The organism is uncultured Tateyamaria sp., from assembly GCF_947503385.1.
GTDB lineage: Bacteria > Pseudomonadota > Alphaproteobacteria > Rhodobacterales > Rhodobacteraceae > Tateyamaria.
On sequence record NZ_CANNDO010000002.1, the window covers coordinates 559,446 to 779,366 of the forward strand.

239 protein-coding genes, 3 tRNA genes, 1 other RNA gene, 2 pseudogenes and 1 riboswitch (2 of these 246 running past the window's edge) are annotated in these 219,921 nt (G+C 62.6%); of the genes and pseudogenes, 124 read left to right on the forward strand and 121 right to left on the reverse strand.

The window, feature by feature from the left end; all coding sequences use genetic code 11:
- Positions 1–263, forward strand: partial view of an imidazole glycerol phosphate synthase subunit HisH gene (hisH, locus tag Q1A85_RS08780; RefSeq protein WP_299687378.1) — the end only. 379 nt of this gene lie to the left of the window's left edge; 263 of the gene's 642 nt are visible here — the last part of the coding sequence; the start codon falls outside the window, past its left edge; it ends in the stop codon at positions 261–263.
- A 339-nt stretch (positions 264–602) separates the two neighbouring features.
- Here hisH and Q1A85_RS08785 read toward each other — a convergent pair whose 3' ends face one another.
- A complete protein-coding gene (locus tag Q1A85_RS08785) occupies positions 603–911 on the reverse strand; it encodes a phosphoribosyl-ATP diphosphatase (RefSeq protein WP_299687379.1) in 309 nt (102 codons plus the stop codon).
- Complete coding sequence (gene hisF / locus Q1A85_RS08790) at positions 908–1,669, reverse strand: imidazole glycerol phosphate synthase subunit HisF (RefSeq protein WP_299687380.1); 762 nt, start codon at positions 1,667–1,669, stop codon at positions 908–910. Before hisF ends, Q1A85_RS08785 begins: the two co-directional genes overlap by 4 nt.
- Before the next feature lie 181 nt (positions 1,670–1,850).
- On the opposite strand from hisF, the gene Q1A85_RS08795 reads away from it, so the two are divergent.
- Entirely contained in the window at positions 1,851–2,303 is a 453-nt protein-coding gene (locus tag Q1A85_RS08795; protein ID WP_299687381.1) for a DUF302 domain-containing protein, read from the forward strand.
- Between the two features lie 28 nt (positions 2,304–2,331).
- Here Q1A85_RS08795 and hisA read toward each other — a convergent pair whose 3' ends face one another.
- Positions 2,332–3,051 (reverse strand): 1-(5-phosphoribosyl)-5-[(5-phosphoribosylamino)methylideneamino]imidazole-4-carboxamide isomerase, encoded by a 720-nt coding sequence (hisA, locus tag Q1A85_RS08800; protein ID WP_299687382.1) that lies wholly within the window; start codon positions 3,049–3,051, stop codon positions 2,332–2,334.
- 138 nt (positions 3,052–3,189) lie between these two features.
- Between hisA and Q1A85_RS08805 the strand changes: the two genes are divergently transcribed.
- Positions 3,190–3,576 carry a DUF2147 domain-containing protein gene (locus Q1A85_RS08805; RefSeq protein WP_299687383.1) on the forward strand — a complete coding sequence of 129 codons (387 nt, stop codon included), beginning with the start codon at positions 3,190–3,192 and terminating at the stop codon, positions 3,574–3,576.
- Between the two features lie 167 nt (positions 3,577–3,743).
- Positions 3,744–4,139 (forward strand): DUF2147 domain-containing protein, encoded by a 396-nt coding sequence (locus Q1A85_RS08810; RefSeq protein WP_299687384.1) that lies wholly within the window; start codon positions 3,744–3,746, stop codon positions 4,137–4,139.
- Here the strand turns inward: Q1A85_RS08810 and Q1A85_RS08815 are convergent.
- The 3 genes from Q1A85_RS08815 to rlmB form a co-directional block, all read right to left on the reverse strand.
- On the reverse strand, positions 4,136–4,609 hold the full coding sequence (locus Q1A85_RS08815; RefSeq protein ID WP_299687385.1) for a CoA-binding protein: 474 nt from the start codon (positions 4,607–4,609) through the stop codon (positions 4,136–4,138). The two genes, Q1A85_RS08810 and Q1A85_RS08815, sit on opposite strands and share 4 nt — an antisense overlap.
- Positions 4,610–4,806: 197 nt before the next feature.
- Positions 4,807–5,130, reverse strand: a complete 324-nt coding sequence (locus tag Q1A85_RS08820; RefSeq protein WP_299687386.1) for a hypothetical protein — start codon at positions 5,128–5,130, stop codon at positions 4,807–4,809.
- The gene (rlmB, locus tag Q1A85_RS08825) at positions 5,099–5,890 is read right to left on the reverse strand and encodes a 23S rRNA (guanosine(2251)-2'-O)-methyltransferase RlmB (RefSeq protein WP_299687387.1); all 792 of its coding nucleotides are present in this window, start codon (positions 5,888–5,890) and stop codon (positions 5,099–5,101) included. The genes Q1A85_RS08820 and rlmB overlap by 32 nt, the downstream gene beginning before the upstream one ends.
- Positions 5,891–5,992: 102 nt before the next feature.
- On the opposite strand from rlmB, the gene Q1A85_RS08830 reads away from it, so the two are divergent.
- From Q1A85_RS08830 to Q1A85_RS08895, 14 genes are all read left to right on the forward strand, one after another.
- Positions 5,993–6,076: transfer RNA gene (locus tag Q1A85_RS08830), tRNA-Tyr, on the forward strand.
- A gap of 106 nt (positions 6,077–6,182) precedes the next feature.
- On the forward strand, positions 6,183–6,860 hold the full coding sequence (locus Q1A85_RS08835) for a sulfotransferase (RefSeq protein ID WP_299687388.1): 678 nt from the start codon (positions 6,183–6,185) through the stop codon (positions 6,858–6,860).
- A 310-nt stretch (positions 6,861–7,170) separates the two neighbouring features.
- Positions 7,171–7,326 (forward strand): light-harvesting antenna LH1, beta subunit, encoded by a 156-nt coding sequence (gene pufB, locus Q1A85_RS08840; protein ID WP_299687389.1) that lies wholly within the window; start codon positions 7,171–7,173, stop codon positions 7,324–7,326.
- Positions 7,327–7,338: 12 nt separating this feature from the next.
- Complete coding sequence (locus tag Q1A85_RS08845) at positions 7,339–7,680, forward strand: light-harvesting protein (protein WP_299687390.1); 342 nt, start codon at positions 7,339–7,341, stop codon at positions 7,678–7,680.
- A gap of 92 nt (positions 7,681–7,772) precedes the next feature.
- The gene (locus tag Q1A85_RS08850; RefSeq protein ID WP_299687391.1) at positions 7,773–9,236 is read left to right on the forward strand and encodes a PucC family protein; all 1,464 of its coding nucleotides are present in this window, start codon (positions 7,773–7,775) and stop codon (positions 9,234–9,236) included.
- Complete coding sequence (locus tag Q1A85_RS08855; protein WP_299687392.1) at positions 9,233–9,916, forward strand: hypothetical protein; 684 nt, start codon at positions 9,233–9,235, stop codon at positions 9,914–9,916. The genes Q1A85_RS08850 and Q1A85_RS08855 overlap by 4 nt, the downstream gene beginning before the upstream one ends.
- 122 nt (positions 9,917–10,038) lie before the next feature.
- A complete protein-coding gene (locus Q1A85_RS08860) occupies positions 10,039–10,410 on the forward strand; it encodes a hypothetical protein (protein ID WP_299687393.1) in 372 nt (123 codons plus the stop codon).
- Positions 10,407–11,468 carry a Rieske 2Fe-2S domain-containing protein gene (locus Q1A85_RS08865; protein WP_299687394.1) on the forward strand — a complete coding sequence of 354 codons (1,062 nt, stop codon included), beginning with the start codon at positions 10,407–10,409 and terminating at the stop codon, positions 11,466–11,468. The genes Q1A85_RS08860 and Q1A85_RS08865 overlap by 4 nt, the downstream gene beginning before the upstream one ends.
- Positions 11,465–12,232: a hypothetical protein gene (locus tag Q1A85_RS08870; protein WP_299687395.1), complete on the forward strand. Its 768-nt coding sequence runs from the start codon at positions 11,465–11,467 to the stop codon at positions 12,230–12,232. The genes Q1A85_RS08865 and Q1A85_RS08870 overlap by 4 nt, the downstream gene beginning before the upstream one ends.
- Positions 12,229–12,492: a hypothetical protein gene (locus Q1A85_RS08875; RefSeq protein ID WP_299687396.1), complete on the forward strand. Its 264-nt coding sequence runs from the start codon at positions 12,229–12,231 to the stop codon at positions 12,490–12,492. The genes Q1A85_RS08870 and Q1A85_RS08875 overlap by 4 nt, the downstream gene beginning before the upstream one ends.
- An 88-nt stretch (positions 12,493–12,580) precedes the next feature.
- Positions 12,581–13,588, forward strand: coding sequence for a hypothetical protein (locus tag Q1A85_RS08880; RefSeq protein WP_299687397.1), 1,008 nt, complete (start codon positions 12,581–12,583; stop codon positions 13,586–13,588).
- A 136-nt stretch (positions 13,589–13,724) separates the two neighbouring features.
- Positions 13,725–14,153, forward strand: coding sequence for a hypothetical protein (locus Q1A85_RS08885; RefSeq protein WP_299687398.1), 429 nt, complete (start codon positions 13,725–13,727; stop codon positions 14,151–14,153).
- An 88-nt stretch (positions 14,154–14,241) separates the two neighbouring features.
- Positions 14,242–15,534, forward strand: a complete 1,293-nt coding sequence (locus tag Q1A85_RS08890; RefSeq protein ID WP_299687399.1) for an O-acetylhomoserine aminocarboxypropyltransferase/cysteine synthase family protein — start codon at positions 14,242–14,244, stop codon at positions 15,532–15,534.
- 155 nt (positions 15,535–15,689) lie between these two features.
- Positions 15,690–18,107: a hypothetical protein gene (locus Q1A85_RS08895; protein WP_299687400.1), complete on the forward strand. Its 2,418-nt coding sequence runs from the start codon at positions 15,690–15,692 to the stop codon at positions 18,105–18,107.
- Between the two features lie 11 nt (positions 18,108–18,118).
- Here Q1A85_RS08895 and hppD read toward each other — a convergent pair whose 3' ends face one another.
- A complete protein-coding gene (gene hppD / locus Q1A85_RS08900) occupies positions 18,119–19,213 on the reverse strand; it encodes a 4-hydroxyphenylpyruvate dioxygenase (RefSeq protein WP_299687401.1) in 1,095 nt (364 codons plus the stop codon).
- Between the two features lie 137 nt (positions 19,214–19,350).
- Here hppD and Q1A85_RS08905 point away from each other — a divergent pair, with 137 nt between their 5' ends.
- The gene (locus Q1A85_RS08905) at positions 19,351–19,806 is read left to right on the forward strand and encodes an Lrp/AsnC family transcriptional regulator (protein WP_299687402.1); all 456 of its coding nucleotides are present in this window, start codon (positions 19,351–19,353) and stop codon (positions 19,804–19,806) included.
- 17 nt (positions 19,807–19,823) lie between these two features.
- The gene (locus Q1A85_RS08910; RefSeq protein ID WP_299687403.1) at positions 19,824–21,710 is read left to right on the forward strand and encodes a monovalent cation:proton antiporter-2 (CPA2) family protein; all 1,887 of its coding nucleotides are present in this window, start codon (positions 19,824–19,826) and stop codon (positions 21,708–21,710) included.
- A 3-nt stretch (positions 21,711–21,713) separates the two neighbouring features.
- Here Q1A85_RS08910 and cobT read toward each other — a convergent pair whose 3' ends face one another.
- Entirely contained in the window at positions 21,714–22,721 is a 1,008-nt protein-coding gene (gene cobT, locus Q1A85_RS08915) for a nicotinate-nucleotide--dimethylbenzimidazole phosphoribosyltransferase (protein ID WP_299687404.1), read from the reverse strand.
- Positions 22,722–22,796: 75 nt separating this feature from the next.
- Between cobT and Q1A85_RS08920 the strand changes: the two genes are divergently transcribed.
- Positions 22,797–23,540 carry an adenosylcobinamide-GDP ribazoletransferase gene (locus Q1A85_RS08920; RefSeq protein WP_299687405.1) on the forward strand — a complete coding sequence of 248 codons (744 nt, stop codon included), beginning with the start codon at positions 22,797–22,799 and terminating at the stop codon, positions 23,538–23,540.
- Positions 23,541–23,599: 59 nt separating this feature from the next.
- Here the strand turns inward: Q1A85_RS08920 and Q1A85_RS08925 are convergent, their stop codons facing one another.
- From Q1A85_RS08925 to Q1A85_RS08945, 5 genes are all read right to left on the reverse strand, one after another.
- Positions 23,600–24,115: a CarD family transcriptional regulator gene (locus Q1A85_RS08925; RefSeq protein WP_299687406.1), complete on the reverse strand. Its 516-nt coding sequence runs from the start codon at positions 24,113–24,115 to the stop codon at positions 23,600–23,602.
- A gap of 309 nt (positions 24,116–24,424) precedes the next feature.
- The gene (fdxA, locus tag Q1A85_RS08930) at positions 24,425–24,760 is read right to left on the reverse strand and encodes a ferredoxin FdxA (RefSeq protein ID WP_299687407.1); all 336 of its coding nucleotides are present in this window, start codon (positions 24,758–24,760) and stop codon (positions 24,425–24,427) included.
- A gap of 51 nt (positions 24,761–24,811) precedes the next feature.
- Positions 24,812–25,198, reverse strand: coding sequence for an RNA-binding S4 domain-containing protein (locus Q1A85_RS08935; RefSeq protein WP_299687408.1), 387 nt, complete (start codon positions 25,196–25,198; stop codon positions 24,812–24,814).
- The gene (locus Q1A85_RS08940; RefSeq protein ID WP_299687409.1) at positions 25,199–28,081 is read right to left on the reverse strand and encodes a helicase-related protein; all 2,883 of its coding nucleotides are present in this window, start codon (positions 28,079–28,081) and stop codon (positions 25,199–25,201) included.
- A 21-nt stretch (positions 28,082–28,102) separates the two neighbouring features.
- Complete coding sequence (locus tag Q1A85_RS08945) at positions 28,103–28,660, reverse strand: tetratricopeptide repeat protein (protein ID WP_299687410.1); 558 nt, start codon at positions 28,658–28,660, stop codon at positions 28,103–28,105.
- A 74-nt stretch (positions 28,661–28,734) separates the two neighbouring features.
- On the opposite strand from Q1A85_RS08945, the gene Q1A85_RS08950 reads away from it, so the two are divergent.
- From Q1A85_RS08950 to Q1A85_RS08985, 8 genes are all read left to right on the forward strand, one after another.
- Positions 28,735–29,025, forward strand: coding sequence for an SCP2 sterol-binding domain-containing protein (locus Q1A85_RS08950; RefSeq protein WP_299687411.1), 291 nt, complete (start codon positions 28,735–28,737; stop codon positions 29,023–29,025).
- Positions 29,026–29,029: 4 nt separating this feature from the next.
- Entirely contained in the window at positions 29,030–29,971 is a 942-nt protein-coding gene (locus Q1A85_RS08955; protein WP_299687412.1) for an alpha/beta hydrolase, read from the forward strand.
- 28 nt (positions 29,972–29,999) lie between these two features.
- Entirely contained in the window at positions 30,000–30,995 is a 996-nt protein-coding gene (locus Q1A85_RS08960; protein ID WP_299687413.1) for a ligase-associated DNA damage response exonuclease, read from the forward strand.
- Complete coding sequence (locus tag Q1A85_RS08965) at positions 30,992–32,584, forward strand: ATP-dependent DNA ligase (protein WP_299687414.1); 1,593 nt, start codon at positions 30,992–30,994, stop codon at positions 32,582–32,584. The genes Q1A85_RS08960 and Q1A85_RS08965 overlap by 4 nt, the downstream gene beginning before the upstream one ends.
- A complete protein-coding gene (locus Q1A85_RS08970) occupies positions 32,577–33,440 on the forward strand; it encodes an amidohydrolase family protein (RefSeq protein ID WP_299687415.1) in 864 nt (287 codons plus the stop codon). The genes Q1A85_RS08965 and Q1A85_RS08970 overlap by 8 nt, the downstream gene beginning before the upstream one ends.
- Before the next feature lie 123 nt (positions 33,441–33,563).
- Positions 33,564–35,384, forward strand: a complete 1,821-nt coding sequence (locus Q1A85_RS08975) for a M3 family oligoendopeptidase (protein WP_299687416.1) — start codon at positions 33,564–33,566, stop codon at positions 35,382–35,384.
- Positions 35,385–35,518: 134 nt separating this feature from the next.
- A complete protein-coding gene (locus tag Q1A85_RS08980; RefSeq protein WP_299687418.1) occupies positions 35,519–36,586 on the forward strand; it encodes an AraC family transcriptional regulator in 1,068 nt (355 codons plus the stop codon).
- 78 nt (positions 36,587–36,664) lie between these two features.
- Positions 36,665–36,850 (forward strand): hypothetical protein, encoded by a 186-nt coding sequence (locus tag Q1A85_RS08985; protein ID WP_299687419.1) that lies wholly within the window; start codon positions 36,665–36,667, stop codon positions 36,848–36,850.
- Between the two features lie 38 nt (positions 36,851–36,888).
- Here the strand turns inward: Q1A85_RS08985 and Q1A85_RS08990 are convergent, their stop codons facing one another.
- The 3 genes from Q1A85_RS08990 to Q1A85_RS09000 all read right to left on the reverse strand — a co-directional run bounded on the left by Q1A85_RS08990 (position 36,889) and on the right by Q1A85_RS09000 (position 38,819).
- Positions 36,889–37,422: a contractile injection system tape measure protein gene (locus Q1A85_RS08990; protein ID WP_299687421.1), complete on the reverse strand. Its 534-nt coding sequence runs from the start codon at positions 37,420–37,422 to the stop codon at positions 36,889–36,891.
- A gap of 21 nt (positions 37,423–37,443) precedes the next feature.
- Complete coding sequence (locus Q1A85_RS08995) at positions 37,444–37,713, reverse strand: DksA/TraR family C4-type zinc finger protein (RefSeq protein ID WP_299687423.1); 270 nt, start codon at positions 37,711–37,713, stop codon at positions 37,444–37,446.
- Positions 37,714–37,853: 140 nt separating this feature from the next.
- Positions 37,854–38,819 (reverse strand): Gfo/Idh/MocA family oxidoreductase, encoded by a 966-nt coding sequence (locus Q1A85_RS09000; protein WP_299687425.1) that lies wholly within the window; start codon positions 38,817–38,819, stop codon positions 37,854–37,856.
- Positions 38,820–38,911: 92 nt separating this feature from the next.
- On the opposite strand from Q1A85_RS09000, the gene Q1A85_RS09005 reads away from it, so the two are divergent.
- The gene (locus Q1A85_RS09005) at positions 38,912–40,087 is read left to right on the forward strand and encodes a membrane dipeptidase (protein ID WP_299687428.1); all 1,176 of its coding nucleotides are present in this window, start codon (positions 38,912–38,914) and stop codon (positions 40,085–40,087) included.
- Here the strand turns inward: Q1A85_RS09005 and Q1A85_RS09010 are convergent.
- The 3 genes from Q1A85_RS09010 to Q1A85_RS09020 form a co-directional block, all read right to left on the reverse strand.
- Positions 40,084–41,001 (reverse strand): hypothetical protein, encoded by a 918-nt coding sequence (locus Q1A85_RS09010; protein WP_299687431.1) that lies wholly within the window; start codon positions 40,999–41,001, stop codon positions 40,084–40,086. The two genes, Q1A85_RS09005 and Q1A85_RS09010, sit on opposite strands and share 4 nt — an antisense overlap.
- Before the next feature lie 177 nt (positions 41,002–41,178).
- A complete protein-coding gene (rpoH, locus tag Q1A85_RS09015) occupies positions 41,179–42,075 on the reverse strand; it encodes an RNA polymerase sigma factor RpoH (protein WP_299687434.1) in 897 nt (298 codons plus the stop codon).
- Between the two features lie 238 nt (positions 42,076–42,313).
- Positions 42,314–43,342: an RluA family pseudouridine synthase gene (locus Q1A85_RS09020; protein WP_299687437.1), complete on the reverse strand. Its 1,029-nt coding sequence runs from the start codon at positions 43,340–43,342 to the stop codon at positions 42,314–42,316.
- Here Q1A85_RS09020 and Q1A85_RS09025 point away from each other — a divergent pair.
- Entirely contained in the window at positions 43,326–43,640 is a 315-nt protein-coding gene (locus Q1A85_RS09025; protein ID WP_299688570.1) for a DUF6476 family protein, read from the forward strand. The two genes, Q1A85_RS09020 and Q1A85_RS09025, sit on opposite strands and share 17 nt — an antisense overlap.
- A 123-nt stretch (positions 43,641–43,763) precedes the next feature.
- On the opposite strand, the gene Q1A85_RS09030 is transcribed toward Q1A85_RS09025, so the two are convergent.
- Positions 43,764–43,840, reverse strand: a tRNA-His gene (locus Q1A85_RS09030).
- Positions 43,841–43,884: 44 nt separating this feature from the next.
- Positions 43,885–44,475, reverse strand: coding sequence for a GNAT family N-acetyltransferase (locus tag Q1A85_RS09035; RefSeq protein WP_366140574.1), 591 nt, complete (start codon positions 44,473–44,475; stop codon positions 43,885–43,887).
- On the opposite strand from Q1A85_RS09035, the gene Q1A85_RS09040 reads away from it, so the two are divergent.
- Positions 44,450–44,638 carry a DUF6324 family protein gene (locus Q1A85_RS09040; RefSeq protein ID WP_299687443.1) on the forward strand — a complete coding sequence of 63 codons (189 nt, stop codon included), beginning with the start codon at positions 44,450–44,452 and terminating at the stop codon, positions 44,636–44,638. The two genes, Q1A85_RS09035 and Q1A85_RS09040, sit on opposite strands and share 26 nt — an antisense overlap.
- Here Q1A85_RS09040 and Q1A85_RS09045 read toward each other — a convergent pair.
- The 5 genes from Q1A85_RS09045 to Q1A85_RS09065 all read right to left on the reverse strand — a co-directional run bounded on the left by Q1A85_RS09045 (position 44,635) and on the right by Q1A85_RS09065 (position 48,251).
- Positions 44,635–45,345: an alpha/beta fold hydrolase gene (locus Q1A85_RS09045; protein ID WP_299687446.1), complete on the reverse strand. Its 711-nt coding sequence runs from the start codon at positions 45,343–45,345 to the stop codon at positions 44,635–44,637. The two genes, Q1A85_RS09040 and Q1A85_RS09045, sit on opposite strands and share 4 nt — an antisense overlap.
- Positions 45,346–45,464: 119 nt before the next feature.
- Entirely contained in the window at positions 45,465–46,079 is a 615-nt protein-coding gene (locus Q1A85_RS09050; RefSeq protein WP_299688573.1) for a hypothetical protein, read from the reverse strand.
- A 17-nt stretch (positions 46,080–46,096) separates the two neighbouring features.
- Entirely contained in the window at positions 46,097–46,525 is a 429-nt protein-coding gene (locus Q1A85_RS09055) for a VOC family protein (protein ID WP_299687449.1), read from the reverse strand.
- Complete coding sequence (locus Q1A85_RS09060; RefSeq protein ID WP_299687453.1) at positions 46,525–47,502, reverse strand: alpha/beta fold hydrolase; 978 nt, start codon at positions 47,500–47,502, stop codon at positions 46,525–46,527. The genes Q1A85_RS09055 and Q1A85_RS09060 overlap by 1 nt, the downstream gene beginning before the upstream one ends.
- Positions 47,499–48,251, reverse strand: a complete 753-nt coding sequence (locus tag Q1A85_RS09065; RefSeq protein WP_299687456.1) for an alpha/beta hydrolase — start codon at positions 48,249–48,251, stop codon at positions 47,499–47,501. Before Q1A85_RS09065 ends, Q1A85_RS09060 begins: the two co-directional genes overlap by 4 nt.
- Before the next feature lie 124 nt (positions 48,252–48,375).
- Here Q1A85_RS09065 and Q1A85_RS09070 point away from each other — a divergent pair, with 124 nt between their 5' ends.
- The 3 genes from Q1A85_RS09070 to Q1A85_RS09080 all read left to right on the forward strand — a co-directional run bounded on the left by Q1A85_RS09070 (position 48,376) and on the right by Q1A85_RS09080 (position 50,237).
- Positions 48,376–49,140, forward strand: a complete 765-nt coding sequence (locus tag Q1A85_RS09070; protein ID WP_299687459.1) for a metalloregulator ArsR/SmtB family transcription factor — start codon at positions 48,376–48,378, stop codon at positions 49,138–49,140.
- 3 nt (positions 49,141–49,143) lie between these two features.
- Positions 49,144–49,560 (forward strand): MAPEG family protein, encoded by a 417-nt coding sequence (locus tag Q1A85_RS09075; RefSeq protein ID WP_299687462.1) that lies wholly within the window; start codon positions 49,144–49,146, stop codon positions 49,558–49,560.
- Between the two features lie 212 nt (positions 49,561–49,772).
- The gene (locus tag Q1A85_RS09080; RefSeq protein ID WP_299687465.1) at positions 49,773–50,237 is read left to right on the forward strand and encodes a GNAT family N-acetyltransferase; all 465 of its coding nucleotides are present in this window, start codon (positions 49,773–49,775) and stop codon (positions 50,235–50,237) included.
- Here Q1A85_RS09080 and Q1A85_RS09085 read toward each other — a convergent pair.
- Positions 50,222–50,434 (reverse strand): hypothetical protein, encoded by a 213-nt coding sequence (locus Q1A85_RS09085; RefSeq protein ID WP_299687468.1) that lies wholly within the window; start codon positions 50,432–50,434, stop codon positions 50,222–50,224. The two genes, Q1A85_RS09080 and Q1A85_RS09085, sit on opposite strands and share 16 nt — an antisense overlap.
- 145 nt (positions 50,435–50,579) lie before the next feature.
- Here Q1A85_RS09085 and Q1A85_RS09090 point away from each other — a divergent pair, with 145 nt between their 5' ends.
- The 6 genes from Q1A85_RS09090 (at position 50,580) to Q1A85_RS09115 (ending at position 56,409) form a co-directional block, all read left to right on the forward strand.
- Entirely contained in the window at positions 50,580–51,641 is a 1,062-nt protein-coding gene (locus Q1A85_RS09090) for a DUF4105 domain-containing protein (protein WP_299687471.1), read from the forward strand.
- A gap of 102 nt (positions 51,642–51,743) precedes the next feature.
- Positions 51,744–53,690 carry a threonine--tRNA ligase gene (gene thrS, locus Q1A85_RS09095; RefSeq protein ID WP_299687473.1) on the forward strand — a complete coding sequence of 649 codons (1,947 nt, stop codon included), beginning with the start codon at positions 51,744–51,746 and terminating at the stop codon, positions 53,688–53,690.
- Between the two features lie 192 nt (positions 53,691–53,882).
- Positions 53,883–54,188, forward strand: a complete 306-nt coding sequence (locus Q1A85_RS09100; RefSeq protein WP_299687476.1) for a DUF2282 domain-containing protein — start codon at positions 53,883–53,885, stop codon at positions 54,186–54,188.
- Positions 54,189–54,261: 73 nt separating this feature from the next.
- Positions 54,262–55,122 carry a DUF692 domain-containing protein gene (locus Q1A85_RS09105; RefSeq protein WP_299687479.1) on the forward strand — a complete coding sequence of 287 codons (861 nt, stop codon included), beginning with the start codon at positions 54,262–54,264 and terminating at the stop codon, positions 55,120–55,122.
- A 3-nt stretch (positions 55,123–55,125) separates the two neighbouring features.
- Positions 55,126–55,884 carry a DNA-binding domain-containing protein gene (locus tag Q1A85_RS09110; protein WP_299687482.1) on the forward strand — a complete coding sequence of 253 codons (759 nt, stop codon included), beginning with the start codon at positions 55,126–55,128 and terminating at the stop codon, positions 55,882–55,884.
- Positions 55,885–55,887: 3 nt separating this feature from the next.
- The gene (locus Q1A85_RS09115; protein WP_299687484.1) at positions 55,888–56,409 is read left to right on the forward strand and encodes a DoxX family membrane protein; all 522 of its coding nucleotides are present in this window, start codon (positions 55,888–55,890) and stop codon (positions 56,407–56,409) included.
- On the opposite strand, the gene Q1A85_RS09120 is transcribed toward Q1A85_RS09115, so the two are convergent.
- Entirely contained in the window at positions 56,406–56,720 is a 315-nt protein-coding gene (locus Q1A85_RS09120) for an ArsC/Spx/MgsR family protein (protein ID WP_299687487.1), read from the reverse strand. The genes Q1A85_RS09115 and Q1A85_RS09120 overlap by 4 nt on opposite strands.
- Positions 56,721–56,907: 187 nt before the next feature.
- On the opposite strand from Q1A85_RS09120, the gene Q1A85_RS09125 reads away from it, so the two are divergent.
- A complete protein-coding gene (locus Q1A85_RS09125) occupies positions 56,908–57,114 on the forward strand; it encodes a cold-shock protein (RefSeq protein WP_299687490.1) in 207 nt (68 codons plus the stop codon).
- 43 nt (positions 57,115–57,157) lie between these two features.
- Here the strand turns inward: Q1A85_RS09125 and Q1A85_RS09130 are convergent, their stop codons facing one another.
- Complete coding sequence (locus tag Q1A85_RS09130; protein WP_299687493.1) at positions 57,158–57,448, reverse strand: hypothetical protein; 291 nt, start codon at positions 57,446–57,448, stop codon at positions 57,158–57,160.
- A gap of 176 nt (positions 57,449–57,624) precedes the next feature.
- Between Q1A85_RS09130 and Q1A85_RS09135 the strand changes: the two genes are divergently transcribed.
- A complete protein-coding gene (locus Q1A85_RS09135; protein WP_299687496.1) occupies positions 57,625–57,861 on the forward strand; it encodes a hypothetical protein in 237 nt (78 codons plus the stop codon).
- On the opposite strand, the gene Q1A85_RS09140 is transcribed toward Q1A85_RS09135, so the two are convergent.
- From Q1A85_RS09140 to thyX, 3 genes and pseudogenes are all read right to left on the reverse strand, one after another.
- Positions 57,858–58,178, reverse strand: coding sequence for a TraR/DksA C4-type zinc finger protein (locus tag Q1A85_RS09140; RefSeq protein WP_299687499.1), 321 nt, complete (start codon positions 58,176–58,178; stop codon positions 57,858–57,860). The genes Q1A85_RS09135 and Q1A85_RS09140 overlap by 4 nt on opposite strands.
- A gap of 291 nt (positions 58,179–58,469) precedes the next feature.
- Positions 58,470–58,970 carry a hypothetical protein gene (locus Q1A85_RS09145; RefSeq protein ID WP_299687502.1) on the reverse strand — a complete coding sequence of 167 codons (501 nt, stop codon included), beginning with the start codon at positions 58,968–58,970 and terminating at the stop codon, positions 58,470–58,472.
- Positions 58,971–58,980: 10 nt separating this feature from the next.
- Positions 58,981–59,880: pseudogene (gene thyX, locus Q1A85_RS09150) on the reverse strand (FAD-dependent thymidylate synthase); the annotation flags it as partial.
- 197 nt (positions 59,881–60,077) lie between these two features.
- Between thyX and Q1A85_RS09155 the strand changes: the two are divergent.
- The 5 genes from Q1A85_RS09155 (at position 60,078) to Q1A85_RS09175 (ending at position 64,461) form a co-directional block, all read left to right on the forward strand.
- On the forward strand, positions 60,078–61,067 hold the full coding sequence (locus Q1A85_RS09155; RefSeq protein ID WP_299687507.1) for a hypothetical protein: 990 nt from the start codon (positions 60,078–60,080) through the stop codon (positions 61,065–61,067).
- A gap of 20 nt (positions 61,068–61,087) precedes the next feature.
- The gene (locus Q1A85_RS09160; RefSeq protein WP_299687510.1) at positions 61,088–62,524 is read left to right on the forward strand and encodes a surface lipoprotein assembly modifier; all 1,437 of its coding nucleotides are present in this window, start codon (positions 61,088–61,090) and stop codon (positions 62,522–62,524) included.
- Positions 62,525–62,624: 100 nt separating this feature from the next.
- The gene (locus tag Q1A85_RS09165) at positions 62,625–63,053 is read left to right on the forward strand and encodes a VOC family protein (protein ID WP_299687513.1); all 429 of its coding nucleotides are present in this window, start codon (positions 62,625–62,627) and stop codon (positions 63,051–63,053) included.
- Positions 63,047–63,748, forward strand: coding sequence for a DUF1194 domain-containing protein (locus Q1A85_RS09170; protein WP_299688576.1), 702 nt, complete (start codon positions 63,047–63,049; stop codon positions 63,746–63,748). Before Q1A85_RS09165 ends, Q1A85_RS09170 begins: the two co-directional genes overlap by 7 nt.
- Positions 63,745–64,461, forward strand: coding sequence for a DUF1194 domain-containing protein (locus Q1A85_RS09175; protein ID WP_299687516.1), 717 nt, complete (start codon positions 63,745–63,747; stop codon positions 64,459–64,461). Before Q1A85_RS09170 ends, Q1A85_RS09175 begins: the two co-directional genes overlap by 4 nt.
- On the opposite strand, the gene Q1A85_RS09180 is transcribed toward Q1A85_RS09175, so the two are convergent.
- Together Q1A85_RS09180 and Q1A85_RS09185 are read right to left on the reverse strand one after the other, a co-directional pair.
- A complete protein-coding gene (locus Q1A85_RS09180; protein WP_299687519.1) occupies positions 64,447–65,373 on the reverse strand; it encodes a hypothetical protein in 927 nt (308 codons plus the stop codon). The genes Q1A85_RS09175 and Q1A85_RS09180 overlap by 15 nt on opposite strands.
- Positions 65,361–65,984 carry a DUF1007 family protein gene (locus Q1A85_RS09185; protein ID WP_299687522.1) on the reverse strand — a complete coding sequence of 208 codons (624 nt, stop codon included), beginning with the start codon at positions 65,982–65,984 and terminating at the stop codon, positions 65,361–65,363. The genes Q1A85_RS09180 and Q1A85_RS09185 overlap by 13 nt, the downstream gene beginning before the upstream one ends.
- Before the next feature lie 234 nt (positions 65,985–66,218).
- On the opposite strand from Q1A85_RS09185, the gene Q1A85_RS09190 reads away from it, so the two are divergent.
- From Q1A85_RS09190 to Q1A85_RS09220, 7 genes are all read left to right on the forward strand, one after another.
- Positions 66,219–67,520, forward strand: a complete 1,302-nt coding sequence (locus Q1A85_RS09190) for an alpha/beta fold hydrolase (RefSeq protein ID WP_299687524.1) — start codon at positions 66,219–66,221, stop codon at positions 67,518–67,520.
- On the forward strand, positions 67,520–68,383 hold the full coding sequence (locus tag Q1A85_RS09195) for an alpha/beta hydrolase (RefSeq protein ID WP_299687528.1): 864 nt from the start codon (positions 67,520–67,522) through the stop codon (positions 68,381–68,383). Before Q1A85_RS09190 ends, Q1A85_RS09195 begins: the two co-directional genes overlap by 1 nt.
- A gap of 59 nt (positions 68,384–68,442) precedes the next feature.
- Positions 68,443–69,105 carry a hypothetical protein gene (locus tag Q1A85_RS09200; protein ID WP_299687531.1) on the forward strand — a complete coding sequence of 221 codons (663 nt, stop codon included), beginning with the start codon at positions 68,443–68,445 and terminating at the stop codon, positions 69,103–69,105.
- A 67-nt stretch (positions 69,106–69,172) separates the two neighbouring features.
- Positions 69,173–71,128: a DNA topoisomerase IV subunit B gene (locus Q1A85_RS09205; RefSeq protein WP_299687533.1), complete on the forward strand. Its 1,956-nt coding sequence runs from the start codon at positions 69,173–69,175 to the stop codon at positions 71,126–71,128.
- 22 nt (positions 71,129–71,150) lie between these two features.
- The gene (locus tag Q1A85_RS09210; protein WP_299687536.1) at positions 71,151–71,810 is read left to right on the forward strand and encodes a hypothetical protein; all 660 of its coding nucleotides are present in this window, start codon (positions 71,151–71,153) and stop codon (positions 71,808–71,810) included.
- Positions 71,811–72,589: 779 nt separating this feature from the next.
- Positions 72,590–73,282, forward strand: coding sequence for a hypothetical protein (locus Q1A85_RS09215; protein ID WP_299687539.1), 693 nt, complete (start codon positions 72,590–72,592; stop codon positions 73,280–73,282).
- A gap of 19 nt (positions 73,283–73,301) precedes the next feature.
- Positions 73,302–73,736, forward strand: coding sequence for a DMT family transporter (locus Q1A85_RS09220; protein WP_299687542.1), 435 nt, complete (start codon positions 73,302–73,304; stop codon positions 73,734–73,736).
- On the opposite strand, the gene Q1A85_RS09225 is transcribed toward Q1A85_RS09220, so the two are convergent.
- The 7 genes from Q1A85_RS09225 to proS form a co-directional block, all read right to left on the reverse strand.
- Positions 73,733–74,716 (reverse strand): Ldh family oxidoreductase, encoded by a 984-nt coding sequence (locus Q1A85_RS09225; RefSeq protein WP_299687545.1) that lies wholly within the window; start codon positions 74,714–74,716, stop codon positions 73,733–73,735. The two genes, Q1A85_RS09220 and Q1A85_RS09225, sit on opposite strands and share 4 nt — an antisense overlap.
- Positions 74,717–74,796: 80 nt before the next feature.
- On the reverse strand, positions 74,797–76,398 hold the full coding sequence (locus tag Q1A85_RS09230; protein WP_299687548.1) for a calcium-binding protein: 1,602 nt from the start codon (positions 76,396–76,398) through the stop codon (positions 74,797–74,799).
- A 151-nt stretch (positions 76,399–76,549) separates the two neighbouring features.
- On the reverse strand, positions 76,550–77,233 hold the full coding sequence (locus tag Q1A85_RS09235; protein WP_299687551.1) for an ABC transporter ATP-binding protein: 684 nt from the start codon (positions 77,231–77,233) through the stop codon (positions 76,550–76,552).
- A complete protein-coding gene (locus tag Q1A85_RS09240; protein ID WP_299687554.1) occupies positions 77,226–78,512 on the reverse strand; it encodes an ABC transporter permease in 1,287 nt (428 codons plus the stop codon). The genes Q1A85_RS09235 and Q1A85_RS09240 overlap by 8 nt, the downstream gene beginning before the upstream one ends.
- Positions 78,513–78,569: 57 nt before the next feature.
- On the reverse strand, positions 78,570–79,067 hold the full coding sequence (locus tag Q1A85_RS09245; RefSeq protein ID WP_299687557.1) for a DUF2937 family protein: 498 nt from the start codon (positions 79,065–79,067) through the stop codon (positions 78,570–78,572).
- Entirely contained in the window at positions 79,064–80,014 is a 951-nt protein-coding gene (locus tag Q1A85_RS09250; protein ID WP_299687560.1) for a serine hydrolase, read from the reverse strand. The genes Q1A85_RS09245 and Q1A85_RS09250 overlap by 4 nt, the downstream gene beginning before the upstream one ends.
- A 4-nt stretch (positions 80,015–80,018) precedes the next feature.
- Complete coding sequence (proS, locus tag Q1A85_RS09255) at positions 80,019–81,416, reverse strand: proline--tRNA ligase (protein ID WP_299687563.1); 1,398 nt, start codon at positions 81,414–81,416, stop codon at positions 80,019–80,021.
- A gap of 215 nt (positions 81,417–81,631) precedes the next feature.
- Here proS and Q1A85_RS09260 point away from each other — a divergent pair, with 215 nt between their 5' ends.
- Genes Q1A85_RS09260 through Q1A85_RS09270 form a run of 3 tightly spaced genes read left to right on the forward strand, consistent with a single transcriptional unit; the run spans position 81,632 to position 85,618 of the window.
- Positions 81,632–82,720, forward strand: a complete 1,089-nt coding sequence (locus Q1A85_RS09260; RefSeq protein WP_299687566.1) for an AI-2E family transporter — start codon at positions 81,632–81,634, stop codon at positions 82,718–82,720.
- Positions 82,721–82,724: 4 nt separating this feature from the next.
- Positions 82,725–83,408 carry a chromosomal replication initiator DnaA gene (locus Q1A85_RS09265; RefSeq protein WP_299687569.1) on the forward strand — a complete coding sequence of 228 codons (684 nt, stop codon included), beginning with the start codon at positions 82,725–82,727 and terminating at the stop codon, positions 83,406–83,408.
- Between the two features lie 41 nt (positions 83,409–83,449).
- Entirely contained in the window at positions 83,450–85,618 is a 2,169-nt protein-coding gene (locus tag Q1A85_RS09270; protein WP_299687572.1) for an RNA degradosome polyphosphate kinase, read from the forward strand.
- 73 nt (positions 85,619–85,691) lie between these two features.
- Here the strand turns inward: Q1A85_RS09270 and Q1A85_RS09275 are convergent, their stop codons facing one another.
- From Q1A85_RS09275 to ftsW, 16 genes are all read right to left on the reverse strand, one after another.
- Complete coding sequence (locus tag Q1A85_RS09275) at positions 85,692–87,371, reverse strand: chloride channel protein (RefSeq protein ID WP_299687575.1); 1,680 nt, start codon at positions 87,369–87,371, stop codon at positions 85,692–85,694.
- A gap of 108 nt (positions 87,372–87,479) precedes the next feature.
- Positions 87,480–89,123 (reverse strand): DNA repair protein RecN, encoded by a 1,644-nt coding sequence (gene recN / locus Q1A85_RS09280; RefSeq protein ID WP_299687578.1) that lies wholly within the window; start codon positions 89,121–89,123, stop codon positions 87,480–87,482.
- Between the two features lie 51 nt (positions 89,124–89,174).
- Complete coding sequence (locus Q1A85_RS09285; RefSeq protein WP_299688579.1) at positions 89,175–90,008, reverse strand: outer membrane protein assembly factor BamD; 834 nt, start codon at positions 90,006–90,008, stop codon at positions 89,175–89,177.
- A 137-nt stretch (positions 90,009–90,145) separates the two neighbouring features.
- Entirely contained in the window at positions 90,146–91,066 is a 921-nt protein-coding gene (gene lpxC, locus Q1A85_RS09290; protein ID WP_299687581.1) for a UDP-3-O-acyl-N-acetylglucosamine deacetylase, read from the reverse strand.
- A gap of 194 nt (positions 91,067–91,260) precedes the next feature.
- Entirely contained in the window at positions 91,261–92,895 is a 1,635-nt protein-coding gene (gene ftsZ / locus Q1A85_RS09295; RefSeq protein ID WP_299687584.1) for a cell division protein FtsZ, read from the reverse strand.
- A 378-nt stretch (positions 92,896–93,273) separates the two neighbouring features.
- Positions 93,274–94,608, reverse strand: a complete 1,335-nt coding sequence (gene ftsA, locus Q1A85_RS09300) for a cell division protein FtsA (RefSeq protein ID WP_299687587.1) — start codon at positions 94,606–94,608, stop codon at positions 93,274–93,276.
- Positions 94,609–94,614: 6 nt separating this feature from the next.
- On the reverse strand, positions 94,615–95,418 hold the full coding sequence (locus Q1A85_RS09305; RefSeq protein WP_299687611.1) for a cell division protein FtsQ/DivIB: 804 nt from the start codon (positions 95,416–95,418) through the stop codon (positions 94,615–94,617).
- 47 nt (positions 95,419–95,465) lie between these two features.
- Positions 95,466–96,344, reverse strand: a complete 879-nt coding sequence (locus Q1A85_RS09310) for a D-alanine--D-alanine ligase (protein WP_299687614.1) — start codon at positions 96,342–96,344, stop codon at positions 95,466–95,468.
- A gap of 121 nt (positions 96,345–96,465) precedes the next feature.
- Complete coding sequence (murB, locus tag Q1A85_RS09315) at positions 96,466–97,389, reverse strand: UDP-N-acetylmuramate dehydrogenase (protein WP_299687616.1); 924 nt, start codon at positions 97,387–97,389, stop codon at positions 96,466–96,468.
- A gap of 31 nt (positions 97,390–97,420) precedes the next feature.
- Positions 97,421–97,720, reverse strand: a complete 300-nt coding sequence (locus tag Q1A85_RS09320) for a hypothetical protein (RefSeq protein WP_299687619.1) — start codon at positions 97,718–97,720, stop codon at positions 97,421–97,423.
- A complete protein-coding gene (locus tag Q1A85_RS09325; RefSeq protein WP_299687622.1) occupies positions 97,693–97,941 on the reverse strand; it encodes a DUF2484 family protein in 249 nt (82 codons plus the stop codon). Before Q1A85_RS09325 ends, Q1A85_RS09320 begins: the two co-directional genes overlap by 28 nt.
- Positions 97,938–98,198: a DUF2484 family protein gene (locus Q1A85_RS09330; protein ID WP_299687625.1), complete on the reverse strand. Its 261-nt coding sequence runs from the start codon at positions 98,196–98,198 to the stop codon at positions 97,938–97,940. The genes Q1A85_RS09325 and Q1A85_RS09330 overlap by 4 nt, the downstream gene beginning before the upstream one ends.
- Entirely contained in the window at positions 98,198–98,578 is a 381-nt protein-coding gene (locus tag Q1A85_RS09335) for a hypothetical protein (protein ID WP_299687628.1), read from the reverse strand. The genes Q1A85_RS09330 and Q1A85_RS09335 overlap by 1 nt, the downstream gene beginning before the upstream one ends.
- Positions 98,575–99,981, reverse strand: a complete 1,407-nt coding sequence (gene murC, locus Q1A85_RS09340; protein WP_299687631.1) for a UDP-N-acetylmuramate--L-alanine ligase — start codon at positions 99,979–99,981, stop codon at positions 98,575–98,577. Before murC ends, Q1A85_RS09335 begins: the two co-directional genes overlap by 4 nt.
- The gene (locus tag Q1A85_RS09345; RefSeq protein WP_299687634.1) at positions 99,978–101,075 is read right to left on the reverse strand and encodes a UDP-N-acetylglucosamine--N-acetylmuramyl-(pentapeptide) pyrophosphoryl-undecaprenol N-acetylglucosamine transferase; all 1,098 of its coding nucleotides are present in this window, start codon (positions 101,073–101,075) and stop codon (positions 99,978–99,980) included. Before Q1A85_RS09345 ends, murC begins: the two co-directional genes overlap by 4 nt.
- Complete coding sequence (ftsW, locus tag Q1A85_RS09350) at positions 101,072–102,235, reverse strand: putative lipid II flippase FtsW (protein ID WP_299687636.1); 1,164 nt, start codon at positions 102,233–102,235, stop codon at positions 101,072–101,074. The genes Q1A85_RS09345 and ftsW overlap by 4 nt, the downstream gene beginning before the upstream one ends.
- 226 nt (positions 102,236–102,461) lie before the next feature.
- On the opposite strand from ftsW, the gene Q1A85_RS09355 reads away from it, so the two are divergent.
- Both Q1A85_RS09355 and Q1A85_RS09360 read left to right on the forward strand, forming a co-directional pair.
- Positions 102,462–103,628 (forward strand): NAD(P)/FAD-dependent oxidoreductase, encoded by a 1,167-nt coding sequence (locus tag Q1A85_RS09355; protein WP_299687639.1) that lies wholly within the window; start codon positions 102,462–102,464, stop codon positions 103,626–103,628.
- 119 nt (positions 103,629–103,747) lie between these two features.
- A complete protein-coding gene (locus tag Q1A85_RS09360) occupies positions 103,748–105,298 on the forward strand; it encodes a Ppx/GppA family phosphatase (protein WP_299687642.1) in 1,551 nt (516 codons plus the stop codon).
- Between the two features lie 69 nt (positions 105,299–105,367).
- Here the strand turns inward: Q1A85_RS09360 and Q1A85_RS09365 are convergent, their stop codons facing one another.
- The 7 genes and pseudogenes from Q1A85_RS09365 to Q1A85_RS09400 form a co-directional block, all read right to left on the reverse strand.
- A complete protein-coding gene (locus tag Q1A85_RS09365) occupies positions 105,368–105,718 on the reverse strand; it encodes a hypothetical protein (protein ID WP_299687645.1) in 351 nt (116 codons plus the stop codon).
- A 17-nt stretch (positions 105,719–105,735) separates the two neighbouring features.
- Positions 105,736–106,740, reverse strand: a complete 1,005-nt coding sequence (locus Q1A85_RS09370) for an endonuclease/exonuclease/phosphatase family protein (RefSeq protein WP_299687648.1) — start codon at positions 106,738–106,740, stop codon at positions 105,736–105,738.
- Positions 106,740–107,420, reverse strand: coding sequence for a molecular chaperone DjiA (locus Q1A85_RS09375; RefSeq protein WP_299687651.1), 681 nt, complete (start codon positions 107,418–107,420; stop codon positions 106,740–106,742). Before Q1A85_RS09375 ends, Q1A85_RS09370 begins: the two co-directional genes overlap by 1 nt.
- A gap of 9 nt (positions 107,421–107,429) precedes the next feature.
- A complete protein-coding gene (locus Q1A85_RS09380; protein ID WP_299687653.1) occupies positions 107,430–107,930 on the reverse strand; it encodes a GNAT family N-acetyltransferase in 501 nt (166 codons plus the stop codon).
- Positions 107,915–108,555, reverse strand: a pseudogene (locus Q1A85_RS22970) (VOC family protein). The gene Q1A85_RS09380 and the pseudogene Q1A85_RS22970 overlap by 16 nt, the downstream one beginning before the upstream one ends.
- 399 nt (positions 108,556–108,954) lie before the next feature.
- The gene (gene scpA, locus Q1A85_RS09395; RefSeq protein WP_299687657.1) at positions 108,955–111,078 is read right to left on the reverse strand and encodes a methylmalonyl-CoA mutase; all 2,124 of its coding nucleotides are present in this window, start codon (positions 111,076–111,078) and stop codon (positions 108,955–108,957) included.
- On the reverse strand, positions 111,041–111,976 hold the full coding sequence (locus Q1A85_RS09400) for a hypothetical protein (RefSeq protein WP_299687660.1): 936 nt from the start codon (positions 111,974–111,976) through the stop codon (positions 111,041–111,043). Before Q1A85_RS09400 ends, scpA begins: the two co-directional genes overlap by 38 nt.
- Before the next feature lie 166 nt (positions 111,977–112,142).
- Between Q1A85_RS09400 and Q1A85_RS09405 the strand changes: the two genes are divergently transcribed.
- Complete coding sequence (locus Q1A85_RS09405) at positions 112,143–112,583, forward strand: DUF4174 domain-containing protein (protein WP_299687662.1); 441 nt, start codon at positions 112,143–112,145, stop codon at positions 112,581–112,583.
- A 157-nt stretch (positions 112,584–112,740) separates the two neighbouring features.
- Here Q1A85_RS09405 and Q1A85_RS09410 read toward each other — a convergent pair whose 3' ends face one another.
- From Q1A85_RS09410 to Q1A85_RS09460, 11 genes are all read right to left on the reverse strand, one after another.
- Positions 112,741–113,328 (reverse strand): hypothetical protein, encoded by a 588-nt coding sequence (locus Q1A85_RS09410; protein WP_299687664.1) that lies wholly within the window; start codon positions 113,326–113,328, stop codon positions 112,741–112,743.
- A complete protein-coding gene (locus tag Q1A85_RS09415) occupies positions 113,325–115,346 on the reverse strand; it encodes an acetyl/propionyl/methylcrotonyl-CoA carboxylase subunit alpha (RefSeq protein WP_299687667.1) in 2,022 nt (673 codons plus the stop codon). The genes Q1A85_RS09410 and Q1A85_RS09415 overlap by 4 nt, the downstream gene beginning before the upstream one ends.
- Positions 115,347–115,442: 96 nt before the next feature.
- Complete coding sequence (locus Q1A85_RS09420) at positions 115,443–115,646, reverse strand: hypothetical protein (RefSeq protein ID WP_299687669.1); 204 nt, start codon at positions 115,644–115,646, stop codon at positions 115,443–115,445.
- A 141-nt stretch (positions 115,647–115,787) separates the two neighbouring features.
- A complete protein-coding gene (locus Q1A85_RS09425) occupies positions 115,788–115,991 on the reverse strand; it encodes a hypothetical protein (RefSeq protein WP_299687671.1) in 204 nt (67 codons plus the stop codon).
- 340 nt (positions 115,992–116,331) lie between these two features.
- Complete coding sequence (locus tag Q1A85_RS09430) at positions 116,332–116,691, reverse strand: hypothetical protein (RefSeq protein WP_299687674.1); 360 nt, start codon at positions 116,689–116,691, stop codon at positions 116,332–116,334.
- Between the two features lie 60 nt (positions 116,692–116,751).
- The gene (locus Q1A85_RS09435) at positions 116,752–116,898 is read right to left on the reverse strand and encodes a hypothetical protein (protein ID WP_299687677.1); all 147 of its coding nucleotides are present in this window, start codon (positions 116,896–116,898) and stop codon (positions 116,752–116,754) included.
- Positions 116,899–117,070: 172 nt separating this feature from the next.
- A complete protein-coding gene (locus Q1A85_RS09440; protein WP_299687680.1) occupies positions 117,071–117,436 on the reverse strand; it encodes a DUF6497 family protein in 366 nt (121 codons plus the stop codon).
- Positions 117,437–117,705: 269 nt separating this feature from the next.
- Entirely contained in the window at positions 117,706–118,050 is a 345-nt protein-coding gene (locus tag Q1A85_RS09445) for a hypothetical protein (RefSeq protein ID WP_299687683.1), read from the reverse strand.
- A complete protein-coding gene (locus Q1A85_RS09450) occupies positions 118,047–118,442 on the reverse strand; it encodes a RidA family protein (RefSeq protein WP_299687686.1) in 396 nt (131 codons plus the stop codon). Before Q1A85_RS09450 ends, Q1A85_RS09445 begins: the two co-directional genes overlap by 4 nt.
- The gene (locus tag Q1A85_RS09455; protein ID WP_299687689.1) at positions 118,439–118,942 is read right to left on the reverse strand and encodes a hypothetical protein; all 504 of its coding nucleotides are present in this window, start codon (positions 118,940–118,942) and stop codon (positions 118,439–118,441) included. The genes Q1A85_RS09450 and Q1A85_RS09455 overlap by 4 nt, the downstream gene beginning before the upstream one ends.
- A gap of 12 nt (positions 118,943–118,954) precedes the next feature.
- On the reverse strand, positions 118,955–120,487 hold the full coding sequence (locus Q1A85_RS09460) for an acyl-CoA carboxylase subunit beta (protein WP_299687692.1): 1,533 nt from the start codon (positions 120,485–120,487) through the stop codon (positions 118,955–118,957).
- Between the two features lie 189 nt (positions 120,488–120,676).
- On the opposite strand from Q1A85_RS09460, the gene Q1A85_RS09465 reads away from it, so the two are divergent.
- Positions 120,677–121,894 (forward strand): multidrug effflux MFS transporter, encoded by a 1,218-nt coding sequence (locus Q1A85_RS09465; protein ID WP_299687695.1) that lies wholly within the window; start codon positions 120,677–120,679, stop codon positions 121,892–121,894.
- A gap of 65 nt (positions 121,895–121,959) precedes the next feature.
- Positions 121,960–123,354: a helix-turn-helix transcriptional regulator gene (locus tag Q1A85_RS09470; protein ID WP_299687698.1), complete on the forward strand. Its 1,395-nt coding sequence runs from the start codon at positions 121,960–121,962 to the stop codon at positions 123,352–123,354.
- Here Q1A85_RS09470 and Q1A85_RS09475 read toward each other — a convergent pair.
- The 9 genes from Q1A85_RS09475 to Q1A85_RS09515 all read right to left on the reverse strand — a co-directional run bounded on the left by Q1A85_RS09475 (position 123,351) and on the right by Q1A85_RS09515 (position 132,982).
- Positions 123,351–124,001, reverse strand: a complete 651-nt coding sequence (locus Q1A85_RS09475; RefSeq protein WP_299687700.1) for a thermonuclease family protein — start codon at positions 123,999–124,001, stop codon at positions 123,351–123,353. The genes Q1A85_RS09470 and Q1A85_RS09475 overlap by 4 nt on opposite strands.
- Positions 124,002–124,055: 54 nt before the next feature.
- A complete protein-coding gene (gene betA / locus Q1A85_RS09480; protein ID WP_299687702.1) occupies positions 124,056–125,705 on the reverse strand; it encodes a choline dehydrogenase in 1,650 nt (549 codons plus the stop codon).
- Positions 125,706–125,959: 254 nt separating this feature from the next.
- Positions 125,960–127,411 (reverse strand): betaine-aldehyde dehydrogenase, encoded by a 1,452-nt coding sequence (betB, locus tag Q1A85_RS09485; RefSeq protein WP_299687705.1) that lies wholly within the window; start codon positions 127,409–127,411, stop codon positions 125,960–125,962.
- A 54-nt stretch (positions 127,412–127,465) separates the two neighbouring features.
- Positions 127,466–128,644, reverse strand: coding sequence for a BCCT family transporter (locus Q1A85_RS09490; RefSeq protein ID WP_299687708.1), 1,179 nt, complete (start codon positions 128,642–128,644; stop codon positions 127,466–127,468).
- 90 nt (positions 128,645–128,734) lie between these two features.
- Complete coding sequence (betC, locus tag Q1A85_RS09495; protein WP_299687711.1) at positions 128,735–130,243, reverse strand: choline-sulfatase; 1,509 nt, start codon at positions 130,241–130,243, stop codon at positions 128,735–128,737.
- The gene (gene betI, locus Q1A85_RS09500) at positions 130,240–130,815 is read right to left on the reverse strand and encodes a transcriptional regulator BetI (RefSeq protein WP_299687714.1); all 576 of its coding nucleotides are present in this window, start codon (positions 130,813–130,815) and stop codon (positions 130,240–130,242) included. The genes betC and betI overlap by 4 nt, the downstream gene beginning before the upstream one ends.
- 251 nt (positions 130,816–131,066) lie before the next feature.
- Positions 131,067–131,237, reverse strand: coding sequence for a hypothetical protein (locus tag Q1A85_RS09505; RefSeq protein ID WP_299687717.1), 171 nt, complete (start codon positions 131,235–131,237; stop codon positions 131,067–131,069).
- A 208-nt stretch (positions 131,238–131,445) separates the two neighbouring features.
- Positions 131,446–132,348: a DMT family transporter gene (locus tag Q1A85_RS09510; protein ID WP_299687720.1), complete on the reverse strand. Its 903-nt coding sequence runs from the start codon at positions 132,346–132,348 to the stop codon at positions 131,446–131,448.
- A gap of 37 nt (positions 132,349–132,385) precedes the next feature.
- Positions 132,386–132,982 (reverse strand): LysE/ArgO family amino acid transporter, encoded by a 597-nt coding sequence (locus Q1A85_RS09515; RefSeq protein ID WP_299687722.1) that lies wholly within the window; start codon positions 132,980–132,982, stop codon positions 132,386–132,388.
- A gap of 266 nt (positions 132,983–133,248) precedes the next feature.
- Here Q1A85_RS09515 and Q1A85_RS09520 point away from each other — a divergent pair, with 266 nt between their 5' ends.
- Complete coding sequence (locus Q1A85_RS09520) at positions 133,249–133,485, forward strand: hypothetical protein (protein ID WP_299687724.1); 237 nt, start codon at positions 133,249–133,251, stop codon at positions 133,483–133,485.
- Positions 133,486–133,550: 65 nt separating this feature from the next.
- On the opposite strand, the gene Q1A85_RS09525 is transcribed toward Q1A85_RS09520, so the two are convergent.
- The 3 genes from Q1A85_RS09525 to Q1A85_RS09535 form a co-directional block, all read right to left on the reverse strand.
- A complete protein-coding gene (locus Q1A85_RS09525) occupies positions 133,551–135,797 on the reverse strand; it encodes a tetratricopeptide repeat protein (RefSeq protein ID WP_299687726.1) in 2,247 nt (748 codons plus the stop codon).
- A gap of 209 nt (positions 135,798–136,006) precedes the next feature.
- Positions 136,007–137,929 (reverse strand): PhoX family phosphatase, encoded by a 1,923-nt coding sequence (locus Q1A85_RS09530; RefSeq protein WP_299687728.1) that lies wholly within the window; start codon positions 137,927–137,929, stop codon positions 136,007–136,009.
- 113 nt (positions 137,930–138,042) lie between these two features.
- On the reverse strand, positions 138,043–138,789 hold the full coding sequence (locus Q1A85_RS09535) for a YebC/PmpR family DNA-binding transcriptional regulator (protein ID WP_299687731.1): 747 nt from the start codon (positions 138,787–138,789) through the stop codon (positions 138,043–138,045).
- A 154-nt stretch (positions 138,790–138,943) separates the two neighbouring features.
- On the opposite strand from Q1A85_RS09535, the gene Q1A85_RS09540 reads away from it, so the two are divergent.
- The 4 genes from Q1A85_RS09540 (at position 138,944) to Q1A85_RS09555 (ending at position 144,428) form a co-directional block, all read left to right on the forward strand.
- Complete coding sequence (locus Q1A85_RS09540; protein WP_299687733.1) at positions 138,944–139,882, forward strand: glutathione S-transferase C-terminal domain-containing protein; 939 nt, start codon at positions 138,944–138,946, stop codon at positions 139,880–139,882.
- Positions 139,883–140,000: 118 nt separating this feature from the next.
- Positions 140,001–141,773, forward strand: coding sequence for an SLC13 family permease (locus Q1A85_RS09545; RefSeq protein WP_299687736.1), 1,773 nt, complete (start codon positions 140,001–140,003; stop codon positions 141,771–141,773).
- A gap of 126 nt (positions 141,774–141,899) precedes the next feature.
- A complete protein-coding gene (locus Q1A85_RS09550) occupies positions 141,900–142,757 on the forward strand; it encodes a bile acid:sodium symporter family protein (protein ID WP_299687739.1) in 858 nt (285 codons plus the stop codon).
- 12 nt (positions 142,758–142,769) lie between these two features.
- Positions 142,770–144,428, forward strand: coding sequence for an FAD-binding dehydrogenase (locus tag Q1A85_RS09555; protein ID WP_299687742.1), 1,659 nt, complete (start codon positions 142,770–142,772; stop codon positions 144,426–144,428).
- A gap of 34 nt (positions 144,429–144,462) precedes the next feature.
- On the opposite strand, the gene Q1A85_RS09560 is transcribed toward Q1A85_RS09555, so the two are convergent.
- Positions 144,463–144,753, reverse strand: a complete 291-nt coding sequence (locus Q1A85_RS09560; protein WP_299687744.1) for a hypothetical protein — start codon at positions 144,751–144,753, stop codon at positions 144,463–144,465.
- A 222-nt stretch (positions 144,754–144,975) separates the two neighbouring features.
- Here Q1A85_RS09560 and phnC point away from each other — a divergent pair, with 222 nt between their 5' ends.
- The 12 genes from phnC to Q1A85_RS09620 all read left to right on the forward strand — a co-directional run bounded on the left by phnC (position 144,976) and on the right by Q1A85_RS09620 (position 154,094).
- Entirely contained in the window at positions 144,976–145,791 is an 816-nt protein-coding gene (phnC, locus tag Q1A85_RS09565) for a phosphonate ABC transporter ATP-binding protein (protein ID WP_299687747.1), read from the forward strand.
- A gap of 94 nt (positions 145,792–145,885) precedes the next feature.
- A complete protein-coding gene (phnD, locus tag Q1A85_RS09570; RefSeq protein WP_299687750.1) occupies positions 145,886–146,797 on the forward strand; it encodes a phosphonate ABC transporter substrate-binding protein in 912 nt (303 codons plus the stop codon).
- 67 nt (positions 146,798–146,864) lie between these two features.
- Complete coding sequence (phnE, locus tag Q1A85_RS09575; protein WP_299687753.1) at positions 146,865–147,740, forward strand: phosphonate ABC transporter, permease protein PhnE; 876 nt, start codon at positions 146,865–146,867, stop codon at positions 147,738–147,740.
- Complete coding sequence (gene phnE, locus Q1A85_RS09580; RefSeq protein ID WP_299687756.1) at positions 147,737–149,050, forward strand: phosphonate ABC transporter, permease protein PhnE; 1,314 nt, start codon at positions 147,737–147,739, stop codon at positions 149,048–149,050. The genes phnE (Q1A85_RS09575) and phnE (Q1A85_RS09580) overlap by 4 nt, the downstream gene beginning before the upstream one ends.
- On the forward strand, positions 149,050–149,667 hold the full coding sequence (locus Q1A85_RS09585) for a DapH/DapD/GlmU-related protein (protein ID WP_299687758.1): 618 nt from the start codon (positions 149,050–149,052) through the stop codon (positions 149,665–149,667). The genes phnE (Q1A85_RS09580) and Q1A85_RS09585 overlap by 1 nt, the downstream gene beginning before the upstream one ends.
- 311 nt (positions 149,668–149,978) lie before the next feature.
- Complete coding sequence (locus Q1A85_RS09590) at positions 149,979–150,995, forward strand: extracellular solute-binding protein (RefSeq protein WP_299687761.1); 1,017 nt, start codon at positions 149,979–149,981, stop codon at positions 150,993–150,995.
- Positions 150,996–151,171: 176 nt separating this feature from the next.
- Entirely contained in the window at positions 151,172–151,339 is a 168-nt protein-coding gene (locus Q1A85_RS09595; protein WP_299687764.1) for a hypothetical protein, read from the forward strand.
- The gene (locus Q1A85_RS09600; protein ID WP_299687767.1) at positions 151,336–151,509 is read left to right on the forward strand and encodes a hemin uptake protein HemP; all 174 of its coding nucleotides are present in this window, start codon (positions 151,336–151,338) and stop codon (positions 151,507–151,509) included. Before Q1A85_RS09595 ends, Q1A85_RS09600 begins: the two co-directional genes overlap by 4 nt.
- On the forward strand, positions 151,506–151,985 hold the full coding sequence (locus Q1A85_RS09605; RefSeq protein WP_299687770.1) for a hypothetical protein: 480 nt from the start codon (positions 151,506–151,508) through the stop codon (positions 151,983–151,985). Before Q1A85_RS09600 ends, Q1A85_RS09605 begins: the two co-directional genes overlap by 4 nt.
- 44 nt (positions 151,986–152,029) lie before the next feature.
- A complete protein-coding gene (locus tag Q1A85_RS09610; RefSeq protein WP_299687773.1) occupies positions 152,030–153,289 on the forward strand; it encodes an imelysin family protein in 1,260 nt (419 codons plus the stop codon).
- A gap of 146 nt (positions 153,290–153,435) precedes the next feature.
- Positions 153,436–153,693, forward strand: a complete 258-nt coding sequence (locus tag Q1A85_RS09615) for a DUF1289 domain-containing protein (RefSeq protein ID WP_299688585.1) — start codon at positions 153,436–153,438, stop codon at positions 153,691–153,693.
- Between the two features lie 149 nt (positions 153,694–153,842).
- A complete protein-coding gene (locus Q1A85_RS09620; RefSeq protein WP_299687776.1) occupies positions 153,843–154,094 on the forward strand; it encodes a hypothetical protein in 252 nt (83 codons plus the stop codon).
- Here the strand turns inward: Q1A85_RS09620 and Q1A85_RS09625 are convergent.
- Positions 154,091–154,561 carry a DNA starvation/stationary phase protection protein gene (locus Q1A85_RS09625; RefSeq protein WP_299687779.1) on the reverse strand — a complete coding sequence of 157 codons (471 nt, stop codon included), beginning with the start codon at positions 154,559–154,561 and terminating at the stop codon, positions 154,091–154,093. The two genes, Q1A85_RS09620 and Q1A85_RS09625, sit on opposite strands and share 4 nt — an antisense overlap.
- Before the next feature lie 108 nt (positions 154,562–154,669).
- Positions 154,670–155,092 (reverse strand): hypothetical protein, encoded by a 423-nt coding sequence (locus Q1A85_RS09630; protein ID WP_299687781.1) that lies wholly within the window; start codon positions 155,090–155,092, stop codon positions 154,670–154,672.
- A 73-nt stretch (positions 155,093–155,165) separates the two neighbouring features.
- Between Q1A85_RS09630 and Q1A85_RS09635 the strand changes: the two genes are divergently transcribed.
- Positions 155,166–156,689: a di-heme oxidoredictase family protein gene (locus Q1A85_RS09635; protein ID WP_299687784.1), complete on the forward strand. Its 1,524-nt coding sequence runs from the start codon at positions 155,166–155,168 to the stop codon at positions 156,687–156,689.
- 121 nt (positions 156,690–156,810) lie between these two features.
- Entirely contained in the window at positions 156,811–157,128 is a 318-nt protein-coding gene (locus tag Q1A85_RS09640) for an antibiotic biosynthesis monooxygenase (protein ID WP_299687787.1), read from the forward strand.
- A 308-nt stretch (positions 157,129–157,436) separates the two neighbouring features.
- Here the strand turns inward: Q1A85_RS09640 and phnF are convergent, their stop codons facing one another.
- Entirely contained in the window at positions 157,437–158,156 is a 720-nt protein-coding gene (gene phnF, locus Q1A85_RS09645; protein ID WP_299687789.1) for a phosphonate metabolism transcriptional regulator PhnF, read from the reverse strand.
- Positions 158,157–158,237: 81 nt separating this feature from the next.
- On the opposite strand from phnF, the gene phnG reads away from it, so the two are divergent.
- The 10 genes from phnG (at position 158,238) to Q1A85_RS09695 (ending at position 164,983) form a co-directional block, all read left to right on the forward strand.
- Entirely contained in the window at positions 158,238–158,693 is a 456-nt protein-coding gene (phnG, locus tag Q1A85_RS09650) for a phosphonate C-P lyase system protein PhnG (RefSeq protein WP_299687791.1), read from the forward strand.
- Positions 158,693–159,271, forward strand: a complete 579-nt coding sequence (phnH, locus tag Q1A85_RS09655) for a phosphonate C-P lyase system protein PhnH (protein WP_299687793.1) — start codon at positions 158,693–158,695, stop codon at positions 159,269–159,271. Before phnG ends, phnH begins: the two co-directional genes overlap by 1 nt.
- A complete protein-coding gene (locus tag Q1A85_RS09660) occupies positions 159,271–160,359 on the forward strand; it encodes a carbon-phosphorus lyase complex subunit PhnI (protein ID WP_299687796.1) in 1,089 nt (362 codons plus the stop codon). Before phnH ends, Q1A85_RS09660 begins: the two co-directional genes overlap by 1 nt.
- Positions 160,356–160,487 (forward strand): hypothetical protein, encoded by a 132-nt coding sequence (locus Q1A85_RS09665; RefSeq protein ID WP_299687799.1) that lies wholly within the window; start codon positions 160,356–160,358, stop codon positions 160,485–160,487. Before Q1A85_RS09660 ends, Q1A85_RS09665 begins: the two co-directional genes overlap by 4 nt.
- Positions 160,484–161,335: an alpha-D-ribose 1-methylphosphonate 5-phosphate C-P-lyase PhnJ gene (locus tag Q1A85_RS09670; RefSeq protein ID WP_299687803.1), complete on the forward strand. Its 852-nt coding sequence runs from the start codon at positions 160,484–160,486 to the stop codon at positions 161,333–161,335. Before Q1A85_RS09665 ends, Q1A85_RS09670 begins: the two co-directional genes overlap by 4 nt.
- On the forward strand, positions 161,332–161,724 hold the full coding sequence (locus Q1A85_RS09675) for a VOC family protein (RefSeq protein ID WP_299687806.1): 393 nt from the start codon (positions 161,332–161,334) through the stop codon (positions 161,722–161,724). The genes Q1A85_RS09670 and Q1A85_RS09675 overlap by 4 nt, the downstream gene beginning before the upstream one ends.
- Positions 161,711–162,496, forward strand: coding sequence for a phosphonate C-P lyase system protein PhnK (gene phnK, locus Q1A85_RS09680; protein WP_299687809.1), 786 nt, complete (start codon positions 161,711–161,713; stop codon positions 162,494–162,496). Before Q1A85_RS09675 ends, phnK begins: the two co-directional genes overlap by 14 nt.
- Before the next feature lie 3 nt (positions 162,497–162,499).
- The gene (phnL, locus tag Q1A85_RS09685) at positions 162,500–163,183 is read left to right on the forward strand and encodes a phosphonate C-P lyase system protein PhnL (RefSeq protein ID WP_299687812.1); all 684 of its coding nucleotides are present in this window, start codon (positions 162,500–162,502) and stop codon (positions 163,181–163,183) included.
- Positions 163,180–163,731 (forward strand): phosphonate metabolism protein/1,5-bisphosphokinase (PRPP-forming) PhnN, encoded by a 552-nt coding sequence (gene phnN / locus Q1A85_RS09690; RefSeq protein WP_299687815.1) that lies wholly within the window; start codon positions 163,180–163,182, stop codon positions 163,729–163,731. The genes phnL and phnN overlap by 4 nt, the downstream gene beginning before the upstream one ends.
- 64 nt (positions 163,732–163,795) lie before the next feature.
- A complete protein-coding gene (locus tag Q1A85_RS09695; RefSeq protein ID WP_299687818.1) occupies positions 163,796–164,983 on the forward strand; it encodes an alpha-D-ribose 1-methylphosphonate 5-triphosphate diphosphatase in 1,188 nt (395 codons plus the stop codon).
- Positions 164,984–165,095: 112 nt separating this feature from the next.
- On the opposite strand, the gene Q1A85_RS09700 is transcribed toward Q1A85_RS09695, so the two are convergent.
- Together Q1A85_RS09700 and ychF are read right to left on the reverse strand one after the other, a co-directional pair.
- Positions 165,096–165,185: transfer RNA gene (locus tag Q1A85_RS09700), tRNA-Ser, on the reverse strand.
- A gap of 414 nt (positions 165,186–165,599) precedes the next feature.
- The gene (gene ychF, locus Q1A85_RS09705; RefSeq protein ID WP_299688588.1) at positions 165,600–166,697 is read right to left on the reverse strand and encodes a redox-regulated ATPase YchF; all 1,098 of its coding nucleotides are present in this window, start codon (positions 166,695–166,697) and stop codon (positions 165,600–165,602) included.
- Between the two features lie 127 nt (positions 166,698–166,824).
- Here ychF and trpA point away from each other — a divergent pair, with 127 nt between their 5' ends.
- Positions 166,825–167,619, forward strand: coding sequence for a tryptophan synthase subunit alpha (gene trpA, locus Q1A85_RS09710; RefSeq protein ID WP_299687820.1), 795 nt, complete (start codon positions 166,825–166,827; stop codon positions 167,617–167,619).
- 183 nt (positions 167,620–167,802) lie between these two features.
- Positions 167,803–168,168 (forward strand): hypothetical protein, encoded by a 366-nt coding sequence (locus Q1A85_RS09715; protein ID WP_299687823.1) that lies wholly within the window; start codon positions 167,803–167,805, stop codon positions 168,166–168,168.
- On the opposite strand, the gene Q1A85_RS09720 is transcribed toward Q1A85_RS09715, so the two are convergent.
- From Q1A85_RS09720 to Q1A85_RS09730, 3 genes are all read right to left on the reverse strand, one after another.
- The gene (locus tag Q1A85_RS09720) at positions 168,151–168,792 is read right to left on the reverse strand and encodes a (d)CMP kinase (protein ID WP_299687826.1); all 642 of its coding nucleotides are present in this window, start codon (positions 168,790–168,792) and stop codon (positions 168,151–168,153) included. The two genes, Q1A85_RS09715 and Q1A85_RS09720, sit on opposite strands and share 18 nt — an antisense overlap.
- Positions 168,793–168,795: 3 nt before the next feature.
- On the reverse strand, positions 168,796–170,148 hold the full coding sequence (aroA, locus tag Q1A85_RS09725) for a 3-phosphoshikimate 1-carboxyvinyltransferase (protein ID WP_299687828.1): 1,353 nt from the start codon (positions 170,146–170,148) through the stop codon (positions 168,796–168,798).
- A gap of 66 nt (positions 170,149–170,214) precedes the next feature.
- The gene (locus Q1A85_RS09730; RefSeq protein WP_299687831.1) at positions 170,215–171,342 is read right to left on the reverse strand and encodes an aminotransferase class V-fold PLP-dependent enzyme; all 1,128 of its coding nucleotides are present in this window, start codon (positions 171,340–171,342) and stop codon (positions 170,215–170,217) included.
- Positions 171,343–171,588: 246 nt separating this feature from the next.
- Between Q1A85_RS09730 and Q1A85_RS09735 the strand changes: the two genes are divergently transcribed.
- Positions 171,589–172,578 (forward strand): hypothetical protein, encoded by a 990-nt coding sequence (locus tag Q1A85_RS09735; RefSeq protein WP_299687834.1) that lies wholly within the window; start codon positions 171,589–171,591, stop codon positions 172,576–172,578.
- 692 nt (positions 172,579–173,270) lie between these two features.
- Here Q1A85_RS09735 and Q1A85_RS09740 read toward each other — a convergent pair.
- From Q1A85_RS09740 to Q1A85_RS09750, 3 genes are all read right to left on the reverse strand, one after another.
- Entirely contained in the window at positions 173,271–173,978 is a 708-nt protein-coding gene (locus Q1A85_RS09740) for a GGDEF domain-containing protein (protein ID WP_299687836.1), read from the reverse strand.
- A gap of 85 nt (positions 173,979–174,063) precedes the next feature.
- Complete coding sequence (locus tag Q1A85_RS09745) at positions 174,064–174,531, reverse strand: Lrp/AsnC family transcriptional regulator (protein WP_299687839.1); 468 nt, start codon at positions 174,529–174,531, stop codon at positions 174,064–174,066.
- On the reverse strand, positions 174,528–174,983 hold the full coding sequence (locus Q1A85_RS09750) for an Lrp/AsnC family transcriptional regulator (protein ID WP_299687842.1): 456 nt from the start codon (positions 174,981–174,983) through the stop codon (positions 174,528–174,530). Before Q1A85_RS09750 ends, Q1A85_RS09745 begins: the two co-directional genes overlap by 4 nt.
- Positions 174,984–175,115: 132 nt before the next feature.
- Between Q1A85_RS09750 and ilvC the strand changes: the two genes are divergently transcribed.
- The 6 genes from ilvC (at position 175,116) to Q1A85_RS09780 (ending at position 182,413) form a co-directional block, all read left to right on the forward strand.
- Positions 175,116–176,138 (forward strand): ketol-acid reductoisomerase, encoded by a 1,023-nt coding sequence (gene ilvC / locus Q1A85_RS09755; protein WP_299687845.1) that lies wholly within the window; start codon positions 175,116–175,118, stop codon positions 176,136–176,138.
- 220 nt (positions 176,139–176,358) lie between these two features.
- Positions 176,359–176,775 (forward strand): VOC family protein, encoded by a 417-nt coding sequence (locus Q1A85_RS09760; protein WP_299687848.1) that lies wholly within the window; start codon positions 176,359–176,361, stop codon positions 176,773–176,775.
- Positions 176,776–176,858: 83 nt separating this feature from the next.
- Positions 176,859–176,943: riboswitch (glycine riboswitch) on the forward strand.
- Positions 176,944–177,104: 161 nt separating this feature from the next.
- Complete coding sequence (gene gcvT, locus Q1A85_RS09765; protein ID WP_299687851.1) at positions 177,105–178,229, forward strand: glycine cleavage system aminomethyltransferase GcvT; 1,125 nt, start codon at positions 177,105–177,107, stop codon at positions 178,227–178,229.
- A gap of 17 nt (positions 178,230–178,246) precedes the next feature.
- Positions 178,247–178,606, forward strand: coding sequence for a glycine cleavage system protein GcvH (gene gcvH, locus Q1A85_RS09770; RefSeq protein WP_299687854.1), 360 nt, complete (start codon positions 178,247–178,249; stop codon positions 178,604–178,606).
- Positions 178,607–178,616: 10 nt separating this feature from the next.
- Positions 178,617–181,454 (forward strand): aminomethyl-transferring glycine dehydrogenase, encoded by a 2,838-nt coding sequence (gene gcvP, locus Q1A85_RS09775; protein ID WP_299687857.1) that lies wholly within the window; start codon positions 178,617–178,619, stop codon positions 181,452–181,454.
- A 74-nt stretch (positions 181,455–181,528) separates the two neighbouring features.
- A complete protein-coding gene (locus tag Q1A85_RS09780) occupies positions 181,529–182,413 on the forward strand; it encodes a LysR substrate-binding domain-containing protein (RefSeq protein ID WP_299687860.1) in 885 nt (294 codons plus the stop codon).
- Here Q1A85_RS09780 and Q1A85_RS09785 read toward each other — a convergent pair.
- Entirely contained in the window at positions 182,403–183,359 is a 957-nt protein-coding gene (locus Q1A85_RS09785) for an alpha/beta hydrolase (RefSeq protein WP_299687863.1), read from the reverse strand. The genes Q1A85_RS09780 and Q1A85_RS09785 overlap by 11 nt on opposite strands.
- A 146-nt stretch (positions 183,360–183,505) precedes the next feature.
- Between Q1A85_RS09785 and Q1A85_RS09790 the strand changes: the two genes are divergently transcribed.
- From Q1A85_RS09790 to Q1A85_RS09815, 6 genes are all read left to right on the forward strand, one after another.
- Positions 183,506–184,468, forward strand: coding sequence for a tripartite tricarboxylate transporter substrate binding protein (locus tag Q1A85_RS09790; protein ID WP_299687866.1), 963 nt, complete (start codon positions 183,506–183,508; stop codon positions 184,466–184,468).
- 67 nt (positions 184,469–184,535) lie between these two features.
- A complete protein-coding gene (locus Q1A85_RS09795) occupies positions 184,536–186,041 on the forward strand; it encodes a tripartite tricarboxylate transporter permease (protein ID WP_299687869.1) in 1,506 nt (501 codons plus the stop codon).
- Entirely contained in the window at positions 186,034–186,465 is a 432-nt protein-coding gene (locus tag Q1A85_RS09800; RefSeq protein WP_299687871.1) for a tripartite tricarboxylate transporter TctB family protein, read from the forward strand. The genes Q1A85_RS09795 and Q1A85_RS09800 overlap by 8 nt, the downstream gene beginning before the upstream one ends.
- Before the next feature lie 7 nt (positions 186,466–186,472).
- Positions 186,473–187,870 carry a 3-isopropylmalate dehydratase large subunit gene (leuC, locus tag Q1A85_RS09805; RefSeq protein ID WP_299687874.1) on the forward strand — a complete coding sequence of 466 codons (1,398 nt, stop codon included), beginning with the start codon at positions 186,473–186,475 and terminating at the stop codon, positions 187,868–187,870.
- Positions 187,867–188,481 (forward strand): 3-isopropylmalate dehydratase small subunit, encoded by a 615-nt coding sequence (gene leuD, locus Q1A85_RS09810; protein ID WP_299687877.1) that lies wholly within the window; start codon positions 187,867–187,869, stop codon positions 188,479–188,481. Before leuC ends, leuD begins: the two co-directional genes overlap by 4 nt.
- A gap of 32 nt (positions 188,482–188,513) precedes the next feature.
- On the forward strand, positions 188,514–189,575 hold the full coding sequence (locus Q1A85_RS09815) for a tartrate dehydrogenase (RefSeq protein WP_299687880.1): 1,062 nt from the start codon (positions 188,514–188,516) through the stop codon (positions 189,573–189,575).
- A 169-nt stretch (positions 189,576–189,744) separates the two neighbouring features.
- On the opposite strand, the gene Q1A85_RS09820 is transcribed toward Q1A85_RS09815, so the two are convergent.
- From Q1A85_RS09820 to mgtE, 5 genes are all read right to left on the reverse strand, one after another.
- A complete protein-coding gene (locus tag Q1A85_RS09820; protein WP_299688591.1) occupies positions 189,745–191,523 on the reverse strand; it encodes an SLC13 family permease in 1,779 nt (592 codons plus the stop codon).
- Positions 191,524–191,548: 25 nt separating this feature from the next.
- Entirely contained in the window at positions 191,549–192,475 is a 927-nt protein-coding gene (locus tag Q1A85_RS09825; RefSeq protein WP_299687883.1) for a DMT family transporter, read from the reverse strand.
- The gene (locus Q1A85_RS09830; protein ID WP_299687886.1) at positions 192,472–193,278 is read right to left on the reverse strand and encodes a TIGR00282 family metallophosphoesterase; all 807 of its coding nucleotides are present in this window, start codon (positions 193,276–193,278) and stop codon (positions 192,472–192,474) included. Before Q1A85_RS09830 ends, Q1A85_RS09825 begins: the two co-directional genes overlap by 4 nt.
- 103 nt (positions 193,279–193,381) lie before the next feature.
- The gene (locus Q1A85_RS09835) at positions 193,382–193,936 is read right to left on the reverse strand and encodes a 5-formyltetrahydrofolate cyclo-ligase (protein WP_299687888.1); all 555 of its coding nucleotides are present in this window, start codon (positions 193,934–193,936) and stop codon (positions 193,382–193,384) included.
- A gap of 70 nt (positions 193,937–194,006) precedes the next feature.
- Positions 194,007–195,401 (reverse strand): magnesium transporter, encoded by a 1,395-nt coding sequence (gene mgtE, locus Q1A85_RS09840; protein WP_299687891.1) that lies wholly within the window; start codon positions 195,399–195,401, stop codon positions 194,007–194,009.
- Positions 195,402–195,523: 122 nt separating this feature from the next.
- Here mgtE and guaD point away from each other — a divergent pair, with 122 nt between their 5' ends.
- Positions 195,524–196,813, forward strand: a complete 1,290-nt coding sequence (gene guaD, locus Q1A85_RS09845) for a guanine deaminase (protein ID WP_299687894.1) — start codon at positions 195,524–195,526, stop codon at positions 196,811–196,813.
- A 41-nt stretch (positions 196,814–196,854) separates the two neighbouring features.
- Here guaD and Q1A85_RS09850 read toward each other — a convergent pair whose 3' ends face one another.
- From Q1A85_RS09850 to Q1A85_RS09865, 4 genes are all read right to left on the reverse strand, one after another.
- On the reverse strand, positions 196,855–198,201 hold the full coding sequence (locus Q1A85_RS09850; protein WP_299687897.1) for an 8-oxoguanine deaminase: 1,347 nt from the start codon (positions 198,199–198,201) through the stop codon (positions 196,855–196,857).
- Complete coding sequence (hisN, locus tag Q1A85_RS09855; protein WP_299687901.1) at positions 198,198–198,992, reverse strand: histidinol-phosphatase; 795 nt, start codon at positions 198,990–198,992, stop codon at positions 198,198–198,200. Before hisN ends, Q1A85_RS09850 begins: the two co-directional genes overlap by 4 nt.
- A gap of 53 nt (positions 198,993–199,045) precedes the next feature.
- Complete coding sequence (locus Q1A85_RS09860) at positions 199,046–199,420, reverse strand: helix-turn-helix transcriptional regulator (protein WP_299687904.1); 375 nt, start codon at positions 199,418–199,420, stop codon at positions 199,046–199,048.
- 446 nt (positions 199,421–199,866) lie between these two features.
- Entirely contained in the window at positions 199,867–200,742 is an 876-nt protein-coding gene (locus Q1A85_RS09865) for a LysR family transcriptional regulator (RefSeq protein WP_299687907.1), read from the reverse strand.
- A 126-nt stretch (positions 200,743–200,868) separates the two neighbouring features.
- Between Q1A85_RS09865 and Q1A85_RS09870 the strand changes: the two genes are divergently transcribed.
- The 4 genes from Q1A85_RS09870 to Q1A85_RS09885 all read left to right on the forward strand — a co-directional run bounded on the left by Q1A85_RS09870 (position 200,869) and on the right by Q1A85_RS09885 (position 202,578).
- Positions 200,869–201,084 carry a DUF1127 domain-containing protein gene (locus Q1A85_RS09870; RefSeq protein WP_299687910.1) on the forward strand — a complete coding sequence of 72 codons (216 nt, stop codon included), beginning with the start codon at positions 200,869–200,871 and terminating at the stop codon, positions 201,082–201,084.
- On the forward strand, positions 201,072–201,287 hold the full coding sequence (locus tag Q1A85_RS09875; RefSeq protein WP_299687913.1) for a hypothetical protein: 216 nt from the start codon (positions 201,072–201,074) through the stop codon (positions 201,285–201,287). Before Q1A85_RS09870 ends, Q1A85_RS09875 begins: the two co-directional genes overlap by 13 nt.
- Positions 201,280–202,053, forward strand: a complete 774-nt coding sequence (locus Q1A85_RS09880; protein WP_299687915.1) for a Bax inhibitor-1/YccA family protein — start codon at positions 201,280–201,282, stop codon at positions 202,051–202,053. The genes Q1A85_RS09875 and Q1A85_RS09880 overlap by 8 nt, the downstream gene beginning before the upstream one ends.
- A gap of 69 nt (positions 202,054–202,122) precedes the next feature.
- The gene (locus tag Q1A85_RS09885) at positions 202,123–202,578 is read left to right on the forward strand and encodes a cupin domain-containing protein (protein WP_299687918.1); all 456 of its coding nucleotides are present in this window, start codon (positions 202,123–202,125) and stop codon (positions 202,576–202,578) included.
- Between the two features lie 82 nt (positions 202,579–202,660).
- Here Q1A85_RS09885 and Q1A85_RS09890 read toward each other — a convergent pair whose 3' ends face one another.
- The 5 genes from Q1A85_RS09890 to Q1A85_RS09910 all read right to left on the reverse strand — a co-directional run bounded on the left by Q1A85_RS09890 (position 202,661) and on the right by Q1A85_RS09910 (position 204,419).
- Positions 202,661–203,134, reverse strand: coding sequence for a GNAT family N-acetyltransferase (locus Q1A85_RS09890; protein WP_299687920.1), 474 nt, complete (start codon positions 203,132–203,134; stop codon positions 202,661–202,663).
- The gene (locus Q1A85_RS09895; RefSeq protein WP_299687923.1) at positions 203,134–203,427 is read right to left on the reverse strand and encodes a hypothetical protein; all 294 of its coding nucleotides are present in this window, start codon (positions 203,425–203,427) and stop codon (positions 203,134–203,136) included. The genes Q1A85_RS09890 and Q1A85_RS09895 overlap by 1 nt, the downstream gene beginning before the upstream one ends.
- Before the next feature lie 77 nt (positions 203,428–203,504).
- Positions 203,505–203,672, reverse strand: coding sequence for a 50S ribosomal protein L33 (gene rpmG, locus Q1A85_RS09900; protein WP_011454349.1), 168 nt, complete (start codon positions 203,670–203,672; stop codon positions 203,505–203,507).
- Positions 203,673–203,818: 146 nt separating this feature from the next.
- Positions 203,819–204,235, reverse strand: coding sequence for an MAPEG family protein (locus tag Q1A85_RS09905; RefSeq protein ID WP_299687926.1), 417 nt, complete (start codon positions 204,233–204,235; stop codon positions 203,819–203,821).
- Complete coding sequence (locus Q1A85_RS09910; protein WP_299687929.1) at positions 204,222–204,419, reverse strand: hypothetical protein; 198 nt, start codon at positions 204,417–204,419, stop codon at positions 204,222–204,224. Before Q1A85_RS09910 ends, Q1A85_RS09905 begins: the two co-directional genes overlap by 14 nt.
- Before the next feature lie 89 nt (positions 204,420–204,508).
- Here Q1A85_RS09910 and Q1A85_RS09915 point away from each other — a divergent pair, with 89 nt between their 5' ends.
- Entirely contained in the window at positions 204,509–205,072 is a 564-nt protein-coding gene (locus Q1A85_RS09915) for a TetR/AcrR family transcriptional regulator (protein WP_299687932.1), read from the forward strand.
- Position 205,073: 1 nt separating this feature from the next.
- On the opposite strand, the gene rnpB is transcribed toward Q1A85_RS09915, so the two are convergent.
- From rnpB to Q1A85_RS09945, 6 genes are all read right to left on the reverse strand, one after another.
- An RNA gene (gene rnpB / locus Q1A85_RS09920) (RNase P RNA component class A) lies at positions 205,074–205,469 on the reverse strand.
- A 130-nt stretch (positions 205,470–205,599) separates the two neighbouring features.
- Positions 205,600–206,301 (reverse strand): N-acetylmuramoyl-L-alanine amidase, encoded by a 702-nt coding sequence (locus tag Q1A85_RS09925; protein ID WP_299687934.1) that lies wholly within the window; start codon positions 206,299–206,301, stop codon positions 205,600–205,602.
- Positions 206,262–207,095, reverse strand: a complete 834-nt coding sequence (locus Q1A85_RS09930) for a hypothetical protein (RefSeq protein WP_299687936.1) — start codon at positions 207,093–207,095, stop codon at positions 206,262–206,264. The genes Q1A85_RS09925 and Q1A85_RS09930 overlap by 40 nt, the downstream gene beginning before the upstream one ends.
- A gap of 38 nt (positions 207,096–207,133) precedes the next feature.
- Positions 207,134–208,612: an Asp-tRNA(Asn)/Glu-tRNA(Gln) amidotransferase subunit GatA gene (gene gatA, locus Q1A85_RS09935; protein WP_299687939.1), complete on the reverse strand. Its 1,479-nt coding sequence runs from the start codon at positions 208,610–208,612 to the stop codon at positions 207,134–207,136.
- Positions 208,609–208,896 (reverse strand): Asp-tRNA(Asn)/Glu-tRNA(Gln) amidotransferase subunit GatC, encoded by a 288-nt coding sequence (gene gatC, locus Q1A85_RS09940; RefSeq protein ID WP_299687941.1) that lies wholly within the window; start codon positions 208,894–208,896, stop codon positions 208,609–208,611. The genes gatA and gatC overlap by 4 nt, the downstream gene beginning before the upstream one ends.
- 32 nt (positions 208,897–208,928) lie before the next feature.
- A complete protein-coding gene (locus Q1A85_RS09945; RefSeq protein ID WP_299687944.1) occupies positions 208,929–209,585 on the reverse strand; it encodes a ceramidase domain-containing protein in 657 nt (218 codons plus the stop codon).
- A gap of 128 nt (positions 209,586–209,713) precedes the next feature.
- Between Q1A85_RS09945 and Q1A85_RS09950 the strand changes: the two genes are divergently transcribed.
- A complete protein-coding gene (locus Q1A85_RS09950; RefSeq protein WP_299687947.1) occupies positions 209,714–210,406 on the forward strand; it encodes a metal-dependent hydrolase in 693 nt (230 codons plus the stop codon).
- Between the two features lie 38 nt (positions 210,407–210,444).
- Here the strand turns inward: Q1A85_RS09950 and Q1A85_RS09955 are convergent, their stop codons facing one another.
- Entirely contained in the window at positions 210,445–210,894 is a 450-nt protein-coding gene (locus tag Q1A85_RS09955; protein ID WP_299687950.1) for a nucleoside deaminase, read from the reverse strand.
- A 52-nt stretch (positions 210,895–210,946) separates the two neighbouring features.
- Here Q1A85_RS09955 and Q1A85_RS09960 point away from each other — a divergent pair, with 52 nt between their 5' ends.
- The 10 genes from Q1A85_RS09960 to Q1A85_RS10005 all read left to right on the forward strand — a co-directional run.
- On the forward strand, positions 210,947–211,750 hold the full coding sequence (locus Q1A85_RS09960; protein ID WP_299687953.1) for a pseudouridine synthase: 804 nt from the start codon (positions 210,947–210,949) through the stop codon (positions 211,748–211,750).
- 45 nt (positions 211,751–211,795) lie between these two features.
- On the forward strand, positions 211,796–211,993 hold the full coding sequence (locus Q1A85_RS09965) for a hypothetical protein (RefSeq protein ID WP_299687956.1): 198 nt from the start codon (positions 211,796–211,798) through the stop codon (positions 211,991–211,993).
- Between the two features lie 3 nt (positions 211,994–211,996).
- Positions 211,997–212,860, forward strand: a complete 864-nt coding sequence (locus Q1A85_RS09970) for a 5-bromo-4-chloroindolyl phosphate hydrolysis family protein (RefSeq protein WP_299687958.1) — start codon at positions 211,997–211,999, stop codon at positions 212,858–212,860.
- A 116-nt stretch (positions 212,861–212,976) separates the two neighbouring features.
- Positions 212,977–213,795, forward strand: a complete 819-nt coding sequence (locus tag Q1A85_RS09975; protein WP_299687959.1) for a tellurium resistance protein TerC — start codon at positions 212,977–212,979, stop codon at positions 213,793–213,795.
- Positions 213,796–213,943: 148 nt separating this feature from the next.
- Entirely contained in the window at positions 213,944–214,840 is an 897-nt protein-coding gene (locus tag Q1A85_RS09980; RefSeq protein WP_299687961.1) for a 5-bromo-4-chloroindolyl phosphate hydrolysis family protein, read from the forward strand.
- A 15-nt stretch (positions 214,841–214,855) separates the two neighbouring features.
- Positions 214,856–216,061: a toxic anion resistance protein gene (locus Q1A85_RS09985; protein WP_299687964.1), complete on the forward strand. Its 1,206-nt coding sequence runs from the start codon at positions 214,856–214,858 to the stop codon at positions 216,059–216,061.
- A gap of 5 nt (positions 216,062–216,066) precedes the next feature.
- On the forward strand, positions 216,067–217,020 hold the full coding sequence (locus Q1A85_RS09990) for a DUF2927 domain-containing protein (RefSeq protein WP_299687966.1): 954 nt from the start codon (positions 216,067–216,069) through the stop codon (positions 217,018–217,020).
- 85 nt (positions 217,021–217,105) lie between these two features.
- Positions 217,106–218,311, forward strand: coding sequence for a Hint domain-containing protein (locus tag Q1A85_RS09995; RefSeq protein ID WP_299687969.1), 1,206 nt, complete (start codon positions 217,106–217,108; stop codon positions 218,309–218,311).
- A gap of 60 nt (positions 218,312–218,371) precedes the next feature.
- Positions 218,372–219,469: an SPFH domain-containing protein gene (locus Q1A85_RS10000; protein ID WP_299687971.1), complete on the forward strand. Its 1,098-nt coding sequence runs from the start codon at positions 218,372–218,374 to the stop codon at positions 219,467–219,469.
- A 108-nt stretch (positions 219,470–219,577) separates the two neighbouring features.
- Positions 219,578–219,921, forward strand: the 5' portion of a protein-coding gene (locus Q1A85_RS10005) for a helix-turn-helix transcriptional regulator (RefSeq protein WP_299687973.1). 13 nt of this gene lie beyond the right edge of the window; the window shows 344 of its 357 coding nt (coding positions 1–344); its start codon is at positions 219,578–219,580; the stop codon falls past the right edge of the window.

A 219,921-nucleotide genomic window follows, 5' to 3' on the forward strand; every position in this document is an offset into this window, starting at 1 on the left:
CGCATATGGGCTGGAACGATCTGGTGATTGAAACACCGCATCCGGTGTTTGAGGGCGTGGCATCAGGCGACCACACCTATTTCGTCCACTCCTACCAGTTCCACGTGACCAACCCGGCAGAGCGTTTGGCCCATGTCGATTACGCGGGCGATGTCACCGCCATTGTCGGGCGCGACACCATGCTGGGGATGCAGTTTCACCCGGAAAAGAGCCAGGACGTCGGCCTGCGCATGATCCGCAATTTCCTGACTTGGGCACCCTAAGCGGCATTGCGCCCCGTGCACACCACACCCGGCCCATGGGACTGCGCGGCAACGCCCACGCAAACCGGGGTTGCGACGGCACCCTGCGACGTATGACATAAGGCGCCGCCAAAATTTCGTCTGGCGGTGCTCTCGATCCCAATGCGTGCGCGCAATGGCCTCTTTTGTGGATCAGGCGTCAATAATCGGTGCATCCGGCAGGGCAAGCGTGACAGGTGGGCCCTGCCATAACACCATGACCCTGCACAGCGGCAAAATGGCCCTCTTTGTGCGACATCAGTGCGGCGCGCTTTGCATCCGCGCGCGACTGGACCTCGAAACCGTGCAAACCGACAATATTCAGCCGCGCGCGTTCTTTTCCGCAATGCCAGAGGTGCCCTGCCGCCGCGCCAGTTCAGTCAGAACATCGTCCAGGGGCACGTCCCGTGCAGCAAGCATCACCAGCAGGTGATAAAGAACGTCTGCGGCCTCCGATGTGAGGGCGACCTTGTCATCCCGGACGGCTTCTATGATCGCCTCGACCGCTTCTTCGCCAAACTTCTCGGCGCATTTTTCCGGGCCCTTGGCCAGCAATTTGGCGGTCCATGAACTGTCGGGGTCCGCCCCTTTGCGGGCAAGGATCGTGGCGTATAGGTCGTTGAGGGTCATGTCAGCCTCATCGGGATGCCCGCAGCGGCCATATGCGCCTTGGCCTCGGCGATGGTGAAATCACCAAAGTGAAAAATCGAAGCAGCCAGCACCGCTGATGCGCCGCCTTTGGTCACGCCATCGACGAGGTGATCCAGCGTGCCGACGCCACCCGATGCAATCACCGGAATGGGCACTGCGTCCGAAATGGCGCGCGTCAGTGGCAGGTTGAACCCCGCACGCGTGCCGTCGCGGTCCATGGAGGTCAGCAGGATCTCGCCCGCGCCTTTGGCGGCTGCGGTGCGCGCAAAGTCAACCGCGTCGATGCCCGTTGGCTTGCGCCCGCCATGCGTGAAAATCTCCCAACGGCCCGGCGCAACGGTCTTGGCGTCGATGGCGCAGACGATGCACTGACTGCCAAACTGATCCGCCGCGCGCGTCAACACATCAGGGTCTGCGACAGCGGCGGAGTTGAACGACACCTTGTCGGCTCCTGCCAAAAGCAGCGCGCGCACATCAGCAACCGTGCGCACACCGCCACCCACGGTCAGCGGGATAAAGCACTGCTCGGCTGTACGCTGCACCAGATCGAACATCGTGCCGCGGTTTTCATGGGTCGCATGAATGTCGAGAAAACACAGCTCGTCCGCGCCCGCGGCGTCATAGGCGCGCGCCGCCTCGACCGGATCGCCGGCGTCGATCAGATCAACAAAGTTGACGCCCTTGACCACGCGCCCATCGGCCACGTCGAGACAAGGGATGATACGGGTTTTCAACATGGGGGTGGGTGTAGTGCGCTTTGCACGCCGGGGAAAGGGGCTCTGCCCCTCGGCCTGCGGCCTCACCCCGGGATTTTTCGGGACAGAGACATGGGAGGACCGCCGCCTATCACGCAAAGGTGTGTGGGCCTTGGACCGGGCTCATGCAAAGTCGAACAGGTTACAAGACGGAGGACAGGATATGCGAATTGTATTTGGGTGGATTTTGATGATGGCAATGGCAGGCGCGGCGATGGCGGGTGACAACGGGATCATCCGCAAGCAGGCAGCCGGTGGCGTGGCCGAAACCGTGGACGCGCTGGCAAGCGCCATGGAAGGCGCCGGCATCACCGTCTTTGCGCGGGTGGATCATGGCGCTGGCGCGCAGTCCATCGGCGAAGATATCGGTGCCTCGCAGCTCTTGATCTTTGGCAACCCCAAGGTCGGCACGCCCGCCATGAAAGACGACCCGGTGGCGGGTCTGTTCCTGCCGCTCAAAGTGCTGGTGTTCGAAGATGGCACCGGCAAGACGATGATTGCCTACGAAGACCCCAAGGCAATGCTGGAGAAACTGGGCGGCGTGTCCGAAGACGCGGCCTATCTGAACGTGATGACGGGTGCGCTGGCCAAGTTCACGGACGGCGTGGCGCAGTAGCGGCGACGGGGTTTCACCCCGTCACCCCCTACCCTTTCAGAGCGGCCAGTGCCGCCGACAGATCAATGGCGCCATCATAAAGGGCACGGCCCGAGATCGCGCCCGCGATCACGCCTGTGGCCTTGAGGTTCGTCAGATCGTCCAACGACGATACACCACCGGATGCAATGACGGGGATGTCCACCGCGCGCGCCAGCGCCTCGGTGGCGGCCACGTTTGGCCCCCCCATAGCGCCGTCGCGGTTGATGTCGGTGTAAATGATGGCCGCCACGCCCGCATCCTCGAATGACTTGGCAAGATCGGTTGCGTCCACATCCGTCTCTTCGGCCCAGCCCTTGGTGGCCACGCGGCCCCCACGGGCATCAATGCCCACCGCCACATGTCCCGGGAAAGCCCGCGCCGCGTCGCGCACGAGGTCGGGGTTTTCAACCGCCACCGTGCCCAGGATCACACGGGCAAGGCCCTTGTCCAACCACGCCTCGATTGTGGCCATATCGCGGATACCACCCCCCAGTTGCGCAGGCACATCGCAAGCCGCAAGAATAGCCTCCACCGGAGCAGCGTTCACCGGCGTTCCGGCAAAGGCCCCGTTGAGATCGACCAGATGCAACCATTCGCATCCCGCCTCCACAAAGCTGCGCGCCTGCGCGGCGGGGTCGTCGTTGAACACCGTGGCGCTGTCCATCTCGCCATGGACAAGCCGCACGGCTGCACCGTCTTTGAGGTCGATGGCGGGATAGAGGATCATGGGCACGCGCCTTGTCAGGAATTGTCTCGGGCGGCACATGCCAGTCCGTCACGTCATTTGCAACGCGACCCAAGGTCATTCTTGCCATAACAGCCCGCCTTGCCCCAAGGTTTTGGCCATCATGCGGAGGAGACATACATGAAAACGCTTTTTGCAGCCACGGCGCTGGTACTTGCAGGCGCAGGTGCCGCCCTGGCCGCCGACCCCGTCGAGGGCGTCTGGAAAACCGAAGTCGACGATGGCGCGTACGCGCATATTGCGATGAAGACGTGCGGATCGGATATCTGCGGCACAATTGCAAAGGCATTTGATGCGTCAGGCCCCATCGCATCGGACAATGTCGGCAAGCGGATCGTTTGGGACATGACACCCGAAGGCAATGGCAAATACGGTTCAGGCAAAATCTGGCGTCCGTCCAATGACAAGGTCTATCGCTCAAAAATGACCATGAACGGCAATTCGCTCAAAGTGTCCGGCTGCATCGGCCCGATCTGCCTTGGTCAGACCTGGACCAAGGTCAAGTAATCAAGCCTGAGCGCTTTTCCGCGCAAGACCGGGCCCCTTTTGGTCATGGTCTTGCGCACGCATCTTGTTCTGCGCCGAACGGATGCAATATATCGTCCAGTCGTGCCAAGCTGGAACCGATTGTCGTCGGTTCGCGTTAGGCCCAGACACGACATGGGACGAGACTCATGAAACTTCATCACACACTTGCCGCACTGCTTGCCGGTGCACTGTCACTTGGAACATCTGCCGCTCTGGCGGCGGGTCCCGAAGGGATCTGGCGCACCGAGCCCGACCGAAAGGGTCAGGTGGCGCATGTCAAATCCACCCGGTGTGGATCAGGCTATTGCGGTACAATCGTCGAGGTGTTTGGCCCCTCCGGCGCGCCCGTCGCTGCGCCAACTGTGGGCAAGCGGGTGTTCTGGGATATGACCGGTTCAGGTTCTGTCTACGAAGGGCAGGCTTTTGTGCCCGCACACAACCGTACCTATGCGGGCAAAATGCAGGTGCAGGGCAACCGGATGAAAGTGTCGGGCTGCCTTGGCCCCGTCTGTCAAAGCCAGACGTGGAAGCGCGTCCGCTAGGGCAGCTTGGACGAGATCACGCCGGTTGCGAAACCGCCCATGCGCAATTCGCCAAACAGGCGCTGATATTCGATCTTGGGACAGCGGTTCTGAATGACCGTGACACCCGCCGCTTCGGCCTTGGCCGTGGCGGCGGCATGTTCCACCCCGATCTGCATCCAGATCGTTCTGAGCGCGGGCAACACTGCCAGTGCTTCGTCCACAATTTCCGGCACGGCATCGGACCGGCGAAAGATGTCGACCATGTCGACCTTTGCCGTGATATCCCCCAACCCGGCCACGATTTCGCGGCCCAGCAGGGTTTGTCCTGCGTAGACGGGGTTGACCGGATGGACTTCGAACCCTTTGAGCGACAGATAGCGCGCCACAAAATAGCTGGGCCGCACAGGGTTTGTGGACACACCCACCACCGCCACGGACTTTGTCCGCTTTAGAACATCACGCAAATGGGCATCGGAATATTGGGTCATGCGCCACCGCTACCGCAAAGCGCCGCCAGAAAAAAGCGCCCCGACCATCAAGGCGGGGCGCAAGGTACGGAACGAGGGACAGTGAATGTATCTGCGGGGGTTCCAGACCCGCAGCTCATGAAAGACAGATAAGCATGTCTGCCGCTCAATAAAGACCGTCTCGCAAATCTGTGAACGCAAGGTTAAGGCGCAGGCGATCAGTCGAGGATATCTTCGATGATGTCGAAGGCATCTTCGAAGATGTCGGCAAAGCGGCGCATCCTGTTTTTGCGCTTTTTGGGCTTTGGCCCCGATTTGACGCGGCCGCGCACAGCCGATGGGCGCACCAGTTCGCGGTCGCCCTGTTTCTTTTTGGGCAGCATCTTGAGGTCGTGCAGCGGAGCGCCACAGCTGGAACAGGCCAGTTCGTGCCGATCCCGCCCGGTCAAAACCAGTGCGGCGCGGGTCCCGCAATAACAGCAGGTGGCGATTTTGGTCGGATGCGCGATGTCAGCCTCCTTGGGGTCGTCTTGTGGTGGCATATAGGGCGACCGCCGCCGCATTTGAAACGTTGAGCGAGCCAAATCCGCCCGCTGCGTCGATGCGTACCAGCATATCGCAGGTCGCCTTGGTCTTGTCCCGCAGACCAGGGCCTTCGGCCCCCAGCACCAGCGCCACGGGGGCATCGCGCCGCCCGTCAAGCGCATCTTCCACACTGACCTCCGCCGTGCCGTCCAGCCCAAGGACCAGATACCCCATCCCTTGCAGAGCCACGATGGCATCTGCCAGATTGCGCACCCGCAAATAGGGTTGCCGTTCCAGCGCGCCCGACGCCGTTTTGGCCAGCGCGCCGGTCTCCGGGGCGGAATGGTGCCGAGTGCCGATCACGGCGGATGCCCCAAACACTTCGGCCGAGCGCAGGATCGCGCCCACATTGTGCGGGTCCGTCACCCGGTCGAGCAGGATCAGGCGCGGCACCTGCGCACCGATGGCCACATCGTCGAGGCTGCCCCAATCCAGCGGCCTCACCTCCAGCGCAGCACCCTGATGCACTGATCCCGGATCCAGCGGCGCAGGAAAGCGGCGCGGGTCAGCCATTTCCGGCTCCATCCCCGAGTGCGCCACCGCCTCTTCCAGCTTGCCCAACGCATTCAACGTCACAATCAGCCGCAATTTTTCGCGCTTGGGATTCATCAGCGCATCACGCACAGCGTGCAGACCAAAAAGCCAAACGGTCGTGGCCGCTTCGGCCTTTTTGGCCTGCTCTTTTGCGACCACCCATTTCGGCTTTTTCGTTGCCATGCCGTGCTGCCCCGCCCTGCCCATTTTCGCCCTTGACCCCTTGGGGGCCGCCCGGTAATCACGCGCTCACGCCAAACCGGGGTTTGCCCTTATTGGCGCAGTGGGCGACAGGCCGCAAGGTGTGGCAGGGGACTGTAACTCCCTCGCGGAGACGCACGCCTGGTTCGATTCCAGGGTCGCCCACCACTTCTTCCGCATAAACCTGGTTCTGCACCGCAGTTTCAATCGGCGTCGGCCATCGGTGTGTCCCGTCCGTGCGACCATTGGCATACCCGATTCTGGTCTCTTGCGTATGGACACGCGGCAACCGATGCTGCGCCCCACCCGCAAAGGCACCTGGCACAACATGAAGATTTTCAACCTCAGCCTTCCCAAGACCGGAACCACCTCATTCGGCGCGATGATGCGTGGGCTTGGACATCGGGTCTGTGATGGCAATTGGAAGGATCACAAGACCAACTTTCTGATGCTGGCGGCGCACAAGCAGGATTTCGACCTGATTGATCGTGTTGCGCATGGGTTCGACGTGTTCAGCGACGCACCATTTGGCGGGACGCAGTATTACCGTCAGGCGGCGCAAACCTTTCCCGACGCCCGATTCTTGTTGATCAAGCGCGATCCAGAGGCGTGGTGGACCTCCTTTTCAGGTATGCTGGACGCCGCTGCTGACCAGAACAACGCGCCAAAAGACGTTGAAAGCAAACTGAATATTGCCTTTGACAGTGGCAGGTACGGCTATCCACTTGTCGCCATGGACCTGTGCGCGGGCGACGCCACCAAAGCGGGCTTTTTGCGCGCAAAGGCAGCCTATGAGGCCGGGGTGGAGGCATTCTTTGCCGACAGTGACCGGTTTTGCGCGGGCACGATGGACGCGTTTTCCAGCGGTGCATTCAATGGATTTCTGGGCATGGACGATGCGGTGGATGTCCCGCGCCTCAACAGGGCAAAGCGCCCTGCGCAGAACCAGTGACCTGATCGCGGCCACGAACGCGTCGCGCGCGACAAACGCCGGTAAAATCTCAAGAGGTCAAAGCGTTAGCCAAAGCCTGCATTCTGAAACTGCCGCATTTGGCGGACGGAAACATGCGGAAAGCTGCACCGCTTGGGCCTGAATTTGCTGCGCAATAGTGCACAATCGGCAAGCGTAAAGGAAAATTTACATTTGCAATTGTACACTTTTCCTGACACCCTTGCGGGAACAGTGTGCGTCAAATTTCCATCGGACCCAGACGAGACGGCAATATTCGTCCTTGGTCCACGCCTATTACGGAGGATTCGACGTGGCGGATAATGAAGACAAGGTGTGGCCCACAGGGTTGACGCTTGAAGAAGCAGAAGAGGTGCACAGCTACCTCATCGACGGCACACGTGTGTTTGGCGCCATTGCGCTGCTGGCACATATTCTGGTGGCCGTTTCCACCCCCTGGCTCGGATAAAGGAGGCACGTCATGAACAATGCAAAGATGTGGCTCGTCGTGAAGCCGACCGTGGGTGTTCCACTGTTCCTGAGCGCTGTGGCCGTTGGGTCCTTTGCCGTCCACGTGGCTGTTCTGACAAACACGTCGTGGGTGTCGGACTTCCTCTCCGGACAGGAGCTGGGTGCCGGTGACGCCGAAGAGGCGGCGCTGCGCATGGAGCAGAAAAACCAGACCGCCAAGGCGGGGTATGTGATGCCCGGCACCAATGAGGTGACGATCATCATGTCCGACGGAACGCCGGTCAAGGCGATCCTCGCACCGCCAGAACAGCACGCCAGCGCCGAAACCGGTGCGGCGCTGATCACGCGCTAAATCATGACGGCCCGCAGGCATCCCCTGCGGGCCGTTTGCCTTTGGCAGCGGCTGCACGCCGCTCTCCCCCCTGCGAGCCTGCGACATTCACCATGACGGACTATCGCACCTTTGCCACACGCAAACTGGCGGCGCTGGCGCCGAAATACCTGCCTTTTGCCGATGTCGCCTCGGACGATGTGCCGCTGAGCCGCCTGATGCGGCTGTCGCTGTTTCAGGTGACCGTGGGCATGGCACTTGTGCTGCTGGCAGGCACATTGAACCGCGTGATGATCGTTGAATTGTCTGTCCCCGCCAGCCTCGTGGCCGGGATGCTGGCGCTGCCGCTGCTGTTTGCGCCCCTGCGCGCGCTGATCGGGTTCAAATCCGACACGCATGTGTCCGCGCTGGGATTGCGGCGCGCGCCCTACATCTGGAAGGGCACTCTGTATCAATTCGGCGGCTTTGCCATTATGCCTTTTGCGCTGCTGGTCCTGTCAGGCTACGGCGAGGCGATCGATGCGCCGCGCTGGATTGGCTATTCCTCCGCCGCGCTGTCATTCCTGCTGGTGGGTGCCGGGGTGCATATGGTGCAGACCGTTGGCCTTGCGCTGGCCACCGACCTTGTCGACGACGCCGACCAGCCAAAAGTGGTTGGCCTGATGTACGTGATGCTGCTGGTGGGCATGGTTGTCAGCGCGCTGGTGTTCGGCGCGCTTTTGACCCATTACACGCCCGGGCGGCTGATCCAGGTGATCCAGGGGGCCGCCGTCGTCACCGTGGCCCTGAACCTGACCGCGATGTGGAAACAAGAGGCGCGCAGCCGCGCCCGCGCCGCGCAGATGAAGGTCCAGACCAAGGAACAGTTTGCCGTCGCGTGGCAGGCGCTGATACGCATTCCGGGCACCAAGCGGCTGCTCGCCGTGATCGCTCTGGGCACCTTTGGGTTTGGCATGGCCGATGTCCTGCTGGAGCCCTATGGCGGGCAAGTGCTGGGCCTGACGGTCGCCAGCACGACCAAGCTGACGGCGCTGCTGGCTGCGGGCACGCTTGTGGGGTTTGGCATCGCCTCGCGGTGGCTGGGTCAGGGCGCGGACGCCGCCCGGTTTGCACGGCTGGGCGCGGTCGTTGGCCTGCCGGGCTTTGCCGCCATCATTCTGTCCGCACAGATGATCGGCAGCAGCACCGGCACGGCGCTGTTCCTGTTGGGCACGCTGGCCACGGGCCTTGGGGCGGGCCTGTTTGGCCACGCTACACTCACGGCTGTTATTCGCACCGCCCCCAAGAACCGCATTGGCATGGCACTGGGGGCATGGGGTGCCGTGCAGGCCACCGCCGCAGGCATCGGTATCGCGGCCGCCGGTATCCTGCGCGACGTGATCCTTGCCGCCACCGACAGCGCGACCACCGCCCCTGCCCTGCCCTATGTGGCGGTGTTTGCCGTCGAAATCACCATGCTGGCCCTTGCATGTCTTGTGCTGGGTCCGCTTGTCCGGGGTCGCCTGCGCGCGCGCGCTCCTGCTTCGACAGAGCCAGAGGCTCATACGACATATCCCAACCCGGTGGAGGTACCATGACCACGATTATCACCCGTCTCTTTGACGCGCACGCAGCAGCATCGCACGCCCGCGAGCGCATCATCTTTTGCGGCGTGCCCAGCCGTGCCGTCACCGTCATCGGCCCAGCCGAAGGCAATGACGCCCGCCCCCTGATGGAGGCGGCCCACGTGCACCCGGATGCGATGGACACCTACGCCACCGCCATCACATCCGGAAAATCCCTGCTGGTTGTGCGCACCACCTATCGCCCGCTCACCGCCGCAACCATGGTGCGCGACATGCTGGCCAAGATGGACACCGTGGACACCGGTGACGTGGTGGACGACTATTATATGACCGACACGCCGGAAAAGGCACCCAGCATCCTCGACGAACACCCCTTGTTCCTGACCCTGCGCCTCGACACTTCCGGCTATGACGGCGGGCGGCTTTCGGACGCGCTGGCCATGCGCATGGTGAGCCCGCGCAAGGAACGCAATTCGGCCAAGGGTCGGTCCGGCAAACGGTCCTCTGGGTTCTGGCCGATGCCGCTGGTGTCGCGCAAGGACCGCGGATCCTCCGTCATGCCGGGCGGACGCCATATGTCAGGCGGTTTCTGGCCGATGGGCCTGCTGTCCCGCGGCAACCGGTCAAACTCGTCCATTCGCGGCGGGGACAAGCCGTTTTCGCGGGCACTTGGCTGGCCAACCACCAGCTGATACGGCCCCAACCGATCACAATTTGCCAAACCGGCCCCCGTGGGCCGGTTTGTGACTTTGCGCCGGGCGGAACGCTTGTTACGGTCCGCGCGTAAAGACGTGGAAAGACAAAGAGGTGCCGCATGGACATCGCTCAGGCCATCGTTCTGGCCTTGCAAGTTTGGGGCATCATCGGCGCATTGGTTGCCGTCGCCTTTCTGACGGTTGGCATTGACCGGATCGACGAAGATGCGCAGGGGGCCTATGTCTTTCGCCCGCTGCTGATCCCCGGCATTCTGATGATCTGGCCGCTGGTGCTGTGGCGCTGGTGGCAGATCGAGGCGGAGGCCGCCCCATGGGCAGCCCGCTACCGCCCGGTGCGGTCCGCGCACGGGTTGGCGGCCATCGCGATGAGTGTTGCAATCGTTGCAATCGTCATCGCCGGTCTGTCCGTGCGGCAAACATGGCCCGCAGATGCAGCCCCCGTGCAACTGAGCGAGGGCAGCGGTCAATGAGTGTCAAATACATCCCCGTTCAGTGGAACCCGAACAAATGGGTCTATGACGCCATCATGCTTGCGGGTGTGGCCGCGTTCCTGTGGCTGTTCCTATACCGGACGCCCGAGACGCTGGGATATGACCCGGCCATCAACCCGCAAATCCACAACGCCCGCGCCTTTGGCGCCTGCGCCTTTGTCATGCTGACCGTGATCCTCTGCATCGGGCCGCTGGCGCGGCTGGACCGGCGATTTCTGCCGTTGCTCTACAACCGGCGGCATTTCGGGGTGATGACCGCCTTTGTGGCGCTGACGCACGCGGGCTACATCCTCAACTGGTATTTTGCCTTTTCCAGTTCGGACAAATTCGTGGGCCTGCTCTATGCCAATTCCAGCTTTGGGCAGGTGGCCGGATTTCCGTTCGAGGTGTTTGGCATCTTTGCCCTGCTCTGCCTGTTGATCCTCGCGGCCACAAGCCACGATTTCTGGCTTAAGTTCCTGACGCCCCCCGTCTGGAAACGGCTGCACTACCTGATTTACGCCGCCTATTTCTCGGTCGCGGCCCATGTCAGCCTTGGCATTCTTCAGGACCAGCAGAACCACCTGTTCACTGCGCTGTTCCTCATGGGGGCTGGCGCGGTTGTGGTGCTGCATCTCGCTGCGTGGCGCGCCGAAAGCGGTGCCAAAGCTGCTGCACATGACGGCAACTGGGTCCACGTGGCCGACGCGTCCGCCTTTCGCGAAGGGTTCGCCAAGATCACGCGCCTGCCCAATGGCGACCGGGTCGCAGTTTTCCTGATGGAGGGGCAATTGTCGGCCATCGCCAATGCCTGTGCGCACCAGAACGGCCCACTGGGCGAGGGCAAGATTATCGACTGCCTTGTCACCTGCCCGTGGCACGGGTTCCAATATGACGTGCGCACGGGCCGTTCGCCCGCGCCGTTCACTGAAAAAGTGCCGACCTACAACCTCCGCCTTGTGGGCAACACGGTCGAGGTCAACGCCGACGCCAATCCGCCGGGCACCTATGTCGAACCCGTGGCCTTGCCGCAAACAGGATCGGAGGTTCCGGCATGAGCGACAAACCGTTTTTCGTGGGCTACCTGCCCGCCCCCGGACCGCTGCGCGGGTTCCTGATCGCCGTGGCTGTGCTGTTGATCGGCGCAATGGCGGGCGCAGGCTATCTTATGGGGGCCGCACAGGACGATCCCGGCCCCGGTGCGTTCCGGTTTGACTATGGGCGTCAGACGGTGACGGGCGTGGTGGACATGGTCCCCTACCCGATCCTGCATGTGACCCAAGGCAACGACCGCATTGCCGTTGGCGACAGCTTTATGATGACCGCGGGCGGCAAATCGGGCGTGGATGGACGCGCCATGCCGCTCAACGGCCAGTTGGCGCAGGTGTCGGGCATCGTGCTGGAACGCGGCGACCTCTACATGATGCAGCTGCGCGGCGGGCGGAACGGGTTGCAGGCCACCGATGGCGAGGTGCCCGACATCCCCATAGAGCCGCAGGGGCGCTGGCAACTGACGGGTGAAATCTGCGACGGCAAATGTCTGGCCGGGGCGATGCGTCCGGGCCGCGGTCTAGCGCACAAGGCCTGCGCCAACCTGTGCCTGCTGGGCGACGTGCCTCCCATCTTTGTCTCGACCCAGCCAGTGATGGGCGAAGAATTCCTGCTGGTCACCGGCCCCGATGGCACCCGCCTGCCGCGCGACGCCTATGACTGGGTCGCGCAATTTGTCACCGCCGCCGGAAACATCACCCGGCGCGGCGATATCCTCGTCTGGGAGATCGAGCCCGACACCATCCGCCTTGCCGGGGAGGACGCAGAATGAAACGCATCCTGTGGCTTCTGATTGCGGCGCTGACCACGGCTGTCCTTTACTACGTGTCGCGGTTCTGGACGTTCCGCCTGTGGCCCCGCGACGGGCTTTTCGGGATCGAGGCGCTGCGCCCGCAGGGCGGGCTGGTGGCCCAGTGGTTGCGCGGCACCGATCTTGCCCCGTTTGAACTTCTGATCTGGGCCATTGGGGCATTCCTGCTGCTCACAGCGCTACAAAAGCTCTATGATCTGCTGAACAAACCACCCGAATAAGTGGTATTGACCGGGTTTGCCCCCTTTTGCGAAAGCGTACCTGTGCGTATACTGCCCGCAATCAAGAGCAGAAAACCCCGAGCAAATCATGCCACGCAAAGCCGCCAAAACCACGGCGCCCTTCAATATCGCCATTGTCGGCCAAAGGGGCCGCCTGTCCTTTGAGGCGATCCTGTTTGCCGCCTCACTGCGCGCCAAAAGCCCCGGATTTCAAGGCCACCTGTTGGTCGCCGAACCACAGCCGGGACCCAATTGGGAGGGCGATCCGCGCATCGCCCAAGAGGATGTGCGCCAGACGCTCACCGATCTGGGCGCGGAAATCGTGCCCTTTGAGACCCCGCATTTCGGCGCACATTACCCTTATGGCAACAAGATCGAGATGCTGGCCGCCCTGCCCAAGGGCGAGCCGTTCGTGTTCTTTGACACCGACACGCTGATCCTCGACGAAATCAGTACCCTGCCCTTTGATTTCAACACCCCATCCGCCTCAATGCGGCGCACCGGAACGTGGCCCGAGATCGAGCTTTATGGCCCCGGCTATACCGAGATATGGTCGTCGCTCTATGACAAGTTCGGCCTCGATTTTGCCAGCAGCATCGACCCCAACGAACCGGATGAATACTGGGGCCGATATCTCTATTTCAACGCGGGCTACTTCTTTGGCGCGTGCCCGCAGAAGTTCGGCAAACTGTTCACCGAATACGCGTTGGCCATCCGCGACGACCCGCCCCGCGCGCTGGTGTGCCAGTCTCTGGACCCATGGCTGGATCAGGTGGCGCTGCCACTGGTCATTCATGCGCTGGGGGGCAGCCGCAAAAGCGCCGTGCACGGGATGCTCGACGGTACGCATAGCTGCCATTACCGCATGTTCCCGCTGCTTTATGCCCGCGAAAGCGAGGCGGTGATTGCCACGCTCGAAGAGATCGCAGCCCCCAACAAGATCAAGAAGGTGCTGAAATCCTACGACCCGATCAAGCGGATGGTCTATCAGGGCCGCGGCGACAAGGTGCGCGCGCTGTTTGACCAAAATGACATGCCGCGCAAAGAACAGGCGATCCGCAATCGCATCAAATCCAACGGCTTTTGGATGCGCTGACGGGGCGACGCCACGTCACTTTGGGACGCGGGGCGATTCCGGCGCAAAACGGGTCGATTACAGACTTTGCGCGCGCAAAGTTCGTACTTACATAACACGTACACCACCCAAACATTGTCATCGTATGGAGGCAGAGATGTCACGCTCCATTACCACTGTTTTGTCGTGCCTTGCCGACGCCCTCATCGACGGTCGGCTGGATCACATCACGCGCTACTTCGCCTATCCCCTTCCGCTATATTGCAATGGTGAACTGATCGTGTTCGGCAGCCCCGACACGTTGAAAGAAGCCCTGTCGATGTACCGCGACGCCATTCTCGCCATCGGCACGGTCAAAATGCGTCCGCGCCTGGTGGCACAAGGCTTGCCCGTGCGCGGCTATTCCAGCGTTTGGATCGAATGGGACCATCTGGATGCCGCGGGCACGTGCCTGCGCACCAACCAAGTCCGCTATGCAACCTATCAGGGCGCGATGGATCTGCATCCGCGCATCGAAATCGTCGACTATACCGTGACGGCCTTTCCCGAGCTTTACGAATCCCTGCCCGCCGTTCGCACCGCCTGAGCAAAGCGCGCCCACGCTCTTGCCGCCCCCGTCGCCTTTGCCGTAGGTGTACGCCAACGCGTATTTCTGCACTGCAAAGGACATCTCCATGACCGACGGCCCCACCTACGGCTTTGACACGCTGCAAATCCACGCCGGCGCACGGCCCGACCCCGCCACGGGCGCGCGCCAAACGCCGATCTACCAATCCACCGCCTTTGTGTTCCGCGATGCCGAACACGCCGCCGCCCTCTTTAACCTGCAAGAGGTCGGCTACATCTACTCGCGCCTGACCAACCCCACCGTGGCCGTTCTGCAGGAACGTATCGCCACACTCGAAGGGGGCGTGGGCGCGGTCTGCTGTTCGTCCGGGCACGCGGCCCAGCTCATGGCGCTGTTCCCGCTGATGGCGCCGGGCCTGAACGTGGTGGTGTCCACCCGCCTTTATGGCGGCACGGTCACGCAGTTCAGCCAGACGATCAAACGGTTTGGTTGGGAGGCGACCTTTGTCGACTTTGACGACCTTGATGCCGTCAAGGCGGCCATCGACGACAACACCCGCGCGATCTTCTGCGAGGCGATTGCCAACCCCGGCGGCTATATCACCGACCTCGACGCGATTTCGGCCATTGCGGACGCCGCCGAAATCCCGCTGATCGTCGACAACACGTCGGCCACGCCCTACCTCTGCCGTCCCATCGAACACGGGGCCACGCTGGTGGTGCACTCGACGACCAAATACCTGACCGGCAACGGCACCGTCACCGGCGGCTGCGTCGTGGATTCCGGCAAATTCGACTGGTCCGCCAATGACAAGTTCCCGTCGCTCAGCGCGCCCGAACCGGCCTATCACGGGCTCAAGTTCCACGAGACCTTTGGACCGCTCGCCTTTACCTTCCACGGCATCGCCATCGGCCTGCGTGATCTGGGCATGACCATGAACCCACAGGCGGCCCATTACACGCTGATGGGCACCGAAACCCTGTCATTGCGCATGGACCGGCACGTGGAAAACGCGGTTAAAATCGCCCAGTGGCTCGAAAAGGACGACCGCGTCGATTACGTCACCTATGCGGGCCTCAAATCGTCGCCCTATTTCGACCGGGTCAAGACGATCTGCCCGCGCGGCGCGGGGGGCCTGTTCACCTTTGCGGTCAAAGGCGGTTATGACGCCTGCGTCAAGCTGGTGAACGCGCTTGAAATCTTTTCCCATGTGGCGAACCTGGGCGATGCGCGCTCGCTCATCATTCACTCGGCGTCGACCACGCACCGGCAGTTGACGGCAGAACAACAACGCGCAGCAGGTGCCGCACCAGAAGTCGTGCGCGTGTCCATCGGTATCGAAGACGCCGACGACCTGATTGCCGATCTCGATCAGGCCTTGTCCAAGGCGGTCAGCTAAACGATCGGACGGGCGCGCCGGACTGGCGCGCCCGATCCCACGACCGGTCCTTGCCGACGCTTGGCCTTTTACTTTTCTTAACGCCCGGACTGGACTATCTTGTGCCCAGGCAACACGCCGTACTGTGGTTAAAGAGAAGCTGACAAACCCCGGTCATGAAACCGAATTTTGCGCTTTCGCTGTCCTTCGAAGGGATCCGGCTGTTGCACCGTGCGGCAGGCGGCTGGCGCCGTGTGGGCGAAGTGCCGGTGACCAGCGCCGATCTCAACGGCGATCTGGAAGCGCTGCGCAAAGCTGCGGCCAAGCTGGACAGCGCTCCGCTGCGCACCAAGCTCATCATTCCCGACGACCAGATCAAATATCTGAGCATCGACACCGGCGAGGTCGACGCAGAGGCGCGGCGCGATGCGGCCCGTGCCGCGCTGGACGGGGCCACACCCTATTCCGTGGACACGCTTGTTTTTGACATCTGCGAAGAAGGCGGCACAACCCATGTGGCCGCTGTCGCCCGCGAAACTCTTGCCGAGGCCGAAGCCTTTGCCAGCGAACACCACTTCCACCCGGTCAGCTTTGTCGCCGCGCCCATGGATCAGGGGTTTCTGGGCGAGCCGTGGTTCGGAACGGCGGCACATGCGCGCGCGATCCTGCCCGCTGGCGACCCGGTTGTGGCCGATGGGGTGCGGGTCGTGGTCATCGGCGATGTCGAAGACGCGGCAGATGCTGCAGATGAGGCGGCAGACGACCCAGATGCCGATACGGACCAGCCCGAAGACGATACCCTGCCCGACGTTGCGTTGGCCGATGCCGACGATGCCACCCCCGGTCCCGCCCTGCGGTTCGAACCGGTGGACAGCGATCTGAACGACGACGATCTGGGCGATGAAGACGACGCAGAAGAGGCGACAACCCCGCCCACGCTCGGCTTTGCCAGCCGTCGCAACACGCCTGTTGCGCCCGCGCCGCTGGGCGGTGTGACACGCGACGCCTCGGACCTGACCACACCACCGGCGCGGGTGGCGCACTCCCCCGGCAAGGCACCGCTTGCACCGCCCGCCTCTTTCGCCGAAAGCCTGACCACCACGCCCGAATTTGCCGCGCGGACCGAAGAACCAGCGCCACCCCCACGCAGCGGCGGCGGGTTCCTGTCACGCCGCAGCGCCCCGGCGCAGGTGGCTGTCGCAGGTGCCCCCGGCGCGCAGGCCGAAGCGCAGCGCATGACGATTTTTGGCGCGCGTGACGGCAGCCAGACAGGTGGCAAGCCGCGGTTCTTGGGCCTGATCCTGACGGCGATCCTGATCCTGTTCCTTGCGGGGGTCGCTGCGCTCGCATCGGTCTACCTTGACGACCGTATCGCCGGTCTGTTCCAGCGCGACCGCACCCTCGCCTCGACCCTGCCCGACGATGCCGAGGCCACGCTGGCCGAAGATGTCGGCGCCACCACCCATGTCGAACCCGAGACCGACACCGCCGAAGGCATCGCGGTGGCGTCCTTGAACGAGGACCTCGCCGATGGTCTGTCCGAAGAGGATGCCGCGGTGCTTGATGCGCTGCGCGATCCGCTGCCCGCGCCGCAAGCGCCCGAAGAACTGGACGCCGCAGCACTTGAGGCGCGCTATGCTGTGACCGGTATCTGGCCCAAGGCACCGCAGGTGCCCGACGCCCCGCCGCTCATCCCGCTTGAGGATTTCTACCTGACGGGCATCGACCCGGTCAGCCCGGCGCTGGACGCGGTGGCCCTGCCCCGCGCCGACACGTTGCAGACCGACGCGGCATTGCCGGAGGTGTCCAACCCGGCCGCGCCCGGCACGAATTTTGCCCGCGACGACAACGGGTTCATCATCCCCACACCCGGTGGCACGCTAAGCCCGGATGGCTATACCGTCGTCCTTGGACCGCCGCCGCTGAAGCCACCGCTGACCCCCACCCGCTTTGCCGAGGATCCGACCACAGCCGACCCGAACAGCCTGCTGGCCGGTGTACGGCCACAGGCACGCCCCGGCGATCTGGTCGAACAGAATGAAAGGGCGACGTTGGGGGGGCTGCTGCGCACCGAACTGGCCACATACCGGCCGCGCCTGCGCCCGCTTGCCCCGCAAGAGTTGCTGGAGACACCAACACCTCAGACCGTGCCGGACGAGGCCATCGAAGAGGCCTTGACCGCCGCCGTGCTGCCACCGGTCGATCCGGTGCTGCGCCCCACGGTGCGCCCGCGCAATTTCGACCGGATCGTCACCCGCACACAGCGCCAGCAAAACCGCGGCTCGACCGTCAACACGGACACGCGCGTGGCCAGCGTCGCGCCGCGCACGGTCACACCGTCCATCCCCTCTTCTGCCTCGGTCACGCGCGAGGCAACGGTGCGCGATGCCATCAACCTGCGGCGCGTCAACCTGATCGGCGTCTATGGCACGCCATCGGACCGGCGCGCCCTCGTCCGTCTGGGCAATGGTCGCTATCAAAAGGTGCAGGTGGGTGACCGCTTTGACGGCGGTCGTGTGTCCGCAATCGGGGACAGCGAACTGCGCTACCAGAAAGGTGGGCGCAACCTCGTGCTCAAAATGCCCAGCGGATAGGCGGCGCCCGCCTATTCCGCCGCCAGTTCACCCGCGTTGATCTGCTCCTGCTCGATGCTCTCGAACAGCGCTTTGAAATTCCCCTCGCCAAAGCCGTCATCGCCCTTGCGCTGAATGAACTCAAAGAAGATCGGCCCGATCACGGTCTTTGAAAAGATCTGGAGCAGGATCTTGGTCTCGCCCCCGTCCACGACCCCTTCGCCGTCAATCAGGATGCCGTGCCGTTTCATCCGGTCCAGCGGCTCATCGTGGCCGGCAACGCGCGTTTTGGACAGGTCGTAATAGGTGTCGGGCGGGCCGGGCATGAATTTCAGCCCGTTTGCCGCAATCGCATCCGTGCTGTCATAGATGTCGTCGGACCCCACGGCGATGTGCTGAATGCCCTCGCCGTTGTACTTTTTCAGATAGGCCACGATCTGGCCCGTCTCTCCACGGTCTTCGTTGATCGGAATACGGATGCGCCCGCAGGGCGATGTCAGCGCCCGGCTGAACAGCCCGGTAAACTTGCCCTCGATATCGAAAAACCGGATTTCCTTGAAGTTGAACAAGTCCCCGTAGAACCGGAACCACGTGTCCATGTTCCCCTTGTGGACGTTGTGAGTCAGGTGATCGAGGTAAAAGAACCCGACGCCGCGCGGCTTGGACTGTGCCAGCCACTCGTATTCGCCGTTATAGGGCGAGGTGTCGTGATACTGATCCACGAAATAGATGAGGCTGCCGCCGATGCCATAAATCGCAGGCACGTCCAGCACCTTGCCGTCGCCCTCATAGGGCGTCGCCCCCAGCGCCACGGCACGTTCGAACGCGTGCTGCGCATCCGCGACGCGCCAGCCCATCGAGGGCGCACAGGGCCCATGATCTTCGACAAAGCGGGCGGCAAAACTGTCTGGATCGGCGTTCAGCACATAGGTGATATCGCCCTGCTGCCACAGTTCGATCTGCATCTGCTTGTGCCGTGCCACCAGCGCGTAGCCCATGCGCCGGAACACGGTCCGCAATTCTTCGGGATCGGGGCTGGCAAATTCGACAAACTCGAACCCGTCGGTTCCCGCCGGGTTGTCCGCGGTGATCTGCGATTTTGGTGCGTTGTGCGGAAACGGGCCCATCTGGTTTCTCCTTGTGCCTAAGCTTTGCGCATATATGCACCGCCGCACGCGCAATGTCCGCGCAAACACTTGACGCACCCGCCTGTAGCGCGCGACCTTTGCGCACGAAATGGCGAAACCACGCGAAAAGGACGCACATGCTTGATTCCACCGACGCGCGCCTGCTTGCCGCCCTCCAGACCAACGCCCAAGCCACCGCACAAGAGCTTAGCGACCAGTTGCACCTGTCGGCCAGTCAGGTGGGTCGCCGCCGTCAGCGCCTTGAGGCCGAAGGCTACATCCAAGGCTACCGTGCCCGGCTCGATGCCGCGCGGCTGGGCCTCAGCGTGCAGGGTTTTGTGCAGGTGCAACTGGGCGTCCATGGCACGGAACACGCCGCCAGCTTTGCCAAACTGGTGCACACAACGCCCCAAATCACCAGCGCGTGGACGATGACGGGCGATGCGGACTATCTGCTGCGCGTGTACTGTGCGGACTTGCCCGCACTCAACGTCCTGATACATGATGTGTTGTTGACGCATCCTGCGGTTGCGAAAGTGCACAGCCAGATCGTCATGGACCAGCTCAAGCAGGATGGTCCCCTGCCCACCTGACCCTCCGGGAGACACCCATGGAAGGCTTTCTCTACCAAGCCTCGATCTACCTTGCCGCCGCCGTCATCGCGGTGCCGATTGCCGCGCGGTTGGGATTGGGGTCTGTGTTGGGTTACCTCGCGGCGGGTATCATCATCGGCCCCGCATTGGGGCTTGTCGGGTCCGAGACAGAGGACTTGCAGCACTTTGCCGAATTTGGCGTGGTGATGATGCTGTTCCTGATCGGGCTCGAGCTTGAGCCGCGCGCACTTTGGGACATGCGGCACAAGTTGCTGGGGCTGGGCGGGTTGCAGATCGTGCTGTCGGCGCTGGCGCTCATGGGCATCGCAATGGCGTATAACCAACCATGGAGCGTGGCATTGGCCATTGGCCTCACGCTGGCGCTGTCTTCGACCGCGATCGTGCTGCAAACCCTGTCGGAAAAGGGGTTGATGCAGACAAGCGGCGGGCGATCGGTGTTTTCTGTTTTGCTGACGCAGGACATCGCGGTGATCCCGATCCTTGCGCTTTTGCCGCTGCTCGCCGTGTCTCTGCCCGTACAGATCAGCCCCGACGGCTCCATCGCGCGGGACAGCGATGCGCACGGTGATGGTCATGGCGGCGGGCACGGCATGGATATGAGCCTCGTAGACGGGCTGCCCGCATGGGGTGTGACCCTTGTCACCATCGCTGCTGTGGCGGCTGTGGTTCTTGCGGGCATCTTTCTGACGCGACCTGTGTTCCGGTTCATCCATGCCGCGCGCCTGCGCGAGATGTATACCGCGCTGGCGCTGTTGATCGTTGTGTCAATCTCGTTCCTGATGATGCTTGTGGGGCTGTCGCCCGCGCTTGGCGCTTTTATCGCCGGGGTGGTGCTGGCCAGTTCCGAATTCCGGCACGAACTGGAATCGGACCTTGAGCCGTTCAAGGGGCTGCTCTTGGGGCTGTTCTTCATCACCGTGGGGGCGGGCATCAACTTTGTCCGCCTGTTCGAAGACTGGCCCGCGCTGCTGTCCATGGCCATCCTCGTGATCGTGGTCAAAGGTCTGGTGCTGTATGGGCTTGCCGTCACCTTCAAGATCCGGGGCCGTGACCGGTGGCTCTTCACGCTGGGTCTGGCGCAGGCGGGCGAGTTCGGCTTTGTCCTTGTTGCCTTTTCCGTGGGTCAGGACGTGATCCCGCAGCGCATTGGTGAGACGCTGCTGCTGGTTGTCGCGCTGACCATGCTGATCACGCCGCTGCTCTTTATCCTGTACGAGGTGATCAACCGCCGCATGGGCGACATCATCCCCGAACAGGAAGCGGACGAGATCGACGAACAGGGCCCCGTCATCATCGCGGGGATCGGACGTTTTGGGCAGATCGTGAACAGGCTCGTGCAGGCGTCAGGCTTCAACACCGTTGTGCTCGACCACAATATGGAAACCATCGCGCTGATGCGCCGGTTTGGCTTCAAGGGGTTTCTGGGCGATCCCACCCGCCCCGATATTCTGCACGCCGCAGGCCTCGACAGCGCCTCGATCCTCGTGGTTGCACTGGACGACCCGGCGGCGGCCACGCGGCTCGTGGCCTATGCCCGCGCCGCACGGCCCGACCTACATATCATCGCGCGTGCCTATGACCGAACCCACGTCTACCGCCTGTACCAAGCAGGCGCAGACGACATCATCCGCGAGATGTTCGACAGTTCCCTGCGGGCAGGGCGCTACGCGCTCGAACATCTGGGGCTCAGCGATTACGAGGCGGCGGAAGCCGAAAAACTGTTCTATCACCACGACCGCGACGCCGTGCGGCAGCTTGCCGAACTGTGGGACCCGGATATCCCCGCCTACAAAAACGAAGCCTACGTGGCGCGCGCCAAGGCGCTGGAGAAAGAGCTGGAGTTCAACCTCGCCGCCCGCGCCGAAGAGCCAAAGCGCGCCTGATCCTCAACCGTCCGCCACACCCGCTTCGGCAAAGGTTGCCATGCCCGAATGACAGGCGATGGCGCCCTTGAGGACGCCAATGGCCAGCGCCGCGCCCGACCCTTCGCCCAGCCGCAGGCCCAGTGACAGCAGCGGCGCCTTGCCCAACGCGTCCAGCATCCGGCCATGCGCGCCCTCGGCACTCAGGTGGCCCGCGACGCAGTGATCCAGCGCGGCGGCCTCCGTTTTGGCCAGCGTGGCGGCTGCGGCGGTGCAGATGAACCCGTCCAGAATGACCGGGATGCGCAGCGACCGCGCCCGCGCAATGGCACCCGCCATCCCCGCCAACTCGCGCCCGCCAAGGCGGCGCAGCACATCCAGCCCGTCACCCGCATCCGCGTGGCGCGACAGCCCTGCGTCCACAATCGCTGTCTTCTGCGCCAGCGCATCGCCGACAACGCCGGTGCCCGCGCCCGTCCAATCCGCCGCCGCACCGCCAAACAGGCGCGCCGCAATGGCAGAGGCCGACGTCGTGTTGCCGATCCCCATCTCCCCCACCACAAGCAGATCAGACCCGGCATCCACCGCGTCCCACCCTGCCCGCAATGCCGCGACCACATCCGCGTCGGTCATCGCCGGACCTGCGGTGAAATCCGCCGTCGGGCGGTCAAGCTCCAGCGGGACAACGTCCATGCGCGCGCCAAAGGCCCCCGCCAACTGATTGATCGCAGCGCCACCAGCGGCAAAATTCGCGACCATCTGCACCGTCACCTCGGGCGGAAAGGCCGACACACCGCGCGCCGCAACCCCGTGATTGCCCGCGAACACGATCACCTGCGGTGCCTCTATCGCGGGGCGCGGCGTGCCGCGCCACCCGGCATACCACTGGGCCAGATCCTCCAGCCGACCCAGCGCGCCGGGGGGTTTGGTCAGCTGGCCATTGCGCTCTGCCGCGCCGGTCTGTGCTGCCGTGTCGGGGCCGGGCATGGCGGCTAGAAGGGCGCGCAATTCATCAAGCGTTTCAAAGGACATGGATCAGAACCTTCTTGCCTCAGGGTCCCCCGCTCATTACCCAAAGCGGACCGGCCCGCAAGACGGTTAAGGGACATGAGCGACAACAAATCCGACATCTTCTGGGATCTGCCTGCAGCCTTTGTGCTGCTCACCCGTCTGCCCCTGCCCGCCTTGCCCGATGCGGCCTTTGCCGGGGCCGCCCGCGCGGTCTGGGCCTATCCGGTGGTGGGGCTGGTGCTGGGCGGGGTCGCCGCCGCTTTGGGGGCCGGGCTGACCGCATTGGGCCTGCCCCCGCTGCTGGTCGCCGGAGGTGTGCTGGTGGCGCTGGTGATGCTGACCGGGGCCATGCACGAGGACGGGCTGGCCGACACCGCCGATGGGCTTTGGGGCGGCCTGACCCCCGCACGGCGGCTCGACATAATGAAAGACAGCCGCATCGGCACCTACGGCGTGTTGGCGCTGGTGCTGGCCATGGGCCTGCGCTGGCAGGGCTACGCGCTGGTCAGTTGGGCCGAACTGATCTGCGCGCTGGTGCTGTCACGGGCGGCAATGCCGCCCTTGATGCTCGCCCTGCCCCATGCGCGCGCGGACGGGCTGTCCAAAAGGGTTGGCAAGCCGGGGATGCCGCCTGTCGCGGCGGCGGGTGCCATTGCCGTGGTCGTGGCGCTGGTTCTGACGGGCGGCAGCGGCCTTGTTGCGCTGGCGCTTGCCGCGGGGACGGCCACCGGGATGGCGGCACTGGCCCGGCGCAAGATCGGCGGACAAACCGGCGATATCCTCGGGGCCACGCAGATGGTGGTCGAGATTGCGGTTCTGCTGACCTTCGTGGCGCTCTGAGCACGAAAAAGCCGCGCCCGAAGACCGGACGCGGCACCAAAATTTTCAGGCCCTTGCGCTTAGGCTGCGGCGGCGCGGCTCATCAGAACACCGCCGATTTCCTGCGCTGCGGCACCTTCGTCGCCACCGGATACGGCAGCCACTTCGCGTGTCAGACGCTCAAGGGCGGCTTCATAAAGCTGCCGCTCGGAATAGCTCTGCTCGCGCTGGTCGTCGGTGCGGTGCAGGTCGCGCACGACCTCCGCAATCGCGATCAGGTCGCCTGAGTTGATCTTTTGCTCGTATTCCTGCGCCCGGCGCGACCACATGGCCCGCTTGACCTTGGCCTTGCCCTTGAGCGTCTTCATCGCGTGGGCAATGACATCCGGGCTCGACAATGCGCGCATTCCGATCTCGGTTGCCTTGTTGGTGGGCACGCGCAGCGTCATCTTGTCCTTCTCGAACGAGATAACGAACAGCTCAAGCGAGATGCCGGCCACTTCCTGGCTTTCGATCGACACGATCTGGCCCACGCCATGGGCGGGGTAGACCACAAATTCGTTAGGGCGGAAGTCGAGCTTTTTCGTTTTTGTCATTCTTGATCCTCTTGCATGACGTCCGGAACGGGGTGCCTCTTGTGACAGTCAAAACCGCATCGGGCGGGGCAAGCATTGCCTCGTCTCGGTGCGGTTCGGGGTCATTTCGATACGCAAAAGGCGCTGGGGAGGCCTTTTGACAAGCAGTGTCCATATGTCAGTTATGAGACATACCATATCATAAAATCGGCCCCGCCGAAAGTTGACGCAGGGGAAGATTTTGAATTAGCAGGCGTTTTTAGGCCCTTAGAGCGGGTTTTTCGCGTCCCAAGTCGCTGCAACGCACCCCAGAGCGATTCGATTCGCGGCCTAGCCGCCTTCGCCGGGGGCCTCGGAAAACAGGTCCATCTTGCCCTCTTTGCCATCCATTTCGTCGGCGGTGGGCAGCGGGTCCTTCTTGGTGATGATGACCGGCCACATCTCGGAATACTTGCGGTTGAACTCGACCCATTTTTCCATGTCCGGTTCGGTGTCGGGGCGGATCGCGTCGGCAGGGCATTCGGGTTCACACACACCGCAGTCGATGCATTCATCAGGGTGGATCACCAGCATGTTCTCGCCTTCGTAAAAGCAATCCACCGGGCACACTTCGACGCAGTCGGTGTACTTGCAGGCGATGCAGCTGTCGTTGACGATATAGGTCATTCGGGCGGGATCCTCGGATATGTCAGAAGGTAGCTAGACCAGCGCGCGCGGTCATTCAAGATGGCGGGACCGGGAAAGGTCAGCCTGCCGCCGGTCCTTTTTGGTGGGGCGCCCTTTTCCCTCGTAGCCGGGGTTTTGCGGAACGGGCGTTTCGCGCGGCGGCGGTGGCGCGGAATGATCGGTATAGAGGGTCTGCGCCTCGGGCGCGGGGCCGCGCCGTGTGCCAAGCGCCGCAACCTCGATCACGCGGACATGTTCCCCAATGGCAAAGGTCAGCATGTCGCCCGGTGCGATGGTCGAGGACCGCTTGGTCACGCGGGTGCCGTTCACCCGCACGTCACCGGCCGCCACACGGGCTGCGGCCAAGGTGCGCGTCTTGAAGAACCGGGCGAACCACAGCCATTTGTCCAGCCGCAATTTCCCGGCGTCCTCAGACACTTACTTGTCGTCCTTCAATCCCATAAGTGCCGCGGCAAAGGGATTGTCAGGGTCGATCTGCTTTTCTTTCTTGGGCGGACGGGCCGAGAAATTCTGGGGTTTGTTGCCGCCCCCCTTGCCCTGCGGTTTGCCCTTGCCACGGGGTTTGCCGCCCTGTGGCGCGCCCTTGCCGCGCGGCTTGCCCTGCGGGCGGCGGTTGCCACCGGCATTGCGCGCCCAAGTGAAGGTGTAAAAGACCTCCATCTCCACTTCGGAGTCCGCCGCGTCGGGGGCGGTGCCGGGGGCGATCTCCGTCTCTGATTCTGCCGGGATGGCGGCGGCCACCTCCGGTGTCTCTGCGGCTTCGGTGATGATGGACGCCTGTCCGTCATCCGCGATGTCCGCGACACCCTCGGGCACGTCCGCCGGGGCGGACGCTTCCGGCGCTGCGGTGGCCGGGGCCGTGTCGCCCGCATCCATCACCGGCGTGTCCGCTTCGGGCTGGCCCGCCACAACGGCGTCGACCGCCTTGACCTTCTCGCGTTCGCCCTTGTCGGCCTTGTAGCCCAAGCCCTCCATCAGCCCCGCAAACTGCTCCAGCGTCATGCCCGTGATCGACAGCATGTCGGCCTTGGCCTCGAACCCGCCGCGCGAATCCTCGGCACGCAGCATATCGGCCAACCGCTCCAGCATATCGATCCGAATGGCCCGCTCGCCCGCGTTGCGGTAGCCCGCCATGGTGTCAGCCCCACGTGGCGCATCTGTCATCGCAGGGATCGTCACAAGGCCCGGCGGGGGCGATTCCGGGAACGTGTCGAGACCCTGTGCCAGCGACCACAGCACCAGCCGCAGCCGCGTCGGCGCAGGCTTTAGCAACAGGGGCATGAATATCGTGAACTGTCCGAACCGGATGCCGTGCTTGCGCAGCGCGCCGCGCGCATCCTGATCCAACGCCTTGACGTCATCGGCAACCGTACCGCGCGGCAGCACGCCCAGACCCTCGACCATCTGAAAGGCAAAACCCTTGGCCAGCCCGGTCAGCGCTTCGTCCTTTTGCAGGCCCAGCAGCGGCTCGAACAACGCGGCCACCTTGCGGTCAATGAAATGCTGCAACCGGCGCTGCACCTTTTGCGCAACCTCCGGCCCGGCCACGTCATCCACAAACACCTCGACCTGCGGGCGCAAAGGCTCTGTGCCCGCCACCAGCTTGCCCACCGCCGAGGTGCCCCACATCAGCCCCCCCTGTTCGGTGAAATCAATCTCGGTGTCCGGCGCGTTATAGAACCGGTCGGCGCGCAGATGGAAATGCGGCGCCAGCGCCTGCAAGGCCGCCGACTTGATCGTCTTGGCCTCTGCGGCGTCCGCGCCCTTGTCCTGGCTGAACCGGAACCCATCGAGACGGCCGACGAATTCGCCCTCAACCGTCACTTCACCTGCATCATTTACTTCGGCCACCATGGCCTCCTTCTGGCCCAGCCGGCGCAGCAATACGGATGTGCGCCGGTCTACAAATCTCTGCGTCAGTTTCGCGTGTAACGCGTCCGACAGTCGGTCTTCTACATGGCGGGTTGCGTCCCGCCAATGGCTTTCATCGTCCACCCAGCCCTTGCGCTGTGCGACATAGGTCCACGTGCGGATAAACGCCAACCGCTTGGAGATCGCGTCGATATCGCCATCGCTGCGGTCAATGCGGTTGATCTGGCGCCCCACCCAGTCATTCGGAATTGTGCCCCGTTCGTGCAAGTAACGAAAGATAACGTCCAACAGCGCAGAATGTTCCTGATGACTGATGCCCCGGAAATCGGGCACCCGGCATACGTCCCACAACAACCGCACCGAAGGGGCGTCCGTGCAGCGCGCGACGACCTCTGCCCCGTCCGCCAGCGATTTCAGCGCCATGACGTCATCTGCCTCACGGGCGCGCACCAACTCCTCGCGCGGGGGGGCGGCCTCCAGCGATGTGATCAGCGCGTCAATGGTGCCGAACCGCAAATCCGAATTGCGCCATTGCAGCTTTTTGAGCGGGGTAAAGCGGTGGTCCATGATGGCCTGCGCCACCCCGTCCTCCAGCGGGCGCACGTCGCCCGTCACGCCAAAGGTGCCGTCCTTTTGCCCGCGCCCCGCGCGACCGGCGATCTGCGCCAGTTCGTTCGGGGCCAGCGGACGCATCCGCCGCCCGTCAAACTTGGTCAGCGACGAAAACGCCACGTGATCAATATCAAGGTTCAGGCCCATGCCAATGGCGTCCGTCGCGACGAGGTAATCGACCTCGCCCTGCTGATACATCTCGACCTGTGCGTTGCGCGTGCGCGGCGACAGCGCGCCCATCACCACAGCAGCGCCCCCTTTCTGGCGGCGCAGCAATTCGGCAATGGCATAGACGTTATCGACCGAAAACCCGACGATGGCGCTGCGCGGGCGCATCCGGCTGATCTTTTTCTGGCCCGCATATAGCAGATGGCTCATGCGCTCTCGGCGCATATATTGCGCCTCCGGGATCAGCGCCGAGATCGGGCCGCGCATCGTGTCCGCGCCCAGAAACAACGTCTCGTGCAGGCCACGCGACCGCAGCAGGCGGTCGGTGAACACATGGCCGCGTTCGGGGTCCGCGCATAGCTGGATTTCGTCCACGGCGAGGAAATCGCATCCCATGCCCTCGGGCATCGCCTCGACCGTGCAGACCCAGTATTGCGTGCGCGGCGGTACAATCCGCTCCTCGCCGGTGACCAGCGCCACAACGGACGGACCGCGCAACGCGACGATCCGGTCATAGACCTCGCGCGCCAGCAGACGCAGCGGCAGGCCGATCACCCCTGTGCGGTGGCCCAGCATCCGGTCGATGGCATAGGTCGTCTTGCCCGTATTGGTGGGGCCCAGTACGGCCACCACCCTGCCCTGTGACATCGGCGCGTTCCTCTTTGGCGATCAGAGCTCGCGGCCAATCCCGCGCCGCTTGAGCTGGTCCAGCGCAGTGGTGGCGTTTTCGTGATGCGGATGCAAGTCCAGCACATGGCGAAACGCTTCTTCGGCGCGCGCATAATCTCCGAACTCCTGAAACATGACGCCCAGCCCGAACATGGCGTTGTAATTGTCGGGGTTCAGCGTCAGCGCTTTTTCCAGATCGGACAGGGCCGGACCATAGAGGTCTTTCATGTAATAGGCGGTGGCGCGTGCGTGCCAGCCTTCGGCAAAGTCCGGCGCATGGTCCGTGACAGCCGTCAGATGCGCGATGGCCGCATCCAGATCCTCGTCCTCCATCGCCTCGCGCCCCCGGCGCAACAGCAAATCGACAGTGGTCGAACCTGACAATTCCCACAAACGCTCTATCTCGCGCGTCAGACGGGTAGCCTCTGCCGGTTCCGCCGACTGCAAGGCCTGCAACATCTCGTCAAGCGATGATTGCGCAACCGCAGGTAAGGAATTCCCGACTGTGAGTAAAACTGCCGTGACGACAGGGTAGAGTTTGGAAAATCTGATGCCCATAAAGAGAAATGTAACAGGCCGGCTGGCAAATTCCACACGCCATTGGCCCCCAACCCGCAAAAAGGGCATCAAAGATGAGTGACACAGTGACCGAGGCCGTGGCCGTCCTGAACCAAAAGCTGGCAGATGCCAACTTTTCCGGCACCGCCAAGTTCGACATAGAAGGCGAGGGCGCAATCATGATGGACGCCAATGGCGCACGCGCAGGCGACGAACCCGCCGACGTCACGCTAAGCGCGGATGCAGACACGTTCCGGTCGATCCTCGAAGGCGACACCAACCCCACATCCGCCTTTATGACCGGCAAGCTGAAGGTCGACGGCGATATGGGCATGGCGATGAGCCTCGCGTCGGTCCTTGCTTGATCATATGACATTAAAGGCCGCCCCTCTTTTTACCGATTTCGGTGCGGGGCCCGCGGATGGGGCGGCTTACTGGCTTAAAACGTCAGACGGGGTGCGGATTCGCATCGGCGTCTGGCCTGCGTCCAAGGCTGTGGGCACGGTGCTGCTGTTCTGTGGCCGGACCGAATATGTCGAGAAATACGGCATCGCGGCGCATGAACTGGTGCAGCGCGGCTATACGACGGTGGTGGTGGACTGGCGCGGACAGGGGCTGGCCGACCGGCTCTTGGGCAATACCAGCATCGGCCATGTCGAGGATTTCGGCGATTATCAGAAAGATGTGGCGGCTGTCCTGAATGCGACGCGCACGCTGGACCTGCCCGAACCGCTGTATCTGCTGGGCCATTCCATGGGCGGCAGCATTGGCCTGCGCGCCCTGTACGAAGGGTTGCCCGTCGCGGCCGCAGCCTTCACCGGACCGATGTGGGGCATTGCGATGGCCGCGTATCTGCGTCCGGTCGCATGGAGCCTTGGCCGTGCCATGCCCGCCGCCGGGCTGGGCAACGTGCTGGCGCCGGGCACCAGCATGACCCATTACGTGCTCGCCTCCCCGTTCGAGGATAACACGCTGACCCGCGACCGGGAGATGTGGCAGATGATGCAGGACCAACTGCGCGCCCACCCGGAACTGGCCCTAGGCGGCCCCAGTGTGACGTGGCTGCGCAAGGCGCTTGACGACACCAACGCCCTGTCCCTACGGCCCTCGCCCGACCTGCCATGCGTCACCTTCATGGGCGACAATGAACGCATCGTCGATGTGGGCCGCGTCCACGCCCGCATGGCGCAATGGCCCAAGGGCACCCTGCACGTGATGCAAGACGCCGAACACGAGGTCATCATGGAAGACGCGGCCACCCGCACGTGGCTCTTTGACACCATGGTGCAGACCTTCGCAGAGGCTGGCTAAGCCCGCGCCCCATGCTACGTTAGGCGTCATGGGCGCGCTCACCTTCACCCCCTCCGGCATCTACTGCGCCGCGGGCGATTTCTATATCGACCCGTGGCGCCCCGTGGACCGCGCCCTGATCACCCATGGCCACGCCGATCACGCCCGGTCCGGCATGGGGTCCTACCTTGCCACGGACATCGCCGCCCCGGTCATGCGCCACCGCCTCGGCGACATCCCCATCGACGCCGTGCGCTATGGCGAGACCCGCCAGATCGGCGGCGCCACCGTGTCTTTTCACCCCGCAGGCCACGTGCCCGGCTCCGCCCAGATCCGGGTCGAGGTCGCAGGCGAGGTCTGGGTGGCCTCCGGCGACTACAAGGTGGTCGATGACGGCCTCTCCACCCCGTTTGAGCCGGTGCCTTGCCACCATTTCATCACCGAAAGCACCTTTGGCCTGCCCGTGTTCCGCTGGCAGCCACAGGACGTCATCGCGCGCGAGCTGAATGGCTGGTGGGCCGCCTGTGCCGCCGCGGGCAAAACCGCCTTTCTTGGCTGCTATGCCTTGGGCAAGGCCCAGCGCCTGCTCACACTCCTGAACCCCGATCAGGGGCCGATCCTCACCCACACCGCCATCGAGAACACCAACGCCGTGCTGCGCGGCCAAGGCCTCCGCTTGCCCGACACCGTGCCCGCAGGCCCGGACCTCACGCCCAAGGACCATCCGGGCGCCATCGTGCTTTGCCCTCCGTCGGCCATCGGTTCTGCATGGGCGCGCAAGTTCGGGGCACAGGAAACCGGCTTTGCCTCCGGCTGGATGGCCCTGCGCGGCATCCGCCGCCGCCGCGCGGGCGACCGCGGCTTTGTCATCTCGGACCATGCGGACTGGCCCGGCCTGCTGGACGCGATCAAGGCCACACAGGCTGAAAATATATACGTCACACATGGTTACACGGATATCTTCAGCCGTTACCTCAATGAAAACGGCTGGGCCGCCCAAGTGATCCCCACCGAATTCGGCAGCGAAGAGGAAGACGCGGCATGAACCGCTTTGCTACGCTGTTCAACGCCATCGACCAATCCACCAAAACCACGGTCAAGGTCGCCGCCCTCGCCGACTATTTCCGCGATGCACCGCAGGACGACCGCATCTGGACCATCGCCATCTTTTCTGGCCGCCGCCCCAAACGCGCCGTCACCACGACCAAACTGCGCGCATGGGCGGCAGAGCGTGCAGGCATCCCCCTGTGGCTGTTCGAAGAGGCCTACCCGATTGTCGGCGACCTCGCCGAAACCATCGCGCTGGTTCTGCCCGCGCCCGCCCAGAGCAGCGACCACAGCCTGTCATATTGGATCAACGCCCTGCGCGCCCTCACCGACAGCGACGAGGACGCCAAAAAGGCGTTTGTGCTTGACGCCTGGGACCAACTGCCACCGACCCAGCGTTTTCTCTTCAACAAGCTGCTCACAGGCGGCTTTCGTGTCGGCATCAGTCAAAAGCTGATGACCCGCGCGCTGGCCCGTGCCACCGACCGGGACGAGGCGGAGCTGGCCCACCGCCTGATGGGCGACTGGGACCCGGCCAGCATCACATGGGCCGCCCTGATCGAAGAGGACGACCCCGCCGACAACGCCTCGCGCCCCTACCCGTTCTACCTCGCCTACGCGCTCGAAGACGCGCCCGAAGCGCTTGGCGCGCCCAGTGATTGGCAAGCCGAATGGAAATGGGACGGCATCCGGGGCCAGCTTATCCTGCGCGGCGGCGCCCATTTTGTCTGGTCGCGCGGCGAGGAACTGATGACCCACCGGTTCCCCGAATTTGCCCGCGCGGTGGATTTTGTGCCCGACGGCACCGTGCTCGACGGCGAGATCCTCGCATGGGGACAGGACCAGCCGCAAAGCTTCAACGCCCTTCAGCCCCGCATCGGACGCAAAACCGTGCCGAAAAAGCTGCTGCAAGAGGCGCCGGTGATCCTGTACGCCTATGACCTGCTGGAATGGCAGGGGCAGGACCTGCGCGGCCAGCCTCTGTCGAACCGCCGCGCCCGGCTTGAAACGCTCTGTGCCGATCTGCCCCCGGATGCCCCGATCAAGCTGGCCCCCCTCGTCCCCTTCGACAGCTGGGACAAGCTGGCTAAGGTCCGCCAAACCGCCCGCGACGCGATGGCCGAAGGGTTGATGGTCAAACGCCGAGACAGCCTCTATGGCACAGGCCGCAAAAAGGGCGACTGGTGGAAATGGAAACTCGACCCGCTCACCATCGACGCGGTGATGATCTATGCGCAATCGGGCCATGGCCGCCGCGCCAACCTGTTTACCGATTTCACCTTCGCGGTGTGGAAGGGCAATGACCTCGTCCCCTTCACCAAGGCCTATTCCGGCCTCACGGACGATGAGTTTCGCAAGATCACCGCTTGGGTAAAAAAGAACACACTGCAACGCTTTGGCCCGGTGCGCTCCGTCACACCGCATCACGTGTTCGAAATCGCCTTTGAGGGCATTCAGGCCTCACCCCGGCACAAATCCGGCGTTGCCCTGCGCTTTCCCCGGATGAGCCGCTGGCGCCACGACAAACCGGTTCAGGAGGCCAACACCATGGACGACCTCAACGAGATGCTGCGCACCTATGGATAACGCAGCCGCACCTTTTGCACCCACACGCCCCCGAACGCCGCTGCCAACGGGGGCTTGGGATGCCCATGTCCACCTGCTGGGCGGCCCCGAACACCCGCTGTCGCCCACGCGGGCCGAAAACCCGCCGCCGGACATTGGCTTTGACGGCTGGATTGCGCTGTACCGCGACCATCTGGCGGCACTGGGCTGCACACATGGCCTGATTGTCCACTCGATCCTCTACGGCACCGACAACAGCGTGACGCTGGCAGCCCTCAAGGCGATGGGCACCGGGTTCCGGGGGGTGGGCCTGTTGCCGGACGGCGCCGCTGCCGCCGATGTCGCACGGTTTGCCGACGCAGGCATTGTCGCCATCCGCCTGAACTACGTGCATGGCGGCGTGCTCAGCTGGGCCGGTGCCAAGGCGCTGGCGCCCGTGCTCGCCCGGCACGACATGCATATCCAGATGCTGTTGCACGCGGACATACATATCGCCGAACTGGCGGACGATATCCGCGCCCTGCCGGTCCCACTTGTCATCGACCATTGCGGCTGGCCCACGTCGCTCAATCCGAACATTCCGGCAATCGACACGCTCTGCGCCCTGCTGGCCGAGGGTCACATCTATGTAAAACTGTCGGCCTCTTACCGCCTCACCCGCGACATCGCGCAAACCCAGCCGCTCATGCGCAAGCTCATCTCCGCCAACCCCGATCACATTCTCTGGGGGTCCGACTGGCCACATATCATGCTGAACAACGCCCATATGCCGCACGCAGCCCAACTCGCCGATATCGTCACCGAAATTGCCACCGACGCAGAACGGCAAAACATCTTCGTGACCAATCCCCAAAGGCTTTTCACTTCTTCTCTTTGAAAAATACTCCGGGGTCTGGGGCAGCGCCCCAGCCGGTCGCCGCATCCACATGCGGCGAAACCCTTGCCCCCACCGACGCCGCCCCATACCTATGCCCAAATGCGAAACCAAAGGTGCCCTCACATGTTCCAGCTCCCCTTCCCCGTCCGCGATGCCAATACCAGCGCCGGAGGAGAGCCGCTGGGCAACCTGCCCGAATGGAACCTTGATGACCTCTACACCGGGCAGGACGCGCCCGAACTGAAACGCGATCTCGACTGGCTCGAAACCGCCTGCCAGTCCTTCGCCACCGATTACGAGGGCAAGCTCGATACGCTGGACGCAGGCGGCCTGCTCACCTGCATCGAACGGCAGGAGCGCATCAACCAGATCGCAGGCCGCGTCATGTCCTATGCGGGCCTGCGCTATTACCAGCAGACCACCGACGCGGACCGGGCCAAATTCATGTCCGACGCGCAGGAAAAGATCACCAACTACACCACCCCGCTGGTCTTCTTCACCCTCGAACTCAACCGGCTCGAGGATGACCACCTCGACGGCCTGCTGGCCCAAAACGCCGATCTGGCCCGGTACAAGCCGATCTTTGACAAAATCCGCGCCATGAAACCCTACCAATTGTCGGACGAGCTGGAAAAATTCCTGCACGATCTGGGCGTGGTGGGGGACGCGTGGGAACGGCTCTTTGACGAGACCATCGCCGGCCTCACCTTCGACATCGAAGGCGACACTTTGGGCATCGAAGGCACGCTCAATTTCCTCACCGACCCCGACCGCGCCAAACGCGAAACCGCCGCCCGCGAACTGGCGCAGGTCTTTGGCGACAACGTCAAAACCTTTGCCCGCGTCCACAACACCCAAGCCAAGGAAAAGGAAATTCTCGACCGCTGGCGCGGGATGCCCACCGCCCAGACAGGCCGCCACCTGTCGAACCAAGTGGAACCGGAGGTGGTCGAGGCGCTGCGCAATGCCGTGGTCGCCGCCTACCCCAAGCTCAGCCACCGCTATTACGAGCTGAAACGCAAATGGCTCGGCCTCGACGTGATGCAGGTCTGGGACCGCAACGCGCCGCTCCCGCTCGAAGATCCGCGCATCGTGAACTGGGACGAGGCGCAAAAAACCGTCATGGACGCCTACACCGCCTTTGATGCGCGCATGGGCGAACTGGCCCACCCCTTCTTCACCAAGGGCTGGATTGATGCGGGCGTCAAGCCGGGCAAGGCCCCCGGCGCCTTTGCCCACCCCACGGTGACGGACGTGCACCCTTACGTCATGCTCAACTATCTGGGCAAACCGCGCGACGTGATGACGCTGGCGCATGAACTGGGCCATGGCGTGCACCAAGTGCTGGCCGCCGGTCAGGGCGAGATGCTGTCTTCCACCCCCCTGACCCTCGCCGAAACCGCCAGTGTATTTGGCGAAATGCTCACCTTCCGCAAAATGCTCGACGGGGCCGAAACACAAGATCAGCGCAAGGTCCTGCTCGCCGGCAAGGTCGAGGATATGATCAACACCGTCGTCCGCCAGATCGCCTTCTATGACTTTGAATGCAAACTGCACGAGGCCCGGCGCGGCGGTGAACTCACCCCCGAGGACATCAACGCCCTGTGGATGTCCGTGCAGGCGGAATCCCTCGGCCCCGCCTTCGCATTCATGGACGGGTACGAAACGTTCTGGGCCTACATCCCCCACTTTGTCCACTCGCCCTTCTACGTCTACGCCTACGCCTTTGGCGACGGGCTGGTGAACGCGCTCTACTCGGTCTATGCCGAAGGGGCCGACGGGTTCGAGGACAAGTATTTCGACATGCTCAAGGCTGGCGGCTCCAAACACCACAAGGAACTGCTCGCCCCCTTTGGCCTCGACGCCTCCGACCCCAAATTCTGGGACAAGGGCCTCAGCATGATCTCGGGCTTCATCGACGAACTTGAAGCGATGGAAGGCTGACACCCCGATCCGCCGCCAAAGACGCGCCGATTTCAGAAATCGGCGCGTCTTTTTGCAAAAATCGGTGCGCGTTGCAGGTGTCGGACGGTTAGGGTGTCATGGACCCCACCGCGATCAAGAGGGCCGCGATGCAAATGATCTATCTCGACCTTGCGCTGCGCGGCGGCGGCATCACATTGCTTGTGCTGCTTGCAACCCTGCTCTGGTGGGCCCCGATCGGGTGGGAGGGACGGCTGTCCATCACCGCCGTTGCCGCCACCAAATCCGCCTTTCTGATCACCACGGCGGCGCTGCCTCTGGACCTGCACCCGCTGGTGCTGGCCAACCTCACTTTGCTGACCAGCTTTACGCCCGCCGCGATCACGTGGCTGATCATTTCGATCTTTCTCGATCCCCCGTGGCGGCGCTGGCCGTGGATTGTGGCCGCGCTGGCCACCTCCGTGGTTTTTTACGCCAGCCAAGCACGCCCCGACACCTACCTGCTTTGCCTGCCCTTTGCCGTGGTGCTCTATGGTGCGCTGCTGGGGCTTGCGCTGTGGTCGGCGCGTGGCGATCTGGTGGAATGCCGCTGCCGGGCGCGGCCCGGATTTGCCGCCGCCATTGCCGGGCTGGCCCTGTTCCTGACCAGCGCGCAGATGACCGGGCTGATCGACGAGGGCTCCGTGCTGCTGGCTCTGCTCCAGTCGCTGTCGACCTTGGGCGTGACATTGGCCTTTGCCGCATGGCTGTTGCGCCCGGACGCAAACCGCTGGCCCGGCGAGACCGAGGCACCGGCCCTGTCCGCCCTGCCCCTGCCAGAGGACGTTCAGGACCCTGCCCTGATGACCCGCATTCAGTCTGCGATGGCCGCCGGGATCTGGCGCGAAGAGGGTCTGACCATCGGCGCATTGGCCAGCACACTGGCGGTGCCCGAACACCGCCTGCGCCGTGCAATCAACCGAGGGCTTGGGCACCGCAACTTCTCCAGCTTCATCAACCGCGCCCGGATCGAGGCGGCCTGCGCCACGCTTTCCGACCCCGCCCGCATGAATATGACCGTGCTTGAGATTGCCTATGATGTGGGCTTTGCCTCGGTCGGGCCGTTCAACCGGGCGTTCCGCGCCGAGATCGGGCACAGCCCCACCGAATATCGCCGCATCGCCCTGTCGGGCGACATCGCCGATTCCGCGAAAGTATCGCCGATCCCTGCAAACCTGCACTGATTTTCGAAACCGACGCGCATCGGGCGCTGAAACCGCTCAGATGACAGGCATCCCCGCCACGCCAAAGGAGATGCCAAAATGCGTGACCTTGCTCTTGCCCTTCTGATTGCCATTGCCAGCTACACCCCTGTGGCGGCGCAATCCATGCCAACCCTGCCCCCGGTGGTTTTTCCAACTGCGGGCACCTTTTGCGGCGTGATGACCCTGTGCCAGCCCAAGGCCACCGCGCCCAAGCCCGAACGGACCGTCACCATCCGCGACTAGGGACCATGGCACAGCGGCGGCGCGCATCACGCGCGCCGTCAGGCGCCGCGCCAATCGACGTGCAGGGGCCGGTCCATCCACGGCAGCGCAACAGTGGCAAGGCTCCACGGCAATTGCTGCAACAGCATGTCATAGGGGCCGCGGGCGACGCGCAAGGTAGCCGTGCCGGTCGTTGGCGCGTCCAGCAGCCACCCGTCCCTCCGGACAAAGCTTTGGCGCAACCCGTCCGCGCTGACATGTTCCATAGGTGGCCACGCCCGACAGACCTGTCGCAGCACTTCGTCACACAGCGCCGCTGCGTCCCGGCTCACCGGGATGGCGTCCGCTGCGGTGCGCAGCGGCACCCCGCACAAGGTGTTTTCCAACTCCATGACGCCCGATTTTGGGCTGCACCCTCCCAAGGCGATATGGTGCAGCAGGCTTGCACCGCGCAGCGCCGCCGCCGGGTTCTGAAAATCGCCGCTGCCGCGCAACAGGCCTGACCTCTGGAACAGCCGTGTCAGAAAAGGCCAGAACAGAACAAGCCCCGCCACATCGGTCACGCCGTTCTGTTGCAGGTCCTCACCGCGCATCGCTGGCCACTTTCCTGCCGCTCACTTCAACTGACTGTCTTTCGATCCGCGCCGGTTGATCCCGCCCCGCACCTTATACGCCGCGTCGCGTTCGGCCACGCAATCGACGCACAGTTTCACCCCCGGAACGGCCTGCCGTCGGGCCTCGGGGATCGGTTCTTCGCATTCCGCACAATGGGTCAGGCTCTCGCCCTGCGGCTGACGTCGCGCCTTCATCCGCGCCAACTCATCCGCGACCGACGCTTCGATCTGTTCGCTCACCGCCCCGTCTTTCGCCCATCCGCCAGCCATGATGCCTCTTTCGTCTCTGTCCCTAAAAAATCCCCCCCGGAGGGCCGGTTTGCCAAGGTGCAAACCTTAAGGAATTGTAAATTCGTCTCTGTAACCCATTGTTTTTTGGTGCCCGCCCCCCTGTCCCAGCGTGGGACAGCTCAGCGGCCCACCTCCAGAACCCGGTCGATCATTTCCTGCGTGCCGCGCGAAAATTCCAGCGAACAGGGATAGTCTACCCCCTCCCGCACCGACCTGCAAAATGCCTCCACCTGCAACTCATAATGCCGCGCGGCGGGAAAGCGGATCGTCTCCACCGCCAGCCCACCCCGATGCCATTCAATCCGCGCCTCCCCAAAGACCTGCGCATTGAACGGGGCCGTCAGGCGGATCACCCCCTCCTCCCCGTGAAAGCACATCTCCTGATAGGGATGCATCCGGATCGATACATAGGCGGAATAGGTCACGTCTCCAAACCGGGCCTGCACATCCGCAAAGGTGTCGTATCCGTCCTCCAGCATTACCCGCGCCGAGATGTCCGAGGCCTCCGTCCCCAGCACGTAGCGGGCCGAGCCGAACACATAGACCCCGATGTCCCGCAGCCCTCCACCCCCCGTTTCGGCGCGGTTGCGGATATTGCCCACATCCGCCCGGTTGTCGAAGGAAAAGGCTCCCGTCACGTGCCGCACCCGCCCGATGGCCCCGTCCGCCACCATCTGCCGCGCCTGCTGCCATTGCGGGTGATGGACGATCATGTAGGCTTCCGCCGCCAGCTTGCCTGATGCGTCCCGCGCCGCGATCAGTTGGTCGAATTCCTGCGCCTGCATCGTGATCGGCTTTTCGCACAGCACGTGCTTGCCTGCGGCCAGCGCTTTCACTGTCCACTCCACATGCATGTGATTGGGCATTGGGATGTAGACCGCGTCGATACGCGGGTCGTCCAGCAGCGCGTCATAACTGTCATGCACCGCAATCCCCGGACAGAACGCCGCAAAGGGGCCTGCCTTGGCCACGTCCCGCGTCGCAACCGCCGCCAGTTCCGCGCCGCGCGCCGCGTGGATTGCAGGCCCCATATGCTCGCGCGCAAATTTCGCCGCCCCCAAGATCCCCCATCTGACCGTTTCCATGCCCGCACCTTTCCTCATGTCATGCCGTCTCGTCAGGGTGGCGCGGGTGCGGTGCGATTGTCTAGGGTGCATCCAACATCGGAGAGGGCGCGATGCGGATTTTGAAACGTCTGGGGCTGGGTCTGCTGCTCCTTCTGATCGTCGGCACAATTGCCTTTCTTGCCATCGCGCCGGGATATGTCGAACGGTCGCGCAATGCGATCCTGCCCGGTGGCCCTTACCCCGTCTCTGACGCGTCCCAAGCGCTGCACGACACGCTGGTGGTGGGCGACTGGCACGCTGACAGCCTTTTGTGGCAGCGTAGCATCGCCAAACGCGGCGACCGGGGTCACGTGGACGTGCCCCGCCTGATCGAGGGCGGCGTGGCGCTACAGGTCTTTGCCGCCGTGACCAAATCGCCCGCCGGGCAGAACATCACTGCCAATTCCGCCGACGCCTTCGACAACATCACCCCGCTTGCTATTGGCCAGCTCTGGCCGCCGCGCACATGGACCTCGCTTAGCGAACGCGCGATCTACCAGGCCGAGCGGCTGCACCGCGTCGCGGCCCGCAGGCCGGATCATCTGACCGTGATCACGTCCCGCGCAGGCCTTGAGGCGCATGTTGAGGCGCGCGCGGCGGGCAGTGTTGCGGTGGGTGGGCTACTGGGGATCGAAGGGGCGCACGCGCTCGAAGGGGACATGGCCAATCTCGACCGGCTCGAAGCGGCGGGGCACCGCATCATCGGCCTGCACCACTTTTTCGACAACGCATTGGGCGGGTCGCTGCATGGCCTGAGCAATGCTGGCCTCACAGAGTTTGGCCGCTCCGTCGTGCGTGAGGTCGAGGCGCGCGGCATGGTCCTTGACCTTGCACATTCCAGCCCCGCCGTCGCCCGCGACGTGATCGCGATGACCGACATGCCCGTGATTGTCAGCCACACCGGCCTGCATGGGTTATGCCCGAACAAGCGTAATTACGAAGACGACCTGATGCGCGCCGTCGCCGCATCGGGCGGCGTGATTGGCATGGGGTTTTGGCGCACGGCACTGTACCGGGACACCACGCCGCAGACCATCGCCGCCACGATCCGGCAGGCGGTGGACACGGTTGGCGCCGATCACGTGTCGCTGGGGTCAGATTTTGACGGCTCCGTCGCCACCAGCTTTGACGCCACGGGCCTGCCTGCACTCACTCACGCGCTGCGCGATGCAGGGCTAGACGATGCGACTATTGCCAAGGTCATGGGCGCAAATATGGTGCGCGTGTTGCGCGCGCGGCTGGACTAAAGCCCGGTGCGGGCGCAAAACCGATCCACCAGATCAGGCGCGCTCACATCAAGGCATTGATCGCCAAAATACCACCACACGAACTTGTCATAGGCCCGCCGTTTCGGGGGGCGCTGCAATATGTTCCGCAAAGCGTCCGCGCTCTGCGCCACATCCGCCACATGGTGAAAATCAGCCCGCCCGCACAGGATCACCGGCTTGCGGTGCAAATAGGCTTCGACCCCCACAGCGGAGTTTATGGTGATCACCCGGTCCGCTGCTGCAATCAGATCGTGAATGTTTCCGTCGCTCACCTGCAGATGCGGAAAACGCGCCTGCATCTCGCGCAACCCTTCTGATGTTGCAGGATCACTGTCGCGCGGATGCGTTTTGACCATAACGGGGCCGTCCACCGCCGCACAGGTCGCAGACAGCATCTCCCACCGATCAAGGTAGCATGTCTCGCCCACCACCCGGTGCCCTTCGGATTGCAGAAACACTGCGGCGCGCACCGTACCCGGGTCCGTCACAGCCTCGGGCTGGTCATAGCGCGATGTCCGGCGGCCCACGATCCGTTGCCGCACGCGGCGAAAGAACGGTCGCGCCACCTCCGGATCGACATCGTCCGGCACAAACCGCTTGTCCGCAATCGACGAAAACGCCCGAATGCCCTGCGGGTCGAAATTCCAAAACGGATAGATATAGGCGACATCAGCATTCCGCGCGCGCGGATGGGCAAACCGGCCATGGTGGATCACATGGATCGCATGGTCCGCCTCCACTGTCTCGGGCAATGTCTCTCGGTCGAGAATGGCAACTTCAAACGGGATACCGCGCGCTTCGAGCCCTTCGGTCACGCGCAGGTAAAATCGGTGCAGTCCCGCACCGCCCAAGCTCAGCCACGATCGTGGTACGTGAAAAACAACCTCATGCATTCCGCGCACAGTACCTCCGCCCGCCACCGGACAAAAGCGTCCATCTGGCGCGCGACCGTCCCTGTCTCTGTCCAAAAAAATCCCCCCCGGAGGGCCGATTTGCCGTCAAGTCACCCCTGCAAATCAAAAGAGGCCCCGCCCGAAGGCAGAGCCCCTGTCATGTCGCATCGCCGGAGGTCACGCGGGGGCCAGCAACCCCTTGGCCTTGGCGATTTCACGCATCTTCTTTTGCAGCTTTTCGAACGCGCGCACCTCAATCTGGCGAATACGTTCGCGGCTGACGCCATATTCTCCCGACAGGTCTTCGAGCGTCACCGGTTGATCCGACAGACGGCGCTGAGTCAGGATGTCCTTTTCGCGTTCGTTAAGCACATCCAGCGCTTCGGCCAGCATCTCGCGGCGCACTTCCAATTCGTCGCGCGCCTCGTAGTCGGCGGCCTGATCGGCGTCTTCGTCCTCGAGCCAGTCCTGCCATTGCATCGTGCCTTCGCCTTCGGAACCGACGGTCGCGTTCAGCGATGCGTCCCCTCCAGACAGGCGGCGATTCATCGAAATAACCTCGGCCTCGGTCACGCCCAGATCGGTTGCGATCTGTTTGACGTTTTCGGGGCGCAGGTCACCCTCTTCCAACGCGCCGATCTTGGCCTTGGCCTTGCGCAGGTTGAAAAACAGCTTTTTCTGCGCCGACGTTGTGCCCAGCTTCACGAGACTCCAGGACCGCAGGATGTATTCCTGGATCGAGGCGCGAATCCACCACATTGCATAGGTCGCCAGACGGAACCCCTTTTCGGGATCAAACCGTTTCACGGCCTGCATCAGACCCACATTCGCCTCCGAGATCACCTCGGCCTGCGGCAGGCCATAGCCCCGGTAACCCATCGCGATCTTGGCCGCGAGGCGCAGGTGCGACGTGACCATCTTGTGGGCCGCGCCTGTGTCTTCTTTCTCGACCCAGGCCTTGGCCAGCATGTATTCTTCTTCCGGTTCCAACAGCGGGAACTTGCGGATCTCCTGCATATAGCGGTTCAGACCACCTTCGGGGGTGGGCGCTGGCAGATTTGCGTAATTGGCCATGATATCCCTCCTGGACTGCCCAATGTTTACGGGCTTAACATGCATATGGTGTCGGCAACGCCTCCCGACAAGAGGCAATGACCTGTTGCAGCCACATTACCAAACCGTTCGGTTCAGTTGCAGGGGCAATACTGTGTGCTCACGCGCATGTGCTGTGATGTTGCAAGAGGGTGAAATTTTCCTTTGGAACCGGTTGGTTCCGAAGGAAAATTGCCACAAAATGTTACAAAACCGGGCCTCAGCCCTGATCCAACGCCGCCAAAAGCTGTTGAAAATCATCCGGGAGTGCCGCTTCGAAGCGTAGTTTTTCGCCGCTTACCGGATGATCAAATCCAAGCACAGCCGCGTGCAGGGCCTGTCGCCGAAATCCTGCAACCGCGGTTAAGGCCGCGTCCGACAGGCAACCGCGCGCCAGTTTGCGCCGCCCGCCATAGACCGGGTCTCCGACTAGCCCATGTCCCGCATGGGCCATATGGACGCGGATCTGATGTGTGCGCCCCGTCTCCAGCCGGCATTCCACCTGCGCCAGCACCGGCGGCGTACCGTAGGACGCCAGCACACGGGCGCGGGTTACGGCGTGACGCCCACCCTCGAACAGCACGGCCTGTCGCTGACGGTCGGTCTTGTGGCGGGCGAGTTGGGTGGTGATCTTGAGCACATTGCCCGGCTCGAATGAGGTCCCCCGCACGCCACGCAGACGCGGATCACCCGCGTCCGGCACGCCATAGACCAGCGCGCGATAAGCGCGTTCTGCCGTATGTGCCGCGAATTGCGCGGCAAGCCCCTGATGGGCGGCGTCCGTCTTGGCCACAACCAGCAGACCGCTGGTGTCCTTGTCGATGCGGTGCACGATGCCGGGACGTTTCATACCGCCCACGCCGGACAGTGCATCGCCGAAATGGAACATCAGCGCGTTCACCAGCGTGCCCGACGGCGTGCCGGGGGCCGGATGCACCACCATACCCGCCGGTTTGTCGATCACGATCAGGTCGGCATCCTCGTGCACAACGACCAGCGGGATATCCTCGGGCTCCAGATGGCTGTCCTGCGCCTCGGCCACCGTGACCTCGATTACCGCCCCTTCGGCCACACGCGCCTTGGGGTTGGTCACAACCGTCCGGTCCACCTGCACGGCACCGTCCTCGATCAGCCGGGCCAACCGGGTCCGCGACAGCGTTGCCGCCTCTGGCACGTCGCGGGCAATGGCCTTATCAAGACGTGCAGGCGGTGCGGCGCCAATGACAAAGGATATGCGGTTGGACGACATTGAGACCCCTCCGGAACCGGCGAATCTGCGGTTCCTGCGCCGTTTGGTGACGGTTCTGACCGCCATCATGATTTGCGGCGTTGTAACGGTGGTGGGTTTGCTTGTCATCCGCCTGAATGCCGACCCTGCCCGCCTGCCCCTGCCTGACCGGATCACGCTGCCCGATGGCGTTGTGGCAACCGCGTTCACGGTGGGCCCGGACTGGTACGCGATCGTCACCCAAGACGACCAAATCCTGATCTACGATCAAGTGACCGGCACATTGCGCCAGACCATAATGATCGGCGACGAGCCATAGGCTCTGGCGTGCCGGACGAGGGTGATTGAGGATCAGCGTGCGAGCGTGGTCAGCACCGTTGGCGGACCGTTCTGGCGCACGGGCGGGTGCTGAAACAGGGCAACAGAAGGTTATTGTGAGGGGTGGTACCACCGCCCCGGCTCGAACGGGGGACCTCCTGATCCACAATCAGGCGCTCTAACCAACTGAGCTACGGCGGCACTGCGAGGTGAAATACTGCCACCCCGCACTGAATGCAAGAGGGTCAAAAGCGGTAAACCCAGGTCTGTTCCACCAAATCCTGCCCAAACGAATGCACCGGTTTCGACCCCACCATCTCCCAGCCGAACTTGGCATAAAGCGCGCAGGCCGCCGTGTGGCTTTGATGGGTCCAAAGCTGCATATTGCTGTAACCGGTGTCACGGGCAAACCCCATACACTGATGCAGCAGGCGCTGCCCAAGGCCTCGGCCCCGCGCCTCTGGCAGCAGAAGAAACAACCGCAGCTTGGCCGTGGTGTCATTCAGCCGGACGCAAAAGATGGAACCGAGGCGCGCACCGTCTGCTTCGGCGATCCAACCGCGTTCGCGTTCCGCATCGTGGCCTGCCACAAAATCCTCAAGAATGGTCCGTACCAGCGGTCCAAAGCTGTCATCGAAACCGTCATTCTGCGCGTAAAGCGTTGCATGTTGGTCCACCAACCAGTCGGTGTCGTCCGCCGTGAAGGGTCTAAGCGTGATCTCTTCCATACGCCCAACATGGCGGCCGCAACCTTGCCAAGCAAGCGCGCAACGGCTAGCACGCGGGCGCGACCAGACAGGGGACGGCACCATGGGCATCAACAACGAACGCGACATCGAGGCCAATCTTCAGATCGGGCCGACCGACAAGGGCATGGTGCGCATTTACATTGAGGCCAACGGTGCCGAAATCCCAATGGATTTCGATCCTGAGGAGGCTGATGAGATCGCGGACGAGATAAAAGCGGCGGCCAAGGCCGCACGCGCCGTCAGCGGCTAACGCAGGATCAGGGGCTGGCGCAGCCAGTCACGCAGGGCCTGCGTGGTTTCGTCCGGGGCCTCAAGCGTTGGCAAATGGCCCGCTGTTTCGATCACTTTCAACTCCGCACCGTGGATCAGTTCGGCCATAAAGGTATGCCGTTTGACCGGGCACAGCGCGTCATGCGCGCCGCACATGATGAGTGTTGGCACCTTGCATTTGCGCAAGGTGCCCTGCTGATCGCGGCGCCGTTGCAAGGCGCGGGACTGGCGAATGAACACCTCCGGCCCCAACGCGTGGGCCATGTCCATCACCAGATCGAGGATTTCATTCCGAAACGGTCCGGGCGCGAGGTAGTTGGGCTTCATCTCGTCGCGCATCACGTCTTCCATGCGCCCGGCACGCACCTTGACAATCTGCGGCTCGCGATCGGCGGCGACCTGCGGCGTTTCGGCCAGCGGATTGGTGTCCATAAGAGCCAGCCGTGAAATCCGGTCAGGCGCGCGGCGCAACAGTTCCATCGCGACAATGCCGCCCATGCTGAGCCCTGCCAGCGCAAACCGCCCCGGCAATTCGTCCAGCAGACCGCTGGCGATCTCTTCGATCCGCTCTCCGCGGGTAACCGGTGCGACCATAATGGCATGATCCGCCGACAATTCGGCAATTTGCGGTCCAAACAGCCGCGCGTCACACATCATACCTGGTAGAAAAACGACGGGCTCAGCCATGCTGTGCCTCTGGCCCCCGCCTCGTGCTTGCGCCCATTGCCTTGCCTGCTGTTTGATCCCCTCATGCTAGAATGGCCCCTCTGGCATCTGCCTGCAAGGGGCCGCAGTGCAATTGCGGTTTATGGGTATGCGATACCGCGCAGGGGTGGGAAATCGGCGTAGCGGCGACGGCGCTGCGCCAGCGGCTCGTCCGGCGCATCTCCGCGCCGCAACAGCAGTCCTTTGGGAGCGATGTAGCTGCCGATCATACGCTGAGGCTCGGGCCGCCAATCCAGGTTGAAAGCGCAGAGTTTGGGAAAGAACCACATCCCCGAATAAGGCAGATGGTCATGTACCCACCACGCCAGATCGCGCCAGTCGCGCCCCTGTTCATATTGGTCGGTAAACCAAGGAATGGCCAGCGACGTGCCCGCAACCGCAGTCTCTCCGGTGCCCCAATCCCAGATATGACATTCGATCGGGTTGTCGTTGCGCGCGCAGTTCAACCTGTTTTCGTTGCCATACTGGTTCAATTCGGGCGAGCGGTAGCCGGAGCGGATGGCAAGGCGGCCAAAAGTCTCTTCCAGCGGGTCCAGAAGCTCTGAACACAGCATTTGACCGTTTGCGATGGCCAGATCAGGGTCGCGCGGCAGGTTTTGGACGCGGTGAAAATTCCCGATCTCCGAATACAGAAAATCGCGCATGTAGAAGTGTTTTGACAGCCGCACGCGGCCCAGGGTCTCAAGGCTCCACATGCTGCCGGGACGGCGCATTACGCGGCCCCGTTCCATTGAAAGGCCCCGTCCGTGCCCAATGGCGAAAACGGGTTCCATGCGATTTCCCAGATATGTCCCTCTGGATCGGCAAAATATCCGTGATACCCGCCCCAAAACACATCTGCCGCGGGCTTGAGTATGCGCGCGCCCGCAGCTTTGGCACGGGCCAACAGCCCATCCACCTCTGCCTTGGACGGAACATTGTGGCCCAGCGTCATCGCGCCGCGCCCAAGGTCATCCACAGTCAGGCCAATATCATCTGCGAGGGCCGCAATCGGATAGAGACCAAGCGTCTGCCCCAGCAAATCAAAAGCGATCACCCCGTCAGGAGTGTCCACGCGCTGCCACCCCAGCGCCTCGTAGAACGTGGCCTGCGCATCCATGTCCTGCGTGCCCAATGTGATGAGCGAAACGCGTTGTTCCATCATTCAAGCCCTTTGATCCAGTCAACCATTCCCACCACTGCCGCGTCGGTTTGGCCGGGTGACAGGACATTGCCCGCGATCACATGCGATTGGTCGTCGTCCCCGGGGCCCATAACCGGATTCACCACCGTGCTTGGCCCACCCCACGCCGCGGCAATCTCTGCGGTTCGGCCGGGTTGCACAACTTCGTCCGCGGTGGCGAACCAAAACAGGGCAGGCAACGATTGTTCGGTGTGGTCCATGGCGTTCACCGCGTCGATCAGAGCCACCATCGGCATGACCGCCACGCTGTCATATTCGGTGGTCCAGTACGTCGCATGACCTTCGTTGCGCGGCTCGAAACTGCGCCGCGCACCGGCAAGCGGGGGCAGCCAGTGGCGCGCAGCGGGCCAGCTGAGCAGCGGCGCCAGCGGATTGTTCAGCCCATAATTCGGTGACACGAGGATCAGCCCGGCCACACCGTCCATCACCGCGCTGTCTGGTGCCAGCGCGGTTACCAACGTCCCGCCCGTCGACGTGGCCATGACTATTACCCTGTCGCCGGTGGCGCGGGCGGCATCCATACCTTCGGCCAGGTCGTTGACCCACCCCTGCACCGTGCCGTCGGCCAATGCATCGGGGCCGCGCCCGTGCCCCTGCAAACGGGTGAAGATGAGGTTGGCCCCAAGGGCCTCGGCCACGCGGTCCGGCACCGGGCGGATCTCCTCGGACGAGGCCGAGAACCCGTGTACGTACAGCACAGACCATTCGGTCCGCGCGCCGGTCTCATCCGCCCATACGATCCGCTTTTGCGTGCCGGGCACGATGTCATCAAACTGCGCCTCGCTCTGCGCAAAATGGGCATCGATGTCGGCACCAACAGCGTCGTGCGTGGGTGTGAGCGGCGCCGGCTCGTAGGGGCCAAACAGCCACAATCCGAGCCCCAGCACGATCAACACCAGCAGCGCACGACCCAGAAATTTGCCAAATGCCTTCATGTGGCGGCCTCCATCACGTCTTGAATTGCGTCCTCGATCACCCCAAGGCAGGGACCATCGGAAAACCGGTGATCGGCATCCTTGACCAAGGTCAGGCGCATGTCGGGGCTGTCGGCATGTTCCAGCAGGCGCACCGCCGTTTCCGTGCTGACCGCCGTGTCCGATGTGCCTTGCAAGCACCGCACCGGAAAGGGCAGCGGCAACGGCGTGCGCAGGACCAGTTGGTTGCGGCCATCTTCTATCAGGCGTTGCGAGATGATGTAGGGTTCCATGTAGTCAGACGGCATTTCGACCTGCCCGTCCCGCTTTAGCGCGGCTTTCTGGGCGTCGGTGAAATTGGCCCAATACCCATCCTCCGTAAAGTCGGGAGCCGCGGCGATAGTGACCAGACCGGCCACCCGCTCGGAATGTGCGCGGGCATATAGCAACGCCTGCCACCCGCCCATAGAACTGCCCACCACAATCAGCTTTCCTTCGGTCAAAGTCGCCAAGGCGGCCACCGTATCCTCGGCCCAGTCGCCGATGCACCCGTCCTCGAACCTGCCGGAGCTTTGGCCGTGGCCGGAATAATCAAAGCGCAAAAACGCCTGCCCGCGCGCGCGGCACCACGCCTCCAGATGGATCGCCTTTGTACCCTCCATGTCGGATTTGAGCCCGCCAAGGAACACAACACACGGACCGCTGCCCGCGCTTTGGTGATAGGCAAGCCGCCTGCCCTGCGCTGTGTCCAGATAGCTTGGCCCGCTCATGCCGTTCTCCCCCGTTTGGTTGGCGAGATCATTCACCGGGCGCGCAGCGCTGTCCATCCTGACGCGGGGTGATTTTATAAGTGACCATCTTGTCACGTGACTAAATAATCACCTATAAGATCCTATGGATTCGGTTTTCAAAGCCCTCGCAGATCCCACGCGCCGCACGCTGCTTGACCGTTTGCGCGACACGGACGGCCAGACCTTGCAACAATTGCAAGGTCAGCTCGACATGACGCGCTTTGGCGTGATGAAGCACCTTGGCGTGTTGGAAGAGGCGGGCCTTGTGACCACCAAAAAGGTGGGGCGCTTCAAGCATCACTACCTCAACGCCGTGCCCTTGCAGCAGGCGATCGACCGCTGGATCGAGCCTTTGCTCGTCAAACCGGCGGCCCGGGCAGTGCTTGATCTCAAATCTCAACTCGAAGGAGAGACCCGGATGTCAAAACCAGATTTTGTGATGGAAACCTATATCAAGACGACCCAGGACCGGTTGTGGGATGTGTTGATGGATGAAAAGGCGATTGCGCATTACCATTTCATCGCCAGCCACGGCACACGGAACGGCGATGCCGTGACCATGCATTTTGCCGACGGCGCGCCGATGTTGACCAACACATTGCTGTCTTCCGACCCAAAGAGCCGCATGGAATGGACGTTCGAGCCGCATTGGGACGGCGGCGCAAGCCCGACCAGCCGCGTTGTTTACCTGATGCGCCCGGAAAACGAATTTGTGCGGCTGACCATCGAACATTACGATCTTGGCGGCCCCGCCGTGCCGGGTGAAGGGGTGGCCGATGGCTGGGTCCGCTGGGCGTCTGGCCTCAAATCGTGGCTTGAGACGGGCGAAGACGCGCATATCGGTCCGATGGACCAGCAGGAGGGGTGAGTGATGCCTGCTGAACTGACCATCTTGGGCATCCTCGCCCTGTTTGCGGCGTCCTTGTGGATTCCCTACATCGTCGGGGTCAACACTGCCCCCAAAGGGTCCATTTCCCCGGACGCGCCCGATGGATTTGTCCGTCCCCCCGACCCCGGTTTCCAACGGGAATGGGTGCACCGGGCCTACCGCGCACATCTGAACCTGCTTGAGCAGTCGGTGCCCTTTGCCATTCTGGTTCTGTTGGTCGATCGGGTAGATGGGTTCACGGCATTGACGTTGTGGACGTCCATGGCCTTCTTGCTGCTGCGCGTGGCGCACGCCGTCGGCTACATCACCGGCACCGCTGGGTTTCCGGCGCGCCCGCTGATCTTTACGGCTGGTTGGGTGTGTTGCATTTTGATGGGCTTTGCCTTCTTCGCCGCCTGAGCGGGTGCGCGCGGGGTTGACCGCGCGCGCCTCTTCGGCCCATGGTCAAAGCATGACACGGCACACGGAATACACCTTTTATTGGTTTAGCGCGCAATCCTCGCGTGCTTTTGGTGTGTCCGGGTCCCAGCCCATCTAACCACATCAAGGCCGCGCTCCGAGCGGCCTCTCCTTGTTCCCCTCGGTTTGCGCGGGTGTTCAGGAGAATGACAATGACCCCAAAAATCCGACAAATGGCGCCGCGCGACACAGGCGCCGTGCTAGAGATGATCAGCGCGCTTGCCGCCTTCCATGAAGACGTGGCCCAGATTGACGAAGCGACGCTGACAATGATGACATTCGGCCCGCTCCCCTGCCTCAAGGTGCTGGTGGCCGAGGGTGAGGCGGGCCTTGTCGGCTATGCTGCGCTTATGCCGACGGCGCGGTTGCATTTCGGCAAATTCGGGTTGGAGATGCATCACCTGTTCGTCAAACCGCGCGTGCGCGGTTCGGGCGTCGGGCGTGCCTTGGTGGCAGCCTGCAAGGCCGAAGGTCTGCGGCGCGGCTGTCACTACATCAGCGTGGGCGCGCATCCCGACAACACGGCAGCGGGTGCGTTCTATGAAAAACGGGGGTTCGAACGGCACATGATGACGGCGCCGCGCTTTCGTATGGGCCTTGATCAGCCGCTGACGTAGGGCCCTTTGGCGGGACGGTAGAACGTCTTTTGATTGTGAAGCCGCCCTAGCAAATCGTGGATGTCACGGACCTTTTCTGTGGCGGGGCCCGCCTTGGCATCCGCCTGCGCCTTGGCAAGCTTTGACGCGCGCAGAGCTTCTTCGATCAGGTCGAGGTCTTCCACACTCAGTTCAAAGTTCTTGTTGTAGCCTGGCACAGCGCTTCCCCTTCAGGAACGAAAGTTTCCGATAGTGGATATCTACAACCCACATCACGCTTGTCCAGCCCGATTTGTCGATTTTTCACCCTCAGAAGTCGCTTTTTGCGTATGCAATGGTATGCGGCTGATGGCGCACCACTGCATGTGGTGGCATTCTGCCGACAAAGCGCCAAGTGAGGTAGTTGTGGTCAAAAAGGTCGTTTTCGGTGCGTTGGGCGCAGTATTTGGCCTGATCCTGTTGGCCTTTGCGGGTTGGGCGGGGCTTGCAATCTGGTATCGCCTGCCAGCGCCTGACACGGTGCGCATCGCCTTCGGCGCGGTCATTGTCCTGCTGGCTCTGGTGGCCGCGTTGGGCTGGTTCACCGCCAAACGTCGGGCGACGTTGGGCGTCTACGCCGTTGCGATGGCGGGTGTTCTGGGCTGGTGGTTCACCCTGCAACCGGAATCGTCGGCCAACTGGTCGCCCAGCGTCGCCCGACAGGTGACCGGCACGATCGACGGCGACATATTGCATCTCAGGAATGTGCGGGCGTTCCGCTGGCGGGGCGACACCGATGCGGAAGAGATGTGGGAGGACCGCACCTATGACCTGAACCAGTTAGAGGGCGTGGATTTCCTCATGTCGCACTGGGGCAATCCGGCGATCGGGCATTTCATGCTCAGCTTTGGATTTGCCGACGGGCGGTACTTGATGTGGTCGGTCGAGGTGCGGCGCAAGGTGGGTGGGCAATTCTCGGCGGTGGCAGATTTCTTTCGGTCCAACACATTGGTGATCGTTGCGGGCGATGAGCGCGACATCGCGGGCCTGCGGTCGAATATCTGGGAAAACGACGTTTACCTGTACCGCCTGCGCGCGCAGCCCGAGAACATCCGAAACCTGCTGAAAGCCTATGTCGAGGACGCCAACGCGCTGGCGACCGAGCCGCGGTTCTACAACTCGCTCACCTCGAACTGTTTTACTGTCGTGCTCAAGTTGATGCGGGCGGTCAATGTGAACACGCCGCTGGACTGGCGCGTGCTGGCCAACGGATATCTGCTGGACTACGCCTATGCGCTGGGTGCCGTGGACACGTCCGTGCCATTGGAGGAACTGCGCGCGCGGGGCCGCATCAACGAACGCGCGCTGGCCGATGGGCTGAGCCGCGATTTTTCGGCAGCCATCCGGGTGGGTGTGCCCATGCCACCACCCCTGCCCGCAAACTGAATCACGGCGTTGACTTGGCCCCGCGTTGCCGCCAAGTAGCGCACAGACAACACAACCCGCAATCGGGCGTTCCGTGGGCGCCAAACTGACGAGGATGCCGATATGGCCCAGATCTCTCTCACCTTTCCTGACGGCAATGCACGCGACTATGACGCGGGCGTGACCCCTGCGGCTGTTGCGGAAAGCATCTCCAAATCCTTGGGCAAAAAGGCGATCAGCGCGACCGTGGACGGCCAGCACTGGGACCTCGCATGGCCAATCGCGGCGGATGCCTCCATCGCCATCCACACCATGCAGGACGAAGAGCAGGCCAACGAGTTGGTGCGCCACGACCTTGCGCACATCATGGCGCGCGCCGTGCAGGAAATCTGGCCCGACACCAAGGTCACCATCGGCCCGGTGATCGAGAATGGCTGGTATTACGACTTTGACCGGGCAGAGCCGTTCACCCCCGAAGACCTTGGCGTCATCGAAAAGAAGATGAAGGAGATCATCAACAAGCGTGATCCCGTCCGCACCGAGGTGTGGGACCGGGACGTGGCGATCAAGTATTACGAAGACCGGAACGAACCCTACAAGGTCGAGCTGATCAACAGCATCCCCGGCGACGAGCCGCTGCGGATGTACTGGCACGGCGACTGGCAAGACCTGTGCCGTGGTCCGCATCTGCAACATACCGGCCAAGTGCCGGGCGACGCGTTCAAACTGATGTCCATCGCCGGGGCCTACTGGCGCGGCGACAGCAGCCGCGCGATGCTGCAACGCATCTACGGCGTGGCCTTCACCGGCAAAGAGAAACTGCGCGCGCATCTCAACATGCTCGAAGAGGCGGCCAAACGCGACCACCGCAAGCTGGGCCGCGAGATGGACCTGTTCCACATGCAGGAAGAGGCCCCCGGTCAGGTGTTCTGGCATCCCAACGGCTGGACCATCTACACCCAGTTGCAGGACTATATGCGGCGCAAGCAGCAGATGGGCGACTACGTAGAGGTAAACACTCCGCAGGTCGTGAACCGGCATCTGTGGGAAAAGTCCGGCCACTGGGAAAAATATCAGGAGAATATGTTCATCGTCGAAGTGGACGAGGACAATGCCCGCGAAAAGGCGATCAACGCGCTCAAGCCGATGAACTGCCCCTGCCACGTTGAAATCTTCAAGCATGGGCTGAAATCCTATCGCGATCTGCCCATGCGCATGGCGGAATTCGGGTCCTGTGCGCGGTACGAGCCGTCGGGCGCGCTGCACGGCATCATGCGGGTGCGTGGATTTGCGCAGGATGACGGGCACATCTTTGCCGAGGAATTCCAGATCGAAAGCGAATGCGCGATCTTCATCAAGTTCCTCACTGACATCTATCAGGACTTGGGCTTTGACAGCTTCAAGGTCAAATTCTCGGATCGGCCCGACACCCGCGCCGGATCGGATGAGGTGTGGGATAAGGCAGAAGACGCTTTGCTTTATGCAACGCGCGCTGCTGGGATCGAACCCGAGATGAACCCCGGAGAAGGGGCGTTTTACGGCCCCAAGCTGGAGTTTGTGCTGACCGACGCCATTGGGCGGGACTGGCAATGTGGCACCTTTCAGGTGGATTTCGTGCTGCCTGAACGTCTGGACGCCACGTATATTGGCCGCGACGGGGCCAAACACCGCCCCGTGATGCTGCACCGCGCGACGCTGGGATCGTTCGAGCGTTTTATCGGCATCCTGATCGAAGAACACGCAGGCAAGCTGCCGTTCTGGCTGGCCCCGCGGCAGGTGGTTGTCGCCTCCATCACGTCCGAGGCGGATCATTACGTGTCAGATGTGGTCGATGCGCTCAAGGCGGCGGGCGTGCGTGCCGAGGCCGACATGCGCAACGAAAAGATCAACTACAAGGTCCGCGAGCATTCGGTCGGCAAGGTCCCTGTCATCCTCGCCGTTGGTGGCCGTGAAGTCGAAGACCAGACAGTGTCGGTGCGGCGCTTGGGGGAAAAGCAGACGAGCGTGCAATCGTTGGCGGATGTTGTGGACGCGCTGCGCATTGAGGCGACCCCGCCCGATCTGCGCTGATCGCCGCAATTGCAACATTGCGCAGACCACGCTGCAACAATTGAGGCCGATCGGCCTCAATTTGCGCGCTTTGACTGACATTGTATAACTTGGCCGTGAGGCGCTGCCGCAAGGGTGGTGTTTGCCGTAACAGATGCCCTATCTCACCATCACACAGGATTTGTAACTGATATCGCAAAGGGACGATTGAAGATGTCGAAGACCATGAAAACTGTCGCTATCGTTGGTGCCGTTGCAGCTGCCGTTACCGCACATAGCACGACACCTGCCGAAGCCGCGTCCAAGGAGAAATGCTTTGGCATTTCGCTGGCGGGCGAAAACGACTGCGCCGCGGGCCCCGGCACCACCTGTGCAGGCACCTCGACCGTGGACTATCAGGGGAATGCGTGGACGCTTGTGGATGCAGGCACCTGCACCGAGATCGACCTGCCCGCGCTGGCCGACGGTACCCCGCGCGAGGGGTCGCTGACCGAGCTTGACCGCGACCTGCCCGCCTAAGGCACAAAAGATCCCGACGCGCCGGATTCCTTCTTGGGTCCGGCGCATCCAATCCCAACCGGAGAGCCATGCCATGCTGGACGCATCACACCGATCGCCAAGCCTGCCCAAGGCGCCGGGTGTGGGATACAAACCCCAGCATTTCGATGCGTTGCGCAGCGAGCCGGGTCCGGTGACGTGGCTGGAAATACACGCCGAGAATTACATGGGCGACGGTGGGCGACCACATGCACAGTTGCACGCGTTGCGTGCCGACTTTGCCATTTCGGTCCATGGCGTTGGGCTGTCGATTGGTGGCGAAGGCCGGTTGGACCCCGACCACCTCGCACGGTTGCAACGCCTTGTGGACTGGCTTGAACCCGCCAGCTTTTCCGAGCATCTGGCATGGTCCACCCATGGGGCCGAGTTTCTCGACGATCTGCTGCCCCTGCCCTATACCGATGCGACCCTGACGCGGGTGGCCGATCACATCGACGAGGTGCAAGACCTGCTGGGCCGCCAGATGCTGCTGGAAAACCCATCAAGCTACCTCGCCTTTGCGGAAAGCACGTGGTCCGAGACGGAGTTTCTGTCTGAACTGACCCGCCGCACCGGCTGTGGTCTGTTGCTGGATGTGAACAATGTCTTTATCTCGGCCACCAATCTTGGCGACACAGCGACCGGGTATCTGGATGCCTACCCGCTGCACGCAGTTGGCGAAATCCACGTCGGCGGACATGACGAAGACGCGGACGACCATGGTGCGCCGCTGCTGATCGACAGCCACGCGCACCCCGCGGCAGAGCCTGTGTGGACCCTGCTGGACTATGCCCTTCGGCGCACAGGGCCTGCGCCCGTGCTGGTCGAATGGGACAATGATGTGCCGGAATGGCCCGCATTGCGGGCCGAGGCGGACAGGGCCGCCAGCGCACTTGCCACCATCCCTGCGCACTGAACCATGGGCACCAGGCAATCACAGTTTCGGGCCGCCTTGCTGGATCCTGCCGCGCCCGTGCCGGACGGCCTCACTGATGGTGCCGGCGCCCCCACCGTCAAACGCTTTGACGTGTACCGCAACAATGTGACTGTCGCCCTGATCGACGCGCTGCGCACGGCATTCCCGGTTTTGCGCAAGCTGCTGGGGGACGCAAATTTTGACCCGCTTGCCCGGGTATACGCCCGGGCGCATCCGCCACGGTCTCCGCTGATGATGCATTACGGTCAGGACATGCCTGCCTTTTTGGACGGGTTCGCGCCGCTGAAGCATCTGGGCTATTTGCCGGACGTCGCGCGGTTGGAACTGGCCTTGCGCCGGTCCTACCATGCGGCGGACAGCGCCGCACTGGACGCGCAGGTCCTCGCCGCCTGCCCGCCCGAGACGCTAATGGGTTCGTGTCTGCAATTGGCCCCGGCTGTGCAGTTGATCCCGTCGCCATGGCCGCTCTTTGACATCTGGCGCTACAACACCGTCGCGGGCGCGCCCAAGCCTCAAGCCACCGCACAATCAGTGCTGATCACCCGCGCCGGGTTCGACCCCGAACCGCACGCCCTGACCGCCGCGCAATACGCGTGGCTTCACGCCTGCCAAACCGGTGCGAACCTCACAGAGGCGCAGGACAGCGCCAGCGCGACCGACCCCGCCTTTGACCTTGCCCCGCTGCTTGGCCTGCTGTTGCAGCACGGCGCGCTCACCACCCTCACCACGCCAAAGGACTGACCCATGACTGCCATTGCCCGCATTCGCTCCGCCCTGTTCGATCCCATGGACCGGGGCGACTGGCTGCTTCCGACCTTGGCACGCGTTACGTTCCTCGCTGTGTTTTTCTTTTACTTCCTCAATTCTGCCGGAACCAAAATCGACGGTGGTCTGTTCTCGCCCTCTGCCGGTGCCTTCGCCCAGATCTTTCCAAAAGCGGCCGAAGCTGTGCTCTATGATGTGACGCAACTGACCGGCTTTCAGCGGCTGGTGATCTTTGTCGGCACATTGGCGGAATATGTTCTGCCGGTTTTGATCGTCGTCGGACTGTTCACACGGCTGGCAGCGGCCGCCATGATTGGCTTTGTCATTGTGCAAACGGCGGTCGATGTCACCGGGCACGGGGTTGCTCTGGGCACATGGTTCAACAACGCGCCCGAGTTGATCGACCAGCGCACGCTCTGGGTCTTTCTGCTGCTCGTTCTGGTGATCAAGGGCGCAGGCCCGCTGGCGATCGACCGCGCCTTGGCGGCGAAAGCCGCCTAGACGCCTAAGGCAGCCTGCACATCCTTGGTCCAGCCAAGGTGCATCTCTGTGCCCGCCACGATCAGCGGGCGCTTCATCAACGTGGGATGCGCCGCCAGCAGCGCCTCCGGCGTGCCAGCCCGCTCCGTCTCACTCAAGCCGCGCCATGTGGTCGACCGTGTGTTGACAAGTGCATCGCCGAACCGAGCGCGCGCCGCCGCCATTACATCGTCTGGCACACCTTCGGCGCGCACATCCACAAACCGCGCCTCCGGCAGCGCCTTGATGGCCTTGCGGCACGTGTCACATGTCTTCAAACCATAGATTTCCATCGCACCCCTCCAATCGTGCCCAAATAATCATCTGAGCCCCCGATATAACAGCCTCGTACCTTGAAATTCGCCGCAAACGGGCAATCTGTTTGAGTAGCGGACGCCTGCTCTGCCTTTGGCGGGACATGCCGTGCGCATCCAAGTTCCCCGCGCGGGGAAGACTGAAAGGCAAAAGGAGGCACGGGTCATGCCAACTGGCACCGTGAAGTGGTTCAACACCACAAAAGGCTATGGGTTCATTGCGCCGGAAGACGGCGGCAAAGACATTTTTGTACATATTTCCGCAGTGGAACGGTCAGGACTGACCGGGCTTGCGGACAACCAGAAAGTCAGCTTTGAACTGCTGGAAGGCCGCGATGGCCGGCAGATGGCTGGCGATCTGAAACTGCTGTAAGCGTCAAGCGCGGCGTGTGGCGGCGCCGCGCTCACCCTCAGGATCAGTCGTAGCTGCACCCTTTGGTGCCAACAGGACAACTGTCCCGGCGCACAGCACGGATACGTTTGACGTGGCGCTTTTTCGCGACCCCGTGGGCCATGACCTGCTGATAGGTGTGCGCCTGATTTGGCACGCCGCAGCAGATTGTCCCGTCCATCGTCACCGGCTGCATACCCGCAGGGCAGTAGTTGGCGTGGCTTTTGTAGGCGTAGATTTTGGGGCCGGAATGACCGTCCGCAAGGACCGGAGTGGCCATCAACAGGGCCAGAGCTGTTGCACTGATAAAACGCATATTTTCCCTCGTTCGGTGGCTGGACCACGACATCTATGGTTGTGCGCCAAGTGTGCAGAGCCACGGGCGCTCTGTCCAGAAATTTTGTTAACCATGGCCTGCGGGCGCATCGTTAACCTTGTTCTGGCGGTTTTGTGTTTAGGCTGGAAACAGTTTTCGCCTTAATCTGGTGTCCCATGACCGAACTGCTCCGCCTCTTGTCCCTGTTTTACGCCTGCGATGTCGCGGCGGAAACGCGGTTTCCCACGCCGTCCGAATGGCAGCGCTGCATGGGGCACTACCATGCGGTCAAAGCGCACTTTGCCGAGGATCTGAGCGGCCCCGCCGCGCAGATTGAAGGGTATCGGCGCTGGAAGGCGTGGGAAGATGCGAACGCCGAATTGGTGGCCGAGTTGCGCGCGCGGGTTCGTTAACCGCGCGTACAGTCCAGACAGCGCGGTATGGTGAGGTCAGCAGCAAGACGTTTGGCCTCCACCTGCTCTCCGCAATCGGTGCAATAGCCGTAATTCCCATCATCCATGCGTTGGAGAGTGGCGTGAATACGCTCCCGTTCCGCCTGCCGTATCCGGGCCTGCGCCTGCGCCATCGCCTGATTTTGCAGCGCATCCATGCGAGACAGACGCCCGACGGCCTGTTGATCAAGCTCCACAGTCGCTTGCGCGTCCCGGCCCGCCGCGTCTTCGGCATCGAGGGCGGTCAGGCGGTCGAGGAGGGCTTGGCGGGGGTCCATGATTGGGCGAGGGTAGAAGGCGTCTTGGCTCTTGTGCAAGGCGCGCCTGTCACATGATTCATAGCCGCGACAGCGCCGGTTCACGGGCTGAGCCCCGGGGCATGTTTGAGCAGCGCGCGGAACTGTTCCAACAAACCGCTGCAACTTGAAGCAAAGGCTGCCAACGTTTCGGAAGCTACGACTCTGATTTACCGAGGCCCTGGACGCGGCTGTTCAGTATCTGGCCCTCTACGAGTTGGTACGTTCGGAGAAGGCGGCGGTGGAGGCGGCTCTCTATCACTGGAAGGCATTTTACGCTGACCCAATCAGGCTAATCCACGCAGGAATTTGGAACAGCCCCACAAAAAAGGCAAGCGTCAAGTAAACTGAGTTTCTTTTGATTACGGCTTCGTTTGTAGAAAAGTTGCATTTCAGCACTTCGGTCAACTCGTTTTCTATAATGGTAGTTAAATCATCTTCTTTTGACCGATGTTTCTGGGCATACAAAATGTAGTCGGCATTCAAATCAAATTGCACCTCGGATCGCCCAGATACAACAACCGCGGACAGAACAATAGATAGGGTCACAAAAAGAACGACCACTATAGCCTCAGCTTTGAAACTAAACAGATAATTTGCATCTATCAAAACAGTTGAGTTTGCGCTTAAGGCAATCGAAGAGAAAAACGTGGCAACGAGTCCAGTTAATGTTGCGGCAAACGACGCCTGATTTCTTATTGCGCGTAGGTCCTCTTTTTGGCTGCGCACTTGATTATAAGATAGTTCGAACGCACGCTTTGATAATTCACTCACCCAATCACTCCAAAACAGCCAAAAATTCCCGCCACTCCCCTTTACTCATCCCTGAGTTTTCCTGCGTGACTTTTTCACCTTTCAGCATCCGCTGGATGCACGTAATGGCTGTACCCGACAAATTGGCCCCGCCCATCCGGTAATCCTCGAACGCCTTATACGCCGCGGGGACCCAATCCTTGACCACCTCACAGATCGCGTCCGCATAGACGCGTATCTCATACTGCGCGTGGGCGTCCGCGCGCAGGCGCAAAAAGTGGAACAGGTTGTGCAGGTCTACTTTCCAGTACCATTGGGTGTAGATGTTGGCGGGCAGGTTCATGCGGGCAAGCTCGCGCGCGAGGCCCTGTTGGCCGTCTTGGGAAATCATCTCTTCGTAATGGTCGTAGGACCGCATGGCGTCATCGCGCAGGTAGCGCAGGACGCGCTCGGCCTCTTCCCCACTCAGCGCCTCGCCGCGCCCCTGATTGTTGACCACGGACTGAGCCGCCAGTGCGTCGGGTTCGGGGATGTAGAATTCGCGGTCGAGGATCGAATAGCGGGCGGAGTATTCGTTGACGTTGGCGGTGCGGTGGCGGATCCATTGGCGGGCGACAAAGACGGGCAGTTTGACGTGCAGCTTGATCTCGCACATCTCGAACGGGGTCGAGTGCCAGTGCCGCATGAGGTAGCGGATCAGCCCTTCGTCATTCTGCACCGATTTGGTGCCCCGGCCATAGCTGACCCGCGCCGCCTGACAGATAGCGGAATCGTCTCCCATATAGTCGATGACCCGGACAAATCCGTGATCGAGCACATCCATAGCCTTGTAAAGATGCGCCTCTATCCCCGGCACGGTCGCGCGGAGTGTTTGGGTGGGCGCGCTGCGGAGCTCGTCCACTTCGGCTTGCTGGTCGGGGGAAAGCGGCATGGCGCACCTCGTTTATCCACAGAATCTGTCAGACCCTCACTGTATCTCGTGGCTGCGGCTATGAGAACCACTAGATAGGGGGTGTTTTTTGGCAACGGGTGGGCGGTGCCAGCGCAGCGCTACGTTGACTTTTGCGTGTAAGTGACTGACTCTGCGACCAAAGAGGCAGAACATAGAACCGCAAAGGTTTGACAGGTATGAAACGAATAGCAGCAGTTTGCGTGCTCGCCATCGGCGTTGCGTCATGTGGTGATGGCAATCCCTTTACAGATACGGACACAGGTACAGGTGGCGGAACGGGCACGCCCACGCCGGCATCTGGCGTGCCGGAGAACATCCTTGGCGATCTGGAATCGATTTCGTTCAACGCCGCAGACAACACTTTGACGGTGACGGGACTGACGCAGGACGGCGTGCCGCTGGTCAACGATTACCGCGCGATTGCAACGACCTTTGCGCCGGGATTTGTGACCTTCACCGGGCAAAACGACCCGCTGGGGCGTCATGCGACGGCCTTTGTCGCCAGCCGCGATGGGCTGCAGGCGGGTGTCGTGATGACGGGACCGCAGTTCAACAAGTTCTTTGGCGGCACGTTCTTTGAGCGGACGGGTGGCTATACCGCGCCAGTGGCGCCGGAATCGCGGTTTGACGTGACCTATGTGGGCAATTACGCGGCGGGGCTGAATGGTGCCGGGCCGCGGACCGACCTGTTTCCCGTGACCGGCGGTGTTGATCCGGATGTGAACGGACCGGAACAGACTGCATTCATCCGCGGGCTGATGTTCGTGAACGTCGACCTGAACGACATGTCCGTCGAAGGTGAGATTTACGACCGTACGGCTGTCTTGCAAAGCCCGACAAATCCGAACGCCGCAGTCTTTGGCGACCTGCCCGACCTTGTGCTGGTCGATGGCGCGTTGACAGGCGACGGCACGTTCAGTGGCAACATCGAGATCGACGCAACGGATGTCACCAACCCCGGCACTCCGTCTGATCCGGTTGGCGTTGATATCGGCGACTTTGCCGGTGTGATCGGCGGCACGGACGGCGGGTCGATCGTGGGTGGCACACGGATCGAGGAGTTTACCGACGAACTCGACAGCGAGATCGAATTTGGTGTCTTTGTTCTGGATATCTGTACCACCGCCAGCACTGACCCGATCTGTGTGAACGCACTGCAACCCTGAGCCTTGGGGCGGAGCGTGGCATGAAACGCGCGCTGCGCGCAGCCCTACTGGTGCTTGGTGGCGGGTCTGTCGCTCTGGCGCAGGCTGCGGATGTCCCGTCGTCCCCACCACAGGCGGCACGCGCCGCCCCTGCGCAGACCCCTGAACAAGACAGCGGCACACTCACTCTGGACGAGGCGCGCCTGCTGGCGCGCCAAGCGCTTTATGCGGGCCGGTTCGAAGTGGCCCGACAACTTGCCATGGGCTTGCTCAAGGCTGATGCCGAAGACCCTTACGCCTATGGCGTACTCGCCGCTGCGCACAGCCGGCTAAACGATCCCAAACTTGCACGCGCCGCCGCGCGCCTGTCCTACAAATACTCCGACACCCCCGCCCAGAAGTTCGGTGCCGCCCGCACAGCGGCCAGCGTGGCCTTGCAGCATGAACGCCCGACACTCAGTCAGGCGTGGTTGCGCATTGCCGCCACGCATACCGAAACGGACAAGCAGGAGGCAGAGCTAAAGCGTGACTATGCCCGCGCCCGCGCCGCCAACCCGCTGTCATTCAACATCAGCCTTGGTGTTGCCCCGTCCGATAACGTGAACTCCGGTACCGACAACGTGCTGGAGGTGATCAACGGCGTGCCGACCCTTGGACGCTTTGGCAGTGCGACCCGCGCGCTGTCGGGGGTCGTGACCACATTTGACACAAGGCTGCGCTACAGGCTGCGCCGCGACGCCAACAGCGTCACCCACGCGAACGCGCGCCTCTATATTCGGCGCGTAGAGCTGTCCGAGAGCGCCGAGGCCGACGCACCAGGGGTCAATGGCAGCCTCTTTTCCTCTACCTTTGCCGAGGTGGGGGTGAACCACCGCTTTGCGCTGGGGGCCAAAGGCAACAGCGCTTCGGTGGGTTTTGCACTTGGGGCGAGTTGGTCCGGGGGCGAGCGGTCTTATGACTTCGCGAAACTGGAGTTGGGGCGCAGCCTGCGGTTGGGCGATGCCAACGGTCTGAGCTTTTCGGCGGTGGCCGAGACGCGCAAATCGGACATAAGCGCCACGCGCGACAGTGATGTCCTGACCCTGTCGGGCACCTTTCAACACAAACGCGGCAACGGTGACCGGGTGTCACTGGGTCTGACGGTGCAGGATGTGTCTGGCGCATTCGTCAATGCAGATTACCAGACCACCAGCGCGCGGCTGGCCTATACGTTTGGCAAAGCGCTGGGACCGGCGACGGTCACCGCAGGCATGACGGTCGGTCTGACCGATTACGACACCTACACGCTCTACAGCCCGGTTGCGGGCGGGCGCGAGGATGTCTCTTACTACGGTGATGTGTCGCTCTTTTTCAAAGACTATGACTATGCCGGGTTTGCCCCCACGGTGCGGGTGCGCAGCGGGCGGCGCACCTCCAACGTCAACCGGTTCGAGATCAGCGAAACGACCGTGACCCTTGGTTTGCAATCAAAGTTCTGAGAGCCGCGCGCACTCGGCGCTGGCCCTGCGCGGGCACCATGCTAGTCTTTGACACGCGCCTCCGGTTGGGGGGCACGACATGACTTGCAAGGAGCCCTTCATGGCAACGACCTATCTGCACACGATGGTGCGCGTCCTCGATCTGGATGCATCCATCGCGTTCTATAAACTGCTGGGCTTGGAAGAGACCCGCCGCCACGACAGTGAAGGCGGGCGGTTCACGCTCGTGTTCATGACGCCGCCGGGGCAGGAAAACGCCCATGTGGAACTGACCTATAACTGGGACGGCGATGATGGCTTGCCATCGGACAGCCGTCATTTCGGCCACCTCGCCTACCGCGTCGACAATATTTACGACATGTGCCAGCACCTGATGGACAATGGCGTGACGATCAACCGCCCGCCACGCGATGGGCACATGGCCTTTGTCCGGTCGCCCGACAACGTGTCGATCGAACTGCTCCAAGCTGGCGAAGACTTGCCCCCGGCGGAGCCGTGGGCAAGCATGGAAAACACGGGCCATTGGTAAGAGCGCTTGCCCTTCTGGCGGCGCTCGGTTGGGCGGGACCTGCGTCGGCGTGCCGGTTGGCCCTGCTTTTGGCGCTGGACGTGTCATCGTCTGTCGACGCCCGCGAGGATGAATTGCAGCGTGGCGGCCTTGTCGCCGCGCTGACCGCGCCCGAAGTCGTCTCTGCCTTTTTGTCCAATGACGAACCCGTCGCGCTGGCCGTATTCGAATGGTCCGGGCGCTACAATCAGGAGGTTGTGCTGGATTGGCTGACCGTTGATGATCCCGGCGATCTGGTGCGTGCCGCTGAAACCGTGGCCGCCAGCACCCGCTCGCACAATGAATTTCCCACCGCCATGGGCTATGCGCTGGGATTTGCATCCGAGATGTTCGCGCGCGCGCCCGCCTGCCGCGCCCAGACCATCGACATGGCCGGAGACGGGCAGAACAACGAAGGGTTTGGCCCCAGAATCGCCTATCGCGAGTTTCCATTGCGCGACGTGACCGTGAACGGGCTGGTGGTGAATGCGGCTGAATTCACCTCGGAAAGCCAGTTGATCCGATACTATGAGCGGCAGGTCCTCAAAGGTCCCACCGCGTTTCTCGAAGTGGCACAGGGGTTCGAGGATTACGAGCGCGCCATGCGCCGCAAGCTGGAACGCGAGGTCCTGCCTGCGCTGATTGGGCGGCTGGACACCGGGACCCGGGTGCAATGAAATTCGCGCTGGCCACTCTTCTGGCCCTGACGGTCAGTGCAGCAGAGGCAGGTTGCCGTCAGGCGCTGGCGCTGGGTCTGGATGTGTCAGGGTCGGTCGATGCGCGGGAATACAGGCTCCAGATCGACGGGTTGGCCGCAGCACTTGGTGCGCAACCGGTACATGACGCCCTGATGCAAATGCCGGGCACTCCGGTCGAACTGTTGATCTACGAATGGAGCGGGCCCGACAACCCCGCCGTGATCCTACCGTGGACCGCCATCACCAGCCCCACAGTTCTGGCCGCCGTGCAGGCGCAACTGCGCGCCACCGAACGCCGCACGGCGAGCCCCGGCACGGCGCTTGGCCTTGCCATGCGCGAGGGGCTGCGCCACCTGCAAGCCCGGCGCAATTGCTGGAAACGTACGCTGGATATCTCGGGCGACGGCAAGTCGAACCTCGGACCGCGCCCCCAGTTCGAGCGTGAGGCGTTCGCGACGACCGACATCGTGATCAACGCGCTTGTGATCGGTGCCGACAGCCCATCGATCGGTGATCTGAGGCAGGCGGAAGTGTCGGGGCTGAGCCGATATTTTCAGGCCGAAGTCATCTGGGGCGCAGGCAGCTTTGTCGAGACGGCGCTGGGGTTCGAGGACTACGCCGCCGCCATGGCGCGCAAGCTGGAACGCGAATTGGAAGCGGTGATTGTGGGCCGCGCGTCAGAGGAGCGGTAGGACCAGCGCCGTCGCCACCAGCGCAATCATTGCACCAGCCGCAATTTCCACCAGCGCCACAGCGCGCAAGGCCCCTGCCCCTTGCCAGTTGTCCAGCAGGCTTTGTCGCGCACCAACGGCGGCAATGGCCACCAAGACCGTCACGCTGGCGGTTCCCAACCCCATCACAAATGCGCCCGCCACACCCGCCCACGGGATGCCCAAGCCAAAACACAGGATCAGCAGGAACACCGCGCCCGTGCAGGGCCGGATCGCGATGGACCCGACAATGGCCACCGCGTCTTTCCAAGAGGTTATGTTTTCCACCTGTTGCGGCGTGGGCGCATGGGCATGGCCGCAGGTTTCGCAGGTGCCATCGCTGGCGTGGTCATGGTGGTGGTCATGGTGATGGTGATCGTGCGCATGGGCCTGTGCCCCACCGGTGCGCACCATGCGGCGCAGGCCGCGCACCAACAGCCACAGGCCCACCAGCGCAATGGCGATGTAGCTGGCCGGAGCCAGCACCACCTCGGCGGCATCGGTCATCTGCGCGCGGCTCCAGCCCAGCACCCATGCGCCGACGGCAACCAGCACCACAGCTGCCAGCGCTTGGGCCAGCGAGGACAGCAGCGCGAGACCCGACAGCCGCAACGCCGTCACCCGAGCCGCAGCGCCATAGCCGCCGATGACCAGCTTGCCGTGACCCGGCCCCGCCGCATGGAAAAACCCGTAGGCCGCGCAGAGGCCCATCAGCCCAAACCACGCACCCGGCTGGCCCGCCCGCACCGCGCGCAACCCTCCGGCCAGCGCGCGCTGTGCCTGTTCCTGTCCAGCGACGGCCCAGCGTGACACATCACCCATGCCACCAAAGCCGAACAACCAGACCAAGAGGCCTGCCAGCACGGCGCCAACGCCGAATTTCAGGACGTGCATGTAACGGTCACCGTGTCGGCAAAGGCCTCACCAACCTCTGGATAGCTGTCTTCGGCCTGCGCGGCGGGCGTGGCGTACAGCAACTCCTCGACCAGCGAATAAGCCGCGTCGAGGTCCGCAGGAACGACCTGCGCGGCACAGGGGCCTTCCACCTCGACCGCACCCACGAGGCTATAAGCGGTGTAAAAAGTGGGATCATACGCCTTGACCACCAGACCGTCAGCGGGGCCGGAGGCAGCGCGGAAATGGGTGGACGTGATCAGCCCACGCTCAACACGGACCCCCCGGCCCTGCGGTGGGCCAAGCGTCACGGTCGAGCCGTCACGGGTGGCGTGCGTGTCGCCCAGATAGCCTTCGATCCAGTTCATGTCGAACCCGTCGAGCCGCCGCAATTCATCGTCGCGCAACCGGCCATCGCCGTCATTGTCGAGCCCCATGTCCGACATCAGAAGCAGCGAATAGAAATCGTCATATGTCCAGCTGATCTCGACCCCTTCGAGGCGTCCCGCATTATCCACGACGACGCGGATTTTTGTGTCCACGAAAACGTGGGGATGCGCCGCGGCAAAGCCGGGCAACAGGGCGATAACAAGGGCGGACAAGAAACGCATGAACCAGATGTAGCGACGCGGCCTGCCCGGCTCAACCCCGCGCCGCTCACAGGCCCGGCACCGCCACGCTGTCGGGCCTGTCACCGCCTGCATTTCAGGCGCGATGCGCTCGCGTCGGGGATATGCGGACGGGGTGATGGATCACAGGTTGATTTCACGGTCCAGCCTGTCACAGTGCAACCTGTGGGTGGTATGTCGGTTGCCTTTTGCGAAAGCCCCGGAAAGGATCGGGACATGCCAGGACGGAATACTCAAATACCCGGAACGACAACGCTTTTGGCTGCGGCCTGCGTGGCAACAGGCAGTTTGGCCAATCCCATAGATACAATCCGCCCCGACGCGCCTGCGCTCGCGCCTTTTGGACCATACGCCATCGGCGTACGGACCGAAGCGATCACCCTACCGGACAGTATCGACGTTCTGAACATCGCGGGCGACAACGTGCCACGCTATGACCGCCCCCTGACGCTCGAAATCTGGTATCCGGCAGCCATTGGCACCGAACTGGGCAGCACGTACACTGCGACATTGCGCGACGGCGTGACCACAGTGCCTCTGACCGGTCGGGCCGCGCGCGACGCAGAGCCTGCGGCGGACGGGCAATTCCCCCTCGTGCTGATCAGTCACGGGTATCCCGGAAACCGCTACCTGATGAGCCATCTGGGCGAAAACCTCGCCTCCAAGGGCTATGTGGCCGTGGCCATCGACCATACCGACAGCACCTATTCGGATCAGGCGGCGTTTGGCGCAACGTTGTTGCACCGGCCAACGGATCAGGACCGCGTGCTGGACCATATGGCGGGCCTGAACGGTCCTCTGGGTGCGATTGTCGACGCGGACCGGACCGGGATCGTCGGCTTTTCCATGGGCGGCTACGGCGCGCTGATCTATGGTGGCGCGGGCGTGACACAAGCCGCCACCGAACTGAGCTGGGGCACACCAAACCGGCTGCTGGCCGCGCATCTTGCCGGGTCCGACAGGCACGAGGCGCTGATTGACGACCGGATCAAGGCCGTGATCGCCATTGGCCCATGGGGCTACAACGCTGGCATCTGGGACATGGACGGCATGGCGGGCCTGCGGGTGCCCACGCTGTTCATGGCAGGCAGCGCCGACGATGTGGCCGTATACGACGCTATCCGTGGCATGTTCGACGGTGCCATAGACACCGAACGGCACCTGCTGACCTTTGTTTACGCCAACCACAATGCCGCCGCCCCCATCCCCGCCCCGGAGGAAGCGTGGACACCTGCCCAAGGGTTGGATTTCGTGCCCTTCGACCATTACGCGGATCCGGTCTGGGACACGGTGCGGATGAACAACATCGCCCAGCATTTTGCGACGGCGTTCTTTGATCTGCACCTCAAGGCGGATGCGTCGCGGCGCGATTACCTCGACCTTGTGCCCCGGTCAGAGGACGGGATTGTGGCACTGGACGATGCCGGAAACCAGACCGAGGATCACACTTACTGGCTTGGCTTTGCCCCCCGCACGGCAGCGGGATTGCGGTTCGAAACCAAGCGTCCGGGCGAGTGATGCGTGTCACGACCGAAACCCTGAACGGTCAGACATTCACCGTGCGACGCTGGGGCGATCCGGAACTGCCCAAACTTTTGATGTTGCATGGCTTTCCAGAATACGGCGGAGCATGGGCTGAGGTGGCGGAACGGCTTTGTAACGGGTTTCATTGCATCGCACCGGATCAGCGTGGATATGGCGACAGCTATGCCCCGGCAGAAGTGGGCGATTATGCCCTATCGCATCTCGTACGCGATGCGGCAGCCTTGATCGGGGATGGGCCGGTGACGGTTCTGGGCCACGACTGGGGCGCATCCGTGGCCTACGGACTGGCGATGGCCCTGCCCGCGTCGGTGGCGCGGCTGATCGTCGTCAACGGTGTCCACCCGGTGCCCTTTCAGCGCGCGATGTGCGCAGGTAGAGCCCAATCTGAGGCTTCGCAATACATCAACGACCTGCGCGCCCCCGGATCACATGACAGACTGGCTGCGGACGATTTTGCCGGCCTGATGCGTCTGTTTTCGGCCAAAATGGACCTGAGCTGGCTGACCGGTGAAGCGCTTGCCGCGCAAAAGGCCGTCTGGCGGCAATCGGGCCTCGCAGGCATGATCCACTGGTATCGTGCCTCTCCCCTGATCGTCGCTGACCCCGGCGCGCCTCAGCCGATGCCCGCCCTGCCGTTGGACCGGCTGCGGGTGCAATGCCCGCACCTGCTGATCTGGGGGATGGACGACACCGCGCTTTTGCCCGTTTCACACGAAGGGCTCGAAGAATTCGCGTCCGACCTCACGCGGGTTGAAATCAACGATGCAGACCATTGGATCTGTCACCAGCAGCCCGACAAGGTCGCAACCGCAATTCTCGGTTGGCTTGACGCCTGACCCTTGGCAATCGCCCCGGCGCCCGCCATGCTGCGCCTCAAGGGTGACGGGGGCAGACCATGAGCCACAGATACGACATCATGCGTGCGGCCAAGATGATTGAGGCAGCCTATGTCGGCCCCACACACCGGTCACTGCGCCAACATCTGCACGCATCGCTCGACGACAATGATGTGCAGGCCCTGTATCTGCGGCAGGACATTCTGCTGATCCCGGGATCGAACTCCGTCGCGGACTATCTCAAATTCAACCTGCGTGTGCTCAATATTGGGGGCAAACGCTACCGGCTGAGCGACGATGACACCGAACAAGGCGCGTCCGGCACCATGTGGCATCAGGGATTTCTGCACTTTTCCAAGGTAATCTACGACTGGATCGAACGCGAAAACCTGCAACCCAAATACATCATCGGCCATTCGCTTGGGGCCGCGGCAACTCAGGTGCTGGTCCGCACTTACGGCGTGCCCGGCATCGCCTTTGCCGCCCCCCGTCCGCGCCGAAACCGTGGCGCGATCAAGCACAGCGAGCTGTGCCTGTGCCTCAACCGGGACGATGACCCGGTCTGCGACCTGCCCCTGAATTTTCACCACATGGGCAAAATTCACCGCGCGCGCGCCAGACGCTCTGCGTTTGGCCCCAGTCACAAGATGAAACACTACAGGCGGGTGGTGGACGAACAGCAAACCGGCGGCGTCCTGTTCAAGAAGTGGCCACCAGAGTGACCGCAGGCCTTCCCCGGCCCTGTCCGCTCTGGCATAGTGCGCTCCAACAACAAAAAGAGCAGCTGCCATGACCGACCTTCTGAGCGGGGCCAAAGGGGCCTCTGAATACGACGCCTCTTCGATTCAGGTGCTGGAGGACATGGAACACGTCCGCCTGCGCCCCGGCATGTATATCGGCGGCAAGGACGACCGCGCCCTGCACCACATGGTGGCCGAGATCATCGACAATTCCATGGACGAGGCCGTGGCCGGTCACGCCACGTGGATTGAGGTCGAGTTGCATGAAAACGGCCATGTTTCGGTGCGCGACAATGGCCGTGGCATCCCGGTGGGTCCGCACCCCAAGGATCCGGCGAAATCAGCACTTGAGATCATCTTTTGCACCCTGAATGCGGGCGGCAAGTTTTCCGGCGACAGCTACGAAACCTCTGGCGGTCTGCACGGCGTCGGTTCATCTGTGGTGAACGCCCTGTCTGACCATTTGCGCGTCGAAGTGGCCCGCAACCGCGAACTTTACGCGATGGAGTTCGCCCGCGGCGTGCCCCAGACCAAGCTGGAAAAGATCGGCGCCGCTCCGAACCGGCGCGGCACCGCTGTCACCTTTCACCCGGACGCAGACATCTTTGGGTCGCTGAAACTGAAACCCGCGCGCCTGTTCAAGATGGCGCGGTCCAAGGCCTACCTGTTCTCCGGCGTCGAAATCCGCTGGAAAACCTCCGTTGCTGACGGCGACACGCCGATGGAGGCCACGTTTCATTTTCCCGGCGGCCTGTCCGACTACCTGAACGAGACGCTGACAGGCGCGTCCACCTATGCCGACGCACCCTTTGCCGGGTCGGTGTCGTTCGAAAAATTCAACGCACCGGGCAAGGTCGAATGGGCGATCAACTGGACCCCGTCGCGCGACGGGTTCATCCAAAGCTATTGCAACACCGTCCCCACGCCCGAGGGCGGCACGCACGAAGCAGGCTTTTGGGCGGCGATCCTCAAGGGGATCAAGGCCTATGGTGAGCTTGCCAGCAACAAAAAGGCGGGCATGATCACCCGCGAAGACCTGACGACAGGTGCGGGCGCGCTGGTATCCTGTTTTATCCGCGAGCCTGAGTTCGTCGGCCAGACCAAGGATCGGCTCGCCACGGTCGACGCGCAGCGGATGGTGGAAAACTCGGTCCGCGACCACTTTGACAACTGGCTGGCGGCGGATACGAAATCGGCGGGTGCGATCCTCGATTTCCTTGTCCTGCGCGCCGAAGAGCGGATGCGCAGGCGGCAGGAAAAGGAAACCGCCCGCAAGTCCGCCACGAAAAAGCTGCGCCTGCCGGGCAAGCTGGTAGATTGTTCGGCCACGGCCCGCGATGGCACAGAGCTGTTCATCGTCGAGGGGGATTCCGCCGGCGGCTCGGCCAAGATGGCGCGGGACCGCAAGACCCAAGCCCTGCTGCCCCTGCGCGGCAAGATATTGAACGTGCTGGGGGCTGCGTCGTCAAAACTGGGTTCGAACGCCGAAATTTCCGACCTGACCCAAGCGCTGGGTGTGGGGCTGGGGTCCAAGTTCAACGTGGACGACCTGCGCTATGACAAGATCATCATTATGACGGATGCGGATGTGGACGGCGCGCATATCGCGGCGCTGCTGATGACGTTCTTCTACACCCAGATGCGCCCGATGATCGACGCGGGCCACCTCTATCTGGCCTGCCCGCCCCTGTTCCGTCTGACCCAAGGGGCCAAGCGCGTCTATTGCCTGGACGAGCGAGAGCGGGACGAGTGGCTGGAGAAAGGTCTGGGCGGCAAGGGCAAAATCGACGTGAGCCGCTTCAAGGGTCTGGGCGAGATGGACGCGAAGGATTTGAAAGAGACCACGATGATGCCCGAGACCCGCAAACTGATCCGCGTGTCGATTGACGAAGACGAGCCGGGGCAAACGGGCGATCTGGTGGAGCGTTTGATGGGCAAGAAGCCGGAGTTGCGCTTTCAGTACATCCAGGAGAATGCGCGGTTTGTGGAGGAGTTGGATGTTTGAATAACGAGATGGATTTTTTTCGGTGAAGCTCATTCTGACATACACAGGAGAACTCAAATCAAGGCGGAAAGACCCACAGCCGGGTAAACCAGACAGATTAGCGGATCATATCAACAGCATAAGGCGAGCATTCCATTCACAATTGAAGGAGCATTGGGCGCACAATCCTTTTCTGAGCACGCAGACATCTTCTCCGCTGCACTATAACTTAGATAGTGAGCTGTTCTCTGGCAGAGAGTATGGATCAACCGTCCCTCAAGGTCAGGTGCCTTGGATTGACTTAATACCGGAACTGCACAAAGCCGGAAACTTCCGCTTTCTTCCTCTTGTTAGAGATGGATGGGATCTCCAATGCGAATTAGACATTCTTTTTCTTAGAAAGAACCCTCCAGGCTCACTTGTTCAGGCGGGTGACATAGACAACAGAATAAAAACTCTTCTGGACGCTTTGAGGACACCCCACAGCCAAGAAGAAATTGGGTCTCAGCTTCTGCCGGAAATGGATGAAGTACCCTTCTATACGCTGCTCGAAGATGATCAGCTAATAAGTCGCCTCAATGTGGATACTGGCAGGCTACTAGAAACAGAGGGAAGTGAAGACAAAAACAGTTGGTCAAAGCTCGTTGTTCAGGCGAAGTTAAAGCCGACGCGGTCAACTTTGACCAATTTGTCATTTGTTTAGTTAAATGCATAGCAAACGAGGAGCTCAGTGTTGCGTGTTCGGCCAACAGTTCATGCTCTCCGTAGCGGCCAAGTACATCTTCTCCCACAGCAAACATTCAGACGTAACTCTGTCGCCGTGCCAGTGGGGACGCCCTGCGACGGGCGGGCCTGCAGTTTGATTCCGCCCAAGGTGCTTTAGAATCGCGCTGCGCTGACCCTCTCGCGCATCGCTGCGCGATACGCTGCCGGGTTTTGCGTCGGATTGGCGCGCGCATAAACAGACGGAGACCGAAGCCTCCGTTCACAGTCATCACTGCCCGACGCCTCACACATGCCGAGTACAGCTCGAGCCTGTGCCGTTTTGATTAACCGGGACTTAACGAAATGAGGCCGTTTTAAGGCAATTTCAACACGTACCGTCAGTACATGTTGGGCGGCCCCGGCATGTCGGGGATTGATGCTTCGAGGCTGCCTGACCTACCCCATGGGACGTCCAGAACCCTTGGGGTCAGGTGTTCTGCGGCTTAAACCGCCGCGCCGACCACCGCCCAAAGGCTCATCATGGCGGCGAAACCAAAAACCGTGGGAATGATGACTTTTTCCATTTTATCGTTCCTTTCCGGGCAGAGCCGTTCGGCCCTGCGGTGCTTTCCGCGACATCAGTGCCGCGGTGGTATAGATCTGGGCATGATCCGTTGACACAAACAGAGGTGGTTTCATCACCCCTGTGCGAGCGGCTGTAACGTGCCACTCGTAAACCCCTTGCGCCGCTTCGCTATCTGAGGCCCTATCTGCGCTATGTTCTGGCGCGCCTTTTTGATGCTGTTATTGCTGGCCTCCTGCACAGGCAGGCCGCTCACGGATGCCGAAGTGGCTTTTGCCGAAAAGATCCACGGGGATCAGCTGGATACCTCCCGCGTGCGATTGATCGACGGCGCGCCCACCCGCGCGGTGACCTTCCGGCGCAAGCCGCGCCCGCGTGTCACCTGCCGCGAGTTGATCGTGCCCCCCGCCACCACCGACATCGTCACCGCCAAACCCGCCGCCGTCGCCCTGTGGCAGCGGGTGCTGTTCGATAAGGACTGGTATCTCGACGATTATGTGCCCGCCTACCCGGATGAGATCAATCTGGTGGCGGCGATGCTTCTTGCACACGAGTTAACCCACATCTGGCAATGGCAGAACCGGGCACGCACAGGCTATTCGCCCTTTCGCGCCGCAACGGAACATCGGTGGGGCCGTTTCGGCACGGACCCGTACCTGTTTGACCTCGACAATGCGCAGGGGTTTCTGGACTTCGGCTTCGAACAGCAAGGCTCAATCGTGGAGGAGTTCGTCTGCTGCCGTGCGCTGGCCCCGCAGGCCCCGCGAACACAACGCCTTCATGCGCTGATCTCACAGGAGATGCCGCTGGCCCCCCTGCCCCAGTCGCGTCCGTCGGATGTGCGTTTGCCGTGGGACGGGGTGCAGTTGAATGGAATTTGCGGGTGACGCGACAGGAGGACTTCGCATGGCACATTACGCCCTGATCATGTTGCTGGCCGGGATTGGCATCCCGTTGCTGGCGGCGCTGAACGCAGCACTCGGCACACGTCTGGGCAGCCCTGCGGCGGCAGCGCTTGTGTTGTTTCTGGTGGCTTTCGTAACGGCGGCTCTGGTTTTTGCGGCGACCGGTGCGCACGGGTTGGGGCGGCTTGTCGCTGCACCCAAACACCTGTTGCTGGCCGGTGTGCTAATCGCGTTCTACGTGCTGTCGATCACCTATATTGCGCCGCATTTCGGCATTGGGAACGCGGTGTTCTTTGTGCTGTTGGGGCAGTTGGTGTCAGCGGCGGCGATTGACCACTTTGGCCTGTTCGGCGCGCAGGCCACGGTGCTGGGGCCTGCACGTCTGGGCGGCATCGCGCTTATGGCGGCAGGTGTCTGGCTGACGCAGCAGGCCTAGGCCTCGCCCGCAAGCGCCAGCGCCTGTGCCCAAGCGGCAGGATCCAGTGTTGCCGGATCGGCGGCGCTGCGCCCCTGTCCGGGCAGACGTGCGCCTTCGTCCACGGCCACGGCAGTGGCAAGTTCCGCCAGACGCGCATCGAATACATCCGACACGGTTGGATCAATCAACAGATAATACTGCCCCAGATCATGATGCGGCCCCTCCGGCGCCTTGAGCGGTTTGACCTTGTGGCTCAGCACGCCACCCGTCAGCGCGGCGGCAAATATTTCCGCCATGAGGCCAAAGCCCCAGCCCTTGTAGCCGCCCGATGACACCAGAGAGCCTGCCAATGCCGCCTCCGGGTCGGTTGTGGGGGTGCCGTCGGCATCGACGGCCCAACCCAGCGGTATCGCCTCACCTGCGGCTTTGGCCATGGTGATTTTGCCCAGAGCCACGGCGCTGGTGGATTGGTCCATGTGCAGCGCCAGCCCCCCCACACCGTCTGGCACGGAGAACGCAATCGGGTTGGTGCCGATCACGCGGGTCTTGCCGCCCGGTGGGGCCACGATGGGCGAGGCGTTGGTAAAGCCCACGGCCATCAACCCCTCCTCCGCGATCATCTCGGTGAAATAGCCAAGCGACGTGCACGTGTGCGCATGTGTGATCGCGAGGCTGGCGACCCCCAGACGGCGCGCGGCATCGACAGCAGGCGCCATACCGTAGGCAAACGCAGGTTGGGCAAAGCCTAATCCCGCATCGACCACAATGGTGCCGGGGCGCGGGGTCGATACCACCGGTGTCACATCGCCTTTGACCCGGCCCGATTGCAGCTGTTTGCAATAGCTTTCGAGGTAGTAGAGCCCGCAGATGCGGTTGCCAAAGGCTTCGGCCCGGGCGACGGCGCGCGCCACCTCTGCGGCGGCAAAGCCGGCAGCGCCATGACGTTCAAGCGCAGCCTGCACAACACGTTGGATCTCGGTGAGGGAAATGGTCGCCATGCGCGCCTCCGGACAAAGACAAAGGGCGCCTGCGGGATGCGGGCGCCCTTGTCGATGTCAAATTCAATTATGCGGCGGCGTCAAGCACTTGCAGTGGGCAAGGCCGCTGTGGTGCCGGGTGCCTCGCCGATGACGGCAGTGGCCGGGATTTCGGCGGTCACGCCTTCGAGCGTAATGACCGCTCCGGTTGACAGGGTGACAATGAGGTTGCCTGCGCTGGCCGTGGTGTCCTGTGTGGTGATGCTGACATCACCCGGCACGGCCGCCTCAACAAGGATCACGTCAGATGCCGGGTCAAAGTCGGTGATCGTCATTGCACCTGTCGCATCGTCCATCACCACAAAGCTGTCCGCACCTGCACCGCCTGTCGCCACGTCCGTATTGCCCAGAGCAATCGTGTCGTCGCCCAAGCCACCATCGAGACTGTCGATATCACTGTCGGATGCATCCGCGGCTGTGGTCGAGGTAGAGAAGATCAGGTCATTGCCTGCCGCACCCACGATGACGTCCGCCCCCTCACCACCGATCAAGGTGTCGTTCTGGTCGTCGCCCGTCAGGGTGTCATTGCCCGCACCACCGTCATAGTTGGCAGCCGTGCCTGAACCCGGCGACAGGAAATCGTTGTTGCCGGAATTGTCCACGCCAGCCGTCGGTTGCGTGACCACAGGCACAGTGTCGCCTCCGGTTGTTGTGTCGTCTCCGGGTGTGGTGTCGTCGCCCGGAGTGGTGTCTTCGCCGCCTGTGTCATCCGCAACAAAAACAATCGCGCTTTCCGGGATTGCGGCATCGACACCCTGCAACAAGGCCGTTGCCCCGCTGGAGAATGTGATCAACAGGCCGTCCGCTGTGGGATCCTGACTGGTCACGCTGACCTCGGACCCGGTGTCCGATGTGACGACCAGCGTGTCTTCGGCGGCGTCGAAGTCCGTGATTGTCACCGCCCCGGTTTCGCCATTGACCAGCGTAAAGGCGTCAGCATCCTGACCACCCGTGCCGATATCGCCATCAGAGAGGAACAACACGTCAAGGCCCGCACCCGCCACCAGCGTGTCCGCAGCAGCGTCGCCCGCGCCGCCATCAAGGGTGTCATCGCCACCGGAACCTGTCAGCGCATCTGCACCCGCGCCGCCATCAACGGAATCGTCACCGGACCCGCCGCCAACAATATCGTCACCGTCACCACCCAGAACCGTGTCGTTGCCCGCGTTGCCTTGCACATCGTCATTGCCAAGGCCTCCGATCACGCTGTCGTTGCCGTCGCCGCCGGCCAGAGCATCGTCCCCGGCGCCGCCATCAAGGGTGTCAAAGCCCTGTTCGCCCGACATCGTGTCGTTGCCGCCGTCACCTTGCAGGAAATCATTGTTCAGCCCCCCCGCAACGACATCTGCACCGTCGCCCGCCACGATTGAGTCGTTGCCATCACCGCCGTTCAGCGTGTCATCGCCGTCAAATCCGCTGATCGTGTCCGCACCCGCTGCACCCGAGATATTGTCCGCCGCGGTAGAGCCCGTCAGCACATTGGCCGCGTCGTCACCAACGAGGGTGACGCTTTCGGTTGGCGTTTCGGGATCCGTTCCGGTGTCGGTGTCGGTGTCGCTTGAATTGCTGGCGGAATCGCTGTCATCAAAAATTGCGATCAGCGGCAAGGCCGTCAGCAGCATCAGGGTCAAAATCGCCGACATCGTATATCCTCCAACAGGGAAAAGCGTAATTACAAGCCGTTAACCACGACTGCGTATCACAACCATAAGCTGGGCTGTACGCAATAGACCAAAACAGTTTGTTTCCAATTTGTTACCATTGGAGTGAAAATCGGGCGTTTCTGTGCTGGGTTTAGGTCGGAATGACCTGCCCCTGTTCCAGCCGTACAATTCGGTCCATCCGCGCGGCAAGGTCGTGGTTGTGCGTGGCGATCAGCGCGGCGCAATTCCGGTCCCGGACAATCTCGACCAGCGTGTCAAAGACTTGTGTGGATGTGCCGGGATCAAGATTGCCCGTAGGTTCATCCGCCAACAGCAGCCGCGGAGCGTTGGCCAACGCCCGGCAAAAGGCGACGCGTTGCTGTTCGCCACCTGACAATGCGCCCGGACGGTGATCGGCCCGTTCGGCCAGCCCCACGCGCCCCAGCAGATCAGATGCACGGCGTTCCGCCTCGACCTTTGCCGTCCCTGCCGCGCGCTGCGGCAAGGTGACGTTTTCAAGCGCGGTGAACTCGGGCAGCAAATGATGAAACTGGTAGATGAACCCGATGTCGTTGCGCCGCGCACGGGTGCGGGTGTCGTCGGACGCCCCCCCCATGTCCTGACCCGCCAACCGCACAGCGCCCGCATCGGGCGTATCCAGCAGACCGGCGATATGCAGCAATGTGGATTTGCCTGCCCCCGACGGCGCGACCAACGCGACGACTTCGCCCGGTTGCAGGTGCAAATCGATCCCCCGCAACACGTCAACGGCGTTGGGCGCGCCTGCATTGTAGGTCTTGCACACGCCTTCTAGCGCCAGCACCGGATCACTCATAGCGCAACGCCTCCACCGGGTTCATGCGCGCGGCCCGGCGCGCCGGAAAGAAGGTGATGAACCAGCTCAGGGCGAGGCTGAGCGTCGCTGCCGCAAGCACATCGCCGGGCATCAGAACCGCCGACGGAAAGATAAAACCGCGCCCTTCCAGATCATCAACCCCGTTGCCCGTGATCGTGTTTACCAGCCAGTAGATGCTGTCAATATTGGCCGCGAACAGCGCGCCAAGAAGGATGCCAAACGCCGTCCCGGCAGTTCCCACCCACGCACCACACAGAAAAAACACACGCAGAACCGACCCTTGGCTGAGGCCCATCGTGCGCAGGATGCCGATGTCACGCCCCTTGTTTTTCACCAGCATGATAAGGCCCGACACGATGTTGAGCGCGGCAATCAGCACGAGAATGGCCAGCACGATAAAAATGGCGTTGTCCTGCAATTCCAGCGCGCGCAACATGCCGCCAAAGCGGTCTTTCCATGTCCAGCTATAGGCCCGTTCGCCCGCCGCCTCGCGCAATCCGCGCACCACAGGGTCAAGCGTTTCGGGGTCCCTCAGTCGCAAGTCGATCTGATCCACCGCCCCATCGCGGTTGAAAAAGCTCTGTGCCTCTGCCAGCGGCAGATATACACGGCTTTGGTCCATGAACGGCTGGCCGGTGGAAAAGATGTAGACGACTTCATAAGCTGATATGCGGGGCGTGATCCCCAATGGTGTGCGCGCGCCGTCGGGCGAAATCAGCTTGACCCGGTCGCCGACCCCCACACCCAGTTGCGCCGCCAGTTGCGATCCCAGCGCCATACCCTCATCAAACCGCTCAAGCGTGCCATCCCGGCTCTCGGCGTCTGCCACCAGCGGGTATTCCAACAGGTCTGACTGGCGAATGCCGTACACATCCGCAGGCGCGTTGCTGCCGCGAAAACTGCCCATGACCTGTGCCCGCACCAGCGGTGCGGCGTCCGCCACGCCCGGTACGGCCTCGATCCTAGGCAAGATTTCTTCGTAATTGCGTATGGTTGCGTCGGGCGGCTGTCCGTCTTCTTGGACGCGGAGATAGCGCAGTTCGATATGGGCATTTCCGCCCAGCATCGCGTCCACGAAATCCGCCCGCAATCCCGCCCGCACCGCCAGCGTCGCCACCAGCGCAAAGACGGCCAGCGTGATGCCTATCAGACTGATCCATGTCATCGCACTGACGCCCCCGGTGGCGCGTTTGGCGCGCAGATAGCGCCACGCGATCAGCCATTCAAACGGGGCAAAGGGTGCGGGCGCTTTGGCCATATCTCTTGGGCTCCTGCTCGGGCATTGGCTCACCCTTGGCGGCGCAGGCGGGCAAGGTCAAGCCCTGCGGCGTGCGCGACCAAAAGGCCAGCAGATCAGGCGCAATACGGCCCACATGGCAGCCAGCCCGGCGAAAAAACCTGCGGCGGCAAACACAACTCCCTCAAAGCTCAGCGGCAAAGCAGGCTGGTAGGCATCAAAGGCCGCGCGCGCCACCTCGCGATCCGAAAACCGTTGCGCGTGGTAGGCGCGCATGAACGGGCCTGCGCCCTGCAATGTCTGAAGATCCGCCGATAACCGTGCGTGGCGCGCAAAGGTGCGCCGCATATCTGTCTGGCGGCGCTCGATAAAATCCGTTCCAACCATCTGGTCCAGTGCGGCCTCGCGGCTCAGCCCTTCGGCCTGCGCAGACGCGTCGAAATCCGCGACCACCTCGGCCAATGCATCGACGGCACCGCCCAGCCGCTGGGTGTATTGCTGCGAAAATTCCGGGAATTGCGAGGCGACCGCCCCGCCCATCAACCCGCCCGCCAGTGCCATGGCGCGCAGGATCACGGCCGATCTCCAAAAACGACCTCTGCCAGCGCCGCGTCGAGCGCAAACATCGTGTCCCAGTCCACGCAGGCGTCATAGAGGGCCAGCACGCTCACCCGACCTTCCCATATGACTGCAAAACTGCCGACGTTCAGGCGACCCGGAAAACACAGCGCCCCGAAATGCCAAAAGTTGTAGCCGTCCCCGAACGGGCGAAAAACCATGCCAAGCCCATAATACGCGCCCCCGCCGATCTCGACATGTGGATAGGCAAACGGATCTTCCCACAGGCGGCTGCCTGGTTCGAAATGCCGGTGCAGAAAGTCGAGATAACCGGCGGCATCACTCTCGATCCCGCCCCACGGTCCGAACGCTGCGGCCCGATCACTGACGCCTACGCCCTCGCTCAGGCCAAGGCGGGGCCAACACGCGGCCTCAAAGGGCTGACCGCTCGCCGCCTCGATCATCAATGCGGCCAACGCGTAGTTTTCATTGTTATACGCATATTTACCGGGCGTTCCTGATGGATCACCTCGGCCTGTCACAATGTCCAGAACAGCCGCACCATTGTGCCCGGCGACACCCGTCGGACGGTCCAGCCACAGCCGCATCGCCGCTTGCGTTCCGTCGCGGACAAGCCCCGAACTGTGGGTGACAAGCTGCGCCAGCGTCACATCCGGTCCCCGCCCCAACCGGTCGGCAACGGTGTCGGACCAGTCGAGCGCGCCCTCCTCGACCAGCATCAAGGCACAGACGGCAGTGATGGACTTGCTGACGCTCGCCAGTTCGCCGCGTGCGCCGGTGCCGGACATCTGCCAAGTGCCATCTACCCGCACGGCGGTTCCGATGGACCCGGTTATCGCATTCTGTGCAAGCCAGCCGTCAAAAGCGCCCTGCAAGCTGTCATGCGCCCCGTCCGCCGCCAGCGGCAGCGCCGTCAGGGCCCAGATCAGCGCGGCGCGCAGCACCGGATCACAGCCAGGTGTGGAAGCTCTGGCGCGCCATTGGCTCCCAATGCTCGAACGTGTGTCCCTTGTGCGGGGCGTAAATGTCGATGAGCCGCGCAATTGCCTCCTTGGGTGGCAATTCTTCGCTCTGGCCTGTGCGCCGCGACGTCAGTTCGACCACGCCGTTCTTAAGCCCCCGCGGCCCCACGGTAATACGCCACGGCAATCCGATCAGGTCCATGGTCGCAAATTTGCCCCCGGCCCGTTCGTCCCGGTCATCATAAAGTGGCTCCAGCCCGGCAGCCTCAAGGCTCTTGTAGAGCGCCTCGCACGCCGCGTCCGCTTCGGCATCACCCTGTTTCAGGTTCACGATCCCCGCATGGAACGGTGTGACACCTTCGGGCCAGATGATCCCGTTATCGTCATGGTTGGCCTCGATGATCGCCCCGATCAGGCGGCTCACACCAATGCCATGGCTGCCCATATGCACTGGCACCTGTTTGCCATCCGGTCCTTGCACCACGGCGCCCAAGGGCTCGGAATACTTGGTGCCAAAGTAAAAGATTTGCCCAACCTCAATGCCCCGCGCCACACGCTGACGGTCCATCGGCACCTGATTGAACAGCTCCAGATCATGTGTTTCATCCGTGCGCGCGTACTTCGAGGTGAATTCTTCAAGCACACCCGCGCATTGCGCCACGTCGTCATAGTCAATCTCGCGATCGCCAAAGCTCAGGTCGGTGACCGCACTGTCATAAAACACCTCGCTCTCGCCCGTTTCAGCGAGCACAAGGAATTCGTGGGTGTAATCTCCCCCAATGGGTCCCCCGTCCGCTCGCATCGGGATGGCCTGCAGACCCATCCGTTCATAGGTCCGCAAGTAGCTCACCAGATGCCGGTTGTAGGCGTGCAGCGCGTCTTCCTTCGTCAGGTCGAACGTGTACCCGTCCTTCATAAAGAATTCGCGCCCCCGCATCACACCAAAGCGGGGCCGGATTTCGTCCCGGAATTTCCACTGGATGTGGTAAAGCGTCAGCGGCAGGTCCTTGTAAGACCCCACATGGCTCCGAAAGATATCCGTGATCAGTTCTTCATTTGTGGGACCGTACAGCATGTCACGGCCATGCCGGTCGCTGATGCGCAGCATCTCCTGCCCGTAATCGTCGTAACGCCCGCTCTCGCGCCACAGGTCCGCAGATTGCAACGTGGGCATCAGCATCGGCACGTGGCCCGCGCGCACCTGTTCCTCGTGCACGATATCCTCAAGCCGCCGCAGCACCTTGAACCCCAATGGGAGCCACGAATAGATCCCCGCGCTCGCTTGCTTGATCATCCCCGCCCGCAACATCAACCGATGGCTGACGATCTGCGCCTCGCTGGGGTTTTCCTTGAGCACAGGCAGAAAATAACGGCTCAGACGCATGACGGATCTCCGGATTAGGTGCCGCTTGCTTAGGACAAACCCCCCAGCCCCGCAACGCTTCTTCTGACCGAAAATACCATGGGGAGTTTGAGGGGTGAAACCCCTCATCAGAAAAAGTGAATCGCGGGCGCGTCAGCGCTCATTTTGGCAACGTCAGGGTTGCAGCGCGGCACAAAACCCCGCATTTCTTGGCAAACCGCAACACCGGAGCGCCCATGGCCCTGCCCGTCCGAGATCAATTGAAATACTGGGGCATCGCCACAGTGGTGGTGATGCTTTTGCTCTATGCGCTGGGTGACGTGCTGTTGCCCTTCTTTCTCGGTGCGGCCATCGCCTATTTCCTCGATCCGGTTGCGGATTGGCTGGAAGACCGCGGCCTCAGCCGGGGCATGGCCACGGGCGTGATCACCATCGGGGCAATCCTGATCTTTGTCTTGGCCGCATTGCTGATCATCCCGACGCTGGTGCAACAGGCCATTCAGCTTTTCAACGTAGCACCAGAACTTGCGGGCAATATCACGACATTCCTGACCGAGCGTTTCCCAAGCCTTGCGGACGAAACCTCGACCATCAACCAAAGCCTCAAAAGCATTGGCGAAACCGTCTCCGAACGCGGTGGGCAACTGCTCAATTCCGCGATCACCTCGGCGGCAAGTCTGCTTAACATTATCGTGCTGTTTGTCATTGTCCCGGTGGTCGCCGTCTACCTGCTGCTCGACTGGGACCGGATGATCGAACGCGTCGACGCGCTTTTGCCGCGTGACCATGCGCCGGTGATCCGGCGTCTGGCAGGCGAGGTGGATGACACCCTCGCCGCCTTTATCCGTGGCATGGGGACCGTGTGTATCATCCTCGGCGCCTATTACGCGATATCGCTGATGCTGATCGGGCTGCAATTCGGGCTGGTCGTTGGTTTTGTCGCCGGTCTGCTGACCTTTATTCCTTACGTGGGGGCCATCGTTGGGGGGGCTCTGGCCATCGGCCTTGCGCTGTTCCAGTTTTGGGGCGACTGGCTCTGGATCCTTGCCGTCGCGGCTATCTTTCAGGTGGGCCAGTTGATCGAGGGCAATGTGCTGACCCCCAAAATGGTGGGCGACAGCATCGGGCTGCATCCGGTCTGGCTGATCCTGTCACTGTCCGTTTTCGGCGCGCTCTTTGGTTTTGTCGGGATGCTGGTGGCCGTGCCCGTGGCGGCAGCCCTTGGCGTAATCGTACGCTTTGTCATTGACCGCTACAAAGACAGCCGCCTTTACAAAGGCCTGTCGCACCAAGATGTGCAAAACGCGCCAGAGGCCGAGGACTGATCCCATGGCCACACAGCTTGGCCTTGATCTTCCGGTGCGCCCCGCACTGGGGCGCGACGATTTTCTTGTCGCACCGTCCAACGCCGTGGCACTGGCGATGATGGATGATTGGCTAAACTGGGCCAAACACAAGCTGGCGCTGACCGGGCCTGCGGGCGCGGGCAAGACGCATCTGGCCCATGTCTGGGCCGATGCCGCTGGCGCGCGGATCGTTGCGGCGCGTGATCTTTGCGACGCGGATGTCGAGGCGCTGGCCAAAGCCCCTCTCGCGGTTGAGGATGTGGAGACTATCGCCGACGATATCGACGCGCAGACGGCTCTTTTTCATCTCCATAACCTCATGGCAGCTGCAGCCCTGCCGCTGCTCGTCACCGGACAGGCTGCACCACGGCACTGGGGGCTCAGCCTGCCCGATCTGCAAAGCCGCATGGACGCGGCAGGCCACGCCCGCCTTGATGCGCCCGACGACACGCTGCTGGCTGCGGTGCTAGCCAAACTCTTTGCCGATCGTCAACTGGTGCCCAAGCCGGACGTGATCCCCTATCTGCTCCGCCATATGGACCGCAGCTTTGCAGCCGCACGCGACATGGTGTCCGCCCTCGACGCCAGCAGCCTCGCGCAAAAGCGCGCCCTGACCCGCGCCTTTGCGGCCCAAGTGCTGGACAAGGCGGACAAAGGCGGCGAATAGTCGTCACTTAACCGTCACATACCCCTGCCACATGGCTGTCCATGACAAACGCCGACTTTCTCAAATCAGACTTCCCTGCGCCGCAGACATTGCCCGATCTCGACACGTCGAGCCCGGCGCGTTTCTTCAATCGCGAACTGAGCTGGCTGGGGTTCAACTGGCGGGTACTGGAAGAGGCCGAAAACCCGCGCGTGCCGCTGCTCGAACGGTTGCGGTTCCTGTCGATTTCGGCGGGCAATCTGGATGAGTTTTACACCGTACGTGTCGCGGGCCTGCGCGAACTGGCGATGGCGGGCAATACCACGCCCGCCGCCGACGGGCTCAGCCCGGCAGAACAGCTGGTCCTCATCAACGAGGATGCGCGCAATCTTCTGGCGCAGCAGCAACGCGTGCTGACCGGCCTCAAGGCCGAGATGGAGGCGCAAGGTATCTCCATCCTCAGCCCCGAAGACCTCAGCGAAAGTGACCGCGCGCATCTGGCCAAGGTGTTTTTGTCCCGCGTCTTTGCGGTCCTGTCTCCGCTGGCCATTGATCCAGCACATCCGTTCCCCTTTATCCCAAACATGGGCTATGCGCTGGCGCTGCAACTGGAACGCAAATCCGACAAGCGCAGCCTTCAGGCGCTGTTGCCCATCCCCGCCCAGATCGATCGTTTCGTTGCCCTGCCGGGCGAAGGTCACCGGTTTTTGCCGCTCGAAGAGTTGCTGGTGCTGCACATCCCTGACCTGTTTCCCGGCTACAAACTCAAGACCCATTTCGGCTTTCGCGTGCTGCGCGACAGCGATCTTGAGGTCGAAGATGAGGCAGAAGACCTCGTGCGCGAATTCGAGGTTGCCCTCAAACGGCGCCGCCGGGGCGAGGTCGTGCGCCTGACCCATTCCGCCGGCGCACCCAAGGCGCTCAAGACAGTGATCATGCGCGAGCTTGCCGTGACGGATTCCGAGGTGATCGAACTGGACGGCATGGTTGGCATCTCGGATCTCAGCGAATTGGTGCTGGATGCCCGCCCGGACCTGCTCTGGCCCAGTTTCACGCCGCGCGTCCCCGAACGCGTGACCGATTTCGAAGGCGACATGCTGGCCGCCTTTCGCCAAAAAGACATGCTGCTTCAGCACCCCTACGAGACGTTCGACATGGTGGTGCGTTTTCTTCAGCAGGCCGCGCGCGACCCGGATGTGGTCGCGATCAAGCAAACGCTTTATCGCACGTCCAAGAATTCCCCGATCGTCGAAGCGCTGTGCGAGGCGGCAGAGGACGGCAAATCCGTCACCGCCCTTGTGGAACTCAAGGCGCGCTTTGACGAGGCCGCCAACATCCGCCAATCCCGGCGGCTGGAACGGGCCGGCGCGCATGTCGTCTACGGTTTTCTTGACCTCAAAACCCATGCCAAGATCAGCACCGTCGTCCGCCGCGAGGGGGACGAACTGGTCACATATACCCACTACGGCACCGGCAACTATCATCCCGGCACGGCGCGCATCTACACCGACCTGTCGTTGTTTACCTGCGACCCCAAGCTGGGGCGCGACGCAACCAAAGTGTTCAACTTTCTGTCGGGCTACGCTCCGCCACAGGATCTCGACAATCTGGCCATTTCGCCCAAAACGCTGAAGCCCCGTCTGCTCGAGATGATCGCCGCCGAGGCAGACCATGCGCAGGCTGGCAAACCGGCCGAAATCTGGGCCAAGATGAATTCGCTGATCGACAGCGAAGTGATTGATGCGCTCTATGCCGCAAGCCAAGCCGGGGTAAAGATCAGCCTCGTGATCCGTGGCATCTGCGGCTTGCGGCCCGGGATCACGGGCCTCAGCGAAAACATCCGTGTCAAATCCATCGTCGGTCGGTTCCTCGAACATTCCCGCATCGTCTGTTTTGGCAACGGCCATGGGCTGCCCTCAAAGAAAGCGCGCGTGTTTATCTCCTCCGCCGACTGGATGGGCCGCAACCTGAACCGGCGGGTGGAAACCCTGGTCGAAATCGAAAACGCCACGGTCAAGGCTCAGATCGTCAGTCAGGTCATGGCCGCCAACCTTGCCGATGTCGCGCAAAGCTGGGTCATGGGGCCCGAGGGTAAATTTGTCCGGCCAGACGTGCCCGAGGGCACATTCGCCTTCAATTGCCACCGGTTCTTCATGGAAAACCCATCGCTGTCCGGTCGCGGTTCCGCCGGCGCGTCGGATGTGCCCAAACTCACCCACACAGAAGACTGAACAGCAGCCACAGGCGCGATCAAGGGTCGGTGGGCGGGCGCATTTGCGCAGCAAACAGTGCCGCCCGCCGGGCTCAGCTGTGCTCTTCCGCCGCTGTCGCCGCCAACGCCCGGTTATAGGCTTTAAGCGCATCGACGTGAAACAGCCCGCCCTGCAACTCGGGCGCTGCATTCTCGCCGGTCAAGGTCACCACCGGAATGAACGGCACCATCGAACGGTCAAAGATCGGCATCGCCACCTCCAACGTGGCCGCTGCATCGACATAGACCCCCTCGCCGATCAACTCCCACGCGCGCGCTTCGTCCATGCCGCGCGGATCATCGACCTCGCGCATCACCGAACTGACGCGGAACATTGCCAGCAGGTAGGCCTGCGGCCCCGCCGCCAGATGCACGCCTTTTCGCTCAATCTGGGTGAGAAAGAATGACCGGTCCACCAAGCGTGACGACAGCGCGGTCGACATCGACACCGCGACCATCACCGCAAGCCCGGTTTGCCAGTCCCCCGTCAATTCAAACACGATCAGCGTCGTCGAGATGGGTGCGCCCAGAACGGCCGCTGCCACCGCGCCCATCCCCGCCAGCGCATATAGCGTCTCGGACCCCGACACGTCGGGAAAAATACCCGTCGCCACCAGACCAAAGGCCAACCCGGTCAGCGCACCAATCATCAAAGAGGGCGAAAACACCCCGCCCCCCATACGCCCTGCCATCGTCACCGCGACAGCCGCCGTCTTGAGCACCACAAAAATGACCACCTCGTTCAGTGCCAGTTGCCCGGTCAGCGCCAGCGACGTGGTTTCATACCCGACCCCAATGATATGCGGATAGAAAATCGCCATCGCCCCCAAGAGCAGACCGGCACAGGCCGGGCGCAACCAGCGCGGCAGGCCTGTACGCCGCTGCACCGCCGTCCCGATATCATCGGTCCAGAAGATCGCGCGCATCAGCACCACAGCCACCAACCCGCACAACAGGCCCAGCAGCAGGAACGCGGGCAGTTCCTGATAAAACACCAGCGTGTTTCCAACCGGCAGCATAAATTCCGTTACATCGCCGTATTCCAGCCGGTTGATGACCGTCCCGGCCACGCTCGCAATCACAATCGGTGCAAAAGCGTGTACCGCAAAGTGGCGCAGCACCACCTCCAGCGCAAACAGGGCACCGGCAATCGGGGCGTTAAAGCTCGCCGATACGGCCGCAGCTACGGCGCACCCCAGCAAATCGCGCCCCGTGATCCCGTCCGCCTTGATCCAGCGGCACACTTTGGTTGAGATCACGGCCGCAATATGGACCACCGGACCTTCCCGGCCCGTCGAGCCGCCAGAGGACAGCGTGATGAAACTCGCCACCGCAGAGGCGACGCCCGCTTTGGTGCTGACCTGCCCGTCGCGCAATGCGGCACCTTCGATCACGTCGGCCACGCCGCGCGCAATTCCGTCCTTGGTGAACATGTGCAGGATGATCCCGGTCAGCAAACCGCCAATCACCGGAATGATCAGGATCAGATACCACGGCAGCGACGACACAAAACTGTGCAGGTACTGCACATCCTCTGTCCCGTATAGCCGCGCCTGTAACGCTTCGATCCCCTTGCGGAAAAACAGCGCGGCAAACCCCGCCGCGATGCCGACAGCAAGTGCGATAAACCAGAACTGAATCTGGCTGGGTCCGCGATGCCGCAGCAGCTTCCATCCGTCCCGGCAGGCGGTAACGGCGGTTTCAAACGGTTGCGGGATCTTAGGGTTGGCCATGAGGTGGGCCTGAAAAAAGGGCGTTGCCCCAACACCCTAGGCTGAGTCGTACCTCACATGAAAGGGATGCGCGCCGCCATGGTGTCGCATACACGTATGCCGGGAGGCCTAATTGCCCAACAGCGCGCGGGCAGCACCCCGTGCCTCATCCGTGATGGTGTCGCCAGACAACATGCGCGCGATTTCATGCACGCGGTCGGGTTCGGCCAGCGGCACAACGTTTGTGGTTGTCATTCCGTCGGATACGGATTTTTCGACACGCCAGTGATGCGCGCCCAATGCCGCAACCTGTGGCGAGTGCGTCACAACCAGCACCTGCCCCGTCTCGGCCAGCGCAGCCAGCCTGCGCCCCACGGCATCCGCTGTTGCACCGCCCACGCCCCTGTCAATCTCGTCAAAGATCATGGTGACACCGTCGCGCCCGCCCTGCAGGCAAACCTTGAGCGCCAGCAGAAACCGGCTGAGTTCCCCACCGGATGCGATCTTGGCCAGAGGACCGGCAGGTGCACCGGGGTTGGTCGCCACGGTAAAGGCAACACCATCCCGGCCCGCCGGGCCAGCATCGTCGGGCGTGATCTGCGTCTCGAACACGGCCCGTTCCATCTTGAGCGGGGCCAGTTCCGCCATCACCGCCTTGTCGAGCCGCGCCGCGGCCTTGCGGCGCTGATCGCTCAGCACGTCGGCGGCGGTATCATACGCCACCTCGGCCCGTGTCAGTGCCGTCCGCAGCGCGGCAAGGTCGGCATCACCGGCATCCAGCGCGTCCAGCTTGCCCCGCAAGCTCTGCGCCAGCGCGGCCAGATCATCCGGGGCCACATCATGTTTGCGAGCCAGTCCGCGCATCGCAAACAACCGCTCTTCGGTGTCTTCCAGATCGGACGGATTAAAGGCCAGCCGGTCCAGCGCCCCCGCAATCCCGTCACTTGCGTCCCCCAGTTCGGCCAAGGCGCGTGACAGGGCCGCCAGCGGCGCATCAAGCGCGCCGTCAGCCTGTTCCGCGACCCCTTCGAGCCAGCGCATCGCGTCTGTCACCGCCCCTTCGGCACCGTCATAGCCCACCGCGCCGTGCGCGCGCGCCACGTCTTCGCGGGTGCGTTCAGCCCCCTGCATCAGACGGCGGGCTGCATCCAATTTGGCCTCTTCCCCAGGTTGCGGGTCTATCGCCTCAAGCTCGGCCACCGCATGGCGCAGGAATTCCTCTTCGTCGCGGATAGCGGCCATGGCCACTTCTGCCCGTTCCAGCGCCTTGCGGGCGTCGCCTGCCGCACGCCATGCGGCGCGCGTGTCCGACATGTCGATCCCGGCAAAGGCATCAAGGATGGTGCGATGCCCCCGCGGGTTCAGCAGTCCGCGATCATCATGCTGCCCGTGCAGTTCAATCAGTGTCTCGGACAAGGCGCGCAACACCTCACCAGGACAGCGGCGGCCATTGACCCATGCGGTTTTGCGCCCCTCAGCGGTGTTCACCCGGCGCAACAGCAACTCATCATCAGTGGGCATTCCCGCCTCTTCGAGCACGGCCCAAGCAGGGTGTTCCGGTGCCAGATCAAACCACGCTGTCACCTCGCCCTGCGCCGCCCCCTGCCGCACCAGATCAGCGCGCCCCCGCCACCCCAGCACAAAGCCAAGCGCATCCAGCAGGATGGATTTGCCCGCGCCCGTCTCGCCGGTCAGCACGTTCAGCCCGGGCTGAAAGGACAGCTCGAGCCGATCAATGATCAGCATGTCGGATATATCAAGACCGCGCAGCATCCCGGCTCTACCCCCGTAAAGCGGGGCGCGCGTCGCCCCGTCCCGTCTGTGTCAGAGCCAACGGCCCCGGATCGTCTGACGGTAGATCTGCGCCAGCCAGCTGTTGCCGATGGCGCGCGGCCGCAGGCCCTGCCCGGTCAGCAGATTATAGCTGTCCTCGTACCAGTCGGTCGACTGGTAGTTGTGACCCAAAATGGCAGCAGCGGTCTGCGCCTCTGCATCAAGGCCCAGCGACAGATACGCCTCGACCAGACGGTGCAGCGCCTCGGGCGTGTGGGTAGTGGTCTGGAAATCCTCAACCACCACGCGGAACCGGTTGATGGCAGCCGCGTAGTGATCGCGGCGCAGGTAATAACGCCCGATTTCCATTTCCTTGCCGGCGAGATGGTCAAAGGCAAGGTCGAATTTCAGGATCGACGTTTTGGCGTATTCACTGTTGGGATAGCGTTCGATGACCTCACGCAGCGATTGCAGAGCCTGAAATGTTAGGCCCTGATCACGCCCAACCTCGTCGATCTGGTCATAATAGCTGAGGGCCAGCAAATACTGCGCATAGGCGGCGTCGTCATCATCGGGATAAAAGTCGATGAACCGCTGCGCAGATGACCGGCTGTTGGGATAGTCCTTGTCCTGATGATAGGAAAAGGCCTGCATGATCAGTGCCCGGCGCGCCCAATCGGAATAGGGATAGAGCCGTTCGATCTCACCAAAGTAGAATGCGGCGTCGGTCGGGTCGCCCTCTTCCAACTCGAACTCGCCCCGTTCAAAGATTTGCTGGGGCGAAAAACTCTCGAGCGGGATTTCCTGTCGATTGAAAAAGCCACCCGTGGTGGGCCGGTCATTGCGGTCGCCGCAGGCCGTCAGGCCCACTGTCGCAGCCAGCATTGCCGCGAGACCGATTTTCGACGCGCCAAAGATCATGCCGTGCCATCCCATTTCTGCTCACCGCCCTCAAAAACGAGGCTGTTGACTGTCTCTAGCACAAAGGTTTGGGAGGGGAAAATGACGATTTTTCGAGCCGCTTACGCCACGGCCGGGATCTCGTCCCAGACAAGGCCGTATCCCGGCAGACGTTGGGCCGTTGCGGCGTCACAGGTGATCATCCGCACGGCGTCCGGTGTGGCGAACAAAGTGCGCAAAAGCTGATTGGTCAGCGTGTGGCCCGCGCGCGTGCCAACATAGTGTCCGATGATCGGCGCACCAGCCAAGGCCAGATCGCCAAGCGCATCCAGCATCTTGTGACGGACGGGTTCGTCCGAATGGCGCAAACCGCCGGGGCTGGTGACCTGATCGCCGTCAAACACAACCGCATTCACACCCGGAGCACCGCCCAAGGCAAGGCCATTGGCCTGCATGTTCGCGACGTCATCCTTGCGGCAGAAGGTGCGGCTGTCGCTCAACTCGCGGGCAAAGCTGCCGTTGGACATGTTCAGCGATTTGTACTGACGGCCAATGGCTCTGTCGGCAAAATCGATTTCAAAATCGATGCGCAGCACTTGGCTGGGCCCGATCGACGCGGTGGCCTCGCCAGATGTGACAGACACATCCTTTAGCACTTCATAGGCCCGCACGGGGGCAGGCAAGTGGCGCAGGCCACGCTGCACGATACCGCGCACGAACGGCACGGCGGACCCGTCGAGGATCGGCACTTCGGGACCGTCAATTTCCACCAATGCATTGTGCACGCCGCAGCCCGCAAGGGCGGCCATCACATGCTCCACGGTGCTGACGGTCACGCCATTCTCGCCCACCAGCGTGGTGCACAGCGGCGACTGGCGCACGACATCCCAACGCGCCGGGATCAGCGGAGCAGTGTCGAGGTCTACGCGCTGAAACCAGATGCCATGCTCCGCCATTGCAGGCCGGATCGTGATCCGGGCGGTCTTGCCCGAATGCAAGCCGCATCCTGTAAAGGAAATCGAAGATTTGACAGTTGTCTGCACGGACCCACCCATGAGGTTTGTTAACGACCTGAGAGGTAAGGGTTGGTGCCGTGGGTCACAACTCAATCTTTGCAACGGTCTGAAACATCGGCGTAACAGAGCGGCTCAGCGTCGCTCAGCACTCTATAACTATCTGTCTTCAAACGAAAAAAGGGCCGCATAAATGCGACCCTTGTTCACAAATGTGAGCGGTATCAGTTGGCTTGACGCCGCAGGAAGGCGGGGATTTCGATCCGCTCCTGATCGGGGTCGACTGCATCTGTCGGTTGTGGCGCTGGCGCAGGTGCGGGCGCGGCCGTACGTGCGGCCTGAACCGGGGGCTGCTGGCGTGCCGCAGGCTGCGGTGCCGCGCCGGGTGTTTCGGCAGAACCGGTCATCCGGTTGATCAACGAGTTGATCCCAAAGCGGGGTTTATCCGCCGCATTTGGCTCTGCCGTGGCACCGGGGTGCTGCGGTGCTGCGCCGCCGCCGGCACGTTGGGTGGCGGCGCGCAACCGTGCCAACGCTTCAGGCGATGGGGTGCCGGGGGCTGGTGCCCGCGGTGCCACAAAATCCTCGGCAGGTGGCGTGTCGGTGTCTTGCGTCGGCTCGAACGCAGCGACCTGAGGCTGGTAAGCCGGGGGTGGCAGGTCGTCCTGTGCGGCAACCGGCGCTTCGTCGGCAAAGATGTCTTCGGCCATATCCTCGGCTGCGGCTTTTTCCACATCCATGCCTTCGAACAGCATCGGCTCTTCGGCGGCTTCGGCCACGATGGCGGGGGCCGGTTCGGGGATCGGATCTGCGGCGGGTGCCTCGGCCGAAACGGTTGTGGTCAGTGGTGCAGCCATCGACCGCCGTGGTACAGGGATGTCTGTCTGTACTTCGGTGGCGTCGATGCCGGTGGCCACAACGCTCACGCGCATCATGCCTTCCATAGCCGTGTCGAGGGTCGAGCCCACGATAATGTTGGCGTCCGGGTCCACCTCTTCGCGAATGCGGTTGGCGGCCTCGTCCAGTTCGAACAGGGTCAGGTCGTGCGCGCCAGTGATGTTGATCAGCACACCCTTGGCCCCGCGCAGGCTGATTTCGTCCAGCAGCGGGTTGGCAATCGCCTTTTCGGCGGCTTGGATGGCGCGGTCTTCGCCGTCGGCCTCGCCCGTGCCCATCATCGCCTTGCCCATCTCGTCCATCACGGCGCGCACGTCCGCAAAGTCGAGGTTGATCAGACCGGGGCGAACCATCAGGTCCGTGACCCCTTTGACGCCCTGATACAGCACGTCATCCGCCATCGAGAACGCCTCGGTAAAGGTCGTCTTTTCATTGGCAAGGCGGAACAGGTTCTGGTTCGGGATGATGATCAGCGTGTCGACCATCTTTTGCAGCGCCTCAACGCCGTCCTCGGCCTGACGCATCCGCTTGGCCCCTTCGAACTGGAAGGGTTTGGTGACAACGCCAACGGTCAGCACGCCCAGTTCACGCGCGGCTTGCGCGATGATGGGTGCAGCGCCGGTCCCTGTGCCACCGCCCATACCGGCAGTGATAAAGCACATGTGCGCGCCCGCCAGATGGTCGACGATCTGTTCAATTGATTCTTCTGCGGCGGCGGCACCGACAGTGGCACGTGCGCCCGCGCCCAAACCTTCGGTCACTTTGATGCCCAGCTGCACCCGGTTGTTCGCAGCCGACTGCTGCAGCGCCTGCGCGTCGGTGTTGGCGACCACAAATTCAACGCCATCCAGCTGTTTTTCAATCATATTATTCACGGCGTTTCCGCCGGCCCCGCCCACACCAAATACGGTGATACGGGGTTTCAACTCGTCATGCCCTGGCATCGAAAGGTTTAAGGTCATCGCAATTTCCGCCTGTCTGATATGCCGCGTGCGCGGCTGTTCTTGTGCCTAAACTGGCGCAATCCTATCGCCCTACAGGGCAAACGTCACCCGGAAATGCGTTAAAAACCACAAAATATGGGGACATATCGCCCGCGTTTGGCGGCATTTCGCTGAGGCGGCAATATGTTGCGGCATGAAGGTAATGCAGCACAAGCGGGCCGCGCCCTTTGCGCCGCGGCGATCACCGCGCATACGTGCGGCAAATATTCTCGTTTTGGTTGTGGTGACCTGCTCGATCTTGCCACGGGCCTCTGATGGACCTTGTGGATAAGTCTAACGAAACAAACGGAAATTGCAAATCGATTCGACCGCAGGCCGCATTCCCATGCGCATGTTTTACCAATTGTCGCGGAACCACTTGACCGCGCGCCGCAGCGAACGCGCCGGATAACGGTCGTGTGGAATGTCGAAATCCCACCACTCGTCCTGCGGATGCGCGGCAAACAGCGCGAGACCCACTGCCGAGGCAAATCCGGGGCCGGTGGCGGCCTGCGGCAAACCATGTACCCGCAACGGTCGGCCCAAGCGGACTTGCTGGCCCAGAATTTTCGACGCCAGACCGTCCAGACCGGGGATCTGACTGGCACCCCCTGTCAATACGATCTGCTGGCTGGGCAGATGATCAAAACCGGCGGCGTCCAGACGGGCCCGCACTTCTTCGAGGATTTCTTCCACACGGGGGCGCATGATGCCGATAAGTTCTGCGCGCGACGCGGTGCGACGGTCATGTTCGTAATCGCCGGTGTCGCCGCCGATTTCGATCATCTCGCGGTCATCCATGCCAGTGGCATGAACCCCGCCATAAAAAGTCTTGATCCGCTCGGCGTTGGCCATGGGCACTTGCAGCCCCATGGAAATGTCACTGGTCACATGGTCGCCGCCCATACGTACCGTGTCGGCGTAGATCATGTGTTTCTTGATAAAGATCGACACGCCCGTGGCTCCGCCGCCAAGGTCGATACAGGCCGAGCCAAGCTCTTGTTCATCCTCGACCAGCGCGGCGATACCGGACGCATAGGCCGACGACGCGATGCCTGCCAATTCAAGGTCACAGCGTTTGATACAGTGCGCCAGATGCTGCACGGCGGCGGCATCCACGGTCAGCATGTGCAGGTCCACGGCAAGGCTGTTGCCCAGTTGTCCGCGCGGGTCCGACAGGCCGGACCTGTTGTCGAGCGCAAAGTTAACGGGCTGGGCGTGCAGCACTTCGCGGCCTGTGCCGATCTCTGGCACGTCGCAGCGCGACAATACGCGGGCCACGTCGTCTTCGGTGACCACCTGCCCTTCGAGGTCCAGTTGCGCATCAAGCCCGTAGCTGCGTGGCTCTGCGCCCGCGAAACAGGCGATGACATGGTCTACCCGGATACCCGCCATCTTTTGTGCGGCTTGAAGGGCCGTGCGAATGGCGCGCTCGGTCTCTTGCATGGCGCAGATTTCGCCAAAGCGCACGCCGCGCGACCGAGTGGTGGCCGCCCCGATCACCCGGAACCCGGACTGCCCCGCCAGCGACCCGATCTCGCCCTCTTCACCCAGCTTGGCGGTGCCGTCAAAGCGCAGCACAAGGCAGGCGATCTTGGAACTGCCGACATCCAGAATGGCGACAACGCCCCGCTGCATGGCAATCTTGCGCATATGGCGCATCGAGCGTTGGGAGGCATAAAGGTCAGTCATCAAACACTACTCATTCGTCAAATTCAGCGCACGGATGCGCCACCATTCTTGGGTTGCCGTCTGGGTCATGCGCACGGTCGGGCGGTCCGCCAGACGCAGATCAATCCGCGCGACATCGCGGCTCAGCACCTCTTGGGCACCTTCCAGCGCGATCACGCGTTCCAGCGCACGCACGGCGTTTTCACTGGGCAGCAAAATCCGCTGATCCCGGTCCAGCACCACATCCCAGCGACGGTTGCCCAGCCGGACCAACCCGCGCAGCCGCTCTCCGAGCGGAGACGCCGCCTGCACCAGCGCAAGCGCTTCGGGCACGTGATCCGGCGCGCCCTCGCCCGCGATCACGGGCAAATCAGGACGCGCGGCGCGGCCCGACACTTGAGCAAATTCAACGCCGTTTACATCCACCAGATACAGCCCATCCGCGGTGCGCCAGATTGCGGCAGGGGTGCGTGGGGTCACGCCAACCTGCAAAATACCGCCCGGACGGATGCGCACGGTCACCTTTTGCACCGGCGGCATCTGTGCCAGCGTCGCGCGGATATCCTCGACATCAAGGTCAAAAGAAGACAGCGGAAAGTCGAGCGGCACAGCCTCGCGGATCGCCGCACTCAGCGGCGCATCCGCCCCATCGACGGCCATCAGATTGACCATGAATTCGGGGCGTTCCTCGATACTGGCCCGGATATCGGCCACCGTGTCGGTCACCAGCGTCTGGTTTTCAGGCACCGACAGCCACAGGGATGCACCGCCAAAGGTCAGCGCAAAGGGCAACCCCACGCGCAAGCCGACCCGGAACACAGGCGTCAACATCAGACGTTGCAGGCGCCAGGCCCAACGCGACGGAGCGGGATCACGCTTTAGCGGTTGCACGAAGCGTCCTCCACCATCCATGCACACAGCTCACCAAATGAAATACCCGCCGCCTGTGCCTGTTCCGGCGTCAGAGATGTGGGCGTCATTCCGGGTTGTGTGTTGGTCTCAAGGAGGATCAGGCCACTTGGCCCTTTGCTCTCGTCCCAGCGAAAATCGGTGCGGCTCACACCACGGCAACCCAATGCGTTGTGAGCGCGCACAGCGTAATCCTGGCAAAGCTCGTAAATCTCGGTCGGCACATCCGCCGGGATCACGTGACGGCTGCCGCCCGCTTTGTACTTGGCGTCGTAATCGTACCAACCATCGGTGATGATGTCGGTGACGCCCAGCGGGCGCGTGCCCATCACAGTTGTGGTCAATTCACGTCCGGGCGCAAATGCCTCGACCATCACGTGGTCTGGCATGTCGTCATCCAGCTGCGGCGGGCCATTGGCGTCTTCGTTCACCAGATAGACACCAACGCTCGACCCTTCGTTGTTGGGTTTCACCACATAGGGGGGCTGCATCACATGCCGCGTCCGTACCTCATCGGAGGGGGCGATGATACTGTCGACCACCGGAAGGCCCGCGGCGCGGTACACTTCTTTGCTGCGCTGTTTGTCCATCGCGAGCGCAGAGGCCAGTACGCCGGAATGCGAATAGGGAATGCCCAACCATTCAAGCATCCCCTGCACGCAGCCATCTTCTCCCCAACGGCCATGCAGGCAGTTCAGGGCAGCGTCGGGTTGAATGGATTGCAATACGCCGCACAGGTCGGGGCCTGCATCGACCTCGATCACTTCGTGTCCCGTGTCCCTCAACGCGGCGGCGCAAGGTTTGCCAGTTGCCAGCGACACCTCGCGTTCTGCCGAGGGGCCACCCATTAACACCGCCACTTTGGGGGACGAGCTGCTCGTCCGACCGCCCATGTGCCTCTTCGTCCCGGAACGCTTTTGCGCGCTCTCATTGATTGCCGTTTTTCCGACGTTTTGCGTGCAGGGATCCTTACCCGGGATCGCCTATGCGCATGATTTCCCATTCTAGCGTGATCCCGCTGGAATCGTAAACCTTTTTCCGCACCTCTTCGCCCAAACCTTCGAGGTCGGCGGCGGTGGCCGTGCCGGTATTGATGAGGAAGTTGGAGTGCATTTCGCTCATCTGCGCGCCGCCTCGCGCCGCGCCGCGCATTCCGGCATCGTCAATGACCTTCCACGCCTTGAGATCATGGACGTCGTCCGCCTGCCCGGTCGACGAAAACCCGGCCGGGTTGCGGAATGTGGACCCCGCGCTGCGGTCGTTGGTGGGTTGGGTCGCATCGCGTTTGGCCAGCTGTTCTTCCATGCGCGTGGCCAACGCCTCTGGATCGCCCATGGGCGCGCGGAACGTCGCCGATGTCAGCACAGCCCCCTCGGGCAACGTGCTTTGGCGGTAGGCGAAGTTGAGGTCGCTGGCGGTCAAGGTGATGCGGCTGCCGTCGCGCAGCACCGCATCGGCGCTTTGCAACACATCCGCCACATAAGAGCCGTAGCACCCCGCGTTCATCCGCACCGCCCCACCGACAGATCCCGGAATGGTGCGTAGAAAAGTCAGGTCGAGCCCCGCTTCTGCCGCTTTGCGCGCCACATGCGCATCAAGCGCGGCGGCACCAGCGGTGACAGTATCGCCCGAGATATCGATGCTGTTGAACCCTCGGCCCAGTTTGACCACAACGGCCCGCAGACCGCCGTCGCGCACAATCAGATTGCTGCCCACGCCCATCGGAAACACCGGGGTCGCGTGGTCCAATGCCGACAGAAAATGCGCGAGATCATCAGGATCGGCGGGCATGAACACCCAATCCGCAGGCCCGCCCACCCGCAACCACGTGAGCGTCGAAAGATCGCGCTGCGGCGTCAAGGTGCCGCGAACCTCAGGCAGATTGTAACTCATGGGTGCGGCATGGCGCGCGCAAGCGCGAAGGTCAAGATGACTTGCTGTGGCGGCGCACGAACAAGGCCAGCACCCCGCCCACCAGCAGACCTGCGCCCAGCGGCGGCGGGACCAGCAAAAGCAAAACCGCAGCGGCCACATGGCCCGGCACCACCTCGATCGGGAACGCATCGACAAACACGGCCACAGTCAGCGCCACGCACAACAGGATCAGGCCCACCCACGCCCGCAGCCAGAACCGCCGCGCCAGCACATAGCCCATGGCGATCCCTGCCGCGAGGCAGGCGGCGGCGAGCGCAGCAATCACCGCTGCACCCTCCCCTTGATCCACCGGGACAGATAGATCACCGGCCACCGCAGCACGCTCATACCCGCCGCCAGCACCAACAGACCAATCCAGGGACCGTGTTGCCACGTCACATATCCAAGGATCGGGATGCCCGCAGCAATCAGAAAATAGGCATTGGTCCAGTGGTGATCCTTACTGGGCAACATCGCGATCACGTTGGCCAGAGCGGCCCAGACGCACGCAAGGATCAATGACAGGCTCATTCACGCAACTCCTTTGGCAAATGCGGGTTCTGCCCCCGCGCCTTGGCCCAGAAATACCGGAGCGGGTTGCGGAACATGGAGATGAATGCCGCCAAAGCAAGAACACCGGCCCACCACGCGACAGATATGCCGATCCACAAAATCAGCAGCGGTGCCACCGCCAGCAAAGCAACGCCCGGCACATATTGGCGCCGCATTGGCAACATAGCGACAATTGTCGCAGCAAAGACCCAGAGGATGCAGGCCCAGAACAGCATCACGCGGCGACCTTCGTCCGCTTGCGTCGCGCGATACGGCCCAGCAGCCCGCCGAGGTAAAAGAAAGCAACCGCCGGGATCGCGACGACACCGGCTATCAGGACTAGGATTGCAACCAGTTGCCCCGCCAGCATCGCGCCAGCCACCACAAGCAAGGCCAGACAAAAGGCCAGAAACCAGAACACAGCCCGAAACAGCCGCTCCAGTCCCGAGAATGTCAAAAGCGCCCCCACCGGCAATGCAATCAGACCAAGGGCCCCAAGCGCCAGCAGCTCCGATGTTGACGGGCCAAATGAATCGCCCTCATTGAACCCGGCAAGCGCAGGCGTTGCGGCCGCAGCCAGACCTGCGCCGACAGCGATGTGCCGCACGATGTTCACGCGGCACCTTTCTGCAACCGGCTTGGCAAACCGTTTGCCCATGTGCTGATCGTGCCCGCGCCAAGGCACACAACCATGTCGCCGGGCCGCGCCTGTTCGCGGACCAGCCGTTCCAGATCGTTTTCATCAACAACCGCGCGGGCGTGACGGTGGCCATGACGGATAAGCCCCGCCACGAGGTCATCGCGGCTGGCCCCCTCGATCGGGTCCTCACCGGCGGCAAATACATTTGCAATGCCCACGACGTCAGCGTCGTTGAAACAGGCGCAAAATTCATCGAAATGGTGGTGCAGGCGCGTATAGCGGTGCGGCTGGTGAACAGCGATCACGCGCCCCTCTGTCGCTTGGCGCGCCGCCTTGAGCACGGCCGCAATCTCCACCGGGTGGTGGCCATAATCGTCGATGATCGTCACGCCCTCAACTTCGCCCACACGGGTAAAGCGGCGGTTGACGCCGCCGAAATTTTTCAGCGCGGTGCGGATTTCATCGCCTTTCATGCCCAAATGCCGCGCCACTGCGATGGCGCTGAGCGCGTTGGACACGTTGTGGTCACCCGGCATGGGCAGGCTGCACCCTTCGATCATCTGGTCTTCGGCCTGCAGTGCGACGTCGAAATGTGCCACGCCGTTCTCGTAGGTCAGGTTCATCGCCCGCACATCGGCCTGTGCGTTGAACCCGTAGGTCGTCACGCGCCGGTCCGTGATCTTGCCCACAAGGCTTTGCACATCCGGGTCGTCGGTACAGCACACGGCAAGGCCGTAGAACGGGATGTTCGACACAAAGTCATAAAACCCCTGATGCAGCGCCTCTTCGGTGCCCCAGTGTTCCATATGCTCGGGGTCGATATTGGTCACGATGGCAATGGTCGCGGGCAACCGGTTGAAGGTGCCATCGCTTTCGTCGGCCTCAACCACCATCCATTCGCCGTCGCCCTTGCGTGCGTTCGAGCCATAGGCGTGGATGATCCCGCCATTGACCACCGTGGGGTCAAAGTTGCCCTCGTCCAGCAGGGCCGCGACCATCGTGGTGGTTGTCGTCTTGCCATGCGTGCCCGCAATCGCAATGTTCGACCGCAGACGCATCAACTCGGCCAACATCTCGGCCCGCCGCACGATGGGCAGGCCACGCGCACGGGCGGCGTCCAGTTCCGGGTTGCCGGGTTTGATCGCGGAGGAGATCACGACAACCTCTGCATCCGCGATATTCTGCGCCTTCTGACCTTCGAAAATATGCGCGCCCAGTTCGGCCAGCCGGTCTGTGATCTTGGAGGTTTTGAGGTCAGAGCCCTGCACCACGTAACCGTGGTTCAACAGCACTTCTGCGATGCCGGACATGCCGATCCCGCCGATGCCGACGAAATGAATGGGGCCCACGTCTCCGGGCAATTTGGTGGCGGCGTTCATGCAGTCCCTTTCTGTGCGAGGGTTTCGACAAGTGTCACGAGGGCTTCGGTCGCATCGGGCCGTGCGACCGACAGCGCAGCGTTGGCCATCTGCAGCGCCCCGTGCGGATTGTCCAGCACGGCCGCGATTTGTTCCGCAACGGCATCCACGTTCAACTGGCTTTCCGGGATCAGAATGGCGGCGCCCGCGTCCACAAGCCCGCGCGCGTTCGCGGTCTGGTGGTCAGCAGTGGCCGCCGCATAGGGGATCAGGATCGACGGTCGCCCAATCACAGAAATGTCCGCGACAGAGGATGCACCAGACCGGCTGATGATCAACTGCGCCTCAGACATGCGACGCGGTACGTCCTGAAAAAAGGGCTGCACGTCTGCCGTGATCCCGTGTTCATCGTAAAACGTCCGAACCCGGGCTTCGTCCTCGCCACGGGCCTGATGGCTCACCCGAATGTTGCGCAGCCGCTCCATCGGCAATTGTGCAAGAGCGGGCGGAATAACATCACTGAGGATGCGCGCGCCCTGACTGCCGCCGATCACAAGCACTTCCATCGGGTAATCGCCAGGCGGGATATAGGCGGCCCCTGCCCGGTCGAGCACGGCCCCGCGAACGGGATTGCCGACAGGCGTGCCCTGAACCCCATCGGGCAGAACGGTCGGCCATGTACCGCAAGCCACCGCATCCACACGCTTGGAGAACATCTGGTTCACCCGGCCCAATACGCCGTTCTGTTCGTGGATCATGCGCGGCAGGCGCAAGAGCGTGGCGGAAGACATGGCCGGAATGGTCGGGTAGCCACCAAAACCGACGACGACGCTGGGCTTGTCGCGCATCATTTTGACCGTGGCCCCGACGATACCACCCGCAACGCGGAATGGCACCGCTGCCTTGGCCAAAAGGCCGCCGCGCGCAAAGGTGGCGGATGAGATTTGTTCGATCTCTGTGGAATGCGGAAACCCACCGGTGTAGCGCGCCCCGCGCGCATCCGTACTCAGCTTGACGCGCCAGCCCTTCTGCAACATCGCCTCGGCCAGCGCTTGGGCCGGGAACATGTGCCCACCCGTGCCCCCCGCCGCAATGAGGAGAAGCGGCTGGGTCATCTCCGCCCCCGGAGCAGGTCCGAAATCTCGCCCTGTGGCCGGGACCGGGTAAAGGCCAAAAGCATCCCCACCGCGATGCCGGAGGCAATCACGGACGACCCGCCATAGCTGACAAAGGGCAGCGTCATGCCCTTGGCTGGCAACAGCCGCACCGCAACACCCATGTTGATCATCGCCTGCACCGCAAACATGCAGGCCAGCCCCGTTCCCGCAAGGCGAATGAACGTATCGCGTTCCCGCATCAGCCGGATTAGCGACCGGACAACGATGCCGGTGTAAAGCGCGATGATGCATAGGACGAGGACCAGCCCGTATTCCTCAGCCGCCACCGCGATGATAAAATCGGTATGCGCGTCAGGCAGCGACCATTTCACCTGCCCCTCTCCCACACCAACGCCAAAAAGGCCGCCTTCCTGAATGGCATTCGTGGCATAGCCCAACTGCGTGCGCGGGTCGACATCGGGGTTCAAAAACCCGTCAATGCGGCGGGCAAAATGTTCAGAATTACTATACGCAACCGATCCGCCAAGGATCACAAGCGCTGCCATGCCCACAAGCAGCAGCATCGGGGCGCCTGCCACGAAATACATCACCCCCCACCCAAAGAGCACAAGGCAGGCCTGACCAAAGTCGGGTTGCAGCGCCAGCATGAGAACAATTGAGATGCACAAGGCAAAGGACCAGACCCGACCGGGCGGGCCATTCAGGTCCTGACTGGCCGCCAGCATCCATGCGGCGGCCACCACAAAACCCGGCTTGAGAAATTCAGAGGGTTGTATCGACGCAAAGCCCAGCGAATACCACCGCACCGCGCCTTTGCCGAAATCAGTGCCGAAAAAGGGCAAAAGCGCCAATGCGACAAACGCCACCAGAAAACCCAGCACCGCCAGACGGCGCACCACCGTGGGCGACATCATTGAGGTGACAACCATCACGATGATCGCCAGCCCGCCAAAGAACGCCTGCCGGGTCACATAGTGAAAGGGACCAAACCCGTTCTTTTCAGCCAATGGCACCGACGCCGCGAGGCCCAGCAAAAGGCCAATGGCAAACAGGATCAACACACAGGTCAGGGACCATTTGTCGACCGTTCTCCACCACTTTGGAAGTATGGGTTCGCCGATCCGCTCCGGGACCGCGCCATAGACCATCTCTGTCATGATCTGCCGCCTTGCTGCCTGTCTACCGCCTCGTGCTTCCGATTGTTTCGGAATGCTTGTCGCGCAGCATAGCGGTTAATTGCGTCTCGGGCCAGTATTACTTGGCCCTTGGCGGGCCGGTGCGCGGTTCAGTGTCAGGCAGGCAGACACATGGGCCGCCACTGCGGCCCCTTTGGTCGCAGTGGCGCCCCTTGACCCGTTCCGGGCAATCCTGCACGGGAGCGTCATGGAGTATGAGACGGTTGTGATCGGCGCCGGGGCCGCAGGCATGATGTGCGCGGCCCATGCGGGCGGTCGGGTGCTGGTCGTGGATCACGCCAAAGCGCCGGGCGAAAAGATCCGAATATCGGGCGGCGGGCGCTGCAACTTTACGAACATGTATTGCGATGCAGGGGCGTTCCTCTCTGAAAATCCGCATTTCGCCAAATCCGCGCTGGCGCGCTACACGCAGTGGGACTTTGTCGCGCTGGTTGATCAGCATGGCATCCCATGGCACGAAAAAACGCTGGGGCAGCTATTTTGCGATACATCAGCCAAGGACATTATCGCGATGTTGCGCAAGCTGATGCAGGCCGCAGGGGTCGATCTGCGTCTGCAAACTGGCGTGCAGCGTTTGGAAAAGACACCGGACGGGTTCAAGGCCACGCTGAGCGATGGAACATCGGTCCGCGCCGCCAATGTCGTCATTGCCACAGGCGGCAAATCGATCCCCAAGATGGGCGCCAGCGGGTATGCCTATGACATCGCCCGGCAATTTGACTTACGGGTGACGGACACCGCCCCGGCCCTCGTGCCCTTTACCTTCTCCGACAAACGCTTCGCCGATATCTCCGGCGTGTCTTGCCCGGCGCGCGTCACCGCGCAAGGCCCCGCCTTTGACGAGGCGCTGCTCTTTACACATCGTGGCCTGTCCGGCCCCGCCGCATTGCAAGCCTCCAGCTATTGGTCTCCCGGCGAAACGATCCGCGTTCACCTTGCCCCTGACACCGACGTCGCCGCCATTCTGAAAACCAAACGCCGCACGGATGGCAAAAAAGCGATCACAACGGAACTCGCACACCACCTGCCTGCACGATTGGTGGATCATCTCAGTGCCCGGATCGACCTGTCTGGCCGCCTTGGCGACCTGTCCGATGCGCGGATCGCCACAATCTGCGACCGGTTGAGCGGCTGGGACCTCAGCCCGACCGACACCGAAGGCTACCGCACTGCCGAGGTCACGCGCGGCGGCATAGCAACCGACACACTGGACGCCAAAACCATGATGGCCCGCGCGGTGCCGGGCCTCTTTTTCGTAGGCGAAGCGGTGGATGTGACCGGCTGGCTGGGAGGGTATAACTTCCAATGGGCGTGGTCTTCGGCCATGGCCACGGCCCGACATCTGAGTGCCTGACGCAGGGGTGGCGGGTGGGCGCCTTTGCGAATGCAAACAGACCACCCCGCCACCCCACGATTGACGCATCACCCCGCATCGTCCATCAAAGACAAAAGGTGAGCGCCACGGGGACAGATATGAACATACCGCTCAAGCCGGAAACCGGCGACGGCAGCCTGTTTGGCCGCCCGCTGTTCGAGGATCCGGCTGCACGGGCCTTGTCCCGCGTCGGGGTGGTCGACGTAGGGTCAAACTCGGTCCGGCTGGTGGTGTTCGATGGGGCGGCGCGATCACCGGCGTATTTCTACAATGAAAAGATCATGTGCGCCTTGGGGGCGGGCCTTTCTGACACCGGCCATCTCAACCCCGAAGGCCGCACACGTGCCTTGGGCGCAATCCACCGGTTTCAGCGCCTTGCAGATGGTATGGGCCTCAGCGAACTGACCGCCGTGGCCACGGCTGCGGTCCGCGACGCCAGCGACGGGCTCGACTTTCGCGCCGAAGTGCTGCGGGAAACCGGCCTCAACATCCGCGTGATTGACGGGCGCGAAGAGGCGCGGCTGTCGGCGCAAGGGGTGTTGCTGGGCTGGCCCGGCTCCTACGGGCTCGTCTGCGACATCGGTGGCTCATCCATGGAATTGGCTGAAATCTCTGGCGGTGAGGTGGGGCGGCGTGTGACCTCGGACCTCGGACCGCTGAAATTGCAGACGCTCAAAGGCGGGCGCAAGGGACGCAAGGCGCACATCAAGGCCGCCCTCAACGATCTGCATACCCAAATGGGCACGCAGCGGGACCGCCTGTTCCTTGTGGGCGGCTCGTGGCGGGCCATCGCCCGGATCGATATGCACCGGCGCGGTTATCAACTGCACGTGCTGCACGAATACCGTATGACCCCGCGCGCCGTGCAACAAACAACCAAATACATTGCCCAGTGCAAAGATTACGAAGCGCTGCGCCTCGACTGTGGCATCTCGGGCGCGCGCATGGCGCTCGTGCCGCTGGCCGCCGAGGTGCTTGCGCGGCTGGTCAAAACCTTCCGTCCGCAGGACATTGCCCTGTCCAGCTACGGCATCCGCGAGGGGATGCTCTATGAGCAGATGCCACAGCAACTGCGCGACCGTGACCCACTGATCGAAGCCTGCCGCTTTGCCGAGGCAAAGGACGCGCGCTTGCCCGGTTTCGGTAAGGTGCTGTTCAATTTCATTGAACCGCTGTTCAAATCGGCCCCCTATGCGCGCAAACGCCTGATCAAGGCGGCTTGCCTCTTGCATGACGTGAGCTGGCGCGCACATCCCGATTATCGGGCCGAAGCCTGTTTCGACAATGCCACGCGCGCCAATCTTGGCGGGCTCAAACATTCCGAACGGATTTTTCTGGGCCTTGCGCTATTGCACCGCTACCGCAACAGGCGGGAGGGCACGCATTTCGAGTATCTCTATGACCTGATCGACGACAAGACCAAGGTCGAGGCCGAAGTGCTGGGCAAGGCGATGCGGTTTGGCGCCATGTTGTGGATGGAGAAAGACGCCGACCGCGGCGAAATCCGCTGGTTCCCCAAAAAGAAGCTGTTGGAATTGCGCCTGACAGCGGATGCCATGCCCCTGTTTGGTGAGGTCGCGGAGGCGCGGCTAAACTCACTGGCGGCCACCCTGGAGGCGCAGGTCGTCGTCAAGGCCAGGCGGCGGTAAAACAGGGGCCCTGCCCCTCGGCCTGCGGCCTCACCCCGTGGTATTTTCGGTCAGAAGAAACCGACGCGGTCAGATGTCGATCTGTGCGTCTGGCGTCTGTTCTGGCTCCGCCTGAGGCTTGCGACGGATGATGATATCGCCGTTTTCAAGGATTTCTGGCGGGTGGTAGACGCTCCAATCCTCGACCTCGTTCAGCAGATCGCGCAAGGCCGGCCCCATGTGCGCCGCAAAGTCCTGCAAGGCCGGTCCGATGTTTTGCGCCATGCCTTGCAGATCATCCAGTGCAGGCTCCATCTCGCGCAGCAGCCCTTCCATCAGCATCTGCGCGCCACGCTCCATAAGACTGAGGCCGCCCGTGTCCTCTTCGGCCATGGCGGGGGTGGCGAGCGACAGGGTTAGGATCAGAAGCGCATGTTTCATAGGATTGATATGGGGTTTCAGACGTCAATGTCCAAGCTGACCGGGAAATGGTCCGACGCCGCGACCAACGCGTCGCGCAGTCCGGGCTGTTGCCAGCAATCGGGGTCATCAAGCGGGTGCCAGATGCGCCAGCGCGGCTGAATGTCCGCAAGGTCCTGCGACACCATGATGTAGTCGAGCAGCGCCTGAAGGTATCGCTTCTCGGGCCGAATCCAGAACCGCGCTGTGGTCGGTGCCACGCCAAGGCGGCGCGGTTGCAAGGCCATGCGCGCGTGCGGGTCGAACAGGGCCGCGTCATCCGATCCCAACAGGATTTCCACCGACGAACGGCCAAAAAGATGTTCGTACTCATCCAGGCCCGGACCGTCGTTCAGATCGCCCAGCACCATAAGACTGTCACCTGCCCGCAAATGTGCATCAATGCGGCGGCGCAACCAGATGGCCTGCGCCAATTGCTTGCGCCGGTTGGCAATGGCGATACGCATCACTTCGTCGTGGGACTTGGCCCCGTAAGGCGCCTTGGATTTCAGGTGAGCGCCAATGAGGCGCAGTGCCGTGCCCTGTTGCGTCTCGACCGACAGTTCCAATGGCGGTTTGGAAAAGACGACGTTGTCAGCCGTGGCGTCGATGTCGAGATCGATCGAAAAACCGTTGTCAAAGCGGGGCGCTTCGGCGCTGTGCTGCGGGTCATGCGTGACGGACAACGCGTCCGGGTCATAAAGCAGCGCGATTTCCTGCTGCGTGTCGTTGGAAAAGCCGATCACGGCCCGCCGCGCCCTGAGCCCCGCCGCCTCTGCAAAGGTTTCGAGCGCGGGCACGGTGCTGCGGCTCTTGCTGTCATCGGGCGCTTCGACCACCAGCACCGCATCGGCATCAAGCGCGCGGAACACCACTGCCAGAGCCGCGGTCTGTTCGCCCCGCGTCACGCCATATCGGGAGGCGCGTTCATTGTCATTCCACAGGCTGCCATCATCGGCAAACAGGCTGTTCATCCATTCGATGTTGTAAGTGGCAAAGCGCATCAGCCGTGCGTGGCCCGGATGTCTTCCCACGCGCGGTTGATATCTATCATCCGCTTTTCCGCGAGCCGCACCGCCTCTTCGGGCACTCCGCGGGCCATCATGGCGTCAGGGTGATTTTCACGTACCAGCTTGCGCCATGCCACCCGTATCTCTTCGAGCGGCAATTCCGGAGTGACGCCCAGCACAGTGAACGGATCGGGCGCGGCATCCGGCACGAACCGCGCCCGCAGCGCCCGGAAATCCCGGTCCGAAATGGCAAATATATGCGCCACCTCCTCAAGAAACGCGTCCTCGTTCGGGTGGTAAAACCCGTCCGCCATAGCGATGTGGAACAAGCCTTCGAGCAAGTCGGTGAGCGTTTCGGGTTCTGTTGCAAACATCGCATGGATGCGGGTGGCATATTCCTCAAAGCCCGCGACGTCCTGCCGGGCGAGGTTGAACACCTTGGCCGCCCCCGGTTCGTCCTTGGCCGCGATGTGAAAAACCTCGCGAAAGGCTGTAACCTCGTCTCGTGTCACGTGGCCATCGGCCTTGGCCATCTTGGCCCCAAGCGCAATCACCGCAATGGCAAAGGCGACGCTGCGCTCCGGCGGTGCGCGCAATTGGTCAAAGACCTGTGCAAGGCTTTGGCCGGAGGTCAGCGCGGCAAGCGCGTCGGAGATGCGGGACCAGATCGACATTGCGCCACTTTACCCGCCCGCGTTGGGCGTGTCAGGCGGATTGAGCATTTTCTGCATCAAGATCAGGTCAAGCCACTGGCCCGCCTTGTGCCCGACCTGTGGCATATGACCCACCTGCGTAAATCCGTGGCGTGCGTGAAACCGGATAGCGCCCGGATTGGCGCTGCTTACACCGGCCACCAAAGCGCGGAAGCCATTATACGCCGCGTGCGAAATAACGTGATCCATCAAAGCGGCACCAAGCCCCTGTCCGGTTTGGTCCGGCGCAAGATAGATCGTGTGTTCGGCGGTCGCCGCATAGCCCGGCCCGGAGCGGAACGGTCCGTATGTCGCAAATCCCGCACGCGCAGGCAGCATGAACACCGGGCGGTTTGCGATCAAATCGCGGACCTCCGACGGCGATTTCGGGGTCGTGGTAAAGGTGACGAGTGTGTCGACGATGATCCCGTTCCAGATGTCGGCAATCCAGCCTGCGTCCTGATCCGTGGCGCGCCTTATGTCAGGGTGCATGTGCCGCGCGGGCCGTCAAACACCGCCTCCATCCCGATCTCACCGGCTTCGATCACGATCCGGTCGTCCTGTATATGTCGCGCCAAAGCGCCGGCCAATGCGGCCCCATCCGGGTGGCGCAGGGTGAACCGACGCAGCCGCAATCCCGACGCGTCAAGGCGACCCGCAGGGTGCACCCCCACCGGCCATTCGATCAGCGCGGGCCAGACATTGTCAAAGGGCGTTGTCCCGTCGGTCGAGACGGCCATGCGCCATGTCAGGTCACCGCGCTGCACGTCGACCGGCGTGCCGCATCCCTGCGGCATCACCAACAATGCGGCGTCCATATCCGGCACTGCCGCCGCCCAATTGCTGAGCCGGGCGCGCCCGGCGTATCTGTCCAGATCATACCACCGCGCACGCGCCGGGGGGGCAATCCGGGGTCTGGCGCGATGGCTTCGAGGTAAAGACCATCCTCCAGCCCGAGCAGAGAGTTGTGCGTGTGAAACACCGCGTGCTGACCACCCGGCTGCATTGTGACCCCCAACTGGTGCTCAATATGCGCCTGTGCCTCTGCCAGCGTCGGGGCGCCAACCACAAGATGATCGAGGATCATATCCACCCTTGCTCCGTTTCGTCGCATCATGCAGGACACCGCATGTCCGGAACCCGTTATCGGTGGGCCGATGATGGAAACGCAAGGTCTTTGGGCCCGTCTTGCCACGATCACCCGACTTTTGAGGGGGAATGGATGCTGGTTCGGGCATATGACTGTCTTTTGTCATATGACGCCTCGGGCGGCGTCCTGCTGATGGTCGCCGCAGACCCCGGTGCGAGGCCGTGCCGATCGCCACGTTCTCTGTACAGATCAGCGAAAACGGGGTGTTCTGCGCGGTGATCCATTGGATCAATGACGCATTTTGGTCGGTCTTGAGTCAAAGCGCACGTGCTGGACGGCTGCCACGCGCTCATGCGTGTCCAAAATCAGTAGACGGGAAACGACAGGAAAAAGCGCCCCGAAGGGCGCTTTTGTTGATGGTTTGGGTCAGTCCGCTTGCAGGATGTTCAGGATCTCTTGCGCGGCGGCAGGGATGTTTGTGCCCGGACCAAAGATCGCCTTGACCCCCGCGTCATAGAGAAACTGATAATCCTGTTGCGGTATCACGCCGCCGCAGATCACGATGGTCTCGTCCGCTCCGGCGTCCTTGAGCGCCTGTACCAGTTGCGGTGCCAATGTCTTGTGACCTGCCGCCTGTGACGAGATACCGACCACATGCACGTCGTTATCAATGGCATCTTGTGCGGCCTCCGCTGGCGTCTGGAACAAAGGCCCCACATCCACGTCAAAGCCGATATCGGCAAAGGCAGTCGCAATCACCTTGGCCCCACGGTCGTGGCCGTCCTGCCCCATTTTCACCACCAACATGCGTGGACGGCGGCCTTCGGCCTCGGCGAAGTTTTCCACTGATTTCTGGATTGCAGCGAACCCCTCGTCGCCCTCGTAGGCCGCGCCATAGACCCCGGCGAGCGTTTTGACCTCGGCGCGGTGACGCCCGAACACTTTTTCCATGGCCATGCTGATCTCTCCCACGCTTGCACGTGCCCGCGCGGCCTCAACCGCTTTTTCCAGAAGGTTGCCGTCGGCGGCGGCGGCATCGCTGAGCGCGTCGAGCGCCGCCTGACAGGCCGCCTCGTCCCGGCTGTCGCGAATGCCTTTGAGCCGCGCGATCTGGGCGTCACGTACGGCGGCATTGTCGATATCGAGAATGTCGATGTCGTCCTCTTGCTCAAGCCGGTACTTGTTGACGCCGACAATGACCTCTTGGCCCCGGTCGATCATGGCCTGACGTGTGGCCGCCGCCTCTTCGATGCGCAGCTTGGGCATACCGGAGGCGACTGCCTTGGTCATGCCGCCCAACTCTTCGACCTCGCCGATCAGCTTCCACGCCTCTTCGGCGAGATCATGGGTCAGCTTTTCGACGTAATAGGACCCGGCAAGCGGATCGACCACATTGGTCACCCCGGTCTCTTCTTGCAGGATCAGCTGTGTGTTGCGCGCGATGCGGGCGGAAAAATCCGTGGGCAGTGCAATCGCTTCGTCCAGCGCGTTGGTGTGCAGCGATTGCGTGCCGCCAAGGGCTGCGGCCATCGCCTCATAGGCGGTGCGCACGACGTTGTTGTAGGGATCTTGCTCTTGCAGGCTCACACCGCTTGTTTGGCAGTGGGTGCGCAGCATCAGGGATTTGGGGTTCTTCGGCTCAAACTCGGACATGATGCGATGCCACAGAAGGCGCGCCGCCCGCAATTTGGCCGCCTCCATAAAGAAGTTCATGCCAATGGCAAAAAAGAACGACAACCGCCCCGCGAATTTGTCCACATCCATGCCCCGCGCCAGCGCCGCGCGCACATATTCGCGCCCGTCCGCCAGCGTGAACGCCAGTTCCTGCACGAGGTTCGCGCCCGCCTCCTGCATGTGATAGCCGGAGATCGAGATCGAGTTGAATTTCGGCATCTGGTTCGACGTGTAGTCGATGATGTCAGCGATGATCCGCATCGAAGGTTCGGGGGGGTAGATATAGGTGTTGCGGACCATGAATTCCTTGAGAATGTCGTTCTGGATGGTCCCCGACAGGGCGGCCTTGTCCACGCCCTGCTCTTCGCCGGCGACGATGAAATTGGCAAGGATCGGGATGACGGCACCGTTCATGGTCATGGAAACCGACACCTTGTCGAGCGGGATGCCGTCAAAGAGGATCTTCATGTCCTCAACGCTGTCGATGGCCACGCCCGCCTTGCCCACGTCACCCACCACACGTTCGTGATCGCTGTCGTATCCACGGTGGGTTGCCAGATCAAAGGCGACCGATACGCCCTGCTGCCCCGCGGCCAGACCCCGGCGATAAAAGGCATTGGATTCTTCGGCTGTCGAAAATCCGGCATATTGCCGGATGGTCCACGGGCGGCCTGCATACATCGTGGCCTTCACACCACGAACGAATGGCGCCTGCCCGGGGATGGTTCCAAGGTGGTCGACACCGTCAAGATCGTCCTCGGTGTAGATCGGCTGAACGTCGATCCCTTCGAGCGTTTTCCACGTCAGATCGTCCAGCGGACGACCGCGCAACTCACCCTCAGCGAGGCTGCGCCATGCGTCTTTCTTTGATGTCATCGTAATGTCCTCTTGTCAGCGGATCGACGGGCCATTCGGCCTCTGTCCGATCCAGATCCTCTGTCAGTGTGGCCAGACCGCTTGCACCGGCGGTCAACCAAAACATGTCGTCTGCATAAGCCTCACGGAGCGCCGACACCTCGGCCCTGAAAAACGGGTTCCAGCGTTCGCCCGGGCCATTGAGCATATCCGGGCGTTCCCCGCGTTCGGCCAGAACGGCGCGCAGCTGTGCCAGATTTGGACGGCGGTTGCGCCAGTCAGACACGGCATCCTGCGGTGCGCGCCGCCCCAGAATGGCCGAAAGCTGTGCGTCAGGCTGTCCGGCAAAGCGTTCAAATGGCAGCACCTGAATGCGCGCGTCCGGCGCCGCACAGGCGATGTCGCTGATGACATCGCGCCACGTGCGCCGGGCCGCACAGATGTGCGACAGGCAATCGCGATCAGGAACGGAATAGCCCCGCACGACACTGTGCGCCGCCAAAGAGGCCCAGTAGTGATCCAGCGCGCGGATACCGACAACAACCGTGTGCACATCCCCGTCAAAGGCGGCGATGAAACGCGCCAGACGTTCGCCCACATCGTCATACAGTTTGCCGTGCCGCAGATTGCGCACCATCGAGCCCATGATGTTCTCTTCGCTCACCACAAGGGTCTGCGCCCCAAGGTCTTGCTGCACCATGTGACGGCGCAGCGCGAGGCGTCCACGCGCGCGGCCCATTGCGCTGCGTCGTGCCATCGGGGTTGGTTGCTGGATACCTGCAAACAGTCCTTTGCGGGTAATCCACGGACCCCAGCACGCAATGCCCTGCGCCTGCAAAGCAGTTCGGTTGCGCGACAGGTAAGTTTGGAAGGTGGTTGTTCCCGTCCGGTGCGCGCCGATGTGCAAGACAGTTTTCATGTGCAGTATTCCCCTGATTTCGCCACGCCGGAGCGCCGGATGGCGTGCTGGTTCAACGCACAGATGTGACAACGGAGGCGTTAGGGGACGATTAATGCTAAAATTGCTGCGAGCGCCCGTCGCAATTGCAGGAAAAGCCGCTACATTGATCCCAACAGGAGGGGTTATGAAACGACTTTTACCTATTGTTCTCGCAGGATTTTTTGGACAAGCCGCAAACGCCGAGGACGTTGACCCCTTTGCTTTTGTGGGCAGCGATGTGTCGGATTTGAAGCAATTTGTCTGGGAAAAACGCCCCATCGTTGTCTTCGCCGACAGTCCGAACGATCCAAACTTCGGCTTGCAGATGGAATATCTCGAAGAGCGGGCGCAGGCGCTTGCCGAACGGGACGTCATCGTGCTGACCGACACAGACCCCGCCGCAGAAGGGCCACTGCGCGAGGCGTTGCGTCCGCGCGGCTTTATGCTTGTGCTGATTGGCAAGGATGGCGGCGTCAAATTGCGCAAACCATTCCCGTGGGACGTGCGCGAATTGAGCCGCACCATCGACAAGATGCCCGTGCGGCAACGCGAAATCCGCGAGCGGCGCGGCACCGACGGAAGCTGACCGGTGCGTTCACGGATGATTAAATGCGCGACGCTATCTCCTGCACCGGACTTGAGCCGCGCGATACCCTCGCTTATATTATGACCACAGGCGCAGACAGGCTGCGCCGTATGACAGGAGGCTGATATGTCTGATACGACCAAACGCCCCACTCCCATCACTGGCCGGAACGGGCCGCGCCCGGGCTACTGATACCCGGGGCTGCGCCCATTTTTTCAAGCGCGCTGACTGCGTATGTGCGTGCGCGTTGCTTCATCTGCAAATAGTCAAGATAAGCCAGTTCGCGGTGCACCCGTTTGCCCGCGTCCGTTCCTTCGACAAATTCGGGCAACCGCGTATCGGCAATCTGCGCGTCGATGGCGCGCAGCTGTGAATAGTATTTCACCACCGGATCAATGACTGTCTTGGGCAGGATGTGGATGTTTTCCAACACAGACCGAAACACCATGTCATTGTCTTCGGATGGCAGGAACGGGACATATCCATCCGCAATCCGCGGCTGCATCGCCTCCCAAGCAGCATCCAGATCCTCGCCTTCGAGCACTTCCAGATAGTGTTTGATCTCGGCCACCAGCGCGCGCTGCACGTCTTCGCGCTGTTCGCGGCGCAGGCGCGCGGCCTCACGACGGTTTTGCGCGCCATTGACGACCCAGCCTACAGCCACAAAGAGCCCCGCAATGACAGCCTGCCAGATGCGTGGGTCTAGGGCTGCGAGCCAGTCGTATATGGCGCGCAGACCGATCACTCGAATTCCATGATCACGTCGTCAACGGCGAGGCTGTCGCCCGCGCCTGCGTTGATCTTGGACACGGTGCCCTTTTTCTCGGCGCGCAGGATGTTTTCCATCTTCATCGCCTCAATGGTGCAAAGCGCCTGCCCCTCCTGCACCTCCTGCCCTTCTTCGACGTCCACCTTCACCACCAGTCCCGGCATCGGGCAAAGCAGCATCTTGGACGTGTCGGGCGGCAGCTTTTCGGGCATCAGCCGCGCCAGTTCGGCCTGACGCGGGGTGCGCACATGCACTTTCAATTCGGCACCGCGGGTGCGGATGTTGAACCCGCCCGATACTTTGCCAACCTTCAGCACCAGCGCGCCACCATCGACAACCATATCCGCGATAGCATCGCCGGGGGTCCAGTCGCCGGACACCCGCAGAGTGCCGCCATCATCGAATGTCACAGTCGATCCATCGTGATCAGCGGCAATCGTCACGTCATAGGACTGGCCCTGCACGGTCACATTCCAGTCGGTTCCGACCTTGCGTTCATGGTTGTCCATCCGGCCCGAAATCCGCGTGCGCCGGATCTCTGCCACCCGGTGCATCGCGGCACAAGCGGCTGCCACACGGCGCAGGTCAGCCTCGGCCAAGGTCACCCCTTCGAACCCGTCTGGGTATTCTTCTTCGATGAACGCCGTGGTCATGTTGCCATTCACAAATTTCGGGTGGTCCATGACGGCGGCAAGGAACGGCAGGTTATGCCCGATCCCTTCGACCTCGAACCGGTCGAGCGCGACGCGCATCGCTTCGATGGCCGTGGCACGATCCGGGCCCCATGTGCACAGCTTGGCGATCATGGGGTCGTAATACATGCTGATCTCGCCGCCCTCGTAGACGCCGGTGTCGTTGCGCACCACAGGTGCCTGTGGCACCACGCCCGGCTGATAATCCGGGCTTTCGGCAGGCGGACGGTAGCGGGTCAGGCGGCCAATCGACGGCAGGAACCCGCGATAGGGGTCTTCGGCATAAAGCCGGTTTTCAATGGCCCAGCCATGCAGTTTCACGTCGTCCTGCGAAAGGCTCAGCGGCTCGCCATTGGCCACGCGGATCATCTGTTCGACCAAATCCACGCCGGTGATCAGTTCAGTCACCGGGTGTTCCACCTGAAGCCGGGTGTTCATTTCGAGGAAATAGAAGTTCTTTGACCCATCCACGATGAATTCCACCGTGCCGGCGCTGGTGTAGCCCACCGCCTTGGCCAGTGCGACGGACTGTTCGCCCATCGCGCGGCGCGTCGCCTCATCAAGGAACGGGCTGGGGGCCTCTTCGACAACCTTTTGGTTGCGGCGCTGGATCGAGCATTCGCGCTCACCCAGGTAAATGCCATTGCCATGCGCGTCACACAGCACCTGAATTTCGATGTGCCGCGGTTGCGTCACGAATTTCTCAATGAAAATCCGGTCATCGCCAAAGGAATTCGCCGCCTCGTTCTTGGACGACTGGAACCCCTCGCGGGCCTCTTCGTCGTTCCATGCGATACGCATCCCCTTGCCGCCGCCCCCGGCAGAGGCCTTGAGCATCACGGGATAACCAATCTCGTTCGAGATTTTCACAGCCTCGTCGGCATCCTCGATCAGGCCCATATAGCCGGGCACCGTGCTCACGCCTGCCTCTTGTGCGATCTTCTTGGAGGTGATCTTGTCCCCCATTTTTTCGATCGCCCCTTTGGGCGGGCCGACAAAGGCGACGCCAGCGGCCTCCAGTGCTTCGGCAAATTTGGCGTTTTCGGACAGAAACCCATAGCCGGGATGAACCGCCTGTGCGCCCGAAGATTTGATCGCCTCCATCACCTTGTCGATCACGATGTAGGACTGGTTGGCAGGGGGCGGGCCGATATGCACCGCCTCGTCGGCCATTTGCACATGCAGCGCCTTGGCATCAGCGTCGGAATAGATGGCAACGGTGCTGATGCCCATTTTGCGGGCCGTTTTGATAACCCGGCAGGCGATTTCACCGCGGTTGGCGATCAGGATTTTGTCGAACATGGTGTCCCTCTTCTTGGCGTGCGCACACGCAAAACGCCGCCCCGACTGCTGTCGAAGCGGCGTTTGGTTGGTTCAGTCGTAATTCGTGTGGCGGGTTTAGCAGTCGCCGATGTCGAGCTCGCAAGCCACGATGTTGCCCGCAGCACCAACGGCTGCGCCGGTGACGATGCTGCCGCTTGTGACGGCTGCGGCCCCGGCGCCGACGGCGCCGCCGATGACCGCGCGTTCGGCCACTGTGTCCCCGCAGGCGGCAAGGCCCATGGCAGCGACGACGGCAAAGGCAACTGGCTTGATAGGCATGATCCACATCCTCTTGTGTTGTTTTCGTTCCACATGGGAGCAACACAGGACCGGATCAATCGGTTCCGCCGGTTTATTTCTGTTTTGGCAAAGCCCCGCCGCTGACAGTCGCGCAGATCGGCGGCAAATCGCTGATTCCGCTCAACAATCCGCGTCGAACGCGCGGCAATAGACAAGTCCGCCAACGGCACCGGCAACAGCGCCTGCGCCCACGTCGCCGTCAAAGAGCGCCGTGGCACCTGCCCCGATGACCGCGCCCGACAGGGCCTGTTCGCCAATTGTGTCGCCGCAAGCCGCAAGGATGAGCGGGGCCGCAAGGACCAGTCCCAAAACCGTTCGTGCCATTTCCAAAGTTCCTTTCTGTAAGGTGTTACAGAATTGGGAACCGGTTGGTCCAAATTAAACAGACAGCCAAACGCATTGCCGTGATCAGGTGTTACAGCCGTGATTTGGGCAAAAAAAGTGGTGGGCAGCTGAACACGAGAGAGTGTGAGCTGCCCACCAGGGGAAGGGGTACGGAAATGGTACGCAGGACCGAGGGTTATCTGGGGTTCCGACCCTGCACGCCGACGTTGGCACGGGCGTTGCGCCGTGGCAAACGCCGATCCGCACGCGACGCGGGAATGAGCCGGGTTCCGCCGCAAGCCGGATACCTCCGGCAGGTTTATGCCGACCCGATGAGCCGTCATGGCGTCCAATCGGGGTCAAACGCATCCGGAAAGGACGCGCGCGCCACCGCTTCGTCGATTTGCAGCAAGGCGTCGTAATCAGCCGGATCAAACGGGTCCGTCGCAGGAACAACCTCGCGCCCAAACAGCCACGACAAACGGCCCGCATCCAAGTTGCCACGTTCAAAGGGTGCATCGCCGAAATGCTCCCAAAGCGCTGCAAGAAAGGCGGTGTCCGCCTTGCGGTCCGCTGAACGACGGTCGCGAAACCGCTCGCGCCGGGTCAACGGCGTGACCCCTTTGGGGTTGGGTCTGCGAATTGTGAATTGAGAATCGGTGCCGGGCAGACGGCCCGGAAAACCACGATGTTTCAGCATCCGCTGCCCTCCGTGGTCTGGAGGGCTGTCAGGGCGGGCGTGGTCGCCCGCCCTGCAGAATTACTTGAACTTGCCGGTGTTGACAGGCTCAACGCTGATTGGCTCGGGATCCACGATAACAACTTCTTCGTTGCTGCCGCTGCTGCCGCACGCGGCCAGCAGAACCGAAAGGCCAAGCAGGCCAAAAACTTTGATGCTCTTCGACATCTGTCTCTCCTGTAGTCTACGTTCGGATGCAGACGCATCCGCTGCGAGGTAAGGGCGCCTTGGGGGCCCCTTCCGGCCCGTATAAGCGATTTGGTTCCAAAAGGATACGGGGCCCGGAACCCTTGCGCAGGTTGTGGCCACAAAGCCGCATATGCAAAAATCCGCCGCATTGTCAGAACGCCTGCCAGACGCAGGCGTCGTCAGCGACACGAAACGTCTCGAAAAACTGCGTGGCGTCGGGGTCTGATGTGCCAAAAGGCACGGCACGGTCCATAAGTGAGATCACGACGATATCGGCAGTCAGATCGAACTCGGTCAGGTAGGGCCGCGCGATGGCATCGCACAACACGCCAAAATCCGCCTCGGCCGCGGCATAGGTCACGCCGTCACCCGATTGTACAATGGATGGTGCCAGAAACCGAAAGCGCAGCCACGCCTCCGCCCCAACCTGATCCACAAGCACCTCGTGCAGCGTGACGTCCTGCCCGGACGGCAGATCCTGCGCAGTGGCTGTGGTGGCAGTAACGGCGAGGGTCAAAACGCAGCCCCGGACCCATTCCCAGCTAGGGGTCCGGGCTCCTCCCTCCGGGGCTGCTGTGCGTTGGGTCTTCTCCCCAGGCACTGTTCGATACGGAGCCGTACGGCCCCAGTTATCCCCAATCCAGCATTTGAACCAGCGATTGTAAAGAGATGAAGTGGACGTTGGGTCAGCCGAAACGCATCCCGCTCCGCCATGGGTTGCGCCGGCGCGGGCGCACTCTGCCGTGGCGCGTGCGCTGTCGGGCATTGGTGTGTGTGGCAGAGCGCTCATTCCATCCGCCCCCGCATCGCGTGGCGCGTCCAGCGCGCCCGGTTTTGCGGATGATCCAGCACCGCCTGAGCGGTCGCGATCTGCGGTGCGGGCACCACGCCCAACGCCCGGCCCCCGGCAGTCACGTCCCAGCCCGTCCCGTTCGGGGCCAGCCTAACCACCGGCGAAAACCCGCGCAAAGATTGCAGCGCGCGCCACAGGTCCTGCCGTATCTGATGGGCAAGCCGCAGCGCATGGCCCGGCCCGAGCGTCGTGCGCACGGCAAAATCAAACCGAGGCGGCAATTGCCGCGCCAGCGTCAAACCGCCCGCCTCACGCAGGATATGCCAGCGCTTGCTCATGGTCGCTTGGCCACACAGTCAATTTCCACCAGCGCGCCCACGGCCAGCGCGGTGACGCCGATGGTTGTCCGTGCAGGTCGTCGGTCGGCGGGAAAGAACGTCTGGTAGGTGTCGTTGAACGCCGCATAGTCCCGTTCGAATTCGGTCAGGTAACAGCGGCATTGCAGCACGTGGCTCAGGTCCAGACCAAGCCCTTGCAGCACAATTTCAAGGTTCCGCATCACCCGCACCGTCTGTGCCTCGATGCCTTCGGGCAGCGGCGCATCGGGCGCGTCCGGGTCCGTCGGCATCTGCCCGGTGAGCATGACCCAGCCATCGCTTTCCACCGCGTGGGAGAACGGCGCGACGGGGCGTGGGCCTTGGGTGAGGAGGTGGAAGTCGGGCACTGTCACAGCCCATACTTTTCGGAAACGAAGGAAAAAAGTGACACGGCCAGTGCGGAAAACGCGCAAACGTTTAGCCAATAGATCCTTCCGATTGCCCTGAATCGTTGGCGCTCAAATTCGTCGATCGTGTCGACAAAGTCGAACTCGAAGCCGAACACAGCTCTTTGAAAATACGGGAAGGTTTTCTTAATCGACAGTTTGCCCAGCGATCCAGCGTCATACGAAAGAGGAAAGACCTTTGGATGCCTGCCAAACGCATGTAGGTGCCTCAATTCCAAAACAGTTTCGTAGTGAACACGTGTCACGAAGGCGATTGTCAGCAAAGCCAACGCTGAAGATCCAAATGAAATAGACAGATACGTGTGTGCCGTGGTCCAATTGCTCGCGTCATCTGTTCGCAAAAACAAAACTGATGCGGCAATGACGGCAGTAGGAAGCGCAGCACCCATGCGGGCGGCTTTCAACGACGCATCAAAATACTTAATTCTCATTTCAACGTCAAACACGGTTGCTCTCATTCACAACGGGATATTGTCGTGCTTCTTCCAAGGCATCTTCGCCTTCTTCGTCCGCAAAGACGCAAAGGCCCGCGCGACCCGCTTGCGCGTCGAGCGGGGCTGAATCACCTCGTCGATGAACCCGCGTTCGGCGGCCACAAACGGGTTCGCGAACCGGTCCTCGTAATCCTTTGTGTGCTGCGCGATCTTGTCCGCATCACCAAGGTCCGCGCGGTGGATGATCTCGGTGGCACCCTTGGCCCCCATCACCGCAATCTCCGCCGTGGGCCAGGCATAGTTGAAATCGGCGCGCAGATGTTTGGACGCCATCACCACATAGGCCCCGCCATAGGCCTTGCGCGTGATGACTGTGACCTTTGGCACTGTCGCCTCACCGTACGCAAAGAGCAGCTTTGCCCCGTGCTTGATCACGCCACCATATTCCTGTGACGTCCCCGGTAAGAACCCCGGCACATCGATCAGCGTCAGGATCGGGATGTCAAAGCAGTCGCAGAACCGCACGAACCGTGCCGCCTTGCGGGCGCTGTCGATATCCAGAACACCGGCCAGCACCATTGGCTGGTTGGCCACCACGCCCACGGTCTGACCTTCCAGCCGGATGAAGCCAGTGATGATGTTTTTGGCGAACTCTTCCTGCAACTCGTAGAAATCACCCTCGTCCGCCATCTTGGTGATCAACTCCTTCATGTCGTACGGCATGTTGGGGTTGTCGGGCACCAGCGTATCAAGGCTTGGCTCCACCCGGTCGGGCGCGTCAAAGAACGGGCGCGTGGGTGGTTTCTGTTGGTTGTTGAGCGGCAGAAAATCGACAAGGCGGCGCACTTCGGCCAGGGCTTCGACGTCATTTTCGAACGCGGCATCGGCGACAGACGATTTCTTGGTATGGGTGCTGGCGCCCCCCAGCTCTTCTGCGGTCACCTGTTCGTTGGTCACGGTTTTGACCACGTCAGGGCCGGTGACGAACATGTAGGAGCTGTCTTTGACCATGAAGATAAAGTCGGTCATGGCCGGGCTATAGACCGCCCCGCCCGCACAGGGGCCCATAATCACGCTGATCTGCGGCACCACGCCCGAGGCGATGACATTGCGCTGGAACACCTCGCCGTAACCTGCCAGCGAATCCACACCCTCCTGAATGCGCGCGCCGCCAGAATCGTTGATGCCAATCACGGGCGCGCCGTTTTCCACGGCCATGTCCATGATCTTGCAGATTTTGGCGGCGTGGGTGGCGGACACCGATCCGCCCAGCACGGTAAAGTCCTGACTGAAGATATAGACCATACGCCCGTTGATCGTGCCCCAGCCGGTGACAACGCCGTCCCCTGCGGGCTTTTGCTGATCCATTCCGAAATCAGTACACCGATGGGTGACGAACATATCGAACTCTTCGAACGAGCCTTCATCAAGGACGAGGTCCACCCGCTCACGGGCGGTCAGCTTGCCACGGGAATGCTGCGCGTCGATGCGTTTTTGCCCTCCACCCAGACGGGCGGCGGCGCGGCGATTTTCAAGTTCGGTGAGAATGTCGGTCATGTGGCCCCTCGAAAGCTTTGCGCGCATTATACAAGGCCGGATAGGAGCGATGAAAGGCCGTTTCGGCATATTTGCAAATCATTAGCATCATTGTCCCTGCAAATTGCAAACCCGCAAATTCAACAAAGGCGCAGTGGCATGTGCAGGGCCGCACTGGACAGTCCATGGGCACGCGCCTAACTCTCTGCCATGTCTTCTGCCCCCAAGGTCAGCTTCCTTGACCGCTCCACTCCGCCGCATATCATCACGCTGATCCTGCTTGCAGGCGTCTCGGCCATGGTCATGAACATGTTTCTGCCCAGCCTGCCGAACATGACCACTTACTTCGACACTGAATATCGCCTGATGCAATTGTCGGTGGCGCTGTACCTTGCCGTATCGGCGGTGATGCAGACAATCATTGGCCCTGTCTCGGACAATCTCGGGCGGCGCAAGGTGCTGCTTTGGGGCGTCGCTTTGTTCATGCTGGCCACGTTGGGCTGCATCTTTGCGCCAAATGCCGAGGTATTCTTGGTGTTTCGCATGTGCCAGGCCGTGATTGCCGTGGCGATGGTGCTGAGCCGAGCAATTGTGCGCGACCTTTTCGATCAGGATCAGTCAGCCTCGATGATTGGATATGTTACGATGGGGATGGCCGTGGTGCCAATGATATCCCCCGGCATCGGCGGCCTGCTCGAAGAGGCGTTTGGCTGGAAGGCCAATTTTTGGCTCTTTTTCATCACCGGCGCGTTGCTGTTCTGGCTGGTTTGGGCGGATGTGGGCGAAACAGCGCAGCCGTCGGATAAGACGGTCATCGGCCAGTTTCGCGAATACCCGGAGCTTTTGCGGTCGCCCCGGTTCTGGGGTTATTCGGCTGCGGCGGCTTTCTGCTCGGGGTCCTTTTTCGCCTATCTGGGCGGCGCGCCCTTTGTCGGCACAACGATCTTTGGCATGGGCGAGGCGGAGCTGGGCTTCTACTTTGGCGCGCCCGCCGTGGGATATTTTATCGGCAACGGGCTGAGCGGTCGCTATGCCACGCGCTTTGGCGTCAATCGCATGGTGCTGTGGGGCAGCATGGCCAATTTCTTTGGCACGTCGGTCTCGCTTGCGATTTTTGCCGTCGGCGCGGGCACGCCTCTCAGCTTTTTTGCGATGATGACCTTTGTCGGGCTGGGCAACGGCCTTGTGATCCCCAACGCCACCGCTGGCGCGCTGTCTGTGCGCCCGCATCTGGCCGGTACGGCGTCCGGCCTTGCCGGTGCGATCATGATCGGTGGCGGTGCCGCGCTGTCGGCACTTGCGGGGTTTTTGCTGACACCGCAAACGGGGGCCTTTCCGCTTCTTTACATCATGGTGCTGACGGGCCTTGCAGCGCTGCTGGCCATTGGTGCGGTGTACCGGCGCGAACGGCGGCTGCGGCTGGCCTGATCGGGCTTGCGCCGCCAAGTTTGCAAACCTAGTGTCACGCCACTGCAAAACTGCAAAGGTATGCGATGGCCGCCCCCAAACTTTATGCTGGTGCCAAGCTGCGGGAAATCCGGACACGGATGTCCCTGACGCAAAAAGATTTCGCGGCAAAGCTGGGCGTGTCCCTGCCTTACCTCAACCAAATGGAGAACAACAACCGACCGGTGAGCACGTCGGTCGTGTTGAGCCTTGCGCAGGAATTTGGCCTAGACGTCACCGAACTGAGCGCCAGTGACGGCGATCGGCTGGTGTCCGACATGCGCGAAGCGCTCGCGGACCCGGTGTTTTCGGCAGACATGCCCGCGTTGGCCGATCTGCGGCTGGCGGCATCCAACGCCCCTGCCCTTGCGCACGCGTTTCTCGATCTGCACCGGGCCTACCGGCAAACGCATGAACGGCTGGCCTCTCTTGATGAGGCATTGGGCCGTGAGGATGCGCGCGCACAACCGTCCCCGTGGGAAGAAGTGCGCGACTTTTTCCATTATTGCGACAATTACATAGATGCCGTCGACCGCGCGGCTGAACACTTTGCCACCGCCGAAGGACGGCAAAATAATATCCGCGTCGGCGCTGTATCGACATTGGCCAATGCGGGCGTGCAGGTCGTGTTCAGCGACGATGACACCTTGCGCCGCCGGGACGGCGACACGTTGTACATTTCGACGCGGGCCGCGCCCGAAACCCAGACGTTCCAGTTGCTGTTGCAAGTGGCGCTGACCAGGCAGGACCCCCTTCTCGAAGCGACGCTGGACCTTGCCCGGTTCCAAAGCGATGAAGCACGTGCCATCGCCAAAATCGGGCTCGCCAATTACTTTGCCGGGGCTGCACTGATGCCTTACACCGCGTTTCAGGACGCGGCTCAGGTGACGCGGCATGACCTCGAACAGCTTGCCACGCGCTTTGGCGCGAGTATCGAACAGGTCTGTCACCGCCTGTCGACGCTGCAACGGCCCGGCGCCAAGGGCATTCCGTTCTTCTTTGTCCGCGTGGATCAGGCCGGTACGATCACCAAGCGTCACTCTGCCACGCGGTTGCAGTTTGCGCGGTTCGGCGGGGCGTGCCCGCTTTGGAATGTGCACCGTGCCTTTGAACAGCCGGGCCACTTCCTGCGCCAATTGGCGGAAACGCCGGATGGCGTGCGCTACATCAGCCTCGCCCGCGATGTGTCGAAGCCCGGCGGTCGCTTCGGCGCACCGGTGCGCCGCTATGCCATTGCCCTTGGATGCGAGGTGCGCCACGCCCCCGCGCTTGTCTATGCCGACGGTCTTGATGTGGGACGGGCGGAGGCGTTCGAACCCATCGGCATCTCGTGCCGCATCTGTGAACGCGACCGTTGCCACCAACGCTCCGTTCCGCCGCTGGAACGGCAATTGTCGGTCGATCCGGACGTACGCGGCGTGCTGCCCTATACGGTGCGCTAACGCCGTGCCGCGCGCCATCCCGCGGCGTGCGCCTCGTCCGCCGAGCAAAACCACTGCTCTCCGCGCGCTTCGACAATGCCGGTCTGCTCGTAATAGGCTTGGCCCGGCACGTGGAAAATGCGTCCATTGTCCGAAATGTTGCCTTTGATCCGGCACGCCGGATTGGGCGGGATCCGCCCCTTGGCCCGCGTCTTGCGAAACCACGCGGGCGATTGCACGCGCAGCCCGTGCAGGCCGCGGTCAGCAACAAAAGCCGCCTTTTCGTCAAGATCGTAGTCCATGCCGTAGCGTCGGTAGGCAAAAGCCCAACCTGCGCTCACGATGTCGCGCCCCATGTCGACCCCGTCCACAACACAGGCCGCCACCATGCGCCCGTACCGATCCGTGTCCCGTGCCGCGCAATGTGCTTGGCGTCCCTCGAAACGGGCACGCACCTGCGCGGTGACCCAAGCCCCGCAGTCAAAGGTGGTGCCGAACTCCGTCTCGCAGGTCTGGTCTAATTCAGGCGCGTCGATTGCATGAAGCCGCACACGTGTACCCGCCACGTCAAGCGTGTCGGCATCAATCACGATTACCGGGCCGCGCACATCTGCCTGCACAAAAACCGGTAGGCATAAAAGAACAAGTACCGAACAAATCCTTAACATCGTCCTAAATTGTCCATGCGCCAGCCCAAGTTCAAGGGCCCTGCGACACAGAGGTTAACGCTGTGCCGTCTCCCAACTGGGATGCACCCACGGAGCGTCGTTGCTGGGGGGCAACGGATCGCGGCCCAGGATATGATCAGCCATCTTTTCCCCGGTCATGATCGACGGGCCGTTGAGATTGCCATTGGTTATCCGTGGAAAAACGGAACTGTCCACCACCCGCAACCCATCCACGCCAATCACCCGACCCTGTGGGTCGACCACTGCGTCTGGGTCGTCCATGCGCCCCATCTTGCAGGTGCCGCAGGGGTGATACGCGCTTTCGGCATGTTCGCGGATGGCATCGTCAAGTGCATCGTCGCTTTGCGCCGCAGACCCTGGTTGGATTTCATGTTTGACGAAGGGCGCCATGGCCTCTTGCGCGAAGATTTCGCGCGTCAGTCGGATGCAAGTGCGAAATTCGTCCCAATCCTGCGGGTCGCTCATGTAATTGAACGCGATCTTGGGATCGTCGCCCGGATCGGCAGAACGCAGTGACACCCGCCCCCGGCTCACCGACCGCATCGGCCCCGTATGAGCCTGAAAGCCATGCCCTTCGGCAGCCGTCTGGCCGTCATAGCGCACGGCGATGGGCAGAAAGTGGAACTGGATGTCTGGGTAGCTGATACCGGCGCGACTGCGGATGAACCCGCAGCTTTCAAAATTGTTTGATGCCCCCAACCCGGTCTTGGTGAACAGCCACTGCGCCCCGATCATCGCTTTGCTAAAGATATTCCAGTGTTTATAGAGCGTTATGGGCTGTTTTGAAGCGAATTGGATGTACATCTCCAGATGATCCTGCAAATTGCCACCCACGCCGGGACGGTCGACGATCACGTCAATCCCATGTTCTGCCAGATGCGCGGCTGGACCGATACCGGACAGCATGAGGATCTTCGGCGAATTGATTGAAGACGCGGCCAAAATGACCTCGCGCCGCGCACGCACCACCTGACCACTGGCCAAGGCAACACCCACAGCGCGCCCGTCTTCCATCACCACGCGCTCGACCAAACCGCGGACCAGATCGCAGTTCGGGCGTGTCAGGGCCGGTTTCAGATAGGCATTCGCGGCGGACCACCGCCGCCCCTTCCAGACGGTTTGTTCAAAGGGGCCAAAACCCTCCTGCTGCTGGCCATTGTAATCCTGTGTGACCGGATAGCCCGCCTGCCGCCCCGCTTCGACAAAGGCATGAAACAGCGGGTTGGTACGCGGCCCGCGCGTCACGTGCAGCGGCCCGTCGGTGCCACGCCACGCCGGATCACCGCCATGCCCGCAATCATGCCAGTTTTCCATGCGCTTGAAGTATGGCAGCACATCCGCGTAAGCCCAGCCCTGCACGCCGCTGTCGGCCCAGTGGTCAAAGTCATGCGCGTGCCCGCGCACATACACCATCCCGTTGATCGAAGACGACCCGCCCACAACCTTGCCCCGCGGACAGACCAACCGCCGCCCACCCAGATGCGGCTCCGGCTCCGAGACATAGCCCCAATCGTAGCGCTTCATATTCATCGGATAGGACAGGGCCGCTGGCATCTGAATAATCGGTCCAGCATCGGTCCCGCCATGCTCGATGACCAGCACCGACTGCCCGGCTTCGGCCAAACGGTAGGCCACGGCGCAACCTGCCGACCCGGCGCCCACAATCACATAATCCGCTTCCATCTCACTCACCCCAGGTGATTCCGCGAAGGGTCAAGGATGCCCAGCACCGCGCGCGCGGTATGTCCTTGAGGCTTCAGGGAAATCGCTTCGCATTTTTGATGAGGTGACTTGAGGATCATACCGATCCCGCAAGCCCCTCTCAGCACATTTCCAAACCGTCTCCGAACGGAACAACGCACACCGTCCTCACCCGCCCTTTTTCAGAGCGCGGGGTGGGCGGGTGGGCGCGCTCTGAAAAAGGGCGGCGCACCATCTCAGAACGGAGCCTCCAGATCGCCCATGCGCACGAAAACCGATTTCAGTTGGCTGTAGTGTTCAATCGCTGCCTTGGAATTTTCGCGCCCTACACCTGACCGCTTTGATCCGCCAAAGGGCGCTTCCACCGGCGCATCATTGTACGTGTTGATGTAGCAGGTGCCCGCTTCAAACCCTGCCGCCACCCGGTGCGCGCGAGTCAGGTCGCGCGTGAACACGCCTGCTGCAAGCCCAAACTCGGTGTCATTGGCCCGCGCCATGACGTCGTCCTCGTCTTCGAAGTCCAGCACGGCCATCACTGGGCCAAAAATCTCTTCGCGAGCGATGACCATATCGTCCGTGACGTCGGCAAAAACCGTGGGTTCAAGATAAAAACCGTCTCGGTCCAGCCGCTTGCCGCCATAGACCAGCCGCGCCCCTTCGGCCTGCCCCTTGGCGATATAGCCCTGAACGATCTTCATCTGCCGCTCAGAGACCATGGGTCCAAAGGACGTCTCAGGGTCTTGCGGATCGCCCATCACAGCACCCGCCAGACGTTCTGCCAGTCGCGTCAGGAACGCTTCCTTGATCCCCTTGTGCACAAAAACGCGCGTGCCGTTGGAACAGACCTGCCCCGAGGAATAGAAATTCCCAAGGATCGCGCCAGACACGGCGTTTTCCACGTCCGCATCGTCAAAGATGATCAGCGGTGACTTGCCGCCCAACTCCATCGTCACGTGCTTGATCCCTGCCGCGGCGGCGGCATAAACCTTGGCCCCCGTGGGCACGGACCCGGTCAGCGACACTTTGTCGACGCGGGCATCACCCACCAGCGCGGCCCCGACCTCGCCCATGCCTTGGACCACGTTGTAGACGCCCGCAGGCGCGCCCGCTTCATGCAGGATCTCGGCCACCTTGAGCGCGCAGAGCGGCGTGGTTTCGGATGGTTTGAACACCATCGTGTTGCCACACGCCAGCGCAGGCGCGCCCTTCCAGCAGGCGATTTGCGTTGGATAATTCCAGGCACCGATGCCGACACAGACACCCAAAGGCTCGCGGCGGGTATAGACCCAGTCCTCACCCAACTGAATGTGCTCGCCCGTCAGCGTGGCAGCCATGCCGCCGAAATACTCCAGCGCGTCGGCACCGCTGGTGGCGTCCACCACGGACGTTTCCTGATACGGTTTGCCGGTGTCATAGGTCTCCAACACCGACAGTTCGTGATTGCGCGCGCGCATGATGTCCGCCGCACGGCGCAGGATGCGCCCCCGTTCCGTCCCGGTCATCGCTGCCCATTCGGCCTGTGCGGCGTGGGCAGAGGCCAGCGCAGCATCGACGATGGCGGGTGTCGCGGCGTGCACCTGCGCGATCTGTTCACCGGTCGCGGCATAAATCACGTCGATGGGCGTGCCATCGCGGTCATCGACATAGCGGCCATTGATGAAATGGCTGGCGGTTGGTTGGATCTGCATGTCTGTTCCTTAATAATCGTGCCGGTGGCGACGAACGCCGCCACCGGCATTGGGTCACTCGGCGGGGGCCGCACCCATTGTGCCACCACCCAGACGGTCCCGGTGCATCAGCACCCAGACAAGGCAGGCGATGTAGATACCGATAACGGCGGTCCCGACCCACTGGATTTGCAGCCACTGGCTCTGAAACAGCAGGGTCAGCACAAACAGCAACGCCGCATTGCCCAGCACGTATTGCACCTTGCCATAGCGGTCAGCCGTCAGGCTAAGGTTGTCGGTGTAAAGCCGGATCAGCGAGTCAAACGAGTTGATCACGAACAGGATGCCCACAACAGTCATCGACCAGTTCACCAGCCCCGTCATGTCGATGGCGTTCAGGTGATACCAATAGGCCACCGTGAACCACACGCCCAGCGGGATCGACGGAAAGATCAGGAGCGACGCCAGCAGTTGCCACGTGGTCAGACCGCCGACAAAGCGCGATGTGAATTGCCCGATCATGATCGACCATGCGAACCACCAGAACAGGTAAAACTCGTGGTAATCCGTCAGCGGAATGATGAACTTGTGAATATTGGCAAAGTAGCCGCCGATGTTACTGCCCGTACTCAGGAATTCGCCAAAGCTCATGCCCGCATTGATCCACATGCCCGCGATCAGGGCAAAGAACACAAAGGTCGAGGCGACCGACAGAATCTTCACATATTTGATGTCGGTCGACGAATAGGACGCCGCGAGGATCACGAGGAAACAGATCACGTAGAAGGCCGGGATGACCGTCTCGCCGTCCCCCACTTCGGGGATGTAGTAAGGCATGTAGATCAGGAACAGCGCGCCGGTAAACGCACAGGTGGTGATGATCACCAGGTTGTTGATCAGCTTGACCAGACCATTCTGAAAGAACTTCACATGCGGCTCGATTGCGCAAAAGTAGAAGGCCGTCAGGAAGTAGAACGCCCAGATCAGGAACCCCCAGAAGCCGAACTCCAGCGCCAGCGGGTTGGTGAACGCATAGGCCGGTTCGGTTGCTGTGTCGGCATAAAGCGGGAAGTCAAAGGCGATCGGGAACATAATCAAACCGACATCGAGGCCGGATGTGAACAGGATCGCGATGAACACGAACAGGCTGACCGGTTGCGGCCCCGTAAGGCGCACGTTCCAGTATTTGATCGTAACAAAGACCACCAGCGCAAAGGCCAGCAGCACCCCGAAGGATATGATTGTGGTGAGCATGTGAAAGGTCCCTCCATGTTGACCCGTTGGCTTTGGCACCCGATTTTCTGATCCATCACTCCGTTGGCGCCCAGCGGGTGATGTATTGGTTTATTCTCCGCGCGGAAACCTCTGATTTTCCTCAACAACGTTGAGGTCCATATGATTTCGCATATAGCGTTCTGATGCGCGTTGCAGCGGCTGGTAATCCCACGGGTAATATCCCCCCTCGCGCAGCGCCTCGTAGACCACCCAGCGGCGCGCCTGACTGGCGCGCACATCCGCATCATAACGGTCGAGATCCCAGCGCGCTTCGGATTTGGCGCGCAACTGTGCGAGCGTGCCCTGATGCTCGGGCGTGTCAGCAAGGTTGGTCAGTTCATGCGGATCGGCGTCCAGATCGAACAGCTGATCGGGGTCCAGTGCGCACCGGTTGTATTTCCACTTTCCATAACGCAGCGACACCATCGGCGCATATGACGCTTCGGCGGCGTATTCCATTGCAACAGGTTCCGTGCGCGCCACGCCCTGACCCTGCGGCACAAGGCTTTGGCCGGCGGTCCATGGCGCGACCTCGGACATGTCGACGCCCGACAAATCACAGAGCGTTGGGCACACGTCGATGGTGCTAACCGGGTCAGTGACCAGACCCGGTGCCATTGACGGCGCGCAGATCATCAACGGCACACGGGCTGATCCTTCGTAGAAGGACATTTTGAACCACAGCCCTCGCTCGCCCAACATGTCCCCGTGGTCGGAGACAAACAGAATGATTGCCTCTTGCCGCGTCCCTTCCAATGCGCCCAAAAGGTCTCCGATCTTGTCATCCAGATAGGAGATATTGGCGAAGTAGGCGCGCCGCGAACGGCGAATATCCGCGTCCGTGATGTTGAAGTTATCGCGGTCGTTTGCGTCCAGAATACGCTGAGAATGCGGGTCCTGATCCTCGTAAGGGATCGGGCCGACCTCGGGCATCAGGTGCGCGCAATCCTCATAGAGGTCCCAGTATTTGCGGCGCGCCACATATGGGTCGTGCGGGTGGGTAAAGCTGACCGTCAGACACCATGGCCGCGCGTCATGGCCACGCCCCAGATCGTAGATCTTGCGGGTGGCGTGATAGGCAACCTCGTCGTCATATTCCATCTGGTTGGAAATCTCGGCCACGCCTGACCCGGTGACGGAACCCATGTTGTGATACCACCAGTCGATCCGCTCGCCCGGTTTGCGGTAATCCGGGGTCCAGCCGAAATCGGCCGGATAGATATCTGTGGTCAGCCGTTCCTCAAAGCCGTGCAACTGTTCGGGCCCGACGAAATGCATCTTGCCGGACAGGCAGGTCTGATACCCCGCACGGCGCAAATGATGAGCGTAGGTGGGGATGGATGACGGGAATTCAGCCGCATTGTCAAAGACACCTGTGACGCTTGGCAATTGCCCGGACATGTAGGACGCCCGCCCCGGTGCGCAAAGCGGCGAGGCGGTGTAGCTGTTGGCAAATCGGGTTGAGCGCGCGGCCAGCGCCTTGAGGTTCGGCGCGTGCAACCAATCGGCAGGACCGTCGGGAAACAATGTGCCGTTCAATTGGTCGACCATGAAAATCAGTATGTTCGGTTGGCTCATGCCGCGTCTCCGATCAGTTGGTCCAGCGCGCGGTGCGCCACGGCCTTGGCCCCGGGTGCCGATGTTCCGTCACCGAGAGCCGCACGCAGATACAGGCCGTCGATCAGCGCGCCCAGCGTCTCTGCATCTGCACTGGCATCACGGCTGAGCGGGCGCAGCGCGTGGCGCAGATTGGCATAGAGCCGTCGCTGGTAGAGGCGCAGCAGCCGGTTCGTTTCGGGTTGCGTCGCCGCCTGAGCATAGAGCGTCATCCACGCACAGACGGTCGCGGGGTCGAAACAGGACGGCGCAAAGCTCGCCTCGATCAACGCTTCGGCCCGGGCGCGCGGCGTCTCGGCCGCCCGCAAACCCGCCACGACCTCGGCCCCAAAGCCGCGCAGGATATGCAGCATCGCCGCACGAAAGATCTGATCCTTGCCGCCAAAATAGTGATGCGCCAAGGCCGACGACATGCCCGCCCGCCGCGCGATCTGACTGACGGTCACATCCAGCGTGCCCGCCGCCCCGATCTCGGCGATTGTGGCGCGCACCAGCGCGTCGCGGCGAATGGGCTCCATTCCGACTTTGGGCATTGCGGCTCCTTTGGCGCGGAACTTGCCCGTTTATTGATTGACTCGTCAATCAATAAAAACTGCGGTCACGCCAGGACCGCCGCCGTGTCGCGCGACAGGCAGAGGCGCGACGCCCATTCCTACATGTCGTCCAGTTCGGCAAGTCCCGGAAAACCTATATGTGAGAATAGGTTATCCAAATCTTGATCGACTGTTCATTGAAGTAATGGCAATGCGCGGCCCGCAGTTGATCTGCCGAACCTGTCCTACATCTAGTCGATCAAAATCTGGGCCATGCTGTTGCCGGGGTGGATGTAACCATCGAAATACGGTTCCCGATACGTCGACGCGCGCGTCAGACACTGAAATCTGCCGGTGCATTTCGGACGCACCCACCAGTCCTTGGCATAAGCGTGGTATCCTTCATCGGCGTCACAGGTCACGCGCAGGGTTCGCGTCTTTACCGCTTCAATTTCAACAACCTGCCGCGCGCATTTGGTGATGGTTCGCACTACCGGATGGCGGTTCGGTGTCGGCGCATGTGTCGCAATCTGAAGATTGATGTTCTTTAGAGCCACAATCGTGCGGTCCCGCGTGAACCTTCAGCCGGGCTCCCGGGCTGCGCTGGTGCCTGTCAAAGCCGCCGCGCCCTCACAGCTTGGTCGCCGGGCTTGGTGGCGTGATGGTGCGCCGCTTCAGGATCGCCTCGCGCCAAGTGATGTAGGTCACCGCCCCAAGGATCAGCACGCCCCCAAAGATCACCCACCCGTCTACCGGTTCGGCAAAAACGAGCGCGCCCAATAGAACGGCCCAGACCAATTGCAGGAATGTCACGGGCTGGGTGACGGTGACCGGCGCTGCGGCAAAGGCCATGGTCATCGTGTAGTGCCCTGCGGTGGCAAAGCACGCCACCACAAAAAGCAGCCCAAGATCGCCCCATGTGGGCGTCACCCAGTCCGCCAGCGCAAAAGGCGCAAGACCAATGGTGACAAAGATCGACAACATCGCGACGACAACGGCGGGCTTGGCCTCGTCCGCCATGATCTTGGCCAACAGATACGATCCGGCAAAGACAATCGCGCAAAAGATCATCGCGATATGGCCCGGCGCGACCTCGCGAAATCCCGGGCGCAGGATCACCGCCACACCGATCAGCGCCACAACCACCGCCGCAATCCGACGCGCCGCCAGCCGTTCGCCCAGAAACAGCGCCGCTCCGATGCTGACATAGACGGGGGCGAGGTAGTTCATTGCCGTCACCTCGGCGATGGGGATGCGGGTCATGGCATAGAACCACAGCATCACACCCACCGCATGAAATGCCCCGCGCCAGCCAAACAGCCACCATTGCCGCCGGGTGATCGTCGCGGCCCGCAAGCTCGGCAGCATTGGCAACAGAAACACAAGGCCCAATACGTAGCGCAAAAAGGCCGCCTCTGCCGGTGGCACGCGCGGCCCCATGTATTTGACCAACGCCGTCACCGCGACAAAAAACAGCCCGGTCACCAGCATCCAGAAGATGCCCATCACAGGGTTTTGTGCGGCAGGGGTCATGGCCGCATCAAGCGGCAAAGCGGCAGGCGGCGCAACACTAGAGATACAGTAATTTCAGCGCGATGCCCCACATGGTCAGGGCGATGATCCCGTCCAGCACCTGCCATGCCCGCGGATTGGCAAACAGCGGCGCAAGCACCCGCGCGCCGTATCCCAGCGACACAAAGAACACGAAACTGGCCAGCGTCGCGCCCGCACCAAAAGCGAACCTGTCGGGATACTGCGCCGAGATCGACCCGATCAGAACAACGGTGTCCAGATAGACATGCGGATTCAGCCATGTCAGCGCGAGCACGGTCAGGATGGCGGCGCGCAGGCTTTGGGTGTCGTCGCCGCCTGCGTCCAGCGCGGTGCCACCGCGCCACGCCGACCGCGCATTGGTCCAACCATACCACATCAAGAACGCCGCCCCACCATAGCGCATCAACGGCTCGAACCACGGCACCGCCTCTGCCAGCGCGCCAAAACCCGCCACACCGGCAATGATCAGTACGGCGTCACAGGCCGCACAGGTCAGCACCACCGGCAGCACGTGGCTGCGGCGCAGCCCCTGCCGCAGGACAAACGCATTCTGAGCGCCGATGGCGAGGATCAGCGACAAAGACAGAAGGAAACCGGGAACGAATGAGGCCATAACCGTGCTCGCAATGCGTCCCGCCTGAGTATCGGCGGCAATCCGCCCGGACAAGCGGATTTCAGCTATTCGTTTTTTGCACAGCTGCATTGCGCAGATGAACGGCGACATGTGCGCAGCGCATACCTATATGCTGTCCACCCGCACGACACGTACTGCCAGCAAATGTCAGCTGCTCAGGGTATCACGTTGATCTGATCATTGATGATTGGCGTATGACCTTAGGACACACATATGCTGGTCAACGATAACAAGGATGAAATCCGATGCTCGACGACACATACGCAGTAGATCTGACCAAGCAGGATCTTGAGTTGATCGAAGCCGCCCTGCAAACGCAGGAAAAAATTCTGTCGGTCCAGAGCCGCGCCGGAGGCAGTGCCGCGCGCGCCCGTCTGAACGACCTCAAAGGCCTGATGCGCCGCCTGCGGCGTCAGACGCCAGCACCCGCAGGTGCCGAAACACCCAGCTGGAGCCAGACGGCCCGCTCGCTGTTTTTCTGAACGACCCGCACTCACGCGACAATCGCGCCGCCCTCGGGGATGAGGGCGGCGTTTTTCGTCTTGGGTCAGTCATCCGATGGTTCAATCTTTGCATAGTTTGCGCTGATCCGGTCCAGTCGGGCCAGATCGCGATTATGGTTGTCCGCCAGCGCCTTGGCTCTTTGCTTGCCTGTGCTCGCGCCACTTGACCCAAGCAGCAAGTGGTTCAAAATCAGCCAATCGCAGGTGATATGAAAGCCGGGATTGTCGAGGTTCTCTTCGTAGATGACGGTATCGAGCGCGTAGGACCGTTCAAGATACGCCACTGCCGCGTCGGGCTGACCGTTCTTGATGAGGGCAATGCCATAATCCCTGCTGAACAACGACAGGTCCGATGCGTCAGGGTCCTGCACCCGCTCCATAATCTCATAGGCTTTTTTGTAGGCTTCGCGCATGTCCGCATTTCGGTCCTGCCGCCCGCGCAGAGTGCCGAGGCGGTGCCAGTAATTTGCGATCTCCTCGCTGTTCTCACCAAACAGTTCGCGCCTGATCTCACCGGCTTTTTCCAACGCAGCCTCAGCGACAGCTTCCGCGCCTTCGGCATGTGCGTCATCCGCTGCCATACATGTCAAATACACGCTGTGCTGATGCAGGTAGCGGAAAGCAAGGTCAGAGCGCGTCGCGCCGGTGCGATATTTTTCATCCAGACTGACAGCCTCTTCGATAAGGCGCTTGGCCTCATCAAGCGCGCCATCACGCGCCAAAAACACCGCCAGATTGCCCATGGCGACGGGCAAATCGCGATGCGACTCGCCCAACCGAACCTTCATCATGTCGTAAGACGCGCGCTTTAATTCGATCGCATGGGCCAAGCTACGTTCTTTGGACAGCAGGATGCCAGCCTGATTGGCCGCAAAGTCCATATTGGGCCATCCGGGCTTGTCCCAACTGCCGTACCAAAGCGGAGACGCGTTTTTCCAGAGCGCCCGAATGTGCGGCAGGATTTTTCTGAATGCGCTCCACGTCTCACTCCGGTTGGGATCGGACGGCGCCTGTGCAGACAGAAAATCCGCAACAGCACTGGCCGTTTCAAAGTCCCGGCCTTGGTTGATTTGCCTTTGGCGCAACACCGCTTGGGTCAGTCGGTGAATGTCGTAAGGGCCTGAGCCCGTCAAAACCGACCAACGCCGCAGTCCCCGGAATGCCTTGCGCAGCCGCTCCGTGTCCAACAGCAGCTCATTTGCGCGCGACGCTACGCTGTTTTCCGTTTTCGGTCGCAAGGACGTGGAACGTTGGCCTGCGACGAACATCTCCAGCGTGATTTCGTCAGGAGCGAGCCAGGCACACATGTCCGCCAGCAGCTGAGAATCCGGTTCCAGCCTGCCATAGGTCAGCATCACCGCACCGGCCACGCTGTCTGGATAATCACCTGCTTCGGGCCGCAACGTCAGGACCGCATCCACCTCGTCCCGCAGCTGCGTCAGGCTCCACTTCTCTTCCCGAAGCAATGCCCCGCCCAAGACAAGAGCGAGCGGCAGGCCGCCCAACGCCTTTGCGACGTCGCGCGCCACGGTCCGGTCCTCGGGCGATACATCGCGCACCTGCCCTTCCTGAAGCAAAAGCTGCACCGCGCCACCGTCGCTCGTCTCAAAATCCAAAACCTCAACGTCGATGCGGCCAAACGCATCCAGCCCCAAAGACAGCCGTGTTGTGATGATCACGTCAACATTCGGAGCGCTGCAAATCAGCCCTTTGACCTCTTCGAAATCATCGAGATTGTCATAAACCAGCAACCACTTGCCTCCGCTCGCGGCAAGCCTGTCCAGAACCGTCTTTCCATCTGCATCCGTCAGCGGTTTGCTCAGTTTCAAATCGAATGCGGCATTGCCAAGCGCGGCAAGATCATCGAGCAGCGACAGGCGGGATTGCGCGGCCAGCCACTTGCCGCCGTCATAAAGATCACGGAACCGGTCAGCGTATTCGCGCGCCAATGCGGTTTTGCCCCGCCCCCCTTCGGCCTTGAGCGCCACACCTTGCTGTCCGGTGATCTGAACGCCGTGCCTGCTTTCGAGAATTGACCGGATGCGCTCAAGCTCCGGTTCGCGTGCAACAAGCGTCCGTTCCTTGGGCGGCGGCACAATCTTGGGATACGCAGGTTGAGCCGCAGACGCTTCTGTCGCGACGACCTGCACCTTGGCGACCTTCTCCGGTTCAGGTCGAAACCCGCGCAACATCCAGTTCAGCGCGCGCCATCCCCGCGCGCCGTCAACGCCAATCAATGCGAGAACGGCCACCAAAAGAGACCATTCACCCGATCCCCACGCTTCGAACATTCACAGACCCCACTGCACGGCTCATTGCGAACAAAGCACAAGAGAACGGATTTTCACACCCATCACGAGAATATCCGGGGACAAGAAAACTGCCCTCGGACCACGCGACCGCGGGCCAGCAACAGGCACGCTTTCAAAGTCTGAAACCAAAAAAGTGCTGCCCTTCACGACAAAGGGCAGCACAGTGTCGAAACGACGCGTTCCCAGCGTCAGCCCAGCAGCGCGTTGTCGTCGCGCTTGACCACAACGATGGACGACCGCGGCAACGCGCCCTCGCCATCCGGGAACGGCGCGCTGGGGTGCTGGATGCCCACAAACATCGTGCGGCGGTCGGCTGACCACGTGAGGCCCGTCACCTCAGACCCGTTAGGCCCGGTCAGAAAGCGGCGGATTTCGCCCGTCACCGGATCGCCTGCCAGCATCTGGTTGTTGCCCATGCCGGCAAAGTCACCTTCGTTGTCGTCATCGCCATCTGTCTGGATCCAGATCAGCCCGGTCGAATCGATCTGCATCCCATCGGGCGAGTTGAACAGGTTGCCCGCGTTGATGTTGGCCGATCCGGCATAGGGGCCGTCGGTATGCACGGTGGGATTGCCCGCCATAACATACAGGTCCCAGTCAAAGGTGGACGCCGCATGGTCGTCATTGTGCGGACGCCAGCGCACAATCTGGCCGTAGCGGTTGATCTCGCGCGGGTTGGGCGCGTTGGGCACCATCGGCTCGCCGGCGGCATTGGTGCGCACGTTGCCGTCGTCGTCCAGCGCCCCACGGCGCGAGTTGTTGGTCAGGCAGCAATAGGCCTCGACCGCCGTGGGGTTCACCGCGATCCATTCGGGCCGGTCCATGGTCGTGGCGCTGACGGCCGTACCGGCCATGCGGGTGAAAACAGCAATCTCCGCTTCGGTCATTCCGGTGTCTTCGGGTGTCAGAGCCAGCCAGATACCGGTGCCGTCATCGTTGAACTTGGCCACATGCAACTGGCCCTCGCTCAGAAGGGTCGAAGTGTCGCCGCCGGGCACATAGACGCCCGCAGACACCCACTTGTACATGTATTCGCCGCGCTCATCGTCGCCCATATAAACGACCACACGGCCATCCGGGGCCAGCGCATAGGCTGCGTTCTCGTGCTTGAACCGGCCAAGTGCGGTGTGCTTGACCGGCGTACTGTCGGGGTTCCACGGGTCAATCTCAACGATATAGCCCGCGCGGTGCGGCTCATTCGGGTTCTTTGAGATGTCAAAGCGCGGGTCAAACCCGTGGTAATTGTAGCGCCCGCCATCAACCTTGGTGGACACACCGTAGCGCTTGAACCCTGCGGCGTGGACATCGCTCAGCGATAGCTCCTCGGTGGTGCCGAAATAGCCGTTGAAATTCTCTTCGCAGGTCAGGTAGGTGCCCCATGGCGTGCGGCCCGAGCCGCAATTGTTGAACGTACCAAGCGACGCCGTGCCAGTTGGATCCGCGTCGGTTTTCAGCAGGTCGTGCCCTGCCGCCGGGCCGTCAATGACCATGGGCGTGCGGTGGTGAATGCGCCGGTTGTAGGGGCTGTCGACAACGACTTTCCAACCATCCGCATCCTCGGTCACTTCCATGACGCTCACGCCCTGAAAATTTTGCAGCCGTTCCACATCACTGGCCGAGGCGGGTCGGCCCTCCTGTCCTGCGGGCAGGTTGATCTTGGGGTTTACGTATTCGCTGTTCACCACCAGCAGCTCGGTATTGCTTTGGTGGAACAGCTCCATCCCGTCGGTGTTTTCGCCAAACACCCGGTCCGAACCTGCGGTCGGGATGCCATTCGACGCATCGAACGCGGGCGCGTCGGAAAACAGCGGGTCCCCCCAGCGCACCAGCGTATCCCAGCGGTATCCCGCAGGCACATGTACCGTACCGTCGGTCTGGGGGGCCAGTTGATCAAAGGCAAAACGCGACGTTCCAGCCATCGCGGTTCCACTCTTGAGCAGGCCCGTTCCCATCACAGCCGCGCCGGAGCCAAAGGCCAGAACGCCCCCCAAAAACCCGCGCCGCGACACTGCGGCTTCGACCACGCGGTCGAAATCCTGCACGGTCTGGCGGGGGAAATTCTTTTCGTCCCAATCGTCGAAAGACAAATCTTGCGGGTCAATCTGCGTCATGTGTCAGCTTCCTGTCAGGTGGCAAAGGAGAAGGTAGCCGCGGATGCGGCCCTCGCCACTTGCTAAGGCGCTTGTCCAACAGGAATATGACAAGATGCGGCTGGATGCCGGGGTCAGCCGCCTAGCTGTTCCATCACCTCGTCCGACGCCTCGAAATTCGTCGTGACACGCTGCACATCGTCGTCATCCTCAAGCGCATCAATCAGCCGCATCAGCTTTTCCATCGCCTCAAGGTCCATCTCGGTCGTGGTGGTGGGCCGCCACACCAACTTGGTGCTTTGCGATTCCCCAAGCTCCGCCTCCAGCGCATTGGACACGTCGTTCAGATCGGTGTCCGCACACCAGATCACATGCCCGTCCTCAGCGCTTTCCACGTCCTCGGCGCCCGCCTCGATCGCCGCCATCATCACGGTGTCAGCGTCACCCACATCCGCCGGATATGTCACCTCACCCTTGCGCTCGAACATGAACCCGACAGATCCGGTCTCACCCAGATTTCCACCATTCTTGGTAAAGGTCGACCGCACGGTCGAGGCGGTGCGGTTGCGATTGTCGGTCATCGCCTCGACAATCACCGCGACCCCGTTTGGCCCATACCCTTCATAGCGGATTTCCTCGTATTCCTCGCCCTCGCCCGCCATCGACTTCTTGATCGCACGTTCGATATTGTCTTTGGGCATCGACTGCCCCTTGGCCTCTTTGACGGCAAGACGCAGACGCGGGTTCTTGTCGGGATCGGGATCGCCCATCTTGGCGGCAATGGTGATCTCCTTGGACAGCTTAGAAAAGAGCTTGGCCCGGATCTTGTCCTGCCGCCCCTTGCGATGCTGGATGTTTGCCCATTTTGAGTGGCCGGCCATGGCTGCCTCCTGTCCGCTGCGGATCGTCCGCGCTGCTATACGGCAAGGGCAACGGGCGGGGCAAGACCACCTTGTGCGCGCGCGCAGACCCGATGCGCGTCGCAGCGCCGCTCAGACTGTCTATGGTCTTACCCAAAGCACCAAGGAGACACCGATGGGCGTCATGATCAACGGCCAGTATCAGGTCGCAGACCCCGACCCGGGCACGACGTCCCAAGGCGCCTATGAACGCGCCCGCAGCCCGTTGCGCGACTGGATCACGGCGGATGGACCGTTTACGCCTGACCCGGGACGCTACCACCTTTTTGTGGCGTGGAATTGCCCATGGGCGCACCGCGCCCTGCTGACCCGCGCCGTTCTGGGCCTGACCGAGGTGATCTCGGTAAGCGTCGCCCTCCCCCGCCGCACGGATGAAGGATGGGTCTTTGACGCCGGTGGTGACCGCTTGCTGGGCGTGCGCGCTTTGCACGAGGTCTATGCACGACAACGGCCCGCCTATACCGGTCGCATCACCGTCCCGGTGCTCTGGGACACATGGACCGAACAGATTGTCTCCAATGAAAGCGCGGACATCACCCGGATGTTGTCCACCGCATTTGACCCGGATCGCAGGCTTGTCCCGTTGCGGCTGCAAGACGAGATCGACACGTGGAACGCCATGATCCACGCGCGCATCAACAACGGTGTCTACCGCGCCGGGTTCGCCCGGACCCAAGCGGCCTATGATGACGCCGTCCATGACCTCTTTGCCGCGCTGGACGAGGTCGACGCAGATCTCGCCGCGCACACAACCCTGACCGGCAACACGTTGACCGAGGCGGACCTGCGCCTCTTCCCGACGCTCGCCCGTTTTGACGTGGCCTACCACTACGCCTTCAAATGCAACCTGGCCAAGCTCAGTGACTACACGCATCTCTGGGACTACGCCCGCACGCTTTATGCCCTGCCCGGCGTGGCGGATACGGTCAAATTCGACATCTACAAATCTGGCTATTTCTCCGCCTCCGACCTGCGCAATCCGCTGGGCATCGTGCCCGCAGGTCCCCGCATCGACTGGTCCGCCCCGGCAGAGCGCACAATCGCATGGACCTGACCCCGTTTTCTTCTGACCGGAAATACCACGGGGGGCGCGGAACGCGCGGGGCAGCGCCCCCTCCCCGGCATGTCAAAAGCAACTGGCCTCAGACATCGCCCCGACTTAGGGTGCGCGAATGACCCAAGATCAGATCATTCTCTTTTGCCTCTTTGGTGCCGTCTTTGGCCTGCTGCTATGGGGCCGGTTCCGCTATGATATCGTCGCCTTCAGCGCGCTGATGGCGGGCGTGGTTCTGGGCGTTGTGCCGACCAAGGATGCGTTCTCGGGCTTTGGACATCCGGCGACACTGGTGGTGGCGCTGGTGCTTGTGGTCTCTGCCGGGCTTGTCCGGTCGGGGGCGGTGTTTCTGATCACCCGCACATTGATCGACGCCTCGCGCAGCCTTGGTGCGCATATCTCGCTTATGGGGGCTGTCGGCGGCATCTTGTCGGCCTTCATGAACAATGTGGCGGCGCTTGCCTTGCTGATGCCGGTCGACATTCAAACTGCGCGAAAGGCAGGCCGGTCACCGGGACTGAGCCTGATGCCGCTGAGCTTTGCCACCATTCTGGGGGGTATGGTCACGCTGATCGGCACGCCACCCAATATCATCATCGCCGCCATCCGCGAAGAAAGTCTGGGCGCGCCCTTTGGTATGTTCGACTTTGCCCCGGTGGGCGGGGCTGCGGCCATTGCGGGTCTTGCGTTTGTGGCGCTGATCGGCTGGCGGCTGATCCCGGCGCGCGGCGATGCCACGTCCGAGCTTGAGGACGTGTCGGAATACATTGCCGAACTGACCGTGCCCGACGGCAGCAAGCATATCGGCAAGCGCCTCGGAGATTTGAGCGAAGAGGCGGAAAAGGCTGATGTCGCTCTGATTGGCCTGATCCGCGACGGCAAGCGGCGGTATGGTCAGGCGCGCAACGCGACATTGCAGGCGGGCGATGCGCTCGTGCTGGAAGCGACGCCGGACGCGCTGGACGAATTTCGCGCGGCCACCAGCCTTGCCGTGGCCGATGCCAAGCGCGAGGAACAATTGCGCGCGGGCGGCGACGGGGTCGAGATCATCGAGGTGGTCGTCACCGACCAGTCCCGCCTGATCGGCCGCACCGCGCAGGCCGTCGGGCTCAGCTGGCGGCAGTCGACCGTGCTCATGGGCATTTCGCGCGGCGGCAAGCGCATCACAAGGCAGATCCGCAAAACCCCGGTGCGGGCGGGCGATATCCTGCTGTTGCTGGTGCCACGCGATACGGGCACGGATGTCACGACGTGGCTGGGCTGCCTGCCGCTGGCCGAACGCGGTCTGGCCGTGACCGCCGATGACAAGGTCTGGCTCGCCATCGGTTTGTTCCTTGGGGCCGTGATCGCCGCCAGCCTTGGTCTGATATATCTGCCTGTCGCATTGGGGCTTGTTGTCATTGCCTATGTCCTGTCCAAGATTGTCCCCCTGTCCGAACTTTATACCCACATCGAATGGCCTGTGGTGGTCCTCTTGGGCTCAATGATCCCGCTTGGGGCAGCGCTTGAGGCCTCCGGCGGCACCGAATTGATTGCGGGATGGCTGGTGACGATGACGGACGGGATGCCGGCATGGGCGGTGCTGACCGTGCTCATGGTGGTCACGATGAGCCTGTCGGATGTGCTCAACAACACCGCCACGACAATTGTCGCGGCCCCCGTTGGTATCCAGATGGCGCAGACGCTGGGCGTGTCGCCCGATCCGTTCCTCATGGCTGTGGCGGTGGCCGCCAGTTCCGCCTTCCTCACCCCCATCGGGCACAAGAACAACACGCTTATCCTTGGTCCCGGCGGATACGCCTTTGGCGACTACTGGCGCATCGGCTTGCCGCTTGAGGTGATTGTGGTTGCCGTTTCTATCCCGGCGATCCTTGTCTTTTGGCCCCTGTGATCCTTTGCGGCGCCAGGCAATCGCGCGTTTCCTGCGTCGCGGACCAAAGCCCGGGGATGCCGTGCCCAAGCGTCAGCGTTGCGCCGCCGAGCGTGCCGTGACTATCGTTGCGTCAGGGAGGACGTCATGGACATTTTGATCAATGTGGTGCTGCCACTGTCGCTGGCCATCATCATGCTCAGCCTTGGGGTGGGCCTGACTGTCGCCGACTTTGCCCGCGTGCTGAAAGCGCCAAAGGCCTTTGCCATCGGTGCAATCGCTCAGGTGGTCCTGTTGCCGCTGGCGGCCTTGGCCGCGGTGACTGTGTTCAGCCTGCCCGCAGAGCTTGCCGTTGGCGTTATGCTGCTCAGTTTTTGCCCCGGCGGCGTGACCTCCAATATGGTGGCCAAGCTGTCGCGGGGCGACGTCGCCCTGTCGGTGTCACTGACAGCGGTGATCAGCCTTCTGAGCCTGTTGACCGTGCCCGCCCTGACCGCGTGGGCCGTTGTGCATTTTCTGGGTGATGCCGCACCGGACGTATCGGTCGCGTCGTTGACCATTGCCGTGTTTCTGATCACCACGCTGCCTGTCGCAATCGGTGTCGCGTTTCGTCACTTTGCCACCGGTGTCGCCCAGCATGTGGAACCGATCCTGTCGGGCATCGCGACGGTGCTGTTTGTCGTTATCGTGCTGGCAGCGCTGGCGGGCAACTGGGACGTCTTTACCGCCAACCTGCCGACGCTGGGCCCAGCCCTGATCACGCTGAATGTGGCACTCCTACTTATCGGTCTCGGCATTGCCCGCGCGCTTGCGCTCAGCTGGGATCAGGCCAAGACCATCAGCATCGAAACCGGTATCCAGAATGCCACTCTGGGCATCACCTTGGCCGCCCTCATTTCCGGTCAGTCCGAAGGGTTCAGCGCCATGGCCCTGCCCTCGGGCGTCTACGGCATCACAATGTATTTCGTTGCCGCGCCCTTTGTGGCGTGGTTCCGGCGCAGTTAAAGGAGCAGGCTTATGGATCAGGCTGACGCGATTGTCGTGGGGTCCGGCCTTGCCGGATTGACCGCCGCCGCGGAACTGGCGGACCGGGGCAAACAGGTCGTCATCGTCGATCAGGAGCCGCGCAGGTTTCTGGGGGGGCAGGCATTCTGGTCCTTGGGCGGTCTTTTGATGATCGACACGCCTGAACAGCGGCGCATGGGCATCCGCGACAGCCGAGAGCTGTGCCTGAACGACTGGATGGGCAGCGCCCAGTTTGACCGTGATGAAGATCACTGGCCGCGCAAATGGGCCGAAGCCTATGTCGACTTTGCCGCCGGTGAGATGCGGCAATGGCTGCACGGCATGGGGTTGCGGTGGTTCCCGGTTGTGGGGTGGGCGGAACGCGGCGGCGGGTTTGCCAATGGCCACGGCAATTCGGTGCCCCGGTTCCACATCACGTGGGGCACCGGCCCCGGCATCATCGAGCATTTTGTGCGCCGCTGCGAAGAACACGAACGCGCAGGCCGTATCACCTTTTATTTCCGTCATCAGGTCGACCGGATTGATATGGAAAACGGCGCGGCCAAGGGTGTCAGCGGCACCATCCTTGCCGACGACACCGCAGAGCGGGGACAAAAGACAAATCGCGACCCGGTCGGTGATTTCGCCCTGCGCGCACCCTCGGTCATCGTCACCTCTGGCGGCATCGGCGGCAATTTCGAGATGGTGCGCAAAGTCTGGCCCACCGACCGCCTTGGCCCCGCACCCAAAGAGATGGTGGCCGGCGTGCCCGCGCATGTCGATGGCCGCATGATCGGCATCAGCGAGGCCGCGGGCGGCCATGTCATCAATGGCGACCGCATGTGGCACTACACCGAGGGGGTCAAGAACTGGGACCCGATCTGGCCCGCGCATGGCATCCGCATCCTGCCGGGACCGTCGTCAATGTGGTTCGACGCAGAAGGCAACCGCTTTGCCCCGCCTGCCCTGCCCGGGTTTGACAGCATGGGCACGCTGCGCGAGATCCTCAAAACAGGCTACGAATACAGTTGGTTCGTGCTGACCCAGAAGGTCATCAAAAAAGAATTCGCACTGTCCGGGTCCGAACAGAACCCGGATTTCACGTCCAAAAAATGGTCCGAGGTGATCAAACAACGCATCCTTGCAGGCAAGAACGCCACCGGTCCCGTAGAGGCGTTCAAAGAACGCGGCGAAGATTTCGTTGTCGCCAACGACCTTGGCGCGCTGGTGCGGGGCATGAACCAGATCGCGGGCGGCAACCTGATCGACGAAGCCAAGCTGCGCGCCCAGATCGAAGCGCGGGATGCGCAAGTGGACAACCCGTTTTCCAAGGACGCGCAGATGATGGCGATCCATGCCGCCCGCAATTATCGCGGGGACCGGCTGATCCGAACCGCAAAGCCGCACAAATTCCTTGATCCTGCCAACGGGCCACTCATCGCGGTCAAGCTGCACATCCTGACCCGCAAGACGTTGGGCGGGTTGCAGACGAACCTCGACAGCCAGATGATCGGCGCAACCGGCGCGGTTGTGCCGGGCCTGTTTGCCGCCGGAGAAGTCGCCGGTTTCGGTGGCGGTGGCTATCACGGTTATAACGCGCTTGAGGGCACATTCCTTGGGGGATGTATCTTTTCGGGGCGGAACGCGGGACGCAGCGGGGCCATTGCCTGAAGGCACACGGGGGCGCACCCTGTCCAACCGGCTGTCAGGTCGGACCCGGCGCCACGTCTTCCCAATGCGCGCCCATCGCGATGATGCACGAGCTGCCATTGGTGTAGGTCTGCACAATCATCCAGTCGCCGTTTCTGCGGGTCACCCAAACCTCAAGCGTAGTCTCGGGATCACGCAGCCCCATGCCCTGCCGCTCGGCCCCCAGAACCTCAAGCGTATGTGTCATACGGGCACTGTCATCGCAGCTGACATCCGCCATCGACGCATGGGCCAGCGCGGGCGCGGATAACAACATCGACAGGGTGGCGGTGAAACGAAAACACATGGGATGAGCTTAGCGGCTGCTTTTTCGTTATGTAACAGGTTTATGACGCGCTGGGGATAACTTTGCCCCGCGCGGTGCGTTTCCCAAATATTTCGGGCACTTGACCGCTGACGATCCCGCCTGCGTCACATTTCCGTCGTCTGACGTTAAAGAAACTGAATCAAATCCGTCACGTGGCTGTCGCCTTGGCCCACTACGCGCCTCCCAAACACCGGGGGTGACATGCTGAACATTGACGCGCTGACAAAGCGGTTCGGGGACAAGACGGCAGTGGATGCCGCCAACATAAGCGTCGGCACGCCGACAATGATCGGGGTCATCGGACGCTCTGGGGCAGGAAAATCGACCCTGCTGCGCATGGTCAACCGGCTGAGCGACGCGACCACGGGATCAATCACCTATGAGGGCGAAGAGATCACGGCACTGCGCGGTGCGGCCAAACGCAACTGGCAATCCCGCTGCGCGATGATCTTCCAACAGTTCAACCTCGTGCCCCGGATGGATGTCGTGTCCAACGTCCTGCATGGCACATTGAACAGCCGGTCCACGCTCGCCACGATGTTCAACCTCTACCCACAGGCGGACATCCACCGCGCGATCGAAATCCTCGACCGCCTCGGCATCGCGGATCAGGCGCCCAAACGCGCCGAGGCACTTTCAGGTGGTCAGCAGCAGCGCGTCGCCATCGCCCGCGCCCTGATGCAGGACCCCAAGATTATCCTCGCGGACGAACCCATCGCCAGCCTTGATCCGATGAACGCGCAAGTAGTGATGCAGTCGCTGCGCACCATCCACGAGGAAGACGGGCGCATGGTGATCGCCAACCTGCACACGCTCGACACCGCGCGGCGCTACTGTGATCGCGTGATCGGGATGCGCGACGGACGGATCGTTTTTGACGGCACGCCTGCGCAACTGACCACCGGCGTCGCACGCGACATCTACGGCGCGGGCGCGGATTTTTCCGAAGCCGCCACATCCACCGAAATCGAAACACTGGATCGGCAAACCACCTGCGCCGCGGGGGCCTATGCCTGATCCGGTGCCCATGCCTGCACGCCTGCGGGGCCATTTACCGACCTGCCCGATTGTGCCGCACGGCCAAAAAGGCACACCAAAACTGGAGAGACCAATGACCAAAACCATCGCACTGGCCCTAGCCGCCACGACCGCTTTGAGCACGGCGGCCCTTGCCGACGGGATCACCGAATTCCGCATCGGCATCCTTGGTGGTGAAAATGCACAGGACCGGATGAATTCATACCAGTGCCTTGCGGACTACACGACCGAAGCGCTTGGCGTCGAAACCAAGCTTTTTGCACCGGCTGACTACAACGGTGTGATCCAAGGCCTGCTGGGCGGCACCATCGACATGGCGTGGCTGGGGGCCTCTTCCTATGCGGCGACTTATTTGCAAGACCCCGAAGCGGTCGAACCTGTGCTGATCAAGGTCAACGTTGACGGCTCCATCGGCTATCATTCAATTGGTTTTGCGCGCGCTGACAGCGGCATCGCCTCGCTGGATGACATGGAAGGCAAAGTGTTCGGCTTTGGCGACCCGAACTCCACCTCCGGCTACCTGATCCCCTCCATCGAGATCCCCCAACACAAAGACGGCATCACCATGGAATCCGGCGACTATTTCGGTGAGGTCAAATTCACCGGCGGTCACGAGCAGACCATCGTCGCAGTGAACAACGGTGACATCGACGGCGGCGTCACGTGGGCCGACGGTCAGGGCAATTGGGAAGACGGCTACAATTCCGGCGCCTTGCGCAAGGCTGTGGATGCGGGCCTCGTCGATATGAACGACATGGTGCAAATCTGGAAATCGAACGTGATCCCCGAGGGTCCGGTGGTGCTGCGCAAGGCGCTGCCAGCGGATGTGCGCGCCACCATGACCGCGCTGGTTGACGGCCTGCACGAACGCGATGCCGACTGCGCCTACGGTGTGGCCGCGGGCGACACGCTGGGGTTCCAGCCGGTAACGCACGAGACCTACATCTCCATCGTGGAAGCCCGCAAAGCCAAGATCGGCGGCTAAGATATTTCGATGACGTGTCCGGTGGCCCCGCAAGGGGCTGCCGGTATTTCTTTGTCCGGGGGGCGGGATGGCAGATATATCACTGAGCGGTGCGCCGCAGCGCGTGGACGACATTCAGTCCAGCTATATGGCGCAGGTTCAGCGCCGCAGGCTTTACGGTGGGCTGACATTGCTCATCTTCGTGGTGTTGATGGTGTCCGGCTTCAACATTGCCGACGACCGGAATGCGGGCGGCTTTTGGGAGGGGTTGCACCAGATCGGCGATTATCCGGCGGATGTGTTGTCCGAAGCATGGGCAAAACGCGCCGATCTTCCCGGCCTGATCGTCAAGTATTTTCCGGCCCTTGTCGAAACAATCAACATCGCCGCCGTATCGACCCTGATCGGGGCACTTGGCGGGCTGTTCTTGTCGTTGCTGGGCACGCGGGGCCTTGCCAGATGGCCACGTCTGATCCCGCTCTTTCGCCGCCTGTCGGACATCATGCGGGCGGTGCCCGAGATCGTCATCGCGCTGGTGCTGATTTTTATTCTTGGCGGTGGGCCGGTGCCCGCGATGATTGCCATTGCCATCCACACCGCTGGCGCGCTTGGCAAAATGTTTTCCGAAGTGGCCGAAAACGCCGACCTCAAATCGGTCGAGGGTCTGGCTTCCACCGGGGCGACATGGTCCCAGCGCATGTTGCTGGGGGTCTTGCCGCAAGTCGCACCCAATTACGTCAGCTACGCCCTGCTGCGGTTCGAGATCAACATTCGCGCCTCCGCAATCCTTGGCTTTGTCGGTGCGGGCGGGCTTGGCTACGAATTGCGCAATGCCATGGCGTGGGGCCCCGGACGGTTCGACGAGGCGGGCGCCATATTTATCCTGCTCTTTGGCACAATCGTTTTCTTTGACCAGCTGTCCAGCCGCTATCGCAATCGCCTGACCGAGGGGCATGGCCAATGACAACAACAGACCTGAATCTTACCAAACACGAGGCCGAAAAACGCTTTGTGCGCAAGCGCCTGATCGCCTTTGGCATCCCGGCGGTGGTCGCGCTCTATCTCACCTACATCTTCTTTGCCTTTGATCTTGCGGGCCTTGCGCAGCGCGCCAATCTGGACAATGCGGTCACGCTGGCGTCAGACAGCTGGTCTCACAAGGTGCACGTCACGCGGGACAATCGCACCGGCCAAATCACCTACGCGGTGGAGGGCGAGCGCAAGGGCCGCTACCCCAAAGGCACGCGCCCGGCTTGGGTCACCGGCGATGACATCCTTACCATAGACCTCGGCGCGGGCCACAGAGTGCGCTACCTGCCGGACAACCGGACCGCGGTCGAGATCCCCGGTTTTCCCCTGATCGAAGTGCAGGCCAAGGGCCGCAGCCTGACGACAAATTTGCCGGATGACCTGCCGGACTGGATTTCTGCCTCGGACCGCCGGGTGGGCATCACAACGCCGCAAGGCCGCATCACACTCACCGGCGCCCGGACCGAAGTGTTCAACTATTTCCCCGGATGGGAATTGTTCTGGTTCACGCTCGACAGCCCCTATCACGGGCACGGCTTGGCCACGATCCTGTTTGGCGATCGTCTCGATCCCACGCGCGGCAACGTTGCGGGGGCCTTGTCGGACTGGTGGAACAACGCGATGTGGCGGCACAAGGACGTGGCTTGGGCCATCGGTGAAACGATCCTGATGGCGTTCCTCGGCACGATGGGTGCGGCGATCATCGCCCTGCCGCTCGCGTTTCTGGCGGCACGGCGGTTTTCGCCGCTTCTGCTGATACGGGCGGCAACCCGGCGGGTGTTCGACTTTGTGCGGGGGGTGGACGCGCTCATCTGGACAGTCGTGCTGGCCCGCGCCTTCGGGCCTGGCCCGTTGACAGGTGCGCTGGCCATCCTGATCACCGACACCGGCACCTTTGGCAAAATCTTCTCCGAAGCGCTGGAGAACGTCGATCAAAAGCAGATCGAAGGCGTGTCCTCCACCGGGGCCAAGCCGCTGCAACGCTACCGCTTTGGCGTCATCCCGCAGGTGGTGCCGGTATTGCTGGCGCAAATCCTCTATTTCCTCGAATCCAACACACGATCCGCCACGATCATCGGTGCCATCACCGGAGGCGGTATCGGACTGATGCTCACCCAAGCCATTCAGACCCAAAAGGACTGGGAAGAGGTCGCATATTACATCGTTCTGATCGTCGCTATGGTGATGTTCATGGACTGGTTCTCGGGTTGGCTGCGCGGCAAGCTGATCGGGAGAAACGGGTGATGGCACGTCTGTCCGCGGACGCGCCCGTCCTTCACCCCGATTGCGAGATCACCGACAGCCATTTCGGCGCATATGTCGAAATCGGGCGGGGCAGCCGCGTGGCCAATACGACCATGGGCGACTACAGTTATTGCGACCGTTACGCGGACATCGCCAACGCGCAGGTGGGCAAGTTTGCGAATATCGCCGCCTTTGTCCGCATCGGCGCGACGGACCACCCGCTGCACACCGCGTCCTGTCACCATTTCCTGTATCGGTCCGACGATTATTGGGGCGACGCCGGGCGAGACGCAGATTTCTTTGCGCACCGCAGATCACGGGTTGCGCGTATCGGCCATGATACGTGGATCGGCGCAGGCGCGATGATCAAGCCCGAGGTGACGCTGGGCGATGGTGCCGTGGTGGCGGCAGGCGCGGTCGTAACGCGTGATGTGGCCCCTTACACCATCGTCGCAGGCACACCGGCCACGGTGCTGCGCCGCCGCCAGCCAAAGCCTGTCGCCGACCGCCTTATCGCCCTTGCTTGGTGGGACTGGCCCCATACAGCACTGCGCGCCGCGTTGGGTGATTTCCGCGCTCTGGATGCTGATGCGTTTCTTGAGCGGTATGGCGGTTAGGCCCTGTGCGCGCAGACACCACATGCCGCAAACATCCAACGCAAGCGAGCAGATGCGCGGCGTATCGGGCGCACCTGCCGCAACCGGCTGCACGAACCATTTCCCACCCTGCCCCACCGCTGCCACACCTCTGCGCAGGTCCGATAGACATTCGGTCTGATGACCATGCCGCGGCTTGGTTGATCCTTGTTGATAGAAAAACTCAGGATTTGCGACATTAAGCTGAGTAATTTACTCAGGAAGGGTTGCAATAGCCGTCAGATCGTGTAGCTGACGAAAACAGTAAGATATTACTGACCGGGAGACACCCTATGAACACCAAGACCTCCATCCTCGCGCTGACCGTGGCGGCCATCGCAACCACCGCCGCCGCCGAAGGCGAGTTGAACCTCTATTCCTCGCGGCACTACGACACCGACGAACGGCTTTATTCTGACTTCACCGAAGCCACGGGCATCACCATCAATCGCATCGAAGGCAAGGCCGACGAACTGATCGAGCGCATGAAAGCCGAGGGCGTCAATTCGCCCGCCGACATCCTGCTGACGGTTGACACGTCGCGCCTTGAACGCGCCAAGGATGCGGGCGTGCTGCAATCCATCGACAGCGATGTGCTTGAGGCACGCGTGCCGGCTTACCTGCAAGACGAAGACAACCAGTGGTTTGGCTTCAGCCAGCGCGCCCGGATCATCTTTTACGACAAGGCCGACGTGACCAACCCGCCGAAATCCTATGTCGACCTTGCCGACCCGGCCTACGAAGGTCTGGTCTGCCACCGCTCGTCCACCAACGTCTATTCGCAAACGCTGCTGGCCTCCGTCATCGCCAATCATGGCGAAGAGGCCGCCAAAAGCTGGGCCGAAGGCGTCGTGAACAACTTTGCCCGCGACCCGCAGGGCGGCGACACCGATCAGCTGCGCGGCCTTGTGTCGGGCGAGTGCGACATCTCGATCTCCAACACCTACTATTTCGCCCGCGCGGTGCGCAAAGACGTTGACGGCCTGCCCGCCGACGCCCGCGCCAATATCGGCTGGGTCTTTCCGGCGCAGGACGCCGAAGGCGCGCATATGAACCTGTCGGGCGGGGGCGTCGCCGCAAACGCACCCAACAAGGACAACGCGATCAAGTTCATGGAATACCTCGCCAGCGATCAAGCACAGCAGTATTTCTCGGCTGGCAATGACGAATACCCCGCCGTTCCGGGCGTTGGTATCAGCGCGTCGGTGGCCAGCCTCGGCATGTTCAAGCCGGATGATCTGGACGCGACAACCATCGCCAATAACGTGCCCAAGGCCCAGAAAATCTTTAACGAAGTCGGCTGGAAGTAACCCCAACCTCCCTGTCGGATCGGGTCAAGGCGCGGCGCTCTGCCGCGCCTTTTCTTATCTTACTGATATTGTCAGGATTGACGTTTCCGACAAAAACAGTCAGCATAAATCCAAGCGAGTCTCAGCCACCCCGATCTCGGGCAGCCCGGACACCCCGTTCCTACTGGAGGTGAGACATGACCCGAGAACAACAGCCGGTGAACCAGCCCGATCCAAAGCCACCCGCCCCATCCTGTTGCGACCGACCCTGTTGTCAGGAATTGCTGATATGTGCCGCAGACGGGACGTTGTGCGCCGAACAGCCGCTGGAGCCGACCCTGGATCATCTGGAGCGGGCGCAATGAACGCCATGGCACAGGTCCCCGCCCCCACTGCGGCCCCGGATGCGCCGCCGATCGACACCTACGACGCGCGCGACCTGATCAAGGATGGCGCGCAGGCCTCCATCGTTTTAGACGGTCAAGTCTACTATCTGCGCATCACCCGCGCCGGAAAACTGATCCTGACAAAATGACACCGGAGCATCACAGACGCGGCGGCGCGGCGGTTGCCGCCCTGAACCGCATGGACACATGGGAAGCGGACCTTGTCCTTAACCTGCGCCTCTGGTGCGAGGGGCCACCAGGCCAGCTGCGCATTCGAACCGCATTCGAAACAGTGCTGTCGGGCGCTGCGGCGGCGCGGGCTTGGGACGATTTTGACACGTTGCTGCGCCGGATCGTGGCCACCGCCTCGCGCCCGATGGTCCGTCACGATATCGGCTGCAACTGTGTGGGTTCGGACGAATGTGTTTTTGCCCATCTGGTGCGCACCGCCTCTGACGGGCATCTCAACGACGCGGCCCTGATCGCCACGTTGCTGGTGGGCCCGGCCCACGCGGAACACATCGCCATACTGGCCGGAGAAGTGGGCAGCTGTGCCCGCCGCATTCACCACCTGCATCCACACGAACGCATCGAAGCCGCGCACATCCTGACGCGGCTTCACTAACTGCCTGACCTGTCACGCGCAAAACCAACAAGGGACCGCGACACATGAAACTGACATTCACAACGGCACTGGGCACTGTGCTTTTGGCCGCCGCGCCTGCATATGCGGACAAGGCCGCCGTGCTGGACAATTACGCCGACATCGCGCTGGCCAAATACACCGACAGCCTGATCACGGCGCAGGCGTTGTTGGCGGCGGTCACCGATCTGACCGAAACCCCCTCTGCCGAGGCGCTGCAAGCGGCCAAAGCGGCGTGGCTGGCATCCCGCGTCCCCTACCAGCAGACCGAGGTGTATCGCTTTGGCAATGCCATCGTCGACGACTGGGAAGGCAAGGTGAACGCATGGCCGCTGGACGAGGGCCTGATCGACTATGTCGACGCGACCTATGGCTATGCGACGGATGAAAACGAATATGCGGCGCTCAACGTGGTGGCCAACGCCACTTTTACCCTGTCCGGGGAACGCGTGGATTCCTCTGACATCACGCCCGCGTTGCTTGAAGGGGCGTTGCACGAGGCCGATGGCGTGGAATCAAACGTCGCCACCGGCTATCACGCCATTGAATTTCTGCTCTGGGGTCAGGATCTGAATGGCCACGGCGCAGGCGCGGGCAACCGCCCCTGGACAGACTACGCCACGGGTGACGCTTGCACAGGCGGGCACTGCGACCGCCGCGCAGACTATCTGACGGCAGCAACGACGCTGCTGGTGTCCGATCTGGAATGGATGGCGGCGCAATGGCAGGATGGCGGGGACGCCCGCGCCCAACTGACCGCAGACGAAGATGCAGGCATCTCCTCCATACTGACCGGTATGGGGTCTTTGTCTTATGGCGAACAGGCTGGCGAGCGAATGCGGCTGGGTGTGATGCTGAACGACCCGGAGGAGGAGCACGATTGCTTCTCCGACAACACGCATAACAGCCACTTCTATGACGCGCTGGGGATCCGCAATGTGTATCTGGGCAGCTACACCCGCATTGACGGCACCATCGTCCGCGGGACAAGCCTGTCGTCGCTCGTGGCGCAGGCGGATGCGGGTGTCGATGCCGAACTGACCGCCCGGCTGGACGCGACCATGATGGAGATGTCCGAGTTAAAGACCGCAGCCGAAGCGGGCTTTGCCTATGACATGATGCTGGAACGCGGCAATGACGCGGGCGAGGCGCTGATCATGGGCGCTGTGAACGCGCTGGTGGATCAAACCCGTTCGATCGAACGTGCCGTGTCCACGCTTGGCGTGTCCGGGTTCGCGGTTGAAGGCTCCGACAGCCTCGATAACCCGGACGCCGTGTTCCACTAAGCCATTGCCGGGGTGGTTGCGTCCGCGTTGCCCTCCGGCATGTGTCGCGCACGATACGGGCGGCACAGGCGCGCACCGGCACCTCCAACGTTGGTGCGCGCATCAAACTTTACCAGCCCGGCGAAACCAAACATCCGCGAGGACCGATGGCCAAGACCCCAAGCCCCTGTATCGACGTGTGCAAGTTCAAGCGCGACGGCCATTGCATCGGCTGTTCGATGACCAAGGCGCAAAAATCTCTGTTCAAGCAGCTCAAAAAGGACAAGCATCGCGCGGCCTTTGTCGAGATGCTGGTGGGCCAGCAGTCGCACATGGGGAAATACCGTCACTGGGCCGCGCGCTACATGCGCAAGTGCATGAAGAAAAAGGCAAAACCCGTTGCCGCCGTGCGCGATGCCGCCTGATCCACGACTGCACATGCACGGCCCTGACCGCCGCGTGGGCAGCCCTGCCCGGTCTGGCGCGCGCGATTATTCCTGCATCCCCACGACGCTCAATCGTGAAGGCGGCGACATGCTGATCCTAACCTACGCCTTTGTCCCGAACCGCGCGGGTGACGCACACATGGGCATATCCAAAGGCGCGCCTGTCACGAACGAAGGCCCAGTGCGTCGCGCTCGACGAACCTGCTGCTGCCGAATGCCCCAAGGACCCGTACCAGATCGTCGTTGCGGCCTGCCGTGTCAGCGGCAAGGGCAACGGTGTCCGGGCGGCGCCCCCGTGCTGCGCGGCACAGGGCGTCACGCTGCGGTCACACGACCGGCGCCGGACGGACGCAGCCGCCCATCCGGCCTCCAACCCCTAGCTCAGGTGCGCGCGCAGGAACCAGGCGAATTTTTCGTGGGTTTGACCGCGCGCAATGCACAAATCTTCGGTCAGCGTGTCACCGTGTTCTGCCGCCATCGCGCCGCACCCGGCGAGCGTCGCCGCCAGCGTTTCCTGCGCACCCTGCATCGCCTTTATCATCTCGCGGTCGGTGGCATGGCCGTCATGTTCACCCACTTTGGACCGCTTCAGCATCCCCGCCAGCGTGCCTTCGGCGTGGGCGTCCAGCGCCTTGATCCGTTCGGCCAGATCGTCCTGCGCGACAAAGTGATCTTCGTAGATCTTTTGAAACAGGTCGTGCAGCGGGCCAAAGGCCATGCCTGTCACGTTCCAGTGGAAATTCTGCGCCATCATCGTGGTCACGGTCGTTTCGGCCACCGACTGGTTCAACGCGTCTGCGATTGCGGTGCGTGCGTCCGTGGACAGCGCGACTGCTGTTTGGGTCATCCCGAGCTCCCTCATGTTCAGATACGCTGGCTGGCACGCGGTTGCGGCTGGCTTGCCCCATGCAATTTAGGCAGCCAAGGTCCGAGGGCAAGGGTTTTTAGAATAATTCTAACTGCGGGGCTGACACGCGACGATCCGCGACACCAAAAATCGTACCAGCCGCCGGTGCTCCGGGCATACACGGCGGCCCAACAGGAAGGTCAGGCTGGCGGCGTCACCTGTCGCCACGGCACGGCCCAGTTGCAGCAACCACATCTCGTCAAAGGTCAACTCGTCCGCACCGGGCGCGTGCAGGCGCGCGGGTTTTCCCAGCGCTTCGTTGAGGCCGCGCATCAGCGCCTCCGCATGGGCCGCGCGCGTGGCACCGCGCGTGACCTGCAACAGCGCGCACGCCTCAAAGAGGTCCGCACGGGGTTTGACCCGACAGGCCATGGCCACCCGGCGCAGATCGTCGAGATAGCGCACATCTTGTGCCGACAAGCGGCTGCGGTGCGGCGGGACCGTTTGATGATCGCGTTTCAGAGGCAGCATGTCGCAGGTCACTTTCCCAAGCCGGGGCGCGGTCCATCTCGCGCCCCCTAATTCCTGAGTATATTTATAAACTATGACCCGGATCGCAAGCCTCCTCCCGACCCTCGCACTCAGCTTTTTGTCCATTGTGACGGCGGCCAAGGCCGAGTTGGCGGACCTGCATCTGTCCGTTGTACCGCGAACCGACGCCGAAGCGGACCGTATCGCAAGGGTCATCGCACCCACCACCGACTTTACCAAACCCGAGCCATTCGAGGCGAACGCAGCGGGTGCCGCGACTGTGCGCATCACCGACACGCGCAATGCCTTTAGCCAGCCCTCGGCCAATATCTCCTTTGAACGAGAGCTGGATTTCAGGGTCGGGAACGGGCTGTTCAAGAAGCTGTGGGTGTCGTCGCCCTCTTCGACGCTTGCGTCCGACGGACTTGGCCCACTGTTTAACGCACGGTCCTGCCAGCGCTGCCATCTCAAGGACGGGCGTGGACACCCGCCCGAAGGCCCGGACGACAGTCGCGCGTCCATGCTCATGCGCATCTCCATTCCCGGCGGCATCGCCCCTGCGGAGATTGCGGATTACCTCGCCACACTGCCCGATCCGGTCTATGGCGGGCAAATTCAGGATCTTTCGGTCGCGGGCCACCCTGCCGAAGCCCGGATCGGCATCACCTATACCGAGGAAACTATACTCTTGTCGGGTGGCGAAATGGCCGCCCTGCGGGCACCGGTTTACGACCTCGGCAGCCTCGGCTATGGACCCCCACATCCCGATGCGATGTTCAGCCCCCGCGTGGCACCGCAAATGATCGGGCTGGGCCTGCTGGATGCGATCCCCGCGGCTGACATCCTAGCCCGTGCTGATGCGCAAGACGCAGATGGCGACGGTATTTCGGGGCGTGCGCAGATTGTGATGTCCACCACCTTTGACGTGCCGATGCTGGGCCGTTTTGGCCTCAAGGCGGGCAAGCCGTCGGTGTTGGAACAATCCGCAAGCGCCTTTTCCGGCGATATCGGCATCTCGACCACGCTGCACCCCGCAGGGTATGGCGACTGTTCGGTGGCACAGGATCGCTGTCGCGCCGCACCCGATGGCAATTCGGACGCGCATGACGCCGTCGAGATTGGCGATATTGGCCTTGCCCTTGTGGCGTTTTACTCCTCAAATCTTGGCGTCCCTGCACGCCGGGATGTGGACGATCCCAAGGTGTTGCGCGGCAAACAGGTGTTTTATGAAACCGGTTGCATCGCCTGCCACACACCCAAACACGTGACCCACCGCCTCGCGGATCAACCCGAACAGAGCTTTCAATTGATCTGGCCCTACACCGACATGTTGCTGCATGACATGGGACCGGGACTGGCAGATGACCGGCCCGAGGCGCGCGCCACCGGGCAGGAATGGCGCACACCGCCGCTTTGGGGCATTGGATTGACGGAACAGGTGTCTGGTCACACGTATTTCCTGCATGACGGACGTGCCCGCAGTTTGCTTGAGGCGGTGCTGTGGCACGGCGGCGAGGCTGAACCCCACAAGCAATCCGTCATCGACATGGCCCCACCGGACCGGGCGGCCCTGATCCGTTTTCTGGAAAGCCTGTGACATACGCTTTGCCTCAAGCGTGATAACCCCGACGTGGGATCGGCGGCGCACAGGCAGAATGGCAACCTCCGGGACCAAAGCCGCCGCTCACCGCGCCCACTGAACCACGAAAGGACCGATTATGTTCATCGCCATGAACCGATTTACCGTCACAACTGAAAACGCCGACGCGTTCGAGGCCCTGTGGCTGGACCGCGACAGCCACCTCAAGATGATGGACGAATTTGTCGCGTTTCACATGCTCAAAGGCCCCGAGGCCAACGACGGCACGCGGCTCTATGCCTCGCACACCGTTTGGGCGTCCGAAACGGCCTTTCGCGCATGGACCCGGTCCGACGCGTTCCGCGCCGCGCACAAGGGTGCAGGCCAGACCGCCAAGCTGCACGTTGGCAGTCCGACATTTGAAGGGTTTTCTGTCATTCAGGAAATCAACGCTTGAGATGCGGTTTCAGGACAGTCGGTGCTGGTGTCGTCAGGCCCCTGCGCAGGTGAGGATTGGCACGGCCCGATAACGCGTGAACGCGCCGTTTCTATCGCCGGTTGCCGTGACAATGCGACCGGGATCAGCGCTGTCCTGCGCCATCCCCATCGGTGCTTTTGGGTCAAAACGCGGCGACGGCTGAGACACCTGCGCAGACCGGCTGGCGCGATGGAACACTGCCACGCAACGCATCCGTGTGCTTTGAGGCGAAGAACTCAGGCGCAGCGCCGTGCTTTTGGCGATGCCCGCCCGTCGCTCGCGCAACCTCACTCCTCCAGCGTCAGCGTCACGCGGTCGCCCGCGAACCACGTGCGGCCATATTCGACGGGCTGGCCAGCCTCATCGACATTGACGCCGGACGATCTGAGCAGGGGGTCGCCCTCGGCGATCAGCAGGTGCAGGGCCTGTGTCGCCGTCGCACGTGTCGCGGTCAGGCGGGTTGTGGCGCGAGTGTAGTCGCTTACTCCAACTGCCTTCAGTGCTTCGGTGACGCTGCTGGTATGGGCCAGAGCGTCGGCAATTCCGTCAAGCCGCCCAAGGGGAAACAGGCTTTGGAAAATCGCGATGGGCTGGCCATCAGCCAGTGACAGCCCGTGATAGGCGCAAACCGGGTCGCCTGCGGCAACATTCAGCGCATCAGCCTCCCCTGCGGTGGCGGCCCGGGTTTCGACATCCAGCAGCCTTTTTTCCGGGCGGCGCCCTGCGGCGATGAGGTTTTCGTGAAAGCGGACGCGCCTGCCAATGGGATAATCCGTAGGCGTCGCGGCGACAAAGGCACCAGAGCCGCGCCGGGTGCGGATCAACCCTTCGTGCACCAGCGCCGAGACACCGTGGCGCACGGTGTGGCGGTTCACGCCGAACCGCTCGGCCAGAACGGCTTCGGTTGGCAGCCGGTCACCGGCGCGATAGCGACCTTCGGCTAAATCCATGCGCAACGCATCGGCGATGGCCTTCCAGATCGGGGTTTTACCAGAAGCGTCACGCAAGTTTCACAAAACTCCTCTGTCCCTCACGGGCATATATGGTAGGATATGTATAGTTGTATAGTATATGGAAAAGTTGTCGAGATGAAAGACAGTTTTGACCCTCATGCCCCGCGCAAAGCCTGGCTTGGCCTGATGGCCAAGGCGCGTCCGGGCCGCGTCGCCGCACTTTTGGACGCGGCGATGGCCCGGCCCGCCTTTACGTGGCTGCGCGCCCCCGAGATCGGCAGCACCATGGTCCGGGGACGGATGGGCGGCACCGGCGCGCCATTCAATCTGGGCGAAGTCACGGTGACACGCTGCGCGCTCACGCTGGACACTGGCGAGGTTGGTCATGCCTACCTCCAAGGGCGCCGCAAGGCTGATGCTGAAGTCACGGCCTTGGTAGATGCGTTGATGCAGACCACCGCAGCCGACAGGCTGCGCGATGCCGTGCTTGCCCCGCTTGAGGCGGAATTCACGGCCACCCGGTCCGCGCGCGCCGACAAGGCCGCCGCCACCAAGGTCGACTTTTTCACCATGGTCCGAGGAGAAGACTGATGCAGGCGGACACCCTTTCGGGCGGCTTTGGCGATCCGGCCATTCAATCCGCACATGCCTTTCGCAGCGTGATGGAAGCGATGGCCCGTCCCGGCACGATCCACGACATTGCAGGCGCTGTACCGCCCGGCCCGCTTTCACCTGCGGCCGGGGCCGTGCTGTTGACGCTGTGCGACACCGAAACGCCAGTGCATCTGGCGGGTGCGGCCCATTGCGAGGCGGTGCGCCGCTGGCTGGCCTTCCACACCGGCGCGCCCATCACAGGTCCGGCGCACTGCATGTTTGCCGTTGGCACATGGGCGGACCTGATGCCCCTGTCCAACTACCCGGTGGGCACATCCGATTATCCAGACCGGTCCGCCACGCTGATCGTGGAATGCCCGGTCCTTGCCACCACGGGTGCCACCCTGACAGGCCCCGGCATCAAGGACCACGCAACCCTGTCGGTGCCTGACATTGCCGCGCTACAGTCCAACCGGGCGCTGTTCCCGCTGGGGCTCGATTTCGTGCTCACTCACGGTGACCGCGTCGCGGCCCTGCCCCGTTCAACAACCGTCCGCGCGACAGAGGTGTCCTGATGTATGTTGCTGTCAAAGGGGGCGAGCGGGCGATTGAAAACGCCCACGCGTGGCTCGCCGAGGAACGCAGGGGCGATACCGATGTGGCAGAGCTGAGCGTCGCGCAAATCCGCGAACAGCTGAGCCTTGCGGTGAACCGGGTCATGGCCGAAGGGTCGCTTTATGACCCCGATCTTGCCGCACTGGCCATCAAACAGGCACGCGGCGACCTGATCGAAGCGATTTTCCTGATCCGCGCCTATCGCACCACCCTGCCCCGCTTTGGCGCGTCCGAGCCGGTCGACACCGGCGCGATGCTGTGCGACCGCCGCATCTCGGCCACGTTCAAGGACCTGCCCGGCGGGCAAGTTCTGGGGCCGACATTCGACTACACACACCGTCTGCTGGATTTCAAACTGGCTGCCGACGGCGATGTCGCCGCCGCGCCCGCCCGCACCGCCGAGACCGGCGCTGTCCCCCACGTCACCGCGTTTCTCAACCGCGAGGGCCTGATCGAAGAGGCCCCGCATGATGACACACCGCCCCCCGATCTGACACGTCAACCGCTGGAGATGCCCGCCGACCGCGCGCTGCGTCTGCAAGCGCTCGCCCGCGCGGACGAAGGGTTCACCCTTGGCCTCGCCTATTCCACGCAGCGCGGATATGCGCGCAACCACGCCTTTGTGGGCGAGTTGCGCATTGGCGCCGTCCCGGTCGAGATGGACATCCCCGAACTGGGCTTTGCCGTCGAGATTGGCGAGGTAACGCTGACCGAATGCGAAACCGTAAACCAGTTCAAGGGCTCAAAAACGGAGCCGCCGCAATTTACGCGCGGCTATGGGCTGGTCTTTGGCCAAACCGAACGCAAGGCCATCTCCATGGCGCTGGTGGACCGCGCATTGCGTTGGGAAGAGCTGGGCGAAGACAACGTGGGCGCGCCCGCACAGGATGCTGAGTTCGTCCTCTACCACGCCGACAATATTCAGGCGACGGGCTTTCTGGAACATATCAAACTGCCCCATTACGTCGACTTTCAGTCCGAATTGGAACTGGTGCGCAAATTGCGCCGCGAGGCCGGTGCCGATCAGGTTCAGGAGGCTGCGGAATGACACCTGTGCCTCTGCCCACACCGCTGTCCCGCCTGGACGCCTCTGCACGCACGGTCCCGCGCGCAGCCCGCCACGGCAACTGGCGGCCAAGCGCCCCCAAGCCGGACATCCTCGGAGCCACCAAATGACCGAATACAACTTTGCCTATCTCGACGAGCAAACCAAACGGATGATCCGGCGCGCGATCCTGAAAGGGCTGGCGATCCCCGGCTATCAGGTGCCCTTTGCGTCCCGCGAAATGCCGATGCCCTATGGCTGGGGCACGGGGGGCGTGCAGGTGTCGGCAGCCGTGCTGACGCCCGAAGACCGGTTCAAAGTCATCGACCAAGGTGCGGATGACACAACCAACGCCGTTTCGATCCGCGCCTTTTTTGAACGGACCGCCGGGGTCGCGACAACGACCACCACATCAGAGGCAACCGTCATCCAGACCCGTCACCGCATCCCCGAAGCGGCGCTGACCGAGGGGCAGATCCTTGTTTATCAGGTGCCGATCCCGGAACCCCTGCGCTTTCTCGAACCGCGGGAAAGCGAGACGCGCAAGATGCACGAACTGGAAGAGTACGGGCTGATGCACGTCAAACTCTACGAAGACATCAGCCGCCACGGCCATATCGCGACCTCCTACGCTTACCCCGTCAGGGTCGAGGGGCGCTATGTCATGGACCCATCGCCCATTCCCAAATTCGACAACCCGAAACTGGGCGGGATGGCGGCGATCCAGCTGTTTGGCGCTGGCCGCGAGCAACGCATCTACGCCCTGCCCCCCTATTGCGATGTTGTCAGCCTCGATTTCGAAGATCACCCGTTCGATCCGTCCAAGGCCGATCACCCCTGTGGTCTGTGCGGGGCCCAGGACAGCTATCTCGATGAGGTGATCGTGGATGACGCGGGGGGGCGGATGTTTGTCTGTTCGGACACGGATTACTGCGAGGCGCGCCAGATGGCGGGCCACCGGGGAAAGGACGCGGCATGAGCACACTTGGCATCGACCACCTTGGGCTGACCGTGTCGGATCTGCAGGCAAGCCGCGGTTTTTTTGTGGACTGTCTGGGCTGGGAGGCGTTTGGCGGCAACCCGGACTACCCCGCCGCCTATGTGACCAACGGCCACGCCAAACTGACACTGTGGCAGGTGCGCCAAGCGGGCGCTGGTTTTGACCGCTACACCCAGCTCGGCCTGCATCACACAGCACTGAAAGTCGCGGATCGCGCCACGTTGGACGCCGTGTTTGACCGGGTAAAGGACTGGCCCGGCGTCACGGTCGAATTCGCGCCCGAGTTTTCGGGCAAGGGCCCCAAGGTGCATTTTATGATCCTCGAACCCGGCGGGACCCGATTGGAGTTTTCCTATGATCCACGTTGATCCATTGCCCCTTCTGTCCGTTCAGGGCGTCACCAAACACTATGGCGCGCATATTGGATGTGCTGACGTGTCCTTTGACCTTTATCCCGGTGAGGTGATGGGCATCGTCGGGGAAAGCGGTTCGGGGAAATCGACCCTGCTGAACTGCATGGCAGGGCACCTGCCGCCGGATGCGGGTGGCGTGGTGTTCGACACCCGCGCCGATGGCCCGCGCGATACCGTCACCATGTCCGAACCGGAACGCCGGATGCTGTCGCGCACAGACTGGGCCTTTGTCCATCAGCACGCCCGCGACGGGCTGCGCATGGGCGTGTCGGCGGGCGGAAATGTCGGCGAACGGCTAATGGCGGTGGGCGCACGCCACTATGGTGACATCCGCGACAAGGCGACCGACTGGCTCGACCGGGTGGAAATCGACGCCAGCCGTGTCGATGACCGCCCGACGACGTTTTCCGGCGGGATGAAGCAACGCCTGCAAATCGCGCGCAATCTGGTCACTGGCCCCCGGCTTGTGTTCATGGACGAACCCACTGGCGGGTTGGACGTATCTGTGCAGGCGCGCCTGCTGGACCTGTTGCGCGGGCTGGTGCGTGACATGGGACTGTCGGCCATCATCGTCACCCACGATCTGGCCGTTGTCCGCCTGCTCGCGGACCGTCTGATGGTGATGAAATCGGGCCGCGTGGTCGAATCCGGCCTGACCGATCAGGTGCTGGACGACCCGCAACATGCCTATAGCCAACTTCTCGTCAGTTCCGTTTTGCAGGTGTGAAAGATGATTGAACTCAACAATGTCGCCAAGACTTTTACCCTGCACAATCAGGGCAGTGCAGTGATCGAGGTGCTGCGCGGCGTGTTCCTGTCCGTCGCCCAAGGTGAATGTGTGGCGCTGACCGGTGCCTCCGGGGCCGGCAAATCAACGCTGATGCGGATGATCTACGGCAACTACCTGACCCAAGGCGGCGCAATCCGCATCGGCGGCGTTGATCTGGTGCAGGCAGAACCGCGCGAGATCATCCGGCTGCGGCGTGAGGTGCTGGGCTATGTCAGCCAGTTTCTGCGCGTTGTCCCCCGCGTGCCGACACTGGACGTGGTGGCCGAACCGCTGCGCGCCGTCGGCGTGCCGCCGGACGCGGCGCTGGCGCGCGCCCGGTCCCTTCTGCAACAGCTCAACATTCCCGAACGCCTGTGGACGCTCTCGCCCACCACCTTTTCCGGCGGCGAACAGCAGCGGGTGAACATTGCGCGCGGCTTTGCCCATCCCTATCCGGCGATGCTGCTGGACGAACCTACCGCCAGCCTCGATGCCGCCAACCGCGAGGTCGTGCTGGCGCTGATCGAAGAGGCCAAGGCACAGGGCACCGCGATCATCGGCATCTTCCACGACGAGGCGGCCCGCGCCCGCGTGTGCGACCGCGAGATCGACGTCAGCGGCTTTACCCCGGGGATGGCCGCATGACCCAAGGGCGTCTTATCGCTGTTGTCGGACCGTCCGGCGTGGGCAAGGACAGCGTGATGGCCGGCATCCACGATGCCATGCCGGGCCTGCATCTGGTGCGCCGCGTGATCACCCGCACACCGGGCCTGGGTGGCGAAGACTATGACGGTGTGACCATGGCGCAGTTCGATGACATGGTCGCCAACGGGGCATTTGCCGTGCATTGGGGCGCACATGGGCTGCACTACGGCGTGCCGGTCAGCGTCAAATACCAGCTAAACAGAGGCGCCGATTGCCTTGTGAACTTTTCCCGTTCAGCGCTGGCGCAGGCCGCCGACGCCTTTCCCCGCCTTCTGGTGCTCAACCTCACGGCCGCGCCTGCGACGCTGGCCCGTCGTCTGGCAGCACGCGGGCGCGAAACCGAAGATGACATAGAAAAACGTCTGTTACAGGCGCACAAGCCGCTGCCCCCCGGACTGGACGTCCTTCACGTGGCCAACGATGGGCCCCTGCCGGAAACTGTCGCGCGCGCAACCGCGCTTTTGCAGCCTGCACGGGTGTCGGGATGATGTGGCGCATCCGCATGTCACCCCGCACCGGTACCACACGCAATCCGCAGATTGAGAGCATGACATGAATTCTCCCTTCTCCACGTCCACATTGGCGCAAGGTGACCAAAGCGCGGGCGATCTGTGCCTCGCCAATGCGCAACTGGTGCTGCCCGATCAGGTGCTGACCGGTGCCCTCACGATCGAAAACGGCGTCATCACCGACATCACCGAAGGGGACGCCGTGCCCACAGGTGCGGTGGATTGCCGGGCCGATCTGGTCCTTCCGGGTCTGGTTGAACTGCACACCGACAATCTTGAACGACATATCGAGCCGCGCCCATCCGTGGACTGGCCGCATTTACCCGCCCTCATCGCCCATGACGCTGAACTCGCCTCGACCGGGATCACAACCGTGTTCGATGCCATGCGCGTGGGGTCCATCCACGGGGGCAAGGGGCGCTATATCGACTATGCGCGCACCCTTGCGGATGAACTGTTGGCTGCACGGGCGGCGGGACTGTTCAAAATCAGCCATTTCTTGCATCTGCGGGCCGAAATCTGTTCCGAAACCCTGCTGGAGGAACTCGCCGCCTTTGGCACCGAGGACCGCGTCGGCATTGTCAGCCTGATGGACCACACACCGGGCCAGCGCCAGTTCCGCGATCTCGATGTGCTGAAAACATATGTCGCAAAAAAACGGGGCATGACCGACGCTGAATTTGCGGACCATGTGCAGAACCTGCTGGGCTTGCAGGACCGCTTTGGCGCGCGTCACGAGGCCGGTGCCGTGACCGAAGCGGCGCGCCTTGGCGCCGTGCTGGCCAGCCACGATGACACCACACCCGACCATGTTGCGACGTCCGCCGGAAACGGCGTCGGCTTTGCGGAATTCCCGACAACGCCGGAGGCGGCAGAGGCCTGCCGCACCCACGACATCGCCGTGATGATGGGCGCGCCGAACCTGATCCGGGGGGGCTCGCATTCGGGCAATGTCGCAGCAGAGGATCTGGCCAAGGCCGACCTTCTGGACATCGTGTCTTCTGACTATGTGCCCTCCGCTCTGCTGCTGTCGGCATTTCGGCTTGCCACGCTGTGGAACGACCTGCCCCGCGCCATTGCAACCGTCACCAGCAATCCCGCCAAGGCCGCACGCCTGACCGACCGCGGCGCCCTGCGCGCCGGTCTGCGCGGCGATGTCCTGCGCGTGCATCACAGCGGTGCTGCACATCTGCTCCGAGGTGTCTGGAGCCGCGGCCTCCGCGCAAGTTGACATCCCGCCGTGCGTGGCGCTGCGCCTGTTTTTTGGCACGCTAGCGAAAAACCGGACCGCGCCCGGACACGGCATTTAGCCGCCCGGTCAAAAGCATCGTTCAAACGGGGAATGGCGGAGACGAAGGGATTCGAACCCTCGAGACCCTTCCGGGCCTACTCCCTTAGCAGGGGAGCGCCTTCGACCACTCGGCCACGTCTCCGCCGACGTGAATACGGGGGAGGCGCTGGAAGCACAAGTGGAATAATCCTGCGGAATTGATCCTGTCGGTGGCTGCGGCACGGACCTGCTCGCCTGCCCGGGCGCTGCGTGTGCCTTGACGGTCGCAAGCGCGCCACACGGCGTATCCCCGCCCCCTTTTTGTTTCCAACCGAACATGGGGCCGCCGCTGGCGGTTCCCACGCAAAGCGTTGCGGCCCGGCGCTCAGGTTGCGCAACACGGTCGCCCGTTACGTCAGCACGAGCCAGCCCGCGGCATCCCCGATCTGTGGACAGAACTCTGCACCAGTCCACCGGTCCTTGCAGGCGGTGCAACGCATGTCCACCTGCATGAATGCGCCAGTTTGCACCGCGCACCCACCACGCCAAACAAGAGGATCAAGACCAGCGGATCGATTTACGTATTGAACAGGAAATGCATCACGTCGCCGTCCTTGACGACATAGCCTTTGCCCTCTGCGCGCATTTTGCCCGCGTCCTTGGCGGCCTGTTCACCCCCCAGACCGACAAAATCGTCATAGGCAATTGTCTCGGCGCGGATGAACCCTTTTTCGAAATCACCGTGGATCACGCCTGCCGCTTTCGGGGCTGTGGTCCCGGTACGGATCGTCCATGCGCGCGCCTCCTTGGGACCTACGGTAAAGTATGTCTCAAGATGCAGCAGGTCGTACCCTGCACGGATAAGCCGGTCGAGACCGGCCTCGGACAGGCCCATCTCTTCGAGGAACATATCCGCCTCGTCCGGTTCCAACTGGCTGATTTCCTCTTCGATCTGGGCGGATATGACGACGTGGCTGTTGCCCTGTGCCGCCGCCATCTCGGCCACGGCTGCCGAATGGGCATTGCCGCTGGCCGCCTCTGCCTCACCGACATTGCAAACATAAAGAACCGGTTTTGTCGTGAGCAGCTGCAACATGGTCCACGCCTTGGCGTCCTCGGCATCCACATTGACCACGCGGGCGGGTTTGCCATCTTCGAGGGCCGCCAGCGCCAGTTTCATCAGGCGCTCTTGCTGGACCGCTTCCTTGTCGCCGCCACGGATCTTGCGGACGATGTTTTGCAGGCGCTTTTCGATGCTTTCGATATCGGCCAGCATCAATTCGGTCTCGATGGTTTCCGCATCTGCCACAGGGTCGACACGCCCCTCCACGTGGGTCACATCGCCGTCCTCGAAACAGCGCAGGACATGGGCAATGGCATCCACCTCGCGGATGTTGGCCAGAAACTGATTGCCCAGCCCCTCGCCCTTGGACGCGCCTTTGACAAGGCCCGCAATGTCCACAAAGGTCATGCGGGTGGGAATGACGGATTTCGACGCGGCAATGGCGGCCAGCTTGTCCAGACGGTCATCTGGCACGGCGACTTCACCCACATTGGGCTCAATGGTGCAAAAGGGAAAGTTTGCCGCCTGTGCCGCTGCCGTCTTGGTCAGCGCGTTAAAAAGCGTGGACTTGCCCACATTCGGCAGGCCCACAATGCCCATCTTGAAACCCATGTTGCGCCCCTCTTGTCGCGATCCGCTTGCTTCTAGCAGGACCGGGCACAGGCGCAAGCCGCAGCGCAGCCCTTGCGTTTCGGCCTTGGCTGGGCCAAGGGAGGCCGACCAAAAGGGAGAGGCAGTCATGGCCACGCGGATCGACGCAAAATTCGCATCGCTCAAGGCAGAGGGGCGCAAAGCATTTGTGGCCTACGTCATGGCGGGCGATCCCGATTACGACAGGTCGCTGGAATTGGTCCGTGGCCTGCCCGGCGCAGGTGTGGACGTGATCGAACTGGGTCTGCCCTTTACCGATCCGATGGCCGACGGTCCCACCATCCAACTGGCCGGGCAACGCGCGCTGGCCGCCGGTATGACGCTGGAACGTACGCTGGAACTGGCCCGCGCCTTCCGGCAGCAGGACGACACGACACCCATCGTGCTGATGGGCTATTACAACCCAATCTATTCGCGCGGCGTGGATCGGTTTCTTGCCGATGCCAAGGACGCCGGAATCGACGGCTTGATCGTGGTGGACCTGCCCCCCGAAGAAGACAGCGAATTGTGCCTGCCCGCGCAGGCGGCGGGCATGAACTTTATCCGTTTGGCGACGCCCACAACCGATGACAAACGCCTGCCCCGCGTGCTGCAAAACACGTCCGGCTTTGTCTATTATGTCTCCATCACCGGCATCACCGGCGCCGCCGAGGCGCAGGCTGGCGATGTCGGCCCCGAAGTGGCCCGGATCAAGGCCGCGACAGACCTGCCGGTCATCGTGGGTTTTGGCATCAACACCCCGGAAAAGGCGCGCGGCATCGCCAGCATCGCCGACGGCGCGGTGGTGGGCTCGGCCATCGTCGGCCGGGTGGGCGCCGGGGACCCGGTGGACGACGTCCTGTCCTTTGTCGCGTCTCTGGCGGAAGGCGCGCACAGCGCCTGATCCAGATGAACGGTGTCCAGATTTTCCCGCGCAGCGGGAAATAACTGAATACGTTGAATATTCTCGAAAATGTGCGACACTTGGCGCTAACTCACGTCACTCTTAAAAAATACAATGTTGCCGCCGAACCCGACTGCACATCAAGTCTCCGAGCACTTGCTCGATTTGACAGGCCATGCACTGATGAGTGGCGACCTGTCCGCCTTTGCGGACGCGATCACCTTTCCCTACGAGCTTGAGACCAGCAACAGCAAACGGCTGTACCACGCGCTCGACGAATTTGAGGAAGTTTTTCAAGCGGTTCATGAGCATCTCAAACAGATGCGCGTGACCATCCTTGCCCGTCATTGCGTGGCGGCTGCGTTTCGCAATCCGGATGAAATCGTGGCGACGCATGAAACGCGACTGATCAGCGATGGCCTGCTGATCGAAGATCCGTTCCCAACGCTGTCCATACTTGTGCGTACCGAATCCGGTGCGTGGAAAGTGCGAACGTCATCCTATTATGTGCCAGACGATTCGCTCTATCACTCAGCGCTCGACCGGTAGCCCCCGCGCTGCGCGGGCCTGTGCCACGATGTCGATGGCAGCGGCCACGGCGTCCGTGATGCTCATGTCTGAGGTGTCCAGCACATGCGCGTCGTCCGCCGGGCGCATCGGGGCTGCGGCCCGTTCCGCATCGCGGGCATCGCGGGCACGTACATCCCGCAACACCGTCTCAAGCGTGGTGTCATCACCACGGGCCAGCAATTCGGCGTGGCGGCGCGCGGCGCGCACTGTGTCCGAGGCCGTGACGAACAGCTTGGCCTCCGCCTGCGGGCAAATCACCGTGCAGATGTCGCGCCCGTCCAGCACCGCGCCCCCGGCGCGCCGGGCAAAGGCGCGCTGAAAATCCAGCAACGCGGCGCGCACTTCTGGCATCACCGCCACCTTGCTGGCGGCTTGTGCCACTTGGGCTGTGCGCAGGTCATCCCGTTCCAGCGCGTCCGGGACAAGTGCCCGCGCGGCCTTGATCGGGTCTGCGCCGTCCAGCGTCTGCGCGCCCACCGCGCGGTACAAAAGACCCGTGTCGAGATGCGCCAGCCCGAACCGCTGCGCCAGTGCGCGCGACACGGTGCCCTTTCCGGCGGCGGCAGGCCCGTCAATGGCCACGGTGAACGGTGCGGTCGACATCGCTCAGGCGTTGTCCCGGCGCACCTGCGCGCCCAGCCCGCCCATCAGCGGCTCAAAGATCGGAAAGGACGTGGCGATGGGGCCGCCATCATCGACCGACATGGGTTTGGCCGTGGCCATCCCCATAACAAGGAACGACATAGCGATGCGGTGGTCCAAATGGCTCGCCGCCGTGGCCCCGCCGGGCACATTGCCGTGCCCCAGCCCTGTGACTATCCACCAATCGGGGCCATCCTCAACCGTAACACCGGCGGCGCGCAGGCCCGTGGCCATCGCATCAATGCGGTCGCTTTCCTTGACGCGCAGCTCCTTGACCCCCGGCATATGCGTCTGGCCACTGGCAAAGCAAGCCACGACCGACAGCACCGGGTATTCGTCAATCATGCTCGCCGCCCGTTCCGCTGGCACTTCGATGCCCGTTAGGTCCGGGGAAAAGCGGGCGCGCAGGTCCGCCACAGGCTCGCCGCCCTCTTCGCGCATGTTCTCATATTGCAGGTCCGCGCCCATCTCGCGCAGCGTGGCAAACAGCCCCGCCCGCGTCGGGTTCAGCCCGATATTGGGCACCAGCACATCCGATCCGGGCACGATCAGCGCCGCACAGACAGGAAACGCCGCCGAGGATGGGTCGCGCGGCACAACAATGTGCTGCGGTTTCAACTCGGGCTGACCTTTCAGTGTGATCACCCGGCCTTCGTCGGTCTCTTCGGTGCGGATGTCCGCGCCGAAACCCGCCATCATACGTTCGGTGTGATCGCGCGTCGCCTCCGCTTCGATGACAACCGTCTCGCCGGGCGCGTTCAGCCCCGCAAACAGCACTGCCGACTTAACCTGCGCCGACGGCACCGGAACCGTATAGCGCACCGGCACCGGGTCCGCCGCGCCGACAATGGTCATCGGCAACCGCCCCTGCGCGCGCCCCACGGCCTGCGCGCCAAACAGCGCCAGCGGGTCCGTGACCCGCGCCATCGGGCGCTTGTTCAGGCTCGCATCACCGGTAAAGGTCGCAGTGATGGGCGCGGTCGCCATCGCCCCCATGATCAGCCGCACGCCCGTGCCCGAATTGCCGCAATCAATCACTTGATCCGGCTCGGCAAAGCCGCCGACACCCACACCATGGATCGACCAGTTGCCACCGCCATGGTTGATCACCTCGGCGCCAAAGGCCTGCATGGCCTTGCCTGTGTCCAGCACATCCTGCCCTTCGAGCAGACCGGATACCGTCGTTTCCCCGACACTCAGCGCACCAAGGATCAGCGACCGGTGCGAGATCGACTTGTCGCCGGGCACCTCGGCCACGCCCGACAAGGGCCCGCAGGGCGAAGAAGTCATCGGGATCGGGGCGCCGTGGCTGGACATGTTTGGCCTCGCAAGAATTCAGTCGCGCGCACACCTACCGCCCGCGCAGCCCAGCGTCCAGAGCCGCTATAGCACCTGATCGACCACACGCTTGAGCCGCGCCACCGTGCCGTCCACATCATACAGCTTGTCCAAACCAAACAGGCCCAGCCGGAAGGTTCGGAAATCCGCAGGCTCATCACATTGGAGCGGCACGCCCGCCGCGATCTGCATCCCTTCGGCCGCGAACCGCTTGCCGGTCTGGATGTCGGGATCCGCCGTGTAGCTGACCACAACGCCCGGCGCACCAAACCCGTCGGCGGCGACCGACACGACGCCTTTGCCCGCCAGCATCGCGCGCACCGCATCACCCAGCGCCCATTGGGCATCCTTGAGCCGGTCAAAGCCGTATTCCTGCGTCTCTTTCATCGTGTCGCGGAAATCGCGCAGCGCGTCCGTGGGCATGGTCGCGTGGTACGCGTGTCCGCCGCCCTCATAGGCCGCCATGATCTGGTGCCACTTCTTGAGGTCGATGGCGAAACTGTCCGATGTCGTCTCGTCCATGCGCGCCACAGCGCGCGCCGACAGCATCACAAGGCCCGCACAAGGCGAGGCGCTCCAGCCCTTTTGCGGGGCCGAGATCAGCACATCGACCCCAAGTGCGCGCATATCGATCCACGCACAGCCCGACGCGATGCAATCCAGCACCATCAACGCACCCACCTCATGTGCGGCGGCGGCCATCTGCGCCACATAGGCATCCGGCAGGATCACCCCGGCGCTGGTCTCTACATGCGGGGCAAAGACCACTTGCGGTTTTTGCTCGCGGATCGTGGCCACCACATCCTCGATCGGTGCGGGCGCAAAGGGGGACGGGGACGCGTTGCCCACCTGCCGCGCCTTCAGCACCGTAGTGTTGCCAGTCAGCCCGCCGGTCTCGAAGATCTGCGACCACCGGTAGGAAAACCACCCGTTCCGCACCACCAACACCTCTGCGTCACGGCCAAACTGACGTGCGACAGCCTCCATTCCGAACGTGCCACCGCCGGGCACCACCACAACGGCATCCGCTGCGTAGACGTCTTTCAGCATGGACGAAATGTCGTTCATCACGCCTTGGAACGCTGCGCTCATATGGTTCAGCGACCGGTCCGTGAATACGACCGAAAACTCTTCGAGCCCCTGCGGGTCGACGGTATCAAGCAATGCTGCCATGGTGTCCTCCTCTTTGAGCGTTGGCTTAGCGTGCGGGGCGGGCGGCGGCAAAGTCTATGTGGGTATACAATCCGCCGGATTGTCTGCGGCGTGACGCCGATGGGAACGGTTTTTGCACCATCGGCGCAAGATGTACTTTTTCCGCCCTCTGTGCGACGCTTGCTATGGTTTGATCGGTTTACTCTTTGATGCCGCGACAGAGCGCCTGCCTGTCTCGGCAAGGACGCATTTCACGAGGGGGCCACCATGCGCCTGTTATTGCTATTCCTTTTTATGCTCTCATGGCCACAAGCCGGGCACGCGCAACAGCGTTGCACCGACCATACGCAAGGCAGCACGTTTCTGGCCCCGGTGCAGTTTGACTGTGATCGCGACGCCCGGGCCTACATGCTCGAAGGGTTCGACCTGCAATTTGAAAACGGCGATCACAAACCGCACATGATCGTCGTCGCGATTGCCACCGACAATCTGAACAGGTTTCTCGAACGGTCGCGCGCCGGTGGCCGCACCTATGCCAGACGCTCCAATGGCATGGTCGTCGGCTTCAACGACGAAAACGGCGGTGATCGGTTTTCCGCAACCGTATCGGCAAGCTCGATGAACAATTGGGCGACTGTCGCCTACCCTGTCCACGAGGCGTTCCTGCACGGCTGTTACAGAAACTGCCAGTTGCGCGCGCCGGTCGGCTGGGGCCCGGACGACGTGGCGGTCTTGCGTGGGTTTGCCTTTTTGCGGGGCCGGACCGTGGATGACAACATCCACGAAATTTACGTGTCACTGCCCCAAAACTGCGCCGAAGGCGAGTGTGTGGTGAACACCAGCCTGCGGGACAAAAGCGGCGATGACCAGTTTTCGGCATTGGTCCAGTACAGCATCATTCCCCGTGCCATTGTCGAGGATACCCATCTGCGGCAAAGCACCGAGTTCGACAAAGAGGCGGTGCTGCGCGACCGGCGGGTCTGGTGGTTCGGGGGGCGGGATCGCGCATTTGCGATACGTGGTTTTAGTTTCAGTTTTATCGAAAGGAGCCGTTCGTCAAATTCACGGCGCACCGACCGGTTTTTGGGGCGGTTGCAGATGATCATAAACCCGCTGTTCAACGTTTTGTCCGTCATGATGCGGGACGGCGGTGATGACAACTCGGTCAACCCAACCCGGTACAGTGTCGCATATTACGAGCTTGTGACCGGCGGGCTGCACCCGGTCGCATATCCCGAAGGGTATCCGCGCCGCTGACAGGGCACGGATTGTCGACAGCTACGCGCCAGCCGCCGCATCTGCGATTGGCCTGTTTGCCCGCCAAGGAACGACCGCACACGGCGCTTTCATCTCCTGCCCTCTGTGCGCTCACGGGGCGCATCGGGACGCAAACCACGCGCAGTCCTCTAACCTCTGCGCCCGGGGTCACACGCACAGACATGAACGTCACCTCAAAGCCCGACACCCGCGCCAGCGCACATGAATCCGCACCACCAGACAATCGCTCCGGCACTTTCTCCGACGGCAACAGAACATTCACCCAAACCCCAACACCCGCACCAGCGCACACAATGCCACAACGCCAGACAATCGCTCAGGCACTTTCTCCGACGGCAACAGGACATTCACCCAAAGCCCGGCACCGTGCCAGCGCACACAAAGCCACAACGCCAGACAATCGCTCAGACGCTGTCTCCCACGGCAACAGGACGCTCACCCAAAGCCCGGCACCCGCACCAGCGCACACAAAGCTCCACCCCCAAACAATCGCTCAGGCGCTGTCTCCCACGGCAACAGGACGCTCACCCAAAGCCCGGCACCCGCACCAGCGCACACAAAGCTCCATCCCCAGACAATCGCTCAGGCGCTGTCTCCCACGGCAACAGGACGCTCGCGCAAAGCCCGGCACCCGCATCAGCGCACACAAAGCCACAACGCCAGACAATCGCTCAGGCACTTTCTCCGACGGCAACAGGACGCTCGCCTGTCACAGGAAACATCCGCACCTGATTGCGCCCCCCGCTCTTGGCACGGTACAGCGCGTCATCCGCGCGCTGAATGGCCACCTCGATATGGTCCGTCGCCGCCTTGAGCGACCCACCGATAGAGACCGTGACGCCAAGCGTCGTGCCCGCCTCATCAATCGGGCTGTTGGCCACACGCGCGCGCAAACGCTCCGCCATGGCGGCACCCACATCGTGATCCGCATCCGCGAGAAAGACCACAAACTCCTCCCCACCAAACCGGCACACGATGTCATTGGACCGCACCGTTTCCTGCAACAGCTGCGCCACATGCGAAATGACCCGGTCCCCGGTCAGATGCCCATAGGTGTCATTCACCCGCTTGAAAAAATCGATATCGATCATCAGCGAGATTCCATAGGCTTCGGGTTCCTGCGCCATCCGCGTGAAAAAGAAATCGCGCGTGGCCACATCCGTCAGCCTGTCCCGCTCCACCAGCCGCCGCAATTCCTCGGACAGACGGACATTTTCGCGGATCTTGGCCCCCACGAACACACAAGTGGGAAAGGACACCAACGTCACGATGATGATCGTGCCCGGCACCGTGCGGGACAGAATCGCGTCCGGGAAAATCAGGTAGTTCAGGGCCACCGCACACACCATCGAAATCACGGTCACAACGACCGAGAACATGACGACATCCCTGACACTTTCAATTTTCACATATCACCCGATGCGCTGCTGGCCGACCTTGTAACGCAAGCGTCTGACCCAAAGGTTAACCGCCCCCCTGCAAGGGCCCGGGACGACGCTCTTCACTCAAAAGCACATTCGCCTCCACCTCACCCGCGCCGGGCAGTGTCATAATCCGCCGCCGCAACACGCGCTCGAAATCCGGCAAATCACGCGCCACGACACGCAGCCGGTAATCGTACAGCCCCAGCACATGTTCCACCGTCTGCACCTCCGGAATGGCCCCCACGGCGCGTTCGAAATCCTCAAGGCTCACCCGCCCCTTGGTGGCCAGCTTCACCCCCAGAAACACCGTCACACCAAATCCAAGCCGCTCGCGGTCCAGCACCAGCCGCTGGCCCTTGATCACACCGGCCTCCCGCAACCGCCTGATCCGCCGCCACGCCGCAGGCTGCGACAGCCCACAGGCCCGGCCCACAGCCCCGGCCCCCTGCCCCGCATCCTGCGCAAGCAGCGTCAGGATCGCACGGTCGGTGTCGTCAATCTCGATCACAACGGCAGCGCCTCATCACTCTTGATCCGCGCCACCTGCATCAATGCCTCGATATCCGCGATATGTGGCAGGGTCAGGATGCGACTGCGGTAAAGGTGCTGATAATGCCCCATGTCCCGCGCAATCACCGACAGGCGCACATCGACACGGCCCAGAAACGTCTGGATCTCGATCACCTCGGGCACGTCGCGTGCGGCGGCGATAAAGGCATCAAACGCCCCGCCCTGCGTCTTGTCCAGCGTCACGCGCAGGCTCACCTCCACCGCATAGCCCAATGCGGCCCAGTCGATCACCGCCTGTACGCCCTTCACCAGCCCCGCGTCCCGCAGCTTGGCCTGACGGCGCGCCAACTGCCCCGCGCTGACGCGCGCCCGTTCGGCCAGTTCCGCAGGCCCCAGCGTCGGGTCAGCCTGCCATTGCCGCAAAATTCGTCTGTCCACATCATCCAGCATGATTTCACCGCATATCGCCTGAATGACGAATGATCTACCCTTCTTCTCTTTCCAAATACTCAAAATCCAACGCTGACCACCCCGATAAACGCGCCTATAACGCACCCCAGATACAACCCCGGAGGACCCGATATGCGCGTCTACTACGATCGCGATTGCGACATTAACCTGATCAAGGACATGAACGTGGCCATCCTCGGCTACGGCTCCCAAGGGCACGCCCATGCCCTCAACCTGCGTGACAGCGGCGCCAAGAATGTTGTTGTGGCGCTGCGCGACGGCTCGCCCTCCATCGCCAAGGCCGAAGGCGAAGGCCTCAAAACCATGGGCATCGCCGAAGCCGCCGCATGGGCCGACCTGATCATGTTCACCATGCCCGATGAATTGCAGGCCGAAACCTACAAAAAATACGTCCACGACAACATCCGCGAAGGCGCGGCCATCGCCTTTGCCCACGGTCTGAACGTCCACTTTGGCCTCATCGAGCCCAAAGAAGGCATCGACGTGGTGATGATGGCCCCCAAAGGCCCCGGCCACACCGTGCGCGGCGAATATGTCAAAGGCGGCGGCGTGCCCTGCCTTGTCGCCGTGGACAAAGACGCATCGGGCCGCGCGCTCGAGATTGGCCTCAGCTATTGCTCCGCCATCGGTGGCGGTCGCTCGGGCATCATCGAGACCAACTTCCGCGAGGAATGCGAAACCGACCTCTTCGGCGAACAGGCCGTGCTCTGTGGTGGTCTGGTCGAACTGATCCGCATGGGCTTTGAGACGCTGGTCGAGGCGGGCTACGCCCCCGAAATGGCCTATTTCGAGTGTCTGCACGAGGTGAAGCTGATCGTGGACCTGATCTACGAAGGCGGCATTGCCAACATGAACTATTCGATCTCCAATACGGCTGAGTATGGCGAATATGTCTCCGGCCCCCGCGTCCTGCCCTATGACGAGACCAAGGCCCGGATGAAGGCGATCCTGACCGATATCCAGACCGGCAAATTCGTGCGTGACTTCATGCAGGAAAACGCCGTTGGCCAGCCTTTCTTCAAGGGCACGCGCCGGATCAACGACGAACACCAGATCGAAGCCACGGGCGAAACCCTGCGCGGCATGATGCCGTGGATTTCCGCAGGCAAGATGGTCGACAAGTCCAAGAACTGATCCCCACCAGGGACAGTGAACGGAGCGCCCGGATCGGGCGCTCCGTTTTTTTGTGCAAGGGCTGCGCCCTGTGGCCCGTCGCGGGGACATGCAGGCACCGCCCTGCGCGCCTGCCTCTGGAACGTTTCTCTCGCCCCTTGCGCTGCGCGGCGTTGCGTTGTCCGGTCCCGATGCAGTAGCTTTGGCACATCGCCTCATCACCGCAAAAGGACACCGGCCCATGATTTCCTACGTCACTGTCGGGGCGGACGACATCGCCCGTGCCAAACGGTTTTACGCAGCCTTCCTGCCAGCCCTCGGCTACGGCTTGGAAGAGGGTGCCGAAGGGCTCAGCTACGCCCTGCCGGTCGAAGCGGGTCAGCGCCCTGTTTTGCCGGATTTTTATGTCAAACCCACCTTTGACGGTCGTCCCGCCTCTGCCGGGAACGGGTCGATGGTCGCCTTTGAGGCGCGCACCCAGCAGCAGGTCCGCGACCTGCACGCCGCAGCGCTGGCCGCCGGTGGCACAGACGAAGGCCAGCCCGGATTTCGCGCCGCCTATGGGCCGCATTTCTTTGTCAGCTACCTGCGCGACCCCCAAGGCAACAAGATTGCCCTGTATTCCAGCGACCCCAACGAACCCGGACGCGACGGGTAACACCGCCCACCCCTGCGCCCGCCCGGCAGGTTCGGGAAATTTCACTTGCCAGCCGAACCACGTTTCCGATACGAAACATGCAGCGTTTGACGTTGGGAGAACCAGACAACTGGTGCCGAAGGAGCAACTGCCTCGGAAACTCTCAGGCCACAGGACCAATGTCGAACCCCAAGACTCTGGAGAGTGATGCCCCGTGCATCCGCCGAAGGGATAATGATCTCAGGCACCCAAGACAGAGGAGGCACCGACGCGCAGGCCATGTCCCGCGCGCAATGTGGTGCCGCTTGATTTGACCCAAATCTCGTCGGCTTGGAAAAGGCGAATGAGACATGTCCGACCTCAGGCAGACCCCGCTTCATGCACTCCATCTGTCCATGGGGGCCAAGATGGTGCCCTTTGCCGGATACGACATGCCCGTCCAATACGGCCTTGGCGTGATGAAAGAGCATCTTCACACCCGCGCAAAGGCGGGGCTGTTCGACGTCAGCCACATGGGGCAGGTGATCGTGCTGGGCAACACTTTTGCGGCGGCTGCGCGCGGGCTCGAAGGGCTGATCCCCGTCGATATTCTGGGCCTCGGGCTGAACCGCCAGCGCTATGGGTTCTTTACCAACGATGCAGGCGGGATCGACGACGATCTGATGCTGGCCAATCGCGGCGATCACGTCTTTGTCGTGGTCAACGCGGCCTGCAAAACGGCGGACATCGCGCGCATGAAGGCCGCGCTGGAACCTGCTGTTACAGTGACGGAAATCACGGACCGTGCGCTGCTGGCCCTTCAGGGGCCTGCCTCTGAACAGGTGCTGGCGACGCTTGATGCGCGCGCCGCCCACATGGCCTTTATGGACGTGGCCACGCTGTCGCTGAACGGGGTCGAGGCGTGGGTGTCCCGCTCGGGCTACACCGGCGAGGACGGCTACGAAATTTCGGTCCCCGCCGACGCAGCCGAGGCGCTGGCCCGCACCCTGCTCGACCACCCGGATGTCGAAGCCATCGGGCTGGGCGCACGCGACTCGCTGCGGCTCGAGGCGGGGCTGTGCCTTTATGGGCACGACATCGACACCACCACCTCCCCGGTCGAGGCCGGGCTGACATGGGCCATCCAAAAAACCCGCCGCGGCGGAGGCGACCGGTCCGGAGGCTTCCCCGGTTCCGCAAAAATCCTGCACCAGATCGAAAACGGCGCCAGCCGCAAACGCGTGGGGCTGCTGCCCGAAGGGCGTGCGCCCATGCGCGACTCTGTGCCGCTGTTCGATGCCGAAGACAGCGCCGACCCCATCGGCACCATCACATCCGGCGGCTTTGGCCCCACGGTCGGCGGCCCAGTCGCCATGGGCTATGTCGCCACGCAGCACGCCACAGCCGGCACCACGCTCTATGGCGAATTGCGCGGCAAACGCCTGCCGCTGACCGTCACAAAACTGCCGTTCACACCCGCCAATTTCAAACGATAAACCAGAGAGGGAAACCAATGAAATACACCGAAGAACACGAATGGCTGCGCGCCGACGGGGATGTCTACGTGGTGGGCATCACCGAACACGCCACCACACAGCTGGGCGATCTGGTTTTTGTCGAACTCCCCGATGTGGGCGCAAGCGTCAGCAAGGACGATGAGATCGTCGTGATCGAAAGCGTAAAGGCCGCCTCGGACATCATGGCCCCCGTCGATGGTGAAATCACCGAGGTGAACACCGACCTTGCCGACGACCCCAGCCTCGCCAACAGCGATCCGCTGGGCAAGGGCTGGTTTTTCAAGATCAAGCCATCCGACACCTCCCAACTGGACGGCCTGATGGACGAAGCCGCCTATAACGCACTGATCGGCTGAGGAACGCACCGTGACTTTCAAACCCACCGACTACCTGCCCTATGATTTCGCGAACCGCCGCCATATCGGGCCATCCCCCGCCGAAATGGACGAGATGCTGCAAGTGGTGGGGGCGAAGGACCTCGACACCCTGATCGACGACACGATCCCGCCCCAGATCCGGCAAAAGGAACCGCTCGACTTTGGCAAGGCCAAGTCCGAGCGCGAACTTTTACACCACATGCGCGTGACCGCCTCCAAGAACAAGGTGCTGACTTCGCTGATTGGCCAAGGCTATCACGGCACGGTCACGCCCCCCGCGATCCAGCGCAACATCCTCGAAAACCCGGCGTGGTACACCGCCTACACGCCCTATCAGCCCGAGATTTCGCAAGGCCGACTTGAGGCGCTGCTGAACTACCAGACCATGGTGTCGGACCTAACCGGGCTCGAAATTGCCAATGCCTCGCTGCTGGACGAGGCCACCGCCTGCGCCGAAGCCATGACCATGGCGCAGCGCGTCAGCAAGTCCAAGACCACCGGGTTCTTTGTCGATGAAAACTGCCACCCGCAGAACATCGCTGTGATGAAAACCCGCGCGGCACCGCTTGGGATCGAGGTGATCGTGGGCAACCCCGACGACATCGGCTCTTTTGCTGTGTTCGGCGCGATCTTTCAGTATCCCGGCACGCATGGTCACCTGCGCGATTTCACCGATATCATCACAGGGCTGCACGCCGAAAAGGGTATCGCCATTGTGTCGGCTGACCCGCTGGCGCTGACATTGCTCAAGGAACCGGGCGCCATGGGCGCCGACATAGCCGTGGGCAGCACGCAGCGCTTTGGCGTGCCCATGGGATATGGCGGCCCGCACGCCGCCTACATGGCGACCAAGGCCGCATATGCGCGCAACATGCCGGGCCGCATCGTGGGCGTGTCGGTCGACAGTCTGGGCAACCGCGCCTACCGGCTGTCGCTGCAAACCCGCGAACAGCACATCCGCCGGGAAAAGGCGACGTCGAACGTCTGCACCGCCCAAGCCCTGTTGGCCGTCATGGCCGGGTTCTATGGCGTGTTCCATGGCCCCGAGGGCCTCAAGGCCATCGCCCAGCGCATCCACCGCAAGACCGCGCGGCTGGCCGAGGGGTTGAAACAGGCGGGCTTTGACGTGCGTCCCGCCACTTTCTTTGACACCATCACCGTCGAGGTCGGCCCATTGCAGGCCGCCGTGATGAAGTCGGCTGTGGACGAGGGCGTCAACCTGCGCGCCGTGGGAACGACCAAGGTCGGCATCACTCTGGACGAGGCCACGCGCCCAGAGATCATCGAAAAGGTCTGGCGCGCCTTTGGCATCGACCGGCAGGACAAGGACTATACGCCTCACTACAACATGCCGGACAAGCTGATCCGCACATCCGACTTTATGACCCACCCGATCTTTCACATGAACCGGGCCGAAACCGAAATGATGCGCTACATGCGCCGTCTGGCGGACCGTGATCTGGCGCTGGACCGGGCGATGATCCCGCTGGGGTCCTGCACGATGAAGCTGAACTCTGCCGCTGAAATGATGCCGGTGAGCTGGCGCGAATTTTCCCTGCTGCACCCCTATTGCCCCAAGGATCAGGCGGCAGGCTACACCGAACTGATCGACGATCTGTCGGCCAAGCTGTGCGATATCACCGGCTATGATGCGATTTCGATGCAGCCCAATTCGGGCGCGCAGGGCGAATATGCGGGCCTCTTGACCATCGCCAGCTATCACCGCGCGCAAGGACAGGGGCACCGCAACATCTGCCTCATCCCAATGAGCGCGCATGGCACCAACCCCGCCTCGGCGCAGATGGTCGGCTGGAAGGTCGTGCCGGTGAAATCGGCCGAGAATGGCGACATTGATCTGGACGACTTCCGCGCCAAGGTCGACGCACATCGCGACACCCTCGCAGGCTGCATGATCACCTATCCCTCGACCCATGGCGTGTTCGAGGAAACGGTGATCGAGGTGTGTGAGATCACGCACGAGGCGGGCGGTCAGGTCTATATCGACGGGGCCAACATGAACGCCATGGTGGGCCTGTCGCGCCCCGGCGATCTGGGTGGCGACGTGAGCCACCTGAACCTGCACAAGACGTTTTGCATTCCCCACGGTGGCGGCGGTCCCGGCATGGGTCCCATCGGGGTCAAGGCGCACCTGACCGATCACCTGCCGGGCGATCCCAACGGCGGCGACGGCGCGGTGAGTGCTGCGGCCTTTGGCTCGCCGTCGCTCCTGCCGATCTCATGGGCCTATTGCCTGATGATGGGCGGGGACGGGCTGACCCAAGCGACGCGGGTGGCGATCCTGAACGCCAACTACATCGCCAAGCGGCTCGAAGGGGCCTTTGACGTGCTCTACAAGGGGCCGACAGGCCGCGTGGCGCATGAATGCATCATCGACACCCGCCCCTTTGCCGACAGTGCCCACGTGACCGTGGATGACATTGCCAAGCGTCTGGCCGATTGCGGATTTCACGCGCCCACCATGTCGTGGCCGGTGGCGGGCACCCTGATGATCGAGCCGACAGAATCCGAGACCAAGGCCGAACTGGACCGCTTCTGCGACGCGATGCTGGGCATCCGCGCCGAGATCGAGGCGATCGAAGACGGCAGCATGGACCCGGATAACAACCCGCTCAAGAACGCGCCACACACGATGGAAGACCTCGTGCGGGACTGGGACCGCCCCTACAGCCGCGAGGCCGGGTGCTTTCCCACCGGCTCGTTCCGGGTGGACAAGTATTGGCCGCCCGTGAACCGCGTCGACAACGTGTGGGGCGACCGCAACCTGTCCTGCACCTGCCCGCCGATGGAAGATTACGCCGCCGAATAGGCGCACCGGGGGGCGGCGCGCCCGCCCCCTCGCCCCCCTCGCCCCCTCCGGTGGGCCGTGCTAAGCCTGCGGCCATGAACCTGAGGCAATTTCAGATCTTTGCCGTGCTGGCCGAAGAGCTGCACTTTGGCCGCGCCGCCGAAAAGCTGCACCTCGCCCAACCCGCCCTGTCCAGCCAGATCAAGGCGCTGGAATATGATCTGGGCGTGTCGCTGTTTCACCGCACAACCCGCCGCGTGCGCCTGACCGCCGCCGGTGAGGCGCTGTTGCCCGAGGCGCTCGCCACCATCGCCCAGGCCGAAGCGGCGGTGCGCATCACCCGCGCCGTGGGCACGACCGGGGCCGACACGCTGAAACTGGGCGGCGTGGATTCAGCGACTGCGGGCCTCCTGCCCAGCGTGATCCGCGCCTTCCGCTCCGCGCATCCGGACGTGGCCCTCAAGGTGTTCGAAATGCTGTCCGGTCCCGCCTTCAACATGCTGGAAAGCCGCGCGCTCGACATCGCCTTTGTGCGCAAGCCGTCGCGCGTGGATCACCTGACGTCGCGCCTCGCCTTGTCGGAACCGGTGGTTGCCGCACTCGCCGTGGGCCACCCCAAGGCCCGCCAGACCCACCTGTCCGCCGACGATATCCGCGATGAACAACTGGTCCTGTCCAGCCGCGCCAGCCGCCCGATCCTGTTCGACGAAATCGTCAGCTACCTGCGCGCGCGCAACGTTGAGCCGAACATCCTGCAAGAGGCGACCGAACGGCACATGATCATCGCCATGGTCGCCTCCGGCCTTGGCATCTCGCTTGTGCCGGAATGGGTCAGCAAGTTCCGCCGCGACGACGTGGTCTTCATCCCGCTCAAAGACGGCGGCCCCACGGTCAATGTCCACGCCGTCTGGCGCAGCGACGAACGGCTGCAAACCGTCCACGATTTCATCGACCTGCTGCCCGCAACCCTCACGGCGTAGCGGCCAGCGCGCCCGCTTCTGCCAATGCGTCGTCAAAGAAGCTGCCAAAGGCCTCCGCAACCTCGTCGGGCCGCTCTTCGGCCAGATAATGCCCACCCTCCAGCGCCCAGCCCCGCACATCCCGCGCCCGTTCGCGCCACAGCGCAAGGCAGTCGAAATGCCGCTCAATCGCGCCAAACCGGCCCCACAAGGTCAACAGCGGCACCTCCAGCAGACCGGCATCCGCATCATCATGGTCCGCGTCGATTGTGACCGCCGCGCGGTAATCCTCGCAAGACCCGTGGATGACCGCAGGATCGCGAAACGCGATCAGGTACTCCTCCAATGCCTGCCGGGCAAAGGGGCGCAAGCCCGCCGACCCCGACCCGCATTTCTTGAGCCAATAGGCATCGCTCTCACGTTCAATCAGAAATTCCGGGAACGGATGCGCCTGCGTCAGCCAGTACCAGTGCCAATAGGTCTGGGCAAAACCGCTGTCGGCATCGCGGTACATCTCGCGCGTGGGCGCAATGTCCAGCGCCGCCAGCGCCACCACCCGGTCCGGATGATCCAGCGCCAGCCGGTGCGACACCCGCGCGCCCCGGTCATGCGCCCCGATGCAGAATCGTTCGTGCCCCAGCGCCTGCATCAGCGCCACCATGTCATCCGCCGTCGCACGCTTGGAATAGGCCGCGTGGCTGGTGTCAGAGGCCGGTTTGTGCGACTGCCCATAGCCCCGCAAATCGGCGCACACGACCGAAAACCGCTGCGCCAGAACCGGGGCCACCCGGTGCCACATCGCCGATGTCTGCGGATAGCCATGCAACAACAGCAGCGGCGGGCCAGAGCCCGCATAGCGGCAAAAGACCGACCCGCCCGGCACCGCAACATGCTCTGCCGTGAACCCGTCGAAAAACGTGTCCGCCGGGGCGGCAGCCGCCAGTGCGGCCTTGGCATCAAGAAGCATGTGAACCCCGTCATGGATAAGAATTGCGGCGCACCATAGGCCGGGATTGCCAATCCATTAATAGCAAAAAATATATAAATATTTTGCGCTCAATTTCAGCACCCTGTCGGCTCTAGAACCTCTCCAACCGATGGGAGGACACCAGCATGACACCACTTAACAGACGCCAGTTCGGACAGGGCCTGATCGCAGTATCCGCGCTCAGCGCGCCGGGCATCCTGCGCGCCCAAAGCTTTCCAAGCCGCGCGATCAATTACATCATCCCCTTCAACCCCGGCGGCGAAAGCGACGTGACCGCACGCTTTCAACAGCCCTTTTTCGAGGCGATCACCGGCCAAAGCGTCGTGATCCAGTCCAAACCGGGCGCAGGCGGGGCCACCGCATGGGCGCAACTCAATGGGTTCGAACCCGACGGCCACACGATTATGAACACCATCGTACCGCACACCGTTCTGCAACCGGCGATGAAGGACGTGGGCTATCAGACGGCGGACATCAACAACGTCTTTTTCTTCCACTACACACCCGACGCGGTGGTGGTAAAGGCCGACAGCCCCTACCAGTCATTGCAGGACCTGATCGACGACGCCAAGGCCAATCCGGGGCGCGTCACCTTTGGCGGTTCGGGCACCAACACAGCCAATCATCTGGCGTCCGAAATCTTTGCGGATATGACCGACACCACAACCACCTACATCCCGTTCAAAGGCTCTGCGCCTGCGATGACGGCGGTGCTGGGTGGCCAGATCGCCGCCGCGATGAGCTACACGACCCAAGGGGTCAAGGCGGGCGAACAGGTGCGCACGCTGGCCGTGGCCACCAATGAACGCGTGGCGGCCCTGCCCGACGCGCCGACCTTCAAGGAACTGGGCTTTGACCATGTGGGCGGTGCCTATCGCGGTGTGGCGGTGCCTGCGGGCACGCCGGGCGATATCCAGCAGCGCCTGTCCGACATCCTCCAAGAGATCAACGCGACCCCCGATTTCCAAGCGCAGATGACGGCAGCGGGCTACGAGGTGATCGACGTGCCGCTGGCCGACATCCCGGCCTTTATCAAAGAGCGCAAGGCCGCCTACGGCCCCGCCATAGAGCGTCTGAAATCCGCCTGACACGCCCCGTGACCCTGTGCGCCCGGTCTTTGGGTGCGCGGGGTCCTTTTTTGTTTGTGAGGCCCCGATGCTGGACGCCCTTCTTTCGGCAGCGACGCCGTTCAACCTGATGCTTGCGCTGGTGGGCGTCGTGCTGGGCACCGTCATCGGCGCGTTGCCGGGGCTGTCGGCCACCATGGCCGTCGCGGTGCTGGTGCCGTTTACCTTCACGATGGACCCTGCCTCGGGGCTGATCGCGCTGGGTGCGGTCTATACCGGCGCGATTTATGGTGGGGCCTATGCCGCCATCCTCGTGAACACGCCCGGCACGCCTGCGGCCATTGCCACGGCGCTTGACGGCTTTCCCATGGCGAAACGGGGCGACGGGGATCTTGCGGTCACGATTTCCTGCTTTGCCTCTGCCTTTGGCGGCATGGTGGGGGCGCTGGCCCTGCTGGTGGTTGCACCACCACTGGCGACCATCGCGCTCAAATTCGGGCCGGTGGAGTATTTCTGGCTCGCCATCTTTGGCCTGTCGCTGATCGCGGTGCTGTCCAAGGGCGCGACGCTCAAAGGGTTGATCGGCGGCTGTCTGGGCCTTGGCCTGTCGACCATCGGATCGGCTGTGGTGGGCGGCGACGTCCGCTTTACCTTTGGCAACCCGGTGTTGCTGGGCGGCATCCACATCATCCCCGCGCTCATCGGCCTGTATTGCGTGCCGGTCCTGCTGAACATGGTGGCCACCGACGACCCCCATATCGAGCGGGCGGCCACCGGGCGCGGCACCCGCATTGCCGAAGCGTTGGGCCTCATGTGGCGCTCCAAGGTCAACCTCGTGCGCAGTTCTGTGGTGGGGACGGTTGTGGGTATTCTGCCTGCGGCGGGCGGTGCCGTCGCGGGCCTTGTCGCCTATTCCGAGGCGCGGCGCACCTCGCGCCACAAGGACCAGTTCGGCAAAGGGGCCGCCGATGGCGTGATCGCGTCGGAATCGGCCAATTCCGCGACCGTGGGCGGTGGGTTTGTGCCGACGCTGGTGCTGGGCATCCCCGGCACCCCGCCCGACGCGATCATCCTTGGCGCGCTGATGGTGCAGGGCATCCGCGTCGGTCCGCAGCTTTTTGTCGAACAGGCCAGCACCGTCTACACGTTTATCTTTGGGCTGCTCTTTGCGACGGTGCTGATGATCCCCGTGGGGCTGATGATCGGGCGGACGGCGTTCCGCACCATCTCATCGATCCCCAAGGCCGTGCTGGCCCCGGCCATCGGCGTGCTGATTATGATCGGTGCCTTCGCCGTGGAACAGAACCCCACCCACGTGGTGATGATGGTCGCCCTCGGGGCCATGGCGTGGGTGCTGCTCAAGTTTGGGTTCGAAGCCTCCCCCATCGTGCTGGGTCTCATCCTCGGACCCATCGCGGAACAGGGGTTTGTGCAGGGCTACCTGATCGGCAACGCCTCGGGCAACATCTGGGGCGAGTTCTTTGGCCGCCCCATATCCATCGCCATCATCGGGTTCACCCTGCTTACCCTGCTCTGGCCGCTCTGGTCCGACCGCAAGGCGCGCGCCACGCAAAAGGGGTCGCTCTATGAATAGGTTCCTGCACCGCGACATCGCCGCCGCCGCCGGGTTGCTGGCCTTGGGCGGCTACGCCCTGTGGGAGGCACAGTCGATGTCCGTCTTTGGCGCGATCTTTCCGCAACTGGCGGGCGCAGGCATGGTGCTGGGCGCGATCCTGCTGGCGCTGCGCGCCCTGATCTGGTCCCCCGCCCTGCCCACAAATACCGGCACCGTTCTGCGCCCTCTTCTGATGCTGGCGGCGCTGGCCGCTTGGGCGATCCTGCTGCCTGTCACGGGCTTTGTCGCAACCTCTGTCGTGGGGGCCGGTGTCTGCATGATCATCGCGCAGCAACATGCCGTGCCGTTCCGCACCCTCGCTCTGCAAGGCGCGGGCCTCACAGCCCTTGTCCTGCTGGTGGCACTGCTCTTTGGCCGCCTGCTCAACGTCCCTTTGCCCTGAGGCCGCCATGCCCCGCACGCTTTACGAAAAACTCGTGGACCAACACGTGGTCGCCACCATCGACGACAGCCACGTGCTCCTCTACGTCGATTTCCACGTGATGAACGAATACACCAGCCCACAGGCCTTTGCCGGGCTGCACAGCGCGCACCGCCCCGTGCGGCGGCCCCGCGCACACCTCGCCGTGGTGGACCACGTGAACCCGACGCGGCCCATCACCGACCTGTCTCAGATTGAGGACGCAGGTGGGCGACTGCAAATCGAAACGCTCAGCGCCAATTGCGCGCGCCACGGCATCCAGCTCTTTGACCTCTTTGACCCGCGTCAGGGGATCGAACATGTCGTGGTGCCCGAAAACGGCTTTGCCTGGCCCGGCATGGTGATTGCCTGCGGCGACAGCCACACAACCACCTACGGTGCCTTCGGCGCACTGGCCTTTGGCATCGGCACGTCCGAGATCGAACATGTGCTGGCCACCCAGACCCTCGTCTACAAGGTGCTCAAGCCAATGCAGGTGCGCATCGACGGCGCGCTGCCCACGGGCACATCGGCCAAGGATATCGTCATGGCCTTTGTCGAACGGGTCGGCGCGGCAGGTGCCTCCGGCTTTGCCGTCGAATTCACCGGCACCACCATCGACGCGCTCAGCGTCGAGGCGCGCATGACCCTGTGCAATATGGCGGTCGAGGCCGGTGCCCGCGCCGCCCTGATCGCCCCCGATCAAAAGGTGTTCGACGACCTTGCCGGGCGGCCACAGGCACCCAAGGGCGCAGCACTGGCCGACGCCCTGCGCGACTGGCAGGACCTGCGATCCGATCCCGACGCCGCCTTTGCCCGCGTGGTCGAGATCGACACACGCGCCATCGCCCCGCTGGTGACATGGGGCACCAGCCCCGACCAATCCGCCCCGATCACCGCCCGCATCCCCGCACCGCAAGGCGCAGGCGACCAGCGCGCGCTTGACTATATGGGGCTCGACGCGGGCCAACCGCTCGACAGCATCGCCATCGACCGCGCCTTTATCGGGTCCTGCACCAACGCCCGGATCGAGGATTTGCGCCGTGCCGCCGCCATCCTCGACGGGCGCACCGTGGCCGATGGCGTGACCGCCATCGTGGTGCCGGGATCGAAACAGGTGCGCGCCATGGCCGAGGCCGAAGGGCTCGACGCGATCTTCAAAGCCGCAGGCTTTGACTGGCGCGGCGCGGGCTGTTCCATGTGCCTTGCGATGAATGACGACGTCGCGGCAAGCGGCGAACGCTGCGCGTCCTCCACCAACCGCAACTTCGAGGGGCGGCAGGGGCGCGGCGCGCGCACCCACCTGATGAGCCCCGAAATGGTCGCCGCCGCCGCTGTCACCGGCACCCTCACGGATGTGCGCACCCTGATGAAAGCCACGCCATGACCCCGTTCACCACTGTCACCGGCGTCGCCGCCGCGCTGCCCACGCCCAACATCGACACCGATGTGATCATGCCCAAACAGTTCCTCAAGCGGATCGACCGCGCCGGGCTGGCCATCGGTGCCTTTCACGACCTGCGCTTTGACACAGACGGGCAGACCCGCCCCGATTTCGTGCTGAACCGCGCGCCCTACAATCAGGCCAAATTCCTGATCTGCGGCGATAATTTCGGCTGCGGCTCCAGCCGTGAATACGCCGTGTGGGGGCTGCAACAGCTGGGTATCCGCGCGATCATCGCGCCGTCCATCTCGGGCATCTTCTTTGGCAATTGCGAGAAAAACGGGCTGCTTGCCATCACCCTGCCCCCGGGCGATGTGGACCTGCTCATGGCCCACGCGGATACGCCCCGCACCGCCTTGATGACCATCGACCTTGACGCCCAGACCATCACCGCCGGGCCGCTGCGGATCGGATTTGACATTCCGGCTGCGCGCAAGGCGCTGCTTCTGTCCGGCGCCGACCACATCCAACAAACGCTGGACCGCGCTGCAACAATCACCGAGTTTGAGGCCAAACAGGCCGCAACGCGCCACTGGCTCTGGGCACGCGGCTGACCCGGAAACACCAACCCCAACAGGACAGACACATGACCAAGACCTACCGCATCGCCAGCATCCCCGGCGACGGCATCGGAACCGAAGTGATCCCGCACGGACAGGCCGTCGCGGATGCAGCGGCGGCCAAGCACGGCTTTGCCATCGACTGGACCGTCTTTGACTGGTCCTGCGAACGCTATCTTGAGACCGGGCAGATGATGCCCGATGACGGGATTGAACAGCTCAAGGCCTTTGACGCGATCTATCTCGGGGCGGTGGGCTGGCCCAGCGTGCCCGATCACGTATCGCTCTGGGGGCTTTTGCTGCCGATCCGGCGCGAGATGCACCAATATGCCAATGTGCGCCACGTGCGCCTGCTGGATGGGATCACATCGCCACTGGCGGGGCGGACATCGGCGGATATCGACTTTGTCGTCGTGCGCGAGAACGTGGAGGGTGAATATTCCGAACTGGGCGGGCGCATGTATGCCGGGACCGAGGACGAATTTGCCGTGCAAGAGGCGGTGTTCACCCGCCGCGGCACTGACCGCATCATGCGCTACGCTTTCGAACTGGCACAAGGCCGCGCCCGCAAACATGTGACCTCGGCCACCAAGTCCAACGGTATCAAGCATTCCATGCCCTTCTGGGACGAACGCTTTGCCGACATGTCCAAAGCCTATCCGAACGTGACCACGGACCAGTTCCACATCGACATTCTGACCGCGCATTTCGTGCAGCACCCGGACTGGTTCGACGTTGTGGTGGCCTCGAACCTCTTTGGCGACATCCTGTCCGATCTGGGGCCCGCGATTGCAGGCTCCATCGGCATTGCGCCCTCGGCAAATATCAACCCTGAACGCGACTACCCGTCGATGTTCGAACCGGTGCACGGCTCAGCGCCCGACATCGCGGGCAAAGGGGTGGCCAATCCGATTGCCGCCGTCTGGACCGTGGCGACCATGCTGCGCCATCTGGGCGAGGATGCCGCAGCCGATGATGTTGAGGCGGCGATGCAGGCATCGCTGCTTGACGCGGCGACCCGCACTGCCGATCTGGGCGGGACGGCGGACACGCAGCAATGTGCAGCGGCGGTGCTGGCAGCCCTGTGATCTGCGCCGTCGGACGCTGGGGGGTATCTGCGCCGCGTCAGCCCCGCAGGATGGGCGATCTGCCCATCCTCTCCCGGCCCAAAGTGTATCCAAAAGGTTAATTTGCCTCTGTAACCCCTTGATTTTTGGTGTGCCCCACGGTGTCCCACGCTGGGACACCCGAAAAGTTTTACAGCGGCCAGATAAACGGGATCACCGCCGAGGCGAGCAGGCCCACGCTGAGATTGAGCGGGATGCCCACCCGCATGAAATCCGTGAACCTGTAGCCCCCCGGCCCATAGACCAGCATGTTGGTCTGGTACCCGATGGGCGTCGCAAACGAGGCCGAGGCCGCCACCATGACCGCCACCACCAAAGGCCGAGGATCAACCCCCAGCGCCCCGGCCAGCCCGATCGCAATGGGCGTGACCACAACCGCGACGGCGTTGTTGCTGACCAATTCCGTCAGGACCGAGGTGAGCAGATAAATCGCCCACACGATCAAAAAGGGCGGCAACATCGCGAGCCCCGGCGCGACCGCATCCACGATCAGCGCCACAGCACCCGAGGCCTCCAGCGCCGCCCCGATCCCCAGCATCGCAAAGATCAGCGCGAGCAAGCGCCCGTCCACGAATGAAAACGCCTCGTCCGCGTCGATGCAGCGCGTGACCAGCACCAGCGCCACCGCCAGAACCGACAGCATCAGGATGGGCGCGACGCCCAAGGCGGCCAGCACCACGATCCCCAGCAGCGCCAGCAGCACAATCGGCGCGTGGCTGCGCCGGAACGCGCGGCCCGTGGGCTGCGAGACGTCCACCATCTCCATGTCGGCGGCCAGCCGCTGAATGTCCTCGGGCGCGCCCTCCAGCAGGAGGGTGTCACCCACCTTGACCACAAGATCGTCCAACTGCCGCCCGATGTTCTGGTTCCGCCGATGCACCGCCAGCGGATAGACCCCATAGCGCCGCCGCAGCCGCATCGCACCAAGGCTGCGGCCCACCATTTTGCAGCCCGGCGTGATCAGCACCTCGACCGTGGTTGTCTCCACCGCGCCCACCTGATCAAGGCGTTTGAGTTCCTTGTTCCGCTGCAAGCTCAGCAGTTCGGTCATCTGGGTCCGAAGCACCACCCGGTCGCCCACCTGCAACTCCACCGATGCCAGATCCCGGCGCAAGGATGCGTCGCCCCGGATCACGTCGATCAACCGCACACCGTCCCTTTTGAACAGCTGCACGCTCAGCACCTCGCGCCCGATCAGGTTGGAATCCGGAGGGATCACCGCTTCGGTAAAGAACTTCATCTTGCTCCGGTCGCTCAGCAACCCCGCCAGACTGTCCCGGTCCGGCAGCAGCAGCGGCCCGACAAACCGCAAATAGATCATGCCCCAGATCACAAGGATCACCCCCAGCGGCGTCACCTCGAAAATCGTGAATGGTTCCAGTCCCTGCGTCCGCGCAACACCATCCACCAGCAGGTTGGTCGACGTCCCGATCAACGTCAGCGTGCCTCCCAGAATGGCCGCATAGCTCAGCGGGATCAGCAGGCGCGACGGCGCCAGCCCCATGGTCTTGGCCAGTTGGATGAACACCGGGATCATCACCACCACGACGGGTGTGTTCGACACGATGGCCGAACTGACGATCACAAACGCCATAAGCAGTGCAATGGCCACCACCGGATTGCTGCGCGCCTGCCGGTCGGCAAGGCCGGTGAATGCCTCCAGCGCACCGGTGCGCACCAGCGCCCCCATGATGATGAACATCGCCGCAATGGTCCACGGCGCGGGGTTCGACAACACCGCAAGTCCCGCCTCATACGGCAGCGCGCCTGACAGCAGCATCAGCGCCACGCCCCCAATGGCCACAACTTCTGCCGGCAGGCTTTCGCGCAGAAACAGCACGAACATGATGGCCACAACCGTGAGGGTCAGCACAGCATTGCCCGTCTGCGATAGCTCGATCAGCCCCATGCGATACCCTTGGTCGTGAAAAAGGTCAGCGCCCAGTGTCCCCGATTGGACCGGGCGCATCAAGATGCGCTTTGCGCGGCTGCACCAGATACATGCCCAGCAGCATCAGGGCCAGCGCCAGCCAGACCGCTGGCGGATAGGCCTCCGCCAAGATGGCGCGCGCCCAGAACACGCCAAACAGCGTCACAAGAAAGCTGACCTGCACTGCAAAGACCGGCCCCGCCTGCCCCACCAACCACACATAGCCGGTGTAGACCAGTACATGCGTCATCGACGCCATGATGTGCGCGATCTGCGGATCTCCGTATGGCGGGCGTGGGTCGATCCATTGCCCGGTCGACAGCGCCAACGGCAAGGCGATCAGCATCCCCACCAGTGATGCGCCCCACAGCACCTGCACAGGACCCATCCCCGCAGTGCCCCAACGCGCGACGTAATTGCCTTCGAACGCATAGAACAGGCCTGAAATCAGACCGATCAGCACCCAGACCACCGGGATGGTGCCTGCGAATTCGGACCCCGGCAACACTATCAGCATCACCGCTGTCAGCCCTGCCACAAGCCCGGCAAAGCGTCGCCAGTCAAATCGGTCCAGCGCCAGTATCAACGCGATGGGAAAGGCCCAGATGGGCACCATGCTCAGCAGGATCGACATGACGCCCGATGGCAGATGTACCGCCGCCTGATAGCTGACCGTGTTGGGCAGCACCGACCCCACCAGTGCAATGATCACATAGACCCGCAACTGCGCCGCTCCGCAAGGCAGGCGCAGCCCTTGCGGCAGAGCGATGGCGCTCATCACCACGAACCCAATTGCCAATTGCCAGAACAGCAGACCAAAATGCTTGAACCCTGAACTGACTGCAATCTTGGTCAGCGGCATGGTCAGGCCCCAGCCCGCACCCAGTCCCAGCAAAACAAGGGCAAGCCACAGCCGCCGGTGGCCCGTCATGGACCCGCTGACGGCAGGTGCCCCCCCTGACGCACCATCTCGATCCGCGTGGTGCGGCCATCCGCGCCCACTTCGACATAGACACCGGACAGCGTCACCTCACCCAAGGCGGGCGAAAACCGCTCCTTGGGCATCCCGGTGATGAACCGGCGCAACGGCTCGTCCCGCTGCATCCCGATCACGGAATGATAATCGCCACACATGCCTGCATCCGTCAGATAGGCGCATCCCTTGGGCAGGATCATGGCATCGCTGGTGGGCACATGGGTGTGCGTGCCCACCATCAGGCTGGCCCGCCCGTCGCACCAATGGCCCATGGCCATCTTTTCCGACGTCGCCTCGCAGTGAAAATCCACTAGGATGACTTCCACTGCGCCACCCAACGGGTGGGTCCGAAACACCGTCTCAAGCGCCGAAAACGGATCGTCAAAGGCGCGCTTCATGAACACCTGCCCCAGCGCCTGCACCACCAGCACGCGGCGCCCGCCAACGGAAAAGACCCGCGCGCCCTTGCCCGGTGCCGCCTTCGAGAAATTCAGCGGGCGCAACACGCGCGGCTCATTTTCGATGAATTGCAGCATGTCCTTCTGATCAAAGGCGTGATCGCCCAGCGTCACGCAATCCGCGCCCGCCTCCAGCAGCGCCTTGGCATGGCTCCCCGACAGGCCCATGCCCGAGGTCGCATTCTCGCCATTCACCACAACAAAATCGAGGTTCCAGTCCGCCCGCAACCGCGGCAAATGATCGGTCACAGCCTGCCGTCCGGCCCGGCCCATGACATCGCCCAGAAAAAGAATATTCATACCGACCCCATATGCCGCGCCAACAGGCCACGGCAAGCGCCCTGTCTTCTTCTGACCAAAAATACCACGGGGGGAGGCCGCAGGCCGGGGGGCAGCGCCCCCATCACAACGCGATCACATCGCGCTCCGTCACGATCATGTCGAGTGTCTGGTCCGTCGGCTCCAGCGGCAGCGCATCCACCTGCTGCGCACCGTAGGCAAATCCAATGGCAAGCGTGGCACGCGCCGCGCGCAACATCTCCAGCGTGCGGTCGTAAAATCCACCGCCATAGCCCAATCGCCCGCCCGCTCTGGTAAAGGCCACCAGCGGCACAATCACAATCTCCGGCACCATGAACGCATCGACCAACGGCACCCGGGCCCCGTAGGCCCCGTCACGCATCGGCCCGTCCGGAACCCAGCGCGAGAATGCCAAAGGTTGCCCCGCACCCTGAATGACCGGCACCGCGACGGGGCCATGGGCCGCGGCCTCCGCCATGGCGGGCAAGGGATCAATTTCCGTGCGGATCGGCATGTATCCGGCCAGCGGGACGCCGCGATAGCCCGCCAAAACCGATGACAAAACCCCTGAGGCATCGCCCCTATCCGCGTCATGCGCGCGCTTGCGGGCGGCAAAAGCCTCCTTGCGCACCGCCGCCTTTTGCGCGGCCAAATCCATCAGGCGCACCCTGTGGGACGGCGGGTGGGGCGCCTTTGCGCGCACGCGCAAACAGCGTCCACCCGGCGTTTCACAGCAACACCACCGCAGCCAGCCCCAAAAAGGCAAAGAACCCGACCACATCCGTCACGGTTGTCACAAAGGCACCCGAGGCAAGTGCAGGATCAATTCCGATACGGTCAAGGATCACCGGGATCGCCGTACCGGCAAGGCCCGCCACAACCATGTTGATCACCATCGCCGCCGCAATCACATATCCCAGCGCGGGCGAGCCGAACCATACGATGCCCACAATGCCCATCACCACCGCAAAAACGACGCCGTTGATCAACCCCACCAGCACCTCGCGCCGAATCACCCGCCACACATTCGCGCCGGTCAGGTCCTTGGTGGCAAGCGCCCGCACGGCCACGGTCAGCGATTGCGTGCCCGCATTGCCGCCCATCGACGCCACAATCGGCATCAGCACGGCCAGTGCCACGATCTGCGCAATGGCCGCGTCAAACTGCGCAATCACCAGCGACGCAAGGATCGACGTCACCAGATTGACCGCAAGCCACGGCAGGCGCTGCCGCGTGGTGCTGGCCACGTTGTCCGACAGAGCCGATTCCTCGCCCACCCCCGCCAAACGCAGAATGTCCTCTTCGTGCTCTTCGTCCAGCACCGCCATCGCGTCATCAATGGTGATCGCACCGATCAACCGCCCCTCGTCGTCCACGACCGGTGCAGAAATCAGGTGGTACTGATTGAATGCATAGGCCACGTCGCTCTCTTCCTGCGTGGCAGGAATAATCTGGAACGTCTCCTCCACCAGATCGCGCAGCGGCACATTCCGACCCGACCGCATCAGTTTGCCCAAGGTGACATTGCCCACCGGGTGCAACCGCGGGTCCACCAGCACAATATGATAGAACTGGCGCGGCAACTCCTCTTCGGAGGCGTCCCGCATCCGGTCAATCGCCTCGCCCACGGTCCAGTGTTCCGGGGCCATGACGACTTCGCGCTGCATCAGGCGCCCGGCGGAGTATTCCGGAAAGGCCAGCGACTGTTCGACCATCGCCCGGTCGCTGTCTTCGAGCGCATCAAGGATCTGTTCCTGCTGGGTGGTGTCCAGATCTTCGATCAGGTCGACAACATCATCACTGTCGAGCTCACGCACCGCCTCTGCCAGCACGTGCGGCTTGAGCACCGCAATCACCTCTTCGCGGATCGCCTCGTCCAGCTCTGACAGGATTTCACCGTCAAACTCACGATCATAGAGACGGATCAGCCGCGACCGGTCAAAGGCGTTGATCTGTTCCAAAAGGTCAGCGATGTCAGCCGCGTGCAGCGGGTCCATGAGCGCTGTCAACTGCGCCCGGTCCTCAATATCCACCGCATAGAGAATGGCCGAAACGTCCTTGCGTCCCAGCACGTAACCGCTGTCATCCTGGACCGGGTCGTTCGCCTCAGATGGCTCTGTCATGGCGCCCTCCCCGGTGGTGCTCTGGCTGTTCCGGACCGACCATAAGCGGCGCGGCAAACCGAGACAATGGGGCCCGCGCGCGCCATTGCCATTGTCTGTTGCAGCACGGCATAATGGGCCTCATGTCTCAACCTCACCGCTTGCGCGGCCATATCCTGACCTATTCCGGCAACCCCTTTGTGCAAGGGTGGGAGAGCACAGTTCACGTCCGCGAAAACAGCGCCGTGCTGATCGCGGATGGCAAGATCACCGCCACAGGCCCCGATGCTGAGGCTGCGGACGCGCCAGAGACGCGCTATGACGATCATCTGATCTGCCCGGGCTTTGTCGATGCCCATGTGCACTATCCCCAGACGGCGATCATCGCGTCTTGGGGCAAGCGTCTGATCGACTGGCTGAACACCTACACATTTCCCGAGGAAATGCGGTTTGGCGACCCGGAATATGCCGCGAGCGTTGCGGCGCGCTATCTTGACCTTGCTCTGGCACACGGCACCACCAGCCTTGCAAGCTATTGCACCGTTCACCCTCTGAGTGTCGACGCGGTGTTCGAGGCGGCCGCCGCGCGCGGCATGGCTGTCGTCGCGGGCAAGACATGCATGGACCGCAACGCGCCGGACGGTTTGCGCGACACCGCACAAAGCGCCTATGACGACAGCAAGGCGTTGCTCGAACGGTGGCATGGTCAAGGGCGCGCGCAATACGCCATCACACCCCGCTTTGCCCCCACATCCACCGCCGACCAACTGCACGCGTTGGGCGCGCTTTGGTCAGAACACCCGGACGTCTTGATGCAAACGCATCTGAGCGAGCAGGTGGACGAGATTGCATGGGTGCGCACCCTGTTTCCGCAGGCACGGGATTATCTCGATATCTACGAGGCGCACGGATTGCTGGGCGCGCGCGGGCTTTATGGTCACGCGATCCACCTTGAGCCGCGCGAACGCGACCGCCTGGCCGAAATGGGGGCCGGGCTGGCGCATTGTCCCACATCCAACACATTCATCGGCTCGGGCCTCTTTGACCTCTCGGGGCTGGCCGGATCGGGCCAACCCACAGGGTTGGCAACCGACACAGGCGGCGGATCGAGTTTTTCGATGTTGCGCACCATGGCCGCAGCCTACGAGGTCGCGCAGTTGCGCGGCACCGCCGTGCATCCGGCGGCGTTGCTCTGGCTTGCGACGCAAGGCTCCGCAGAGGTACTGCACCGCGCCGACGAGATTGGACAGATTGCACCCGGTTGCGCCGCCGACCTGACCGTGCTCAACCTCGCCTCGACACCCGCCATTGCCCAGCGGCACGCCCGTGCCGATGACATCTGGGACGCGATCTTTCCGACCATCATGCTGGGGGACGACCGCGCCATCGCGGATGTCTGGGTCGCCGGGCAGTCCCGGCACAGCGGGACCTGATACTGGGCCCTTGCCGTTGCGCGCGCCGCATCAGCCGCGCTTCAGACCGTTTCGGCCAACGCCTGCGCCAAGCTGTTCTGACGCGCGATCACGGCGGACAGGTCAATTGTCGTCACCTGACCGTCCCGCACGATCTGTCGGCCTTGGACAAAGAGATCCCGCACGCTCATCGGACCGGCAAGCACGAGTGCAGCCGGGTCCCAACTGCCTGCGCTGTGTACGCCGCTCACATCCCAGATGGCGACGTCCGCGCGCGCACCGGGCTGTAGCACGCCACATTCGGGCCGTCCGAGTATGCGCGCCCCGCCGCGCGTCGCCAGCCGCAGCGCCTCGCGCGGGCTTAACGCATCGGCCCCATAGGCGACCCGTTGCAGCAACATCGCCTGCCGCGCCTCGGCCAGCATGTGCCCCGCGTCGTTGCTGGCCGACCCATCAACGCCCAGACCCACAGGCACGCCACCGTCCAGCATCATCCGCACCGGCGCGATGCCCGAGCCAAGGCGGCAGTTCGAACATGGGCAATGGGATATGCCGGTTCCGGTCTTGGCAAACATGCGCAACTCGGAATGTTCCAGCTTGACGCAATGGGCGTGCCAGACATCCTGCCCGACCCAGCCCAATTCCAGCGCGTATTGCCCCGGACGACAGCCGAAATTGGCCAGCGAATAGGCCACGTCTTCCCTGTTTTCCGCCAGATGCGTGTGCAGCCGCACCCCCTTGTCCCGCGCCAGATGCGCTGCGTCCTGCATCAGATCACGGCTGACGGAAAAGGGCGAACAGGGTGCCACGCCGATCTGGCACATCGACGCCTCGGACGGGTCGTGAAAGGCGTCGATCACGCGGATGCAGTCCTCGAGGATTGCCGCTTCGTCCTCGACCAATGTGTCGGGGGGGAGACCGCCTGCGCTTTCGCCGATGCTCATCGACCCGCGCGTGGGCGAAAAGCGCAACCCAACCTCGGCAGCAGCGGCAATCGTGTCGTCCAGCCGCGCCCCGTTCGGATAAAGATAAAGGTGATCAGAGGTCAGCGTGCAGCCCGACAGCGCCAGTTCCGCCAACCCAACTTGGGTCGAGACGTACATATGGTCCGGCCCAAAGCGGGCCCAGATCGGATACAGCGCCTTGAGCCACCCAAACAGAAGCGCGTCCTGCGCTCCGGGCACCGCGCGTGTCAGTGTCTGGTACAGGTGGTGATGTGTGTTCACGAGGCCCGGTGTCACCACGCACCCCGCCGCGTCGACCACCTCAGCCCCCGCGCCGGGCTCAAGCCCGTGGCCAATTTCGGCCACCGCGCCCTCCCGCAGACGCAGGTCCGCGCCCTGCAATTCCGTCCCGGCATCGTCCATGGTGACCAGATGTACCGCACCCCGGATCAGGACTTCGGTCATGGGGCGTCCTGCAAAAGGGCCAGCGCCTGTGCGTGAATTTCCCGGTTTGCCGCCGCCAGCGCGCGTCCGCCCGCATGGGCGGGACCACCTTCCCAATCGGTGACAACACCACCCGCCGCTTCGATCAGCGCGATGGGGGCCTGAATGTCATAGGCGTTCAAACCGGCTTCGATCACCAGATCGGCCTGCCCTGCGGCCACCAGCGCATAGGCGTAACAGTCCATGCCGTAGCGGGTCAGTTGCACTTGGGACGAGACCCGCTCAAAGGCCGCCCTGTCCATGGGCGTTCCAACCTCGGGGAACGTCGTGAACAAAGTGGCCTCAGACAGATCGCGCACCGGCCGGGTCGCCAAGCGGGTTTGCCCCATCGGCCCGTGCACTTCGGCCTGCCCGTCAAACCCGACAAACCGTTCGCCGATATACGGTTGATCGATCAGACCCAGCCCCGGCCCCGCCTCTGGCCCCACAGCGATCAGAACACCCCACGTGGGCGTGCCGGACACAAAACCGCGCGTGCCGTCGATGGGGTCCAGCACCCATGTCAGACCGCTGGTCCCGGACTGTGCGCCATATTCCTCTCCGAGAATGCCGTCCTTGGGGCGCCGTAGCGCCAACACGTCCCGCATGGCCCGTTCTGCGGCGCGATCCGCGACCGTGACGGGGTCGAACCCACCAGCGTCCTTGTTGTCAGAGATCAGCGAAGCTGAGCGAAAATGCGGCAGGATTGCCTGCCGCGCCGCATCCGCCATGTCATGCGCGACAAGCGCAAGCGAAGTGTAGTCTATCGTCATGAAAACGGACTGCCAGAGCCACGTGCGCGTTGCAAGCGCGGATCAGCCTGTGGTCAGGCGACGTCGCTCAGCACGCGCGCCAGTTCGAAAAGGCGACGCCGCTGGTTTTCGGGAATGGCGTAATAGGTGCGCACCAGATCCATCGCCTCTTTGTCCGAGAGCATGTCTTGCGGCACGTCACCGCGTGTTTGAGCTGCCGCGCCATCTTCGCCCTGCAAGCCTTCGAAGAAAAAGGCAACCGGAACACCCATTGCCTCACCAATGTCCCAAAGCCGGGATGCGCTGACACGATTTGCGCCGGTTTCGTATTTCTGGATTTGCTGGAATTTGATGCCAACCATATCCGCCAGCTTTTGCTGGGTCATCCCGATAAGCCAGCGCCGCTGGCGAATGCGTTTTCCTACGTGAACGTCGACCAGATGTGCCATCCGAGCACTCCTATTCTTGTTGCCGCCCAAGCGGATACGTATGGGTTACGCCGTTCGAAAAGGTGAACGATGCGGGACGCGCGTCTCGCGACGCCGCCGGTTTTTCGAAACTAGCGCGAGCGGAGCCGTTTTTCAACGCAAACCACCCGGTATGGGCGAGTATTGCGAAAAAGCTCGCCTTGTCTCATCACCGGTTGCTATGTCAAAAATTTGCCAATTATCAGTTGGTTGCTTGCCAGGTCCTACTCAGGTGCGTCGGCGATGTCATAGCCCGATCAACGGCTTAGCAATCTAAACGTGTAGCGTTAACCATAATTGCACTTTGTAAATTATACCCCCGCAGATGCGACAATTTCGCACAAAATCGCTCCGAATTGCCGCGCCTGAAATGCCGCCGATTTAACACAGGTTCGATCAATTCTGCCCGAATCAGAGCGTAATTCCGCTCATACGGCCCGCAGCGCGACCGCGTCACTGCCACCAAAGGCGTGGCGCAGAAAGCCGATCAGCGCGTCCTGAATTTCGTTTGCAGCGCCGGTTGCACCATAAAGGTTAATACGCTGCACGGGCAATTCGGGCAGCGCGCCACCGTGGTCAATCTTGTCCAGATGCGGCGGCTCTGTTCCTTCGATCATGGCATGAACGGCAAGGTCCGCACTTACGGTCGCCTCGATGGTGCGGTCGCTTTCGGTTTCCACCACAACTTCCCACGGGATGCCCGCAGAATCGAGCCGTTCGACAACCCGCGGGCGGAACGTACATTGCCGTCCGAACGCCATCTTGAGCGGTCGTTGCCGCCATGCCGACCCACCCGGCGCCCCGATCCAAACCAGTGGTTTGACGCAAAGCTCCTCTCCCCCCGCATCCATGCCTGTCTCGGTGGTCAGAATGATATCGCAGGCCCCTTTGCCAAACTCGGATTTCAGTCTGCGTGTGTATGAACTGTCAAGCTGCACCTTGACCCGTGGAAACGCCGCGTGGAACTGCTTCAGTACCCGTGGGATCGCCGGGTAAACGATGTCATGCGGCACACCCAGTGTGATTTCCCCCTCATAAGCCTGATCGGTCAGCCGCGTCATCACCTCGTCATTCAGCGCCACCATCCGCCGCGCATAGACCAACAATTGTTCGCCCGACGCGGTCAGCGCGATGCTGCGCCCGGAACGGTCAAACAGATCAAGGCCCAGCAATTCTTCGAGCCGCTTAAGCTGCATCGACACTGCCGATTGCGTGAGGTGCAGAAAACCCGCCGCCCGCGTGACACCGCCGCTTTCGGCCACAGCGACAAAGGACCGTAGCGTGGTGATGTCCAAGTTTCTCATATCACTCTCCGTGATGCTTCGGGTCACAAACATTCGTTTTCAAAATATGCCACCCTGCGCCATATACATCAAGAGCTTTGATGCAAAGCGCCCCATACATCACGCCGACGCAAGGAGTTGCCCCCAATGGCCCTGATCGACTTCAACACCCGCACCCGCCCTGCTGCTGCCCCGGCACGTTCGACATTCTCGCTGTTCACCGCCCTTGCAGTCTGGCGGTCGCGCCGCGCCTTGGCGCGCCTTGACGCGGCACAGCTTGATGACATCGGCCTAAGCCCGAAACGCGCAGCGCACGAAGCGGCCAAGCCCGTCTGGGACGTGCCCGCCACGTGGCGGCGCTGACCGAGACGCCGAAAACGGCTGCGATGCGCGGCATTTATGACAAAAACAGTCAGAATGTCGCGCTATCGTCGCTGATCACGACCGAAAAGACCTTGAAAGCTGGGCCGCGCGCACTGATATTCAGCGGTGACGCGGGCGGAAATCCGCGACGGGCGGTTTCGGCTGCCTGCTTTGCAATATTCTTGGAGGTCTCACATGGCTGAGTTGAATACGATCCGGTCGGCGGCCGGAACACGCGCCGCCCAGATTGACGAGGGCCTTCGCGCCCACATGAACAAAGTCTACGGCACTATGTCCGTGGGCATGTTGATCACCGCCCTTGCCGCATGGGCCATTTCGGGGCTGTCGATCACGTCGACACCGACAGAATACCCGCTTGGTAACGGTGAATTCCTGACGGGCCTGGGCTACACGCTCTATGTTTCGCCCCTCAAATGGGTGCTGATGTTCGCACCGCTGGCGTTCATCTTCTTTGGCTGGGGCGCTCTGATGCGCCGCGGGTCTGCTGCGGCTGTGCAGTTGGGCTTTTTCGTCTTCGCCGCCGTCATCGGCGTGTCGATGGGGACGATCTTTATGATCTACACGCCCTACTCGATTGCACAGACCTTCATCGTGACCGCGATCGCCTTCGCGGGCCTGAGCCTCTACGGCTACACCACGAAGAAAGACCTGAGCGGCATGGGCACATTCCTGATCATGGGTGTGATCGGCCTGATCGTTGCAATGGTCATCAACATCTTCCTGCAGTCGCCTGCAATGATGTTCGCCATCTCGATCATCGGCATCCTGATTTTTGCCGGTCTGACCGCGTTCTACACGCAGGACATCAAGAACACCTACGTGGCGCACGCCTCGCATGGTGACCAGGAATGGCTGGACAAGGCCGCCTATGACGGCGCGCTGAGCCTCTACATCAGCTTCCTGAACATGTTCCAGTTCCTGCTGATGTTCATGGGCCAGCAAGAATAATCGGGCGCACTTTCCCTAAGCAAAGGCCGGTCCTCGTGACCGGCCTTTTTCGTTTCAGAGAGAGAGCACATGACAGTTGTGAGACGTGGCACGGCGCGGATCGACGCGGGCGGTGCCGGTTCAGCACAGGGCCCCTACCGCGCGGAGTTGATCAGCGACACAGCCGGACTGACCCAGTTCGGCGCCTTTATCGAGGAACTGCCTCCCGGATCGCGGTCGTCGTTCAGCCATTGGCACGCAACCGAGGACGAGATGGTGCTGATCCTCGACGGCACCCTCACCGAAAACGGCGTTGAGACGATCCTGTCGCCCGGGGATGCCGCCTGTTGGCGCGCGGGCGATCCCGTGGCGCACAGCATGTACAACCATGCCGACACAGTCGTCCGCTATGTGGTGATCGGCACCCGCGTGACGCATGACACCGTCACCTATCCTGACCACGACCGCGTTCTGCGCTACGACCGCACGACGAACACCCGACGCTACACCACCCTCGATGGACAGCCTGCCGACAAACCCGGCTAAGGCCGTGTCTTGGCGCGCCCGACACGGGCCCAATAAAACATGTCGTGCGCGCGTATGCGCGCTCAATGTGGTCACAGCCCGGTCACAGAACGCGCGTCATCCGCAGGGACGGAAACGAAATTCCACCTTCAAGCGTCACGTCCATCGGTCCCACGGTCTCAAAGCCGCAGGCCTGATAAAACGGCTCTGCCGTCACGGTGGCCCAGCATTCCATGCGCACCACACCTGCCGCCCGCGCCGTGTCAAAACAATGGGTCATCAATGCCCGTCCCACACCGCGCCGCAGCGCGCGGTCGTCCGTGACGACGTGGCGTATGTGACCAAGCCGCTCGTCCTTGCGATCCCGCGTCCAGCCGCCCGCCCCCAGCACGCGGCCCTCATCTTCGACAACGTAATAGGTGCCGCAAGCCAGCAATCTGGGCTGGGCGCGCGCAATGATCGGCAACGCCGTGACCAAGACCGAAGGCGCATAGTCCGCCTTGAGCAGTTTCGGATAGCTGCGCGCCAGCAGCATATCGACAGCTGCAAGATCATCGCGGGTTGTGGGGCGGATCATCATGCCGGGACCTCTGGGCGCAGACGCACCAGATCGTAGACATAGCTGCGCGCGCCCTTGCACGACACCCAGCGGCCTTCGGGCGGGTGCGCGCCCTGCTCCGCCGCAGGCACGTCCCAGAGCCGCCCGGCCAGCGCGCCTGTGTCCGGGTCCAAAGCGACCCAGCCAAACACCGCGTCCCTGCAAATGGTCATGCGACGCTGATCGGTTCTGCGATAGACATCGGGGGCGGCCTGTACGAACCGGTACACCCGTCCGTCCACCCGTCTGCGCAATTCAAATCTGTCCGTCATAGGCCTCAGACCTCCAAAAACGACAAAGGCCGCGTCCTTGCGGCGCGGCCTTTGGAAAAACGAAAAAGGGGGCGATCTTACTTGATCTTGCCTTCCTTGTATTCCACGTGCTTGCGCGCAACGGGATCGTATTTCCGTACCACCATCTTTTCGGTCATGGTGCGTGCGTTTTTCTTGGTCACATAGAAGTGGCCGGTGCCTGCACTCGAGTTCAGGCGGATCTTGATCGTGGTTGGCTTGGCCATCTGGTCTCTCCTGCACCGCGGGGCGCACTGCTGGCCTGCGGGAAATTCTGTCTGAGCGCGCCTTTTACCGCGTGGCCCCCCCGAGTCAACCCATCAGCGCATGAGTTTCAGGCCGGAGCGACAGTTTCACCGCTCCGGCCCAGGCGTCACGCAAAAAGCACGCGGATCAACGGCCAACCGGTGACCACCGTGGCCGCGACACCGGCCAGCCAGAAACCGCTGCGGATATAGGTGATGCCCAGCGCATAGGTGAGCGCGTGGCCGGCACGCAAGGCCAGAAACACCAGCGCCGCCACAGCTGTCACGCCGGTGTTCAATCCCGCCATCACCAAAACCAGTGCGACAGGGGCAAACATCACGGCGTTTTCCACGTGGTTGGCGGTCGCCCGCGCCAAACGCCGCGATGTGGCAGGCATGTCCTGATCATCGCGATTGCCCAGCGCCCAAGCCGCACCCTTGGCCTTGTCGTTGTAAAGCTGCTGGCCAAAGACCAGCAGCAGCCATACCGCTGTCAGACCGGCCACGGCCCACAGTTCCGGCACCATCCCCTCACCCAACGACATTGCCTCCGATCGCATAGCCGCCGGTCGCGGTCTCCATGATCTGCACGTTGATGTATTGGCGAATGTCGCCTTTCCCCGCGTCCAAAGCGACCGCCGCAAGACCGCCCGTCAGGGATTCGGCGATCTTGGTCTTTTCATCTGTGCTCCACGCGCCCGCAGGCACCGTTACCTTGATTGTCGGCATTGGTTTTTCCTTTCGTCGATGTTATGCATCACACGATGCAAAATCTGGCATAAAGGATAGGCGTTTGTTTTGCAACGCTTGATGTAAAATTGGCGAGACCGCGTAAATTCGACGACGACGCCGTGCTGAATGCGGCCATGATGACCTTCTGGCGACATGGGTATGAGGCGACGACAACCCGGATGCTGGAAGAGGCGACCGGCGTGGGCATTCGCGGTCTTTTCAACGCGTTCGGCAACAAGGAAAAGTTGTTTCACACTGTACTTGCGCGCTATTTCGACACCGTGCACGCACAGCTTGCGCAGGTGTTTGCAATGCCAGGTCGTGACGCCATTGACGCGGTGTTTGCCGGGTTTTCCGCCCCGGACCCCCCGGATGCGATCAGCCACGCAGGCTGTCTGATGGTGAACACGGTGTTTGAGCTGGAGCGCACCGACGAGACGGTGCGCGCGCAGGTGGCGGCCTACCGCGCGCTCTGGAAGACGTCCTTTGCGGATGCGTTGGCCCGGGATGGGATCAGCGATGCGGACACGCGGGCCGAGTTTCTGGTCGGCGCATTGTGGGGGGCCTTGGGTCAGATCAAGCTGGCCGGTGACAAGGCCGCAGCAGTCCCCATGGCCGAGGTTATACGGTCGACCGTACGGACATGGTGATATGCGCGGAGGGGCTGTAAGCCGGATTCTGTCTAGGGTGGTTGCCCACCCCGAGATGACCATTCCTCTTGGGATGCCGTTACCGGCACCCCTCTAGCTGCCAACCCGGACCTGCTGGGGCAGAAGCAGCCCCGCCGGTTGCCCGGCGCGCGGTCCCTATTTGGCATTGCTCCCGGTGGGGCTTGCCATGCCCGGTCTGTTGCCAGCCCGGCGGTGGGCTCTTACCCCACCGTTTCACCCTTGCTGCGGCGGACCGCAGCGGTTTCATTTCTGTGGCGCTTTCCGTCGGGTTGCCCCGCCCGGGTGTTACCCGGCACCGTTGCCTCTGGGAGTCCGGACTTTCCTCCAAGGACGCTGGCGCAAACCAGTGCCCGTTGGCGGCCATCCGCCCCTCCGCGCCCGCTGCCCTTACGTGGGCGGGCGGGGGCACGTCAATGGCGACCGTTCGGGCAAGCGGAACCTGCGGGAGCCTCCGGCGGGGATTTTTTGGGGACAGAGACGGGGACAGTCGCACCCCATCTGCGCCGTCAGCGGCGGCTGAGCGCGTCGAAATCGGCTTGGGTCAGCGGTCCGCGCGCCTCTGGCCGATGCCGCAACCGCACCGCATCCAAGAGCGCTTGGGCATCCGCTTGGGCCGTATAGCCTGCGGTGCGGGCCAGTCGCATGAAATCCGCCGCAGTGCGTCCGTCCACGGACGGCACCAATGTCGGCGCCGCCAACCCCTTGGCTTCGAGCCTTTGCCAGTCGAAATGCGGGCCGGGGTCGAACTTGCGACCCGGGGCCATGTCGGAATGGCCAATGACGTTTTCCGCTGGGATCGCCCATCCCATTAGGATGCGGTGCAGCAGGGCCTCAAGGCTTTGCATCAACGGTTCGGCAAATGGCTCTTGCCCATCATTGTCGAGTTCGATGCCAATGGAGCGCGAGTTAATGTCGTCCAAGCCATGCCACGCACCCGCACCGGCGTGCCATGCCCGCATCCCCTCGCCCACCAATTGGGTCACAGGGCCTGACTTGCAGATAACGTAATGCGCAGACACTTCCGCCGCCGGGTCGCAGAGCCGCTCAATTGCCGCCTCCGCCGATGCCATCGCGGTGTAATGCAGCACCACAAGCTGCGGCGTCAGACCGTCACGGCGCGGGCCACAATTGGGAGACGGACAGTGGTGGATGTCCACCGGGGGCAGGCTCAGTTGCCAGCGGCGCGCCGGAAGGGCGCCGGGTCCCACGTGCAGGCAAATCCGTCCCCGTCCGGGTCAAGCCCCTTGCGGTCCCGCTGCGGACCACCTGCGGCGAGAAAGGCGATCTGCGCCTCGTCCGCTGAATTGTAGACGGCGCAGTTGCGCTGGTGCTTTGCCGCGGATGCGATGCTGATCCGGCGGTGGACCCGCGTGCCCTTGGCGTGAGACGTGCGCAACGCATATTGCACCACGTTGGGTTGCCCGTTTCCAGCGCGCGAGGGCAGCGCTGTGGGCTGGACCACGGTGTATTGCTGCTGGCGCTGTTGCAGACGCGCGGCATCGCCTTCGATCGACCGGCGCGAGGCAACCGCGTCAAAGTCGTTTTCGTCCGAAATGCCGGGGTTGTTCAGGATCACCGGTGCCGCGTTGGACGGGCTGGCGTTCACGACGTTCTCGCCCGAATTGGCGACGGCGGCGGCGGCGTCGTTCTGCTGCGCGATCTGGGCCAGTTCGGCGTCCAGCCCGGCGGGGTCGGTGACCGCGCGGGCCGTCTGGGTCGCGGGCTGTGGCTGGGCGACCTGCCGCGTCTGCACCAGCGCGTTTTGCTGATTGGCGGAAGCCGCTGGCGGCAGCGCCTGTGCCGCCACACCCGGCGCAGGCGGCACACGGGTGCCGGTTTGCAATTGCTGGGCACGCGCCTCGCGGGCGGCAAGTGTGGACGGATCGTCGAACCCCACACCGCGACCGGGGTTCACGACCCCTGCACCACTGTCGGGAATAGCTGGCTGACACGCGGCCAATGCGGCAAGCGCGCCCACAATCAATACACTACGGAATACCATTTCTGCTCACCCTTTGCCGGGATCTGTTTCGGCGTGGTCTACCACCATTTGCCGGGCTTGGCCACAAAACCCGCCCGCGCCTCAAGCGCGTAGGCGGTGTTCAGCAAATCACCTTCTTCCCACGGGCGGCCAATCAGCTGTAGCCCCAGCGGCAGGCCCTGCGCATCCAGACCGGCAGGCACAGAGATGCCCGGCAGCCCCGCCATGTTCACGGTCACGGTGAACACGTCGTTCAGGTACATTTGCACCGGATCATCCCATGCCTCGCCCAGACCAAAGGCCGCCGACGGCGTCGCAGGCGTCAGGATCGCGTCGATCCCCGCCGCAAACACATCCTCAAAGTCCTTTTTGATCAGCGTCCGCACCTTGCGCGCGCGGTTGTAATAGGCGTCGTAAAAGCCCGCCGACAGCACATAGGTGCCGATCATCACGCGGCGCTTGACCTCGTCGCCGAACCCCTCGGCGCGGGTCTTTTCGTACATCTCGGTGATGCCGTCACCCTGATCCAGCTTGGCGCGGTGGCCGTAGCGCACGCCGTCGTAGCGCGCGAGGTTGCTGGACGCCTCCGCAGGGGCGATCACGTAGTAAGCGGGCAGCGCGTATTTGGTGTGCGGCAGCGCGATATCGACAATCTCGGCCCCCGCATCACGCAGCATGTCTGCCCCGCGCGTCCACAGCGTCTCGATCTCGCCGGGCATCCCATCCATGCGGTATTCAGCCGGAATGCCGATCTTCTTGCCCTTGATATCGCCGGTCAGCATCGCCTCGAAATTCGGCACAGGCAGGTCCGCACTGGTCGAATCCTTAGGGTCATGGCTGCACATCGCCTCAAGCATGATGGCCGCATCGCGCACCGATTTGGTCATCGGCCCCGCCTGATCCAGAGACGAGGCAAAGGCCACGATGCCCCAGCGCGAACAGCGCCCATAGGTGGGCTTGATGCCCGTGATGCCGGTAAAGGCCGCAGGCTGGCGGATAGAGCCACCCGTGTCGGTGCCCGTGGCCGCCAGACACAAATCAGCCGCAACCGCAGATGCCGACCCACCCGACGACCCCCCCGGGGTCAGCGCCCGGTCGTCCACCTTCCACGGGTTTACCGCGTTGCCGTAAACGGACGTCTCGTTGGACGAGCCCATGGCAAATTCGTCCATGTTCAGCTTGCCCAGCATCACCGCACCGGCCTCCAGCAGGTTGCCGCTGACCGTGCTTTCATATTCCGGCAGGAATCCTTCGAGGATGCGGGAGCCCGCTTGGCTCGGCACGCCCTTGGTGCAGAACAGGTCCTTGATCCCGATGGGCAGGCCGCACATGGCAGGCGCGTCGCCGGCCTTGATGCGCGCGTCCGCGGCCTTGGCCTGCGCGGTCGCAATCTCGGGCGTGTGGTGGACAAAGGCGTTCAGCGCCCCGGCCCCGTCGATGGCCGTCAGGCAGGCGGCGGTCAGTTCCGCGCTTGTCGTGTCGCCCTTGCGCAGCGCGTCGCGCGCTTCGGCCAGACCCAGCTTGTTCAGATCGCTCATTCCACCACCTTCGGCACAGCAAAGAACCCCTCGCGCGCATCCGGCGCATTGGCCAGAACAGCACCCTGCTGATTCCCATCGGTCACCTCATCCACACGCCGTTTCAGGCGCTGCGGCGTGACAGATGTCATGGGGTCCACCCCGTCGACATCCACCTCGCCCAGTTGTTCGATAAAGCCGAGGATCGTGTTGAACTCGGAGGCCAGCGCAGGCAATTGCTCCGGCTCGACCTTGATCCGCGCCAATTTGGCAACCCGCGCCGCGGTGCTTTCGTCAATGGACATGTCAGGGACCTCGTTTCGCTCTTCCCGCGGCTTTACCGTGCAGCCTGCGCACCTTCAAGGGCGTGACGGCGATAGACCTCGATCATCCAGCCCAACATGATGCCGTTGAGGATATGCCATGCAAAATGCGTGCCCAGTGGCCACGCGGCGCACAGCGTCTCGTCCAGACTGCGTGCAAGCAGCGACACCAGCAGGATCGCAGCCCCAATCGCAAAGCCGCGCGCCACCTGCGGCGCGCGGCGCTGCAAGAGCACCGCATAGATCAGGATCAGCGTGGGCACCGGCATATAGCCCGCCGACACGCCAAAAATCGGCATATTCTGCCACAGCGGCACCGTCAGCGCAGCATAGGGCAGAAACAGCACCACCCCCAACAGCGCGGCCCATAGCGGCATCCCCCACACGTCACGGTTCACTGCAAAAAGGTACAGCAGGATGAACAGTGCAATTGGCACCACATCCGCAATCGCCGCCCAGACCTGCGCGTGGGTGTGAAACAGGTAACTGCCCAACCCGATCACAAACAGCACCGCCGCAAGCGCCCGCGCCAAGGGCACCCGGGCAGACCGCCGCCACATCCAGATCGCAACCAGCACAAAGGCCGCATTGGTCACCGCATTGACCGGTTCGGCCCAATAGGCCGGACCCAACCGCTCGCAATACCCGTCTATCTCGCGCAACAAATCCATGCGCCCCAGCTAACCCCGCGCCCGCCCATGTCAAAGCGCCTTCCCCGTCTCTGTCCCAAAAAAATCCCCGCCGGAGGCTCCCGCAGGCCCGCCTCCCGCGCTACGCTTGGCAAAAGGGGAGGAACGATATGAATATCATCTGGCTCGGCCACGGCAGCTTCCGCATCGAAATCGGCGATCAGGTCCTGCTGATCGACCCCTGGCTCAGCGGCAATCCGATGCTGCCCGAGGATCAGCACGGGCCCGCGACCCAAGGGGCCACGCATATCCTTGTGACCCATGGCCATTCCGACCACACCGACGGCGTCGCGGAGCTGAGCAAGGCCAAGGGGATACCCCTGTCTGCAACCTACGAACTTGGCCGCTACCTGCATGGCAAGGGCGCGGTCGAGGGGCACGCCTTCCACCGCGGTGGCACCATCACGCTCGGCACTGCGAGCGCAACGCTCGTGCCTGCGTCCCACTCGTCATCCGTGCCGACCGAGGCGGGCGATGTCTATACCGGCGTGCCCTGCGGCTACATCATCCGCGGCGAGGGCAAGGTGATCTATTTCTCCGGCGACACCGATATCATGGCCGACATGCAGTGGATGGGGGATTTCTACAAACCCGATATCGGCATCCTGTCGGCGGGCGGGTATTTTACCATGGACATGGAGGGGGCGGCCTTTGCCGCACGGCATTTTTTCCACTTTGGCACGGTGATCCCATGCCACTACCGGACATTCCCCCTGCTGGAACAGAACGCCTCGGCCCTTCGGCGCGGCCTGCCGGGCGTGGATGTCATCGAACCGCAGATCATGCAGCCGATCCCGCTCTGAGCACGGGCGGGTGGGGGGGGTGTGGTGGCGCACCGCCGCTAGCGCCGTGCCGAGAAGAACCGCACCAGCAGGTCCTCCGCCTCCGCCGCGGCCAGTCCGTCATATACTTCCGGCACGTGATGCGCCTGGGGGTGTGCAAACACGCGCGCCCCGTGGGCAACGCCTCCCGATTTGGGATCGGAGGCGCCGTAATACAGCCGTGCAATCCGCGCCGCCGCGATAGCAGCGGCACACATGGCACAGGGCTCCAGCGTCACATAAAGATCATGCCCCACCAGCCGTTCGGACCCCACCGCCGCGCAGGCCGCACGGATCGCCAGCATCTCGGCATGGGCGGTTGGGTCGTTCAGCGCGCGCGTCCGGTTGCCCGCCGCCGCAACAACCGCACCACCTGGCGATACAACAACGGCACCCACCGGCACCTCGCCGCGGTCGGCGGCGGCACGGGCCTGCGCCAACGCCTCATCCATGAAACTGCGAAACACCATCGCGGCCCCCTGCCCCTTTCCCCGCGCCTTCGCAACCGCTAAAGGCCACCCTATGACCACCGACACCCCAAAAGGCGACCGCATCGCCAAGGTTCTGGCCCGCGCGGGCATCGCCTCGCGTCGCGGGGCCGAAGCCATGATCACCGCAGGCCGCGTGTCCGTCAACGGCAAGCAAATTGACAGCCCTGCCCTGAACGTGACCGAAGCGGACGCAATCACCGTGGACGGCAAACCGCTCAGCCCGCCGGAACCGGCACGGCTGTGGCTCTATCACAAACCGCCCGGCCTCGTGACCACCACCAGCGACGAACAGGGCCGCCAGACGATCTTTGACGCGCTGCCCGACGACCTGCCCCGCGTGCTCAGCGTGGGCCGGCTCGACATCAATTCCGAAGGGCTGCTGCTGCTGACCAATGATGGCGGCATCAAACGCAAGCTCGAATTGCCGTCCACCGGCTGGATGCGACGCTACCGCGTGCGCATCAAGGGCCAGCCCAGCGATACCGCCTTCGACACATTGCGCAAGGGCGCAACCGTCGAAGGCCAGCGCTACCAGCCAATGCAAATCACCCTCGACCGGCAACAAGGGGCGAACGCATGGCTCACCATCGGCCTGCGCGAGGGCAAAAACCGCGAAATTCGCCGCGCGATGGAGCATCTGGGCCTCATCGTCAACCGCCTCATCCGCATCAGCTACGGTCCGTTCCAACTGGGCGAGCTGAAACAGGGCGATGTGGAAGAAGTGCGCCGCAAGATCATGCGCGACCAATTGGGTCTCGACGACGGGCCGGACGGCCATGCCAAGGCCAAACCGCGCCCCCAGCCCCGGCGCAATCGCCCGAAAAAGTCGCGCTGAGGCCATATCCGCGCCAGATTGCCGGGTCATCCACATGGCATGGTTATGGTGACACTCATTGGCGTTCTCGTCCTGTTGCTCATTGTGCTGGCAGGTCTCATCTGGCAGGCGCGCAACATCCTGCGCTTTCTGACGGCGGTGGTGAAATTCAACATCGCGGGCGATGGCCCCATGCAGCGCCTGTTTCCCAACCTCGCCTTTGTCGGGCTTTTCATCCTCATTCTGACACTGACGTGGTACTGACTGATGCGCGTGCCTCACGTTCCGCCGCGGTACACCCCGCCTGATTATGCGCAGTTGAAATTGCCGTCTGACCCGCGCAATCAGCAGGCGGTTGGGCTGTTGTTTCTGGCAACCCTGCCGCTGGCCTTTTCGATGCTGCACGACCCGACTTGGCAAAGGCTGCTGACCTGCGGCGGCCTGCTGGGCCTGTTTGGCGGGTCGCTCTATTCCATTTCGCTCGGGCTCAAGGACGCACAGCGCTATGACGGCCAGACCGTGGCCCGCGCCGCCCGTCTCAAGGGGCGCATCATCGGGTCTGCGGGCATGGGCGTGGCGTCGGGCCTGACGGTCCTGACCCGTGGCGGCGACATCGGGCAGGTCATCATGGTGGGCCTCATTGCCGCCGCCCTGTCGGTGGTTGCCTTTGGCCTCGACCCGCTCCGGCACAAGGGGCTCGAGACCGCCGCGCAACGCCAGACCCACAAGCTCGATAAAACCCGCAGCCGCGTCGCAGCGCGGATGGCGCGGATCAAAAGCCATGTCACCCCGCTTGCCTGCGCCGAAATCATGCCCCTTCTGAAGCGTTTCGAGGACGCGGTCGAACAGATGGTGCAGGCCGTCGAACATGACCCCGAGCGGGCGCGGTCCCTGCAAAAGTACCTCGGCGTCTATCTCGACGGCGCCGAAGAGGCCTCCGCCCGGTTCATCGCAATCTATCGGGGCACCGGGGACATTACGGCGCACCGCCGCTATGTCACCCTGTTGCGCGATCTGGGCGATGCCTTTGCGAAGCGTGCATATGACTACGCCGAAGAAGGCCGCGCCCGGCTTGACGTGCAAATCGACGTGCTGAGCGAAAGCCTCGCCCGTGAGGCCACGCGGAGCTAAGCCGCACCTGTGCTGACGGGCGCGGAAATTTCCCCCTTGCGCCTGCGCCCCCCTGTCTCAATCTTGGCCTCCAGAAAAAACGAGGCGCGCAACAGCGCCACCGGGGGGACTACGACATGGCCGAACTTCTGACGCTCGAAAACGTGGGCAATTTGCTCATGCTGTGCTTTTTGCAGGCGGTTCTGGGTTTCGACAACCTTCTCTACATCTCGATCGAAAGCCAGCGCGCGCCGGTGGCGCAACAGGCCGCCGTACGGCGCTGGGGGATTATCCTTGCCGTGGTATTGCGCGTCGTGCTGCTGTTCACGATGATCCAGCTGATTGATGCCATGGCCGAGCCCTTTGTTGTGCTGGACTGGCAGGGCGTGCTGACCGGAGGCGTGAACTTTGCCACGGTTGTGTTCATCTTTGGCGGCATCTTCATCATGTACACGGCTGTCAAGGAAATCGGCCACATGCTGACCATCCATGACCTCAGCACCGATGTTGAGGCGAAATCCGGCAAAACCGCCACACAGGTGGTGCTGCTGATCGTACTGATGAACCTGATCTTTTCCTTCGACAGCGTTTTGTCGGCGCTGGCCATCACGGATGTGTTCTTTATTCTCGCCACCGCGATCCTGTTGTCGGGCCTTGCGATGCTGCTGCTTGCGGATGGTGTGACGCGCTTTTTGGAAAAGAACCGCATGTACGAGGTCCTTGGCCTGTTTATCCTGCTGATTGTCGGTGTGGTGCTTCTGGGCGAAGCCGGTCAGGCGGCGGCCCACGCGATGCATGACGACAGCCTCGCCTTGCGTGTTTTTGGCTACGAGATCATTCCGATGTCCAAAACCACCTTCTACTTCAGCGTCCTGGTTCTGGTCGCCGTGGAGGTGATCCAGTCGGGCTACACACGCAAACTCAACGCCGAACGCAGAACCGGTGCGCGCCACTAGTTCTGCACGTGCAATGTGCCTATAGTCCGGCGTAGCCAAAGAGGTGGGGACCGACATGCAACCAACAGCTTTTCAGAAGATCGCCTTTGTTGTGCTGATCGCGCTGATGTTCGGCGTGACCACCGGTCTGATAGGAGGGCTCTGAGCGATGGCCAAACGCTTTGGCGGCAAATACAGCCCCGACGGTGAGACGCCCGAGGTCGAGGCCCGCCCGGCCTTTGACCGCGCCCGTGTGGACCCGGTCGGCGCGCGCGCCAACCTGATGTTCCTGCCAGCCGTGCCGATGGTGTTTCTGGCGCTGAACGACGGGGCGGTCGGGCTGGTGCTGGCGCTGGTGGCGGCCGGTGTCCTGACGCTGGGTGCATGGCTTTTGCGCGAGGGGATGCGGGCCGAGGCCGCTTATCATGAACGCAAGGTGGCGCGCCGCCCTGCCTTGCCACGCAAGCTCGTCGCTGCGCTCCTCGCTGGTATTGGCATCGGTCTGGCCGCCTACCGGGTTGAACCGGGCCTCATCGCGCCCGCGCTCTTCGGCATTGCAACCGCTGGTCTGCATCTGGCTGCCTTTGGCTTTGATCCGATGACCGACAAGGGCATGGAGGGGATCGACACCTTTCAGCAAGACCGCGTGGCCCGCGTTGTGGACGAGGCCGAAAGCCATCTCAACGCCATGACCGACGCCATGAAACGCGCTGAGGACCGGCAGATGGCGACCCGGCTGGAACAGTTCCAGACCACTGCCCGCGACCTGATCCGCACCGTCGAAGAAGACCCCCGCGACCTCACCGCGGCCCGCAAATATCTGGGCGTCTACCTGCTGGGCGCACGCGATGCGACCATCAAGTTCGCCGACATCTACAGCCGCACCCGCGACGCACAGGCCAAGGCCGACTACGCGCAGTTGCTGGACGATCTGTCGGAAAACTTTGCCGCCCGCACGCAAAAGCTGCTGAACGATGACCGCAGCGACCTCAACATCGAAATCGACGTGCTGCGGGACCGGCTGCAGCGCGAAGGCGTGCGTATCGCACCCCAGGACAACAGCTAAGTAAAAGGGAACATCATGTCAGAAACAGTTCGTCAAAAGGCTGAAAGCGCCGCCGCACAGGTCGAAGAGGTCACCGCCGTCGTTCTGGCCGAACCCAGTGACGCCAACGCCATCGTGCCGCTGGCCGAAGCGGACGCGCCCGTGGGTGCCGAAATCCGGTCGCGCATGGGCGAGATCGACATGGGCGACACCAATTCCATCGTGTCCTTCGGCTCCGCCGCGCAGGCGGAATTGCAGGAAATCAGCCAAGCGATGCTGTCGGACGTGCGCAACAAGGATCTCGGGCCTGCGGGCGACGGCCTGCGCGACATCGTCACCACGATCCGCGGCTTTTCCGTGTCCGAACTGGACGTGCGCCGCGAGCGGACATTCTGGGAAAAGCTCTTTGGCCGGGCCGCCCCCTTTGCCAAGTTCACCGCCAAGTTCGAGACCGTACAATCCCAGATCGACAAGATCACCGACAACCTGCTGAGCCACGAGCACACGCTGCTCAAGGACATCAAATCGCTCGACCTGCTCTACGAAAAGACGCTGCAATTCTACGATGAACTGGCGCTCTATATCGCTGCGGGCGAGGAAAAGATCAAAGAGCTGGACGAAACCACCATCCCCGCGATGGAAGCCGCCGTCGAGGCCGCCCCCGAAGACCAGCAGGTGATGAAAGCGCAGGAACTGCGCGACATGCGCGCCGCGCGCGACGATCTGGAACGCCGGGTGCACGACCTGAAACTGACACGGCAGGTGACGATGCAGTCCCTGCCCTCGATCCGTCTGGTGCAGGAAAACGACAAAAGCCTTGTGACCAAGATCAACTCGACCCTCGTCAACACCGTGCCGCTTTGGGAAACCCAACTGGCGCAGGCCGTCACCATCCAACGTTCGGCCGAGGCCGCCGCCGCCGTGCGCGATGCCAATGACCTGACCAATGAACTGCTCACAGCCAACGCCGAAAACCTGCGCGACAGCAACAAGATGATCCGCCAAGAAATGGAGCGCGGCGTATTCGACATCGAAGCGGTCAAGCAGGCCAATGCGGACCTCATCGGCACCATTCAGGACAGCTTGCAGATTGCCGACGAAGGCAAGGCACGCCGCGCCGCCGCCGAAGAAGAGCTCAAAAAGATGGAGGCCGAACTGCGCGACACGCTGGCCGCCGCCAAGGCGCGCAAGGATGGTGTTGGCGACAACGCCGCTACCTCCGTGCCCCAAGGGGCCAACTGAGGCCCATGATCCGCAGGCCGCGTCTCTGGAAAGCGCTGGGTGGCGTTGCCGCCCTCGTCTTTCTTGCGGCCTGCGATATGCCGCCTGTGACCACCGATCCGGTGCTCACACCGCGGGCGCGCCCGGACCCTGCGGCAGTCGCACCACCGCCGCCCGTGCGCGCCACCTCAGAACGCAGTGCCGCGTTGCGCAGCTATCTGGGCGCCGTGCAATCCAGCCAGTTGACCCAAGGTCTGTTGCGGCAGGATGGTGGCGGGCCGGACACCCCGTTTACCGCAACCATGCTGGCGCGCAATTTCGAACAGATCGCGTTTTTTGACGAATTCACGCCCACCGGGGAACCCGGCGGCGGCGAGGCCGTGCTGCGCCGCTGGGACATGCCGGTGCGCATTGCAGTCGCCTTTGGCGCGTCTGTTCCGCCCAGTCAGCGCACGCGCGACACCGCAAACACGCGCAGCTATGCGCGACGGCTGGCGCGGGCGACGGGGCACCCGATTGCCATCGCGCCAAACCCGAATTTCTACGTGATTTTCGCCTCCGAGGATGACCGGGGCGATGTGCTGGACGAGGTGGCCGCCCGGCTTGGCAATCCGCTGACACAATTGCGCAGCCTGTCGCGTGACACCTATTGCGCCGTGGTCGCCTTTGGTGGTGGCACGGGGCGCGCGACGACCACGGCCGCCGTGGCCGTGGTGCGTGCCGAAAATCCCGATCTTCTGCGGCTCAGTTGCATCCACGAAGAGATTGCCCAAGGGCTTGGCCTGCCCAATGACAGCCCCGCCGCGCGGCCCAGCATCTTTAATGATGATGACGAATTTGCCCTGCTCACCGACCATGACGAGGCGCTGCTGGGCATGTTGTATGACGCCCGTCTGACAACCGGCATGGACCGGGCCGAGGCCCGGCCCATCGTGCGGCAACTGGCCGCCGAACGGACGGGCGAGGCGCTCACAAACTGATCCGCCCGCAGGGGCGTAAACCAAATATCCACCATGACCCGCTTAGAACGACCCGCAAACAAGCAGCGCAGGTTCAGGAGCGTCCATGGTCGCGTCTCTCAACGGCATCATCTTTGACCAGGTCTATGGTGACAATACCGGCGGGGCCGAGTTTGACACCGACGGCGACGGCACCGCCACGCAGGAGGACGAATTTGTCTCGTTCACCAACACAACCGGCGCGCCCATTGACGTGTCCGGCTGGCAGATTTGGTCCGATGCGTCCGGCGCGGGGGCACCGGATGGTCCGCAGGACGGACTCTATCACACCTTTCCGCCGGGCACTGTGATCGCGCCGGGTGAAACCCTCTACATTATCAACGAAATTAGCGGCACGCCCCCCGCATGGGCACAAGAGGCGTCCGAAGGCGGGACCGAATCCGGTGCTGGCGGGACCAACACCAACTTTTTGAGCGAAGGCGACGCCAGCAACTCGGAATCCGTGGCACTGGTTGATCCAAGCACTGGCGATTTTCTGGTGTTCAATATGGAAAGCAGCTCCAGCGACTTTTCCGAATTTGACGGTGGCAGCACCGGCAGCAATCCGGGGCTTGCAGGCTTTCCCGGCTCAAACATGATTGCCGAGATCGGTGGCGCGTCAGTGCGCGAGGATCAGGACGCGGGGTTCTCCTATCAGTACAACGCCACCACCGACAGCTACGAATACAACACCGTCTACGTGGCCTGTTTCGCCGCTGACACATGGATCGACACCCCCGATGGCCGCCGCCAGATCACCCATCTGCGTCCCGGTGATCTGGTTCTGACACAGGACAACGGCCCACAGCCGGTGTCGTTGCTGCTGCACTACTGCCTGCGGCTCGATCAGCCCGCGACCGCGCACCTGCGCCCCATCGCGATCAAACCCGGCAGTCTCGGGTCCTCCCTGCCGGACCGCCCATTGACCCTGTCGCCACAGCACCGCGTCCTGCGCACTCTGCCCGGCGGCCAAGAGGTTCTGTGCCCCGCCAAAGGGCTGCTGGACCACCCCGGCATCCGCGTCAAACGTGGCTTGAAGCGGATTGGATATTTCCACCTGCTCCTGCCCCGGCACGAGGTGATCTTTGCCAACGGATTGCCGGTAGAAAGCCTGTTTCTGGGGGATTACGGCCTGCGCCGCGTGCACCCCGGCCTGCGCATCGCGCTGGAACAGATTTGGCAACCGGACGCGACACACGCGCCCGCGCGCCCCTTTGTCGGCGCCAGCGCGATGAGGCGGATCGCCGCGACTTCCCCTTTTCCCGCCTTGTGATCCATGTATTAATCGCCGCCGCAACAGGCCGCGCGTCGCGCGGACAGAATGGGGGCCAATATGGGCATTTTCGACTTCCTCTCCGGCGAGTTTATCGACGTCATCCACTGGGTCGACGACAGTCGCGACACCATGGTCTGGCGGTTCGAACGTGAGGACCACGAGATCAAGTATGGTGCCAAGCTGACCGTGCGCGAAGGTCAGGCCGCCGTGTTCGTGCACGAAGGGCAACTGGCCGATGTGTTCACCCCCGGTCTCTATATGCTCGAGACCAACAACATGCCGATCATGACGACCCTGCAACACTGGGATCACGGCTTCAAAAGCCCGTTCAAGTCCGAGATCTACTTCGTCAACACCACCCGGTTCAACGGTCTGAAATGGGGCACCAAGAACCCGATCATCTGTCGCGACCCCGAATTTGGCCCCGTGCGCCTGCGCGCCTTTGGCACCTATTCGGTCCGGGTCACCGATCCGGCCAAATTCCTCGTCGAAATCGTCGGCACCGACGGCGAATTCACCATGGACGAGATCAGCTTTCAGATCCGCAACATCATCGTGCAGGAGTTTTCGCGCACCTTGGCCCAATCTGGCATCCCCGTGCTCGACATGGCCGCGAACACCCGCGAACTTGGCCAGCTTGTCGCCAAGGAAATCTCCGACCAGATCGCTGAGTACGGGCTGATGCTGCCGGAACTCTATATCGAAAACATCTCGCTCCCCCCCGCCGTCGAAGAGGTGATGGACAAACGGTCCTCCATGGGCGTGATCGGCAATCTGAACGAATACACCCAGTTTCAGGCCGCCGAGGCTTTGGGCCGCGGTGGTGCTGCCGCCGCCACGATGGAGGCCGGGCTGGGTGCCGGGCTTGGGATGCAAATGGGGCAGGCCATGGCCGCCGGGGCCGCCGCGCCGCAACCCAGACGCGCCGCCCCACCGCCCCCGCCAGTCGAACATGTCTGGCACGTCGCCGAAAACGGCGAGACCAAGGGACCGTTTTCCAAGGCGCAACTGGGCCGCATGGCAGGCGCGGGCGAACTGGGGCGCGACACCTATGTCTGGACCGCCGGTCAGGACGGCTGGATGAAGGCCGAGGACGTCACCGAACTGGCCCAGCTTTTTACCATCCTGCCGCCGCCCCCGCCCCCCGGCATCTGAACCACATACAATCTGCACCACCAACGGCCGCGCCCTGACACAGGCGCGGCCGTTGCACATTCGGCTGCACCCATTGACTCCGTCGTAAATATGTAAAAAGGTAATTACATGTTTACAGATTCGGAAATGGACCGCGTGTTCGCGGCCTTGTCCCATACCAACCGGCGCGACATGCTGGACCTGCTGCGCGACACGCCGGGGATGAGCGTCGGACAGCTTGCCGCGCATTTCGACGTGACGCGCATCGCGGTGATGAACCACCTCAAGGTTCTGGAACAGGCCCAGCTGATCATCAGCGAACAGGACGGGCGCACGCGCCGCCTCTACCTCAACGCGGTTCCCATTCAGGCGATTTACGAACGCTGGACCGACACATTCTCCGCTCACTGGCTGGATCGGATGAGCCTCATCAAATCCGTGGCCGAAGCCGCGGCGCGCAAAATCGACAAGGA

Excerpts from the sequence above, each read along its gene's own strand:
- Q1A85_RS08785 (WP_299687379.1), bottom strand. The coding sequence starts at position 911 with ATGACCCTCAACGACCTATACGCCACGATCCTTGCCCGCAAAGGGGCG.
- hisF (WP_299687380.1), bottom strand. The coding sequence starts at position 1,669 with ATGTTGAAAACCCGTATCATCCCTTGTCTCGACGTGGCCGATGGGCGC.
- Q1A85_RS08795 (WP_299687381.1), top strand. The coding sequence starts at position 1,851 with ATGCGAATTGTATTTGGGTGGATTTTGATGATGGCAATGGCAGGCGCG.
- hisA (WP_299687382.1), bottom strand. The coding sequence starts at position 3,051 with ATGATCCTCTATCCCGCCATCGACCTCAAAGACGGTGCAGCCGTGCGG.
- Q1A85_RS08805 (WP_299687383.1), top strand. The coding sequence starts at position 3,190 with ATGAAAACGCTTTTTGCAGCCACGGCGCTGGTACTTGCAGGCGCAGGT.
- Q1A85_RS08810 (WP_299687384.1), top strand. The coding sequence starts at position 3,744 with ATGAAACTTCATCACACACTTGCCGCACTGCTTGCCGGTGCACTGTCA.
- Q1A85_RS08815 (WP_299687385.1), bottom strand. The coding sequence starts at position 4,609 with ATGACCCAATATTCCGATGCCCATTTGCGTGATGTTCTAAAGCGGACA.
- Q1A85_RS08820 (WP_299687386.1), bottom strand. The coding sequence starts at position 5,130 with ATGCCACCACAAGACGACCCCAAGGAGGCTGACATCGCGCATCCGACC.
- rlmB (WP_299687387.1), bottom strand. The coding sequence starts at position 5,890 with ATGGCAACGAAAAAGCCGAAATGGGTGGTCGCAAAAGAGCAGGCCAAA.
- Q1A85_RS08835 (WP_299687388.1), top strand. The coding sequence starts at position 6,183 with ATGGACACGCGGCAACCGATGCTGCGCCCCACCCGCAAAGGCACCTGG.
- Q1A85_RS08845 (WP_299687390.1), top strand. The coding sequence starts at position 7,339 with ATGAACAATGCAAAGATGTGGCTCGTCGTGAAGCCGACCGTGGGTGTT.
- Q1A85_RS08850 (WP_299687391.1), top strand. The coding sequence starts at position 7,773 with ATGACGGACTATCGCACCTTTGCCACACGCAAACTGGCGGCGCTGGCG.
- Q1A85_RS08855 (WP_299687392.1), top strand. The coding sequence starts at position 9,233 with ATGACCACGATTATCACCCGTCTCTTTGACGCGCACGCAGCAGCATCG.
- Q1A85_RS08860 (WP_299687393.1), top strand. The coding sequence starts at position 10,039 with ATGGACATCGCTCAGGCCATCGTTCTGGCCTTGCAAGTTTGGGGCATC.
- Q1A85_RS08865 (WP_299687394.1), top strand. The coding sequence starts at position 10,407 with ATGAGTGTCAAATACATCCCCGTTCAGTGGAACCCGAACAAATGGGTC.
- Q1A85_RS08870 (WP_299687395.1), top strand. The coding sequence starts at position 11,465 with ATGAGCGACAAACCGTTTTTCGTGGGCTACCTGCCCGCCCCCGGACCG.
- Q1A85_RS08875 (WP_299687396.1), top strand. The coding sequence starts at position 12,229 with ATGAAACGCATCCTGTGGCTTCTGATTGCGGCGCTGACCACGGCTGTC.
- Q1A85_RS08880 (WP_299687397.1), top strand. The coding sequence starts at position 12,581 with ATGCCACGCAAAGCCGCCAAAACCACGGCGCCCTTCAATATCGCCATT.
- Q1A85_RS08885 (WP_299687398.1), top strand. The coding sequence starts at position 13,725 with ATGTCACGCTCCATTACCACTGTTTTGTCGTGCCTTGCCGACGCCCTC.
- Q1A85_RS08890 (WP_299687399.1), top strand. The coding sequence starts at position 14,242 with ATGACCGACGGCCCCACCTACGGCTTTGACACGCTGCAAATCCACGCC.
- Q1A85_RS08895 (WP_299687400.1), top strand. The coding sequence starts at position 15,690 with ATGAAACCGAATTTTGCGCTTTCGCTGTCCTTCGAAGGGATCCGGCTG.
- hppD (WP_299687401.1), bottom strand. The coding sequence starts at position 19,213 with ATGGGCCCGTTTCCGCACAACGCACCAAAATCGCAGATCACCGCGGAC.
- Q1A85_RS08905 (WP_299687402.1), top strand. The coding sequence starts at position 19,351 with ATGCTTGATTCCACCGACGCGCGCCTGCTTGCCGCCCTCCAGACCAAC.
- Q1A85_RS08910 (WP_299687403.1), top strand. The coding sequence starts at position 19,824 with ATGGAAGGCTTTCTCTACCAAGCCTCGATCTACCTTGCCGCCGCCGTC.
- cobT (WP_299687404.1), bottom strand. The coding sequence starts at position 22,721 with ATGTCCTTTGAAACGCTTGATGAATTGCGCGCCCTTCTAGCCGCCATG.
- Q1A85_RS08920 (WP_299687405.1), top strand. The coding sequence starts at position 22,797 with ATGAGCGACAACAAATCCGACATCTTCTGGGATCTGCCTGCAGCCTTT.
- Q1A85_RS08925 (WP_299687406.1), bottom strand. The coding sequence starts at position 24,115 with ATGACAAAAACGAAAAAGCTCGACTTCCGCCCTAACGAATTTGTGGTC.
- fdxA (WP_299687407.1), bottom strand. The coding sequence starts at position 24,760 with ATGACCTATATCGTCAACGACAGCTGCATCGCCTGCAAGTACACCGAC.
- Q1A85_RS08940 (WP_299687409.1), bottom strand. The coding sequence starts at position 28,081 with ATGTCACAGGGCAGGGTGGTGGCCGTACTGGGCCCCACCAATACGGGC.
- Q1A85_RS08945 (WP_299687410.1), bottom strand. The coding sequence starts at position 28,660 with ATGGGCATCAGATTTTCCAAACTCTACCCTGTCGTCACGGCAGTTTTA.
- Q1A85_RS08950 (WP_299687411.1), top strand. The coding sequence starts at position 28,735 with ATGAGTGACACAGTGACCGAGGCCGTGGCCGTCCTGAACCAAAAGCTG.
- Q1A85_RS08955 (WP_299687412.1), top strand. The coding sequence starts at position 29,030 with ATGACATTAAAGGCCGCCCCTCTTTTTACCGATTTCGGTGCGGGGCCC.
- Q1A85_RS08960 (WP_299687413.1), top strand. The coding sequence starts at position 30,000 with ATGGGCGCGCTCACCTTCACCCCCTCCGGCATCTACTGCGCCGCGGGC.
- Q1A85_RS08965 (WP_299687414.1), top strand. The coding sequence starts at position 30,992 with ATGAACCGCTTTGCTACGCTGTTCAACGCCATCGACCAATCCACCAAA.
- Q1A85_RS08970 (WP_299687415.1), top strand. The coding sequence starts at position 32,577 with ATGGATAACGCAGCCGCACCTTTTGCACCCACACGCCCCCGAACGCCG.
- Q1A85_RS08975 (WP_299687416.1), top strand. The coding sequence starts at position 33,564 with ATGTTCCAGCTCCCCTTCCCCGTCCGCGATGCCAATACCAGCGCCGGA.
- Q1A85_RS08980 (WP_299687418.1), top strand. The coding sequence starts at position 35,519 with ATGATCTATCTCGACCTTGCGCTGCGCGGCGGCGGCATCACATTGCTT.
- Q1A85_RS08985 (WP_299687419.1), top strand. The coding sequence starts at position 36,665 with ATGCGTGACCTTGCTCTTGCCCTTCTGATTGCCATTGCCAGCTACACC.
- Q1A85_RS08990 (WP_299687421.1), bottom strand. The coding sequence starts at position 37,422 with ATGCGCGGTGAGGACCTGCAACAGAACGGCGTGACCGATGTGGCGGGG.
- Q1A85_RS08995 (WP_299687423.1), bottom strand. The coding sequence starts at position 37,713 with ATGGCTGGCGGATGGGCGAAAGACGGGGCGGTGAGCGAACAGATCGAA.
- Q1A85_RS09000 (WP_299687425.1), bottom strand. The coding sequence starts at position 38,819 with ATGGAAACGGTCAGATGGGGGATCTTGGGGGCGGCGAAATTTGCGCGC.
- Q1A85_RS09005 (WP_299687428.1), top strand. The coding sequence starts at position 38,912 with ATGCGGATTTTGAAACGTCTGGGGCTGGGTCTGCTGCTCCTTCTGATC.
- Q1A85_RS09010 (WP_299687431.1), bottom strand. The coding sequence starts at position 41,001 with ATGCATGAGGTTGTTTTTCACGTACCACGATCGTGGCTGAGCTTGGGC.
- rpoH (WP_299687434.1), bottom strand. The coding sequence starts at position 42,075 with ATGGCCAATTACGCAAATCTGCCAGCGCCCACCCCCGAAGGTGGTCTG.
- Q1A85_RS09025 (WP_299688570.1), top strand. The coding sequence starts at position 43,326 with ATGCGGTTGGACGACATTGAGACCCCTCCGGAACCGGCGAATCTGCGG.
- Q1A85_RS09020 (WP_299687437.1), bottom strand. The coding sequence starts at position 43,342 with ATGTCGTCCAACCGCATATCCTTTGTCATTGGCGCCGCACCGCCTGCA.
- Q1A85_RS09040 (WP_299687443.1), top strand. The coding sequence starts at position 44,450 with ATGGGCATCAACAACGAACGCGACATCGAGGCCAATCTTCAGATCGGG.
- Q1A85_RS09035 (WP_366140574.1), bottom strand. The coding sequence starts at position 44,475 with ATGTCGCGTTCGTTGTTGATGCCCATGGTGCCGTCCCCTGTCTGGTCG.
- Q1A85_RS09045 (WP_299687446.1), bottom strand. The coding sequence starts at position 45,345 with ATGGCTGAGCCCGTCGTTTTTCTACCAGGTATGATGTGTGACGCGCGG.
- Q1A85_RS09050 (WP_299688573.1), bottom strand. The coding sequence starts at position 46,079 with ATGTGGAGCCTTGAGACCCTGGGCCGCGTGCGGCTGTCAAAACACTTC.
- Q1A85_RS09055 (WP_299687449.1), bottom strand. The coding sequence starts at position 46,525 with ATGGAACAACGCGTTTCGCTCATCACATTGGGCACGCAGGACATGGAT.
- Q1A85_RS09060 (WP_299687453.1), bottom strand. The coding sequence starts at position 47,502 with ATGAAGGCATTTGGCAAATTTCTGGGTCGTGCGCTGCTGGTGTTGATC.
- Q1A85_RS09065 (WP_299687456.1), bottom strand. The coding sequence starts at position 48,251 with ATGAGCGGGCCAAGCTATCTGGACACAGCGCAGGGCAGGCGGCTTGCC.
- Q1A85_RS09070 (WP_299687459.1), top strand. The coding sequence starts at position 48,376 with ATGGATTCGGTTTTCAAAGCCCTCGCAGATCCCACGCGCCGCACGCTG.
- Q1A85_RS09075 (WP_299687462.1), top strand. The coding sequence starts at position 49,144 with ATGCCTGCTGAACTGACCATCTTGGGCATCCTCGCCCTGTTTGCGGCG.
- Q1A85_RS09080 (WP_299687465.1), top strand. The coding sequence starts at position 49,773 with ATGACCCCAAAAATCCGACAAATGGCGCCGCGCGACACAGGCGCCGTG.
- Q1A85_RS09090 (WP_299687471.1), top strand. The coding sequence starts at position 50,580 with ATGTGGTGGCATTCTGCCGACAAAGCGCCAAGTGAGGTAGTTGTGGTC.
- thrS (WP_299687473.1), top strand. The coding sequence starts at position 51,744 with ATGGCCCAGATCTCTCTCACCTTTCCTGACGGCAATGCACGCGACTAT.
- Q1A85_RS09100 (WP_299687476.1), top strand. The coding sequence starts at position 53,883 with ATGTCGAAGACCATGAAAACTGTCGCTATCGTTGGTGCCGTTGCAGCT.
- Q1A85_RS09105 (WP_299687479.1), top strand. The coding sequence starts at position 54,262 with ATGCTGGACGCATCACACCGATCGCCAAGCCTGCCCAAGGCGCCGGGT.
- Q1A85_RS09110 (WP_299687482.1), top strand. The coding sequence starts at position 55,126 with ATGGGCACCAGGCAATCACAGTTTCGGGCCGCCTTGCTGGATCCTGCC.
- Q1A85_RS09115 (WP_299687484.1), top strand. The coding sequence starts at position 55,888 with ATGACTGCCATTGCCCGCATTCGCTCCGCCCTGTTCGATCCCATGGAC.
- Q1A85_RS09120 (WP_299687487.1), bottom strand. The coding sequence starts at position 56,720 with ATGGAAATCTATGGTTTGAAGACATGTGACACGTGCCGCAAGGCCATC.
- Q1A85_RS09125 (WP_299687490.1), top strand. The coding sequence starts at position 56,908 with ATGCCAACTGGCACCGTGAAGTGGTTCAACACCACAAAAGGCTATGGG.
- Q1A85_RS09130 (WP_299687493.1), bottom strand. The coding sequence starts at position 57,448 with ATGCGTTTTATCAGTGCAACAGCTCTGGCCCTGTTGATGGCCACTCCG.
- Q1A85_RS09135 (WP_299687496.1), top strand. The coding sequence starts at position 57,625 with ATGACCGAACTGCTCCGCCTCTTGTCCCTGTTTTACGCCTGCGATGTC.
- Q1A85_RS09140 (WP_299687499.1), bottom strand. The coding sequence starts at position 58,178 with ATGGACCCCCGCCAAGCCCTCCTCGACCGCCTGACCGCCCTCGATGCC.
- Q1A85_RS09155 (WP_299687507.1), top strand. The coding sequence starts at position 60,078 with ATGAAACGAATAGCAGCAGTTTGCGTGCTCGCCATCGGCGTTGCGTCA.
- Q1A85_RS09160 (WP_299687510.1), top strand. The coding sequence starts at position 61,088 with ATGAAACGCGCGCTGCGCGCAGCCCTACTGGTGCTTGGTGGCGGGTCT.
- Q1A85_RS09165 (WP_299687513.1), top strand. The coding sequence starts at position 62,625 with ATGGCAACGACCTATCTGCACACGATGGTGCGCGTCCTCGATCTGGAT.
- Q1A85_RS09175 (WP_299687516.1), top strand. The coding sequence starts at position 63,745 with ATGAAATTCGCGCTGGCCACTCTTCTGGCCCTGACGGTCAGTGCAGCA.
- Q1A85_RS09180 (WP_299687519.1), bottom strand. The coding sequence starts at position 65,373 with ATGCACGTCCTGAAATTCGGCGTTGGCGCCGTGCTGGCAGGCCTCTTG.
- Q1A85_RS09185 (WP_299687522.1), bottom strand. The coding sequence starts at position 65,984 with ATGCGTTTCTTGTCCGCCCTTGTTATCGCCCTGTTGCCCGGCTTTGCC.
- Q1A85_RS09190 (WP_299687524.1), top strand. The coding sequence starts at position 66,219 with ATGCCAGGACGGAATACTCAAATACCCGGAACGACAACGCTTTTGGCT.
- Q1A85_RS09195 (WP_299687528.1), top strand. The coding sequence starts at position 67,520 with ATGCGTGTCACGACCGAAACCCTGAACGGTCAGACATTCACCGTGCGA.
- Q1A85_RS09200 (WP_299687531.1), top strand. The coding sequence starts at position 68,443 with ATGAGCCACAGATACGACATCATGCGTGCGGCCAAGATGATTGAGGCA.
- Q1A85_RS09205 (WP_299687533.1), top strand. The coding sequence starts at position 69,173 with ATGACCGACCTTCTGAGCGGGGCCAAAGGGGCCTCTGAATACGACGCC.
- Q1A85_RS09215 (WP_299687539.1), top strand. The coding sequence starts at position 72,590 with ATGTTCTGGCGCGCCTTTTTGATGCTGTTATTGCTGGCCTCCTGCACA.
- Q1A85_RS09220 (WP_299687542.1), top strand. The coding sequence starts at position 73,302 with ATGGCACATTACGCCCTGATCATGTTGCTGGCCGGGATTGGCATCCCG.
- Q1A85_RS09225 (WP_299687545.1), bottom strand. The coding sequence starts at position 74,716 with ATGGCGACCATTTCCCTCACCGAGATCCAACGTGTTGTGCAGGCTGCG.
- Q1A85_RS09230 (WP_299687548.1), bottom strand. The coding sequence starts at position 76,398 with ATGTCGGCGATTTTGACCCTGATGCTGCTGACGGCCTTGCCGCTGATC.
- Q1A85_RS09235 (WP_299687551.1), bottom strand. The coding sequence starts at position 77,233 with ATGAGTGATCCGGTGCTGGCGCTAGAAGGCGTGTGCAAGACCTACAAT.
- Q1A85_RS09240 (WP_299687554.1), bottom strand. The coding sequence starts at position 78,512 with ATGGCCAAAGCGCCCGCACCCTTTGCCCCGTTTGAATGGCTGATCGCG.
- proS (WP_299687563.1), bottom strand. The coding sequence starts at position 81,416 with ATGCGTCTGAGCCGTTATTTTCTGCCTGTGCTCAAGGAAAACCCCAGC.
- Q1A85_RS09260 (WP_299687566.1), top strand. The coding sequence starts at position 81,632 with ATGGCCCTGCCCGTCCGAGATCAATTGAAATACTGGGGCATCGCCACA.
- Q1A85_RS09265 (WP_299687569.1), top strand. The coding sequence starts at position 82,725 with ATGGCCACACAGCTTGGCCTTGATCTTCCGGTGCGCCCCGCACTGGGG.
- Q1A85_RS09270 (WP_299687572.1), top strand. The coding sequence starts at position 83,450 with ATGACAAACGCCGACTTTCTCAAATCAGACTTCCCTGCGCCGCAGACA.
- Q1A85_RS09275 (WP_299687575.1), bottom strand. The coding sequence starts at position 87,371 with ATGGCCAACCCTAAGATCCCGCAACCGTTTGAAACCGCCGTTACCGCC.
- recN (WP_299687578.1), bottom strand. The coding sequence starts at position 89,123 with ATGCTGCGCGGTCTTGATATATCCGACATGCTGATCATTGATCGGCTC.
- Q1A85_RS09285 (WP_299688579.1), bottom strand. The coding sequence starts at position 90,008 with ATGCTGGCTGCGACAGTGGGCCTGACGGCCTGCGGCGACCGCAATGAC.
- ftsZ (WP_299687584.1), bottom strand. The coding sequence starts at position 92,895 with ATGACCTTAAACCTTTCGATGCCAGGGCATGACGAGTTGAAACCCCGT.
- ftsA (WP_299687587.1), bottom strand. The coding sequence starts at position 94,608 with ATGACTGACCTTTATGCCTCCCAACGCTCGATGCGCCATATGCGCAAG.
- Q1A85_RS09305 (WP_299687611.1), bottom strand. The coding sequence starts at position 95,418 with ATGTTGACGCCTGTGTTCCGGGTCGGCTTGCGCGTGGGGTTGCCCTTT.
- Q1A85_RS09310 (WP_299687614.1), bottom strand. The coding sequence starts at position 96,344 with ATGGGTGGCCCCTCGGCAGAACGCGAGGTGTCGCTGGCAACTGGCAAA.
- murB (WP_299687616.1), bottom strand. The coding sequence starts at position 97,389 with ATGAGTTACAATCTGCCTGAGGTTCGCGGCACCTTGACGCCGCAGCGC.
- Q1A85_RS09325 (WP_299687622.1), bottom strand. The coding sequence starts at position 97,941 with ATGAGCCTGTCATTGATCCTTGCGTGCGTCTGGGCCGCTCTGGCCAAC.
- Q1A85_RS09330 (WP_299687625.1), bottom strand. The coding sequence starts at position 98,198 with ATGCTGTTCTGGGCCTGCATCCTCTGGGTCTTTGCTGCGACAATTGTC.
- murC (WP_299687631.1), bottom strand. The coding sequence starts at position 99,981 with ATGAACGCCGCCACCAAATTGCCCGGAGACGTGGGCCCCATTCATTTC.
- Q1A85_RS09345 (WP_299687634.1), bottom strand. The coding sequence starts at position 101,075 with ATGACCCAGCCGCTTCTCCTCATTGCGGCGGGGGGCACGGGTGGGCAC.
- ftsW (WP_299687636.1), bottom strand. The coding sequence starts at position 102,235 with ATGACAGAGATGGTCTATGGCGCGGTCCCGGAGCGGATCGGCGAACCC.
- Q1A85_RS09355 (WP_299687639.1), top strand. The coding sequence starts at position 102,462 with ATGGAGTATGAGACGGTTGTGATCGGCGCCGGGGCCGCAGGCATGATG.
- Q1A85_RS09360 (WP_299687642.1), top strand. The coding sequence starts at position 103,748 with ATGAACATACCGCTCAAGCCGGAAACCGGCGACGGCAGCCTGTTTGGC.
- Q1A85_RS09365 (WP_299687645.1), bottom strand. The coding sequence starts at position 105,718 with ATGAAACATGCGCTTCTGATCCTAACCCTGTCGCTCGCCACCCCCGCC.
- Q1A85_RS09370 (WP_299687648.1), bottom strand. The coding sequence starts at position 106,740 with ATGCGCTTTGCCACTTACAACATCGAATGGATGAACAGCCTGTTTGCC.
- Q1A85_RS09375 (WP_299687651.1), bottom strand. The coding sequence starts at position 107,420 with ATGTCGATCTGGTCCCGCATCTCCGACGCGCTTGCCGCGCTGACCTCC.
- Q1A85_RS09380 (WP_299687653.1), bottom strand. The coding sequence starts at position 107,930 with ATGCACCCTGACATAAGGCGCGCCACGGATCAGGACGCAGGCTGGATT.
- scpA (WP_299687657.1), bottom strand. The coding sequence starts at position 111,078 with ATGACATCAAAGAAAGACGCATGGCGCAGCCTCGCTGAGGGTGAGTTG.
- Q1A85_RS09400 (WP_299687660.1), bottom strand. The coding sequence starts at position 111,976 with ATGAAAACTGTCTTGCACATCGGCGCGCACCGGACGGGAACAACCACC.
- Q1A85_RS09405 (WP_299687662.1), top strand. The coding sequence starts at position 112,143 with ATGAAACGACTTTTACCTATTGTTCTCGCAGGATTTTTTGGACAAGCC.
- Q1A85_RS09415 (WP_299687667.1), bottom strand. The coding sequence starts at position 115,346 with ATGTTCGACAAAATCCTGATCGCCAACCGCGGTGAAATCGCCTGCCGG.
- Q1A85_RS09420 (WP_299687669.1), bottom strand. The coding sequence starts at position 115,646 with ATGCCTATCAAGCCAGTTGCCTTTGCCGTCGTCGCTGCCATGGGCCTT.
- Q1A85_RS09425 (WP_299687671.1), bottom strand. The coding sequence starts at position 115,991 with ATGGCACGAACGGTTTTGGGACTGGTCCTTGCGGCCCCGCTCATCCTT.
- Q1A85_RS09430 (WP_299687674.1), bottom strand. The coding sequence starts at position 116,691 with ATGCTGAAACATCGTGGTTTTCCGGGCCGTCTGCCCGGCACCGATTCT.
- Q1A85_RS09435 (WP_299687677.1), bottom strand. The coding sequence starts at position 116,898 with ATGTCGAAGAGCATCAAAGTTTTTGGCCTGCTTGGCCTTTCGGTTCTG.
- Q1A85_RS09445 (WP_299687683.1), bottom strand. The coding sequence starts at position 118,050 with ATGAGCAAGCGCTGGCATATCCTGCGTGAGGCGGGCGGTTTGACGCTG.
- Q1A85_RS09460 (WP_299687692.1), bottom strand. The coding sequence starts at position 120,487 with ATGACCGACATTCTCACCGAACTTGAAAATCGCCGCGCCGCCGCCCGT.
- Q1A85_RS09465 (WP_299687695.1), top strand. The coding sequence starts at position 120,677 with ATGTCTTCTGCCCCCAAGGTCAGCTTCCTTGACCGCTCCACTCCGCCG.
- Q1A85_RS09470 (WP_299687698.1), top strand. The coding sequence starts at position 121,960 with ATGGCCGCCCCCAAACTTTATGCTGGTGCCAAGCTGCGGGAAATCCGG.
- Q1A85_RS09475 (WP_299687700.1), bottom strand. The coding sequence starts at position 124,001 with ATGTTAAGGATTTGTTCGGTACTTGTTCTTTTATGCCTACCGGTTTTT.
- betA (WP_299687702.1), bottom strand. The coding sequence starts at position 125,705 with ATGGAAGCGGATTATGTGATTGTGGGCGCCGGGTCGGCAGGTTGCGCC.
- betB (WP_299687705.1), bottom strand. The coding sequence starts at position 127,411 with ATGCAGATCCAACCAACCGCCAGCCATTTCATCAATGGCCGCTATGTC.
- Q1A85_RS09490 (WP_299687708.1), bottom strand. The coding sequence starts at position 128,644 with ATGCTCACCACAATCATATCCTTCGGGGTGCTGCTGGCCTTTGCGCTG.
- betC (WP_299687711.1), bottom strand. The coding sequence starts at position 130,243 with ATGAGCCAACCGAACATACTGATTTTCATGGTCGACCAATTGAACGGC.
- betI (WP_299687714.1), bottom strand. The coding sequence starts at position 130,815 with ATGCCCAAAGTCGGAATGGAGCCCATTCGCCGCGACGCGCTGGTGCGC.
- Q1A85_RS09510 (WP_299687720.1), bottom strand. The coding sequence starts at position 132,348 with ATGACCCCTGCCGCACAAAACCCTGTGATGGGCATCTTCTGGATGCTG.
- Q1A85_RS09515 (WP_299687722.1), bottom strand. The coding sequence starts at position 132,982 with ATGGCCTCATTCGTTCCCGGTTTCCTTCTGTCTTTGTCGCTGATCCTC.
- Q1A85_RS09520 (WP_299687724.1), top strand. The coding sequence starts at position 133,249 with ATGCTCGACGACACATACGCAGTAGATCTGACCAAGCAGGATCTTGAG.
- Q1A85_RS09525 (WP_299687726.1), bottom strand. The coding sequence starts at position 135,797 with ATGTTCGAAGCGTGGGGATCGGGTGAATGGTCTCTTTTGGTGGCCGTT.
- Q1A85_RS09530 (WP_299687728.1), bottom strand. The coding sequence starts at position 137,929 with ATGACGCAGATTGACCCGCAAGATTTGTCTTTCGACGATTGGGACGAA.
- Q1A85_RS09535 (WP_299687731.1), bottom strand. The coding sequence starts at position 138,789 with ATGGCCGGCCACTCAAAATGGGCAAACATCCAGCATCGCAAGGGGCGG.
- Q1A85_RS09540 (WP_299687733.1), top strand. The coding sequence starts at position 138,944 with ATGGGCGTCATGATCAACGGCCAGTATCAGGTCGCAGACCCCGACCCG.
- Q1A85_RS09545 (WP_299687736.1), top strand. The coding sequence starts at position 140,001 with ATGACCCAAGATCAGATCATTCTCTTTTGCCTCTTTGGTGCCGTCTTT.
- Q1A85_RS09550 (WP_299687739.1), top strand. The coding sequence starts at position 141,900 with ATGGACATTTTGATCAATGTGGTGCTGCCACTGTCGCTGGCCATCATC.
- Q1A85_RS09555 (WP_299687742.1), top strand. The coding sequence starts at position 142,770 with ATGGATCAGGCTGACGCGATTGTCGTGGGGTCCGGCCTTGCCGGATTG.
- Q1A85_RS09560 (WP_299687744.1), bottom strand. The coding sequence starts at position 144,753 with ATGTGTTTTCGTTTCACCGCCACCCTGTCGATGTTGTTATCCGCGCCC.
- phnC (WP_299687747.1), top strand. The coding sequence starts at position 144,976 with ATGCTGAACATTGACGCGCTGACAAAGCGGTTCGGGGACAAGACGGCA.
- phnD (WP_299687750.1), top strand. The coding sequence starts at position 145,886 with ATGACCAAAACCATCGCACTGGCCCTAGCCGCCACGACCGCTTTGAGC.
- phnE (WP_299687753.1), top strand. The coding sequence starts at position 146,865 with ATGGCAGATATATCACTGAGCGGTGCGCCGCAGCGCGTGGACGACATT.
- phnE (WP_299687756.1), top strand. The coding sequence starts at position 147,737 with ATGACAACAACAGACCTGAATCTTACCAAACACGAGGCCGAAAAACGC.
- Q1A85_RS09585 (WP_299687758.1), top strand. The coding sequence starts at position 149,050 with ATGGCACGTCTGTCCGCGGACGCGCCCGTCCTTCACCCCGATTGCGAG.
- Q1A85_RS09590 (WP_299687761.1), top strand. The coding sequence starts at position 149,979 with ATGAACACCAAGACCTCCATCCTCGCGCTGACCGTGGCGGCCATCGCA.
- Q1A85_RS09595 (WP_299687764.1), top strand. The coding sequence starts at position 151,172 with ATGACCCGAGAACAACAGCCGGTGAACCAGCCCGATCCAAAGCCACCC.
- Q1A85_RS09600 (WP_299687767.1), top strand. The coding sequence starts at position 151,336 with ATGAACGCCATGGCACAGGTCCCCGCCCCCACTGCGGCCCCGGATGCG.
- Q1A85_RS09605 (WP_299687770.1), top strand. The coding sequence starts at position 151,506 with ATGACACCGGAGCATCACAGACGCGGCGGCGCGGCGGTTGCCGCCCTG.
- Q1A85_RS09610 (WP_299687773.1), top strand. The coding sequence starts at position 152,030 with ATGAAACTGACATTCACAACGGCACTGGGCACTGTGCTTTTGGCCGCC.
- Q1A85_RS09615 (WP_299688585.1), top strand. The coding sequence starts at position 153,436 with ATGGCCAAGACCCCAAGCCCCTGTATCGACGTGTGCAAGTTCAAGCGC.
- Q1A85_RS09625 (WP_299687779.1), bottom strand. The coding sequence starts at position 154,561 with ATGACCCAAACAGCAGTCGCGCTGTCCACGGACGCACGCACCGCAATC.
- Q1A85_RS09630 (WP_299687781.1), bottom strand. The coding sequence starts at position 155,092 with ATGCTGCCTCTGAAACGCGATCATCAAACGGTCCCGCCGCACCGCAGC.
- Q1A85_RS09635 (WP_299687784.1), top strand. The coding sequence starts at position 155,166 with ATGACCCGGATCGCAAGCCTCCTCCCGACCCTCGCACTCAGCTTTTTG.
- Q1A85_RS09640 (WP_299687787.1), top strand. The coding sequence starts at position 156,811 with ATGTTCATCGCCATGAACCGATTTACCGTCACAACTGAAAACGCCGAC.
- phnG (WP_299687791.1), top strand. The coding sequence starts at position 158,238 with ATGAAAGACAGTTTTGACCCTCATGCCCCGCGCAAAGCCTGGCTTGGC.
- phnH (WP_299687793.1), top strand. The coding sequence starts at position 158,693 with ATGCAGGCGGACACCCTTTCGGGCGGCTTTGGCGATCCGGCCATTCAA.
- Q1A85_RS09660 (WP_299687796.1), top strand. The coding sequence starts at position 159,271 with ATGTATGTTGCTGTCAAAGGGGGCGAGCGGGCGATTGAAAACGCCCAC.
- Q1A85_RS09665 (WP_299687799.1), top strand. The coding sequence starts at position 160,356 with ATGACACCTGTGCCTCTGCCCACACCGCTGTCCCGCCTGGACGCCTCT.
- Q1A85_RS09670 (WP_299687803.1), top strand. The coding sequence starts at position 160,484 with ATGACCGAATACAACTTTGCCTATCTCGACGAGCAAACCAAACGGATG.
- Q1A85_RS09675 (WP_299687806.1), top strand. The coding sequence starts at position 161,332 with ATGAGCACACTTGGCATCGACCACCTTGGGCTGACCGTGTCGGATCTG.
- phnK (WP_299687809.1), top strand. The coding sequence starts at position 161,711 with ATGATCCACGTTGATCCATTGCCCCTTCTGTCCGTTCAGGGCGTCACC.
- phnL (WP_299687812.1), top strand. The coding sequence starts at position 162,500 with ATGATTGAACTCAACAATGTCGCCAAGACTTTTACCCTGCACAATCAG.
- phnN (WP_299687815.1), top strand. The coding sequence starts at position 163,180 with ATGACCCAAGGGCGTCTTATCGCTGTTGTCGGACCGTCCGGCGTGGGC.
- Q1A85_RS09695 (WP_299687818.1), top strand. The coding sequence starts at position 163,796 with ATGAATTCTCCCTTCTCCACGTCCACATTGGCGCAAGGTGACCAAAGC.
- ychF (WP_299688588.1), bottom strand. The coding sequence starts at position 166,697 with ATGGGTTTCAAGATGGGCATTGTGGGCCTGCCGAATGTGGGCAAGTCC.
- trpA (WP_299687820.1), top strand. The coding sequence starts at position 166,825 with ATGGCCACGCGGATCGACGCAAAATTCGCATCGCTCAAGGCAGAGGGG.
- Q1A85_RS09715 (WP_299687823.1), top strand. The coding sequence starts at position 167,803 with ATGAGTGGCGACCTGTCCGCCTTTGCGGACGCGATCACCTTTCCCTAC.
- Q1A85_RS09720 (WP_299687826.1), bottom strand. The coding sequence starts at position 168,792 with ATGTCGACCGCACCGTTCACCGTGGCCATTGACGGGCCTGCCGCCGCC.
- aroA (WP_299687828.1), bottom strand. The coding sequence starts at position 170,148 with ATGTCCAGCCACGGCGCCCCGATCCCGATGACTTCTTCGCCCTGCGGG.
- Q1A85_RS09730 (WP_299687831.1), bottom strand. The coding sequence starts at position 171,342 with ATGGCAGCATTGCTTGATACCGTCGACCCGCAGGGGCTCGAAGAGTTT.
- Q1A85_RS09735 (WP_299687834.1), top strand. The coding sequence starts at position 171,589 with ATGCGCCTGTTATTGCTATTCCTTTTTATGCTCTCATGGCCACAAGCC.
- Q1A85_RS09740 (WP_299687836.1), bottom strand. The coding sequence starts at position 173,978 with ATGTTCTCGGTCGTTGTGACCGTGATTTCGATGGTGTGTGCGGTGGCC.
- Q1A85_RS09750 (WP_299687842.1), bottom strand. The coding sequence starts at position 174,983 with ATGCTGGATGATGTGGACAGACGAATTTTGCGGCAATGGCAGGCTGAC.
- ilvC (WP_299687845.1), top strand. The coding sequence starts at position 175,116 with ATGCGCGTCTACTACGATCGCGATTGCGACATTAACCTGATCAAGGAC.
- Q1A85_RS09760 (WP_299687848.1), top strand. The coding sequence starts at position 176,359 with ATGATTTCCTACGTCACTGTCGGGGCGGACGACATCGCCCGTGCCAAA.
- gcvT (WP_299687851.1), top strand. The coding sequence starts at position 177,105 with ATGTCCGACCTCAGGCAGACCCCGCTTCATGCACTCCATCTGTCCATG.
- gcvH (WP_299687854.1), top strand. The coding sequence starts at position 178,247 with ATGAAATACACCGAAGAACACGAATGGCTGCGCGCCGACGGGGATGTC.
- Q1A85_RS09780 (WP_299687860.1), top strand. The coding sequence starts at position 181,529 with ATGAACCTGAGGCAATTTCAGATCTTTGCCGTGCTGGCCGAAGAGCTG.
- Q1A85_RS09785 (WP_299687863.1), bottom strand. The coding sequence starts at position 183,359 with ATGCTTCTTGATGCCAAGGCCGCACTGGCGGCTGCCGCCCCGGCGGAC.
- Q1A85_RS09790 (WP_299687866.1), top strand. The coding sequence starts at position 183,506 with ATGACACCACTTAACAGACGCCAGTTCGGACAGGGCCTGATCGCAGTA.
- Q1A85_RS09795 (WP_299687869.1), top strand. The coding sequence starts at position 184,536 with ATGCTGGACGCCCTTCTTTCGGCAGCGACGCCGTTCAACCTGATGCTT.
- Q1A85_RS09800 (WP_299687871.1), top strand. The coding sequence starts at position 186,034 with ATGAATAGGTTCCTGCACCGCGACATCGCCGCCGCCGCCGGGTTGCTG.
- leuC (WP_299687874.1), top strand. The coding sequence starts at position 186,473 with ATGCCCCGCACGCTTTACGAAAAACTCGTGGACCAACACGTGGTCGCC.
- leuD (WP_299687877.1), top strand. The coding sequence starts at position 187,867 with ATGACCCCGTTCACCACTGTCACCGGCGTCGCCGCCGCGCTGCCCACG.
- Q1A85_RS09815 (WP_299687880.1), top strand. The coding sequence starts at position 188,514 with ATGACCAAGACCTACCGCATCGCCAGCATCCCCGGCGACGGCATCGGA.
- Q1A85_RS09820 (WP_299688591.1), bottom strand. The coding sequence starts at position 191,523 with ATGGGGCTGATCGAGCTATCGCAGACGGGCAATGCTGTGCTGACCCTC.
- Q1A85_RS09825 (WP_299687883.1), bottom strand. The coding sequence starts at position 192,475 with ATGACGGGCCACCGGCGGCTGTGGCTTGCCCTTGTTTTGCTGGGACTG.
- Q1A85_RS09830 (WP_299687886.1), bottom strand. The coding sequence starts at position 193,278 with ATGAATATTCTTTTTCTGGGCGATGTCATGGGCCGGGCCGGACGGCAG.
- Q1A85_RS09835 (WP_299687888.1), bottom strand. The coding sequence starts at position 193,936 with ATGGATTTGGCCGCGCAAAAGGCGGCGGTGCGCAAGGAGGCTTTTGCC.
- mgtE (WP_299687891.1), bottom strand. The coding sequence starts at position 195,401 with ATGACAGAGCCATCTGAGGCGAACGACCCGGTCCAGGATGACAGCGGT.
- guaD (WP_299687894.1), top strand. The coding sequence starts at position 195,524 with ATGTCTCAACCTCACCGCTTGCGCGGCCATATCCTGACCTATTCCGGC.
- Q1A85_RS09850 (WP_299687897.1), bottom strand. The coding sequence starts at position 198,201 with ATGACCGAAGTCCTGATCCGGGGTGCGGTACATCTGGTCACCATGGAC.
- hisN (WP_299687901.1), bottom strand. The coding sequence starts at position 198,992 with ATGACGATAGACTACACTTCGCTTGCGCTTGTCGCGCATGACATGGCG.
- Q1A85_RS09860 (WP_299687904.1), bottom strand. The coding sequence starts at position 199,420 with ATGGCACATCTGGTCGACGTTCACGTAGGAAAACGCATTCGCCAGCGG.
- Q1A85_RS09865 (WP_299687907.1), bottom strand. The coding sequence starts at position 200,742 with ATGAGAAACTTGGACATCACCACGCTACGGTCCTTTGTCGCTGTGGCC.
- Q1A85_RS09870 (WP_299687910.1), top strand. The coding sequence starts at position 200,869 with ATGGCCCTGATCGACTTCAACACCCGCACCCGCCCTGCTGCTGCCCCG.
- Q1A85_RS09880 (WP_299687915.1), top strand. The coding sequence starts at position 201,280 with ATGGCTGAGTTGAATACGATCCGGTCGGCGGCCGGAACACGCGCCGCC.
- Q1A85_RS09885 (WP_299687918.1), top strand. The coding sequence starts at position 202,123 with ATGACAGTTGTGAGACGTGGCACGGCGCGGATCGACGCGGGCGGTGCC.
- Q1A85_RS09890 (WP_299687920.1), bottom strand. The coding sequence starts at position 203,134 with ATGATCCGCCCCACAACCCGCGATGATCTTGCAGCTGTCGATATGCTG.
- Q1A85_RS09895 (WP_299687923.1), bottom strand. The coding sequence starts at position 203,427 with ATGACGGACAGATTTGAATTGCGCAGACGGGTGGACGGACGGGTGTAC.
- rpmG (WP_011454349.1), bottom strand. The coding sequence starts at position 203,672 with ATGGCCAAGCCAACCACGATCAAGATCCGCCTGAACTCGAGTGCAGGC.
- Q1A85_RS09905 (WP_299687926.1), bottom strand. The coding sequence starts at position 204,235 with ATGTCGTTGGGTGAGGGGATGGTGCCGGAACTGTGGGCCGTGGCCGGT.
- Q1A85_RS09910 (WP_299687929.1), bottom strand. The coding sequence starts at position 204,419 with ATGCCGACAATCAAGGTAACGGTGCCTGCGGGCGCGTGGAGCACAGAT.
- Q1A85_RS09930 (WP_299687936.1), bottom strand. The coding sequence starts at position 207,095 with ATGGTATTCCGTAGTGTATTGATTGTGGGCGCGCTTGCCGCATTGGCC.
- gatA (WP_299687939.1), bottom strand. The coding sequence starts at position 208,612 with ATGAGCGATCTGAACAAGCTGGGTCTGGCCGAAGCGCGCGACGCGCTG.
- gatC (WP_299687941.1), bottom strand. The coding sequence starts at position 208,896 with ATGTCCATTGACGAAAGCACCGCGGCGCGGGTTGCCAAATTGGCGCGG.
- Q1A85_RS09945 (WP_299687944.1), bottom strand. The coding sequence starts at position 209,585 with ATGGATTTGTTGCGCGAGATAGACGGGTATTGCGAGCGGTTGGGTCCG.
- Q1A85_RS09950 (WP_299687947.1), top strand. The coding sequence starts at position 209,714 with ATGAATATCATCTGGCTCGGCCACGGCAGCTTCCGCATCGAAATCGGC.
- Q1A85_RS09955 (WP_299687950.1), bottom strand. The coding sequence starts at position 210,894 with ATGGTGTTTCGCAGTTTCATGGATGAGGCGTTGGCGCAGGCCCGTGCC.
- Q1A85_RS09960 (WP_299687953.1), top strand. The coding sequence starts at position 210,947 with ATGACCACCGACACCCCAAAAGGCGACCGCATCGCCAAGGTTCTGGCC.
- Q1A85_RS09965 (WP_299687956.1), top strand. The coding sequence starts at position 211,796 with ATGGTGACACTCATTGGCGTTCTCGTCCTGTTGCTCATTGTGCTGGCA.
- Q1A85_RS09970 (WP_299687958.1), top strand. The coding sequence starts at position 211,997 with ATGCGCGTGCCTCACGTTCCGCCGCGGTACACCCCGCCTGATTATGCG.
- Q1A85_RS09975 (WP_299687959.1), top strand. The coding sequence starts at position 212,977 with ATGGCCGAACTTCTGACGCTCGAAAACGTGGGCAATTTGCTCATGCTG.
- Q1A85_RS09980 (WP_299687961.1), top strand. The coding sequence starts at position 213,944 with ATGGCCAAACGCTTTGGCGGCAAATACAGCCCCGACGGTGAGACGCCC.
- Q1A85_RS09985 (WP_299687964.1), top strand. The coding sequence starts at position 214,856 with ATGTCAGAAACAGTTCGTCAAAAGGCTGAAAGCGCCGCCGCACAGGTC.
- Q1A85_RS09990 (WP_299687966.1), top strand. The coding sequence starts at position 216,067 with ATGATCCGCAGGCCGCGTCTCTGGAAAGCGCTGGGTGGCGTTGCCGCC.
- Q1A85_RS09995 (WP_299687969.1), top strand. The coding sequence starts at position 217,106 with ATGGTCGCGTCTCTCAACGGCATCATCTTTGACCAGGTCTATGGTGAC.
- Q1A85_RS10000 (WP_299687971.1), top strand. The coding sequence starts at position 218,372 with ATGGGCATTTTCGACTTCCTCTCCGGCGAGTTTATCGACGTCATCCAC.